This is a genomic window from Tautonia sp. JC769 (assembly GCF_040717455.1).
Classification (GTDB): domain Bacteria; phylum Planctomycetota; class Planctomycetia; order Isosphaerales; family Isosphaeraceae; genus Tautonia.
Genome location: NZ_JBFEFH010000015.1, coordinates 1 through 162,362 on the forward strand (window position 1 = coordinate 1; position 162,362 = coordinate 162,362).

151 protein-coding genes, 2 tRNA genes and 1 pseudogene are annotated in these 162,362 nt (G+C 68.4%); 99 read left to right on the forward strand and 55 right to left on the reverse strand.

Annotated elements, in window-relative coordinates:
* Positions 1–540, forward strand: a pseudogene (locus tag AB1L88_RS15260) (NDP-hexose 4-ketoreductase); the annotation flags it as partial.
* Between the two features lie 122 nt (positions 541–662).
* Here the strand turns inward: AB1L88_RS15260 and AB1L88_RS15265 are convergent.
* The 3 genes from AB1L88_RS15265 to AB1L88_RS15275 form a co-directional block, all read right to left on the reverse strand.
* A complete protein-coding gene (locus AB1L88_RS15265) occupies positions 663–1,964 on the reverse strand; it encodes a hypothetical protein (protein ID WP_367097534.1) in 1,302 nt (433 codons plus the stop codon).
* Positions 1,965–2,788: 824 nt separating this feature from the next.
* A complete protein-coding gene (gene glgX / locus AB1L88_RS15270; RefSeq protein WP_367097535.1) occupies positions 2,789–4,948 on the reverse strand; it encodes a glycogen debranching protein GlgX in 2,160 nt (719 codons plus the stop codon).
* A gap of 235 nt (positions 4,949–5,183) precedes the next feature.
* A complete protein-coding gene (locus tag AB1L88_RS15275) occupies positions 5,184–7,697 on the reverse strand; it encodes an MMPL family transporter (RefSeq protein WP_367097536.1) in 2,514 nt (837 codons plus the stop codon).
* A 383-nt stretch (positions 7,698–8,080) separates the two neighbouring features.
* Between AB1L88_RS15275 and AB1L88_RS15280 the strand changes: the two genes are divergently transcribed.
* Complete coding sequence (locus AB1L88_RS15280; RefSeq protein WP_367097537.1) at positions 8,081–8,761, forward strand: Uma2 family endonuclease; 681 nt, start codon at positions 8,081–8,083, stop codon at positions 8,759–8,761.
* A 32-nt stretch (positions 8,762–8,793) separates the two neighbouring features.
* On the opposite strand, the gene AB1L88_RS15285 is transcribed toward AB1L88_RS15280, so the two are convergent.
* Both AB1L88_RS15285 and AB1L88_RS15290 read right to left on the reverse strand, forming a co-directional pair.
* Positions 8,794–9,768 (reverse strand): C-terminal binding protein, encoded by a 975-nt coding sequence (locus AB1L88_RS15285; RefSeq protein WP_367097538.1) that lies wholly within the window; start codon positions 9,766–9,768, stop codon positions 8,794–8,796.
* 54 nt (positions 9,769–9,822) lie between these two features.
* Positions 9,823–10,542, reverse strand: a complete 720-nt coding sequence (locus AB1L88_RS15290; protein WP_367097539.1) for a hypothetical protein — start codon at positions 10,540–10,542, stop codon at positions 9,823–9,825.
* A gap of 255 nt (positions 10,543–10,797) precedes the next feature.
* Between AB1L88_RS15290 and AB1L88_RS15295 the strand changes: the two genes are divergently transcribed.
* From AB1L88_RS15295 to AB1L88_RS15315, 5 genes are all read left to right on the forward strand, one after another.
* A complete protein-coding gene (locus tag AB1L88_RS15295) occupies positions 10,798–11,577 on the forward strand; it encodes an aldolase/citrate lyase family protein (protein WP_367097540.1) in 780 nt (259 codons plus the stop codon).
* Between the two features lie 106 nt (positions 11,578–11,683).
* Positions 11,684–12,199: a sigma-70 family RNA polymerase sigma factor gene (locus AB1L88_RS15300; protein ID WP_367097541.1), complete on the forward strand. Its 516-nt coding sequence runs from the start codon at positions 11,684–11,686 to the stop codon at positions 12,197–12,199.
* Entirely contained in the window at positions 12,196–12,732 is a 537-nt protein-coding gene (locus AB1L88_RS15305) for a hypothetical protein (protein ID WP_367097542.1), read from the forward strand. Before AB1L88_RS15300 ends, AB1L88_RS15305 begins: the two co-directional genes overlap by 4 nt.
* The gene (locus AB1L88_RS15310; RefSeq protein WP_367097543.1) at positions 12,729–14,201 is read left to right on the forward strand and encodes a hypothetical protein; all 1,473 of its coding nucleotides are present in this window, start codon (positions 12,729–12,731) and stop codon (positions 14,199–14,201) included. The genes AB1L88_RS15305 and AB1L88_RS15310 overlap by 4 nt, the downstream gene beginning before the upstream one ends.
* A 327-nt stretch (positions 14,202–14,528) precedes the next feature.
* Positions 14,529–16,046 carry a DUF1559 domain-containing protein gene (locus tag AB1L88_RS15315; protein WP_367097544.1) on the forward strand — a complete coding sequence of 506 codons (1,518 nt, stop codon included), beginning with the start codon at positions 14,529–14,531 and terminating at the stop codon, positions 16,044–16,046.
* Between the two features lie 105 nt (positions 16,047–16,151).
* Here the strand turns inward: AB1L88_RS15315 and AB1L88_RS15320 are convergent, their stop codons facing one another.
* Positions 16,152–17,501: a hypothetical protein gene (locus AB1L88_RS15320; protein WP_367097545.1), complete on the reverse strand. Its 1,350-nt coding sequence runs from the start codon at positions 17,499–17,501 to the stop codon at positions 16,152–16,154.
* Positions 17,502–17,747: 246 nt separating this feature from the next.
* Positions 17,748–19,052, reverse strand: a complete 1,305-nt coding sequence (locus tag AB1L88_RS15325; RefSeq protein ID WP_367097546.1) for a glucuronate isomerase — start codon at positions 19,050–19,052, stop codon at positions 17,748–17,750.
* 139 nt (positions 19,053–19,191) lie between these two features.
* On the opposite strand from AB1L88_RS15325, the gene AB1L88_RS15330 reads away from it, so the two are divergent.
* The 3 genes from AB1L88_RS15330 (at position 19,192) to pckA (ending at position 22,467) form a co-directional block, all read left to right on the forward strand.
* On the forward strand, positions 19,192–19,869 hold the full coding sequence (locus AB1L88_RS15330) for a Uma2 family endonuclease (RefSeq protein WP_367097547.1): 678 nt from the start codon (positions 19,192–19,194) through the stop codon (positions 19,867–19,869).
* Positions 19,862–20,635, forward strand: a complete 774-nt coding sequence (locus AB1L88_RS15335) for a phosphopantothenoylcysteine decarboxylase (protein WP_367097548.1) — start codon at positions 19,862–19,864, stop codon at positions 20,633–20,635. The genes AB1L88_RS15330 and AB1L88_RS15335 overlap by 8 nt, the downstream gene beginning before the upstream one ends.
* Before the next feature lie 206 nt (positions 20,636–20,841).
* Positions 20,842–22,467 carry a phosphoenolpyruvate carboxykinase (ATP) gene (gene pckA, locus AB1L88_RS15340; RefSeq protein ID WP_367097549.1) on the forward strand — a complete coding sequence of 542 codons (1,626 nt, stop codon included), beginning with the start codon at positions 20,842–20,844 and terminating at the stop codon, positions 22,465–22,467.
* 68 nt (positions 22,468–22,535) lie between these two features.
* Here pckA and AB1L88_RS15345 read toward each other — a convergent pair whose 3' ends face one another.
* The gene (locus AB1L88_RS15345; protein WP_367097550.1) at positions 22,536–23,567 is read right to left on the reverse strand and encodes a WD40 repeat domain-containing protein; all 1,032 of its coding nucleotides are present in this window, start codon (positions 23,565–23,567) and stop codon (positions 22,536–22,538) included.
* Positions 23,568–23,997: 430 nt separating this feature from the next.
* Between AB1L88_RS15345 and AB1L88_RS15350 the strand changes: the two genes are divergently transcribed.
* A complete protein-coding gene (locus AB1L88_RS15350; protein ID WP_367097551.1) occupies positions 23,998–25,398 on the forward strand; it encodes a sulfatase in 1,401 nt (466 codons plus the stop codon).
* An 87-nt stretch (positions 25,399–25,485) separates the two neighbouring features.
* Here AB1L88_RS15350 and AB1L88_RS15355 read toward each other — a convergent pair whose 3' ends face one another.
* Positions 25,486–26,547, reverse strand: a complete 1,062-nt coding sequence (locus tag AB1L88_RS15355; RefSeq protein WP_367097552.1) for a DUF2891 domain-containing protein — start codon at positions 26,545–26,547, stop codon at positions 25,486–25,488.
* Between the two features lie 317 nt (positions 26,548–26,864).
* Here AB1L88_RS15355 and AB1L88_RS15360 point away from each other — a divergent pair, with 317 nt between their 5' ends.
* On the forward strand, positions 26,865–27,800 hold the full coding sequence (locus AB1L88_RS15360) for a polysaccharide deacetylase family protein (RefSeq protein ID WP_367097553.1): 936 nt from the start codon (positions 26,865–26,867) through the stop codon (positions 27,798–27,800).
* A 22-nt stretch (positions 27,801–27,822) separates the two neighbouring features.
* On the opposite strand, the gene AB1L88_RS15365 is transcribed toward AB1L88_RS15360, so the two are convergent.
* Together AB1L88_RS15365 and AB1L88_RS15370 are read right to left on the reverse strand one after the other, a co-directional pair.
* Positions 27,823–28,845, reverse strand: a complete 1,023-nt coding sequence (locus AB1L88_RS15365; protein ID WP_367097554.1) for a hypothetical protein — start codon at positions 28,843–28,845, stop codon at positions 27,823–27,825.
* Between the two features lie 46 nt (positions 28,846–28,891).
* Positions 28,892–29,311 carry a thioesterase family protein gene (locus AB1L88_RS15370; protein WP_367097555.1) on the reverse strand — a complete coding sequence of 140 codons (420 nt, stop codon included), beginning with the start codon at positions 29,309–29,311 and terminating at the stop codon, positions 28,892–28,894.
* An 824-nt stretch (positions 29,312–30,135) separates the two neighbouring features.
* Here AB1L88_RS15370 and AB1L88_RS15375 point away from each other — a divergent pair.
* The 14 genes from AB1L88_RS15375 (at position 30,136) to AB1L88_RS15440 (ending at position 47,651) form a co-directional block, all read left to right on the forward strand.
* Positions 30,136–31,650, forward strand: coding sequence for a succinate CoA transferase (locus tag AB1L88_RS15375; protein ID WP_367097556.1), 1,515 nt, complete (start codon positions 30,136–30,138; stop codon positions 31,648–31,650).
* A gap of 45 nt (positions 31,651–31,695) precedes the next feature.
* The gene (locus AB1L88_RS15380; RefSeq protein WP_367097557.1) at positions 31,696–33,846 is read left to right on the forward strand and encodes a methylmalonyl-CoA mutase family protein; all 2,151 of its coding nucleotides are present in this window, start codon (positions 31,696–31,698) and stop codon (positions 33,844–33,846) included.
* A complete protein-coding gene (scpA, locus tag AB1L88_RS15385) occupies positions 33,843–36,047 on the forward strand; it encodes a methylmalonyl-CoA mutase (RefSeq protein ID WP_367097558.1) in 2,205 nt (734 codons plus the stop codon). Before AB1L88_RS15380 ends, scpA begins: the two co-directional genes overlap by 4 nt.
* Before the next feature lie 43 nt (positions 36,048–36,090).
* On the forward strand, positions 36,091–37,143 hold the full coding sequence (gene meaB / locus AB1L88_RS15390; protein WP_367097559.1) for a methylmalonyl Co-A mutase-associated GTPase MeaB: 1,053 nt from the start codon (positions 36,091–36,093) through the stop codon (positions 37,141–37,143).
* A 76-nt stretch (positions 37,144–37,219) separates the two neighbouring features.
* Positions 37,220–38,734, forward strand: a complete 1,515-nt coding sequence (locus AB1L88_RS15395) for a methylmalonyl-CoA carboxytransferase subunit 5S (protein ID WP_367097560.1) — start codon at positions 37,220–37,222, stop codon at positions 38,732–38,734.
* A gap of 45 nt (positions 38,735–38,779) precedes the next feature.
* Entirely contained in the window at positions 38,780–40,318 is a 1,539-nt protein-coding gene (locus AB1L88_RS15400) for an acyl-CoA carboxylase subunit beta (RefSeq protein WP_367097683.1), read from the forward strand.
* A 21-nt stretch (positions 40,319–40,339) separates the two neighbouring features.
* Positions 40,340–40,645, forward strand: a complete 306-nt coding sequence (locus AB1L88_RS15405; RefSeq protein WP_367097561.1) for a hypothetical protein — start codon at positions 40,340–40,342, stop codon at positions 40,643–40,645.
* The gene (locus tag AB1L88_RS15410; RefSeq protein ID WP_367097562.1) at positions 40,642–41,034 is read left to right on the forward strand and encodes an acetyl-CoA carboxylase biotin carboxyl carrier protein subunit; all 393 of its coding nucleotides are present in this window, start codon (positions 40,642–40,644) and stop codon (positions 41,032–41,034) included. The genes AB1L88_RS15405 and AB1L88_RS15410 overlap by 4 nt, the downstream gene beginning before the upstream one ends.
* 39 nt (positions 41,035–41,073) lie before the next feature.
* Positions 41,074–41,490, forward strand: coding sequence for a methylmalonyl-CoA epimerase (mce, locus tag AB1L88_RS15415; RefSeq protein WP_367097563.1), 417 nt, complete (start codon positions 41,074–41,076; stop codon positions 41,488–41,490).
* A 42-nt stretch (positions 41,491–41,532) separates the two neighbouring features.
* The gene (locus AB1L88_RS15420) at positions 41,533–42,930 is read left to right on the forward strand and encodes a sigma 54-interacting transcriptional regulator (RefSeq protein ID WP_367097564.1); all 1,398 of its coding nucleotides are present in this window, start codon (positions 41,533–41,535) and stop codon (positions 42,928–42,930) included.
* Positions 42,931–43,184: 254 nt separating this feature from the next.
* Entirely contained in the window at positions 43,185–44,588 is a 1,404-nt protein-coding gene (locus AB1L88_RS15425; RefSeq protein WP_367097565.1) for an MBL fold metallo-hydrolase, read from the forward strand.
* A gap of 60 nt (positions 44,589–44,648) precedes the next feature.
* On the forward strand, positions 44,649–45,386 hold the full coding sequence (locus tag AB1L88_RS15430; RefSeq protein ID WP_367097566.1) for a DUF1641 domain-containing protein: 738 nt from the start codon (positions 44,649–44,651) through the stop codon (positions 45,384–45,386).
* Between the two features lie 59 nt (positions 45,387–45,445).
* Positions 45,446–46,633, forward strand: coding sequence for an FAD/NAD(P)-binding oxidoreductase (locus AB1L88_RS15435; protein WP_367097567.1), 1,188 nt, complete (start codon positions 45,446–45,448; stop codon positions 46,631–46,633).
* Between the two features lie 103 nt (positions 46,634–46,736).
* Positions 46,737–47,651 carry a sulfite exporter TauE/SafE family protein gene (locus tag AB1L88_RS15440; RefSeq protein WP_367097568.1) on the forward strand — a complete coding sequence of 305 codons (915 nt, stop codon included), beginning with the start codon at positions 46,737–46,739 and terminating at the stop codon, positions 47,649–47,651.
* Between the two features lie 316 nt (positions 47,652–47,967).
* Here AB1L88_RS15440 and AB1L88_RS15445 read toward each other — a convergent pair whose 3' ends face one another.
* Complete coding sequence (locus AB1L88_RS15445; RefSeq protein ID WP_367097569.1) at positions 47,968–48,789, reverse strand: helix-turn-helix transcriptional regulator; 822 nt, start codon at positions 48,787–48,789, stop codon at positions 47,968–47,970.
* A gap of 212 nt (positions 48,790–49,001) precedes the next feature.
* Here AB1L88_RS15445 and AB1L88_RS15450 point away from each other — a divergent pair, with 212 nt between their 5' ends.
* Positions 49,002–51,254: a hypothetical protein gene (locus AB1L88_RS15450; protein ID WP_367097570.1), complete on the forward strand. Its 2,253-nt coding sequence runs from the start codon at positions 49,002–49,004 to the stop codon at positions 51,252–51,254.
* Between the two features lie 296 nt (positions 51,255–51,550).
* Entirely contained in the window at positions 51,551–52,102 is a 552-nt protein-coding gene (locus tag AB1L88_RS15455) for a PEP-CTERM sorting domain-containing protein (RefSeq protein WP_367097571.1), read from the forward strand.
* 226 nt (positions 52,103–52,328) lie between these two features.
* On the opposite strand, the gene AB1L88_RS15460 is transcribed toward AB1L88_RS15455, so the two are convergent.
* The 16 genes from AB1L88_RS15460 to AB1L88_RS15535 form a co-directional block, all read right to left on the reverse strand.
* A complete protein-coding gene (locus AB1L88_RS15460; protein WP_367097572.1) occupies positions 52,329–52,781 on the reverse strand; it encodes a hypothetical protein in 453 nt (150 codons plus the stop codon).
* A 266-nt stretch (positions 52,782–53,047) separates the two neighbouring features.
* Positions 53,048–53,290 carry a hypothetical protein gene (locus AB1L88_RS15465; protein ID WP_367097573.1) on the reverse strand — a complete coding sequence of 81 codons (243 nt, stop codon included), beginning with the start codon at positions 53,288–53,290 and terminating at the stop codon, positions 53,048–53,050.
* 456 nt (positions 53,291–53,746) lie between these two features.
* Positions 53,747–54,142, reverse strand: coding sequence for a hypothetical protein (locus tag AB1L88_RS15470; RefSeq protein ID WP_367097574.1), 396 nt, complete (start codon positions 54,140–54,142; stop codon positions 53,747–53,749).
* Between the two features lie 3 nt (positions 54,143–54,145).
* Positions 54,146–54,361 carry a carbon storage regulator gene (locus tag AB1L88_RS15475; RefSeq protein WP_367097575.1) on the reverse strand — a complete coding sequence of 72 codons (216 nt, stop codon included), beginning with the start codon at positions 54,359–54,361 and terminating at the stop codon, positions 54,146–54,148.
* Positions 54,361–54,630: a hypothetical protein gene (locus AB1L88_RS15480; RefSeq protein ID WP_367097576.1), complete on the reverse strand. Its 270-nt coding sequence runs from the start codon at positions 54,628–54,630 to the stop codon at positions 54,361–54,363. Before AB1L88_RS15480 ends, AB1L88_RS15475 begins: the two co-directional genes overlap by 1 nt.
* A complete protein-coding gene (locus AB1L88_RS15485; protein WP_367097577.1) occupies positions 54,627–55,637 on the reverse strand; it encodes a DUF5131 family protein in 1,011 nt (336 codons plus the stop codon). Before AB1L88_RS15485 ends, AB1L88_RS15480 begins: the two co-directional genes overlap by 4 nt.
* Positions 55,634–55,990: a hypothetical protein gene (locus AB1L88_RS15490; protein WP_367097578.1), complete on the reverse strand. Its 357-nt coding sequence runs from the start codon at positions 55,988–55,990 to the stop codon at positions 55,634–55,636. The genes AB1L88_RS15485 and AB1L88_RS15490 overlap by 4 nt, the downstream gene beginning before the upstream one ends.
* A gap of 162 nt (positions 55,991–56,152) precedes the next feature.
* Positions 56,153–56,521, reverse strand: coding sequence for a hypothetical protein (locus AB1L88_RS15495; RefSeq protein ID WP_367097579.1), 369 nt, complete (start codon positions 56,519–56,521; stop codon positions 56,153–56,155).
* Positions 56,522–56,687: 166 nt separating this feature from the next.
* Positions 56,688–57,830 carry a hypothetical protein gene (locus AB1L88_RS15500; protein ID WP_367097580.1) on the reverse strand — a complete coding sequence of 381 codons (1,143 nt, stop codon included), beginning with the start codon at positions 57,828–57,830 and terminating at the stop codon, positions 56,688–56,690.
* A 63-nt stretch (positions 57,831–57,893) separates the two neighbouring features.
* Positions 57,894–58,310 carry a hypothetical protein gene (locus AB1L88_RS15505; RefSeq protein ID WP_367097581.1) on the reverse strand — a complete coding sequence of 139 codons (417 nt, stop codon included), beginning with the start codon at positions 58,308–58,310 and terminating at the stop codon, positions 57,894–57,896.
* 43 nt (positions 58,311–58,353) lie between these two features.
* On the reverse strand, positions 58,354–58,632 hold the full coding sequence (locus tag AB1L88_RS15510) for a hypothetical protein (RefSeq protein WP_367097582.1): 279 nt from the start codon (positions 58,630–58,632) through the stop codon (positions 58,354–58,356).
* A gap of 128 nt (positions 58,633–58,760) precedes the next feature.
* Entirely contained in the window at positions 58,761–60,023 is a 1,263-nt protein-coding gene (locus AB1L88_RS15515; RefSeq protein WP_367097583.1) for a DNA polymerase III subunit beta, read from the reverse strand.
* A 45-nt stretch (positions 60,024–60,068) separates the two neighbouring features.
* Entirely contained in the window at positions 60,069–60,245 is a 177-nt protein-coding gene (locus AB1L88_RS15520; protein WP_367097584.1) for a hypothetical protein, read from the reverse strand.
* A 90-nt stretch (positions 60,246–60,335) separates the two neighbouring features.
* Positions 60,336–61,355, reverse strand: coding sequence for a DUF932 domain-containing protein (locus tag AB1L88_RS15525; protein WP_367097585.1), 1,020 nt, complete (start codon positions 61,353–61,355; stop codon positions 60,336–60,338).
* 50 nt (positions 61,356–61,405) lie between these two features.
* Positions 61,406–61,804 carry a hypothetical protein gene (locus tag AB1L88_RS15530; protein WP_367097586.1) on the reverse strand — a complete coding sequence of 133 codons (399 nt, stop codon included), beginning with the start codon at positions 61,802–61,804 and terminating at the stop codon, positions 61,406–61,408.
* Positions 61,805–61,881: 77 nt separating this feature from the next.
* On the reverse strand, positions 61,882–62,124 hold the full coding sequence (locus AB1L88_RS15535; RefSeq protein WP_367097587.1) for a hypothetical protein: 243 nt from the start codon (positions 62,122–62,124) through the stop codon (positions 61,882–61,884).
* A gap of 234 nt (positions 62,125–62,358) precedes the next feature.
* Between AB1L88_RS15535 and AB1L88_RS15540 the strand changes: the two genes are divergently transcribed.
* From AB1L88_RS15540 to AB1L88_RS15585, 10 genes are read left to right on the forward strand one after another with little or no spacing between them, the layout of a single operon-like run.
* Positions 62,359–62,544, forward strand: coding sequence for a hypothetical protein (locus AB1L88_RS15540; RefSeq protein WP_367097588.1), 186 nt, complete (start codon positions 62,359–62,361; stop codon positions 62,542–62,544).
* Between the two features lie 18 nt (positions 62,545–62,562).
* On the forward strand, positions 62,563–63,150 hold the full coding sequence (locus AB1L88_RS15545; protein ID WP_367097589.1) for a hypothetical protein: 588 nt from the start codon (positions 62,563–62,565) through the stop codon (positions 63,148–63,150).
* A gap of 1 nt (position 63,151) precedes the next feature.
* Complete coding sequence (gene terL, locus AB1L88_RS15550) at positions 63,152–64,696, forward strand: phage terminase large subunit (RefSeq protein WP_367097590.1); 1,545 nt, start codon at positions 63,152–63,154, stop codon at positions 64,694–64,696.
* Positions 64,697–64,709: 13 nt separating this feature from the next.
* On the forward strand, positions 64,710–66,206 hold the full coding sequence (locus AB1L88_RS15555) for a DUF935 family protein (RefSeq protein WP_367097591.1): 1,497 nt from the start codon (positions 64,710–64,712) through the stop codon (positions 66,204–66,206).
* 22 nt (positions 66,207–66,228) lie between these two features.
* On the forward strand, positions 66,229–66,750 hold the full coding sequence (locus tag AB1L88_RS15560) for a hypothetical protein (RefSeq protein WP_367097592.1): 522 nt from the start codon (positions 66,229–66,231) through the stop codon (positions 66,748–66,750).
* Positions 66,751–66,805: 55 nt separating this feature from the next.
* A complete protein-coding gene (locus tag AB1L88_RS15565) occupies positions 66,806–67,303 on the forward strand; it encodes a hypothetical protein (protein ID WP_367097593.1) in 498 nt (165 codons plus the stop codon).
* A gap of 23 nt (positions 67,304–67,326) precedes the next feature.
* Complete coding sequence (locus tag AB1L88_RS15570) at positions 67,327–68,040, forward strand: hypothetical protein (RefSeq protein WP_367097594.1); 714 nt, start codon at positions 67,327–67,329, stop codon at positions 68,038–68,040.
* A complete protein-coding gene (locus tag AB1L88_RS15575; RefSeq protein WP_367097595.1) occupies positions 68,033–69,076 on the forward strand; it encodes a matrixin family metalloprotease in 1,044 nt (347 codons plus the stop codon). The genes AB1L88_RS15570 and AB1L88_RS15575 overlap by 8 nt, the downstream gene beginning before the upstream one ends.
* Before the next feature lie 17 nt (positions 69,077–69,093).
* Entirely contained in the window at positions 69,094–69,315 is a 222-nt protein-coding gene (locus tag AB1L88_RS15580) for a hypothetical protein (RefSeq protein ID WP_367097596.1), read from the forward strand.
* Positions 69,312–70,055, forward strand: a complete 744-nt coding sequence (locus tag AB1L88_RS15585; RefSeq protein WP_367097597.1) for a lipase family protein — start codon at positions 69,312–69,314, stop codon at positions 70,053–70,055. Before AB1L88_RS15580 ends, AB1L88_RS15585 begins: the two co-directional genes overlap by 4 nt.
* Positions 70,056–70,476: 421 nt before the next feature.
* On the opposite strand, the gene AB1L88_RS15590 is transcribed toward AB1L88_RS15585, so the two are convergent.
* The 10 genes from AB1L88_RS15590 to AB1L88_RS15635 form a co-directional block, all read right to left on the reverse strand.
* Positions 70,477–72,492 (reverse strand): hypothetical protein, encoded by a 2,016-nt coding sequence (locus AB1L88_RS15590; RefSeq protein ID WP_367097598.1) that lies wholly within the window; start codon positions 72,490–72,492, stop codon positions 70,477–70,479.
* 83 nt (positions 72,493–72,575) lie between these two features.
* Positions 72,576–75,044, reverse strand: a complete 2,469-nt coding sequence (locus tag AB1L88_RS15595) for a sensor histidine kinase (RefSeq protein WP_367097599.1) — start codon at positions 75,042–75,044, stop codon at positions 72,576–72,578.
* Positions 75,041–76,402: a DNA methyltransferase gene (locus tag AB1L88_RS15600; RefSeq protein WP_367097600.1), complete on the reverse strand. Its 1,362-nt coding sequence runs from the start codon at positions 76,400–76,402 to the stop codon at positions 75,041–75,043. Before AB1L88_RS15600 ends, AB1L88_RS15595 begins: the two co-directional genes overlap by 4 nt.
* Before the next feature lie 327 nt (positions 76,403–76,729).
* A complete protein-coding gene (locus AB1L88_RS15605) occupies positions 76,730–77,392 on the reverse strand; it encodes a hypothetical protein (RefSeq protein WP_367097601.1) in 663 nt (220 codons plus the stop codon).
* 42 nt (positions 77,393–77,434) lie between these two features.
* Positions 77,435–77,725: a hypothetical protein gene (locus AB1L88_RS15610; protein WP_367097602.1), complete on the reverse strand. Its 291-nt coding sequence runs from the start codon at positions 77,723–77,725 to the stop codon at positions 77,435–77,437.
* Between the two features lies 1 nt (position 77,726).
* Entirely contained in the window at positions 77,727–78,041 is a 315-nt protein-coding gene (locus tag AB1L88_RS15615) for a hypothetical protein (protein WP_367097603.1), read from the reverse strand.
* 30 nt (positions 78,042–78,071) lie between these two features.
* Positions 78,072–78,335, reverse strand: a complete 264-nt coding sequence (locus AB1L88_RS15620) for a hypothetical protein (protein WP_367097604.1) — start codon at positions 78,333–78,335, stop codon at positions 78,072–78,074.
* The gene (locus tag AB1L88_RS15625; protein ID WP_367097605.1) at positions 78,332–78,805 is read right to left on the reverse strand and encodes a GNAT family N-acetyltransferase; all 474 of its coding nucleotides are present in this window, start codon (positions 78,803–78,805) and stop codon (positions 78,332–78,334) included. The genes AB1L88_RS15620 and AB1L88_RS15625 overlap by 4 nt, the downstream gene beginning before the upstream one ends.
* A 62-nt stretch (positions 78,806–78,867) precedes the next feature.
* Positions 78,868–79,332, reverse strand: coding sequence for a hypothetical protein (locus AB1L88_RS15630; RefSeq protein ID WP_367097606.1), 465 nt, complete (start codon positions 79,330–79,332; stop codon positions 78,868–78,870).
* Positions 79,333–79,368: 36 nt separating this feature from the next.
* The gene (locus tag AB1L88_RS15635) at positions 79,369–79,617 is read right to left on the reverse strand and encodes a hypothetical protein (protein WP_367097607.1); all 249 of its coding nucleotides are present in this window, start codon (positions 79,615–79,617) and stop codon (positions 79,369–79,371) included.
* A gap of 332 nt (positions 79,618–79,949) precedes the next feature.
* Here AB1L88_RS15635 and AB1L88_RS15640 point away from each other — a divergent pair, with 332 nt between their 5' ends.
* The 19 genes from AB1L88_RS15640 to AB1L88_RS15730 all read left to right on the forward strand — a co-directional run bounded on the left by AB1L88_RS15640 (position 79,950) and on the right by AB1L88_RS15730 (position 100,386).
* Complete coding sequence (locus AB1L88_RS15640) at positions 79,950–80,177, forward strand: hypothetical protein (RefSeq protein ID WP_367097608.1); 228 nt, start codon at positions 79,950–79,952, stop codon at positions 80,175–80,177.
* Entirely contained in the window at positions 80,174–80,437 is a 264-nt protein-coding gene (locus tag AB1L88_RS15645; protein WP_367097609.1) for a hypothetical protein, read from the forward strand. Before AB1L88_RS15640 ends, AB1L88_RS15645 begins: the two co-directional genes overlap by 4 nt.
* A gap of 31 nt (positions 80,438–80,468) precedes the next feature.
* Positions 80,469–82,082, forward strand: coding sequence for a hypothetical protein (locus tag AB1L88_RS15650; RefSeq protein WP_367097610.1), 1,614 nt, complete (start codon positions 80,469–80,471; stop codon positions 82,080–82,082).
* Complete coding sequence (locus tag AB1L88_RS15655) at positions 82,075–83,058, forward strand: S49 family peptidase (RefSeq protein WP_367097611.1); 984 nt, start codon at positions 82,075–82,077, stop codon at positions 83,056–83,058. The genes AB1L88_RS15650 and AB1L88_RS15655 overlap by 8 nt, the downstream gene beginning before the upstream one ends.
* 48 nt (positions 83,059–83,106) lie before the next feature.
* Positions 83,107–83,862, forward strand: a complete 756-nt coding sequence (locus AB1L88_RS15660) for a hypothetical protein (RefSeq protein ID WP_367097612.1) — start codon at positions 83,107–83,109, stop codon at positions 83,860–83,862.
* Positions 83,863–83,931: 69 nt separating this feature from the next.
* Positions 83,932–84,999 (forward strand): hypothetical protein, encoded by a 1,068-nt coding sequence (locus tag AB1L88_RS15665; protein ID WP_367097613.1) that lies wholly within the window; start codon positions 83,932–83,934, stop codon positions 84,997–84,999.
* A 108-nt stretch (positions 85,000–85,107) separates the two neighbouring features.
* Complete coding sequence (locus AB1L88_RS15670) at positions 85,108–86,139, forward strand: major capsid protein (RefSeq protein WP_367097614.1); 1,032 nt, start codon at positions 85,108–85,110, stop codon at positions 86,137–86,139.
* A gap of 99 nt (positions 86,140–86,238) precedes the next feature.
* Positions 86,239–86,571: a hypothetical protein gene (locus tag AB1L88_RS15675; RefSeq protein WP_367097615.1), complete on the forward strand. Its 333-nt coding sequence runs from the start codon at positions 86,239–86,241 to the stop codon at positions 86,569–86,571.
* 32 nt (positions 86,572–86,603) lie between these two features.
* Positions 86,604–87,320 carry a hypothetical protein gene (locus tag AB1L88_RS15680; RefSeq protein ID WP_367097616.1) on the forward strand — a complete coding sequence of 239 codons (717 nt, stop codon included), beginning with the start codon at positions 86,604–86,606 and terminating at the stop codon, positions 87,318–87,320.
* Positions 87,310–87,939 carry a hypothetical protein gene (locus tag AB1L88_RS15685; protein WP_367097617.1) on the forward strand — a complete coding sequence of 210 codons (630 nt, stop codon included), beginning with the start codon at positions 87,310–87,312 and terminating at the stop codon, positions 87,937–87,939. The genes AB1L88_RS15680 and AB1L88_RS15685 overlap by 11 nt, the downstream gene beginning before the upstream one ends.
* Before the next feature lie 14 nt (positions 87,940–87,953).
* Positions 87,954–88,826, forward strand: a complete 873-nt coding sequence (locus AB1L88_RS15690) for a glycine-rich domain-containing protein (RefSeq protein ID WP_367097618.1) — start codon at positions 87,954–87,956, stop codon at positions 88,824–88,826.
* Positions 88,827–88,901: 75 nt separating this feature from the next.
* Complete coding sequence (locus tag AB1L88_RS15695) at positions 88,902–89,303, forward strand: hypothetical protein (protein ID WP_367097619.1); 402 nt, start codon at positions 88,902–88,904, stop codon at positions 89,301–89,303.
* A gap of 25 nt (positions 89,304–89,328) precedes the next feature.
* The gene (locus AB1L88_RS15700) at positions 89,329–96,261 is read left to right on the forward strand and encodes a LamG-like jellyroll fold domain-containing protein (RefSeq protein ID WP_367097620.1); all 6,933 of its coding nucleotides are present in this window, start codon (positions 89,329–89,331) and stop codon (positions 96,259–96,261) included.
* A gap of 26 nt (positions 96,262–96,287) precedes the next feature.
* Positions 96,288–96,638 (forward strand): hypothetical protein, encoded by a 351-nt coding sequence (locus AB1L88_RS15705; protein WP_367097621.1) that lies wholly within the window; start codon positions 96,288–96,290, stop codon positions 96,636–96,638.
* Between the two features lie 50 nt (positions 96,639–96,688).
* The gene (locus AB1L88_RS15710) at positions 96,689–97,123 is read left to right on the forward strand and encodes a hypothetical protein (RefSeq protein ID WP_367097622.1); all 435 of its coding nucleotides are present in this window, start codon (positions 96,689–96,691) and stop codon (positions 97,121–97,123) included.
* 62 nt (positions 97,124–97,185) lie between these two features.
* Positions 97,186–97,710, forward strand: a complete 525-nt coding sequence (locus AB1L88_RS15715; RefSeq protein ID WP_367097623.1) for a hypothetical protein — start codon at positions 97,186–97,188, stop codon at positions 97,708–97,710.
* Positions 97,700–98,164, forward strand: coding sequence for a hypothetical protein (locus AB1L88_RS15720; RefSeq protein ID WP_367097624.1), 465 nt, complete (start codon positions 97,700–97,702; stop codon positions 98,162–98,164). The genes AB1L88_RS15715 and AB1L88_RS15720 overlap by 11 nt, the downstream gene beginning before the upstream one ends.
* Positions 98,161–98,310: a hypothetical protein gene (locus AB1L88_RS15725; protein WP_367097625.1), complete on the forward strand. Its 150-nt coding sequence runs from the start codon at positions 98,161–98,163 to the stop codon at positions 98,308–98,310. Before AB1L88_RS15720 ends, AB1L88_RS15725 begins: the two co-directional genes overlap by 4 nt.
* 24 nt (positions 98,311–98,334) lie before the next feature.
* Positions 98,335–100,386: a hypothetical protein gene (locus tag AB1L88_RS15730; RefSeq protein WP_367097626.1), complete on the forward strand. Its 2,052-nt coding sequence runs from the start codon at positions 98,335–98,337 to the stop codon at positions 100,384–100,386.
* Here the strand turns inward: AB1L88_RS15730 and AB1L88_RS15735 are convergent.
* Entirely contained in the window at positions 100,383–100,577 is a 195-nt protein-coding gene (locus AB1L88_RS15735; RefSeq protein WP_367097627.1) for a hypothetical protein, read from the reverse strand. The genes AB1L88_RS15730 and AB1L88_RS15735 overlap by 4 nt on opposite strands.
* Between AB1L88_RS15735 and AB1L88_RS15740 the strand changes: the two genes are divergently transcribed.
* The 8 genes from AB1L88_RS15740 (at position 100,576) to AB1L88_RS15775 (ending at position 107,415) form a co-directional block, all read left to right on the forward strand.
* Positions 100,576–101,088, forward strand: coding sequence for a hypothetical protein (locus AB1L88_RS15740; protein ID WP_367097628.1), 513 nt, complete (start codon positions 100,576–100,578; stop codon positions 101,086–101,088). The genes AB1L88_RS15735 and AB1L88_RS15740 overlap by 2 nt on opposite strands.
* Positions 101,085–101,453, forward strand: a complete 369-nt coding sequence (locus AB1L88_RS15745) for a hypothetical protein (protein WP_367097629.1) — start codon at positions 101,085–101,087, stop codon at positions 101,451–101,453. The genes AB1L88_RS15740 and AB1L88_RS15745 overlap by 4 nt, the downstream gene beginning before the upstream one ends.
* Positions 101,454–101,457: 4 nt before the next feature.
* Positions 101,458–102,492 carry a hypothetical protein gene (locus tag AB1L88_RS15750; RefSeq protein ID WP_367097630.1) on the forward strand — a complete coding sequence of 345 codons (1,035 nt, stop codon included), beginning with the start codon at positions 101,458–101,460 and terminating at the stop codon, positions 102,490–102,492.
* 31 nt (positions 102,493–102,523) lie between these two features.
* The gene (locus AB1L88_RS15755; RefSeq protein WP_367097631.1) at positions 102,524–103,498 is read left to right on the forward strand and encodes a hypothetical protein; all 975 of its coding nucleotides are present in this window, start codon (positions 102,524–102,526) and stop codon (positions 103,496–103,498) included.
* A 3-nt stretch (positions 103,499–103,501) separates the two neighbouring features.
* Entirely contained in the window at positions 103,502–103,807 is a 306-nt protein-coding gene (locus AB1L88_RS15760; protein WP_367097632.1) for a hypothetical protein, read from the forward strand.
* A gap of 16 nt (positions 103,808–103,823) precedes the next feature.
* Positions 103,824–104,858 carry a hypothetical protein gene (locus AB1L88_RS15765; protein ID WP_367097633.1) on the forward strand — a complete coding sequence of 345 codons (1,035 nt, stop codon included), beginning with the start codon at positions 103,824–103,826 and terminating at the stop codon, positions 104,856–104,858.
* 10 nt (positions 104,859–104,868) lie between these two features.
* Positions 104,869–107,013 (forward strand): hypothetical protein, encoded by a 2,145-nt coding sequence (locus AB1L88_RS15770; RefSeq protein ID WP_367097634.1) that lies wholly within the window; start codon positions 104,869–104,871, stop codon positions 107,011–107,013.
* Between the two features lie 141 nt (positions 107,014–107,154).
* The gene (locus AB1L88_RS15775) at positions 107,155–107,415 is read left to right on the forward strand and encodes a hypothetical protein (protein WP_367097635.1); all 261 of its coding nucleotides are present in this window, start codon (positions 107,155–107,157) and stop codon (positions 107,413–107,415) included.
* Here the strand turns inward: AB1L88_RS15775 and AB1L88_RS15780 are convergent.
* On the reverse strand, positions 107,412–107,870 hold the full coding sequence (locus tag AB1L88_RS15780) for a helix-turn-helix transcriptional regulator (protein WP_367097636.1): 459 nt from the start codon (positions 107,868–107,870) through the stop codon (positions 107,412–107,414). The genes AB1L88_RS15775 and AB1L88_RS15780 overlap by 4 nt on opposite strands.
* 226 nt (positions 107,871–108,096) lie before the next feature.
* Here AB1L88_RS15780 and AB1L88_RS15785 point away from each other — a divergent pair, with 226 nt between their 5' ends.
* From AB1L88_RS15785 to AB1L88_RS15865, 17 genes are all read left to right on the forward strand, one after another.
* Positions 108,097–108,354 carry a hypothetical protein gene (locus tag AB1L88_RS15785; protein WP_367097637.1) on the forward strand — a complete coding sequence of 86 codons (258 nt, stop codon included), beginning with the start codon at positions 108,097–108,099 and terminating at the stop codon, positions 108,352–108,354.
* Between the two features lie 68 nt (positions 108,355–108,422).
* Positions 108,423–108,722, forward strand: coding sequence for a hypothetical protein (locus AB1L88_RS15790; RefSeq protein WP_367097638.1), 300 nt, complete (start codon positions 108,423–108,425; stop codon positions 108,720–108,722).
* A gap of 195 nt (positions 108,723–108,917) precedes the next feature.
* Positions 108,918–109,751 (forward strand): hypothetical protein, encoded by an 834-nt coding sequence (locus AB1L88_RS15795; RefSeq protein WP_367097639.1) that lies wholly within the window; start codon positions 108,918–108,920, stop codon positions 109,749–109,751.
* On the forward strand, positions 109,744–111,075 hold the full coding sequence (dnaB, locus tag AB1L88_RS15800; RefSeq protein ID WP_367097640.1) for a replicative DNA helicase: 1,332 nt from the start codon (positions 109,744–109,746) through the stop codon (positions 111,073–111,075). Before AB1L88_RS15795 ends, dnaB begins: the two co-directional genes overlap by 8 nt.
* Before the next feature lie 86 nt (positions 111,076–111,161).
* Positions 111,162–112,436 (forward strand): hypothetical protein, encoded by a 1,275-nt coding sequence (locus AB1L88_RS15805; RefSeq protein WP_367097641.1) that lies wholly within the window; start codon positions 111,162–111,164, stop codon positions 112,434–112,436.
* On the forward strand, positions 112,436–112,900 hold the full coding sequence (locus AB1L88_RS15810) for a hypothetical protein (RefSeq protein ID WP_367097642.1): 465 nt from the start codon (positions 112,436–112,438) through the stop codon (positions 112,898–112,900). The genes AB1L88_RS15805 and AB1L88_RS15810 overlap by 1 nt, the downstream gene beginning before the upstream one ends.
* A complete protein-coding gene (locus AB1L88_RS15815; RefSeq protein WP_367097643.1) occupies positions 112,897–113,253 on the forward strand; it encodes a hypothetical protein in 357 nt (118 codons plus the stop codon). Before AB1L88_RS15810 ends, AB1L88_RS15815 begins: the two co-directional genes overlap by 4 nt.
* A gap of 14 nt (positions 113,254–113,267) precedes the next feature.
* On the forward strand, positions 113,268–113,732 hold the full coding sequence (locus AB1L88_RS15820) for a hypothetical protein (protein ID WP_367097644.1): 465 nt from the start codon (positions 113,268–113,270) through the stop codon (positions 113,730–113,732).
* Positions 113,729–114,001: a hypothetical protein gene (locus tag AB1L88_RS15825; protein WP_367097645.1), complete on the forward strand. Its 273-nt coding sequence runs from the start codon at positions 113,729–113,731 to the stop codon at positions 113,999–114,001. Before AB1L88_RS15820 ends, AB1L88_RS15825 begins: the two co-directional genes overlap by 4 nt.
* Before the next feature lie 3 nt (positions 114,002–114,004).
* A complete protein-coding gene (locus tag AB1L88_RS15830; protein ID WP_367097646.1) occupies positions 114,005–114,346 on the forward strand; it encodes a hypothetical protein in 342 nt (113 codons plus the stop codon).
* 59 nt (positions 114,347–114,405) lie between these two features.
* Entirely contained in the window at positions 114,406–114,603 is a 198-nt protein-coding gene (locus tag AB1L88_RS15835; protein ID WP_367097647.1) for a hypothetical protein, read from the forward strand.
* Positions 114,604–114,789: 186 nt separating this feature from the next.
* Positions 114,790–115,578 (forward strand): hypothetical protein, encoded by a 789-nt coding sequence (locus tag AB1L88_RS15840; protein WP_367097648.1) that lies wholly within the window; start codon positions 114,790–114,792, stop codon positions 115,576–115,578.
* Complete coding sequence (locus AB1L88_RS15845; protein WP_367097649.1) at positions 115,578–116,462, forward strand: site-specific DNA-methyltransferase; 885 nt, start codon at positions 115,578–115,580, stop codon at positions 116,460–116,462. Before AB1L88_RS15840 ends, AB1L88_RS15845 begins: the two co-directional genes overlap by 1 nt.
* Positions 116,459–117,010: a DNA N-6-adenine-methyltransferase gene (locus AB1L88_RS15850; RefSeq protein ID WP_367097650.1), complete on the forward strand. Its 552-nt coding sequence runs from the start codon at positions 116,459–116,461 to the stop codon at positions 117,008–117,010. Before AB1L88_RS15845 ends, AB1L88_RS15850 begins: the two co-directional genes overlap by 4 nt.
* A gap of 116 nt (positions 117,011–117,126) precedes the next feature.
* Positions 117,127–117,432, forward strand: coding sequence for a hypothetical protein (locus tag AB1L88_RS15855; RefSeq protein WP_367097651.1), 306 nt, complete (start codon positions 117,127–117,129; stop codon positions 117,430–117,432).
* Positions 117,429–117,779 carry a hypothetical protein gene (locus AB1L88_RS15860; RefSeq protein WP_367097652.1) on the forward strand — a complete coding sequence of 117 codons (351 nt, stop codon included), beginning with the start codon at positions 117,429–117,431 and terminating at the stop codon, positions 117,777–117,779. Before AB1L88_RS15855 ends, AB1L88_RS15860 begins: the two co-directional genes overlap by 4 nt.
* Positions 117,776–118,201, forward strand: coding sequence for a DUF4326 domain-containing protein (locus AB1L88_RS15865; RefSeq protein WP_367097653.1), 426 nt, complete (start codon positions 117,776–117,778; stop codon positions 118,199–118,201). Before AB1L88_RS15860 ends, AB1L88_RS15865 begins: the two co-directional genes overlap by 4 nt.
* Here AB1L88_RS15865 and AB1L88_RS15870 read toward each other — a convergent pair.
* The 7 genes from AB1L88_RS15870 to AB1L88_RS15900 form a co-directional block, all read right to left on the reverse strand.
* Complete coding sequence (locus AB1L88_RS15870; RefSeq protein WP_367097654.1) at positions 118,168–119,496, reverse strand: site-specific integrase; 1,329 nt, start codon at positions 119,494–119,496, stop codon at positions 118,168–118,170. The two genes, AB1L88_RS15865 and AB1L88_RS15870, sit on opposite strands and share 34 nt — an antisense overlap.
* A gap of 87 nt (positions 119,497–119,583) precedes the next feature.
* Positions 119,584–119,656: transfer RNA gene (locus AB1L88_RS15875), tRNA-Ala, on the reverse strand.
* 56 nt (positions 119,657–119,712) lie between these two features.
* Positions 119,713–121,002 (reverse strand): DUF1570 domain-containing protein, encoded by a 1,290-nt coding sequence (locus AB1L88_RS15880; RefSeq protein WP_367097655.1) that lies wholly within the window; start codon positions 121,000–121,002, stop codon positions 119,713–119,715.
* A gap of 1,204 nt (positions 121,003–122,206) precedes the next feature.
* Positions 122,207–123,736, reverse strand: a complete 1,530-nt coding sequence (locus AB1L88_RS15885; protein WP_367097656.1) for a fucose isomerase — start codon at positions 123,734–123,736, stop codon at positions 122,207–122,209.
* 187 nt (positions 123,737–123,923) lie between these two features.
* Positions 123,924–124,412 (reverse strand): fluoride efflux transporter CrcB, encoded by a 489-nt coding sequence (gene crcB, locus AB1L88_RS15890; RefSeq protein ID WP_367097657.1) that lies wholly within the window; start codon positions 124,410–124,412, stop codon positions 123,924–123,926.
* A gap of 136 nt (positions 124,413–124,548) precedes the next feature.
* Positions 124,549–125,694, reverse strand: a complete 1,146-nt coding sequence (locus AB1L88_RS15895) for a P1 family peptidase (protein WP_367097684.1) — start codon at positions 125,692–125,694, stop codon at positions 124,549–124,551.
* A 179-nt stretch (positions 125,695–125,873) separates the two neighbouring features.
* Positions 125,874–128,543, reverse strand: coding sequence for a GAF domain-containing protein (locus AB1L88_RS15900; RefSeq protein ID WP_367097658.1), 2,670 nt, complete (start codon positions 128,541–128,543; stop codon positions 125,874–125,876).
* Between the two features lie 743 nt (positions 128,544–129,286).
* On the opposite strand from AB1L88_RS15900, the gene AB1L88_RS15905 reads away from it, so the two are divergent.
* The 9 genes from AB1L88_RS15905 (at position 129,287) to AB1L88_RS15945 (ending at position 139,702) form a co-directional block, all read left to right on the forward strand.
* Positions 129,287–129,805, forward strand: a complete 519-nt coding sequence (locus tag AB1L88_RS15905; protein WP_367097659.1) for a chemotaxis protein CheW — start codon at positions 129,287–129,289, stop codon at positions 129,803–129,805.
* Positions 129,806–129,847: 42 nt separating this feature from the next.
* Entirely contained in the window at positions 129,848–131,035 is a 1,188-nt protein-coding gene (locus AB1L88_RS15910) for a methyl-accepting chemotaxis protein (protein ID WP_367097660.1), read from the forward strand.
* Positions 131,032–133,947: a response regulator gene (locus AB1L88_RS15915; RefSeq protein WP_367097661.1), complete on the forward strand. Its 2,916-nt coding sequence runs from the start codon at positions 131,032–131,034 to the stop codon at positions 133,945–133,947. The genes AB1L88_RS15910 and AB1L88_RS15915 overlap by 4 nt, the downstream gene beginning before the upstream one ends.
* A gap of 9 nt (positions 133,948–133,956) precedes the next feature.
* A complete protein-coding gene (locus AB1L88_RS15920; protein WP_367097662.1) occupies positions 133,957–135,492 on the forward strand; it encodes a response regulator in 1,536 nt (511 codons plus the stop codon).
* Positions 135,493–135,554: 62 nt separating this feature from the next.
* Positions 135,555–136,445 carry a hypothetical protein gene (locus tag AB1L88_RS15925; protein WP_367097663.1) on the forward strand — a complete coding sequence of 297 codons (891 nt, stop codon included), beginning with the start codon at positions 135,555–135,557 and terminating at the stop codon, positions 136,443–136,445.
* 39 nt (positions 136,446–136,484) lie between these two features.
* The gene (locus AB1L88_RS15930; protein WP_367097664.1) at positions 136,485–136,985 is read left to right on the forward strand and encodes a hypothetical protein; all 501 of its coding nucleotides are present in this window, start codon (positions 136,485–136,487) and stop codon (positions 136,983–136,985) included.
* 45 nt (positions 136,986–137,030) lie between these two features.
* The gene (locus tag AB1L88_RS15935) at positions 137,031–138,026 is read left to right on the forward strand and encodes an SUMF1/EgtB/PvdO family nonheme iron enzyme (RefSeq protein ID WP_367097665.1); all 996 of its coding nucleotides are present in this window, start codon (positions 137,031–137,033) and stop codon (positions 138,024–138,026) included.
* A gap of 94 nt (positions 138,027–138,120) precedes the next feature.
* Positions 138,121–139,008, forward strand: a complete 888-nt coding sequence (locus tag AB1L88_RS15940; RefSeq protein ID WP_367097666.1) for a hypothetical protein — start codon at positions 138,121–138,123, stop codon at positions 139,006–139,008.
* Between the two features lie 40 nt (positions 139,009–139,048).
* On the forward strand, positions 139,049–139,702 hold the full coding sequence (locus AB1L88_RS15945; protein ID WP_367097667.1) for a hypothetical protein: 654 nt from the start codon (positions 139,049–139,051) through the stop codon (positions 139,700–139,702).
* Positions 139,703–140,125: 423 nt separating this feature from the next.
* Here the strand turns inward: AB1L88_RS15945 and AB1L88_RS15950 are convergent, their stop codons facing one another.
* Positions 140,126–140,998 carry an SDR family oxidoreductase gene (locus tag AB1L88_RS15950; protein WP_367097668.1) on the reverse strand — a complete coding sequence of 291 codons (873 nt, stop codon included), beginning with the start codon at positions 140,996–140,998 and terminating at the stop codon, positions 140,126–140,128.
* 350 nt (positions 140,999–141,348) lie between these two features.
* Entirely contained in the window at positions 141,349–141,744 is a 396-nt protein-coding gene (locus AB1L88_RS15955) for a transcriptional repressor (RefSeq protein ID WP_367097669.1), read from the reverse strand.
* A gap of 847 nt (positions 141,745–142,591) precedes the next feature.
* Here AB1L88_RS15955 and AB1L88_RS15960 point away from each other — a divergent pair.
* The 6 genes from AB1L88_RS15960 (at position 142,592) to AB1L88_RS15985 (ending at position 151,831) form a co-directional block, all read left to right on the forward strand.
* The gene (locus AB1L88_RS15960) at positions 142,592–144,130 is read left to right on the forward strand and encodes a PAS domain-containing sensor histidine kinase (RefSeq protein ID WP_367097670.1); all 1,539 of its coding nucleotides are present in this window, start codon (positions 142,592–142,594) and stop codon (positions 144,128–144,130) included.
* Positions 144,102–144,755 carry a response regulator transcription factor gene (locus AB1L88_RS15965; protein WP_367097671.1) on the forward strand — a complete coding sequence of 218 codons (654 nt, stop codon included), beginning with the start codon at positions 144,102–144,104 and terminating at the stop codon, positions 144,753–144,755. Before AB1L88_RS15960 ends, AB1L88_RS15965 begins: the two co-directional genes overlap by 29 nt.
* A 374-nt stretch (positions 144,756–145,129) precedes the next feature.
* Positions 145,130–145,483, forward strand: a complete 354-nt coding sequence (locus AB1L88_RS15970) for a hypothetical protein (RefSeq protein ID WP_367097672.1) — start codon at positions 145,130–145,132, stop codon at positions 145,481–145,483.
* Complete coding sequence (locus AB1L88_RS15975; RefSeq protein ID WP_367097673.1) at positions 145,464–147,503, forward strand: HD domain-containing phosphohydrolase; 2,040 nt, start codon at positions 145,464–145,466, stop codon at positions 147,501–147,503. The genes AB1L88_RS15970 and AB1L88_RS15975 overlap by 20 nt, the downstream gene beginning before the upstream one ends.
* Positions 147,504–147,619: 116 nt before the next feature.
* A complete protein-coding gene (locus AB1L88_RS15980) occupies positions 147,620–150,319 on the forward strand; it encodes a DUF1553 domain-containing protein (protein ID WP_367097674.1) in 2,700 nt (899 codons plus the stop codon).
* 36 nt (positions 150,320–150,355) lie between these two features.
* Positions 150,356–151,831: a DUF1501 domain-containing protein gene (locus AB1L88_RS15985; RefSeq protein WP_367097675.1), complete on the forward strand. Its 1,476-nt coding sequence runs from the start codon at positions 150,356–150,358 to the stop codon at positions 151,829–151,831.
* A gap of 67 nt (positions 151,832–151,898) precedes the next feature.
* Here AB1L88_RS15985 and AB1L88_RS15990 read toward each other — a convergent pair whose 3' ends face one another.
* Genes AB1L88_RS15990 through AB1L88_RS16000 form a run of 3 tightly spaced genes read right to left on the reverse strand, consistent with a single transcriptional unit; the run spans position 151,899 to position 155,864 of the window.
* The gene (locus AB1L88_RS15990) at positions 151,899–153,284 is read right to left on the reverse strand and encodes an aspartate aminotransferase family protein (RefSeq protein WP_367097676.1); all 1,386 of its coding nucleotides are present in this window, start codon (positions 153,282–153,284) and stop codon (positions 151,899–151,901) included.
* A 6-nt stretch (positions 153,285–153,290) separates the two neighbouring features.
* Positions 153,291–154,487, reverse strand: coding sequence for a M20/M25/M40 family metallo-hydrolase (locus tag AB1L88_RS15995; RefSeq protein WP_367097677.1), 1,197 nt, complete (start codon positions 154,485–154,487; stop codon positions 153,291–153,293).
* A 57-nt stretch (positions 154,488–154,544) separates the two neighbouring features.
* Complete coding sequence (locus AB1L88_RS16000) at positions 154,545–155,864, reverse strand: right-handed parallel beta-helix repeat-containing protein (protein WP_367097678.1); 1,320 nt, start codon at positions 155,862–155,864, stop codon at positions 154,545–154,547.
* Positions 155,865–156,306: 442 nt separating this feature from the next.
* Here AB1L88_RS16000 and AB1L88_RS16005 point away from each other — a divergent pair, with 442 nt between their 5' ends.
* Positions 156,307–157,323, forward strand: coding sequence for a Gfo/Idh/MocA family oxidoreductase (locus tag AB1L88_RS16005; RefSeq protein ID WP_367097679.1), 1,017 nt, complete (start codon positions 156,307–156,309; stop codon positions 157,321–157,323).
* 53 nt (positions 157,324–157,376) lie between these two features.
* Here AB1L88_RS16005 and AB1L88_RS16010 read toward each other — a convergent pair whose 3' ends face one another.
* A complete protein-coding gene (locus AB1L88_RS16010) occupies positions 157,377–158,285 on the reverse strand; it encodes a hypothetical protein (protein WP_367097680.1) in 909 nt (302 codons plus the stop codon).
* Between the two features lie 260 nt (positions 158,286–158,545).
* Here AB1L88_RS16010 and AB1L88_RS16015 point away from each other — a divergent pair, with 260 nt between their 5' ends.
* Positions 158,546–159,988 carry an MATE family efflux transporter gene (locus AB1L88_RS16015; RefSeq protein ID WP_367097681.1) on the forward strand — a complete coding sequence of 481 codons (1,443 nt, stop codon included), beginning with the start codon at positions 158,546–158,548 and terminating at the stop codon, positions 159,986–159,988.
* Positions 159,989–160,338: 350 nt separating this feature from the next.
* Here AB1L88_RS16015 and AB1L88_RS16020 read toward each other — a convergent pair.
* Positions 160,339–160,410, reverse strand: a tRNA-Gly gene (locus AB1L88_RS16020).
* A gap of 203 nt (positions 160,411–160,613) precedes the next feature.
* Entirely contained in the window at positions 160,614–161,936 is a 1,323-nt protein-coding gene (locus AB1L88_RS16025) for a Gfo/Idh/MocA family oxidoreductase (protein ID WP_367097682.1), read from the reverse strand.
* Between the last annotated feature and the right edge of the window lie 426 nt (positions 161,937–162,362).

The window sequence follows — 162,362 nt, forward strand, 5'->3', positions numbered from 1 at the left end:
GGCGTCGAGGCCACCTCGCAGTCGAACGTCCTCGGCTTCGGCCGGAACATGGACGACCCGAGCAACTACGAGGAGATGAAGGAGCGGCTGAAGGTCGCCATCGAGAAGTACTTCCGCCCGGAGTTCCTCAACCGCCTGGACGACATCATCGTCTTCCACAACCTGACGCGGGAGGACCTGAAGCACATCATCGACATCGAGCTGACGAAGGTCCGCCAGCGCCTGGCCGACCGGGGGTTGCAGCTCATCCTCACCGAGGAGTCGAAGGATTACATCATCGACAAGGGCTTCAACCCCGATTACGGTGCCCGGCCGCTCCGCCGGGCGATCGAGAACATGATCGAGGACCCGATGTCCGAGTCGATCCTCCGGGGCGAGTTCAAGGGCAAGGACACCCTGACCGTCACCGTCGGCGACACCGAGGACGGCCCGAAGCTCGTCTTCGAGGCCACGACCAAGGGGGAGGAAGCGCTGGCCGGTGCCGGCTCGGCCTCCTCGGGTGAGGGGCAGCCGAGCGGCGAAGAAGGCGGCTCGGACTGACACCCCTGCCCGGCCCGCAACACCGTTGCGGCGTGACAGGCCAATACCAAAAAGCGGGGTGGAGCATGACTCCACCCCGCTTTTTGTAGTGTTGCCGGCCGAGGGACGCTGCATCGCCTGGGTTATTGCCCGCCGGGCCAGATGCGATCGGCCGCGATCCGGACGTTGCGGGAGTAGCGGACGCTGGGGGTCGGGGACCAGGGGGACGTGATCGGCGACGCGCCGTAGAATTTCACATAGTTCTCCACGACGTTGTGATTCGGGTGGCGAGTCCGGGGGACGGTCTGTTCGAGGGCGAGTTTGCCATCGATCCAGATCTTGATGGTGGTCGGCCCGGTGGTCCACTTGTAGTACATCTCGACGTCGAACCAACGGCCGACGGGAAGGGGGATGGTCGACCAGGCGCTGCCCGGGTTGCCGGTCATCCCGTAATTCCAATCCAGTCGAACGCGCATCGAGCCGTCCTGGGCCAGGAACAGGCCGGGCGACGTGTGCCAGCGGTTCGAGCCGTTCGGGCCGACCGAATGCCAATCGAGGAGGCTGATCCAGGGCCCCGACCGCCCTCCGGCGCGGAGGACCTCGGGGAAGTACCACTCCTGGGCGAGGTAGACCCCTTCTTCGCTCTTTGCCTGCTTGGCGAAGGCCGGGTTGGAGAAGCTGTAGAGACCTGCCTGCGACCGGCCGACCTTCGGCCCGAAGACGGCGAAGTGCCGCATGGCGAAGCCGGGGCCGCCGGCGGGGTCGGGGACCTTGGACAGGTTCGCGCCGTTGGCGTCGCTCGGGGCGACGGTCTTCCCGTTGTACTGGGTGGAGTACCCGCTGAACCCCCAGGGCCGCTGCTGCCCCTCCTGGATGTTGTCGGCCCAGAGGATGGGCGTCGGCGCGGCGGTCTCACGCACGGGCAGGAACTGGCGGGACCCCCAATGGGTCGGCCACCACATGACCACATTCTTCGGCGGGGCGATGAAATTCACCCAGGCCCGCTGATTCGTGCTCGATTGATCGCTGGCCCAGGAGCCGAAGTAGCCGTAGCGGGCGACCGGCATGGGGTAGGGATTGCCTTCCAGCCTGGCGACCTCGACGAGGGCATCGTACAGGCCATGCTCTCGGGCGGTCTGGAGCTCCGCGACGGTCGGGAGCCGCCAGTTCGAATGGCCTGCGGCGTACTTGGTCGCCTCGAAATCGCGGAGACCAGAGGTCGCCACCCAGGGGTATTTCCCCTGGAGCAGGATCTGACCGTACGGCGGCGGCAGCAGCGCCTCGCCGGCGGGCCAGGCCAGGCCGGTGTCGGTGTCGATCACGGCGTACTGCTCGGGGTGGTAGGTGAACCAGGGCCCGACCGGGATCGCGTCCTGGGATCGGGCCTCACTCGCGATGCAGACCAAGCAGAGCGCCGTCGCGAGGCATTGCTGCAAGCGTGTCAACGTGATTTCTCCTTTGTGCGTCAGGTCATCTGCGAACGGTCGGGGGACGGTGGCTCGACGTCGACGTCGGCGGCATTCCGGGCCGTCCGGGCAACGAAACTAACGATCGCCGTATCCCTCTGTCGAGAGGCCAAACCGGCAAATCTTGGCAAATTTCCACGACGATGCATCAACGATTTTTTTGATGCGCGGATGGCCAGATCCGTGCCATCATTCGCCCTTTCATGGCGGAAATCCCAAGGAAATACCGCTCCATCAACGCGCAATGGCGTTTGATTCGGACGATCAGACCGCGGCGCGAACTCGTCACCGTCGACGAAATGAAACAGCCTTTTATAGCTTGTCTTGCCGACTCCTCGGCAGACAGATCCGGCTCGCTCCGTGCCCGCTCTCCGGCGGGAGTGTGCTCGATCAGACCGGATCACCCGATCGACTGATCCAACCATAGAGCGCGATAAGCGCGATGGTGAATTCGGGCGACGGAGAATGTTCGCGGGCCTCTCGCGGGCCGCCCGGCGGTCGACCCATCACGATTGGCCGATCGGACCGAGGAGGGCGTGGGGGCGATCGGCGTGGCGTCGGGCGACGGCGAGGATCGAGACGAGTCGAGGGGAGGGGGAGAAATCGGGCTGGGGATCGGGCGGGATTCCGGCGAGGGCCGGCGCCGTCGGCCGGCCGGGACGACCGAGGGGGATCGAGCCCTTCCCGAGCGTCGCGCGCTCGGGCCCTCGGGAAGGGCCTTGCCATCGCACCGGGGAGGGCGGGGTTGACGCACGATCGGGTGCGATGCCGGGGCCGAGGGGCCAGCCCCGACGGCGCGTCGATCAGTCGCCGGCCGCGCTCGTGAACGTATCGGCGGGGGTCTCGTCGCGGTCCCGGAGGCGGAGGAGCACGACGGAGCGGCCCTTGAGGTCGTAGGCGTGGCCCCGCTCGAAGGTCTCGCAGACGGGGTCGGCGTCGGCGGTGTCGAGGAGGACCTCCCAGATCCGTTCCGGCTGGTGCTCGGGGAGGACGAAGGGCACCGGCTCCCAGTGGGCGTTGAACAGGGCGAGGACCGTCTCGCTGACGATCGGCTCGCCGCGCTCATCGACCTCGCCGATGGCGTCGCCGGCGAGCCTCATGCCGATGCACCGGACGAAGCCGGCGTCCCAGGCCTCGTCTCCCATCTCCTGGCCCGAGGGGTCGAGCCATGAGAGATCCTTGACGTCCTCGCCCCGGATCGCCCGCCCTTTGAAGAAGTTCCGGCGCTGGAAGACGGGGAAGGCCCGCCAGATCCGGCTGACCTTGCGCACGAATTCGAGGAACTCGCGGCGGTCGTCGTCGAGGTCCCAGTCGAGCCAGCTGATCTCGCTGTCCTGGCAGTAGGTGTTGTTGTTGCCGCCCTGGGTGTGCATGATCTCGTCGCCGGCGAGCATCATGGGGACGCCCTGCGAGAAGAAGAGGGTGGCGATGAAGTTGCGCATTTGCTGGGCGCGCAGGGCCTTGATCGCGGGGTCGTCGGTCTCCCCCTCGACGCCGCAGTTCCAGGAGCGGTTGTCGTCGGAGCCGTCGCGGTTGCCCTCGTGGTTGGCCTCGTTGTGCTTCTCGTTGTAGGAGACGAGGTCGCGGAGTGAGAAGCCGTCGTGGCAGGTGATGAAGTTGACGCTGGCGTAGGGCTTGCGGCCGTCGTTCTGGTACAGGTCGCTGGAGCCGGAGAGGCGGGTGGCCAGCTCGTTGGCGGTGCATTCCTGGCCGCGCCAGAAGTCTCGGATCTCGTCGCGGTAGATGCCGTTCCACTCGGCCCAGCCGGGGGGGAAGTTGCCGACCATGTAGCCGCCCGGCCCGACGTCCCAGGGCTCGGCGATGAGCTTGACCTGCGAGAGGACCGGGTCCTGGTGGATGATGTCGAAGAAGGATCCGAGGCGGTTGACCTCGTAGAGCTCCCGGGCGAGGGTGCTGGCCAGGTCGAACCGGAAGCCGTCGACGTGCATCTCGGTGACCCAGTAGCGCAGGCTGTCCATGATCATCTGCAGGACGCGCGGGTGCGACATGTTGGGGACGTTGCCGCAGCCGGTGAAGTCCATGTAGTAGCGCGGGTCCTCGGGGGAGAGCATGTAGTAGGCGGCGTTGTCGACGCCTCGCCAGGAGAGGGTCGGGCCGTTCTGGTTCCCCTCGGCCGTGTGGTTGTAGACGACGTCGAGGATGACCTCGATGCCGGCCGAGTGCAGGCCGCGGACCATGCTCTTGAACTGCTGGACGGCGTCGAGGACCGGATGCTCCTCGGCGTAGCTGATGTGGGGGGCGAAGAAGGAGAGGGTGTTGTAGCCCCAGTAGTTGACCAGCCCTTTTTCCTCGAGGTAGCGGTCGTCGGCGTGGTGGTGGACGGGCAGCAGTTCGATGGCGGTGACGCCCAGCTCGTTCAGGTGGCGGAGGATCGGCTCGCTGGCGACGCCGAGGTAGGTGCCGCGCATGTGCTCGGGGACGTCGGGGTGACGCATGGTCAGCCCCTTGACGTGCGACTCGTAGAAGAGGGTCTTGTGCCAGGGGGTCTTCGGGGGGCGGTCGTCTCCCCAGGTGAAGGAGGGGTCGATTACCTGGGCGAGCGGGGCGAACGGGGCGCTGTCGCGCTCGTCGAAGTCGAGGTCCGAGCCGCCGATCGGGTAGCCGAACAGGGAGTCGTCCCACCTGAGTCGGCGGCCGATGAGCTTGGCGTAGGGGTCGAGCACCAGCTTGTTCGGGTTGAAGCGGTGCCCGTGGGCCGGGTCGTATGGCCCGTGGACCCGGTAGCCGTAGAGCTGGCCGGGCATCAGGTCGGGCAGGTAGGCATGCCAGACGAGGTCGGTGCATTCGGTCAGGGGGATTCGCTGCGATTCGCGCTCGGCATCGACCGAGTCGAACAAACAGAGTTCGACCCTGGTCGCGTTTTCGGAGAACAGGGCGAAGTTGACTCCGGTGCCGTCCCAGGTGGCGCCCAGGGGGTAGGGTTGTCCCGGCCAGACTCTCATCGGTGGATTCCAAAGATCGGTGATGGGGAAGAACCGGGGCCCGATCGTCGGCAGACGCTTCGGGGCGCTCGCGAACACGGCGATCGAGTGTACTCGCCCGCGACGTCGGCAGGCAGGGGGTTCAGTTCACGGCGCCGGGGAGGGAGGAGTGTCGCGACTCGAGGATTGGGCCACCGGGACAGCGCAGTTGCAAATCATGCGCCGAGGGCCCGGGACGCCGGGCCGACTCGGGCAATCAACGGCGGGGGGTGTGCCGCGAGGCGATGCCGTAATCGACGCGGAGCACCGACGGGGCTCCGCCGGCCGGGGCGGGTTCCTCTCGGGAAGGCAGCGATCGGCCCCGGCCGCCTGACGAGAACCGGGCCCGGATCCGTTCCAGGAGGATGATGAAGGCCGGGACGAGGATCGGCCGGACGATGAAGGTGTCGAGCAGGACGCCGACGGCCAGGGCGAAGCCCAGCTCCCGGAGGGCGAGCAGCTTGCCGGTGAGCATCGAGCCGAACGTCCCGGCCATGATCAGGCCGCAGGAGCTGATGATGCCGCCCGTGGCGGCGACGGCGCGGCGGGTGCCGTCGATCGGGCCGTGCCCGTCTTCCTCCTCCAGGACGCGAGACATGAGGAAGATGTTGTAGTCCTCGCCGACGGCCACCAGGATGACGAACAGGAAGAAGCTGACCTTCCAGTCGAGCCCCTGCCAGGGTTCGGGGCCCTCGTGCAACGCCTGGAAGACGAGGTCGGTCAGGCCGAGGGTGGCGAGGTAGCCGAGGACGACCGTGGCGATCAGGTAGAGGCAGATGCCGGGGCGGCGGAGGAGGAGGACGAGGATCGCATACACGCCGAGCGTGACCAGGACGTACATCCGCTTCTGGTCGTTGCCGATGGACGATCGCAGGTCGTAGAGCATGGGGGTGGAGCCGGCATAGCCGACCTCGGCCCCGGCGAGCGGCCCGGCCTCGGCGGCGGTCAGGGCGTTGACCTCGCGCTGGATGGCGTTGAGGGCGTCCATCCCGTCCTCGGAGAAGGGGTCGATGGCCAGGAGGATGTCGATGCGGGAGATGGAGCCGAGGTCGGACGGATCGGCGGGGCGGGTGCTGACGTAGACCGGCTCGGCGGCCTGATAGCCGCGCTCGATCAGGGCGTTGCGGGCCTGCTCGATCGGCCGGCGGAGGAAGCCGGGCAGGGCCTGTTCCTCGGACGAGAGCCGGATGGTCTCTTCGAGCGGCTCGCCGAGGGGCCGGGAGAGGGATCGGATGCGGGCGACCTCGGGCAGGGCTTCGAGGCGTTCGGAGAGGTCGGCGAGGACCTGCCGGCCCTCGTCGTCGCGGAAGTCGAGGCCGGGGGCGTGGACGAGCAGGGTGGTGGGGCCGAGCTCGCCGATCGGGAAGTAGTCTCGGATCAGGCGGGCGCCGATCTTGCTCGGGGCCGAGTTGGGCAGGTCGGAGAGCTGCCCGTAATTGGAGGTGACCCTGGTGCCGTAGACGGCCAGCGGGGCGAGCGACAGCAGGCTGACGGCGAGGATGATCCCCGGGCGATGGGCGACGAGGTTGGCGACCCGCCCCCAGGGGCCCTTCAGGGCGGCGGCGGCCTGGTCGGGCACTCCGTCGCGGAGGTGGTGGGCCTCGGCCGCGGCCTCGACCTCGGCCCGGACGACGGGGGGGGGGCCGAAGGGCCAGTCGATCGTCCGGCCGAACCACTTGAGCAGGACCGGCGCCAGGGTCAGGGCCGCGAGCAGGGCGACGGCGAGGCTCAGGGCGATGGCCGGCCCGCTGTACTGGATCTTGGCGAAGCTGGAGAACCAGAGCATGCCCAGGCCGACGATCACCGTGCCGGCGCTGGCGACCAGGGCGGCGCCGACCTGCCGGATGGCGATGCCGAGGGCCTCGGGGATGGTGTGGCCGTGGGCGCGTTCCTCGCGGTATCGGGCGATCAGGAAGAGGCAGTAATCGGTCCCGGCCCCGAACAGGACGACGATGACGAAGACCTTCGTGACGTTGATGACCTGGAAGTCGAGGCCGGGGACCCAGCGGAGCGTCGGCAAGCCTTTGAGCGAGATGAAGACCGACAGGGCGATCGTGAGCAGCGGGATCAGGGCCAGCAGGGGCGACCGATAGACGGCCAGCAGGATAGCGATGACCAGGGCGATGGTGGCGTAGGTCGTCGTGTCGATGCTGGCGTTCGACGACTCGTTCATGTCGTGGCCGACGACGGCCGATCCGGTCAGGGCGAGCCGGAGGCCCGAGGGGACGGCGCCGGCGAGGTCGTCGATCACTCCCTCGATGGCGTTGACCGTGAGCCTGGCCTGCTTGCTGGCGTAGGTTGCCTCGATCCCGACCAGGGTGAGCGCGGCCTGACCGCCCCCCTCGACCCCATTGCCGCCGATGAGGATCGAATCCATGTAGCGGTCGCGGTAGTCGGTCACGGTGGCGATGTCGAACTCGGGGCCGATGAGCCCCTTGAGCCGATCGGCCAGGGTGCCGATGAACGCCAGGTCGTCGGCGGTCAGCGGCCCTTCGGCCCGCTCGACGGCCACGACGGCGGTGGACTCGGTCGCCTCGGGGAAGCCGCGTTCGAGCAGGGTCTGCCCCTCGACGCTGAGCGAACCGGCCGGAAAGAACCGGACGTCGTCGTCGAGGCTCACCTCGTCCCAGGACGGGGCGTAGCGGTTGAGCGCGAACGCCAGGGCGATCCAGGCCAGCACGAGAAGGAGGCCCCGGCGGATCACCAGTCGTGCGATCAGGTCGAAGATCATGGACGGATTCCAGGCGCTGGCCGACCTCGGGATCGCGTCCCTCGCGATCCGGGGAGATGCTCAGAGTCTCGCTCGGGCGTTGGCCTGCGTAAGTCGTTGGCAGACACGATAGTCGAATTCGTTCGAGCTGTCAAAACCGCTCGGAACTTCCCCATCTTGCATCACTCACCGAGGTTGTCACCGAACGGGATTGCAGGCGGCCGTTGATCGTTCCCGAGTTGAGATCGGCAGGATGGTGGTTTCGAGTCCAACGTTGAATGGGGAAAGGACGCTCCGGCGGGCGGCTCGACACCGGCACCGGGGGGCATTACGATGGTCGGCGGGGATGACAGGTGTTCATCGTCTCGATCCCTTTTTTTTTTCGCGAACGGGAGGGAGTCCCGATGTCGACCCGCCTCGGCTCGAAGGCCGCCGCGTCGCAGGTCGAGTATCCCGACAGCGACGGTAAGCGGATGGCGGAGAACACGCTCCAGTTCCAGTGGATCGTCACGATCAAGGAAGGACTCGATGCGCTCTTCCGCGATCGGGCCGATGTCTTCGTGGCCGGCGACCTGCTCTGGTACCCGATCGAGGGGGACAATAAGACTCGGACCGCGCCGGATGCCCTGGTGGCCTTCGGTCGGCCGAAGGGTTACCGGGGGTCGTACAGGCAGTGGGACGAAGGGGGGATCGCCCCTCAGGTGGTCTTCGAGGTGCTCTCCCCTGGGAATCGGGCCGGAGAAATGCGCCGCAAGCTCCAGTTCTACGAGCGGTTCGGCGTCGAGGAATATTATGTCTACGACCCCGACCGCAACACCTTTGCCGCCTACCGACGCGAGGGGGAGAGGCTCGTGCCGATCCCCGATCCCGCCGGCATGGTCAGCCCGAGGCTGGGCGTCCGCTTCGAGCTGACCGACGACGCCTTCGCCCTGATCGGACCCGATGGCCGGCGCTTCTTGACCTACCTGGAACTGGCCGAGCAGCGCGACGCACTGGCCCGGGGCGAGGAGCAGCAGCGGCTCCGGGCGGATCGGCTGGCGGAGAAGCTCAGGGCGTTGGGGATCGACCCGGACGCGTTGGATTGATCGGCACACGGCGCGATCGGATGGATCGCCCGTCAACGCGGCGCCGGCTGGTTGACGAGGCAGCGGAGCGGCTGGCCGAGGAGGAGCCGGCGGACCTCCTCGGCCGACTTGCGGCGCATCTCGATGAACCCCTCGACGCTGTAGAAGGCGACGTGCTGGGTCAGGAGCACGCGGGGGTGGCGGCGGAGGCGGTCGTCGTCGAGCGGTTCGCGTTCGACCACGTCGAGCCCGGCGCCGGCGAGGTGCTCGGAGTCGAGCGCCGCGAGCAGGGCCTCCTGGTCGACGATCGGCCCGCGGGCGGTATTGATCAGGACCCCGTGTTCGGGCATCAGGGCGAGCCGCTTGGCATTGACCAGGTGGTGCGACGAGGCGTCGAGGTAGCAGTGGACGCTGACGAACTGGCTCTGCTCGAACAGCTCCTCGATCGACTCGGTGCGGCGGACGCCCAGGGCCTTCTCGAAGCCGGGGGAGACGTGCGGGTCGTAGAAGACCACGTCGAGCCCGAACGCCTTCGCCCGGATCGCCGTGGCGGTGCCGATCCGCCCGCAGCCGACCAGGCCGATCGTCCGGCCGCGGAGACGGGGGACGCCGTAGACGATCGGCACCTCCCAGTCGCCCTCGACGATCGAGTTGTGGCACGGCACGAGGCGACGGACGACGGCCAGGAGCATCATGATGGCGTGATCGGCGACTTCCTCGGCGCCGTAGTCGGGCACGTTGCAGACGGGGATGCCCCGCCGCCCGGCCGCCTCGATGTCGATGTTGTTGTAGCCGACGCCGGCGCGGACGATCCCCCGGCAGCGGTCGAGGCGGTTGATGGTGGCCTCGGTGAGCATCGGGACGTCGTGGTAGACGATCAGGGCATCGGCGGTCGGCAGGCGGTCGAACAGCTCGGCTTCCTCGTGGGCGCAGGCCAGTTCGACCTGGGCGAGCTCGTCGAGGATGGGGAGTTCCACCTCGGATTCGGTGAGGAAATCGGTCACGAGGACCCGGAAACGGTCGGCCATGGGAGGGACTCGGCACGCATTGGGGAGGGGGGAGGGAACGGGCAACAGGCTCGCTCAGGCCCGTCGGGAGACGCCGAAGGGCTGGGCACCGAACCAGGATCGAACCCGGCGAGGCTCGGCGAGGATGAACCTGACACGCGGATCGAGGTCGGAGTCGGGGTCGGCGTAGCGATCGAACTCGCCCTGGGGCCCGGCCCGGGGGCCGGGATCGAGGTGGATCTGGGGGGGAAGCCCCCGGAGCAGCTTGCTCAGGAACCCCGAGGGGGGCACGACGGTCGCCGACCGGACCTGATCGCGGGGGAGCGACCACGGCTCGGCATCCCAGGCGGAGGGGAAGAACCAGACCCGGCGATCGGTCAGGGCGAGCGTCCCCGGCAAGGACTTCGGGCGGGCGAGCAGGCGGGCCGGGACCTCGTCGAGCACCCGCTCGGTGGGGCCGAGGTGGAACCCGAAGCCCTGGTAGGCGTCGTCCTCGCGATCGTTCCGCGGGGTCAGCCATCGGCGCATGGGGAGATCGAGGAGCATTTTGACCAGGACATCGACCACGACGGTCAGCAGCGCGGCCAGCACGAAGGCCATGAAGACCGTCCTCGGCGTGTAGCCGAGGAGCCAGGCCAGGCGGAGCCCCGCCGGGAACCCCCGGGCCTGGCGGTGGATCGCCATCCACAAGGCCAGTTCCCCGGTCAGGGCCAGGATGGCGAAGCTCCACCAGAGAAACGGGCCGGTGGCCAGGCGGATCCGCCCACCAGTCTGTTCGCGAGCCCAGTCGATCACCCTTGCGCCTCGCTCCTCGTTGCCGATTGCTTGAGCACTGCAAGACATCCCCTTCGAGCATAGATCGGTTATCCACGATCGCATCGCCCGGATCAACCCGCCGTGCCGGATCTCAAACGGGTTGGAGCGGTCCTGTGGCGTCGGCACCACTTGCCCCGCGCCTTGGAGTTTGCAAGGCATTAGAATCGGGCGATTCCAAAAAATTGCGTCCGATGACCTCCACCCGTTTGAGCGTATCCGAGGCCCGCTGCGATCATGCCACGTATCAAGGACCGCCTGGCGCAAGGGAAGACCGTCCGATTGTTCGGCGTCGGTCAGTTGTTCCACCCGAAGCTCGTGGAGATCATCGGCGAGCACGGCGGCTACGACGGCCTCTGGCTCGACCAGGAGCACTCGGGCCTGAGCCTCCGGGAGATCGAGACGGCCGTCGTCGCCGCCCGGGGCTATGGCCTCGATCACTTCGTGAGGATGCCGGCGACCGATTACGCCTCGATCATGCGGCCGCTGGAGATCGGCGCCGGCGGGGTGATGGTCAGCATGGTCCGATCGCCCGAGGAGGCCGAGCGGGCCGTGCGCTGGGCCAAGTTCTGGCCGAGGGGCGAACGCGGCATGAACGGCGGCAACCGCGACGGCCGATTCGGCCTCACGCCCCTGGCCGAGTACGTCGAGAAGGCCAACGCCGACACATTTGTCGGCATCCAGATCGAGACGGCCGGCGCGATCGAGTCGATCGCCGAGATCGCCGCCGTGCCCGACGTGGATCTTTTGTTCGTCGGCCCGGCCGACATCAGCCAGGTGCTCGGCGTCCCCGGCCAGTTCGAACACCCGAAGTGCCTCGAGACGATCGAGCGCATTGCCGACGCCTGCCGAGCCGCCGGAAAGCCCTGGGGCGTCGTCCCCCGGGGTCCCGAGTACGCCGATCGGATGGCGAAGCTCGGCTGCAAAATGTTCGTGTTTGGTTTCGACGTGCATGCCCTGCACGAGGGGGTCCGGACGATGAAGCGTCGCTACGAAGCGTTCTTCCAGGAGGATTGAGAACGCACCGGTCCGAGAAAAAAACCTGGAAGAATCCCGGGATGAAACCATCCGACTGTTGTCAAAGGGATAGTGACGACACGTCGGACCTCGGGATGCTCGGCATATGGACCCGCACCAGATCGGCAGGCTGATCGACCGGCACGCCGATGCGTTGGTCCTGTTCGCCAGGCAGTGGTGCGACGCCCCGGAGGATGTCGTACAGGAGGCGTTCGTGGCCCTGGCTGGCCAGCGCCCGACGCCGGAGAACCCGGCGGCGTGGCTCTTCCGGGCCGTCCGCAACGGGGCGATCAACGCGGCGAAGGCCGCCCGACGCCGCCGCCGGCACGAGTCGAACGCCGCCGCCAGGTCGCCCGACTGGTTCGAGGCATCCCCGCCAGACGCCGGGACGATCGACCCCGAGGCGGCCGAGGTCGCCTTGCGCGCCTTGCCGATCGAGCAGCGCGAGGCGATCGTCGCGCACCTGTGGGGCGGCCTGACCTTCGAGCAAATCGGGGCGATGAGCGGCCGATCGTCGAGTGCCGCGCATCGCCTGTACCAATCCGGATTGAAGACCCTGAGACAACGCCTGGGGGTGCCATGTCCGACCCGAAGCCGGACCTCCCGCCCGAGGGGGGATTGAACGCGATTGAGGCCGCGCTCGGGTCGCTCGCCCCCACCCGGGGCACGATCGACCGCGACCGCCTGATGTTCCTGGCCGGGCGGGCCTCGGTGCGGAGATCCGCGGCCGAGCGGTTCGCCTGGCCGTCGATCGCGGCGGCCTTCGCCGTGGTGGCGCTGGGCGAGGCGGCGATCCTCGTGCATCGCCCGGAGGCCGGGCCGCGGATGGTCGAGCGGGTTGTTGTGGCGGAATCACCACCCGACCAGGAACCCCCGACCCCACGCGAGCCGATTCCGGAGCCGCCCGCCGAGGTGGTGATCCTGCACCGATCGAGCCGGAAGGAATCGGCCGCGTTCGATCGGCCCTTGCCAGGCCCGTCGGACACCTCGCCCGCGGCCGTGCGGATGCGGGTGCTTCGGCTCGGCATCGAGGGCCTGCCGGAGCCCCCTCCCCTGCCCGTCGCCATGCATGCCGGGGGGGAATCGACCACGCCGACCGCCCGGGCGTCCCGGGCCGAACTGAACCGCCTTCTTCAGTGGGGACAACCGTCATGAATCGTTGGATTCTCGCGTTTTTTGCCGGAGTGATGTCCCTGCCTTCGCCCGGGACTGCCCTCGGCCAGTCGGACGAGGACGGGCCGACCGTCCTGACCCTCCGCCCGGCCGGCGAGCCGAGCCCGGCCTTGAAATACACCCTCCTCCCCAAACGCCGCGACCTCGTCCCGGGCAACGCGGCGGTGTTCTACCATCGTGCTCTGTTGATGCTCCAGCAACAGCGGAACGCCGAGCGGTACGAGGCCCGACGCATGGGAAAGGAGCAGTCCGAGATTGCGGAAATCGGGCTCTCCGATTGGATCAACGGCCCGATCGACGCGATCCCCCGACAAGAGGCCCAGGCACTGCTTGATCGCTATGCGTCCATTTTGCGGGAGGTGGAACTCGGCGTCCTTCGTCGTGATTGCGATTGGGGCTTCGACAACCGGCCGGAGACGATCGAGCTGCTCTTGCCCGAGGTGCAGGAGTCGCGGTCGCTGGCTCGGTTGGTTTCACTCCGGGCCCGGATGGCGATCCTGGAGGGGAATACCGAGGACGCGGTTCACTGGCTGCGGACCGGCTACGCGATGGCCCGCCACGTGAGCGAGGGCTCGTCGCTCGTCCAGGCGTTCGTCGGGATCGTGATCGCTGGAGTCATGTCAAACGACCTCACGGAACTGATCCAGGCCAAAGGGACGCCGTCCTTGTACTGGGCACTCGCGAACCTGCCAGGGCCGATGATCGAGCTGGACGAGGCGATTGAAGGGGAGCGATCGCTCGTCGAACGGATGTTCCCCGACTTGCTCGAACTGGACGGCCCGGCCTGGAGCGCCGAGCGGGGGAGGATCTTCCTCGACAGCCTGGCCGAGCAGCTCCAGGGATGGACGGGTTCCGCCCCCTCCGACCAGGGATCGATGGCCCTGTTCCTGACCGGCCTGATTGCACGGAATTACCCCGAGGCGAAGCGGGAACTTGTCGAATCGGGCCGAGATGAGGCGGAGGTCGAGGCGATGCCGGCAATCCAGGTCGTCGGCATCCTCGCCTGGCGCGATTACGTCGCCCTGAGCGATGACGTGTACAAGTGGGTGAGTCTGCCCGCCAGGGAAGCCAATCGGAGGATCGACGCGACGTATTCCTACCGGACGATCGAGGAGAAGCTTGCCAGGCCGGGCCTCTCGCTGTTCTTGCTCGTCTCGCCCGCCTTGAATTCCGTCCTCATGGCCCAGACGCAGGTCGATCGGCGACTGGCCGCGCTGCGGTGCGTCGAGGCGATCCGGTTGTACGCCGAGGCACACGACGGCCGATTCCCGCCGAGCCTGGAGGCGATCGAGGAGGTCCCCACGCCGCTCGACCCGGCCACGGGAGAACCGTTCGGTTACGAGGTCGAGGGGGATGAGGGGGATGAGGCGGCTCTGACGGCCCCGCCGATCCCCGGCGGGCCGGATATCCCCGCCTATCGGATCAACTACCGCTTGCGAATGGCGGATTGAACGCCGGTGCGTGAAGTCCGAGAGACGGACCGTACGGTTTGCGACGGGCATTGGTGCGTCTTCGAAGACTCGACAGCACCCTACGACAGCTTCCACTCAAAAATCGTGGGATCACATCCCTCGATCTCGCCAACACGCCGGGTACCCCGGGTTCCGCGCCAGCGGATTCCGGGCACAGGGTCGGCTGGCCCATGGTGTTCCGCCCGGGGTCCGCTGACGCGGAACCCGGGGCACCCGGAGCCGACCCATCGGGACGGGAAGCGGTGCGACGAATCAGCAGGTTAACGGGTTGAAATTCCATCATTTCCTTACTCGGAGCGATCGAACATGAGTGTTCTTTCCACAATCACGATCCTCGCCGCGACGATGATCCCGCCCCCGGAGGACCCGAGGGCGGAGGCGATCGCCCCGTTCGTGCGGGCGGAGGTGTTCGCGGTCTTACACGTGGATCTGGCTCGGCTCGACCTGGACGACCTGGCCGATCGGGTGCTGTCGGGGGTGCTGGAACCGGGGGAGATCGACGAGGCCAAGGCGGGGGTCGTGGCCTGGGTCGAGGCGCTCCGGGGGGCCGGGGCGGAGGCCTTGTATGTGCTTGTTGACCCGGCGGACCTGCCCGGGTTGCCGGTGGTCGTCGTGCCGCTGGCCGAGGGGAGCGACGGCGAGGCGATCGGCCGGATTCTCTGCGGAGACGCCGAGGGGGAGCCTCCTGTTGCGTGGCCGACCTGCGCGATCATCCGGGGGGCCGTCTTCGCGGGGTCGGATGCGGCCCTGGAGCGGATTCGAGCTGCCGGGGCGACGCCGCGGCCGGAGCTGGACGAGGCGTTCGCCGCCTCGGGGGACGGGCCGGCACGGCTGCTGATCATCCCGAGCGCGAACCAGCGGAGGGTGATCGAGGAGCTGATGCCGAGGCTTCCCGAATCGTTCGGCGGCCTGGAGACCGCCCCGATCACCCGGGGGATGCGGTGGGCCGTTCTAGGGCTGGAGTCCGAGCCAGGCGTTCGACTGCGGGGGATCATCCAGTCGAGCGATGCGAGGGCGGCCGGGGACCTTGCTTCCGAATTCAGAGAGGCGATGAGTCGGCTTGGCGAAGGGCTCGGGGACGACCAGTCGATGAGTGCATTTGTGAGCAACCTTGAGCGAATCGAGATTGAGGGCGATGGGGACCGGCTGGTGCTCGCCGCTGATCTGGAGCAGGCCGGGGAGTTGGTCGGGGCTCCCGTGCGGAAGGCCCGCGCCGAGGCGAAGCGATCGCGGAGCATGAACACCATGAAGACCTTCGGCCTGGCGATGCACAACTACGCTTTCAATCAGAAATCGACCTTCCCGCCCGCGTATACGGTTGACGAGGACGGGAAACCGCTCTTGAGCTGGCGTGTTCATATTCTGCCGCACATCGAGCAGAAATCGCTTTATGACCAATTCCACCTCGATGAGCCGTGGGACAGCCCGCACAACGCGGCCCTGATCGGACGGATGCCGGAACTTTACCGGGGTCCAGGTGTCTTGGAGGAAGGGATGACCAACTATCTCGTCCCCCGGGGACGCGACACCATCTTCCCGGGAGCGGAGGGCGTGGCGCTCAAGGAAATTCTCGACGGGACCTCGAACACGATCATGGTCGTCGAGGCGAACCCGGCGCACGCGGTCGTCTGGACGATGCCGAATGACTGGGAAGTGGACGAGGAAGCCGATCCTGCAGCGCTGCTCGGGAATCACCCCGGGGGGTTCGTCGCGGGATTCGCCGATGGAGCAGCCAGGTTCTTCCGCGAGACGATCGACCCCAAGGTGCTCAAGGCCCTGACGACGATCTCGGGCGGCGAGGTGATCAGCGTGGATGATTTCTGATCGGGGGATGCCACGGGGCGCAATCGAACCGGGCGGGCCAGCCATCGCAGAGTTGCGAGGTCGATCCGCCCGGTGATTCGTTCGTCAGGGAGGTCGCCGTCGTGTTCAGAAGGCCCTGGAGTCAGTACCGAGGTAGGAGGAGTCGTTGCCGTAGCGTTCGAGGGTGCTGAGGACGCCGTCGTTGACGCGGCGGAAGAGCTGGTCGCGATACTCGGGGCGGACCTCGCGGAAGATCCAGTCGCGGGCCTCGTCGGAGAGGCCGCGGGAGCCCATCGATTCGGCGACGGCGCCGAGGGCTTCGAGGCGGTCGAGTTCGGTCGGATAGAAGACGACGCAGCGGCGGGCGTCGGGGAAGCGGCCGGCGGCGATCAGGCTCTCGACCAGGACATTGTTGAGGGTCGAGCGGAGGTCGGCGATCGGGAGCGAGGCGACGGTGCGGGCGGCCTCGGCGTAGTCGGTGGTCGCCTGGTCGGCCGATCCGCGGCGGACCTCGGCCTCGGCGACGGTGAGCAGGGCCTGGAAGCGGATCTCCAGCTCGGGGACCGATCGGGCGATCCGCCGGGCCAGGGGGAATTGATTCGAATTGGCGGCGGCGGAGGTGACGGCCGACAGGGTCACGTCGCGCCAGACGGGGGCGTCGATGGTCTGGGCGTAAGCCGCAGCCCGCTCGATGTAGTCGGTCGAGATGCGGCGGAGGTCGGCGAGGACCTCGGGCTGATCGGCCAGGCGGCCGGGGTTCCGGAACGCGACGACGCCGATCGCCTGGCCGCCGAGGGCCTGCTGCTCGGCGGCGAAGTACATCGTCTGGGGCCGATAGCCGATGGAGACGATCCGGGCCGCCAGTTCATTGGCCCGAGAGAAGGCGTCGAGCCCTCGTCGCAGCGCGTCGATCCGCTGCTCGGGAGAGAGCTCCTGCTCCAGCGAGAGGATGCCTGGGACCCCGGAGACGGCGGCGTTGATCGATTCCTGGGCGAGCTCGACGAAGGCCTTGCTGGTCGAGATCAGCCGCAGGTCGCGCCGGACCGGGTCGGCCATCTGCTCGATGGACTCGGTCGCCCGATCGAGGGCCGTCCGGGCGGTCTCCAGCTCTCGGGTGACGATCTTGTAGCGGGCCGCCTGGACGAGCGCGAGTGAGCGCTCGGTCGGGTCGTTGATCAGGAGGATGTTCTCGATCAACTCGGCGTCGATCTGCTCGACCTCCTCGCGCGAGAGCTCGGTCCCGGGCACCCCGGATCCGGCGCCGAAATCGGGACGCATGATCCCGCCGGGCGGGCGTCCGACGTCCTGCTGGGCCAGGCGCGATTCGTCCGGCGGCTCCGGGGCGACGATCGAGGCGGGCACGTCGGCCGGCGTCGGGAACTCCTCGGCGAGCGCCGGGAGGCCGAAGGAAGCCCCGAGCAGGACGCCGACGCCAAGGGCTGTCGTCCGTCGCAAGTCGCTGCGCTGTCTGGACATGGTGCCTCACCTTTTCCGGTACTCGGCCGGACTGCGTTGCCCCTCTCGGGCGCAGAGACGACTCCCCGACGCGGGCGATCCGGCGCCCGCTCGACCGTCGTCGTAAGGTTTGCTCGCGATCGGTGGCGGGTCAAATCGAGGGGGGAGTCAGTGGGTCTGGTCCCCCGGGATCGACCGATCTGCCGGGGGTTGCCGAATCTGACGGACGATTGGTGCGGCCGGTCGGTTGCCCGATCGGCGGTCGGCTCAGGCCTCGTCGGGCCGGGCGAAGAGGCGGCGAGGGTTGTCGAGCAGGACCAGGCGGGCCAGCTCGAGCGCCCGGTCCTCGGACCAGCCGCGCCCTCGGATGCAATCCTCGGCGAGGTACTCGGCCAGCAACCGGCGATACATGTTGAATTTCGGCAGGATGAATTCGAGCTTGTAGGCGTCGGAGTAGTAGCCGACCTGCTTGGTCTTGGGGACGGCCTGGAGCCGGGCCTTGAGGTCGGCGGCGATGAAGGCCGGGACGTTCGAGTACCACCAGTGGCCGTTGGGCACGACGTTCGGCAGGATCCAGGAGAAGGCGACCAGCTCGGCCCCGGCATCGGGAGAGAGGGTCGAGACGGGGAAGGTGACCTCGGGGAAGTGGTTGAACAGCTCGGCGTAGTCGTGCAGGCTGACGCGGCGGTCGAACAGGTCGCGGCCGCCGGAGACGCCGGCGGGGTAGACATTGCGGATCGGGCCGATCATCAGGTCGAACGGCAGCTTCCACTCGGCGCAGAGTTCGGCGAGGGTCCAGAAGACGAGGGATCGGATCTCCTCGTGCTCGTCGGGCCGCAGGTCCATGTGCTTCAAGGCCCGTCGGACGGAGTTCTGCGAGGCGATAGTCGTGGCCTTCCTGGGGATGAAATCCGGGGGCAGGCTGATGGCGCAGGCCCGTGCGCCGTGCTCGACGAAGTATTCGAAGAGCGAGGCGATCGCCATGCGGAGCGATTTCACGTCCTCGACATCCACGTTGGTCGAGGCCATGAGCCGTTGCAGGGTCCTCGGCTCGTGGAGCTTCAAGACGAGGTCGTCGGTGCGGAGGCAAGGGACGTAGGTCGAGGTGTCCCAGCCTTCGAGCGGGTCGTCGAAGTCGTTGGTCAGGAAGACGGCCTCGAGCTGGGATGTTTGCCAGACGGAGCGGTCCCAGGCCTCGCCGTCCTGGGAGTGGTCGGCGCGGCGGTAGAGGTCGTCGATGGTGTCGGCGTCGATCCGGTCGCCTTCGAAGCCGTGGAAGGTCCGGGCGATTTCGAGGAGCCAGGAATACTGGACCGTGTTGTCGATCCGGTGGAGGTTCCGGGAGAGGTTGCGGGCGCGGGTGAAGGGGTCGAGGCCGGGATCGACCTCGGAGGCGGGCATCCCGGCCGAGTGGGCCAGTTCGGTATAGTAGTGGTAGCCGAGGACTTCATCGAGGTTCCGCGCCGCCGGGCTGTGGGCGTCGATGTGCGAGTGCGGGTCGTAGATCGGCCAGGACGCGATCTGCTCGAACAGGGCCCGGGCCTGGGGATCGTGGGGCAGCGTGGTGCTCATCGCGGGGACCTCGGTCGTCTCGACTCGGAACGGAACGGATCAGACACTGGTGTCTCATTGAGATTGATCCGCCCAGCTTACGGAATCGCCCTGGGACGGCAACGGGGCGGTCAGGCGATCGGCGAAAGGGAGGGCATTGATGGCATCCGCGACGAGGCAGAAGGCGAGGGACGCGCGCATCGACCTGCTCGACGTCTCCTGGTCCGGGTTCAAGCGGATGCTCAAGGTGCGCGGCGAGCGGCGATCGCCCCGGATCTGGTACCTCGACGGGAGATTGACGCTGGTGTCACCCTCAATGCCTCATGAGCGATCGGCGCGGCGGCTTGGGATCTTTGTCATGGAGGTTTCGACGGGGCTGGAGATGCCCTGTACTCCGATCGGGGCCACCACGCTCTCCCGAGACGACCTGAACGTCGCGGTCGAGGGGGACGAGAACTTCTACCTCGCCCACGCGGAGCAAATGGTCGGCAAGACGGGACTCGACCTCAACGTCGACCCGCCGCCAGACCTGGCGATCGAAGTGGTCGTGACCCACGGCGCGAAACGAGCCATGGAAATTTACCGACGGCTCGGGGTGCCCGAGGTCTGGGTCTGCTCTCGATCGCGGTTGCGATTTTTCCGGCTTGGTGAGGACCGGGCTTACACCGAAACGCCCCTGAGCGTGGCCTTCCCGTTTCTTTCCTCCGCGGAGGTCTTCTCCTGGATCAATCAGCCCCATTCGGTCATCGAGTCTCATTGGGTCCTCCGGCTGAGGGCGTGGGTCCGCGACGAGTTGGCGCCTCGGGTTCGGGGCGAGGAGCGGCGAGACGGTGAGTGAGCACGGCGGACGGAGGCCCTTGAACGTCGTCGTGACCGGCGGCGGGACGATCGCGCCGATCGACGACGTCAGGCATATCGCCAACGCCTCGACCGGCCGGTTCTCGGCGAGCATCGCCGAAGCCTGGCTGGACCGGGGGGCATCGGTCTGGCACGTCCACGCGCCGACGGCGGAACTGCCGATCCGACGCCATCTGAACGCGATCGATTTAAGCCGCCCGGCCGAGGAGTTGCGGCTTCATCTGGAGACCCTTGCCGATCGCTGGCAGGGGCACCGGGATCGGCTGCATCTGGTCCCGATCACCCGGGGGACCGTGGCCGATTACGCGATGACGCTGGAGCAAGTGCTCCGGGCCGAGCCGATCGACGTGGTGATGCTGGCCATGGCCGCCTCGGACTACGAGCCGATTGCCGCGGCGGGCAAGATCCGATCGGACGCCGAGGTGCTCGACATTCACTGCCGAAGAACGCCGAAGGTGATTCAAATGGTGCGGGACTGGGCCCCCCGGGCCTATCTGGTGGGCTTCAAGCTGCTCTCGGGATCGGGGGAGGCGGAGCTGATCGAGGATGCACAGGCCGCTTGCCGAATCAACCGAACCGACCTGACGGTGGCGAATGATCTACGCCCTTATCGGGCCGGGCGGCATACAATAGCGTTGGTACGCCCGGATGCCCCGGTCGAAACATTGGGGCCGAACGACGGCGACCTGGCCCGGTTGCTCGTCGATCGCGTGGCCGATTGGGCCGCGGTTCGGCGCGAGCGATGATCGCCGGTCTGGAACGGAAACGGCGACGCATCCACGGCCGATTGGCTCGTTTCGTGGCCGTGGCACGAGGTGTGCCGTCTTGCGGACGATGATCGAATTCCCCGGTTCGCCCGAGGCGATCGAGCGGCCGGGGCATCCTTCTGTTGATCGGCCGGAGGTCCAGGGGATCGCCCTTGCCTCCCGAGCCCTACCTTGCCGAGGTCCCGATGGCAGCGACCGCCGAGACACCGAACGAACACCCCCTCCCGCCCCATGCCGTCCGGCTCGAAGATCAGGGGTTCACCGGGCTGGGAGAGGCGTTCTGGAACCTCCCGCAAGCGGTCCTGGTCGAGCATGCACTCGGCCGGGGAGAGGGCCAGTTGGCGGACTCCGGCGCCGCGGTCTTCCGGACCGGGACCTACACGGGTCGATCGCCGCAAGACAAGTTCATCGTCCGGGAACCGGGCTCCGAGGGGGAAATTGCCTGGGGATCGGTCAATCGGCCGGTCGAGTCGGAAGTGTTCGATCGCCTGCTCGGGCGGGTCCAGGAACACTTGCAAGGCCGCCCGGTCTATGTGACCGACACCTTTGCGGGGGCCGACCCGGAGCATCGCCTGGCGGTTCGAGTTGTCTGCGAGCGGGCCTATCACGCCCTCTTCGCGCATCAGTTGTTCCTGAAGCCGTCGGCCGAGGAACTCGGAGCGTTTCGGCCCGAGTTCACCATCCTCGCCGTCCCCGACTTCAAGGCCGACCCCGGGCGCGACGGGACGCGGAGCGAGGTGTTCATCCTGGTGAACTTCGCCCGGCGGATGGTCCTGATCGGCGGCACGCTCTACGCCGGAGAGATCAAGAAGTCGGTCTTCTCGATCCTCAATTACCTCCTGCCGAGACGGGGCGTGATGTCGATGCACTGCTCGGCGAACGTCGGCGACGCGGGGGACGTGGCCGTCTTCTTCGGCCTCTCGGGGACGGGCAAGACGACCCTCTCGGCCGATCGCCGCCGCCACCTGATCGGCGACGACGAGCACGGCTGGTCCGACTCGGGCGTGTTCAACATCGAGGGGGGCTGCTACGCCAAGTGCATCCGACTCGACCGGACCAACGAGCCGGAAATCTACGGCGCGATCCGATTCGGCACGGTCCTGGAAAACGTGGTGCTCGACCCCGAGACCCGGGGCTGCCAGTTCGACGACGCCAGCCTGACCGAGAACACCCGGGCGGCCTACCCGATCGAGTACATCCCGAACTACGTGCCGAGCGGACGGGCCGGCCATCCGAAACACATCGTCTTCCTGACCTGCGACGCCTTCGGGGTGCTGCCGCCGCTCTCAAGGCTCTCGCCGGAACAGGCGATGTACCACTTCCTGTCCGGCTACACGGCCAAGGTCGCGGGGACCGAACGCGGCCTCGGCGCGGAGCCGTCGGCGACCTTCAGCGCCTGTTTCGGCGAGCCGTTCATGGTCTTGCCGCCGCAGCGCTACGCGGAACTGCTCGGGCAGAAGATGCGGCAGCACGGCACCCAGGCGTGGCTGCTCAACACCGGATGGACCGGGGGCGGATTCGGCGAAGGCCGGCGGATTCCGCTGCCGTATACCCGGGCGATGGTCGATGCCGTGCTCTCGGGACGGCTCGACGAGGTCCCGCTGAAGACCGATCCGATCTTCGGCCTCCGCCATCCGCTCTCGTGCCTCGGGGTCCCCGAGACGATCCTCGAGCCCCGATCGGCCTGGGCCGACCCGATCCTGTATGTCGAGGCGGCCCGGCGGCTCGCCGGGCGATTCCGGAAGAACTTCGAGCGATTCGGGGGGATTTCGCCCGTCATCGCCGAGGCCGGGCCCTTGATCTCGGGGTAATCATGCCCCGGGGAAGGGGGCGAGGCCCGCCTTTCCCCGTGTGGCGCCCACGGAGGTCCGTTGGTCGGTCAGACCGACCCGGGTGTCGGGATCAAGGCGACGGTCGATCCGAACGAGACGGCCAGGCGTTGCCCCCTCGGTTCGAAGCAGACGGAGCTGAGCTGCACGTTCGCCATCGCCGCCTCTCCCAGCAACGAGCCGGTGGCAAGGTCCCAGACGCGCACCTGGCCGTCGTTGTGCCCGGTCGCCAGTGTTCGACCGTCAGGGGCGATCGCCAGGCTTCGCGACGTGCCTCCAGGCATCGTGATGTCGAGTTTCGACGCCCAGTTTGCCAGGGCATCCCAGGTCCGCAGGCGACCTTCGAGGCCGACGCTGACGAGCGTCCCGCCGTCTGGCGTGAAGGCGAGGGCGAGGAGGATGGAGCCGTAGCCGTGCCCATTCCACCGGGCGAGCTCGGCCCCGGTCGAGGCGTCAAGCACGGCGATCTCTCCGTGCCGGAAGCCGAGGACCACGCGAGAGCCATCGGGCGAGAGGGTGCATCGCGTAATGCCGGCCTGCTCGGCGTACTCCCACTCGACCTGGCCCTCGGCCAGCGACCAGCAGCGGCAGACGTCGTGCTGATCGACCGAGATGAGCCGCTGGCCGTCGGCCGAGACGGCCAGGCTCAGGCTGCGGTCGGTGCCGGGCAGGGTTTGACGCAGGTCGAGCGTCTCCTGGTCGCGGACCTCGATCGCCCCCGACTCTCGGGCGATGATCAGCGATCGGCCGCCGGGGTCGAGCGCCATGGTCGCGCAGCGGCCGAGGCCGACGGAGGGCCCCTGGTAGAGTTCGCCTTCCTGGTCGAGCTGCAACACCGTCGGCCCGAGTGCCTTGTGATCGGAGTAGATTCGATCGCCGGAGGAGTCGAACAGGACCGACGAAACCAGGCCGTCCTCGGGCAGCGTGATCTGCGATCGTGGCGCCTCGGGTTGTTTCAGGACGGGCACCGCCACGGCGGCCAGCAGGGCAAGCAGCACCGCGAGGCTCGGGCAGACGCCGATCCCCCTCGCCCAGGACCGGGATCGGGAGCGGGATCGGGAGGCGTCCATGGAGTTGCTCATCCGGGACTCCTTCGACCGACGACGTGCATGCAATGCCATGACGAAACACCTCATTCGTTCGGACGGCGATCGACGGCCCGACGTCCCGAAACACGACGGAATCCCGGGCCGAGTCCGCCCCCAGTACCGACCTTCATCCTTCGAGTCGGTCACCGATGGCCGAGACCAAACGTCTCTGGCCGGGTCAGATCGGCTCCGTCCCACCAACTGATTCGCCGGATAGCCGAAATCATTCGGGGACTTCTTCCAAGTCATTCGAGAAAATTTCGGGGGTCTCCGCAATCGCCTTGCGATCTCCCGAAGGAATCGAAGTCGGGGCGATCGGGCCGACACTGGCTCCGGAGCGGTGGGGGGCGTAGGCTCGAAGGGGCAACCCGGAACGAGAAGCAAGTCGGGCCTCGGCCTGATGATGTGTCGGAGGAGAGCCCCCATGCGGTGGATTCGGTTGGCGACCTGGATGATTGCGGGGATCGGCGTCGGGATTCTCGCTCGGGATTCCCTGGCCGCTCCCATCGGGCCGGATGAGGCCCGGCCGAACGTGCTGTTCCTGGCGATCGACGACCTGAATGACTGGACCGGCTTCCTCGGCGGCCATCCCCAGGCGAGCACGCCGAATCTGGACCGCCTGGCGAGTCGGGGGGTGATCTTCGAGCGAGCCTACTGCGCGGCCCCGGCGTGCAACCCGTCTCGGGCGGCGTTGTTGACCGGGATCCGGCCGTCGACGAGCGGGGTGTATCTCAATCCGCAACCCTGGCGGGCGGCGATGCCCGACGCCGTGACCTTGCCGCAGCACTTCATGGCCGCCGGCTACGAGGTGCTGGGCGGCGGCAAGATCTTCCACGGCCCGTTCAATGACCCGGCGTCCTGGCACGAGTACTTCGAGCGGCCAGGCGACCCGAAGCCGGAAGAAACCCCCGTCAACGGCATTGCTCGGACCGCCCATTTCGATTGGGGGCCGGTGGAGGTACCGGATGGGGCGATGGGGGATCATCGGGTGGTGGACTGGGCCATCGAGCAGCTTGGGGAAGACCGGGAAGGCCCGCTGTTCCTGGCCGTCGGACTGTATCGGCCCCACCTGCCCTGGTATGTCCCGAAATCGTACTTCGATGCCTTCCCGATCGAGAGTATTCAGCGGCCGGAGGTCCCGGACGACGACCTGGACGACCTCCCGGCGGCCGGGATCGCCATGGCGAGGCCGGGGGGAGATCACCGCAAGGTGCTCGAGCACGACCAGTGGGACCGGGCGATTCAGGGGTATCTGGCCAGCATCGCCTTCGCCGACCACCAGGTCGGGCGATTGCTCGATGCGCTGGACCGGAGCGCGATGGCCGAGAACTCGATCATCGTGACCTGGGGCGATCACGGGTGGCATCTCGGCGAGAAGCAGCACTGGCGGAAGTTTGCGCTCTGGGAGGAGGCGACGCGGGTCCCGTTCCTCATCGCGGCGCCGGGGGTCAGCACGCCGGGGGTCGGTTGCTCGCGGACCGTCTCGTTGCTGGATGTGTATCCGACCCTGATCGACCTGTGCGGGTTGCCCGGACGCCCGGGTCTGGAAGGCCGGAACCTGGACCCCCTGCTCCGCGATCCCTCGCGATCCTGGGATCACCCGGCCCTCACCACCCACGGCCGGGGCAATCACGCCGTGCGATCGGAACGCTGGCGGTACATCCGCTATGCCGATGGTTCGGAAGAACTGTACGACCACGACGCCGACCCGATGGAGTGGCACAATCTGGCCGACGCTCCCGAGTTCCGCGCGACCAAGGCGGAGCTTGCCGCGTCGCTGCCGGCGCGAGAGGCCCCCGATGCCCCCGCCGCCCCGGAGGAGTAAAGCGATCGATTGAGTCATCCCGGGACTCGACGCGCGATCCCCCAACCTCGGACAGTGTTTGAGGGATCGCAACGTCGAGAGGGCCGATCATTCCGAGTCGGTCTCGGTGTCCGTCAGCAGATAGATGGCGAACGAGGCGAGCCAGTGCTCGCCGACGTAGTCGCCGCTGGCGACGTGGTCGAGGGCGGCCCGGGCGTGCTGGTCGGCCGAAGCGAGGAGGACGGCTCGGGCGGGGTCGTCCTCGGCCAGCGCCCCGGCGATGCTCCGCATGCACCAGGCCCGGCTCAGATTCAGGCCGTCGAGGTGGACGAGCTGCGGGTCGGAGCGGTCGGTCACCTCGGCCGGCTGGAGCAAGGATGCCGGTTCCCCCTGAGCCACCCCGGGCAGGAAGCGGGCGAGCCAAGGCCGGAACTCCTCGGTGGGGAGCACGCGGCGCATGAGGTCGGCTTCCATCAAGGTGGGGGAGAAGAAGTCGGCCCCGCTCGGCTCCCAACGGGCCGGGGCATCGGCATCGGATTCGAAGTAGGCCCGCGCCCGCTCCTCGACCAGGGCTCGAAGCCGGTCGTCGCCGAGGGCCGTAGCGTAGTCGTGGGCGAAGGCCAGGCCGAAGGCGGTGTTGGGATGGACCCCGGTCCGGATCGGGTAGGTCTGTTTCGGGAAGTAGTCCAGATACCGGCGGACGATGACGGCTTCGAGGGGCCGGAGGTTCTCCCGCCAGGCCGAGGCATCGGGGTCGTCCCAGGCGTCGAGTTCCTGGACCAATTTGAGCAGCCAGGCCCAGCCGTAGGGCCGCTCGAACGACCGGCGGTCGGGGTGGTCGAAGTAGTCGGCCTCGAGCTGAAGGTGCTCGGCGGTCAGATGATTGCCGAGCGTTTCGCGGATCGAGGCGGCCTCGGGGAGATCCGGGAAGAGGCGGAGCAATCGGACGAGCATCCAGTGGCCATGCACGGACGAGTGCCAATCGTACGCCCCGTAGAAGGCGGGGTGGAGCCCACGGGGGGAGTCGAGGTCGTCCGGCCCGCTGAGCACGTGCTCGGGCTTGTTCGGATACTCGCGGGCGATCGCCTCCAGCGCGATCCGGGCGAAGGCCGAGGCCCGGTCGCGGTCGAGGGCCCGGGCCGGCTCGTCGGGGTAACCGGTCTGAGGCATGGCGACTCCCAGGAGGCAGGCGAGGAAACCGAGACATCGAGGCCGGGGCATGGGGCATCCTCGGGATTCGGGATGAGACGCGATGGGGACGCGTGTTCGGTCGATCCGGCCGGCGGGACGGACGTCATCAAGGATACCATCCGGGCGACCTCGACCGAACGGGCAACGACCCCTTGCGTGCAAGCGTCAAGACGCACGCGATCCCCCTCCCCGGAGCTTGCGGTTGGCCGCTTGTCGCCGCATGCTGGTGGGAGGGAGCCGCGGTCCCGTGCTCCGAGCATCCCGGCCCATCCTGAATCCGAATGCGAGTGTCCGCCATGCACCTTGCCAGCGTTGCGACCCTGATCGGCCTCGGTGTCCTCCTGGTGTCGGCGGGTCCGGCGCGGGCGGACGACGAAACACGCTACCTGATCATCCACGCCGACGACGCGGGGATGTGCCACTCGGTGAATCGGGCGACGATCGACGCGATGGAGCGAGGGATCGTCTCGTCGTGCAGCATCATGATCCCCTGCCCGTGGGTGAAGGAGTTCGCCGAGTACGCGAAGGCCAATCCGGAGAAGGATTACGGCGTCCACCTGACCCTCAACTCCGAATGGGTCCACTACCGCTGGGGGCCGGTCGCCGGCCGAGACCGCGTGCCGAGCCTCGTGGATGACGACGGCTACCTGCACCGCAGCGTCGAGGCCGTGGCCCGGCTCGCCGTCGCCGAGGAGGTGAAGATCGAGCTGACGGCGCAGATCGAGCGGGCGAAGGAGCTGGGCATCCCCATCTCCCATCTCGATACGCACATGGGGGCCCTCGTGAGCCGGCCCGACCTGATCGAGGTGTACGTCTCGATGGGATTGAAGTACGACCTGCCGATCCTCTTCGTCCGAGAGCTGGAAGGGCCGGTCGTCGAAGCCTATCCGTCGCTCCGGGAGCGAGGGAAGCAATGGCTGGCGGCGCTCGACGCCAAGCAATTGCCCGTCCTCGATGGCCTGGCCCAGTTCTACGGCGGAGACTCGCACGAGGAACGGGTCGGGAACTACATCGAGACGTTGCGGACCCTGCCGCCGGGCGTCTCGCAGCTCATCATCCATTGCGGGTACAACGACGACGAGCTTCGCGCGGTGACGACCAGCGCCGAACGCCGAGACGGTGATCGGCGGGTCTTCACCGACCCGGAGACGATTGCCGAGATCGAGCGGCTCGGGATCCGGGTCATCACCTGGCGAGAGTTCCGGGCGATGACCGAAGCCTCGGGCCGCTGACTGGCCCGGCGAGGGGACCGGGTCACGGCCGGGCCTGATTTGTGTCGGCTTGCATGGCCTGCAGCAGGAGCGCCGAGAGCGATGAGGCGGCCGATTCGAGGCGCTCCGCCGCCTCGGCGCGGGCTCCGGGATCGGGGGCCGGCTGGGCGAGCATGACCACGTACACGACCGGCCCGAGTCCGGGGGCCTCCCACCACCCCGACTTCACCCGGGTAATGGGGTCGGAGTTGAGGCTCCCGCCCTTCAGGACGTGGCGGCCTTGCAGCCCGAAGGCCGATTCCCGGGTGACGATCGCCTCTCGGATCGCGGCCAGAAGCGCGGCATCGACGCCGGGGAGGGTGCCGGAGGCGAGGCGGCCCAGGACCGCGGCGAGCGAAGCGGCCGAGGCTTCGTTGTCCCCGGTCACGTCGCGCGGGGCGAGCATGTAGCGTCTCGAGACGATGCCCGCGAATGCCGGATCGATCGCATGAATCGCGGCGGTCAGGGCCTCCGGGCCGCCGAGGAGTGCCGTCGCGGCGCTGGCCGCGGCGTTGTACACATGGTTCGGGGCGTCGATCGCGCCCATCATCACCCCGCCGAGGGTCCGGACGGAGGCCCGCTGGAGGCTGGCTCGGATCTCGGTGCGCTGATCGGCAGAATAGGGGGCCATGGCGGGGTGATCGTCGCGGAAGATCTCGTCGAGGCCGGGAGGGGTGGCATCGAGATCCTCGGCGAACCTCATGAAGAGGGCGACCAGATAGGCCGTCTTGATGGCACTGGCCGAGGGCCGGGCGGCGTCCGGCTCCATCGCAAACCAGGGCGATCCCTGGGCAGGCCCCACCCAGACGCCGACCGCAAGGCCGTCTCCGAGGGGTTGCAGCAAGGCGTTCACGCGCTCATCGAGCGTGGCGACGTTGGAGTCCGGGGCGGGGGCCTCGACGTCCTCCGCCCGGGTCGTCGCGACCAGGAAGACCCCGAGGAGTGCCAGGGTTGCTCGCAACGTCGCCTGAGAGGATGCAAACCGATGAAGTGACATCAGGACCTCGGGAAGGAACACCGGGGACATTCGGGAGATCGATCGAAGGCGATCAAACAGGCGCGATCACGCCTCATCACGCCTCCGGAGCCGCCTCCCCTTCGAACAGGCGGCGCAGCTCTTCGGGGACTCGACGGGGGCGAAGGCGATGCGCATCGAGCGCGACCCAGACCGTGCGCACGCGGGCCAGAACCCGTTCATCGGCAGGCCGGGTAATCTCGACGAAACGCTCGAAGGTGGCGCCGTCGGCCGCGCCGACCCAGGTCAGGGCGAGGAGCCGATCGCCGGGGAGGGCCGGCCGAAGATAATCGATCTCGTGGCGGCGAACGACCCAGAGCAGCGATTCGCGATATTCGGGGGTGGCCACGGCCGACCAGTGGGCGACAGCGGCGTCCTGGGCGTAACGCAGGTAGACGACGTTATTCACATGCCCCATCCGGTCGATGTCGCGTGATTCCACCTGGATGGGATGTTCGAACCGGGTGCGATCCGCCACGTCAACATCCTCCCCGGTCCGGACATCGGGCAAGCGCTGGCCAGAGCCCGCCGCAGATTCCCATGCGTCTTCAGTGAACTTCGAGCCTGTTGACGGCGTCGTGGAGTGGCCATCGTGCTCGGGACGCGAGGGGTGACTCATCCCCCGCGACGGATGATTGTCACGATCGCGGGCCGTGGGGTCAAAGGGTGGGTTGATCGGCCGATCCGAACCGCGTGAGGCTCCCCTGGGGCATGATCGCCGCCGAAACTCGAGGGATGATTGCAGGCGATCCCGGGAAAGGCCCGATGGTCGGGCCGTTCTTCGGGGGATGGGATGACCAGGACATGCCGGCAATCTTCGCCGAGAATTGACCGCTGCGCCGGCCGATCTCGCTTGGAGAGTTCGGGCGGCGAGCGTAGACTAGAAGTCCTCGAGGGAGAACGACGGCTCATGCCGTCCCCTGGATCGCGTGAAATGGCCGGGCACCCTCGGGCGAACCTTGCGGCTCTTGCCTTGCAAGGCGCGATTCCAAGGCCCGGCCAGGTTCGACCCCGATTGGCCAATGGCGTCCGATCGTCCGCCGCGGGATCTCGATTGGCTCCCCCCGCGGCAAGCGGCATTGAGTGGCACTCAGTCGCCCGGTCGGTCCCCCGGATGGTCAGGTTCTGGCGGCTCCCGACCGGATCGCGTCGGGACATGCTGCCAGGCAAGCCTGCCATTCACCCTGACCGGGGCAATTCGAGCTCATCGATGCTTTTTTTGCCTCGATCCGGCTCGACGCAAACTGTGAGGTCGGACCTCGCTCCCGGAGCCGAGTTTTTTGACGGAGAGTCGGTGAGACGATGACGACTGGAACTCCGTTCCCGGAACTGTCGGCCGAAGACGCGGCCGAGCTGATCCCTCACGACGCCATGCTCGCCGTCTCCGGCTTCACGCCGGCCGGCTCCCCCAAGGCCGTGCCGAGAGCACTGGCCCGGCGGGCCCGGACGTTGCACGAGTCGGGCCAGCCGTTCCGGGTCCGCCTGCTCAGCGGAGCCTCGACCGGCGAGGCCTGCGACGATCAGTTGGGCCTGGCCGAGGCCGTGAGCTGGCGAGCCCCCTATCTCACCTCGGCCCCGTTGCGGAAGCTGGCCAACTCGGGGAAGCTCGACTTCGTCGACATGCACCTGTCGCATGTCTCGCAGGTCGTGCTGGAAGGGTTCCTCGGGCCGATCGACGTGGCCGTGGTCGAGGCGACCGAGGTCACCCCCGACGGCAAGGTCTACCTGACGACCGGCATCGGCAACGCCCCGACCTTCCTGCAGTATGCCGACCAGGTCATCATCGAGCTGAATGCGCGGCACTCGCCGAGGCTCCGGGAGATGACCGACATCTTCATGCTCCCGCCTCCCCCCAACCGCCGCCCGATCCCGATCCACGACCCCCTCGACAAGATCGGCACCCCGCACGCGCTGGTCGACCCGAAGAAGGTGATCGGGATCGTCCGCAACGACGAGCCGGACGGCGGCCGGGGGTTCGCCCCTCCCGACGAAACCAGCCGTCGGATCGCGGGGCATGTCGCGCAGTTCCTGCTCGACGAGATGGCCGTCGGCCGCATCCCGAGCGGATTCCTGCCCTTGCAGAGCGGCGTCGGCAACGTCTGCAACGCCGTGCTCGCCGGCCTGGCGGAAAGCTCCGACTTCCCCAAGTTCAAGGTCTTCACCGAGGTCCTCCAGGACGCGATGCTCGACCTGATCGCCGCCGGCGGCGTCCTGGGCGCGAGTACCTGCTCCTTGACGCTCTCCGACGACAAGCTGGGCTGGTTGTACGACCACTTCGACGAGTTCGCCGATCGGATCGTCCTGCGACCGCAAGAAATCTCGAACAATCCCGGCGTCGCCCGGCGTCTCGGGGTCATCGCCACCAACACGGCGATCGAGGTCGACATCTACGGGCACGCCAACTCGACCCACTTCTTCGGCACCCAGGTGATGAACGGCCTGGGGGGCAGCGGAGACTTCGAGCGGAACGCCTTCCTCTCGATCTTCATGTGCCCGTCGGTCGCCAAGGGGGGGAAGATCTCGACGATCGTCCCCATGTGCTCGCACGTCGATCACAGCGAGCACTCGGTGCAGATCATCGTCACCGAGCAAGGCCTGGCCGACCTGCGAGGGCTGGCCCCGGTGGCGCGGGCCAGGCGGATCATCGACCACTGCGCCCACCCGGCCTTCCGCGACTATCTGCACCACTACCTCGAATCGAGCCCGCAGGGGCACATCCGCCACGACCTGCGGCGCTGTTTCGAGCTGCATTCGAACTTCCTCGAACACGGCGCCATGCTTCCCGACCTCGACCTCTCCCAGTTCGGGCCTCGCTAACCCCGCGACACAGGGCCGCCCTCGGCCCGGAAGGAGAGAACGCCCATGATCGAGAAAGACCTGAACATCACCGTCGATTTCCCCCCAAGCTCGTACGAGCAATGGCGGAAGAACGCCGAGGCCGAACTCAAAGGCGCGCCATTCGAGAAGAAACTCGTCGGCCGGACCTTCGAGGGGATCGACATCCAGCCCCTCTACACGCCCGACCACTGGCCCTCGGCCGGCGACCCGTCCGGGTTCCCCGGTTTCGCCCCCCTAACCCGGGGCGACCGCGTGCTCGGCAACGCCGTCTCCGGCTGGGACATCCGCCAAGAACACCTGCATCCCGACCCGGTCGAGGCGAACCGGGCGATTCTCGACGACCTCGAACACGGCGTCAGCTCGATCCAGTTGCGGATGGACGCCGCCGCCTGTGCGGGGCTCGACGCCGACGACCGCGCCGCCATCAGCCTCGCGGGGCACGATGGGGTGATGGCCTACTCGCTCGGTGATCTTGACCGCGTGCTCGAAGCCGTCCGGCTCGACATCGCTCCCGTCTCGATCGACTGCGGCGGGGCCTTCCTGCCGGCCGCGGCCCTGCTGGCCGCCCAGCTCCAGCGGCGGGCGGTCGACCCGGGCTCGGTCCGATGCGCCTTCAATGCCGACCCGATCGGCGCCTTGATGCGCGAAGGCCGACTCGGTGTCCCGCTCGACACCGCGCTCGCCGATCTGGCCGACCTGGCCGTCTGGACTGCGTCGAAGTACCCGAACGCCACGGCGGTCGAGGTCGGGACCGGCCCGTACCACCATGCCGGGGCTTCGAGCACCCAGGACCTCGCCTTTGCCGTGGCGACGGGGCTCGAATACCTCCGGGCGATGACCGCGAGCGGGCTCGACGTGAACACGGCCGCCCGGCAGATTGCCTTCGGAGTGAGCCTCGGCACGCAGTTCTTCCGGGCGATCGCCAAGCTCCGGGCGCTCCGGACGATGTGGGCCCGCGTCGTCGCCGAGTGCGGGGGCGATCCCGACACCGGCCGAACGATGCAGCTCCGCGCCCGGACCAGCCGACGCGTGCTCACCACCGTCGATCCCTGGGTCAATCTCCTGCGGAACACGGTCTGCTGCTTCGCGGGGGCCGTGGGCGGGGCCGACGTAATCGGCACGGCGCCCATGGACGCCGCCATCGGCCTGAGCGATCACTTCACCCGGCACCTGGCCCGCAACACGCAGATCATCTTGCAGGAAGAAGCGCACCTGAACCGCGTGATCGACCCGGCTGGGGGATCCTGGTTCCTGGAGACCTTGACCGATCAACTGGCCGAATCCGCCTGGGGCATCCTCCAGCAGGTGGAAGGACGCGGCGGGATGATCGCCGCCTGCCTCGACGGCTGGGTCGCCGAGCAGATCGCGGCCGTCGGGACCGCCAGGGAGAAGGACATCGCCACCCGCAAGCTCGTCGTCACCGGCGTGACCGAGCACCCGGATGTGCGTGAGGAGCGGCTCGTCCGCACCCGCCCCGACTACGCCCGGCTCCGCGCCGAGGCGTCGACGCGGCTCGTCGCGTGGCGTCGGGATCATGACTGCGCCGAGGCGCTGAAGTCCGTCGCCGAGATCGCCCGCGACCCGGATCGTGCCCCCGGATCGCTGACCGAGGCCGCCGTGCAAGCGGCCCTCGACGGGGCGACGCTCGGGCAGATCCACGCGACCCTGGTCGAGGGATCAACCGCGGGCAAACCGGCCCAGGTCACTCCCCTGGCCGTCCATCCGTATGCGGCCGCCTTCGAGGAACTCCGGGCCGCTGCCGACCAGCACGCCGAGCAGACCGGCCGGCGTCCCCGCGTCTTCCTGGCCAACCTGGGCACACCGGCCGAGTTCATCGCCCGGTCGACGTATGCCGTCAACTTCTTCCAGGCCGGCGGCTTCGAGGACGTCAACAACGACGGCTTCGCCGATCCCCAGGCCGCCGCCGAAGCCTTCTCGCAAAGTGGTGCGAAGATCGCCGCCATCTGCTCGACCGACGCGAAATACGACACGCTGGCCGAGCCGCTGGCCGCGGCCCTGAAGGCCGCCGGCGCCCGGACCGTGGTGCTGGCCGGCAATCCGGGCGCGGGCGAGGCCCGCTATCGAGCGGCCGGAGTCGATCGATTCATCTTCATCCGATGCGATGTCCTGGGGACGCTCCGGGATCTGCTGCGCGAGGAGGGGGCCCTGCAATGAGCACGATCCCGAACTTCAAGGACATTGCCTGGACGCGTGGTTCGTCCCCCTCGATCGATCGAACGCGGTGGCAAGCCGCCGCCGAGGCCGAGGCGGGGCGGCCGATCGACACCCTCGCCCGTCCCACGCCCGAGGGGATTCCCGTCCGTCCGCTCTACTCGTCGAGCGATCTGGAAGGGCTGGACCATCTGCAGACGATGCCCGGCCTGCCGCCCTTCGTCCGGGGGCCGTACACGACGATGTACGTCGTCCGCCCGTGGACCGTCCGCCAGTATGCCGGGTTCTCGACGGCCGAGGAGTCGAATGCCTTCTACCGCCGCAACCTCGCCGCGGGACAGAAGGGGCTTTCGGTGGCCTTCGACCTGCCGACCCACCGCGGCTACGACTCGGACAACCCCCGGGTCGCTGCGGACGTGGGCATGGCCGGGGTGGCCGTCGACAGCATCCTCGACATGAAGATCCTGTTCGACGGCATCCCGCTGGGCGACATCAGCGTCTCGATGACCATGAATGGCGCCGTCCTCCCGGTGATGGCGCTCTACATCGTCGCCGCCGAGGAACAGGGGGTCCCGCAGGAGAAGCTCGCGGGGACGATCCAGAACGACATCCTCAAGGAGTTCATGGTCCGCAACACGTACATCTATCCCCCCGAGCCGAGCATGCGGCTCATCTCCGACATCTTCCGCTACACCTCGGCCCACATGCCGAAGTTCAACAGCATCAGCATCAGCGGATACCACATGCAGGAGGCCGGGGCGACGGCCGACCTGGAGCTCGGCTACACGATGGCCGACGGCCTGGAATATCTCCGCTCGGGCATCCGTGCGGGCCTGAGCATCGACGAGTTCGCGCCTCGCCTCTCGTTCTTCTGGGCGATCGGCAAGGACATCTTCATGGAGATCGCCAAGCTCCGCGCGGCTCGCCTCATCTGGGCGAAAATCGTCAAGGGGTTCGACCCGAAGAACCCCAAGAGCATGTCGCTGCGGACCCACAGCCAGACGAGCGGCTGGAGCCTGACGGCACAGGACGTGTACAACAACGTCATCCGGACGTGCATCGAGGCGATGGGCGCCACCCAGGGGCATACCCAGAGCCTGCACACCAACTCGCTTGATGAAGCACTTGCGCTCCCGACCGACTTCTCCGCCCGGATCGCCCGCAACACCCAGCTCTTCCTCCAGGAAGAAACCGACACCGACATGGTCGTCGACCCCTGGGGGGGAAGTTACTTCATCGAGCGGCTGACGCACGAACTGGCCCACCGAGCCTGGTCGCACCTGTACGAGGTGGAACAACTGGGCGGCATGGCCAGGGCGCTCGAAGCTGGCATTCCCAAGATGCGGATCGAGGAGGCCGCGGCCCGGACCCAGGCCGATATTGATTCAGGCGTACAAACCATTGTGGGCGTGAACAAGTACATTCTTGAACGGGAAGACCCGATCAAGGTGCTCAAGGTCGATAACCACGCCGTCCGAGAGGCCCAGGTCCGCCGCCTAGCCGAGCTCCGGGCCAACCGCGACCAATCGGCCGTCGATTCGGCCCTCAATGCCTTGACCGAGGCCGCCCGCTCCGGCTCGGGCAACATGCTCGAACTGGCCATCGCCGCGGCCCGAGCACGAGCGACGGGAGGCGAGATCAGCCTCGCCCTCGAAAAGGTCTACGGCCGTCACAAGGCCGAGCTGCACGAGATCAGCGGCATCTATGCCCGCCAGTTCGGCGAGCGCAAGGGTGCGGTCGCTCGCGTCCAGCAGCGGGTGGAGCAGTTCCTCGACCACGAAGGCCGGCGCCCCCGCATCCTCATCGCGAAGCTCGGCCAGGACGGGCACGACCGGGGCCAGCAGGTCGTGGCCACCGCCTTCGCCGACTTCGGCTTCGACGTCGACGTCGGCTCGTTGTTCCAGACGCCCGAGGAGGCGGCCCGCGTGGCCGTGGACAACGACGTCCACCTCGTCGGCGTCAGTTCCCTCGCCGCGGGACACCTGACGCTGGTCCCGGCCATTCGCAAGGCGCTCGACGACCTCGGCCGCGACGACATCCTCGTGGTCGTCGGCGGTGTGATTCCCCCTCAGGATTACGAAGAGCTGTACCGCTCCGGGGCGGTCGCCGTGTTCGGCCCCGGGACCGTGATCACCGACGCCGCGCTCAAGCTGCTGGACCTGCTCGATCCCCAGGACCACGAGGAACCCGCCGGCGCCGCCTGATGCGTCCGGACAACCGACGATCCCTGGCCGACCTGAGCCCGCCATGACGCCCCCTCCCGAGCCTCCGATCCCTCCCGCACGACGACGGCTCTCCGCAGAGCAGTACGTCGAAGGGGTCCTGGCGCGATCGCGAGGCGTGCTCAGTCGGTTCATCACACTGATCGAGTCGCGACGGGCCGACGACCGTGATCTGGCCCGGCGCGTGCTCAACGAGTTGTTGCCGCACACCGGCCAATCGATCCGACTGGGGATCACGGGAGTCCCCGGCGCGGGCAAGAGCACCCTGATCGAGGCATTGGGACTGAACCTGATCCATGCCGGCCATCGCGTCGCCGTGCTGACGATCGACCCCTCCAGCCGGGTCACCGGGGGCAGCATCCTCGGCGACAAGACCCGCATGGAACGCCTGAGCCTGGAGCCGAACGCCTACATCCGCCCCTCTCCCAGCGGGGCGACGCTCGGCGGGGTGGCCCGGAGCACCCGGGAAACGATGCTGGCCTGCGAGGCCGCCGGCTTCGATGTCGTGCTGGTCGAGACCGTCGGCGTCGGCCAGTCCGAGACGACCGTGGCCGACATGGTCGATACGTTCCTTGCCGTCCTGATCGCCGGGGCCGGGGACGAGTTGCAGGGGATCAAGCGTGGGTTGATCGAGATGATCGACCTGCTTGCCGTGAACAAGGCCGACGGCAGCAACCGGCCGCACGTCCTCCGGGCCGTCAACCAGTATCGGAACGCCCTCCGCGTCATGCACCCGCCCGAGAGCCCCTGGCAGCCCCCGGTCCTGGCCTGCAGCGCCCTGGAGAATGCCGGGCTCGACGCGATCTGGAATGCGGTGCTCGACCATCGCCGGACACTCGAACGAGCCGGAGCGTTCCAGCAACGACGGCAGGGCCAGGCCATTCGCTGGATGTGGGATCTGGTGAACGACCATTTGCAGCGTATCCTGAGGGAAGCCCCCGGCCTCGCGACGTTGGCGACGGACCTCGAATCCGGGGTCCGCAAGGGCGAACTGACCGCCTCGGCCGCGGCCGACCGGTTGATCGATGCCCTTGGCCTCCCGGGTGCTCCCCCCCCGCCGCCTTCGGATCGAGGTTGAGCCTGGCACGACTCCTTCAACCTCTCCCCTCTCCCGGTTGATCGAACCTCCTTCTCCCCGATTGGAGCCCCGAACGATGCCACGAACGGTCGAAGTCACGGAGCTCGCCCTCCGAGACGGTCACCAGAGCCTCCTGGCCACCCGCATGGCCCTGGAGGACATGACACCCATTTGCGAGGACATCGACCAGGCCGGCTTCTGGAGCGTCGAGTGCTGGGGAGGGGCCACCTACGACTCCTGCATCCGCTTCCTCAACGAAGACCCCTGGGAACGCCTGCGGACCTTCCGCAAATTGATGCCCAACAGCCGCTTGCAGATGCTCCTCCGCGGGCAAAACCTGCTCGGCTACCGTCACTACGAAGACACCGTCGTCGATCGCTTCGTCGACAAGTCGGCCGAGAACGGGATGGACGTCTTCCGCGTCTTCGATGCGCTGAACGACATCCGGAACCTCCGCCGCGCGCTCGAAGCCGTCCGGCGCACCGGCAAGCACGCCGAGGGGACGATCTGCTACACCACGTCTCCCCTGCACACGGTCGACAAGTTCATCGACATGGCCAGGGAGTTGCAGGATCTCGGCTGCAACTCCATCTGCATCAAGGACATGGCCGCGCTCTTGCGCCCGCAACCGGCCTACGAGATCGTCCGGGGGATCAAGGAAGCCTGCGGGAAGGACACGCTGGTCCATGTCCACGTCCACGCCACCACGGGCGTGACGCTCGTGAGCCTGATGAAGGCGATCGAGGCCGGCGCCGACATCGTGGACACTTGCATCTCCTCGCTGAGCCTCGGCCCCGGCCACAACCCGACCGAAGCCCTCGTCGAGATGCTCCAGGGGACCGACTACACCACCCGGCTCGACAAGGACCGCCTGCTGAAGATCAAGGACCACTTCGCCAGGATTCGCCCCCGCTATGCCGAGTTCGAGTCGAAGTTCGTCGGCGTCGAGACCGAGATTTTCGACAGTCAGATCCCCGGCGGTATGATTTCGAACATGGAAAGCCAGCTCAAGCAGCAAGGGGCCGGCGACCGGGTGAAGGACGTTCTCACCGAGGTGCCCAACGTCCGCAAGGCCGCCGGATACCCGCCCCTGGTGACGCCGTCGAGTCAAATCGTCGGCACTCAGGCCGTCTTCAACGTGTTGATGGGCCCTTACAAGGTGCTCACCGGGGAGTTCGCCGACCTGATGCTCGGCTACTACGGCGAGACGATCGGCGATCGCGACCCCGAGGTCATCGCCCTGGCCGCCGCCCACGCCAAGAAGGAGCCGATCACCACCCGGCCGGCCGACCTGCTCAAGCCCGAGTGGGAGGAACTGCGCGATAAGGCCCTGGCGCTCGAAGGCTGCGACGGCTCGGATGAGGACGTCTTGACCTACGCCATGTTCCCGCAGGTCGCCCCCAAGTTCTTCGCCCATCGCGGCGAAGGGCCGAAGAACCTCGGCAAGGACCCGGTCACGGCCGCTGCCGCGGCGGCCGCCGCCAGCCCGGCGGCCAAGGCCATCGACGCCAAAGGTCCCGTCACCAGCCCCATCACCTATCAGGTCCGCATCGGCAACACGAGCCACGCGGTGACCGTCGAGCCCTCGTGATCCGAGAAAGGACAGTCAGCGATGAGCGGCACTCCGAAGAAAACGATGGATGACCTGGTCGCCGACCTCCGGGCCCGCAAGGAACACCTCCGCCAGGGGGGCGGACCCGATCGCCTGGCCAAGCAGAAGGAGCAAGGGAAGCTGACCGCCCGGGAACGCGTCAGCACCCTGCTCGACCCCGACAGCTTCGAGGAGTTCGGCCTCTTCGCCCAGCATCGCCAGGTCCACTTCGGCATGGCGGGCAAGGAGGTCCCGGCCGATGGCGTCGTCACCGGGGCCGGCTCGATCGACGGACGGCTCGTCCACCTGGCCAGCCAGGATTTCACCGTCCTGGGGGGCTCGGCCGGCGAGACGCACTCGAACAAGGTCGCCGACGTGATGGAGCAGGCGCTGCACACCGGCAGCCCCTTCATCTTCATCAACGACTCCGGCGGCGCCCGGGTGCAGGAGGGGATCGACTCCCTCTCCGGTTACGGCCGTGTCTTTTACACGAATGTCCAACTGTCGGGGGCGGTCCCCCAGATCTCCTTGATCTGCGGGCCTTGTGCGGGGGGTGCGGCCTACTCCCCGGCCTTGACCGACTTCATCATCCAGACGCGCCAATCACAGATGTTCATCACCGGGCCTCAGGTGATCAAGCAGGTGACCGGCGAGCAGATCACCTCCGAGGCCCTCGGCGGCCCCGACGCCCACATGAGCCTCTCCGGCGTCACGCACTTCATCGCCGAGAATGACGAGGACGCCCTCTACCTCTGCCGACGCCTCCTCAGCTTCCTGCCCGCGAACAACCTGGAGGATCCGCCCCGACTCCCCTCGGTGAACAATGTCGACCCGAACCCCGAGCTGAGCCGGATCGTCCCGGTCGAGTCGAAGCAAGGCTACGACATCCGCCAGGTCATCTGCGGGATCGTCGATGAGGGGGATTTCCTGGAAGTCCAGGAAGGATACGCGAGAAACATCGTGGTCGGCTTCGCCCGCATCCTGGGCCGATCGGTCGGCGTCATCGCCAATCAACCGTCGGTCCTCTCGGGCGTCCTGGATGTGAACGCATCGACGAAGGCGAGCCGTTTCATCCGGTTCTGCAACGCGTTCAATATCCCGCTGGTCACCTTCGTGGATGTCCCCGGCTTCCTGCCGGGGGTCAAGCAGGAGCACGACGGCATCATCCGCCACGGGGCGAAGATGCTCTTCGCGTACTCGGCGGCCACGGTGCCGAAGATCCAGGTGATCCTGCGCAAGTCTTACGGCGGTGCCCACCTGGCCATGTGCTCGAAGGACCTCGGGGCCGACCGCGTCTTCGCCTGGCCGACGGCCGAGGTCGCGGTCATGGGGGCCGAGGGGGCCGTCGAGATCGTCTTCCGCAAGGAGATGCAGGAGGCCCAGGACAAGGCCGCCTGCCGCGCCGAGTTGATCGAACAATACCGATCGACCTTTTCGAGCCCGTACGTTTCCGCCGGCCGCGGCCTGGTCGATGACATCATCGAACCGGCCGACACCCGCCGGCATCTCGCCCAGGCGTTGGAGTACCTCCATGCCAAGCGAGAGGTCCGCCCCCCGAAGAAGCACGGCCTCATCCCGCTCTGACCCGAACGGAGGACCACGCTCATGAACCCCGAGCCGAACGACCTGTCCAGGCTCGTCGAGGCGGTTGAAGCCCTCCGTCGCGAGGTCGCGCAACTCTCCGATCGTGTCTCGGCCATCGAGGCCGAAGGGGCCGCCGCCGCAACGCCCCCGCCGATTTCCGAGGAACTTGTCTTTGTGATTTCCGCCGCGGTCGCGGCCTATCTCGGCAAACGAGCCCACGTGCGACAGATCCGGCTGCTCGGCTCAGACGCCTGGGCCCGCCAGGGGCGCGTCACCGTCCAGGCCTCGCACACCCTGGCGATCCAGCATGGGAGGAGCGAGCGTTGAAACTCAAGATCACCGTCGACGGCAACGTGTACGAGGTCGAGGTCGAGGTGGCCGAACCGGAGACGCCCCGGCATAGCTATGTGCCCCCCCTGGGACACGCCCGGGTCTCGGCGGCGCCGACCGTTACCGCCCCATCAACGGCACCCGCGGGCCAGCAGGCCCCGGTCGCCGACGAGAGCAAGGTCTGCCGCAGCCCGCTCGCCGGCGTCGTCTCCAGGGTTGCCGTCAAACCCGGCCAGGCCATCCAGGTCAACGACATCCTCATCGTGCTCGAAGCGATGAAGATGGAGACCGTCATCACCGCCCCCGTCGCCGGCACCATCGCCAAAATCAATGCCAGCGAAGGCGATGGCGTGTCGCAAGGCCAGGTCCTCATCGAGTTCGAATAACCCCGGTCCCGGCCAACTCCCCGAACAGGAAACCCCGCCATGGTCCCTGTCAAGTCGCTCAATCACCTCGGGATCGCCGTGAAATCCATCGACGATCACCGACCCTATTATGAAGAGACCCTCGGCGCGGAATTCGAGGGCATCGAGGAGGTCGCCGACCAGAAGGTCCGCGTCGGCTTCTTCCGGATTGGCGACGTCCGCTTCGAGCTGCTCGAGCCGACCGACCCGACCAGCACCATCGCCTCGTTCCTGGAGAAGCGAGGCGAGGGGATGCACCACGTCGCCTTCACGGTCGATCGGATCGAGGACCGGATCGCCGAGTGGAAGGCCGCCGGGCTCCGCATGATCGACGAGACCCCCCGCGCGGGGGCCCATCACATGCGGATCGCCTTCGCCCACCCCAAGAGCACCCACGGGGTGCTGACCGAACTCTGCGAGCCGCCGAGCACCCCTTGACCCCCGACCGATCGGCCCTCCTCTCCCCGAGCAGGTAGGTCAATGGACCTCGACTTCCGACGCGACCCGAGCCTCCTGAGCACCATCGTCGATGAGATGGCCGACGGCGTCTTCACCGTCGACGCCTCGGGTCGCATCGTGGCCTGGAGCCGGGGGGCCGAACGGATCACCGGGTATCCCAGCGACGAGGTGGTTGGCCGGTCGAACCGCCTCTTCGAAGGGGCCCATTGCAAGGGGTTCGCCGCCCTGACCGAATTACTGAAGGGCTCGTGCGACTCGACGACCGGCACCTGCCACCAGGAATGCAAGCTCCTGGCCAGGGACGGACGAGAGGTTTCTATTCACGGCAGCGTGCGTTTGATTCATGATGAGAACGGCCTGGTCGCCGGGGCCGTCTGCAACTTCTCGGACCTCACTCCGTTTCTTCAAGCCAACGAGCGGATCGCGTTGCTGGAAGAGCAAACCCGCAACCGCGACGCATTCGGCAAGCTCGTCGGATCCAGCGCCCCGATGCAAGAGGTCTTCCGCCGCATCCGACTGGCCGCCCACAGCGACGTGACCGTCTTCGTTTCGGGAGAGTCCGGCACAGGGAAGGAACTGGCCGCCGGCGCCATCCACTCGCTGAGCAACCGCAAGGACCGCCCCTTCCTGGCGATCAATTGCTCGGCGATCCCTGAAACCCTGCTCGAATCGGAACTCTTCGGGCACGTCAAAGGGGCGTTCACCGGCGCGGACCGCGACAAAACCGGGATGTTCCAGGCCGCCGATGGCGGGACCCTGTTCCTCGATGAGATCGGCGACGTCTCCCCCCTGCTCCAGCTCAAGCTCCTCCGGGTGTTGCAGGAACGGGAAGTCCGCCGTATCGGAGCCGACGCCCCATCGCACGTGAACGTTCGCCTGATCACGGCGACCAACAAGAATCTGAGAGAGCTGGTCGCCTCGGGAGCGTTTCGCGAGGACTTTTACTACCGGATCCACGTGTTCGAGATCGGATTACCTCCGCTCCGCGAACGCCGCGAGGATCTGCCACTTCTGATCCGGCACTTCATCGACCAACTTGCGCAAGAGTACGATCGCCCGGTCCGAGGGATCGCCAGAGACGCCCTCCAGGCCTTGATGAATTACTCCTGGCCGGGGAACGTTCGAGAGCTTCGAAACGCTCTTGAACATGCGTTTGTGACTGTCGAGGGTGACACCATTACGCTGCTCGATCTGCCGATCGAGGTCCGTACACAACAACGCATCGTAGAACCAGCAGGCGATCCCATCTCCCCCTCCCTCAGCCCTGCGGATCAGGCCGAACGAGGCCGCATCCTCGACGCCTTGCACCAAACCGGCGGGAATCGCACCGAGGCCGCTCGGCTCCTCGGCACGAGCCGGGTCACCCTCTGGAAGAAGATCCGCAAATTCGCGATCGATGCGGGTTCCACCTCGGGTTAGCGCGCAAACTTAACGCCTTAACACGCAGCCGGTTAACAGCACGGAAGAACGACCCCTCGACCGACGAGCCGCGCGAAGTCCCGATTTTTTATCGCCTTCTCCGCGAAGGAGTTAGCACGTCGCTCAGGCGGCGATTCGCGTCTTGGCACGCAGCTTGATTCAGTCGATGGTCGTCGTCTGAAATCGCGAATCACAACGCCCGGAAAAATCAGGGCGCCGTCCCCCGGGGAGGCGTCGATGGGGAGGGTCCGGCCATGAAAATCGAGCAATATTACCTGGGCTGTCTGGCTCATGCCTCGTACATGATCGTGGACGAGCGTACGGGAATCGCCGCGGTGGTCGACCCCCAGCGCGACATCGACCAGTACGTGCGCGACGCCGAAACGAACGGGTGGACCATCCGCTATGTGTTCCTGACCCACTTCCACGCCGACTTCCTCGCCGGGCACATCGAACTTCGGAACCGGACCGGTGCCCACATCTATCTCGGTGCTCGAGCCGAGGCCGAGTACGAATTCACACCCGTGAAGAATGGCGACGTGGTCGAATTTGGCGATGTTCGGCTCGAAATCCTGGAGACCCCCGGGCACACCCCCGAAGGGATCTCGATCCTCGTCTACGACCTCAGCACGAGCGACACGCAACCGCACGCGGTCCTGACCGGCGACACGCTGTTCATCGGCGACGTGGGCCGCCCCGACCTGCTCGCCTCCATCGGCGTGACCGCCGACGAGCTGGCCGAGATGCTCTACGACTCGATTACGAATAAACTCGTCAAGCTGCCCAACGAGACCCTCATCTACCCGGCCCATGGCGCGGGCTCGCTCTGCGGCAAGCAACTGAGCACCGAGCGCGTCTCGACCATCGGCGAGCAGAAGAAATACAACTATGCCTTGCAACCGATGAGCAAGGAGCAGTTCATCAAGCTCGTCGAGGTCGATCAGCCCGACGCCCCCGACTACTTCGTCCACGACGCGATCCTGAACCGCAAGGAGCGTTCGAGCCTGGAAGACACGATGAAGCAGGCCCTCCAGCCGCTCGACCTCGACGCAGTCCTCCGCCTCCGGGACGAGGGGGCCCAGGTGCTCGACGTCCGAGACGCGGCCGACTTCGAAGGGGCACACCTCGCGGGTGCCATCAACGTCGGCCTGAAGGGGCAGTACGCGACCTGGAGCGGCACGGTGCTGAGCCATGATCGGCCGATCGTGGTCATCGCCGAGACGGGGGACGAGGAGGAGGCCATCATGCGGCTCGGCCGGATCGGCTTCGACAACGCCGCCGGCTACCTCAAGGGAGGCATGGGGGCACTCGACGGCCGGGACGACCTGATCCGGTCGACCCCCCGCATCACCGCCCCGGCCCTGGCCGAACGACTCGCCGACCCCGCCGCCCCGATCGTGCTCGACGTCCGGGCGGAGAAGGAACGCGACGCCGGTCGGATCGAAAGATCGATGCACATCCCCCTCGGCCACCTGGTCGATCGGATCGACGAGGTCCCGGACGATCGCGACGTCGTGGTCCACTGCCAGGGGGGCTATCGCTCGTCGATCGCCGCCAGCCTGCTCCGCAAGCATGGTCGCGATCGGGTCACCGACCTGGTGGGCGGCTACAAGGCATGGGCCGCCTCGAACGCCCCGACCGAGCCGGTCGGGGGCTGAGCACGGCTGGGCATGGTGGCAACACCCCTCCTCGACCCCTCACACGCACGAACCCGAATCATGAACACGAATGAACCGCCCGTGGGACGAGGGCTTCGCGAGTCGAACTGCCAGCCCGGCGTCGATGTGCTGGCCCGCCTCCTGGAGCGGGTCGAGCACATCGATCGGGTCGTCTCCCGCCTGGAGCGGCTCGCCGACGAGGCTCCCCCGCTCGTGGCCACCGCGGTCGATGCCCTCGACGAGTCTTGCCGGACGCTCGCCGCGACGGGTGCCGGGCCGGACGAGCGGCTCGGCCGCCTCCTCCGGTTCGCCGGACGGCTGACCGACGACGACACCTTCCGGGCGATCGACCGCCTGCTCGATCGGGCCGGTCAGCTCGACGGGGTCATGAGCACGGTCGATCGATTTCCCGGCCTGCTCGCGGTGGTCGTCGACACCCTGGATGAGTACGCCGCGACGCTCGCGAAACAGGGAATCGATGTCGAGACCAGCCTTCGCCAGGGGTTGCATGCCTTGCTCTGGCTCGGGAACCGGGTGAGCGAGGCCGAGCTGGAACGGCTTGGCATCCTGCTCCGCTCCGATGTCCTCGAACCCCATGCGTTGGCGGTCGTCGGCAAGACCGGGCGTGCGCTCGCCACCTGCCATGAGAACACATGCTCGACCAGGACCCCGGACCAGATCGGGCCAGTCGGCCTGATCCGAGCACTTGGCGATCCCGACGTGCGGCGGTCGTTGAGCTTCCTGGTCCAGGTCGCACGATGCTTCGGCCAAAATCTCGCCACCCCCTCCGACGACTGACCCAACCCTGCCCTACCTGCCCTTCCCTGCAAACAGTATCCATGACGGGAGATCGGATCGTGGAACGACATCATCGGATCCTGATCGTCGGCGGCGGGACAGCAGGCATCACCGTCGCTGCTCGGCTGCGTCAGCAGGACCCCGCGCCGGACGTGGCGATCGTCGAGCCTTCGGCGAAGCATTACTACCAACCCCTCTGGACCCTGGTCGGCGGTGGCATCTACAAGCCCGAAGACTCGGAACGGGAGGAAGCCGACCTCATCCCGGCGGGGGCGACCTGGATCAGGGATGCCGTCTCGACATTCGACCCCGGCCGCAATCGGGTCACCACGACGAATGGCGACGTCATCACGTACGATTGGCTGGTTGTCGCCGCCGGGATCCAGATCGACTGGGACAAGGTGAAGGGGCTTCGCGACGCCGTCGGCCATCACGGCGTGTGCAGCAACTACGACATCAAGACCGTGCCGAGCACCTGGCGAAGCATCCAGGCATTCCGGGGCGGGACCGCCATCTTCACGCAACCCTCCGGCCCGGTGAAGTGCGGAGGAGGCCCCCAGAAGATCATGTATCTGGCGGAGGAGGCCTTCGAACGCGCCGGGGTCCGCAAGCAGTCTCGGCTGATCTTCGCCACCGCCACCCCTCGCATTTTCGCGGTCGAGCCCTACGCCACCTCGCTGGAGAAGGTCGTCGCCCGCAAGGGCATCGAACCCTTGTTCAAGCACAACCTGATCGAGATCCGGGCCGACCGGAACGAAGCGGTCTTCCAGAAGCTCGATTCGGGAGACGAGGTCGTCTTGCACTATGAGATGATCCACGTGACCCCGCCGATGGGCCCCCCCGACTTCATCGCCCGGAGCCCCCTGGCCGATGCCGAAGGCTGGGTTGACGTCGACAAATTCACACTCCGACATCTTCGCCATCCCAATGTCTTCGGGATCGGAGACGCCTCGAGTCTGCCCACGTCCAAGACGGGGGCCGCCATCCGGAAGCAGGCACCCGTGCTCGTCGCCAACCTGATGGCCTGCATGAACGACCAGGTGCCGACGGCTTCATACGATGGCTATACGTCATGCCCCGTGGTTACGGGATATAACAGCTTGATCATGGCCGAGTTCGACTACGACAAGAAGCCCGCCGAGACGTTCCCGTTCGACCAGTCGCAAGAGCGATTCAGCATGTTCCTGCTCAAGAAGGCAGGACTCCCTTCGCTCTACTGGCACGGGATGCTCAAGGGTCGGGTCTGATCGTCGACGAGGGACAGGGTGGGTCCAGGGGTGCCCCGATCAGGCCGACCGGGGCCTGCCCCGTCGTGGCGGTCGTCACTTGTGTTCGCGAGGAGAGCCTTCCGTGATCGTCGTGCGCTCGATCGTCGCGGCCGCGGCCCTGGCCACCGCTTCAACCGGGATGGTCCCCGACGTCGGCGACCCCGGCCAGATCGTCCTGAGCCTGGTCTTCGGGACGGTCGTCGGCTTTTCCCTGGGCTTGACGGGAGGCGGAGGTTCGATCTTCGCCGTCCCCCTCCTGGTCTACGGCCTGGGAATCGGCCCGAATGAGGCGGTCGGGATTTCGCTCGCGGCGGTGGGAGCGACTGCCCTGTTCGGCTTCTTCCAACGGCTCCGCTCGGGTGAGGTCGAAATCCACACCGGCCTGATCTTCGCGGTCGCGGGAATGGCGGGGGCGCCGATCGGCTCCTGGATCAACGGGCAACTGCCGGGCCCGCTCTTGCTGCTCCTGTTTTCGGGGTTGATGGTCCTGGTGGCGACTCGCATGTGGATCAAGGCGAGTTCCAGGCCCGCCGATTCGCGTGCGGTCCGAGCCCCCATCGAACCGATCCCGAGCGACGAACCTGGCCCGACCTGCCGCCGTGACCCTTCGGGGCGGTTGACGATGAGCACGCCTTGCGCCTTGCTTCTCGCCGCGGTCGGCCTGGCCACGGGGGTCCTGTCCGGCCTCTTCGGGGTCGGCGGCGGGTTCGTCATCGTCCCGGCGTTGGTGCTGTTCAGCGGCATGGGTGTCCACCGCGCCGTGGCCACCTCACTCCTGGTCATCGCCCTGATCGGGGCCTCGGGCGTCGTCTCGCTGCTGATGGCGGATCGCCCGTTACCCCTGGGCATCACCGCTCAATTCATCGCGGGAGGGCTGATTGGGATGGTACTCGGCACCCGCCTGGGCCGACTGCTCTCCGGCCCCCGCCTTCAGAAGGTCTTCGCCGGCGCCATCCTCGCGGTCGCAGCGTACATCGTCCTGCAAAGCATAATCTAATTCCGATAAAACCATTCATTAACAAAACGATCAAAGTAGTGGAGACGATGGGGGTCGAACCCACAACCTCCTGCGTGCAAGGCAGTTACGCACCAGTGGCCACCCGGCCACTATCAAACGTAACTCCCAAGGGGAGATTGCCTTATGCCAGGCACTCTTCGGTCGCATCCTGTCGATTCGCGGGGAAAACCGCACCTTAACGAGGCCGAGGCGGTTACGCAAGTGGTTACACCCGGGGCAGTGATTGCGGTCCCCTACCCCTCATGGGTTGGCCCCCAGGACCGCATCCAGAGATCGAAATAGCCGCGGTATAAAGTCAATCCCACCAGGCCCACTGCTTTCCCCATCCGCGACGGACCCAGCGGGCCAGCAATTCCGCCCGGCTGACGACCCCGAAGTGCCGGTAGATCGCCTTGGTATACTGGTTGACCGTGTAGACGCTCATCCCCAGCCGTTTGGCAACCTGCTTGTCGCCGTCGCCTTCCAGCAGGCAGGCGAGCACCTGGCGGATCCTGGGGGCGAGGTCCATGGGCGACGGGTCGGCGAAGCGGGCCAGCGGGCCGCCGACCAGGGGCGACAAGGCGGAGACCACCTCGCTCACGAAGGCCCGATCCCGGCCTCCGAAGTCCCGCTGGCCCTCGGCCCGGCAGAGGATCAGGCCCACGTTCTCGTCCGGCGCGGGGCACGGGATGGCATGGAAGCACCACAGGACGTGGTCGACGCCGTAGGCCTTGTGGATGAGTTGGTATTCCAGCGAGCGATACCAGGGGCGATCTTCCATGAGGTCGGTCCGTGAGAATGTCGCCGCCGGCTCGACCGCCAGGAGGCCGAACCCCTTGAGCATCGTCGGGGAGTAGCCCGGGTCGTGCCGGAACGCCTCGACATGGACCTCGAAGACCTGTCGGCCGACGAAGCCGGTCTGCCATCCCCAGGTCACCACGCCCAGGTCCCTGAGATGGGGGGACCGACAGCCGGCCATCTCGCCGGTCATCCCGAGGTCGGAGCCGGTCAGCCGGGCGACCTGGGCCATCAGGTGCTCTCGCCAGGCCGATCGATCATCTCCCAACTCGCGGCATTCCCCGACCAATTGCAGGATCGCACGCCAATCCTGCGACCTGAGCTGGGCCGATCTCGCCATCGCATGAACTCCGTGGGCATAGGCCGGGACGGGGGACTCCCTACTTCTAGGGATTTCCATCCCCGCAGCTGGTCGGGATCATCGAGTCGGATTTCGTCGTCAAAGGCCCGGACACGGGCAACGACGGGGCTGTCGACGTTCCAAATTCCATTTACATTGGAATAGAACACATGCCGAAAATTTTTTCTGATGCTTGTAGATCGAGGAGACGGATGGACTTCGCCCGCCCGCGGGTCGAATCGCTCGAGGGGCGTGAATTGCTGGCGAGCATCGAATTCTCGCCCGGCTTCAGTCTAAAAGCCTCCGTGTTCAATTACGAGAGGGGTGAGGCGGAAGTCAAATACCTCGACCTGGCCAACAGCGGCACCCATTCCGTCACGGCGTCCGCCGATGCCGTTTCGAAGGAAATCACTTACACGAACAGGGGTTCGTTGGTCGAGATCGGGATGACCTCCACCATTAGCGGCACCATTTATGCCACTCACCTCGGCGCTGTCGGACATCAACATTTCGACGGTGGGGACCCCTGGCTTAGTACGAGGCCGGCCATCTTCACGATCGTGGCGGACGATTCCGACCGGGAAGGGGACCCGGTCACGGTGACGATCGAAGGGCTCCACTATCGTACGAACCCACTCCTCTCCAATACGAGCCAAAGCGTCGGGCTCTACGACGGTGATGGAGCCGTACTGTACTTGGGCGGCAACACGCTTCCGGGAGAGGTTTTCACTTATTCGGTCGGCGCCCACGTCGGCGACCAGTTGCAGATTAGATTGTATAGTAGCATAAGTGTTCCCAGCTCTTCTTTTTTTTCGCTCACGGGATCCAACTCATTCGACGTACGATTATCGCTCTCGACCGGGGCGGATCTCCAGCCGACCTCGCTGGCCTGGAACACCGCCGAGGGGGGCGTCGACTACTCCTACGCGATCTCGAGCGTGCTCCCCGAGGACACCACTGCCACGTTCTACTGGTCCACGGACCAGTCGTTCGACCGCGGCCAGGATACACCGATCGTCAGCACCCCGCTCAAGAAGGGCCAGTCGGGGAACACCTCGTCCCGCCTTCCAGCCTCCTCGATCACGGTCGCCCCGCCTCCGGGGACGAATTACCTGCTGCTGGTCACCGACCCGGACGATCGGTTCAAGGGGGAGGCCAGCGAGGAGAACAACGTCGTGTCCGTGGCCTACGAGCCGACGATCGAGTTCGTCGGCGCGAAGTACGACGGCGACAAATCCCCCGAAATCATCGGGCGGTTCTTCGCCAATCCGACGACCGGCCCCCCCCCGATCACCGACCAGACGCTGACGCTCCGGCTCTCCGACTCACTCGCGGCGCTCCTGCCGACCTTGACGGTCGGTGGTCATTCGACCGAGCGTAAACCGGATGGACGGACCTACGAAACCGAGGGCTTCGACCCCGGCGAGCTCGCCGATATGTCGTTCCTCGTCTCGAGGGCGGTCATGGACGAGCAGGTGCTCGCCGAGGAGGATAGCCCCAGGTTCCGGGTCCTCCCCTTGCCGGACTGGTTCCCGGCCCTGGCCGGGGAGACCATCGAGTTCAATTCGGGCGCAGGCGGGGGATACACGCTGGAGGGCCACATCGCCCGGCTGGGCTCCCCGACCTTGTTCGTCGTGCCGGGTGACGTGCCGATCATCGGGGGGCGTCCGCTCGGCGCGACCATCGGTTACGGGGTCAGCGTGGCAACACCGCTGGACGAGCAGGTGCCGGCCACCGCCGGCGCCTTCGCAGGCATGTCGTTGAACCTCCTCGATTTGGCCAGCGCCGAATACAATCTCTCGACCTCCGCCGAGGTGGTCGAGGGGCTTTCGATCGAGCTGACGCTCCAATCGATCCTCGACCCCAGTACGCTGGAGATGCGCGATGGATTCGGCGTGACGATCCTCGTCTCGGCGAGTGAGAATCTCGGAGAGAAGACCTTCTACGAGAACGTCGGTGTCGTCGGTATCTTCCTCGTCGACTATGGGATCAAGGGGGCAATCGACCTGAAGTTGAACGCCCAGGTGCAGGTCACCCTGGTCGACGACGCGTTGCGGGTCGTAGGCAACGGTGGCACCTACATCGATTTCGGTCCGACGGGGTCGCTGACCGGCTTCGCCGACATTGGTTGGTTCATCCCACCGAAATTCACCGACCCGCTCGTCACTGTCCTTCGCAGGCGGCTCCCCGGCTACTTCCCCGCGTCGGGCAACCTACTGCCGGCACTTCGGCTGAAGAACGAACTGACCGGGAGCCTCGACATCCGAGGCCGCGTCGACTACTCCGGGGCGGCTGAAGGCCCTGACGCCACGTTCGACACGTCGCTCGAAAGCTCGATCAATGTCCAGGTGAAGCAGACGCTCGAGTTCCTGATCGGAAACGTGAACCTCCTCGGGATTCTACCGCCGTTCACAGTCCAGCTCTTCCCGAAGACGCTTCCCTATAAGTTCAAGATGTTTAGTTAGCAAGTCTCTTCTGCCCATACTCGGCCCTCGGATTATCAACCCCGACAGGCCACCCTAAGCCCCATCCCACTCCGCCGCGGCCGAGGATGCCTCGGGCGACTCCGAGATCATCATCCGCATCGCGATCGGAGTGGAGGACCACCGGAGCGTTCCGGAGGTAGGAGGGAGGGGACGGGTTGAGCTCGGAACACCGAACGGGGCTGTCCGATTCGGGCATCGCGAGTCGAATGACCGGCCCGCGATGCGATTCGACACTCATCATCATAGGACTCCGCCGAGCCGGAGACACAAGTCTCATGATCACCTTACGATTTTTCTTTCGGGCCGTTGCTTGTTGGGCCGCCTGTGTGGCCCTCGGCCCCTCGATGACCCGCGCCGAATTCCTGACCTCACTGTCGGTCGAGACGACTCCGTGGGGAGGCGACCGGACGCTTTACACCTACACGCTCGAAAATTCGAATGCGAGCACTCTTAACGCGGTCCAGTTCGCCCTCGAAGTCTCGCCCACAGCTGACCTCGACCACCTCTCGGGTCCGGTCGGGTGGCTGATCACATACGAGCCCGGCGACGAGACGATTGACTTCCTCTCGCTCGCCGAGGAAACCGACCTTCAACCCGGCTCGACGGCACGGTTTTCCTTCTCCAGCCCCCTCGGCCCGTCGTTATCCGACTATCTAATCGTAGGACTGGATCTGCCGAGTGTCTCGGTCGAGATCAACCAAGGGCAAGTAGCAGGGCCCGGTGCCACAGCGATTCCCGAGCCCTCGACGCTGACGCTTCTGGGATCCGGCGTCCTCAGTTTGCTGGGCTACTCCTGTTGCCGCACCAAGAAATCACCAAAACAATAAATAATGTTAGAATAAATAAATTTTTATATTTCATTATTTCAGCAGTCTCCAGAGGACAAGACCCATTCGGCAGGCTTCGTTGCCGATTGATCACGCCCCAAGGGGACTTGAATCAGCGCAAAAAAGAGCCCCGGGGGGAACCACACCCCCGGGGCGACCCTTTTCAGGAGACCGCGTCAGCGATGCCGACGTGTCAATGGAATGATAGGCGACGATCGGTGCCGGGTCAACGCGGCTTGGTCCAGTCGCTGCCGGACCATCGGCATAACCCGGCCTGTTTCAGGGCGGTGTACGTCCGGGCGGCCTTGGTGTGCGAGACGCCGAGCCCCTCGGCCAGCTCGGGGATCGGGACGACCCCGCGGGCGCCGGCGAGCTGCACGGCGAGCGTCACGGCCCGGGACTCGAGGTCGGTCAGGGTCCCGTCCCTCATCCGGGCGACCCGGCGCGACCAGTCGGTCTGCCCGGGTGGGTGGCGGCGAGGACGGCCGGCCCGGGGCGAGGGGCCGGGGTATCGGCCCTCGCCCTGGAGCTTCTTCCGCAAGGCCTGGGCGGCGGTCGCGGAGATGCCCAGCTCCTTGCCGAGCAGGTGGTCGTTGAGCTGCCCGGCCTGGTGCAGGCGTCGGGCGGCGGCCTCGGCCAGCTTCAGCTTGTGGGTCTCCAGGGCAACCTTCAATCGCATCGGTCTGTCCTTCTCGTCTCGTCATACCATCTCGAAGAGGAGCGGCCCGAGGGGGGCTCGGGCCGTCTGCCTCGTCGGCGCGGGCGGGGGTAGGTCTTCCGGGAGCGGGCTCGCGATCCCGAGCCGTTCCCGGAGTCGCTCGATCGCCAGCGGGGCCATCGTGGCGTATCCGGATCCGGAACAGGCCGGGCATCCGGAGCCCCCGCAAGCGTCGTGAATCCGGTGGGCTCGCCCGTGACTGGGCAAGGGCAACGACCCGACGGCCATCACCCATCCAGGTCCAGGTCCCGGATCTGGCCCATCAGCCGGCGGATGACCAGGTAATCGTCGGTCGGGTCGATCGTGAGGCTGACCCGGTTCGTGACCCGGACCGTCACCCGGCAGTGATACTCCCGGGCCATCGTCCAGGCGGCCTTCGCGTTCTGGCCGAGGTTCCACGACTCCCGGTACTCGAACCGGAGGTGCTTGACCCGGAGCATCTTCAGGTTCGGGTCGCTCGGGTAAGGCATCGGTCTCGGTCCCTCGGGCCTTGGCGTCGAAGGCGGTCGCGACCTCGGAGCCGAACCGCTCGGCCACGTCGGCGAGGATCGCGTGATAGAGGCCCCGGAGCCGGTCGGCGTCGGCCCGGAGCTGCTCGGGGCCCGCCCGGACCACCATCGACGGCCCCAGGTGGGCCAGCGAGTCGGCGATCCGGTCGTTGATCGTGGCCATCCGGGCATAGCGCTCGGCCAGTCCGAGCCGGTGGCGCAGCTCGGCGGCGATGATCGCGGGGTCCGCGTCCGGGAAGTCGAGCGCAGGGGGGACCGTCGCGGCGAAGTCCCAGGGGCCTCTCGGCACGATCCGGGCGGCGGGCCTGGGGGCGTGGATCGGGTCGAGCTTCCGCGCATAGACGACGCTCTTCTCCCGATGCGAGGGCCGCCCGTAGTGTTTCGCCTCGTGGATGCGCTTCATGATCCCCATCGGCGTCACCCCGGAGTCAGGGGGATCGGGGCCAGCTCGCCCCCGACCCAACGCTCGATGTCGTACCGGTGAGCGAGGAAGTAGCTCCCGAGCGTCGGCCTGCCCCCCGGCCCCTCGCCGTCGCATTCGGTGACCGCGAAGCGGTCGTCGCCGAGCGCCTCGACCAGGCGGGTCGCGTCCAGGTCGAGCCCGGTCGATCGGTGGACGTCCCAGGCGAGCTTGGCCACCAGATCCTTCCGGTCGCTCAGACGATGCCCCCGAGCCCGGAGGGCCGGGCACCAGAAGAGCAGGACGCGGGGCCGGTCCTGCCCGACGTAGCAGATCCGGACCGTGACCGTCGCCCGTTGCCGGGCCTCGGCATCGAGCGTCACCACCCGGTCTTCCTGGACATAGCTGGGCACGGGTCACCTCCTTGGTGGTTCGAGCTGCTCCGGTGCTTCGGCCTCCCGGGACCGCTTCGCCTGGTCCTTGAGCTGGCGGATCTCCTGGCGATCGACGTCGACTTCGACCGGCGCGGTGATCCCGAGCCTGACCTTGCCGTCGCGGATGTCGACGACGGTGATCACAATGTCGTCTCCGATCAGGATGGACTCATCGAGTCGTCTTGAGAGGACAAGCATCAGCGGGGAACCTCCCTGTCGGGTGCGGGTGAATCGTCGAGGAAACATCCGAGCACGGACGGGTCGTCGGTGGCCGGGCCGAAGCGGTTGTCGAGCCGATGGGCCCGACGCGGGAGCGCCTTCATCGCCTCGGCGACCGAGCCGACGCGGGCGACCTCGACGGGATCGCCGAAGGTGCGGTTGGACAGGACCGCGTGGCGACGGATGACGATCTCGTCGCCGTCGCGGGCCAGGGTGTAGAGCTGGACCAGGGGGCGCGCCGTCTTCATGCGAGGGACTCCGCGACCGAGGGGAACTCCCGGACCTGCAAATCCTCGGGCCATTCCGACCAGTCGCCGCCGTGCGAGTCGGTGATCCGGCGGCTCATGGGATTCCCGAGCGGCGAATAGGGCTTGCTCCCCAGTTGCTTGAGGAAGAACGGCACCCCGTCCGCTCGGCACTGGTCCCGGATCGATCGCGCCCAGCTCACATCAAACGGCCGGGCCGTCGCCCCGGACTCCCCGCCGACGATCACCCAGTCGATGCCCGGGAGGGTACGCGGGACGATGTCATAGCCGCTCGCCTGGCAGGTGCCGCACACGGCATAACCCTGCCTCGGGTTGAAGCCCCACCCCGATCGCGGGGGGGCCGAATACTTGCAGCGGTCGCATTGCCACCGTTCGGCCAGTCGGCCGCCGAGGCCGACCGGCTCGACAAGGGGCTCGACGGAGAGGAACCGGCGGGCGGCGGGAACCTGGTTCAGGGCGTCGATTCGGGGCAGGGACGCCTTGCCCGTGATCGAGGTCCCCGCCCAGAGGTTCGGCGGTAGGGGGGAATCGAGCCACTCGGCGAACTCGGCGAATCGGCTCGGACGCTTGGTGAGGATCAGCCAGACGTGTCGGCGTCCCTTGGGGGAGTCGATCGCGGCGAGCAGCTCGTCGCGGAGGTAGTGGAAGTGGACGACGCTGCTGAAGACGTCCCCCATGTCACCGACGAAGATCAGGCGGGGCAGGCTCGGGTCGATCCACGGCTTGTCCGGGCGGGGCTTGCCGCGCAGGTCCGGCCAGGCCGCGGCGTCGGCCATCCGGCCCGGGGCCAGCCGCACCTCGGAGAAGTCCGGGGCGTACAGCGCCGGGAGCGACCTGGCCAGCCGTCCCTCATGCACGGGGCCTGCGTAGCACGACCGCCGGGGCTCGGGATTGCGCACCGTCTGACGCTGCCACAACTCGCACCCGTCGCACCCGGTCGTCGGGTTGACGGTCGAGTCACACCACTGGATGGCGGTCTTCTGGCTCATGCCCGGACTCCATTCGGGTTCGGGAGCAGGGCGACCAGGTCCGGGTCGTCAACCAGGATCGCGGCCTCGTTCCACTTGATCAGCCGCCTGGGCATCCGGAGGAAGCGATAGCGGCGTCGGGTCGCGGCGAGCGCGCGGCCGGAGCGGTCGAAGAAGATCCGCGTGAAGCCGTTCAGGGACGGCGGCTCGTCGTCCCCCTCCCGTCGCTCCATCCGAGAGCCGGGCCATAACCACCGCGACCCCCGGTTCCGCGCGTCCGCCTCCCAGTCGTCCGGCCGGAGTTCGACCAGCCGACGCTCGAAGGCGTCGAGCGACCGGATCCGCGTCCAGGAGCATCGACTCAGGGCGTCCATCGGTCCGGCCTCCGGGGGTCAAAAATCCCGGCTTATCCTACGGGTATTCGGCGGACAATTCAACCAGCAAATGAACCAGAATCGGGTTTGGGCGATCCGCGCATGAAAAAACCCCGGCATGGGGCCGGGGCGTGACGTGAGGTCCGGCGTGATCGCGTTCGGTTATCGGGCGGGGTGGCCGGAGGCGTGGTCGATCGCCTTCCAGACGACGTCTCGCGTGGTGCAGTCAAGCCCGACGGCCAGGCGGTCGATCAGGTCGTCCTCGTGCGGACTCCAGGAGATCGTCGTCAGGGTCAGCTCGGGGCCGTCGGCGCGGTGGCCCCGGCCGGGACCGGGGCGGGCCTCGCGCTCGACCGGGCCGGGCACGCGACCCAGGGCGTCGATCGCCTCGGGGGCCTCGGCCGCGAACCGTCGCAGGGCGTCCCGGATCGCGGCGCGGCGGGTACACTCCCCCTTCTCGGCGAGCTGCTCGATGCGCATCTGCCGGAGCGGGTCGACCTGGAGCGTGGTGGGGCGGCGGTTCGTCGGCATGGGTCGGGTCTCCTGGGCCGGTTCGGCGCACGAAAAAACCCCGGCACCCGGGGGCGGGTGGCCGGGGTGGCATGGCGAGTCGGGTTGCCGGAGGGTGCGCGCCTGCGAAAAGAGTATAGGTTTTGCGGGTTGCAAATACCAGGAGGACGGCCGGATTGTCGGGACGTCAGTTGCACTGGCCGAAGCGGCCGGACCAGTGCCGGACCCATTCCCGGGTCCGGGGGCTCGGGGCCGTCGGGCGACTTCGGCGCGGGCCGGGGTCGGCCGTCGCCACGCCGCCGGTCATGACGTCGTCCAGGCTCGGGAGGGACCGGCCGTCGTACGGGTCGAAGTCCTCGCCGTCGGGGTCGTCGTCGGACTCGTCCCGGTACTCGGGGTCCGGGCGCCGGGCGTCGTGGGGGTCGTCGTCGGACTCGTCGTCGTCGGCCAGGCAGTCGTCGCAGAGGATCGGGCCGTCGGGGCTGACGTTGTCGGTGATCGCGGCGCAGGCATCGCAGCGGACCGGCAGGAGTTCGTCGTCGTCGTCGTCGTCGGCCGCCTCGGCCGCTTCGAGCATGGCCCGATGGTCGGCCAGCACCTGGGCCGGGGGGCTGTCGAAGACCCCGGCCGGGTCGGAGGCCATGCGGTCGATGACGGGCATCATGGCCTCGATCAGGGCGACGATCGTCGGGGTCGGGGCGAGCACCAGCTCGATCTTGCCCGAGCCGTGGTCGCTGATCTCGACCTTCAGGGTGCCCCGAGCCCGGTCATCCGGGCCGACGATGTAGCGGTACAGGTTCCAGCGGTCCGAGGATTGCCGATGGTCGTTGATCTCGGCGCCCATCAGGCGGGCCAGGTGTTCGGCCTGGGCCCGAGCCTCGGCGCGCTCGGCCGACTTCTCCCGGTGCTTGTCGAGCCCGGCCTGATAGGCGACCAGGTAGGGCGTCAGGAAGCGTCGGGCGATGTCGTTGGCCTGGGCCTTCGGGGTCCGCCTCGGGCTGACCCGGATCGACTTGGGCCGCTCGGACCGGCAGGGGAACTCGGACCAGCAACCGACGTTGAGCAGGCCCGTCCGGCGGTCGCCGGGGTAGAGGCCATGGATGTCGACCTTGCGGTCCCTGTTGAAGTAGGTCCCCCGGTAGTAATAGGCGGCCAGGGTGGCGCCGGGGGGGAGATCCGCGCGGCGGAAGTAGACGTCGCGGCGACAGTGTTCCTCGTCCGGGTCGATCTCGACGGTCCAGGACTCGCCGTCGGGGCCTCCGGGCAGGAGCGGGGCGATCGTCTTCGCCCAGGCGAGCAGGTCGAAGGGGTCGTCGTGGGGGTCTGGCATGGTTCGGTCTCCCGTGGTTCAAGGGAAGCCGCCCCGGGCGGTCCGGGGCGGCGGGGGAAGGGATCAGCGGTCGATCACATGGAACAGCGATTCGGTGACCCAGAAGGTCCACTGAGTCGGCCCGGCGATCCGGTAGCGTGTCGGCTCCCAGGCGGTGCCGGGTTGGATCGCGGTGATCTCGGTCTCGAAGCCGTCCTTGGCCATGCGGACCCGGTCCCCGACCTGGGGGTCGCCGAACTGGCCGGCGTCGGTCACGAGCATTGCGGTGGTGCCGTCGCGGTCGCACCAGGGGCCGGAGTCGAACCCGGAGGGGCTCCCGTACCAGCCGGAGCCGCGGGACTCATAGATGCACTCGGATCGGTGGGGGGTGCCGTCGGTCGTCGTGACCAGGAACCCCTTCCATCCGGGCGGGACGCACCGGATCGGCATGAGGTTCTCGATGGCCTCGGGGGCTTCGGGCGGTTGAAGCGTCAAGCACATCGGTCGGTCTCCTGTCTGCGTGGTTCGTCGGGTCGTCTCCCGGTCAGGCCAGGATCGTGTCGATCCGGGCGACCGCGGCGTCGATGGCGCCGATCGGCTCGGCGGCGTTGTAGCCGATCTCGGCGAAGGCGCGGCGCGCCGACTCCTCCGGGACCGGGTCCCTGGGGCGTCGGGCGGCGGCCTCGTTGGCCTCGCTGGCGGCGTTGACCAGCGATTCGAGCGTCAGCAGGGCGGCCCGGATCGCGGCGATCTGGTCGCGGAGCGTGCCGAGCTGGGCCTGGCGCTGGACGCGGTTGCGCTCCATCGTCTTGAGGTCCGGCATGATTGGTCTCCTGTTCTTGCGGGGTTCCCGTTTCGGCCCTCCGTGGGCCATCATCGGCGGGGCGGATCGGCCCCGGACGGGACCGGCCCGAGAGGGAAGGCTCTCGGGCTCGGCGGTCACTGAGCCGGTCAGCGGTCCCGGTTCAGGGGCATGACGACCGAGGTCGTCTTGCGGTAGGGCGCGTCGTCGGGCCGCGACTCGATCACGAAGGGGCTCTTGCGGTCGATGTAGCGGCAGGTCACCTGGTCGGCGTCCGCCGACGCCCGGTTGGCCTTGAGGGCGTCGAGCAGGTAGTTCGCGTCGAGGTACAGGTCGGCCGCCTCGCACGAGTTCGAGTGCGCCGCGACGTGGCCGCGGTAGCGGAAGGCCCCCTTCTTCGTCTCGCTGTCGACGGCGAGCATCATCGACGCCTCGGCGGCGAGCAGGTGGACGCCCCGGTTCTCACGGGTCGCGAGCCTGGCGGCCCGGGCGACGATCGCCTCGGTCGCCTTCAGGTCGACGCGGAACTCGCCGTTCCATCCGCTCGGCCGGACGGCCCGGTAATTCGGGAACCGCCCGTGGACGTGCTTGGCCCGGAAGACGACCGGGCCGCATCGGTAGGCGGTCGTGCCGTCGTCGACGCGCTCGATGGAGAGCCGGTCGTCGGCGAGCGGGCCCTTGCGTCCCTTGCGGACCGCGGCGGCGATCAGCTTGGCGTGACTCGCGAGCAGGGTGATCTGGTAGCTCGGGACGGCCTTGACGGTCTCCGGCTCCTGCCAGGCCAGCCGGGCGAAGGTGTCGGCCAGGTCGGCGTCGATCGTCTCGACCAGCATCCGGCGGCCGTCGGTGCCGACCAGGTTGATCGAACGGTCGTTCGTCTCGACCGGCTCGATCAGGATCCCGGCCAGCGCGTAGCGGGTCGAGTCGGGGTCGGTGCAGGCGGCGCAGTTGGTCGCCGCGGCGGCGAAGTCGGCGGTCGAGACGGCGGCCAGGTCGCGGCGGGAGTCGGCCAGCGGCGCGGGCATCCGGTCCCAACAGGGGTGGTCGGTCGGGTCGAGCAGGTCGATCCCGTATTCGTCCTGATCGGCGACCAGGATCAACTGGTTGGTCGTCGGGTCGACGTACAGCTCGACGTTCCGACTGTCCTTGGCCTTCGGCAACGAGGCCTTCAGCTCGGCGGCGTCGACGGCCACGACGCCGGGGGCGGTCAGCCAGTAGGACTTCGCCGCGATCGCGTGGTCCAGTTCCAGCTCCAGGTTCGAGGCCTGGACGCGGGCGCCGTCGCGGTCGAAGCGCAGGATGGCGGCGCCGAGGATCGGCTTGGCCTTCTTCATCCGGCCATTGAGCGCGGCCACCTTGGCGGCCAGGGTCACGGCGTCGGTCAGGTCTTGGGTGTCGAGGATCACTCGCATCGGTTCGGTCTCCGGTGGTTCGGGTCGGGAGGAAGTGGGGTCGGGTCAGGGGTCGATCAGCGGGAGGCCGCTCAGGGTCCGGGCCGCGAAGCCCAGGGTCAGGGCCACGGCGAGGAAGCCGAGCAGGCCGACGCCCAGCGATTCGAGCCAGGCGGTCAGGGCCAGGCAGATGATCACGGTCACGACGACGGTGATCGCGTTGAGGAACACCCGGCGGGTCATCGGTCGGTCTCCGGCGGTTCGGTTCGGTTCGGGTCGGGAGGCGAGGCGGGATCGAAGGGGGCCCCGGGCGAGCACGGGGCCCCCGACTCGTCAGCTCATGGCCAGGGCCAGGTCGAGCGCCTTGTTCTTGAGCGTCCGGCCGGGGCCGAACATGCTGCTCTCGAACTGGGTGGCCGATCGGCGGTTGCGGGCCCGGTGGGGCCGGTCGTGGTCGAGGTGCTCGGCGACGGCGTTGTAGGCCGCCCAGGCGGTGCCCCGGACGCCCGGCATGGCCAGGCCGACTCCGACGTCGAACAGCTCCCGGAGCCGGTCGCGGTGGGCCTGCACTTCGGCGGCCTTCTCGGCGGCGGCTTCCGTGTCGGCCTGCTTCGGGCCGGGGTAGAGGCGCTCGAAGTAGGTCGTGATCTTGAGCTCGGTCCAGTCCTTGGCGGCCAGCTCGCGGGCCTTGGCGCCGAATTCGGCGAAGTGGTCCCGGGCCAGGCCGAGCATCGAGCGGGCCTCGGCCAGCTTCGATTCCATGTCGCCGGTGTGGTTGAAGGTCCAGCCCGACTTCCGGCGAGAGTCGGCGGCGCTCAGGGCCATCGAGAGGGTGTTCCAGCACACGACGCGGGTCGGGGTGAACAGCGTCCGGATCCCCATCTTGCCGTCGTGGCCGCCGGTCATGAGCAGGTACTGGTCGACGACGTCATCCCCGACGACCTTGATCTGCTCGGGGAGCTTGGCGAGCATCCAGACGACCCGGCCCCCCTTGAGGCAACCGGCCGTGTGGTAGCGCAGCTCTCCCCCGTCGACCAGGCGATCGAGGAAGCCGTACATCTCCCGGTTCTGCACCGGCTGGTAGCGGTCGGACACCATGCCGAGCAGGCCGGAGGTGTCCGATCGGATCATGGCGTATTGCCTGGCGACGAGCCGGAGCGTGCCGTCGGGCATGGCGTACTGGAGCGGCGTCTTGACCGCGTCCCAGTCCTGGCCGGCGGCCACGCTGGCGTCGGCCCAGGTCAGGGCGTCTTCGACCGGTTCGCCGAGCGTGTGCCACGGGGCGCCGTCCTTGCGGACGTAGAACATGGCGGCCCGGCCGGTCCTGGAGTTGGTGGCGAGTTCGTGTGCCATCGGTGTCGGTCTCCTGTGGTTCGGGGAGGGAAAGCGCATCGGCCGAGCGGTCAGCGGCCGCTCGGCGTCATCGGGAAGTTCAGGGTCCGCTCGGCGGCCTTCGCCTCGTTGAAGGAGGCATGCCAGGCCACGGCTCGGCCGAGCTGACGGTCGAACACCTGGTAGCCGTCGCTCGGGTTGTCCGGGCACCCGGCGAGCCGGGCCTCGTAGCGCGGCCCCCGGTGCTCGCCCGCCTCGATCGCCTCGACCCGGAGCACGACCAGGTCGCCGATGCGGTCGGTGATGTCGTCCAGGTCGTAGGCGTCGATCTCGGAGACGCCCAGCTCGGCGGCGGCGTCCCGGGCCACCAGCTCGTAGTCGCAGTCGTAGGAGCCGATCCCGTCCAGGATGGCGACGGCCTTGGAGGCGATCAGCTTGCGGGTCAGGGCGGTCAGGTTCGTGGTCTTCATCGGTCTCGGGTCTCCTGGCGAAGCGTGGTTCGAAGGGTCAATCCGAATCGGGTCGGGCCGGGCGAGGCCCGGGGCGGTCAGCCCCGGGCGTGCCAGCGGCCCCCGGCGTAGCAGTAGCGGGTCGGCTTCTTCGTGGCGGCGACCTTCCGGTCGATCCGGGTCGCGGCCAGCCGGGTCAGCCCGAAGATCGGGGCGACCAGGGCGATCACGCCGATCCCGACGACGCCGTACACCTTCAGGGCGACGGCCATCAGGACGAACGCGATCAGGCAGTTCAGGACGCTCTTGGCGATCTGGCGGAGCGGGTTGAAGTCTCGCATCGGTCTCGGTCTCCGGTTCTCGGTGGTCCAGGGCTCGGCAGCTCTCATTGCTGCCCACTAATATAGTATACGTTTTCTAACCAGGTTTATCCACGAAAATCCCAACGAAATGAGCGAATACTTCGGAAATTTTAACCCAAAAAAGGTTGACCCCCGAGTGATCATCGGCGGAAGATAGGAGGGCGACGGGAGGGAGGGATGCCGTGAAGCACAACCGGGGGCGGGGCAACGCCGATGAGCGTCACGAGGCGAGTCAAGCGGATCCGGCGGCGGGTCGATCGGGTTGAAGAGCGGCTGGACCGCGTCGAGTGGGCCCGGGATGCGTGGGCGACCGGGGCGTTCCTCGCCTCGGCCTGCGCCGTCGCCGCGCTGATCGTCTGCGGCTGGGTCGGGGGCCTCGACGGGTGGTTGCCCTGGTGAGGGGCGGGGGTGTGCGAGATGCCGGAGCCGTGGGGCCGACAGGACGGGGAGAGCGAGCGGGCGTTCGCGGCGTTCCTGGCCTATCGCGACCTGGGGGCCGAGCGGACCGTCTGCGATGCCTATAGGCAAAGCGCGGGCAAACCCGAGGCAAAGCAGGCGCCGGGGACCTGGAACAAGTGGGCGAAGGATCGCCGCTGGAAGGAACGGGCCCTGGCCTGGGATCGGCACCTGCTCGGCAAGGAGGCGGCCGGGGCGGGGCGCGTGGCCGAACAGGACGGGGAGAAGTGGGCCGGGCGGCGCAAGGTGGCGCTCGACCACGCCTTCGAGGCGGCCGAGCGGTTGCTGCTCAGGGCCTACGAGCTCTCCGCCTTCCCGGTCGAGCGGGTGACCAATGACGGGGGCAAGGTGACCGTCGAGCCGATCGGGGCGCACGAGCTGCGCGCCGCGACCGCCACGGCGACGGCGGCGTTCGAGCTGATGATGAGCGTGATCGATCGGGCGTTGCCCCCGGAGGAGATCCTGCCCGATGGGTTTGACCCGGCGACCGAGACCGACCCGGTCCGGCTCCGCGCGTTCCTCGAATCGGGCGGCCGGCGCGTCGGCTAGGGTGCTCGCCCTGGCCGAGGCGAGGCTCCGGGAGCTCCAGCTCCGGCAGGCCGAGAGCCCGGCGGCCCGGACCTATCGGGGGGACCTGGCCGCCTTCGCGCGCGCCGCCTGGCCGGTCCTCGAGCCCGGGACGCCGCTCGAGTGGAACTGGCACCATGAGGCGATCTGCCGTCACCTCGAGGCGGTGGTCCGGGGCCACATCCGCAACCTGATCATCAACGTCCCCCCGGGCTCGGCCAAGAGCACCCTGGCGTGCGTCATGCTCCCGGCCTGGGTCTGGACCTGGTGGCCCGGCTGGCGGTCGATGTTCGCGACGTACGGCGAGCGCCTGGCGGGCCGCGACTCGGTCAAGTGCCGCCGCCTGGTCCGCTCCGAGTGGTATCAGGAGACCTTCGCGCCCGACTGGTCCTTCCTCCCGGACCAGAACGTGAAGCTCTATTACGAGAACACGTCCTCGGGCTTCCGGCTCGCCACGACCGTCGCCGGGGAAGGGACCGGGCTCCGCGGCCATTGCACGATCATCGACGACCCCCACAACGTCCGCAAGGCCTTCAGCGATGCCGAGGTCGAGAACGCGACCACCTGGCACGACCAGACCTGGTGGAACCGCCAGGCCGACATGAGGGCGCCGGGCCGGATCGTCATCATGCAGCGGCTCCGGGACGTCGACCTGACCGGGCACCTGATCGGCTCCGGCCGCTCCGAGGACGACCACGCGGCGGCCCCCCTGGCGCACTGGGAGCATCTGAACCTCCCGGCCGAGTATGACCCGGAACGGGCGTGCGTGACGTACCTGACCGACCCGGAGACGGGGGAGCGCACCGAGTTCTTCCGCGACCCGCGCACCGAGGAAGGGGAGCTGCTCGACCCCGTCCGGCAGGGGGAGGCCGTCCTGGCGGCCGAGAAGCTCAAGGGGGAGGCATACTACGCCTGCCAGTATCAGCAGGACACCCGGATCAAGGGGGGGGACTTCTTCCAGGTGACCCGCCTGCGCTACCTCGGCGCCGTCCCCGCCGGCCGGATGCGTCGGGTCCGCTACTGGGACACCGCCGGGTCGACCGAGGAGGGGTCGGCCTTCACCGTCGGGGCCCGGCTGTCGATCGACGACACGGGCCGGATCTACGTCGAGCACGTCATCCGCAAGCGGGTCGCCAAGGGGGACCGCGAGGCCCTGATGCGCCGGGTCGCCGAGACCGACCCCGAGGGGACGGTGATCTGGGTCGAGAAACAGGGGGGGTCGGCGGGCATGGAGGCGGCCCAGGACGAGGTCCGCTGGCTGCACGGGTTCGACGCGCGCATCGACCAGGTTTCCCACGCGGGGAACAAGATCGTCCGGGCCGGCCCCCTGGCGGCGCAGCTCAACGCCGGGAACGTCACGATCGTCGACGACGGCACCTGGGACGTGGTTGCTTTTGTAGGCGAACTGGAAAAGTTCCCCCGGGGCAGGTACAAAGATCAGGTAGACGCAACCAGCGGCGCGTACCTGAAACTGGTTGGAACCCCGAGACGCGGGCGGCCGGTCGGGGGTGGCACCCGAGCCGCGTGAGGACGACGAGACCATGCCCCTGTTCCGCCGGAGAGCCCGGGCCCAGGCCGCGATGCGATTCCCGGCGAGGCCGGACGCGGAGAAGGCCGGGTATCCGGCCCGGGAGGGTGAGCCGACCCGGGAGGCGGTGGCGGGCGGCGGCCGGGCCGGGCTCGGGATGGCCGAGCTGATCCAGGTTCTTTCTCACCTGGTCGACGAACCCGAGCGCCAGTTCGGCGACGAGATCACGAGGAAGATGCTGGCCGACCCGGCGGTCGCCGCGCCGATCCGGCACCTCTCGCTCGCGTTGGTCGAGCACCCCCTGACCCTGAACGTGCCGGGCCGGTGGCGCCTCAAGCCCTTCGAGCCGATCGAGCGGGTCGAGCGGGAGGACCCGGCGCGGGCCGCCCACGTCCGACGCGCCGAGGAGATCCTGGAGTTCGACCGCCGCGCCCTGGAGCTGCTCGACCAGCCGATCGAGGACGCGATCCTGTCGATGGGCGATTACCCGGCCTGGGGCGCCCACCTGGCCGAGGTGGTCTATCAGGTCGTGGACGACCCGATCCTGGGCGGGACGTTCCTGGGCCTGAAGGCGGTCAAGCCCAAGCCTCGCGGCGTCTGGAAGTTCGTCGTCGATCGCGGCTGGAACGTCGTCGGCATCCTGGCCGAGACCCCCGAGGGCTCGGTCGTCTACCCGCCCGAGAAGTTCCTGACGCTGACCTGGTGGCCCCAGGGGGGAGACCCCCGAGGGACCCGGATCACCCGACCGTCCTTCACCCCCTGGAACGCCAAGACGCGGAGCACCCCCGGGCACGTCCGCTACGTCGACCGCTTCGGCAACCCGGCGATCGTCGGCTACACCAGCGACGTGGCCGGCGACGGCCCCCGGACCGACGGGCAGTCCTCGGCGGCGGCCGGGCCCGAGGACGACGAGTCGCCCGAGTCCGCCCTGCTCACGGCCCTGCTCGCCTGGGCCTCGGGGATCGCGCTGGCCCTGCCCCACGGCTACCAGGTCGAGCTGAAGGAGGCGACCGGCGAGGGGCGGGCGATCATGTCCTCGCTCGCCTACTGGGACCGGCAGATCATCCTCGGCATGGTCAGCTCGTATCGGGCCTATCTCGAATCGGAGTTCGGCAGCAAGGCCGACTCGGAGACGAGCCAGGACGTCGTCGGCCTGGTCGCCCAGGCGATGCGGCGCAGCGTGGCCCGCGCCGTCACCTGGCAGGTGCTCTATCAGCTCAACGTGCTGAACTTCGGCAAGGCCGAGGCGGACCTCTACACCCCCGACTGCTCGCTCGGCGCCACCGAGGGGCACGACCTGGCCGCCGAGCTGGCCGGCTGGGTCTCGGCGGGCTGGTTCCTGGCCGACGAGCACTATTCCGAGATCGACGCGAGGCTCGGGTTGACCCCCCGCGGCCCCTTCGAGGAATCGGCCGAACCCGAACCCGAACCCGGTTCGGGGCAGGAGCAGGAGCAAGAGCAGGATCCGGAACAGGAACAGGATCCGGAGCAGGAGCAAGAGCAGGACTGACAGGGGGAATCAGGAGCACATCATGATGGGACACTCATCAGGCTGGACGATCGGGGGGGCGGCCGGCGCCGCGACCTCGGGGGTGTTGGGGCTGGTGACCTGGGTTGCGGCGGCGGTCGAGCCGGTGCAGGTGCCGGGGCCGGAGCGGGGGCGGGCTCCTGCACTTGTCGCCCCGGGGGCCGACCCGGAAGTCGACGCGGCGCTCGACCCGCTGCGGACGCTCCAGGGCGTCGGCGGGATGCTCGGCGGGCTGGCCGCCCTGATCGGGGCCTCGGCCTCGATCGTCCTGCCGAGCCTGAAACTGCACTACGACGGCGAGCGGCAGAAGCTCAAGGCCGAGAACGACCTGTTGAAGTCCCAGGGCCAGGTCGAGAGGGACCTGATCCTCGACCGCCTGAATGCGGTCAAGGCGGAACGCGACAAGTTCCGGGACGCCTACCTGGCCGTGACGGCGGCCCCGGTGCTCCCGAAGACCGACCCCGACCTCCAGGCGCCGAGCCCGGATCCCCCGGAGCCGCCGGGCCTGGCGGCGGAGGGGGAGTGACCCGGCTCGGGGCCGGCGGTCGGCCCCGAGCGTGACGACCATCGAGGAACGACGCATGAGCACCCCGAAACTCGGGCCCGCCGCCCGGAACGCCGGGCTGGAGCTGGCCAGTGCCAAGTATGGTCAGACGCGGGAACAGGCCGAACGCGCCCTGGACCCGGCCACGATCGCCGCGCTGGCGATGCTGGCGATCGACCTGATCCGGTCCTGCATCGCCGCCCGGCGCGGCGACCAGGGGACCACGCCGAACGGATTCGAGGTGGTGACGGCGGCCCGCCGGCTGAGGCGGGCGAGCTGGCTGAAGCCCTGGACCTGGCCGGACCGGGACGCGAGGCGCCAGCTCGAAAGCGTGGCCGGCCGGCGATCGGTCCCCCGGCTGGCGCGCTCCGGCCTGGCGATGACCGGGCCGGCGGCCGTCGGGCTCGCCCTGGAGGTGGCCGAGGACGCCGACCCGAACGACCTGGACCTGCTGATCCGGGAGGCGGACGGCGAGGGCGACGAGGACGGACCCGTGACCCCGGTGTCGGACCCGGGGTCGCCCCGGGGCGGTTGACCCACACGGAGCAGGAGACCGCGATGCGCAGCATCCTCACGGCCCTGGTCGCGGGCCTGGCACTGGCCGGTCCCGTCCGGGGCCAGGCCATCGAGGGGCCGGATTCGATCGAGGGGGGGCGGCTCGCCCGGCTGTCGATCGCCTGGCCCGACGACGCACCCGGGTCGGCCGCCTGGATCGTCTTCCCGATCGGGGAGGGGGACCTCGAGGCCTTCGAGGACGGCTCCCGGGCCGTCTTCACCGGGCCGCCCCGGCGCGAGCCGTACTCGGTCCTGGTCGCCACCAGCGGGCCGGACGGCAAGCCGGCCTGGCTGACCAAGCTGATCACGGTCCGGGCCCCCGACCCGGGCCCCGAGCCCGGCCCGGCGCCGCCCCCGATCCCGGGGCCCGACCCGGAACCGGAACCGGAACCCGGGCCGACGCCGCAAGACCCGATGGCCGCGGCGGTGCAGCTCGCCATGGGCGAGGTCGACCCGGACCATCGGCCCGCGCTGGCGAGAGTCGTGGCGCATGAGGCCCGGGTGGTGCAGTCCTGGCAGGCGTCCCGGGCCATCACGGCGGGCGAGGCCGAGGGGATCCTCGCGACCCGCGTCATGCAGCTCTATGAGCACGGGCGACTCTATCCCCGAGTGGTGGAAGACCTGGCCGCGACGATCACCGCGGGCCTGCCCGGCGAGACCGAGCAGGCGCGGATCGCTCGCCTGATCGCCTTGATGGAGGGGTATTACCGTGGCTGACGTCTTCCGAGCGGCGCGATCGACGGTGACCACGGCGACGGCCCTGCTCGAAGGGCTCTCGCCGGAGGAACGCGACGAGCTGGAGCTGAGGCTGGCGGCCCGGGGGTACAAGCCCGAGCTGGCCCGGACGAAACGCAAGGCCGGGGTGACGGGTTCCGTCCTGACCGCGGCCTACTCCTACCTGAGCTTCAACGCCCTTCCCGCGGTGGCCTCGGGCCTGGAGCTGCTCAAGCTCCTGCGCCGACCGTGTTGCGCCGTCCCCGATCGGTCCTGGCTCGACCCGGACACCGGGCGGGTGATCCACCAGGCGATCACCCACGGGCATTGGAGGATCGGGCACGTCGTCACCGTCTCCTACCGGTTCACCAGCCTCCCGGACGCCGGGGACGCCCTGACGCCGGACCAGGTCCGGCAGATCATCCAGCTCGGGTGCGATTGCTGGACCAGCGTCTGCGGCATCCGCTTCGAGGTGATCCCGGACTTCGACCGGGCGGACATCTACCTGATCGACCCGCGGATCGACGGCCAGCACGGGACGCTCGCCGATATGTACCTGCCCGGCCCCGGCCCGGTCGGCCCGCCGGTGCGCTGCCAGGGCCGGTTCGACCGGGCCGAGTCGTGGGCGGTCCACCTGCCCGGGCAGTCGATCCCCCCGCGGGCGATCGACCTGCTCGACGTCTGGATCCACGAGCTGGGCCACGGCATCGGCATGGACCACGAGCCGGGGCACGGCCAGGAGCGGCTCAACCCGATGTATTCCCACTTCCCGCACATGCTCAGCCACGGGCGGCACTGGGTCGGCCCCAAGGACACGGCGACCGTGCAGCGGGTCTACGGCAAGCCCGCGGCCCCCCCGCCGACGCCGGAGCCCCCCCCTGCCCCGGGGCCGGGGCCCGATCCCGACAGCCCGGCGATCGGCAGCTATCGCATCCAGGGGGTCGTCTCGGGGACGTCGGTCCCCGTGGGGCGGAACATGCTGGCGGTCCGGGGGACGCTCACCGGGGCGGTCGAGCGGATCGACGCGGGGATCGGCTGAACAGCGGGTGGGACGCGATGCCAACGAACCAGACGGCCGAACCGCGCTTCGCGGTCGGCGATCGGGTGGAGAAGTGTTCGGGAGACTACCGCGTCTTCGGCGAGGTGCGCGGCGTCTTCCGGCTCCGGTCCGGGGCGGTGCGGTATGCCGTCGAGATCGAGGCCGAGGGGGGCGGGTCGTTCGTCCACATCTACAGCGAATCGAATCTGATCTTCGACACGCGAAGGGGCCGCGCATGAGCCGTCGACCGTACGAGACGACGCTCCGATGGGACCGGGAGCTGGCCCGTCGCTGCCGGTCCGTCTATGAGGTGTCCGAGGACTTCGGCCTCTTCGAGGTGGACACGGTGACCGACGGGGCCGGGACGACCCTGATCTTCGCGGGCTCGAAGAACGTGGTCGACTGGACCTTCAACCTCCGCTTCGGCATGGGCCACGCCCCGGATCTCGGCGGCTGGATCCACGGCGGGTTCGCCGACCTCTGGGGGCGGGGGGCGACGAGCGTGATCCTGCACATGCGGCGGGCCTGGACGCCGGGGACCCCCCTGACGATCGCCGGGCACTCGCTCGGCGGCGCGTTGGCGACGATCGTGGCCGCCGAGTTCCGGCGGATCCACCCGGGCGAGTCGATCGACCTGGTCACCTTCGGCGCCCCCCGGGTCTTCTCCACCCCGGCGCTCCGTCGCCTGGGCGCCCGAGTGGCCGGCCGGCATTACCTGCTGGGCGTCGACCCGATCCCCCACCTGCCGAGCTGGCGACCCTGGCGGCGTTATGCCAGCCTGCCGAACCGCATCTGGCTCCGGCGGCCCGCCGGCACGCGGGGCCGGGACGGCTGGCCGAGCCTCTGGCAGCGGCTCCCGATCCTCCGCGACCACGCCATCGGCCGCTACGAGGACGCCCTGGACGAGATGGCGGGATTGCTGCCGATGACGGCCGATCGCGTGGCCCCCGATCCGCCCTCGGAAACCGTTGGTCTGTGAGGATTTGAATCAGACCAGGCCGCGCGTGGCGGCCGGTCGATCCGAGGGCGGATCCGGGCCCATGCGGTCGGGCCGGGCTTCGCGGCCGCCGCCATGGCATTCACGAGGACTCGGTCAACCTGCCTCCGCCGGTCTCACGGGGAGACCGGCGGGTTTTGTCATGGCGACGGCCGCGGAGTCCGCGTCAATGTTTCGAGATCAATCCCGCCAGTCTTCACGCACTGGAAGGGGCTGAAGACAGGCGAATTCGTAACATTGGGCCGCTTGGGAGCTGAAGCGGAGAGGATCGAGGGCCACCACTATCTCAGAATCCTGGAGTTGGATGCCCGGGAGTATGCCCGTGCTGCGCGAAAGCATTTGCTGCGGAAAAATCGGCTCAATCTAGATCCGCCTCCAGAACCGTTTCGGTTCTGGGCCTGGATCATTCAGATGACTCCCCACGCTCCTCGAAATCATGTTCGTAGGCGGCCCGAGACTGATAAGTAAAGAACCCTGAGAGAGCGGCTGTGGCCCGAGCCATGTGAAGACGACCGACTCGCTGACAGTCAACGCGCAGCGTCTTCGAATCCGCATCGTACCGGCCCGGAAACAGGGGTGGCAACTCAGGTCGAACGCTTGGAAATCTGATGCCGTGTGAGGGGTGGAACACATCGTTATCCGATGCAAAATGTTGCTCCCCCACTCGACGGACGTGATCGCATAACCGGTTGTGATAGCGCTTCCAACTCGGGATCACGAGGTGAGGGCATTCGGACTCGACGCTGAATTCAGCCTTGCCCTCAGGATGGAAAACGCAGAGGTCCATCACCCAGAGTTGGACCGATCGCCATCGCCGATAGTTCACGAACCAAGTCGATCCATCTTCTCGGAAAAATGGGAGCTCGAAGTACCCCGGCTCTCCCAAAGGGCCCTGCGGACGGTCGGGAACGACCTCCACAACAAAGCCTTCGTTCATCGTTTCCTTGCGAGAGCCATCGTTTGTTCGCACCATCAACTCGCAGGGCTGAGCGAGGAGCAAGAAGAGCTGGCCAGAATTCATCTGATAAATGTCACCGAGTTCGGTGGGCAAATGATAGCTGTTCAGGTGCTCGGCCTCTTCATACATCTCCAGCCGCTGGATCAGGAAAGGATGCCTCGGCTCGGTGCCGAGCTTATGGGACGATGAACCGGAGATCGAGCGGATGCGGCCTGCGATCTCTTCCAATTGGTGGTCGTTCTTGGCCGCTCTGCGAGCCTCACGCCGCTGAAAGATCCCGAAGAGCCTGAACATAGTGTCCGGCTCCCACACCCCTTCGCGCCTCGACGACTCGAAAACGATCTTCTCGTACTCGTAGATCGTCATCGAACGTAGGGCCTGCTTGGCCTCGTTCAGCGAACCATCGAGGACTCGCTCGACCTCGGTATTGAGCTGCGACCGCAAAGGATTGAGTATCGACAGCTTGATCATTAGTACGAAGCTTCTAATCTTCGAGATGACCCGCTGCTTCGAAATCAGCATGAAGTTTGAAGGATCGAGCTTCATCGCGCGAGAGAAGGACTCGTGACTGGTGTGCTCCTCATGCGGAGAAAACGTATGGCTCAGCAATCCACAGAATAGTGGAGAGTCTGGAAACAGCTCCTGCAATTCCTTGATGAGCTGGATGCCCTGATCGCTCCCCCCATCTTCATCACTGAAATCTTGGTCGATCAGGTATAGCGTTTTCTCTGGAGGGTTGTTTTCCAGGATATTATTTCTCTCGGCCCTCCATTGAGTCAGCGACTTCTCAATCAGACGGCGTCCATTGAATAGCTTCCGCAGTACGTGTGCAACCGACTCATCAAGCTGGTGCTCCAGCCCGGATTGCATCAGAAGGTTTTGATAAACATTGTTGCGTAGCCGATCTTTGGCACCTTCCCAACGTGACTCGAAGAGCTCTCGCAGGACCTCGTTCGGCATCTCGGCTAAATTCGCCTTGCTAGCGAGCAGCACCCGGAGGCCACCGACCTTGGCGCGATCCTCCGATGGGAGTGTAAGGAGCATATCCGCAGCGTCGGTCGACGTAGGGCCCATGGCATACTCGTCGTCGACGCAGACCACGTTCTCGACCTGGGCGGAGGCTAGAATCTGGCCCAGGACTTCCCGTGCAGCCTCAAGCTCAGCCTCGGCACGCTCCCGATCGGCTTCATCTACCACCGCTACCGCGTTGGAGGAATCAAGGCCGTTGTCGGTCTGGACTTCCCCTTCGGCTGGCTCAGGCTGTAGTTCCACAGCCGCCTCGTCGACATCGGGCGTAACTTCCTTGGAGTCAACAATTTTCGTCACAGCAGGAGTGGCTTCGCCTTCTGGTTCATGAGATTCCGGAGCCATTTCATTGTGCCTCGATGCACTCGAGGGGCTGGAAACGTGAACGACATCATTCGGCTCGGTCGACTTCTCGCGCACGTCATCATGTCCCACCACGCTCTCTCCCCTCTAAGGTCCTGACAGAACCTGGGTGGTTGTCGAGACTACCAGTCTTTTCTGGGGGGTGTCAGGGCCTGTTATACCTGGGAGCCCGAGAAGTCGATCTGGAATTTGAAGAGCCTGTCCTGCTCGTTCCGAGTAGGAAGGATCGTGATCGTGCAACCGTCGGAATCGAGAAGCTGACGAACGATAAAAAGCCCCAGTCCGCGACCTTTGTCCTTCTTCTTCGTGGTCACGAAGGGCTGAAACAATGTATCCTCCACAGCCGGATCGATCCCCCGGCCGTTATCCCAAATGCGGATGTAGGGCTTGGAGACCTCAACGAAGATGCAGCCGGCCTTACTGCGGCCGGTTCGCAATTCCTCTCGCAGCCAATACTCGCTGTTCAAAATGAGGTTGTCGACAACTTGAGTCAACTTTCCCCGATTCATGAAGATTATGAAATTCGATTGTTTCGAGGCGATTAATTCTGTCTTGAGAGTCGCGGCGATCAGCCTATCCTCATGGAATTCGAGCAACGATTGAGCGAACTCCTGGACATCGATCTGTTCACGCTTATGTCGCGCGTAACGCAGAGAAGGCGTGAGGTGTCCGAGCTGCTTCCGAAGAGCGGCGACGCTGCTACTGACGTGCTCGGCGTAGAGCTGGATAGTAGCATCGCGTTGCTTCTGTCTTCCCAGATGGTCCTTAATCCTCTTCGTCCTTGCCGCGAGCCCATCGGCCACCTGTTGGATCTCATGGGAAAGGACTTCCGCCGTCAAGCCAAGACTCACGGTCTCGTAGACCTCGGCGAGTTGCTCACTCAGAGTCTCCATCCTGTCGACCAGATGCTGAGCTGTGTTTTCAAGGCGATCGATTTCCCGAAGGGAGGCCTCCAGCTCAACCCGTACACGGCCTGCTTCTTTGATATGCTCGTTGAGTTCCTTCGTGGCCTGACGTATGACTACCGATTCGGCGGCATCGGCGGGGAGTGCGCGAGTAATCTCCACGACCCGAGCTACCGCTGTTTCGATGACTCGATTGAAGTGTTCGGCACGCTCCCGCGTCTCTGCAGCCCTCTGAAAGCCGACTTTGAGTTCGCCAGCTAGCTGCGTCGTCGTATATCGGCGAGGTTGACCGTCCCCAGTCCTTACGGTCACCTTTTTGAATTCGTTCCAACCGCGCCGAACGAACTCTTGTGCCTCGCTCGAGAATCGGATGAATTCCTGCAGAATGGCCTTGAAGTTCAAATAGTAAGGAGTCTCGGTGAACGCCTCTCGGTTTGTGGTTTCGAGAAGCTGTGCGTTCTCTCGAGCACTAATCTGGACGAAACCCAGCGTGTTCTCAGGCCTGAGCCCGTAGTATGAACCGCCAGAAGTCCAGCCCTTGCGGAGTTCTAGCCAATCATCTGGCACACGAACGCCGAAACCGTCGCGGTAGACCCTGATGCCTGAGAACGATTTGATGTAATTCTTGAATTCGGATTCCTTGTTGAAGACACCCTCGAATCGATCAAGCTGGCGGAAGTTGAACGAGTCGACCTCGGCGTGGAATGGGCCCGGATCAGCTGGTTTCTCGTCGATGTAGACGAGTCCATCAATATCTTCCAGCCCGCGAGCCCTTTCAAACTCTACGAACCAACCGGGCCTGGACGACCTTCGCAGGTTGAGGCCAGCCGACGCGGGCAGCTTCAGGAGAAAGTCCAGAAACGCCTGCCCATTATCGGCCGATACGAGGTCTTCAAAAATCTCTTTCTCGTCCCCTCGGTGAACTCTAAAAAAGTCGAGCCGGGACATCCCCTTGATTTGCAAGCAGCCTCCATCAAAGTCGACCAAGTAGCGAACCTGGGCGACGCTCCTTACCAGATCGGTGATCTCAGCCAACTCGATCCGCTTGCCGTCGAGCGTCGCGGCAACCGTGAAGTCTCTCGCCTGAGCATAGGGAGAGAGCATTCTCGAGAGTTCGGTTTGAAGTCGCCTGGTCGCATCTTCGCCCTTCCAGGCGTCGACATCCTTTATGGCTGAGATGACAAGAGTCGTGCCCGGCGTCTTGCGAGTCTGCACTTCTTTGAGCTTCGGCCTGACATCCGAGAGCCTATCGACCTGCCTGAAATCCTCCCATGAGAATGAAACGTGTAGGGCCGACTGGCCTTCGGCCGTGCGAGTGATGATCTCGACGTTCTCTCCGAGCTTCTGGACGCCCAGTCTTCCGAGCCCCTTATCTCCGAGAGGGGTTCTGCCTTTCTTGGTTTTTCGATGTTGAGCTTTGAACTCACGCTTGGGCGACTTCGAGATGAAAAGCCAACCATCCTTGATTGTCCCGAGATCCATCCCTGTCCCGTCATCCTCAATGATGATGCAGCCCTTGGCGTTCGAATAAGTGAACCCTTCCCCTGGACCGGAGGTCGTATCAATTCTTACGTTCGCGTAGCTAGAATCCGCGTCATAGCTGTTCTTGATCAATTCGACTAACGCCTGGATATCGTCCGTGATTAGCTGGTCGCCGAGCTGGAAAATGATGGACGCGTCGATGTCAAACTGGAGTTCATCTTCTCCCTGATTGCTCAAGTTGTCGCCTCCTTACGCAGGATCAGGATTGTCTCCGACCGCATCGTCGAGGAGATACTGTTCCTGACCGCCATCCTCTTGGAGGGAATGCGCCGCTCAATCTTCGCCACAGGAACCGCGCCACGAGGCTTGAGCAGATCGACGAGTATCCGATCCAAGGGTACGGCGTAATCACCGACACGGCGGTTGCCGACCGTCCAGAGTAGATATGCTCCAGTGCGTAACGACGCCATAACCGTCTCGAGACATCGATCCAAGTCCCGGATGAACGCCGTTGCTCTTACTCTACGATCTCGTGGCTGGTCCAAGAGATTATCAATGGTCTCGCCGAACGCAGGAGAGATGGATCGTAGATGATCTACTACGTCGAGTGCGTATTTGCGCGAGCCACCCAGGCTTCGACTGTCGATCTCGTGGGTCGACTTAAGCCAGGAAGCGTCCATCGCAGGTTCGATATCCTCTGAATCGATCCAGTTCAGCGGAAGGTAAGAGAACTGACCATAGGTCACCGTCGAAACGTTGTCCCCATAGGGGGGCGATGTGACGAGGAGATCGTGCAGGGGCCGTTCGTGATCACTCGGATCAAGCTTCGAGGTATCCTTGAGATGGATATTCACAGCACCTTTGTAATGTCCGCTCGTGAGCAGATTCCGCTGCTTGAGCTCGCGTTGTTGCTCAATCAGTTTTCCGAGATTCCGTATCGCCGTTTCTTCGAAGATTTGTATCGGCGAAAGCTCTCGTTGGGCGATGTCCTCTTGGCTCCTGATATGGAGCTTGAAGGTAGAAGTCCTGGAGTTGCTAGTGACCCTAGCGGCCTCCGCCAACACGACCCAGAAAAATCTTCGCACCTGGACGGTTGGTAATTCACGGATCGATCGGCGCAGGCGCGAAAGCTCAACCGCAACCTTTGGCTTGTACCACTTGCTGAGCCCCGGGAAATCGGTCTCGAGCCCGGAACTGGTATCCCTACGCACTTCGCTGAGCAACCTTGCAAGGTGATCCCTGATAGCACGCGCGAAGAAGGGGCCCTGTTTAGCCCGACAGACGAGGACGGCGAGTGGATTAATGTCGTACCCCGTATAGTCGAGGCCGTTCAGCATAGCTTCCGTGAGAGTCGTGCCCGACCCCGCGAACGGATCGAAGATGCTCTTAATATTAGGACTCGCTTTTAGGACTGCTCCAATCAGCTCACCCTGCATAGATGGAACCATCATCGCAGGATATTGAAAGTAGCCGTGCATATTTTTGCGGACGGCATTGCTCCGAAAGGACCAGTATTCCTGGTCCTCGGTGGAAAACGAATCCAGATACTCCTTTAAAGCCTGATCATCCCAAATGAGCGATGTTGATGCGTTCACAAACAAATTCCCGGAGGCATTCGTGCCCAGGTGATTGCGTGGCCCATCGGATCTGCTTCCCGAGAATTGCACTCGGCGTGCACCGAGAACCTGAATCGTAAAGCGACTCGTCCTTGAAGTCGATCAACTGGGCCCAATACTGGTCGCCTGGAATTATACCTTATCTTCAGCCACGAAAAAGGTTGCGTCGCCCTCGTGTGTATCCGCAGTATTCTCAAAGAATTACGTCGAATGTACAGCAGAACCTGACTCCTTAGTGCTCCCGTCCCCACAGCCCCGAATCACCTTGCCCTGTCCGCGAGGTCAATGTCCGTCTCGTCTGGTGATTCAGAACAACGCCGGTTGGCGGGTTAACGTGCCGAGCCAGCGGTCGAAATTGGCCAGGGTCACCTCGGGGAACATGCTGGCACCGGTGCCGTCGACCGAATCGCACTCCATCTCGAAGGCGATCCTGAGCCGACGTTTCGTGTTGACCCGGCCCATGTGGACCAATCGGCCGCGATCCTTGGCCTCGGCCGCGATCGAGGCGGCGGCCCGAGATTCCTTCCAGACGGTCGAGCCCCCGAGGAAGACGCAATCGGCCACCCCGAGGCAGTCCTCCGTCAGGTGGTGGTCCTCGGCCCCATCCTGAGCGACCCAGGCCAGCGGCGTCTCGTGCTCCTGGCCATCACGCTCCCAGCAATGGAGCTGGTGCCAGTGTTCCAGGAACAGGTGCGCCGTGCCCGAGCAATCGCCCACGACATCGGGGACGGCGATCCAGAGCAACCCGGGGCGGCCGACCAGGCGGTTGACCATGCGGACGAACCGGCCATGGTCGAAGGATTCGTTGAAGGCGTCGTTGTCGCAAGCCCAGGGCCAACCGCGCTCATGCCATCGCTGCTCCAGGACCCCGGGCGCGATGCCGTTGCGCGGCTGGACGAACGAGCCCAGCCACGGGCGATCGGCATAGCGGTCCAGGGTGGCGCTGGCGCCGGACACGAGCACGAGCATCGACGGGTTCCTCCGAGGGGGCATGGACAACGAGGGGACGGATTACCAGGTCTCAGGCGGATCAAGTTCGAAGGCGAGACGCTCGGCATCCGCCTCGGCCTTCCAGGCGGCTTCCGCGTCGGCACGGGCCTGGAGCTGCTCGGGCGAGCGGACGAGCCCACACTTGCCGGGCACATAACACCGCGAGTCGCCGCAACCGCCGCACTCGGGGCACTCGGGGCAGATGCAGGCGTCCGAGTCGACGTCCTGGCCGCACACGTCGCACGGGCCGGCGGGCTCGTCATAGGGGGTGCTCCGGCACCCCGCGGGATAGGACCATCCGAAGTTCGCCATTTCATTGCTCTCCGATCGAATCATTGACGAGGTCGAACAAAGGGGTCGGGGGGTGGATCATCGGGACCGATCCGGTTTCCTCCCGGCAGAGGTCTTCGAGGAATCGCTGGTTCTCCCGGAGAGACCCCAGGCGCTTTTGCCCATCGTTGGAGAGGGTGCGTCCGTCCGGGGTGTGGCTGGTGTAGGGCCAGAGGGCGGTCGGGTGTCCGCAATGGCGGACGTGATAGCCGGTCTGCCCGAGCCACCATTGACTGTTGCGCCCGTCCGGCCCTTGCACCGTGCGCCAGTCGACCTTCGGTTTTCCGTATCCGGGCATGATTCGGCCTCCTGGTTCCTGCCTTTCGGCTCAAAGGGGAGTGCGGGGGTCGTTGTCGTGGTCGTCGCAGATCGAGGGCAGGGTCGGGGCGATCGCGTAGGCGATCGCGAGCGAGGCGAGCAGCGGGCCCCCGGCGATGGCGACGAAGACGCACCAGGACCACCCATACGGCGGGTCCGGGTAGTCATCGGCCCGGTTCGACGACCAGGCCAGCCACACCAGGAACAGGTTGAAGGGGAGGCAGATCGCCCAGGCCCAGGCGAGGATCTGGGCGATCAGGCAAACCCAACTCATGAGTCGATCCAATCGCGACGGAGCACGAATTCGAGGGTGTCGATGCCCGGCTCCGGCGTGTCGGAGAAGACCGCGGTGGCGATGAAGCCCATCGCCTTGAGGAACATGGGGCCGTCGCAACGCTCCGAGAGCGGCACGTTGATCAGGATCCGATGCCGCCGCTCTCCCAGCTTGCCGACGAGCTTGGCCATCATCTGGCGGCCGACGCCGCGACGGCGGGCCTCGGGGGTGACGGCAAACTTCGAGACCTGGAGGTGCGACTTGTGCAGCGTGTAGATCATGAAGCCGAGGACCCGGTCGTCCGCCTCGGCGACCATGCCAATGCAGTTGCGCTGGCGGAGCACGCGGAGGAACTCCTCCTCGCACCAGGGGGCCGGGTCGCTGGCCTGCTCGATGGCCAGGACGTCGGGCAGGTCGCGGCGGATCATCCAGCGGATGTTGCAGATCGGGGTGGTTCGCGTGCGAGGCATGCAGCGGGCTCCTGAGTGCCCGAGGCCGGTTCGACCGGCCTCGGGTTGACGGGGGAGTGGCTTCAGAAGGGAATGTCGATCTCGTCGTCGACGCCGGGGCGATCCGGGCAGGGGCTCGGGCGACGGCCCGGCCCCATCGCGGCCATCGGGTGGGGCCTCGGGTAGTTCTGGTCCTGGCTGGCATAGTCGGCCAGGAACTCGCACGGCGACGGGTCTTCGCCGGGCACGGAGCGGTCGACTTGCTCCTGCTCCCAGAAGCGGGCACGGGCGTCGTCCAGCTCGTCGGGCGTGGTCGAGCGGGTGGCCTGCGCCTCGTCGGCCAGCTCCCGGCAGAGGGAGGCGATCCGGCGCGAGAGCCAGGCCTGGCGCTCGATGCCGCGGATCATCCGGTCGGTGTGGCCCATGCGGCGATAGGCGGGGATCGCGGACTCGTACGAGGCGGCGAGGTCTTCGTACTGATCCACCTGGTCGCGGAGCCAGGCGGCGAACGTGTTGGCCTCGGTCGATTCGGTCGTCTCGGTCGTCATCGTCGGGGTCTCCTGTGGTTCGAGGGCCCGGGGTGATCAGTTGACCGACGGGCTCCGGCCGCCCAGCGCCTTCAGCTCGTCGACGGCGATCGCGAGCCGGTCGGCCTGGTGGTCGAGCCAGCGGTCGCACCAGGCGATCTCCGACTCCCGGTCGCCCCACCACTCGGAACCGCGCCGGTCCGGCGAGGCGGCGTCCAGGTCGGCCCGGGCCGAGGCGCGGATCGCCACGACCTGGCGGATCGAGCGGAGGAAACGGGGCGTGATCGCGGGATGCAGGGTCGGCATGGTCCGGTCTCCGGGGCAGGCGGGAAAACAATTCGGGTTGGAATTGCCCATCGCACTCGGTTTTCAGTACGATGAATCAGGTTGAAACGCTCAACCCTCTAGAGAGTATACGTTTTCCAGCCCTGATTCTCAAGAAAAATCAACCCGTTCCTGGTTTGGATTTTTCGGACGCGGAGGGGTGGCCGTGAGGGGGGAGGCGATCGAGTGGACCGAGGCGGACCTGGACCGGATGGCGGAGGTCGACGACGCGGCGATCGCGTCGGCGCGGTCGTGGTGGCGGCGGCGGGCGCCCCGGGCGTATCGCACGGTCCTGGACGCGGAGCGTGTCGGCGATGGCGATCCTGATGCGGGTGACGCGGATCAAGGCGGGGGAGGCGGACCGGACGCTGGTGATCCGGGCGGACCGGATCGACCGCCTTGAGGACGCCGGGACGCATCGGGTCGTCGAGATGGATCGGTTCGGCCGGGTCTACGAGGTCCGGGACGCCCTGGACGACCTGGTTGAGCGATGGCAGGCGGCCCTGACCGGGGCCGACATCAACGGAGCGGAGATCCCATGATCATCTTTCGGCAACCGAGCGGGGCGCAGGTCGCGGTCAACCCGGAGACGGTCGAGCGCATCGAGCACGTCAGCGGTGACGAGTCGCTCCTGATCTGCGCGGACGGGCGGGAGATGCTCGTCCGGGGTTCGGTCGTCGGCCTGGCCTTCCTGGTCTGCGGCGCCCTGGGCGTCGAGCCGATCGTCGCCGACGACGGCGACGAGGACGACGAGGACGACGACGACAGCGGGACGACGCTCCCCGAGCCGCTCCCCCTCTGACCCGGCCCCCTTTTGTTGAGGCGATCCCACCGTGCCCGACCCGAGCGGCTTCACCTTCGATCCGAGGCTCCGGCGCTATCGCGGCCCGGGGGGTCGGATGGTGTCGCGTGCCCGGGTCGCCGGGGCGTTGCAATCGGCGATCGACCAGGAGCGCCGGGCGATCAACCAGGCGAGCCGGCGGCTGGCCTCGGGGTCGATCTCCGTGGCCGAATGGCAGGCGCTGGTGGCCGATCGGCTGCGGTCGATGCACACGGCGTCGGCGGCGCTGGCGGCCGGGGGCTGGGACCAGGCCGACCGGCGGGACTTCCTGATCGCCGGCCGCCGGCTCCGGGAGCAGTACCGGCACCTGAACCGCTTCGCGAAGGAGATCGAGCGGGGCGAGGTGACGCTCGACAGGCGGTTCCTGGCCCGGGTCGACATGTACGCCCGGACCGGGCGGTCGAGCTTCGACGAGGTCAACCGGCGGCGCGACGGCGAGGCCGGTTACACCGAGGAGCGGCGACGGCTCAACGCCCGGGACAACTGCGTCGACTGCCCCCGGTACGCGGCGCTGGGCTGGGTGCCGATCGGCACGCTGCCGCTGCCGACCGAGAAGTGCGAGTGCCGGACCAACTGCAAGTGCTCGATCGAGCGGCGGAAGGCGAACACGGTCCCCCCCGCCCCGCCGGCCGGGGCGGCCGAGCCGTTCGGGGCCAGCCTCGCGCCGGTCCGGTCCGGCGACCCGTTCGACCCGCCGTTGCCGGACGACGAGGACGCCGAAGAGGTCGAGCGTGCCCTGGCGAAGGCCGGGGAGCTGCTCGGCCGCCCGGTCCGCCGCGAAGACCTGGCGAGCCTGGGAGGGGCGCCGGACGACGCGACGGTGCATGTCCGGGTCGACGGGGTGAGTCGGGACCGCGTCCGGATCGTCGTCAAGGGCGACGGCTACTATGCGGACCGGGTCCTGATGGGCGAGTCCAACGGCCAGACGATCCTCTACAACGCCTATTTCGCGGTCGACAAGAACCAGCGGAATCGCGGCCTGGGCCGGGCCGTCTTCGGCCGGGAGGTCGAGCACGCCATCCGGCTCGGGGTGGCCCGGATCGAGACGACGGCGGCGGGCGAGGGGCGGAAGCGGCTCGCGGGCGGGACGTGGAACGGGTTCTATACCTGGCCGCGATTCGGCTACGACGGCCCGCTCACCTCCGATGTCAAGCGGCAGCTCCCCCGGGCGCTGGCCGACGCCGAGCGGATCAGCGACCTGATGCGGACGCCGGAGGGCCGGGAGTGGTGGAAGGACTGGGGGACTCAGTCGGCCCTGGAGTTCGACCTGGCCCCGGGGTCGCTCTCGCGGCGGACCTGGGACGCCTACCTGGCCGAGAAGCAACAGCGGGAGCAAGAGGCCCGGCGGGGCGGGCTCCGGGGGCGGGTCCGGCGGCGGCGGGGCGGGCCGGATACCCGGTCGGCGGTCGCCGTCCTGGAGGCGCCCCGGGCGGGCCGGATCGGCGAGGCCTGGGCACGCGCCCGGCAGCGGGTCCGGCCGAATCGGGGCCAGCCGGCCGGGGACGTGCCGGACTTCGACGACGAGGACGAGGCGATCACCGAGGCGATCTGGCGGGCCTTGCCCGCCGGGCCCGAGGCTCAAGAGCTGGGAGGCGAGGATGACTGAGGTGCGGATCCCGAGCGGGGCCTGGGTGATCGAGGCGACCGCCTTGCGGCAACTCCGGGAGGGGGTCGCCTGGGCCAGCGGACGCCCCCGGGCGCTGACGGCACGGCCCGACTTCCAGGGTGTCGAGTCCGAGGACCCGGGGCCGAACTTCGCGCCCGTCCGGGCCTGGAAGGTCGGGTCCGTCGCCGTGCTCGGCTTCTACGGCGTCCATGTCGCCCGCGACACCTACGTCAACCGGATCGAGGGGTTCCTGTTCGGGGGGACGATCCTCGAGCACTGGACGCAGGCGCTGGGGCGGCTGGCCGCCGACCCGTCGATCTCGGGGATCGTGCTCGACGTCGACTCGCCGGGGGGCCAGGTGGCGGGCACCGCCGAGGCGGCCGACCTGGTCCGGGCCGTCGACCGGGCCAAGCCGGTCTGGGCCTACACCTCGGGCACGATGGCCTCGGGCGCCTACTGGATCGGCTCGACGGCGCGGCGGGTCGTGGCCCACCCGGCGGCGGAGCTGGGCTCGATCGGGGCGCTGGTGACGGTCGTCGACCAGGACCCGGAATGGCTCCGGGAGCACGCGGGGGTCCTGCTCAACACCTTCGTCGCCGTCCAGGGGCCGAACAAGGACCCGGACCCGAACGACCCGGCCGGGGCCGAGCTCTGGCAGGACCGCATCGACGCGCTGGGCGAGAAGTTCGTCGCGGCGGTCGCGGGCAATCGCAAGGTCTCCGAGGCCAAGGTGCGTCGGGACTTCGGCGCGGGCTGGGTCATGACCGGCTCGGCGGCCCTGGAGGCGGGCATGGTCGACCAGCTCGGGACGCTCGAGGACGCGATCCGGGGCATCGGCCAGGACCCCGGGCGTCGGCCGAGGGCCCGGGCGGCCCGGGCGCCATCGCAAGCCAAGGCGAGCCCCTCGGGGGGGAGCGCCACCACCGGGCGGGCGGGTCGCCTCCCGGTCGTCCGCGGGAAGGTCCGGCCGCGTTGATCGGACCAGGAACGCTCGATCTCAACCCCTGGTGAGGACATGAGTCTCATGGGATGGTTCAAGAAGAAGACGGCGGCCGGCAAGTACCGGCTCGAGAACGAACAGGGGCACGCCCTGGTCGACGAGCAGGACAACCCGATCGAGTTCGAGGACGCCGACGCCGAGGCCGAGGCACGGACCAAGGCGCCGAAGGTCGAAGAGGTGGCCGGGGAGCTGCTGAAGGCCGAGCCGGATCCGGCCCTGGCCGAGATGCAGGCGAAGCTGGACGCCAGCCAGAAGAAGATCGACAGCCTGATCGGCATGGTCAACAAGCTGGTGGAGGCCAACACGACCTCGATCAAGGACCAGGCCGAGGCGCTGACCCGGAACCTGATCAAGGCGAACAAGATCGTCCCGGCGCAGGCGTCGGCGATCCAGGCCACCTACACCGCGCTGGCCGAGTCCGACGCCGCGAACGGGACGAAGCTGGCCGAGGGGTACGTCGCCCAGCTCTCCGGCGGCGAGGGCCACGGCTGGACGGCCGAGCACGTCGCGCCGGGCCGGCAGCACAAGAACGCCGCGATGGGAGGGCTCGAAGCCCTGGGCCCCTCGGGGGGCACCGTGGCCAAGGTCAACCTGGAGGGCGGGCGATCGGTGCTCGACCCGGGCGAGGGCACTGAACGGGTCGGGGGCAATGCCCCGACGGCCGAGCGGATGGCCCAATTGCTCGGCATGACGACGACCGGGCAGGCGGCGTTGGCTCGGATTCGGTCCGGCGAACTCGACGTCGCGGCCCTGAAACAGCGAGTCGGCCTGACGCGCTGAGGCCCAGGCCGCGATCGGTTCCCAGGGGGTGGTACGGATTCGGTTCGTCTTTGAGAGGGAGAAATTCTCATGTTTCAGCCGGGGGCGGTCATCACCTTCGACCCTCGGGTCGTCCGGGACGAGATCCACGGGGGGTTCTGCCTCCCGGTCAATCTCCCCCCGAACGTATCCCTGTCGCGCGGGACGCTGCTCGGGCAGCGGATCGGCGCCCAGAATCACACCTTCACGCTGTCGGTCAGCGACACCGTCGGCGGGGGCATCTGGCGGCTCTCGGCCGTCGATCCCCTCACGGGCCTGGCCCGGGAGACCGAGGATCTCGACCACGACATCTCGAACGCCGACCTGGCCACGGCGCTCGAAGCGATCTACGGATCGGGCAACGTGGCGGTCACCGGCTCGGCCCTGCCGACCGGCCCGCTGACGATCACGCTCCAGAACCAACTGGCCGGGTTCCCGGCGACGTCGCCCACCCTGACCGTCTCGGCCTTGACCGGGGGCGGGTCGTACGACATCGCCACGGGACAGGTCGGGCGATCGGCCGGGACGTATGAGGCCTATGCGAGCTTGAAGCTGGCCAACCCGGCGGCGGCCCCGACCGCCTCGGGGACCGGGTCGGCGGGCGGGTATGCGGCCGGGTCGTACAACGTCCAGGTCGCCTATGAGACGGCCGAGGGGGAGACGGCGGGCTCCCCGGTGGCGTCGATCGCCATGACCAGCGCCCAGCAACTGAGGATCGGCCAGATCACCGGCCTGAGCGCCCGGGTGACGCGGGTCAACGTCTACGTCAACGGCAACCACGCCGGGGCGATCACCCCGAGCGGGGGGACCGCGGCCCAGACGGACTTCACCCTCACGGCCGGCTCGGTCATCCCGGGCAAGCGGATCCCGCGGCACAACAGCACGGGCAACCCCCGCTGCGTCCTGCCGCGCACGGTGGCCACCGACGCGCACGGCCTGATCACCCTCGGGGAGCAGGCGTCCGGCTACCTCAACGAGAAGGGGGACAAGAGCATCACCGCGTTCTTCGCCGGGACCTTCCGGACGCAGGATCTGGTCGGGCTCGACGCCGACGCCGCGCACATCCTCGGCCGGATGCTCAAGGGCACCCTGGGCGACGGCCTGATCCTGATCTTCTGATCGATCGGGGCGCGCCGAGTCGGCGCGCCCCGGCAGCGGACCTTTCACCACGGAGCACTGGCCCGGGGTCGTCACCAGACAGCCGGGCGAATCGGGAGCCTTTCACCCATGCAACAAGACCTCGTCTTCCCGACTTCGGCCGAGCTGACGGAGATCGACCCCGTCCTCTTCGACAAGCTCACGCTGAACGACCCGATCTTCCAGTTCTTCCCCCTGGAGAACGACCCGATCCCGCGCCTCGTCTGGCGACAGGCCGACCCGACGACGGGACTGATGCAGTTCCGGGGGCTCGACGGGGAACCCCGCCTGGTCCCCAACAAGGGCTTCGCCCAGTTCGAGGCCAAGCCCGGCGTCTTCGGCGAGAAGATGGTCATCGACGAGACGGAGATGACGCTCCGGGCCCGGATGGGGTCCTGGAGCGACTCGATCGACGTCTCGAGCCTGGTCACCGAGCGCCAGGAGATGCTGTTGCATCGCCAGGTCAGCCGGATCAAGTGGCTGATCTGGACCCTGGTCTCGACCGGGTCCTATGTCGTGCTGGATCAGACCGGCGAGGTCGTCGACTTCGCGGCCTACGACCCCAAGGTGTATGTGGCCCCGATCGGCTGGGGGAACCAGGCGACGGCCCGCATCCTGGCCGACTTCCGGGCGGTCAAGCTGCTCGCCCGGGGGCAGTCGGTCACCTTCGGCGCCGGCTCGGTCGCCATGATGACCGAGGCGACCGCCCAGAAGATGTACGGCAACACCAACGGCAACGACCTGGGCGGGCGTCGGGCCGAGGGGCTCTCCTCGGTCGACGGCCTGGCCCCGACCAACCGGATCCTGGAGCGGGAAGACCTGCCCCAGGTCCAGATCTACGAGGGCGGCTACCTCGACGACCTCGGGGTCTGGCAGACCTGGATCCCGGATGACTACGTCGTCGTCTTCGGCCGTCGCGAGAACAACGCGCGGCTCGGGGCCTTCCGCTACACGCTCAATCGGGTCAACCCCGGCATGTCGGCGGCCCCCTACGTCCGGGTCGTGCCCAAGGGGATGAACTCGGACCAGGAACCCCCGCCCCGCATCGAGGTCCACCGCGGCTTCAACGGCGGCCCGGTCGTCTTCTACGGCGGCGCCGTCGTGATCATGAAGGTCGCCTGATCGGTCGGCGATCGGGCCCGTGGAACGTGTCGAGTCAGTCGCGCCGCCCCGGCCGGGATTCACCCCGGCCGGGGCGGTCACCCAGACGAAGAGGGACGCATGAGCAAGTCATTCGGCACCAATCCGATCGGCGAGGCGTTCGAGTCGTTCCGGAAGAAGGACGACGGGGCGCGGTTCAAGGTGCTCGTGAGCCGGTGCGGATCGGCCTCGAAGGGGGAGATCATCCGGGCGGCCGACCTGGGCCCGGGCGCCGAGATCGACCGGCTGGTCGAGACCGGGGCGATCGGCGTGATCCACGGGGGGCGGGAGACGGTCGAACAGTCGATGCCCGGCCGGGAACCGGTGATCGAGCAGCGGACCGACCCGAAGAAGAAGCCCGAGCTGCCCAGGAGCCTGAAGCCGGAGCCGGGGACCGCGTTGAAGGACGACTGAGCGATCGGCGACCGGGCGAAGGGGGCTGAGGGATGGGCACCTGGGACGGCTTGTTCTGCACCGACGAGGACATCGCGATCGAGGCGTCCAACGACTGGCCGCTCCTGTTCGCCGAGCCGATCCTGGCGATCGGCCGGGACGGGGCGGTCGCGGCGGCCAGCCCCTGGGTGCTCGCCTCGCCCTCGAACGACTTCGAGGCGCAGGGGGTCGCCCCGGGGCACCTCTGTTTCCTGTCGGACCTCGGGGACGTGGCCGACGGGGCCGTGCCCTACCGGGACCAGCTCCTGGCCGTCGCGGCGGTCGCCGGGTCGATCATGACGCTCCGGCCACTGGGCAGCTCGGGAGGGGGCGTCCCACCGGGGTTGCTCGGCGACCTGGCCTCGGTCCGGTTCCAGGTCTCGACGGCGCGGCCCCGGATCGACCGGGCCACCGACTCGATCGCCCGGCACCTGCAGTTCCGGGGGCTGGGACCGTCGGTGGCGGGCCTGGACCTGCGCCGGGCGTGCGTCCTGAAGGTCTTGTGCCAGCGGTGCCGGGACCTGTCTCGCCTGATCGTCTCCGAGGAACGGAGCCAGTGGGCCGAGAAGGCGCGGATGTACTGCGAGGCGGCCGACGCGGAGCTGGGCGCGGTGCTCGCCTCCCAGGCGTCCCGTCCGGCCCGGGCGCGGCCCGCCTTCGGCATCCAGGAAGACGACTTCACCGGCCGTCCCCGGGAGTTCTGGGAGAAGGGGGGCAACCTTGGCTGGTGACGCCGGCCCCGGCCCGGGGGACATCGAATACCGGATCTATGCCAACGACGGCGAAGGCGGGCCGATCGACCTGTCGGCGCCCTGGAAGACGACGCGCGCCGAGGACTCCGTCGCGGGGCCGTCGCTGACGCCCGACGCGCACTGGAGATTCCTGGTCCGGGCGTATGACCGGGACCTGGGCCTGGAAGAGGACGGGACCGACGCGGTCGTCGAGCTGATCACCGACGGCGACGGCAACGACGTGACGCTCCGGCCGAGGCCGGTGCAATTCGCGATGGCGATGCCCGGCGAGGCGGGCGAGCTGGTCGTGCTCTGGTCCTCCCTCTGGGTCCGGGACGCCCGGGCGGCCTCGGAGTTCCGCGTCTGGGCGGCGGCCGACCCGGGCCCGATCGACTTCGACGCCCCCCCCTCGGCGGTCGTCCCGGTCCTGGGCGGCAAGGCCTCGTATCGGGTCACGGTGCCCGGCCTGACGCCGGGCCAGGCGTACCTGGTCGCCGTCCGGGCGGCCAACGCGGTCGCGGACGACGGGACCGCCGCGCCGGTCGCCGGCCAGGCGGGCGCGGCGGCCGCGACGGGCGATGCCCCGGTCGCCGCGGCGGCCGACCCGTCCTTCGGATGAGGAGACGCAACGCGATGGGACTGGTGACATCGGCTCGGTTTCCCCGCCTGATCGGCGGGGGCGGGGACGCGACGACCTGGGCGGCGATCTCGGGGACGACGGGATCGCCGAGCGACACGACGGTCGACGGCCATCGGGTCCTGCGCTTCGAGGGCGCGGGCTCGGTCACCTTCGGCGGGGCCGGGCGCGTCGAATACGAGGTCATCGGCGGGGGCGGGTCGGGCGGGTGCCAGGTCGGCGGCGCGGGCGGCGGGGCCGGGCGCCGCAAGCGAGGCGTGCTCGAGGTGGCCCCCGGGACCTACACCGTGGAAGTCGGCGCGGGGGGGGCGGGCGCCTCGCTGAACAACCGCGGCAACGACGGCTCCCCGTCCCGCATCCTCTCGGGCGCCACCCCCCTGGTGGAGGCGATCGGCGGCGGCGGGGGCGGCGCCACGCAATTCACCAACAACGGGCTGAGCGGGCGCGACGGCGGCTCCGGCGGCGGCGGCCCCGGGAAGAATCCGGCCGGGTCCGGCGGCATCAATCCCGGCCTCGCCCTGCCGTCCGAGGTCATGGGCGAGGGCTTCGACGGCGGCCAGGGGCTGAATCAGGACGACGGGGCGCGGCGGGTCGGCGCGGGCGGCGGCGGGGCGGGCGGCCGGGGCCAGGACGCGACCGACGCCGTCTCGGGCTTCTCCCCGGGGCTCCCGGGCGGGCCCGGGGCGGCGGGCGAATGGCCCGGGGCGGCCGGCACCAATGCCCGGGGCGGCGACGGATGCCCGGCCCAGTTCTTCGGCGACCAGTCGGCCTCCACCAGCCCCGGCTACGGCTCGGGCGGCGGGGGCCGCCGGATCGCCCCGAGCGCCCCGGGCGCGGGCGGGGTCGTGGTGATCTGGGTCCGGGCGTGAGGCGAGGCGAGGCGGGGGCCGGCCGCGCGGCCGGCCGGCGAGGCGATCGAGTCCAAGGCGGAAAGGCGGTGTGCGATGGCGAATGTCGTTTACCCGAAGGCGCGGGAGCGGGCCCTGGGGACCGGGCTGAACCTGATGGCGGCCGACGTGAGGGCGCTGCTCGTCGATCTCGACGAGTACACCTATGACGCCGCCCATGAATTCCTGAGCGACGTCCCGGCCGGGGCCCAGGTGTCCCATTCCGGGTTGCTGGCGAACAAGAGCCTCGCGGGGGGCGTGTTCGACTCGGACAACGCGAGCTTCCCGAGCGTCACCGGCAACGCGAGCGAGGCGCTGATCCTCTACGTCGACACCGGGGATCCGGCGACGAGCTACCTGGTGACCTACCTGGACACGAACGTCACCGGGCTCCCGATCACGCCGGACGGGCGGAACATCCTGATCGGCGTCAACGAGAACGGCTGGATCCGCATCTGAGCGATCGGGACGGGGGGGTGCGAGCGTGTCGATCCTGCAAGACGACCGGGTCATCGAGGCGGCCCAGGCGGCCCTGGAGGCGACCGGGGCCTTCGACCGCGTGCTCGAAGGGTCGCCCTGGAGCGCGCCGGCGGGCGACCGGGAGCGCGCGCTGGCCTGGGTCGAACTCGACGGCTATTCGACCGAGGCCCGGAGCGTCGATTACTCGACGCGGGTGATCCGCTATCGCCTCTGGATCACCAGCCGGTCCCAGGAACGGGACCATCGGCAGGACGGGAGGCGTCGGCTGGCGTCCCTGATCGAGGCGGCGCAGCAAGCGTTGACCCAGACGACGCTCGGCCTGGTCGGGGTCCAGCCGGCCCGGACGCGGGTCGACACCGGCGATTACGAGGTCCAGGTCACCGGCCCGTCCTTCACGGTCGAGATCGCCGGGCAGGTGTCGGTCACCCGGCCGGGGCGGGGGCGGGGCCAGTTCGGTCAGCAGGATCCGGCCCTCTTCCTGCCGGTCATCGACGCCTTCGCCGCGGCGAACCCGCCGACGGTCGGCCACGACTCGGCCCTCCTGCTGCCGGTCGTCCTGGCGACGGCCGAGGCCTATCCGCCGGGCCTGGAGATCGACTCGACGCTCCTGCTGCCGGTCATCGACTCCCTCGCGGCGGCCTACCCGCCGACGGTCAGCCACGACTCGACGCTCACGCTGCCGGTGGTCGACTCCCTCGCCGTGGCCTACCCGCCGAGCCTGAGCGCCGAGCCGCTCCTGGGCCTGCCGGTGGTCGACGCCCTCGCCGTGGCGTACCCGCCGGGCGTGGCGTTCGAGGACGACCCGGGGGACCTGACCGGCGAATCGGAGTTGCTGGGCCGGGCGGTCGGCGGCGGCGGGGTGCCGTACTCGATCGAGAACGAGGTCATCATCGCCAAGGGCCCGTCGATCCTCCCGGCCGGCAGCACGGCGAACACGGTTGCGGCCTGGGTCGAGATCCCGGCCTCGATCGGCTGGCGCAGCGTCCGCTACACGATCGTCTCGGTCGGCGAGCCGGGCGGCGACGAGGCGCCGGTCGTGCTCGACTACGACCACAACCGGGTCGTGCGGTTCATGGTCGAGCTGGCCGGGGGGGGCACCGCGTCGGTGACGCGGTCCTCGGGCGTGGCGACCGACGACCTGAACCTGGTCGTGGCGGTCCGGGACGGCAACACGCTGCGCCTGAGCATCAACGGCAGCGCGTTCTCGACGGCGACCGGGGCCGGGACGGACCCGATCGCGAGCACCGAGACCTGGCTGGGCGGCCTGCTGACGGCGAGTTGGCCGCATCAGTCGCTCTTCGGCGGCCTGCAGCGGGTCATGGCCTGGGACCGTGCCCTCACCGAGGCGGACGTCGCGGGACTCTTCGCCGCGGGGCCGGGGGCGACGGCCGAGGCCCCCCCCGTGGCCGGCCCGATCGCCTGGGTCGAGCCGTATGCCTGGCGGTTCGCCGACCGGGCCGACCCGGGCCGCCTCTTCCGGTTCGACCACGTCCCGATCGACGGGTTCCGGAGGCCGTCGTCCGGGGGCCTCGCCGGGGAGTGCCACGTCAACCAGTATGCCACGTCGGTCCCCCTGGGAGGCCGGACCTGGTCGTCGTCCTACGCGACGGCGCCGGTGCTCCGCGACCCCCCGAGGCGGCTCGACCTGGCCGGCGTCTGCTCGATGGCGTCCGAGGGGGCCGCGATCTCGGGCCGGTCGAGCTGGGACTGGCTCATCCAGGGGTTCTTCCCGAGCCCCGCGGCGACCGCCGAGCAGTGGTACGGCGAGGTCGCCGAGGACGGCTCCGGGCTGCGGATCTCGGTCCGGCCGGACGGCCGGGTCGCCCTGGATTACTTCGGGCCGGCGGGGGATCCCCTGGAGTCGATCGTCTCGGACGACTCGGTCTACGGCAGGCGGGAGATCCTGGGCTCGACCGGGACGGACGTCACGATCGACACGCGCCAGGTCACGCGCATGGAGCTGGACGTCGGGCCGGGCCACCGGTTCGCGTCGGACGACCTGATCCGGATCGAGGGGGACCCGGCCTATCCCGACGAGATGCCGGTCACCGAGACGGACCCGGAGGCCGGCTGGATCCGGTTCCTCGCCTTCGGCGGGCACGGGCTGACCCCGCCGGCCGTCGGGGCCGAGGCGGTCGCGACCGGCCGGGTCGGCGCGCCGCGCAACACCACGGGGGGCACGACGAGCGGGCTGGCCGACGACCGGGTCGGGTGGGTCCCCGAGTCGCGATGGCTCCCGCTCCGGGTCTCGCGGCGGGGGGACGCGGTGACCTTCGCGGCCCGCGGCCGGGAGATCGGCGCGACGACCGCGGCCGGGCTGCCCCTCGGCCCGACCGGCGAGCAGACCCCCGGGCGCGCCGTCGGCTTCGACGGCGCCGGCCAGTCGCTCTCGGCCGCCAGCAACGCCTCGGTCCAGGCGGGCGACGGCGACTGGGGATGGTCCGGCTGGATCCGGCTCGACTCGAAGGCCAGCAACTTCGGGATCGCGGGCAAGGGGGTCGCGACCGGCGACCGGGAATGGCAGCTCTTCTACTCGGCCAGCGACGTGCTCCGCTTCCTGGTCGCCGGCAGCGGCGGCGCGAACCGGGGGGAGGTCGACGCCGCCGGGCTGGGCAGCCCCCCGCTGGGCACCTGGCTCTTCGTGTCGGCCTGGCACGACGCGGCGGCGCAGACCGTCAACATCCGGGTCGACGACAACCCGCCGAACGCGGCGGCCACGACCGGGACGCTCCGGACGGCGAGCGGGCCGTTCCGGCTGGGCGCGGGGGGATCGATCGCCGGCACGATGTTCGGGAGGATGGACAACGTCGCCTGGTACAAGGCCCCGCCCGGGGGGATCGGCTCCCGGATCGCGGAGCTGCACGAGTTCCTCTACAACGGCGGCGCGGGTCGCCGCTACGAGGAACTCAGCGGCGCCCAGAAGGCCGACTTCGGCCTCGTCTCCTGGTGGGACCTGGACGAGGAGGGCGGCGCGAGGCAGGATCGCCACGGGGCGAACCACCTGGCCGCCGACGGGGAACCGACGGCCGTCGACGGCGTGGCCGGGGCGGCGGCCAACCCGGTGACGAGCTACCTGGGGGTCGACCCGGGTTCGGACCTGGCGGCGCCGACCGGGGACCTGATGCGGCTGGCGACCGGCGAGGGCTGGGCCGACGCGGAGATCGCGCAGGCCGAGGCCAGGGCGTCGGCGATCGTCACCTGCCGGGACGCCGAGCTGGACCGCCGGAGCCTCGTCGACCTGGCCGAGCTGCCCGCGCTGGACCGGGAGTGGCTCGCCCACTACCCGGTCGAGCTGGCGTTCCGGGACGCCGCCACGGGCGAGGTCGTGGGCGAGGCGCACCCGACCACCGGCCAGGCCTACGGGCGGCCGACCGGCTTCGCCGCCTACGTCCAGCTCGGGGGCCGCGACCTGGCCGGCGACCGCTCGTATGTGTGCGAGGTCACGGTCTTCGACCGCCCCTACAATGCCGACTTCTCGCCGCGATCCCCGGCCGTCCTGTTCCACGGCGCCGTCGCGACGATCACCCGGGGGCCGCTCGACGGGCGTTGGGTCACCAAATACGTCGACCCGACGCATCCGGACGCGCTCAACAGCGCCTGGAACGACGGCACGGACCCGTCGCAGCCGCTCGGCTCGGTCACCTGGGCGGCCCGGTCGGCGGGGATCTACACCCGGGTCGTGCTGGCCCCGGTCGACTTCGTGGCCGCCGGGGCGATCAACGGCGGGATCGGCATGGACTGGCCGAGCAGCAACCCCAACCGCATGGTCGGGCCGTCGCGGCTGGAGACGGCGGCCGTCGGGGACTTCGCCGAGGTCGGCGCCTGGCGGGTGAAGGCCGGCAATTACATGCTGGCGATCCACGGGCTGTCCTCGGTGACCGAGAACGCCTACGACAGCATCGTCATGCAGATCGGGACGCCGAGCCAGTCGGCCGGGCAGAACGCCCTGATCGAGGTGGCCGACTGCCGGATCGTGTCCAATCGCATCCACTGCCGCGTCTTCGGCTCGGACGACGTCTCCCTGCACTGGGGCGGCTTCGACCGGATCGAGCACCGCCCGAACGCCGCCAGCCCGGGCAACAGCTACGGCTACTTCGTCGAGATCCCGGGCCGGCACGCGGCCTGGACGCGGCTGCAGCTCGCGATCCAGAACGACACCCAGCACCCGCTCCGGGTGATGGGGTGCCACGGGATCGTCCTCGGGCACTGGCCGCCCCGGGACACGACCAATTACGGGTCCAGCTTCCGGACGATCACGCTCCGGCAGCAGGTCAGCCACGCCAACGTCTACGACATGGCGTACCAGGGCTGGCACCTCTGGAACGACTCGACCCCCTGGTCGACGCTCCCGGCCGACCGCTGGCGGGTCGAGCGCGGGCAGTTCGGCCAGTTCCAGTTCGACCCGGCCTCGGGCCTGGCCTTCGCGCACCTGCACCTGCGGGTCAACCCGCTGAACTTCAAGGCGATCAACAGCACCGGCGAGCAGCCGCACTACGTCACCCGGCGGCGCAACGTCGCGGTCGGCCTGCAGCACAACGGGTTCCTCACGAACACGGACACGCGGTTCGACGCCTGGCCGACGTCCGGGCCGTCCGCCAACCGCCAGGCGGCCGGGGGCGACTTCGCCCCGGCCTCGGCGCCGGGCGTGGCGCTGGCGGCCGGCCTCGGGTCGGGCCGGGTGGCCTTCCAGGCGGGCGGCTACCCGCTCGGGGGCACGACGGGCGCGCCGATCCGGATGCAGTGGCAACGCCGGGCCGAGGGGTCCGGCGACTGGACGACGATCGACGGCGTCGGCGCCGCCTACGGGACCGACCGGCCCGGCCCGGGGACCTGGGTCTACCGGACCCGCGTCGTCGACCCGGCCGGCGTCGAGCTGGCCGTCGGCGCGGAGTCGGACCCGGTGGCCGTCGCGGTCGCCGAGGCCGGCGACGGCCCGGCCCCCATGGCGCTGGGGACCGGCCTCCCCCCGCTGCACTACTATTCGCCGGACGGCGCCCTGGTCGACGTGGCGAAGCAAGGGACCTCGACGTGGGAGCTGAAGGGGCCGGAGAGCGACTCCGAGGACCGGCCGGCGAAGGACGCCAACGGCTACCCGATCGGGATGGGGAATCTCGACCCGGCGAACTATTACCGCACGGCCCCGTTCCTGAACGCGGGCGGGCTTTACCCGACCGGCACCTACCGGATGCGGTTCGCCGGCACCGGCCGGGTCCAGGTGCGGAATCGGGGGAACGTCGTGCTCGACACGACGGAGTCGGGCGCCCTCCACGACGTCGTCGTCTCCGCCGCGAACAACACCGGCCTGGAGCTGCGCATCTACGAGTCCGACCCGCTCGACCACGTCACGGCGGTCAACCTCTACCTGCCCGGCCAGTGGGGCGACGGGGTCGCCTTCGCGGACAGCGACGTGCCCCGGCCCTGGTCGCCGGCGATCCTCGCCCGGGCCACGCCGTTCGACACGTTCCGGATGATGGACCCGCTGCAGACCAACAGCCAGTCCCTCGTCCAGGAGTGGGACGACCGGGCCCGGCTCGGCGCCATGCAGACGGGCGACCGGGGCGTCGCGCCGGAGCTGGCCCTCCGCCTGGCGATGCAGGCCGGGCGGACCCCCTGGATCAACCTCGGCCACCTGACGACCGAGGACTACGCCTTCGAGTTCGGCGCCCTGGCCCTGGCCCTGGGCGTCCCCGCGATCGTCCTGGAGTACACCAACGAGCCCTGGAACCAGACGTTCCAGCAGCATAGTTTCCTGGTGCATTTCGGGACCTGGCCGAGCCAGTACCAGCGGCATTACGCCGACCGGGCCATCAAGCGGTTCGAGGCGTTCATCGCCGGGTTCGGCGGCAACCGGGCCGCCGTCACCCGGGTCGCGGCCTGGCAGCGGGCCAACCCGGCGATGACGCGCACGGTCCTCGGCTACTTCGAGCTGCACGACGAGATGATCCGGGGGCCGGCGGCGGACGGCGGGTACGACCTGATCTCGGTCGACGCCTACTGGGGCCACGAGTTCCCGGCCGAGTCGACGGGCGTCCCCGACGCCCAGATCGAGCAATTCTACCGCGACTGGATCCCGGGGGAGCTGGAGGAGAACCTGACCCCGGCGATCCCCGCCCTGCGCGCGGAGAAGGAGTGGACGCTGGGCCGGACGATCAGACTGGACGCCTACGAGGCGGGCCCGCACGACGTGCCGACGCGGGGCGGCGGCGTCCTCGACCCGGCCCTGGCCGACCTGCACCGGTCCGAGGCGATGTACGAGGCCGTCCTCGGGGCCCTGACGCGGATGGAGGCGCTCGGCTGGGACCGGGCGGTCATGTACTACCTGGCCGGCCGCATCTCGCAGTGGGGGGCCTGGGGCCTCCTGGAGTGGATCTCCCAGGACCCGGCCGAGGCCCCGAAGTACCGGGCCTGCATGGACTTCCTCGCCGGCCAGCGGCTCGTGCTCGGGGCCGCCGCGACGGCACCGGCGCGGCCGGCCTGGCTGGGCGAGGACTTCGACGAGGTCCCCGGGACCGAGGCGATCGCGGTCGCCGGCGGCCCCGGATACGCCGAGGCGGGGGCCTGGACGACGTCCGGCGTGGCCAGCTATTCGGGGGCCAGCCGCTACGCGGATCCGGGACCGCCCGGGGCCTCGGCCTCGTTCGCGTTCGAGGGGCTGACGCCGGGGGCCTGGCACCTGGTGATGATCTCCTGGTCGGCGGCGTCGAACCGGGCGAGCAACGCGCCCTGGTCGGTCGAGGACGGGACGGGCCGGGTCCTGGCCACGCGACGGATCGACCAGCGATTCCCGGTGCAACGCTACGTCGCGGGGGCCGCGACCTGGCACGTCCTGGCCGCCGTGGCCTCGGGGGACCCGACGCTGGTCGTGCGGGTGACGAATGACGCGGACGGCCTGGTGATCGCGGACGCCTGCCGGGTGGTCCGCGCCGTCCGGACCTGAGCGCGAACCTGAACGGGAGGATCGACATGAATCAGTTGCGACGAGTCCACCACTTCGACCGGTCCGAGGCGGGCGACCTCCTGATCGCCCCGGCCCGCGCCGGCCACTTCCTCGCCGTCTTCGGCCTGGTCGTCCAGGGGCACGAGGACGGCAACGTCGTCCAGCTCCGGGGCTCGGCCAACGGGTCCGACTTCACGGCGCGTCACTGGCCGATCAAGGCCGACGCGGGCTCCGGCGCCGGGGAGTCGCTCGGGGGCGACACGCCGATCGCGGTGCTCCCGGGCGGCGAGGGATTGTACCTGACCACCAGCTCCGGCGATCGCGTCGGCGGGAATGTCGTGTATGATTACCTGCCGGGCGAACCTATATTTGGTTGATTGTTTCAACCGGGTTCTCGGGTCCATCCAGCCAGAAAGGGGACTCGGCGATGAGCCGACAGATCAACTGGGTCGAGGCGCGGTTCGGGGTCTCCCCGGCCGCGACCGTCTTCAACGCGGTCTCCGACGTCCAGCACGACCTGCAGGGCCGGTCGGTCCAGGGCAAGGCGGACGCGGACCTCTTCAACACCACCAACAAGCTGATCGGGGCCTCGCCGCGGTTCACCGTCTCGAGCGAGGACAAGAACAACGAGATCAACGTGCCGATCGGCACCACCGGGACGTTCACCTGCGTCCACAAGTCGGAGCTGAACGCGGCGCAGACCCCCGAGGCGGGGGACATCCGCTACACCCTGACCAACGCCCTGTGCGAGAACCACTCCGGCGGCGGCGCGCACGAGGCGATCGGCACCCTGCAGAGCACGATCACCAGCCGCTCGACCGACGGGGTGACCAGCCCCCTGACGGTCTCCGTCGAGACCTGACCCCGGGGTCGTGACCGGGAGGACCGGCCGACCACCGCACCCAACCCCTGGAGCGCCCCCCGATGAGCCAGACCGCGCCCAAGCCGAAGGACCCGTACGACTGCCTGGTGATCCCCCAGGCGCTGCTCGGCTCCGTCGCCGCCGAGGCCCGGCGGAAGTCCGGCCGCGACCCGGCGTCCGAGCCGATGGCCCACCTGCACGGCACGATGATGCGCCACGTCCACCGGCGTTACGGGCACCTGCTCGGCCTCGGCCCCGACGACCTGGGCCGGCTCCGGGCCCGGAAGATCCACGCCGGCCCGTACGCGCAGCACGACCTGTTCGTCGTCGACGACTTCGACGCGACGATCAACTTCCCCAAGGACCACCCCTTCGCGGGCCGCTGCCGCTACGCCATGACGCCGCTGGCCGACGGGGCGCTCGTCGGCCGGCTGGTGGACGAGGCGGCGATCGGCCTGCCGGACCTGCCGGATCCGGTCCCGGTCGAGGACCCGGCGGTCGACGCGAGGCGGAAGGATCTGATTCGGGCCAGGGACGGCAAGGACACCCCCGAGGCGGTCACCCCGAAGGCACGCAATGACTCCTGAGCACGAAGCGCGCGACCTGACCCCCGAGGCCCGGCTCAAGCCGGGCCTCGCACCCGAGGACGGCATCCCGGTCGAGCTGGAAGGGGGCCACACCTGGTTCCTGGCCCGGGCGCGTCCGGGCCTGAGGCCCCGGTTCGGCCCCGACGGCGAGGTCTCGCTGGCGACGGTGGACGGCCGGTTCGGGCCGAAGTATTCCGAGCAGCTCGAACGCCTCGGGCGGGCCCGGACCGACACCGAGGTCTTCTCGGTCCTCTTCCCGATGGCGGCCCTGCTCCTGCGCGAGCGGTACGAGCTGTCCGACGCGGACCTGGAGCGGCTCCTGGTCGTCTATCCCGACGACGAGGCGGACGGGACGGAGCGGCTCCGCGCCCTGATGGCCGCGGTCAACGGGAGATCGATCCGCCCAAAAGCCTCGGACGCTACCTCCGAGCCTGCGCCCTGGCCAACGGAGTGACGCCGGAGCGGTTCGACGCCCTGGCCTACGAGGACCTGGTCGAGATGGTCGGCATCTGGGTCGCGACCGGGCGGGCGCCGAACCCGGAGAAGTGGGGCGTCGAGATGGGGGGGGCGGCGCGGAGCCGGGGGCTGGCGGCCTTGTGAGGCGCAGGAGCGGGGGACGCGGACATGGCCGACGAGATCAAGACGGGCCTCGGGTTGGACCCGACCGCCTTCCAGGCGGGGATCGACCAGTCGATCGCCGCCGTGCGCAAGCTCCGCGCCGAGATGCAGCGGGGGAGAGCGACGGAGGTCGCCCAGGACGAACAGGCGCAATCGCGACGTCGCCGGTCCCAGGAGGCCACGCACCAGGCCGAGCAGCGGAACGTGAACAAGTCCATGTCGGTCTACGATCGCTATCGGAAGTCGATCGAGAAGGTCGGCGACGTGTTCGCGGGCAAGTTCGCCGAGGCCATGCGGACGGTCCAGCGAGAGGAGGAGAACACGCTCGAGACGACCGAGGAGCTCCTGGGCGCCCTGAACACCATGTCCAACGCCTTCCAGGGGCTCAATCGCGGCGCCGCGGTCCTCAACTCGATCAACCAGGCGTTCGAGCAGGCCAAGGAGAACGCCCGGGAGGCGGCGCGCGAGGCGGGCAATTACTTCGCCAGCCTCCGGGGCGAGGCGGCGCTGACGGGCGCGACCGGGCCGGACTCGGGCATCCTGAGCGGCAGCCTCCTGATGCGCCTCAAGACCGGCATGAATGCCCAGGACGCCTCGGCCTTCGCGATGATGTTCGAGTCGTCGCTCCCTGCCGGGATGCAGAAGGGCAACATCACCCGCGAGGTGGCCGACCAGTACGCGGTCGCCGTGGCCCAGATGGTGGCGCGGCAGGGGGCGGACCCGTCCACGCGCGGCGACCTGGCGGGCATGGTGGCCAACTTCCAGAAGATCGGGTCCGCGGGCGAGGGCCTGGCGGCCCTCGAGGCGATCCGGATGGGCCTCGTCGAGGGCCGCGGGAACGACAAGCCGCTGACCGACGCCCTGCTCCAGGTGGCCGGCCAGTTCGTCAACGACGCGGGGACGGGCATGGTGCCGACCCTGCCCGAACTCGCCGCGATGGTCGGCGTGGCCTCGCTCTCGGCCGGGCCGGGGGCGGCCGGGACGCGGATCGAGCAGCTCGTCCGGATGCTCCAGGGGACGACCGCCGAGCAGATGACCTTCCTCAAGGGGATGGGCGTCGAGAGCGACATGAACATCATGGAGCGGCTCGAAGTCCTGGTGCCGATCTTCGAGAAGCTCGACGAGGCGGCCTCCAGGGGCATCCCGCTCGACCAGCAGCTCCTGGCCGTCGGTGTGCCCGAGGAGGCGATCGCCAGCCGCCGGGAGCTGATCTCGCGGGCGGGCAACGTGTACGAGGTGCTCGTCTCGGCGGGGTTCTCGGCCGAGGGGCTCAAGGCGCTCAACGAGATGGTCCCCATGTTCGGGACCCTGCAGCAACGCATCGAGAAGGCCCAGCAGCCCGTCGCGGGGGACCAGGTGGCGGAATGGAATCGCCAGTTCCTCCAATCCGACGTCGGCCAACTGCTCCGGGCCGAGCAGTTCCGGGAGGCCGCCAGGCAGGTCTCCGGGATCCAGGAGATGGCGACCGAGGCGGCCACGGTGACGGCCGAGGCCAGGGCGATCGCCATGGGGGACGAGAAACAGGGCCAGACGTTCCTCATGGACTATTTCCGGCCCCTGATGCGGGGCATGGCCCCCGACCCGGAGATCGGCAGGCGGATCCGCCTCGAATACGGGGCGTACAACATGATCGTCGACCAGCTCTCCGAGGCGGGGCTGATCGACGAGGTGCTCAATCGTTCGGACATGTTCCTGAACGACGAACAATTGCGCGCCAGGACCAGCGGACTCGGTGTCGCCCTGTCCAACATGGCGCGCCCCCTGATCGGGGAGCGGAATTTCCTGGCGGATCGCTTCACGGGGCGGGATCCGCGGGAGGCGGTCGCCGAGCTGATGCGGGTCGTCCAGGACATGGAGGGGATCGATCCCCTGGAGGGCCAGTTCGCCGAGGCGGAGGCCGTCGCCTCGGCGATCGGCGAGAGCAACCAGCTCTCCAGGGAACAGATCAAGGCGCTTGAGCGGCTGAATCTCAACATCGACGAGTTGAAGCGGGCGATCGATCGGACGTATCGACCGGACCCGTCGCCGGCGCCGCCCCCGGGGGGACGCGGCCGTTAGGCCGGATCCCAGGGCCGCCGCGCGGTGATCGTCAGCGCGGCGACCGCGATCCACCCGGACAGGCTGAGCGACTCGGAGCCGGAGCCCTGGAGGGTGGTCGAGAGGCAGAGGACGACCCAGACGTACAGCAGGGACCGCAGGGCGTAGTATTCCCACCGCATGGCGTTTTCTTTGCCTGGGAGGTGTGTCATGGTCGGGGCTCCAGTGTTCGACGATCGCGGCCTGGACGAGCTGGAGACGCGGCTGAGGAAGGCCGCATCCTTCGACTTCCGGAGCCGGGGGACCGAGGGCGAGTCGGTCGGCCTGGAGGCCCGGCTCGCCGCGGGAGCGGCCCTGCACGACCGCTTCCTGGCGGCCAAGGGGCCGAACAACCGGAAGTGGCCGCGGCTCAACCCGGCCTATCGCGCCTGGAAGGCACGCAACGGATACCCGACCCGGATCGGCGTCCTGACCGGCGAGTCCTCGGTCGAGCGTCAGTTCCTCGGGGGGAAGACGACCATTGAACCCCACCGGGTCACCTTCGTCTACGGGACGACGGCCCGGAGCCAGAAGGTCATGGGGCACTTCCACCGCGGGACCGCCCGACAGCCGAAGAGGCCCTTCTTCGCGATGGACCGCAAGTCGACCACGGCCGTCCGCAAGGCGATCCGAGAGGCCTACCGGCAGCACCTGCGCCGGGCGATCCGGGGGGAAGGCCGATGACGCCGAGCTTCGGGGGCATCGCGATCTTCGGCCAGGACTGCTCGATCAACGTGGTCGAGCTCCCCCGCCGGCAGCAGAAGGACACCTATTTCGGCGTCGACGGCACCGAGCGCAAGGACGGCGGGTTCACCGGCCGGGTCGCCGAGGCCAGCGGCGTCCTGCACGGGGTCGGCATCGCGGGCCTGGCGGCGGCCGAGGAACTGTTCCGGACCTATTACGACGGCGTGCCCCGGGTCCTGGTCGACACGCTGGGCCGGGCCTGGCCGGGCATGAAGCTCGAGGAGTTCCGGCCGGCCGGGCACGCGATGCTCGACTCGACGGGCCGCGCGTATCGGACCTATTCGGCACGCTTCGCGACGGGGTAAGCGCATGGCCTTCGACGAGTCGGGGATCACGGTCTGGCTGGAGGCGTTGCCGGACTCGGTCGAGCTGCTCGCCCGCTGGGACGACGCGCGGCCGCCCGGGACGTGGTATCAGGTCTATCTCAACGGGCGGCTGCTCGAGGAGACCCGGTCCCGGTCCCTGGTGCTCCCCTGGCCGGAGGGCCGTTGCGTGGTCCGGGTCGGGGCGGTCCCCGAGGCCGAGGCGGGCACCTTCCAGGCCCCGGCCGCCCCGGCGGGCCTGGGGACCGGGACGCGGCCGACGCTCTCCTGGGCCGGCGGGCCGCATCAGCGGGTCGCGGGCCGCCCCGTGGTGCGCTGGGACGTCTTCGGGGCGTCCGAGGCCGACGGCCCGATCGATTACTCGACGCCGATCGGCCTGGTCGCCGCCGTCTCGGGATCCGGCAAGACGGGCGGCTGGGGCTCCGGCGGCTGGGGCTCCGGCGGCTGGGGCCGGGCGGCCCGCCGCTATCGCTTCCGGGACCGGGACCGGCCCTCGGGGCGCTGGCATTACGGGATCGTGCCGGTCAACGACCGGGGCGTGCGCGGCCCGGCGGCCGAGGTGTCGGTCGTCGTGGCGGCGGCCCCGAGGGGGCCGACCGTCGTCCCCGGCGACCCCTGGCATCGCCGCGTCCGCATCGAGCAGGCGGCCGGCGGCCCCCGGATCGCCTGGGGCCATTCGCCCGACTGGGCCGGGGCGCCGACGGCGAGCAACGAGATCCAGCGGATCGCCGCCGTAGGCACCACGCCGCCGAGCCCGGCCGGGAGCATGACGGTGCTCTACGGGGCCTTCTCGGCGGGCCTGGCGCAGGGGGCGACGGCGGCCTCGATCCGGACGTCCCTGGAGTCGTCGATCCCGCCGCTCGACGGGAACATCGCCGTCACCGGCGGGCCGCTCGGGACGGCGGACGTCGACGTCGAGTTCATCGGCGCGCTGGCCGAGACCGACATCACCGACGGCCTGGCGATCGACTTCCACACCTTCGTCACCGCGACCGTCACGACCATCCAAGAGGGGGGATGATCCCTTGAGTGTTTATCGGACAGATGCAGGCTTGTCCTGGGCCGACTTCGACGAGCCGGACTGGCACGAGTTCGCCAACGAGACGATCCAGAAGATCGCGCAATACCTCGGCCGCCTGGCGGTCGACTTCGCCGAGTTCCCGTCGGCCTCGCTCAACGTCAAGGTCTCGGCCGGGACGTACGAGGCGCCCGACGGCCAGCGGGTCTCCTACGCCGGGACCGGCTCCGTGGCCATGTCGGCATCCGAGACGAATTACCTGTACCTCGACGACGCCGGGGATCTCCAGGTGTCCACCTCGGGATGGCCGGGGGCGGCCCACCTGAGGCTGGCCGAAGTCGAGACGGACTCCGGGACGGTGACCGCGATCTACGACCGGCGGGAGCCGCTCCGGCTCTTCGGGGCCGGGGCCGGGGCGTATCTCCCGCTCGGGGGCGGGACCCTGACCGGGGACGTGACCCTGGGCACGGGCGTCGACCTGGTCCTGGCCTCGTCCGGGGCGGGGACGATGGTCGCCTCGGCCGCGAACCAGTTGCTCGCCTTCCACGGGGCGACCCCGGTCGCCCAGGCGAGCGGCGCCGACCAGGGGGCCTTGACCGACAGCACGACGGGATCGACGGCGAACTTCATCCTGGCCAACGCGGCGACGATCGCCGCCTTGACGGACGATTCCAACGGGGATGCCACGTCGACCATCGGCGTCCTGGACGCCCCGGCCGCATTGACGGGGTCGGCTGGGGGGTCTTCGGACGGGGCGATCCAGTCGATCGGCGGGTCCTTCAGCCAGGCCGAGATCGCCAACAACTTCGACGAACTCCGGGTCCGGGTCAACGACCTGATCACCTGGGCCGGGGTGGCGCAGGACGCCATCGCGAGCCTGGCCGCCGGCGTCAACACGGCTCGGACCGACATCAGGACCGCCAACGACAACGCCGCCAAGCTCTCCCGGCTGCTCGGGTCGATCCGAGCAGCCCTGGTGGCCAAGGGATTGATCAAGGGGGGGGCCTGATCGATGGACCTGGCCGAGGAATTGACCCTGATCCGGCAGCGGCTCGACGCCATGGAACGCCAGGCGGCGATCCTGGAGCAACCGGGGGACCAGGCCTTGGCCCTGGTCGTCTCCCGGGCGAGCGTGCCGACCAATACCGACGTCGCTCGCTGGACCGTCAACCGGGTCGCGTTCGAGGAAACCGAGGGGGCCGCTCCCACCTTCACGGCGGGCGGCTCGGTCCTGGCCCCGGGGATCGGCGGCAACCGACAAGGGACCTACTTCGTGGCGGTGCCCGTCCAGAGGGGGCGGTTCGTCACGGTCCTGTAAGGATGGGGCCTGATCGATGGACCTGGCAGAAGAGTTACGCCTTGCAAGGGCTCGCCTGAGTGCGATTGAGTCGGTCCTGGCCGGCCGGGAAGCGGGGACCGAGCCCCGGCCCTTCGTCGGCAGGGTGGTCGACGGCGGGGCAATGCCGACGACCGTCCCTCGGGTCTTCCTGGTCAACCCGTCCCGGCCGGCCTGGACCGAGACCGAGGGCGAGGCCTGGTCCTGGTCGGCCTCGGGGTCGAATCGGGTGCCGGTCCTGGTCCTCGGTCCGGGGGTGCCGACCGAGGGGGATGAGGTGCTCGTCTTCCCGACGCGGTCCGGGCGGTTCGTCGGGAAGCGGCTCGGGGCCGCGGCCGGTCCTCCGGGCCGACCCCCCTTGACGACGTGCGAGGGGCTCCCGATGCCCAACACCCTGGCCTTCTCGGGGACGGTGACGGTCTTGCACCCCATAAACAATGGGGCGCTGGCGGGCACGGTCTTCTTCTCGGAGCCGCTCGCCGGCACCCTGAACCGGATCGGCCCGCTCGACCAGGCCAATCCCTTTGTCGCGGCGGGCCGGGGGTCGGAGTCGTCGGTCATCGGGAACGCGCTGAACTATTACCTGGGCGAGATCGAGGTGCCGGTCGCGATCCCGCCGACGGTCGAGGGAATCCTCCAGACTCCGGTCCCGGGCGGGTCGACGACCTATCGCATGAGCATGATCTACGCGCCGGGGACGTATGTCGGCCTGCCCCCGCCGTCGCCGACCTGCTCGGCCTTGGGCCGGATCGGCGTGGTGCCCTTCTTCGCCGGCCCGGGGACCGAGCATCGCTACCTGAGCCAACTCGTCCCGGTCTCGACCGACCCGGGCTTCCCGCCGATCAACACCGGGTATCTGACGGGCGTGTCGTGGCTGGGAGTCACGGGCAATCCGGACTTCCCGGCGGGGGAGGTGGTCAATATCAGCAGCCCGGTCTATGTGTCGTATTCCGCGTCGGCGAATCCGTTCCTCGATCTGTCCCAGGTCTGGTGCCAGGTCCGGATCCTCGGCGTCCTGACCCCCGTCCCATAGGATCCCGCCCATGCCCGTCTTCGACCCGATGCCCCTGGCGGCCGACCTGCAGCCGATCCCGATCGGGGTCTACCGCTATCGGCCCGAGGAAGATGTGCCGTTCGAGCCCTTGCCGAACGTCCGATGCACGAAGATCACCTGGTATGAGGGTGCGCATCCGGCCGACGCCGAGTTCCGCTATGTGGTGGATCCGTTCCTCAACCCGGCGCTGCCGACCAGCTTCACCAAGCTGGTCTCGCTGGGCACCTCGGGCCCGGGGGTCCTGCTCGAGGACGACCGCGTGGTGGTGGTCGCCGCGGCCCCGAGCGGGGAGCTGCGCTACCTGTTCGACGGCTTCATCAAGCTCCCCGAGCTGTCGCTCACCGGGGACGGCCTGGCCGTGCCGATCCGGGCGGTGCAGGTGGCGATCCGGGCATGGGACTCCACCTTCCTCGGGGGGCCGTATCGCCAGGCATTGCGGTGGGACGATCCGGAATGGACCGTGCCGACGATGTTGCCCGGCCGGTTCAACCCGTCCGGCAAGCCGAATTGCACCGGGCCCGGTTATGAATATGAGCCCCCGGACGGCGGGCTCCCCTTCCCGGTCTTCATCGACGAGGCGGTCCCCCTGCCGGCCGAGGCCCGGACCTACTGGACCGTCGACCGCGCCGTCCAGATGATCCTCGGCACCATGAATAACCGGGAAACCTGGATCACCAACCCGACGCCGGAGCAGCTCGAGACCTCCCTGACGCGGATCATCGCGACCGGCGCGGACCCGATCGACCTGGACGACCCGGAAACCTTCGATCGGCTCCGGGTCGTCATCAACGACCAGGCCGCCCAGGACCGCACCTGGCCGGAATTCGTCGAGCAGCTCCTGGCTCCTCACGGCTTCCGGTTCCGCTTCTCGCTCCGGGCCGATGCCGAAGGGCGGCCGGAGACCTACCTCACGTTCTACCACGTCACCGACCCGAACCCCGGGCCGATCCATCGGGTGGTCTATCTCCAGCCGCCGGGGTCCGTGCTCGACGCCAACCGGTCGAATCTCTCGGCGGTGCAGCTCCAACGCGACTCGACCCAGCTCGTCAACCGGATCCAGGTCCGCTTCGCGCCGACCCGGATCGAGATGGGGGTGATCCTGTTGCCGGGGTTCGAGCCGGAGCCCGACGACGCCGATCCCGAGAACATCGAGCGTTTCCGGCGGACCAAGGAGTCGCCCGACGTCGACCCGCGCAAGTACCGCTCCTGGACGTACAACGAGACGGGGGAAGGGGTCTGGCGTTACAACCCGGGCGACGTCGAGGGGGTGTATGAGCAGGGCCCCGAGGTCGTCAACGGGTTCGACGGCATCTTCAATCAGGGGTACTACGCCCAGCGCCGCCGGCCGGCGCAGTCGCGATTGCTCTCGGCCGACGAGGACGGGCGCCCTCGCCGGCCCATGCTCGGCATCCTGGTCAATTACTCGGGCGAGGCGCCGGGCATCTGGGACGGCTCGGGGGACGTCTACTGGATCAAGGGGGGCTGGCGGCTCGACGAGGAACGCCTGGGGATCGTGGTCGAGGCGAACGACCCGAACGACTGGGCGATCGGGGGCCACGAGGACGTCGAGCAGCTCAACGGCGGGCACCTCCGGCTGATCGACTGGCTCAACGGCACCAACGGCGCCGAGCGGCGGAACATCGCCCTGGTGCTCGTCTGCGTCCTGGAGGACGATTTCGCGGTCCGGGCCGACCCGGGCCGCGACCCGCACAGCCCGACCCGGTTCGAAGTCTCCCGGGCGGTCGATTCCTCGGACCGCCACCGGTTCGACCTGGTCCATGCGTCCAGCCCGTACTTCGACCCCGGACGACGCGCGAAGGACGCCGAGGGCAACGACCTGGATGTCCAGGTCAACCGGGACGACCGGGAGCAGGCCCGGAGTGACGCGATCAGCCGACGCGCGGCGAGCGCCTACCCGGTCTTCGCGGGCTCGATGACCCTGCCCCGGCTCTCGAACACCTATCCGGTCGGCGCCCGGATCACTCGGATCGTCGGCCACGACATGAGCCTCCGGCTCGACGGCGGGTCGGACCCCGACGCCGCGGTCTACCCGAGGATCGTCCAGGTGACCTGGGACCTGGACCAAGGCCAATACACGCGATTACAGCTTACCGATGGTCGCGCGACCCGATGATCACGTTGACACGGAAACACCACGTTGACGCAGAAACACACGGCCAGGTCCCGTGCTTGATGCAGGCAACTCATCCTCCGTAGAATCCCAAGACCTCACATCGCGGCTTCCCGTCACGGGATCAGGCAGGAGGTGGATCTGGTGTTGCGCGCAATCAGGCGGTCCAGCGTCCGGGTCATCCGCTTCGAAGTCCATCTGCCCGCCATCCGCCTGACGCATCGGGTCCAGGTGGGCATCCGATACGGCCCGCGCTGGGCGATGTGCCGCCTGAATCGCCGGGGCACCGCCCTGAAGGTCGGGCTCCTGGCGCTGGACGTCCGGCTCCGATGGCGCGGGACGATGCACGCGCCGACCGACACGGGCCCCCGGGAGCGGGAATCCCTGTCGCGCTCGACCGCCTAATCCTGGGACTTCCGCCCCGGCGGCCGTCCGCGTTTGCGACGGACCTGCTCGGGGGGCAGGTGCGCCCGGGCATGGCCGAGTTGCACGCTCGCCAGGTAATCGATCAACACGTCCTCGACGACTTCATCCCCGCCGCACAACGCGATGAGCTTCTGCAGCTTATCCTGCTCCCGCCCCGGCAGGCTGCCCGGCTCCGGCGGCCCGACATAACCCGGGTAATAGACCAGATCGTTGACCGGCCGCCCGATCACGGCGGCGAGATAGACCAGGTCGCGGACATCGGGTTGCCCCTCCCCGTTGATCCACTTCGAGATCCGGGTCTGATGCAGCCGCCGATACTCGTCGTCGCCGAGCGTCCGGGCGAGCTCCTGGATGCGATCGGACACCTCGCGTTGGGAGAGGCCTTCATCCTCCATCAACGCTTGATAATACTGCATCATGTAACCGTAGGACATGGTCTAGCCTCGCAGTTCGGGCGGTCAAACGACGCATTGTACGGCCGGAATCTCGTGTGCTGCAAACTGTAGCACCGTACAGGCTTGCGCGGCGAATCGGCGTGAGCCCGGGGGAAATCCGAACCAGATCCCTTGATTCCGACCGGCCGACCGCCCTACGATCTCCCTGGTTGAATTTCAACCTATTTCAGGTTGAGCCGTCATCCAGAATAGGGGAGATCGTGACATGGCGGACGCGACGACGAAGGCGGAGGGGGCGGCAGTCGATGCCCCCCCCCGCGTCCTGGGGACGGGCGAGATCGCGCGGCGTGCCGGGGTGGCGCGCATCCTGGTGACCTATTTCGCGGTCGCCGAGGGGGTGCCGATCCAGCGGGTCGGCCAGTCCTACCTGTTCCACGCCGCCGATGCCCATCGCCTGGTCGAGCGCCTCAGGGACCTCAATCGCCGGGTCGAGCGGCTCCGCGACCAGCTCGACGAACAATGAACGCCTGTCCCGGTGATTGTTCGGGAAACCCGGGAAGAGACAAGGGGTTATTTCGGGAGGTTGATTTCGTGAAACAGCGGCGTGTCGAGTTCGAGGAGGCGATCGCCTACCGGCTGATGGGGGACTGCCGCGTGCAGCTCGGCCCGGGGGCCGGGTTCGGCGGCAACCGGATCCGGGGCGAGTCGTCGGGCGATCCCCGGTCGAGTTATCAACGATTGCGAGACCAGGTCGACCGGCTCCGCGCCGCCTCGTGTGCCGTGCTCCGGTCCGCCCGGAGCGCGGACCGGTCGGAACTGGCCGACGCCCTGGAGATCCTGGACGCGGAGATCAGCCGGCTCGACGCCGAGCGGGCGGCGAGGAAGCGGTGAAGCGATGACAACGACGCCATCATCGATCGCTACATCGGTAACCGGGGCTACGAAGCAGAGCGACCCGACGAGTTTTACCGTTGGGGTGGCCATCCTGGCTGAGGCACGGCAGCAGCGCAACGACAGCACGCACGGCGCCGATCGTGGGGCCGTGCTCGTGAAAGGTACGCTTGCACCTCATGAACGGCGACGGTCGTGATGAACTTTTCGGACGTGGAAATCCTGGCGCAAGTCCACCGGGATCACCCGAGGCGGGTCACCCTGTTCACCGTCGCGCTCGCCCTGGTCCGCTACCGAACCCAGCGCGAATTGCCGGTCAGTCCGGCCGAGCTGGCGAAGCTGACGGGCCAGGATTACACCTATGCGAAGCGGTCGCTCCGAGAAGCCAGACAGTACCTCAATGGGGCACCTCAAATACCCCAGACGGGGCACCTGGAGTACCCCAAGGGGGGCACCTCAAATACCCCAATGGGGCACCTGGAGTACCCCATTGGGGGCACCTCAAATACCCCAGACGGGGCACCTGGAGTACCCCAAGGGGGGCACCTCAAATGCCCCCCTCTTTATAAAGAAGAGGAAGAAGAATTAAGAGCGTGCTCTTCGCGCCCGCACGCACGCGAGGAACCCGTTCCGGAATCGAATCCGGAACCCGATCCGGGTCGGCCCCCGACGGACCCGTTCGCGGTCCCTCCGAAGGCTTTCGAGGCTCCCGAACCGGCCGAGCATCGCAAGCTCCGTCACCTGGCCGACGACCTGTCGGGCGGCAACCTGGGACGCTGGGCCTCGGACATGCTCAAGCTCGATTACCCGGCGCACCACGTCCGGGCCGTGATCGAGAAGAAGATCGCCGGTGCGCGGCCGATGCCCAGCCCCTCACTCCTGACGTCGATCCTCCAGCGTTGGGCGCGGGGGGAGGGTTCCGACATCCCCCCCGACCCGGCGACCGTGGCGAAGCGCAACGCCCCGGTCGAGTATTTCAAACCCGAGCGCAAGAGAACCTCGATACCAAGGATTTTCGGCGATGAATGACCGACTCCCGCCCCAGAACCTGGAGATGGAGCGTGCCGTCCTGGGTTGCGCCCTGCTCGACGGCACGAGCTTCGACGAGATGGCCGACCTGATCCGGGCCGAGGACTTCTACCGGGAGGCCCACGCGGTCACCTGGAAGACGATCGCCGCCTTGCGGGGCCGCGGCGAGCCGGCCGACGTGCTGACCGTGGCCGAGGCGATGCGGCGGTCCGGGGACTACCAGCGCGTCGGCGGTGACGCCTTCATCGACGAACTTGCGGGCTCCGTCCCCCATGCGGCCAACGCCCTGCACTTCGCCGCGATCGTCAAGGAAAAGGCCAGGCTCCGGTGCCTGATCGAGGCGCTGGCCGAGGGATTGCGCCTGGCCTACGACGCGCCCAGCTACCTGACCGTCGATGAGATCGCGGGCCGGGTCGAGACCTCCGTCCTGGATGCGTCTCGGGACCTGGGCGGCTCGACGGTCCGGGAGGCTTACGAGGCGGCCTCCGAGTCGATCGAACGGGTCCAAGCCCGAGAAGAAGGGAACTTCACGGGGGTCGTGACCGGGCTCACCGAACTGGACGAGCTGACCGACGGCATGCAGCCGGCCCAACTGATCGTCCTCGCCGCCCGGCCGGGCAAGGGGAAGACGACGCTGGGCATCGACGTCGCCAGCTTCGTCACCCTGGAACTGAACAAATCCGTCCTGTTCTGCTCCCTGGAGATGGGCCGTCGCGAGCTGACCGACCGGATCCTGGCCAGTCGCGCGTCGGTCGCCGGGAAGAACATCCGCGACGGGAACGGGCTCCTCCCCGGCGACCACGTGCGCATGGGGCAGGTGTACGAGAAACTCCGGGCCGCCCGCTGGGCGATCGACGACGCGCCGAGCCGGACCGTCGCCGAGCTGGCGGCCATCGCCCGGAGGCGGCGGGCCACGCACGGGCTCGACCTGATCGTGGTCGATTACCTGCAACTGGTCACCGCCGAGGAGCGCAAGGGGGCCAATCGCCAGGAACAGGTGGCCCAGGTCAGCCGCGACCTGAAGAAGCTCTCCAAGACCCTGGAGGTGCCCGTCCTGGCCCTCTCCCAGCTCAACCGGGAGGTCGAGGGGCGCAGCGACCCCAGGCCCCGCCTGAGCGACCTGAGGGAGTCGGGCGCCATCGAGCAGGACGCCGACGTCGTGCTCCTGATCCACCGGCCCGACGACCGCGACGGCCGCGTGGGCTACGCCGAGCTGATCGTCGCCAAGAACCGGAGCGGCCCGGAAGGGGTGGTCCAGCTCGCCTATCAGGACCAGTACCCCCGGTTCCGCGACTTCGTCCCGGCGACCGATTGGTCTGGTTGAAATTCTGGTTGAAAAAACCAGGGGTCCTACTGGATATTCGGGAATCTCAACCTGTAGGATGATCTCGTCAACCAGGAGACCGAACCATGTCCCGCGCAATTGTCACGGATTCCGCCGCGTTCTGCGACCAGGTGGCCTCGGCCATCCGGGCGATCCCCAAGCGGACCCCCTCGGCGGCGTTCCAGGCGGTCCTGTTCTACACCGACGATTCGAACCGGATTCGGGTTGCCGCCGGTGGCCCGACGGGCTTCGTCGACCGCGACGTCATCGGGGCGCGGCCGCTCGACCTGGAGCCGGTCTGCCTGGCGATCGACGCCGGGCGGTTCCTGTCGGCGGCGCGGTCATTCCGGCTCGACGACTGGACGATCGAGCCCAACCCCCAGGACCCCGGCGCGGTCCTGGCCTCCGGCCGGACCCGATTCACCTTGGGGGGCGTCACCCCGGAGGCCCACCCGCTGCACCCCGATCAACGCCAGGCGGGGGGATCGGCGAGCCCGGTCTACCGCGCGGGCTTCCCGTTCGCCGACACGCTGATCCAGGCCGGGCTCCGGGCCGCGACCGCCACCGACCCGAAGGCGTACCGCTACGCCCTGGCCGGGGTGCTCATCGACCGCGACGACTCCGGCGAGGAATTCCATGTGGTCGGCACCGACGGGGCTCGGCTGGTCCGGGACCGGGTGGCGACGGGCGGCCCGGTCGCCGACTGGGTCGATCCCGAGCGGCCGGTCGTCGTCGAGCCCGGCCTCTTCCGGCTGGCCGCGGGGGTGGTCCCCCCGGACGGGCCGCTGGAGCTGACGACCGACGGCACGAGCTTCGTCGAGCTGCAGTCGCTGGGCAACCTGGTCCGGGCCGGCCTGGTCGAGGGGCGGTTCGCCCCCTGGCGGGCGGTCCTGGAGAAGGCGGCGGGCACGCCGGTCCTGGCGATCACCGACGACGAGGACCGGGGCCGCCTGGTCGAGGCGGTCAGGCTGGCGGCGATCACCTGCGACCGGTCGATGCAGCGCGACGCCCTGCTCGTCGAGATCGCCGGCGACGACCGCCAGCATTGGGTCCGGTTCCGCAACCGGGCCGAGCGGGGCGAGAGCCTGGTGACCTTCGCCGCGACGGCGGCCGGCCCGGCGACCCGGCCGGCCGCCCTGGTCATCAGCGCCGATGCGTTGCTCTGGGGCCTGGAGCAGATCGGCGGCCCCTTCTGGTGGGAGACCGACGGCGTGCATAGCCGGTTCAGCACCCCGGACGGGGGCCGCGACGTGCTCGTCGGAGGCTATACCGATCCGGGTTATTCCGGGATCGGCGAGCAGGATCCGAAATCCCTGGGCCTCGGCCTCCCGGCCGACGCCGAGCCGGTGGAGGTCTCCTGATGGCCCGCTACGAGGTCACGATCGCCGGCTGGAGCCCGGCCTCGCTCAACACCCTGACGCGGCACTGGAGCCGGGCCCACCGCGCCAAGGCGTCGGACCGGGACCGGGTCGCCCAGGAGCTGGACCTGGCCCGGGTGCCCCGGGTCGCCGTCCCCCGGTCCGTGCTCCGGGGACTGCAGCGGGCCGGGGTCGCCGACCCGACCCTGCTCGAAGGGGCGAGGCCGACCCGGAGGCGGCTCGAGGTGACCGTCATCCTCGGCCCCCGTCGCGACCCGGACGGCACCTTCCGCAAGGGCGGCCAGCCCCCCGACCCGGACAACCTGCTCAAGAGCCTGCTCGACGCGCTCGTCGAGGGCGGCTTCCTGGTCGACGACTCCGCCGACTGGGCCGAGTGGGAGTGCCCGAGGGTCGTCCCGGACGACGGGCAAGGATACAGGACTCGGATCGTCCTGGAGGACCAATGAACGTATCACTGTCGGATGATCAGTGGGCGACGTGCGTGGTCGGGGCGACCCGGAGGGCCGCCAAACGATTGCCCCCCTCGGCCTCGCTTTGGGGCGCGGTCGCCGCCGTCAAGGCGCTCCTGCCCCTGGTCGAGATCGACGGCCTGCCGATCCCGGGCCTCCACCTCGGTTGCTGCGAGTACGTCCACCTGATCTTCGCCCGGCGGCGGGCCTATGCCCTGTTCGTCTCGATCGGCGCCGACGTCGTCCGCATCCAGCGCTTCGAGGCGGGCGTCCAGACCCTGGTCGTCGAGACCGAGGGGGAGTATCGGCTCGACCTGTTGCGTACCTATCTCGACACCCTCAAGGACTGATCGGAGGTGACGCGATGCCGAAGACCGTCGCGAGGGGCCGGTCCTCGGCCCCGGGCCAGGCCAGGGGCCGGAACCGATCCGCCGTCGCCCGGGAGCGTCGGGCCCTGGTGCTCGACGCCGTCCGGGGCTTCCAGGCCGAGCACGGCCGGGTGCCGCACCTGGGCGAGGTCATGGCCCGGCTCGGCTGGGGGCCGACCAGGCGGGCCTCGGTGAACAACGACCTGGGGGCCCTGAGGGAGGCGGGGCTGATCGCCCGGATCCCGGCCCGGGCCCCGGCCGGCGACCGCTCGATGCAGCAGGTCCCCCGGGGCTACGGCCGGCGGGCGATCCGCTCGCTGCGGTGGACCGAGGAGGACGAGCGCATCTACCGGTCGATCCGGCAGACGTGGGCCCCCTGGCTGCACTGGTTCGCGGCGTCGTCATCGCTGCGGGGGCCGTCGTCCGACGACGAGGACGACGAGCCGGAGGGCGGCCGATGACCATCCAACAACAAGTCATCGAGGATCACCGGGCCCTCGGCCGCGACGAGCTGGCGACGGCGATCGAGCTGATCGTCGACCAGTGGGGACGGGCCGAAGGCCCGGCGCGCTGGGACGCGGCCCAGCGGCTCACGGGCCTGATGACCCTCTGGAGCATCCGCGAAGGCGTGCGCAGCTATCGCGCCCGCCATCGGTTCGTGTCCCTCGACGCGTGCGGGGAACTGTCAATCCGGTCGCTCCGGCGATCGCGACCGAAGAAAGGATCCTGATCGATGCCGCTCCATCAGCTCTCGCTCGAAACCCTGCACACGCTGGACCTGGGCAAGGTCAACGAGGCGTTCAAGACGCAACTGGCCCGGGTCGTCCAGGATTGCCTGGACCGGCCCGGCGAGCAGAAGGCCCGCAAGGTCACCCTCGAGGTGACCGTGACCCCGATCCTGGATCCCGACGGCGACTGCACCGACGCCAGGGTGCAGATGCAGGTCGTCGCCAGCACGCCCAAGCTCCGGACCCGCGAATACTCGATGGGCATCCGACGCGGCGGCGGCCTGGTCTTCAATGAAGACGACCCCGCGGACATCACCCGCCCGACGATGTTCGAGGACCAGGAGTAATCGGCCGAAAGGATGCCGATCCCACCAAACCATCACACCCTCATCCCGGGAGAATCTCGATGGAAGATCGAATGCTGAAGTGGTTCGACTACGCACACCTCCCCGAACGCCTCCAGGTGATCTCGAAGCCGTTCGGCGACCTGGCCTCCGCGATCTGCGACACGGTCGAGCCCGGCCCCGAGCGGACCGTCGCCCTCCGCAAGCTGCTCGAGGCGAAGGACGCCGCGGTCCGGGCTCGGCTGAACCCCGGCGGCTGATCCCGGCGGCACACCGGCCGCGCCCGGCGGCCAGGGGCGGGACATCAACCCGGGAACACGACCCCCGGGCCCGCCGCAAGGGCCCGCAATCTTCCGCCCCGCGGGGAAACTCGGCGGCAACGGGCGGGCCCACCGGGCAATCCAGACTCCCCCGCAAGACCCGTCACGAACGCAAGGAACCGAACCATGATCGCCGAAGCATTCCGCTACCTGACGTCCCTGGCCCGGGAGTCGGTGGCGCCCTATCAGATCGCCGCCGAGAACCCGGACCTGACGCGGTATTTCGCCGCGGGCAAGCTCCTGGAGTTCCCCCGGCCGCTCCCGGCCCGGGATCACGAGGTGCAGGACATCGACGACTTCATCGCCCTGGTCGGCCGGCTGGCGAACGTGCCGATCGCCGAGGGGGACGAGCCCGACCTGTCTCGGACCACCGTCTGGGCGACCCTGGACCGGGTGGTCGCCGTCTTCGACGACGACCAGCGGCGGCTCGATCGGGCCACGCTCCGGATGCACAAGACGACATTGTTCGAGACGATCGAGCACCTCGGCGACCCGATGGAGCACCGCGACTTCCTCCGCTTGCTCCGGGTCCAGCTCCAGGGGGCCCTGGCGCCCGGGACGCTCCTGGAGAAGGTCAGGCGGGTCGACTTCGAGAACGGCACGGTGGTCCGGGCCAAGGTCGGCCGGGCCGACGAGTCGCTCGGACGCGAGATCACCGGCAAGGTCACGGCCAACGGCGAGCTGCCCGAGTCCGTCGTCCTGGAGGCCAACCTCTGGCGGAACTACGGCTACGCCGCCCGGGTCCCCTGTGCCGTGGAAGTGGACGCCCTGCGCGGGACGCTCGCCCTGGTCCCCTTCCCGGACGCGATCGACGAGGCGACCGAGGCGGGGCTCACCTCGCTCACGCACTACCTGATCGATCAGCTCCGTCCGGGGATCGGCGTCTACCGGGGCCGGCCGGAGTTCAGCGCCTGATGCTCGCCACGGTCAACCCGAACACGCGCGGGGCCGCCGCCATGGATCTCGGCGAGCCGGCCGCGCCTCTGCCAGCATTGCGGACCGATCCGGCCTGGTCGGTCCTGACCGGCGATTGCGCGACGGCCCTGGCCCCCCTGCTCCGGGACGCCTCGTCGCCGCTGGTCGGGGCCGCCCGGCTGGTCTTCGCCGATCCCCCGTACAACCTCGGGCTCGATTACGGCAACGGGCACCGGGACGACCGGCCCGTCCAGGAGTTCCGGGCCTGGTTGTTGGTCCGGCTCGCGCTGGCCGCCCGCGCCCTGGCCCCCGACGGCTCGCTCTTCGTCCTGATCAACGACGAGCATGTGGCCGAGGTCAAGGTCCACCTCGAATCCGGCCAGTTCGCCTTCCGCGACACCCCGCCCCTGCACCTGGTCCAGTGGATCAAATGGTTCGAGGGGTTCGGCACCTACAACTCGGCCGAGACCCGGTTCTCGCGATCGACCCGTCACCTGCTCTGGTTCAGCCCCGACCCCAGGCTCCGGATCCGCGACCCGGGCCGGCCCGAGCTGCGCCGCATGTCGGCCCGGCAGAAGGCCGGCGACCGACGCGCCAACCCGAGGGGCCGCCTGCACCCCGACACCTGGGACGACATCAGCCGCCTCTGCGGGACGTTCCGGGAGCGGCTCCCCTGGAGCCGGACCCAGCTCCCCAGGAAGCTCCTGGCCCGGATCATCGAGACGAGCACCGACCCCGGCGACCTGGTGCTCGACCCTTTCCAGGGCACGGCGACGACCGGCGTCGAGTGCCTCGCCCGAGGGCGCCGCTACCTCGGCGTCGAGCAGGATCCGACCCGGGCGATCCTCGGCGCCCTCCGACTCCTGACGAGGGACCGGCGATGACCCGACGCGTCAACTCCCGAGGCATGAGCGGCCACCATCGGCCCAACCGGGGGGCCACCGACACCTGGCTCACTCCCCCGGAGCTGATCCGGGCGCTCGGCCCCTTCGACCTGGATCCGTGCTGCCCGCCGGTCATGCCCTGGGCCACGGCGAAGCGGTCCTATGCCCTGCCCCACCAGGACGGCTTGACGCTCCCCTGGTCCGGCCGGGTCTGGCTCAACCCGCCGTACGGCCCCGAGGTCGGCCGGTGGCTCGATCGCCTGGCCGGGCACGGCAACGGCATCGCCCTGATCTTCGCCCGGACCGAGACCGAGCAGTTTCACCGCTGCGTCTGGGAGCGGGCCGACGCCTGCCTCTTCCTCAAGGGGCGTCTGCACTATCACCACCCCGACGGCACCCGAGCCCCCTTCAACGCCGGAGCCCCCTCGGTCCTGGTCGCCTACGGACCGGCCAACCGCGAAACCTTGCAACGCTGCCAACTGCCGGGGGCCTTCGTCGTCTGTTGGCCCCGGACGAAGCCGACCCCTCGCATCCCCTATGGACTCTGATCGCCGATGAGCCTGCCCGAGATTGCCCCGAACCCGGTGATCGACGCCTCCCGGATCGATCATGCATCGTTGATCAATTACCAACATCATCCCACCTTGAAGGGAGAGGTCGTGATATGAAGGGCTGGATCTGCGGCGTCGAAGGACGCCTGGTCACCGTCTCGGTCGACGCCGAGTCCCCGGTCCCGACGGCGGACCTGGTCGGCTCGGTCGTCCAGTTCCACCGGATCGACCCGAACCCGGCCGAGTCGAAGCCGGTCGAGACGTCCTGGTCGGTCTACTCCAAGGCCCAGAAGGTCGGGATCGTCTGGGCCGCCGACGCGATCGCCGCGCTGGGCCGCGCCCGGAGGCAGTACCCGAACCACCCGGACGTCGTCGTCTCGCCCGACTCCGCCACCGAACCGGAGGCAGCGTCCCCATGAGCGGCCGAGCGGACTGGATCGGCGTCGACCAGGTGGCCGAGCAGCTCGGCTACTCGCGCCGCGAAGCCTGGGAACTCGTCAAGCGCCTCGGGGTCCGGTGCGTCGGCCCGACCCGAGGGGTGATGAGCCGCGCCCGGTTCCTCCGGTCCGACTTCGACGACGCCCTGGTCCGGAGCCTGGCCCCGGCCGGTGGCGTCGAGCCCGAACCCGGGCCGGAGATCGATCCCAAGGCCGAGCCCCGGACCACCCAAAGCCGGCGCCGACGCGGGGCCGCTCCCGAGGGCGGCCCGGACCACCTGCCTCGGGGATCCTGGAAGACCGTCCTGGCCGGTCGGAGGCACCCGTGACCATCGTCGTGACGCCCGAGTCGATCACCCTGGGCGATCGGGTCCGCCCGGTCCCCCACCCGAGGCGGGTCCGGCGGACGAGGGTGAGGGGCCGTCCGGGGATCCCCCCGGGTGCCGTCTACCTGGGGCGGCCGACGGTGCTCGGCAACCCCTTCGTCCACCCCGAGCCGGGCCACGCCGTCGAGGCCTATGCCCGATTGCTCCTGGAGCCGTCCCCGTCCTTCGTCATCGAGCCCGGCGGACTCCAGTTCGCCCGACGCTTCAAGCGAGACATCCTCGAATGGTGGTTCCCCGGTCAATGCCTGCCCGGCCTGCTCGAACAACTCCGAGGGCTCCCGGTCTGTTGCTGGTGCCCCCTCGATCGCCCCTGTCATTGCGACGTCATCGCCTACCTCGTCGACTCGCTCCCCGAGGCCCCCTGAGTCGGTCGGCGTCGGGCGGCGGCGGTCGCCCGGGTCAGGTCCTCCATCCGGCCCTTCAGGTAGACCCGGCGCACGACCGCGCCGGAGGTCCCCCCGACCATTCCGGCCGCCTCGGCACCGATGACCGGGGCCGCCCGGGAGTAGAATCCATGCCTGAGCCAGTACGCGGTGAAGCCCTCGGGGATCGGCACCCCGGCTTCGACGGCGGCGTCTCGCCAGCTCCGGAGCCGACGGGCCAGCGCGTTCGGGGTCCAGGGCTCCCCCGCCTCGGCCGAGGCCGCGCCCCTGCCCGTCGACCCCTTGGCCCGTCGGTGGGTGAACAGGAACTCGGGATGGCGTCCGGCTCGCCCCCGGATCCGCTCGATCGCCCGGCGCAGGGCCGGGGGCACGGGCACCTCGCGCTTGCGGCCGGTGTGCCCCTCGGTCTTGTGCGAGACCTTCAGGACGCCCCACCAGGCCCCCGAGACCGGGTCCGGCCAGGCCTTCGGGTTCCAGTCCTCCCAACGCGCCGCGCACAACTCTCCCGGCCGACACCCGGCGGCCGTCGCCAGGCGGAGCAACACGAGCATGTCGCGGAGCATCCGCGTCGTGGTCGAATGGTCCCGGCGACAGGGTCCGGGGCGCCGGGCCTTCATGCAGGAGATGCAGCGGCCTTTCGTCCCCATCGGCCTCGGCCGCTCGACATCAGCCCTGGCCCACTTCAGGAGCCGGGCCACGTCGTCCAGCTCGGCCGCGCGGTCGAGCGCCGTCGCCGGGGTCTTCGGCGCCTTGACCTGCGCCATGTCGTCCCGGGCGATCAATCGCCTCGGCAAGGCCCGCCCCTGCTCATCGACCCGGTCCGGCCGGTCGTCGGCCGCCCAGGAGAAGCAGGCCCGGACCACCCGGACCAGCCGGGCCCGGGAGTGGGCCGCCTTGCCCGACCGCTCCCAGCCCCGGACCATGGCACGCAGCTCGGCCGCGCCGACCTGGTCCGCCCGGCGCCCCCCGATCGCCCCCCGGCCGTCCGGGTCGTAGGCGCAGAACCAGCGGAGCATCTCGTCGTAGCCGGCCAGGGTCTTCTTCGTCAGGCCCCGCGCCACCCCGTCCACCAGGAACCAGTCGGCCAGCCGCGCCACCGTGGGACGCCCGGCGACCTGGTCCTCGTGCTCGACCTGGTCCCGGATCGCGTCGGCCCAGCGCCGCGCCGCCGGGCCGTCCTTCGGACCGAGCCCCTTCGAATAATACTGCCGTCCCCGGAACCGGTAGCGCCAGCACGCCCGGCTCGGGAACCATCGCGGTCGGCCTTCGACCGGCATCGTGTCGACCCCAAGCGGTTACAGGAAGCGGTTACAATCCCTTCTCTGCTTCCCCTGGAATCGCCGTAAATCCTTATCCTGGTTCAGTGGAGACGATGGGGCTCGAACCCACAACCTCCTGCGTGCAAGGCAGGCGCTCTCCCAGTTGAGCTACGTCCCCTAACGGAATGGTATTGTGACGAAAGGGGGAGTGATTGACAAGGGGGATCGAGCGCGTCAGGGGTAGGTTTGGAGGAGCCAGGACTCGCAGGAAAGCCGGGCGAGATTGCGTGAGGCGAAGGCGTTTGCCCACCAGACGAGCGGGGAGCCCTCGGGCAGGGTCTGGGCCTGGAGCCACTGAGTGATCATGGTCGGCGAAGGGCTGACGAGGGTCCCGCGACGGGTGAGGCCGGAGGGCATCATCTGCTCGAATCGGACCGCGTAATAGGGGACGCGATCGTAGCGGAGCGAGGCGAGATGCCCCTTGATGCGCCGCGTCAGGGACGAAGGATGCACGCCAAACGCCTCGATAAACTCCTTGAGGTGCTGTTCCGGCGTTCGAGGTTCCAGGGGGGAACGCGCGCCCAGCGCCAGCAGATACGACCGGAAGGCGTCGGCGTGGTGCTGGGCAAGATAATGAGTCAGGCACCAGGCAAGTGCGTAGTCGGTCGGCGAAAGCTCCGTGCGGAGGATCAGGCGCGTCACCCAGGGCTCATCGGCGTTGAGACTGGCCCAGGCAGGGGCAACCTTGCTCGGCCCCGGCCCCCGAAGGTGGGCGAGGAGCGCCGAGGGGTCCTGCAGGTCGATCAGGGTCGCCATGTGCAACGGGTTCACTCGGCCGAAGTTGGCTCGTCCGTAATCCCCCCAGTCGGCTCGCGATTCCGGAGAGGGGTCGGGCAGGGCCGCGGGCGAGTAATACTCGGCCAGCCCCTCAACCAGCCACGGGGGCCAATCTGCCAGGCGAGGCTGGATGCCGACATTCTGGAGAATCTGATGGATCCCCTCGTGGGCAATCGTCTGGGGACGGCTCAGCGCGGCGAGTTCCGGGGCACGGAGGTCCTGCGGGGACGATTCGTAGAGGATGATTCGGTTCGAGACCACCTCGTAATACGCCCGGACGTCGGGGTCGACAGGACGGTAGCGGCGGAAGGCAGCCTCGTCTCGGTAGATCACGGCCACGAGCGGGAACTCGGGCTCGGTGACGGGAATCCCTCCGTCCTCGAAGCACGCCGTCAGGTCGTGATAGAGCGTTTGCAGGAGGTCCGCGGCCTGCTCGGCAAACGCGTCACTTCCCTCGGTCAGGACGACATACGGGGATCGTTCGACGACCCGGAAATCCCGATTGCGGCCATTCCGGAACGAACCGGCAACCTGTTGCGCCGACCAGGGGTGAAAGGGAAGGCCGGTCAAGACTTCACCTTCGGGCCATCCCAGGGAACCGTCGGGCAGTTGCACCACGGGACCGCCGGGCCCTCGAGCGTAGACGCGTCCGACCAGCACCCGGCCCGAGGCGTCACAGACCCGCATCCGTTCGGGCTCCGTCACGTCGGAGGACCGACCGCGCGGCGATTCGGGGGCGGATGGTGCTGAGGTCAAGGCCGACGTAATCCCGGACAGGTCGATCGGCAACCTCAGGATCGGCGAATTCTCGATCTCGGCCAGCTCCAACGGAGCCTCCGGCAACGGGGATCGCAGCGGGAGCCGGGGCTCATCGTCGGGCGCCTGCACGGTGGGCACGTTCGGCTTCGCCGCGGGCGGAGGAGTCTCAGGCGTTCCAGTCTCCGGACGAGGCCAGGCAGGCGTCCCCTCGAACCGAATCGCGCCAGGTCCCGTTCCCCAGCCCCTTGCATCATTCCACGACGGACGATCCGCCCCCGACGGGAGCCGAGTCGCCTGGACGCCGTGGGGCCCGACCTGTGCCTCGGGACGGCCCGCGGGCGATGGGGCACTTTCGTCCAGAACCATCAGGGTGATGCGGTTGGAATCCACCGCGCCGAGCCAGCAGTAATACGCTGTCACGGCCATGACCGCGACGAGCGAGAAGAGCAGGCCGGCTTCTCGAATGCCTCGCAACCGCGCGGATCGCCGAAGCGAGGCGGGGTCAAAGGCTTCGGAACGGGGAGAGCGACGCTCGCGATTGCGAGTAGGCCCAGGAGGAAGGGCACGCTCAGCCGGCGGCCCGCCGACACGCCGGTCGCGATCGGAATCGGTCGCTGACGAAACGAACCCATTCCCTCGCGGCGGACCTTCAGAGCGGGGCGAGGGCGTTGCCGGCGGAATCGGGGAACCGCACCGCGGGCAGACGGACGGCTTCAACGCTCCCGGCCGGCTCGTGGAAAGCCGGCTTGCGCACACGTCGCAGCGGGTGGCGATGGCGTCGTTCATCGACGCGGAACCCTCCTGATGACCTGTCAAGGGCCGGGCCAATCGACTCGCTCGGGATTCTCCAGCTTAACGCCCAGGACGCGAGGAGGGAAACCCGAGATCGCAATTCCTTGTTGTTCTCCTTCGACACGAGGGGGCCATTTGATCGATCGTAACGGCGAAATCAAGCACAGGCTCCACTCCGGGTTCCCGCGACGCCCAGTACGCCCGCCCGCCTGCCGATCGATCGAGGATGCGGAGCGATGACCACCCCTCAGCCGCCGTCGGTCTCGACGCCCCCCGGCGGTTCGGGCGGTCTGAGGACAGCCGATCAGTCCCCGGGGAGAATCAAGACGACGTTCTCAGCTCAGGCCGGGATCCCGCTCGACAGCACGCGGACCCGGAAGCCGAGCGCGTGCCCCAGCGCGATCAGCTCTCCGAAGATGTCGCCATAGGCGACGGCGACGTGGTTGCTCATGTAATGCGCCATGATCGCTTCCCTGGAACAGCCCAGGTCGGCGGCCATGAAGGGCCACTGGCGGGTCGTCCCTCGCCACCACGATTCCCGGACGTCGTCGGGCAAGGCCACCGATTCGCCGCGGCCGACATCGAGCACCGGCTGGCCGAACCGATCGAGCCAGACCCGCGACCAGGTGATCTTCCCCGGCAGGCTCACCCCCGCGAACGTGCCGCCGGGCACCGGGAAGTAGCCGCTCGGCTGGCGGTAGCTGTGCACCCCGGCCAGCGACTCCACGTCGTGATTGAACGCATAGGCCGAGCAACTGCCGGAATTGAGCAGGACCCACAGGAACCGCCCCTCGTGCTCGGCCCCCCATCGCACGTCGTGGAACATGACGGCGCCGGGCAGCCCCTTGGCCTCCAGCAGGCGCTTCATCAGTTCCATCGGCACGAGGCTCCCCTGGTCGGCCTCGGTCGCGGTGATCAAGGGACGGCCGTCGCCCTCGGGACGGGCATGCGAGTTGAACAACCCTTCGGCGAAGTCGCTCGGCGGGAGTAGCTTGAGCAGGCCGAGCTGGTACTGCCAGCCGATGCAGTCGGCCTGGAACTCGGCGGCGAGATCCAGCACGGCCAGATAGCCGCGGAGCTGCTCGCGGGTCGAGTCCTCGGTGAAGTCGAGCGCGTCGGATTCGCCCCAGTGGAACGTCACCCCGCGATCGCGGACGAACTTGAAGGCGTCCTCCACGCGACGGTCGTCGATCTCGCTGACGCGGTCGATGAGCCAGGCCTGATCCACCTTGTGCTCGCTGAACCCCAGCGGCGCGAGGACCCGGGGGCCGAAATACCCGTTAATCATGCCCATCGACGTATCGCCGAGCATCAGGGCAAGAACCCGGCGGCGTCGGATCTCGTCCAGGACCGTCCTGGCGGTCGAACCGGCCTGCTCGGAGACGGAGCACTGGTCGTGGATCTCGGAGGCATCGTGGTCGATCCTGCCCGTCTCGCACCACTGGGCGAGCTGGTCCATGAAGGTCGCGTCGGCGGTCCAGTCGCTCGCGTCGGACCAGATCCGCGAGGCATGCCGGCCGACGCTCTCGAGCGAGGCCGCCGTGTTGAGCAAGGCCACCAGGCCCGGCCAGGTGCCAGAGAAGTTCGAGGCCAGCAGGAGCGGATTGCCCTTGCCCACCACCCCGTCGACCGTGTGAGGGGCGTAGGCCCAGTGGACGAACAGCCCGATCATCGGGTCGTCGATCGGCCCGAGCCGCTCGATCGCCTCGTGGGGGCGGGTGATCGGCCCTTCGACGAGATACGGCTCGCGGCCGAGCTTGCGCAGGGCGGCTTCGAGCCGGGCGCGGGCCTCCTCGAATTGCGGCGTTGCCCACTCGTTCGGCTTGGACCGATAATCCCCCGGCCAGAACACGGCGACCTTGCGCGACATTGGACCGTCACTCCCCGAAGCATGCCGATCGATCGGCAAACCGATGTAGCTAAGGACGAGGTCGAAGCTTCTCCGCCCGATCTTGCCACAGCCGGGCGACCTCCGCCATCCCCGGCCGCGTCCGGTCGGCTCGGAGGATCGTCTCTGCGGGCGATCGGCCGCGGCGCGATTGCCCCGAACGGGAACGTCACGGCAAATCCGGCGCCTCGCCTCCGGTGCCGGGTCGGCCCGCCGCGGGGGCATGGCTCGGCGCCGACGGTGCATCGCTCCGGGCGGCGTGATCATGAGGCGAGGCGGTCAGTTCGCGGGCGATCGCCACCCCGAGGGCCACCGCAGCCAGGCCGGCGAGCACGGTCGAGCCGACGTACAGGGCCCCGTGGAGCCGCTGCCCGCGTCCCCAGAGCGTCAACGATTCGAGGGCGAAGGAGGAATACGTCGTATAGCCCCCCAGGACCCCCGTGATCAGCATCAGGCGATGATTCGGGTGCGGCAGCCATCGCGCCAGGACCACCGTCAGGAACCCGATGGCGAACGACCCGGACACATTAATGAACAGCGTCGACCAGGGGAACCGCGGACCCGACCATCGGCTGATCCAGAGCCCGAACCAGAAACGAAGGTTCACTCCACAGGCACCCCCGAGGGATAGAAGCCCGACCTGAACCAGCTTCTCCACGCCTTGTCTCCGCGCCTGCTACTCGGCCTTCCCGGACAGCTCGAACGCCAAGGCTGCCGCGCCTCAGCCGGTTACGTCAAGCGGGAACCGAACTCGACGACGCCGACGGAGGATCCGTGATGAGGATCTTGGGCCATCACGGGGAATCGAGCGGATCGGCAATCACGCCGTGTTCGCGGAGCAGGCCCCGAAGCGGCTCGATCGGGATCGCCTCGACCGTGCGACCATCCCTCCCGGTGATGGTGGTTGCCTGGAGCAAGGCATTGTAGACGGCCTCCTCGGTGGCTTCGAGCGCGGCCTGGAACAACGGAGAGGCCGCCTCGGACGGGAGCACCGGGCGGGCCCGGACCTCACCATCGCCGGGCCCCACGCGGAGCGCCTCTGCGGTTGAAAACGCGATGGCATAATCTCCGCTGCCGTGACTGTACGACGACCCGGTCCGGGCCAGGCCGAAGACGGCCCGGGCGGCCAATCGTTTCAGGTCTCGGGCATCGAGCGGAGCGTCGGTCGCCACGAGGATCATGCACGAGCCATCGGCCGAGGAACCGGCGTGCCCCCCCTGCTCGGCTTGGGCTTCGGCTTCGGCTTCCTGGAAGGCGTGTCGGCCCAATCGCCGCCCGACCGGCGCCCCGCCGATCGTCAGGACACCCCCGAAATTGGCCTGCACCAGGACCCCAAGCCGCCAGCCGCCGAACCGATCGGGCAGGACGCGAGACGACGTGCCGATCCCCCCCTTCCAGCCGAAGCACTCGCAGCCGGTCCCCGCCCCGACGCTCCCCTCTCGGACCGGGCCGTCGGTCGCCGCTCGGAGGGCGCGTCGCACGTGGTCGGCGGTGACGTGGCCGGCCCGGATGTCGTTCAGCCCGCCATCGTTGGTCTCGCCGACGAGCGCATTGACCGATCGGACCGAGGCGTTGTCCGGGTGTCGGATCGTCTCGCGGACCACCGCCTCGACGGCCGTCCCCACCGAGAGGGTGTTGGTCAGGACGATCGGCGTCTCGATCGTGCCCAGCTCCTCGACCTGGGTCGATCCGGCCAGCTTTCCGAACGCGTTCCCGACGAACACCGCCCCCGGCACCTTCTCGGCGAACAGATTCCCCCCGTGGGGCAGGACCGCCGTCACTCCCGTCCGAACGTCAGCCCCCTCGACCAGCGTGACCTGCCCCACGAGCACCCCGGCGACGTCGGTGATGGCGTTGTGCGGACCGGTCGGAAAGACCCCGGGCTCGATCCCCAGCGCTCGGGCCCTGGGGCGTCCTTCCTGGGTCGAGTCGGCCATCATCAGCGAGAGCACCATCGCGGAACAACCCAGCGCAACGTTCACCATCATGCTCCCCGGCCCACCGGGCCGCTCCCCGGCCCGAAGGGTGACGGGCGTCGCCTGCCTCGCCTCGGCCCCGACCGCCGAGCCGCGGCACGCCCGACGGCGCTCAAGGCGGCGATCCTTCCGCCCATCATGCCTCAAGGCAGCTCCGGGGACGAGCCCTTCGGTGCCTGGTCCGGTCCCGGTCCCGGTCCTGGCCCTGTTGCCGGGTTGCGCGTGAGGATCGAGCGACGGATCGCATGCTCAACGCTGGAAACCGTAATCGGCTTGATCAGATGTTCGGCGAACCCCGCCGAGACGCTCCGGCGAATATCGTCCTCGCTGCCATAACCGCTCATCGCGATGCCGGGAATCCGCGTCGATCGGACAAGCTCGCGCATCAATTCGAGGCCCGAGCCGTCGGGCAGTTCGATATCGCTCAGCATCAGGTCGGGCGGGTTCTCCTGGATGGCTCGACGCGCCGCCAGGCAGTCCGAGGCGGTCAGGACATGGTGCCCCTTGGCCCGGAGCGCCCGGGCCAGCGAGCTGAGCGTGTCCCGATTGTCTTCCACCAGGAGGATCTGGAGCGGGGCGGCCGGATGGGCGGCCGGGACGGGTGTGAGCATCGGTTCCTCCGCCGTCGAGCCCGCCCGCGTGGGCAAGACGACCGTGAAGGCCGAGCCGTGTCCGGGCCCGTCGCTCGCCACCGTCAGCGTCCCCCCATGCACCTCGGCCAGCGATCGACTGATCGCCAGGCCCAGGCCAAGCCCGGGAGATCGCCGCCGAGGGGGGTGATTCCCCTGCTGGAACGGCTCGAAGATGCGCTCCAACCGATCGGCCTCGATGCCGATCCCGCTGTCTCGGATCTCGATGACGAGCGGGGACGCACCATGCGATTCAACCGAACCGGGGGCATTGAACGATCGGACGGTAACCGTGCCGTCCGGGGGGGTGAACCGGACGGCGTTCTGCAAGAGGTTCCAGATCACCTGCTGGACCCGATCGGAATCCCCCTCGATGTGGTGATGCTCGGCGGCCAGGTCGACGGCCAGCGTCAACTGGGCGGCCTCGATCGCCTCCTTGCAGATCTCGATCGACTGGCGGATCACCTCATGGGCATCGATCGGACGCCGCTCGATCCGGAGCTCTCCTCGGGAAATGCGGGTCAAATCGAGCAGGTCGTCGATCAATCGTGCTTCCAGCTCGATATTCCGGCGCACCATCAAGAGCAGCGAGCGGAGCCTCGGGTCGATCTCGCTCTCGAGCAATGACGAGACCGTGACGAGGACCGGGGTCAGCGGCGTCCGCAATTCGTGGCTCAGGACGGCGAGGAAGCGGTCCTTGGCCTGGTTCGCCGACTCGGCCTCCTCCCGAGCCATGCGAGCGACCTCGAAGATCCGGGCGTGGTCGATCGCCAGGGCGGCCCGAACGGCGACCTCCTCGGCCAGGGCCCGATCGGACGGGTCGTAGCGGCGGGGTGCGCCGAGGCCGATCAACGAGAGCACCCCCAGCATCCGACCGTGGACCGCCAGCGGAATCCCCAGATGGGAGCGCACTTTCAGGCGATCGGCGACGGCCCGTTGCTCAGGATCGGGGAAGAGCGCGCAGAGCGTCGACTCGTCGATCTCCTTGGAACCCGGCCGCGCCTCGCTGACCACCCTGGCCCACCAGGAGCGGTCCCCGTTCCGGCGGCCTTCCCCCTGAACCAGGCGGTCCGCGAGCGCCTGGCGGCTCGGCTCCGCGTGCCGCGACGCGACGCGACGAACCGTGCCATCCTCGGAAATCAGGTCGACCAGGCAGAGGTCGGCCAGATACGGGACCATTAGCCGAGCAAGCCCGTTGAGCATCGTCTCGTATTGCAGCGACGAGGAGAGGACCGCCCCGACCTCTGCGAGGAACTCCAGACGACGCTGACGCCGCCCCGCCTCCCGCAGGAGTCGCGCGTTGTCGATCGCCACCCCCACCGGGCCGGCCACGGCGGCCAGCAAGTCGAGATCCTCGCGCTGGAACCGCTTCCCCGAGCCGCTGGTGTCGAGTTGCAGGAGCCCCACGGGCCGATTGCGGTGGTCCCGCAAGGCCACGCAAATCATCGTACGGACCTGGGCGTCGTCGATGCTGCTGCTCCCGGAGAACCGCGCATCCTCCTGCACATCGGTGCAAAGCACCGCCTTCCCATGGCCGACGACGTGGTCGAAGACGGTCCGGCTGAAGGAGAACTCCGGCGGGGCGTTGCCCCGGACGCGCATGGCCCGGGGCCTCGGCTCCGGCTCGTCGTCGACCCGCATCAGCACGAAGCCGCGTTGGGCCTGCGGGAAGATGCGAAAGAGGGTCTCCAGGGTACGGTCGAGCACCTCCTGGAGATCGAGGGTCCCGGTCAGGGCCCGGCCGATATCGAGGATCGCCGACAGCTTCTCCTCCGCCCGGACGTCGATCAGGTCGCGCTCGGCGGTGCCCGAGGCGTCTCGCTCGCCGAGGATGGTGGCGTCGCTGGCATCCCAGTCGGTCGGGTGATCGGCGGGAGCGGCCGAGAACCCGATGAGGCAGTCTCCCAGCCGGATCCGATCCCCGTCGCGCAGGCGAGCCGCCCGATCGATCCGGTTGCCGTTGAGCCAGGTCCCCCCGGTGCTGGCGAGGTCCTCGATCCGATACTCGCGCCCCTGCCGGAAGATGCGGGCATGACGCCGCGAGACCATCCGGCTCCGAAGCACGATGTCCGACGAGGGATCGCGTCCGAGAAGGACCTCCTCCGCGTCGAGCGCATACACCAGGTCGGCGTCGGCGTTTCCGAGCTTCAGCAACGCCAGGGTTCCCACCTGCTCTGACGACATGAGAAGGTTCGAGCTCCTTGGAGGATCGCCGCAGCCCAACCTCCCGGTCAGGAGACCGCATCACGCAGCAGACTTCTTATTATTGCCGACCCCTCGCCCGGTTCTCAAGCCGAATGAAACCCATCGGGCCAAATATCAATAAATTTCAGGGCGATCCCCGGCCCGCGGTTCCGCCCGATTCCCCCCCAACGCCACGGGAATCGCGCCCTAGGCTTGGGTGTCGCTTCGCCCCCGACGAGCGCGAAGGGACATTCCCTGAAGGACGGGAGACCATTCGTGCAGGACGAAACCATCGGGGATCGCCCCCTGAAGCAGGCCATCTCCGCCATGCGAAGCGCCCTGGACGCCGCGATCGGGGAGGAGCTTGACCGTCTCCTGGGCGGATCGCCCCCGTCGGCGTCCGAGGGAATCGCCCGGGAGCACCCCGGCGGAGCCGGCGAGCCGGCCGCCCGGAGGCCCCTGCCCCCTCGAGACGGCCTCGATCCCCTGCCCCCGACCGGTCCCAGGCCCTCCATGCCGGGGAAGGACCCGGCCCATCCCCCGAAGCCGCCAATCGCCCCCTCGCCGGGCTCATCGTCATCGTCAGAGGACGACGATTCGGACGCGGTGGGACGACGACTCGATGCCCTGGCGCTCCGGCTCGAAGGGCGCTTGCGGAAGGCCCGAGATCGCGACCCCCATCGCCCCCGATCCGACGACGGCGGCGTTCCAGGCCCGTCAGATCCCGGGCGGGAGGATCGGACATGAACGCCGGATCCGACCCCTCCTCCCGGACACTCTGCCTGTTCTCCAGCAGCTTCAGACCGCTGGCCGTCGACCTGGAGAGCGTGGTCGAGGTCGTCTCATCCGGCCCGCTGGTGCCGCTTCCGCTCTGCCCCCGACAGGTCCTCGGACTCTGGACCTATCGGGGCAAGATCGTCCCCATCCTCGGCCTTGCCGCTCAGGACCGGGTCGTCGCCGCCGGGGACCACGAGGCGAAACGAGCCTTTTTAATCCTCAAAACCCACCAGAGTCTCTGGGGATTCGCGATCGATCGCGAGGGGGTGCGGATCGAGGCGGGCTGCTCCCCTCGGTCGGCCGATCTCGCCGAGCTCCCGGGAGGGTTCCTCGCGAGCGGCGAGATCGAGGGAGGAGGGATCCCCCATGCCATCCTGGATCTCGAGCGGTCGTGGCGCGGGGTGAAGTCGGAGATCGAACGCTGGTACGGGCTCGCACTCGACCAGCATCACCTGAATCCCCCGTCGGCGTCTCCTTCGGGGTAACTCGATGTCCCAGTGCGGTCTCAGACCGGGCGAGTTCGCATCATGATCACGGCACGGTTGGGTACACTCCTCGGGGTCGGCGGGCTGGTCGGGCTGGCCGCGGTCAGCCTGGGCCTGGGCATTAGCGCGGTGATCGCGGGGAATGCCGGCTTGGTCGTCGGCGGCCTCGCGGGATCGCTGGTCGGCATGGCCGGAGCCGCCATCATCGGCGGGCTGGCCGCTCCCCGAGAACCATCCCCCGGCGAGCCCCGCCACGACGCCCCTCCGGTTCGCATCGGCCTCGACGCCCCTCCCGGCCGCCTGGAGGAGCTCCGCGCCTCGGTCTCGGAGATCCTGGCGGCCCTCTCCGCGCTCAACGAGGCGGCCGGCCGCATGGCCGAGGGGGCCATCGAACAGACCAATGCGGTCCCCCGGACCACCCAGAGCGTCGAGGCCCTGTCCGACCGCATCGACCGGATCTCGCAGAACGCCGAGGAGGCCGCCGATGCCACCGACCGCACCCGACAGCAAGCCGGCCTGGGCCTGGCACAGATCCAAGGGGTCATCGCGGGCATGGACCGGCTCCGCTCCCAGGTTGAGTCGAACGCGAAGAAGGCCCGCCGGCTGGGAGAACGCTCGGTCGAGATCGGCACGATCGTCGAGCTGATCGGCGAGGTCTCGAACCGCACGGACATGCTGGCCCTCAACGCGACGATCGAGTCGGTCCGGGCCGGCGAGCACGGCCGGGGCTTCGCCGTGGTCGCCGAGGAAATCCGCAAGCTGGCCGAGCGAACCGCAGGGGCGACCCGCGAAATCGGCACGCTCGTCGAGGCGATCCAGGCCGATACGCACGAGAGCATCCGATGCCTGGCCGAGGAGCAGGCCGAGATGGAGAAGGAGGCCCGCAGCGTCAAGGAGGCCGGCTCGGCCCTGGAGCGGATCAGCCGGATGGCGGAGGATTCGGCCCGCCTGGTCGACGGCATCTCCCACTCGGCGAACGACCAGGTGCTCGCGGCCCGCGACCTGGTCTCGGGGATGCTCCGGGTTTCCGACATCTCGAAGCTCATCCTGGGCGAGACGAAGCAACTGCGCCAGGAAGCCCAGGCCCTTTCGATGCGATTGCAGGCCCTGCAGGGCCTCGTGGCAACCATCGGTCCGGGAGAAGGTTCTGCGAATGGGCACGCCCGACGGCTCCCGAATCGTCGGCCTGAATCATCATGGCGCCCGCTTCCGATCGAGGCGACCTCATGATGCCAGGACTGAACCGGCCGGAACACGCCCACGTGGTCGATGGTCTCAGCCACTTCCGCGCCCAGCTCACGGCAGCGGAGGCACCTGCCGGCGGATGGCCCGCCGCCGTCCGCAACGCGCTCGAACCGCTGCAGTCGGACGAGGCCATCTCCGGGGCCCCGGAACTCGCCGATGCCCTCGGCAGGCTCGTCCTCATCGCGGAGGTCGGCGACTGTCTCGACCCGGCAGACTCGGACGCGATCGACACGCTCCGGACCTTCTTCCTGGAGGCCGTCGATCGGCTGGCCGAAAGCCTGGCCCAGGGTATCCCCGAGGAGGCCATGGCCTGGATCGTCCGGGAATCGGACGCGCACTGGGGAGCCTACCTGGCCATCATCGACCCCTCGGCCGGGATGGGGGCCTCGGTCGTCGATCCCGACCCGGGATCGCTCCCGGACCCGGAACCCACCCCATCCATCGAGCCGGGAGGCTTCGATGCCGCGTCCTTGATCCGGTCGCTCACGGGGATGATCGACGCCCCCCCTCCCGAACCGGCGCTTCGCGCCGAAGCCTCCCCAGCGCCTCCCCCCCCCGAAGACCCGGGGATCGAGGCCCCCCCTCCTTCGCCCCCCGTTCGGTCGGCGCCCGGCGGCCCGGACTCTGCCCCACGAACCGACCCGGCCTCGGAGGTCGCGACGCTGGGGCTCGACGCCGAATTGCAGGCCATCCTCATCGCTGACCTGGCCGACCTGCTCTCCAGGATTCAAGACCTCGTCCTTCGACTCGGACGCGGCGACGACTCCGAGACGCTCCACGAACTCGGCCGCTGTTACCACACCTTGAAAGGGGCCTCGGGAAGCGTCGGCCTCACCACCCTGGCGGCCCGCATCCACGAACTGGAAGACGCGATCGAGGCTGCGGGCGGCTCTACCGAAGGACCTCTGGTCGGTCGACTGGACGAATCCCTCTCCTGGATCGAACAGACCCTGGACGCCCTCCGAGGTCCCGGAAGCACCGCCCCCGAGGAGCCGATCGCGCCGATCGGCCCCGAGTCTCCTGAATCAATGACTCCCCCGAACGCTTCCCCGGGGCCGATGACCCCGGACGAGCCGTTGACCGACGGGGATGGCCTGATCCGCATGCCCGTGGCCCGGTTCGAGGAACTCATGGATCTCTGCTCCGAGCTGCTCACCCGACGCCGCGTCTGGTCGGAGCAGGCCGATCGGATGAAGCGGCTCGCCCTCTCGGGTCGACAATGCAGCCAACGGCTCCGGGGCAGCGTCGATCGCCTGGAAGAAGCCCTGCCGACCGACGCGATCCGATGCTCGTCGGACCGCGACCGGACCGGGGATGAGCTGGTCGTCCAGGTCCGTCGGATGATCGAGCAGGCCGAAGATCTGGCCGTCCTCGCGACGACCGCCCGGGAGGCGGCCGTCCCCATGGCCACCGAAGCCGAGGACCTCTCCCGCCTCAGCCTGAGACTCTGGGACGGCTTGCAATCGATCCGGGTCGTGCCGGTCCGCGGCATGTTCCAGCGGCTCATCCGGGTCGCCCGGGACGCCGCCCGGGTCGAGGGGCGAACGATCGAGGTCACGTTGCTCGGCGAAGACACCGGCGCGGACCGGGTGCTGCTCGATAAAGCATATGAACCGCTCCTGCACATCGTCCGCAATGCCGTCGGCCACGGCATCGAGCCGCCCGAAGATCGCCGCCGGGCCGGCAAGCCCGCGGAAGGGCGGATCACGCTCGAAGCCCGTCGCGAGGGGAACACCGTCGTGCTCGAGGTCAGGGACGATGGCCGCGGGCTCAATTACGAGGCGATCGCCGAGAAAGGGCGTCGGCTCGGCCTGATCGGCCCCCGCGAACACCCCAGCGTCGATCGACTGAGTGCCTTGATCTTCCACTCCGGCTTCTCGACCCGGGACCAGGCGAACGCCGTCTCCGGGCGGGGAGTCGGCATGGACGTGGTCGCCCGAGAGGTCGAGGCCCTGCGCGGGCGGGTCGAACTGACCTCGCAACCCGGCCAGGGCACCCGGCTGGCCATCCGGCTGCCGGCTCGAATCGCCCTCGAACACATGATGGTCGTTCGAATCCGGGGCCAGGCGTTCGCCGTGCCGACCTCGGCGATCGACGCGGTGCAACGGGCCTCGGCCGTGGATTCGGGGGGTCGCGGGAGCGGCCCAACCGCCCGAATTGACCACCAGTCGCTTCCCCTGATCGATCTGGGATCGGTCATGGGGTTCTCCGGACCCTCCCGAGATTCGTGTCCTATCGTACTGGTGGTGACCTCCTGCATGGGAGCCGTCGCGCTGAAGGTCGACGGGCTTGACGGCCCTCAAGAGTTGGTCCTCAAGCCCCTCGGCCCGTTGCTGGTCGGCAACCCGGCCATCTCCGGGGTCGGGCTCTCGACCAGGGGAGAGGTGATCCCGGCGCTCGATGTCGCGGGCCTGCTCCGGCTGGCCCGCGAAGGAGACGCGCCGATCGTCCCGGAGCCGGAACCGATCGGCCAGCAGCCGGTCGCCCTGGTGGTGGACGACTCGCTCAGCGTCCGGCGAATCGCCTCTCGCCATCTTCGAGCCCTCGGGTTCGAGCTGGAGGAGGCATCCGACGGGGAGGAGGCGCTCGGCAAGCTCCGGAGCCACCGCTTCGACCTGGTCATGACCGACCTGGAAATGCCTCGGATGGACGGCTTCGCCCTGCTGGCCGAACTCAGGCGGACCGGGATGCTGGACACGAGCCGGGTCATCGTGACGAGCACCCTCGCCGATCCGGCCACGCGCCGCAGGGTGTTCGAGCTGGGAGCCTCCGCCTTCGTCCCCAAGCCGGTCGACCCCGAGGAGCTGGCCGCCGCGGTTGGTCCTGTGATCCATCGTCGAACGCCCGGCGTGGTTTCGCCTGGCGTCGTCACCGAATCGTCCCACCCGACTGCCTGAGGGGCCATCATGGAGAGCCCGCAAATCCTGGTCATCGACGACAGCCCGACCATCCTGAAGATGGTCGAGTGCCACCTCTCGCAGGCCGGCTATCGTGTCGCCACCGCCCCGACTGCCGAGGCCGGCATCGAGGCGGCCGCGGCCATCGAACCCGACCTGATCGTGCTCGACCACCAGCTCCCCGGGACCACCGGAGACGAGGTCTGCCGCGCCTTGCTGCAGAATGAGAAGACGGCCCGGATCCCGGTCGTCATCAGCTCTGCCATGCGCAACCGCGCCTTCGCCTCCTATACCGAGCTTCCCAACGTCATCGATCAGATCCCGAAGCCCTTCACCCCCGACCTGCTCAAGACCGGAGTGGCCAATGCGCTCCAGGTCGGGGCGATGGTCGTCCGGGCGCAGCAGACCGGCTGCGCCATGCCCGAGGTCGTCGGCGAGGTCCAGGACGCCACGCTCGAAGGCAAGACCTCGACCTTCCCCTTGCGATCGGTGCTCGACTTTTTGAACAACTCCCTCTGCTCGGGCCGACTGACGCTCGAACTGGACAAGGACCGCATCCGATTCAACGTGAGCGGCGGCCGGATTCAGGCCGTCTGCTCCCCGACGATCAGCCCCGAGCGCCTCTTCGATGCCCTGCCCGTCGAGCTGGCCGAGCTGGCCCCCTTGCTGGCCGCCACCCTCGGCGAGCGACTCGACCCTTCCATGACGGGCCTGGTCCGGATGCTCGAAAAGAGCCTGACCGATCCCCGCAAACTCCGGGCCTTGCTCCGCGCTCAGTCCTCGATCCTGACCTTCTGGGCCCTCTCGGCGGAGCCCGGTCGGTTCCTCTTCGAGCCCGATGCGGCCATCCCGCCGATGTTCCAGGCGTTCCCGCTGCAGCTCAGCCTGCCGGCCCTGGCCGTCGAGGGGGTCCGTCGGTGCGACCCCACCACCGACCTCGACGCATTCGCCTCGGTCCTCTTCGCCCGGCACAGCCCGAGGGGAGGCAACCTCGACCGGGCCGGGCTTTCCCCCCTGGAACTCAAGCTCGCCTCACTGTTCGATGGCACCCAGGCTACGTCGTCCCTGGCCGAGCAGGTCGGGATACCACTCGGCTCGGTCGCCGACATCGCCCGGGGGCTGGAGCTTGCCGGCCTCCTGGAACGTCGAGCGGCCATGCCGGGGGCCTCGGTGCTGGTCATCGATGACGAGCCCGATTCGACCCGGGTGATCCAGGCGTCGCTCGGCCCTGAAGGCTGCGGCTGCCAGCTCAAGATCGTCCGGGACCGCATCGGTGCCCAGCTCCTGATGCGTCGGCAGCGGTTCGACCTGGTCCTCGTCGCCCTCGATCGGCCCGATCAGGAACCGATCCTCAACGCCTGCCGCGAGCAGGCCCACGAGACCACCCGGTTCATCGGCATCGTCGGCCTTTCCGACGAGGAGGAATTGACCCGACTCGACGCGATGGGGCTCGACGGCATCCTTCATCGCCCCCTGGCCGAGTCGGATCTGAAGGCCACGCTCGACCACTTACTCTCCCCGTCGGTAGGCCCCGTGCTCGCCTGATCCTCCGAGCCGGAGCCCGGACCCCGAACCATCGACCTTTGCCGCTCCGAGAGACTTTCCTCATGGACCCGACGACCTCCCTCGACCCTCAGGACCAGGCCCACGGAGACGCCTATCTCGACACGGTCGCGCTGCTCCAGGAGGAAATCGAGCGGCTCGAGGCGGAACTCCGCGCGGCGACCGAGGCTTCCGCGAGCCAGGCCCCCGCGCCGAGCGACGCGCACCTCGACTCCGAGGCGAACCGCCGCGTCGAGGAACTGACGCACCTGCTCGACGAGCGTGACGAGATGATCGCCCTGCTCTGGGATCACCTCTCGGCCGTCGAGGAGACCCAGGCGGCTCGATCGGCCGAGTGGGAACAGCTCCACCACTGGGTCGAGCAGCTGGAGCACCGCCTCGGCGAGTCGGACCGCCTCCGCGCGGAGCCCGGCCCGAACGGCCAGATGATCGGCACCCTCCAGGGCGAGCTCGACGCCCATCGCCAGCGGTGGGACCGAGAGCGGGAGCAACTCGAGGCGGAACTCGCCAGGGTCCGCCATCGCCTCGAAACCGAATCGAACTCGGCGGGGGACTCGGCCCTCGGAGAACTCCAGCAGGAGAACCACCGGCTCCGAGACGAATGCCGACGCCTCTCCGCCTGCGAAACCGAGGCCGAGCGGCTTCAGGATCGGGTGACCATCCTCCAGGCCCAGCTCGACTCGACCCGAGAAGAGCTGCATGAATGCCGGAACGCGTTGCAAGGCGAACGCCTCCGCCACCAGGCCGAAATCGCCGAGCTTCGCTCCGGTCGGGCTGCTCCCATCGTGTCGGCCTCCGACCTGACGCCGAGCGAGCGGGTGAGGGCGCTCCGCGAACACCTGAGCGAGGTCCATGCCCGAGAGGAGGAGGAACGGAAGGAGCGACAGCTCTCCAACCGGATCGCTCGGTTGCTCGGGCGAGTCGGGGCACACTAATCCTCCGGCCCGATGCCGCATCTCCTCGGAGGCCACCCGATGCAACCCTCGACCGACAACGTCCGACCCCACCGGCGCATGGAATCAAACGGCCGTCGCATCGCGATCGACCCCGCGAGCCTCGCCGCGGCCATGGATCGCATCCGCAAGCATGTGCATCACTGGCTCGATCGCCTCGAAGAACTGGCCGACGCCACCCCGGATGTCGACCACGCAACCGAGCAGGGACGCGCGGCCTTGCAGGCAGAGGTCGAACGCCATCAACGGGAGTGGGAAGCCCAGGTCGAGGCGCTCGACCACGACCGCCGCTTGCTCGCCGAAGCCTGGGAACGCCTCGAACACGAGCAGGTCGCCGCCCTCTCCGGGACTCGATCCCCCGCCGATTCACCGCGACCGAGCCGAGCCCCTGCGCCTCCACCCGTCGCCTCCCCTCCCGTCGAGCGTGACGACATGCTGGACCAGGCCATCCTCCGACAGTTCGAAGCCCTGCGTCGGGATGTCCGCCGGACGGCGGAGTCCCGGGAACGCGGGTCACCTTGAGGTTCGTCGACCTCCTAGCGTCCCCCGGGGTTCAAAGGAAATCCGATGTCTGTTCAGGTCCGTCCCTCGCCCGAGACTCCCCGCCGAGGCTGGGCCTCCCGATGGCTCGGCGGTCGCTCCAATCCCCCTCCGGCCGCCGGCCCTGCCCCCGAGGCGGAGACGGTCGGCCACTTCATCGACGAACTGATCGCCGATGGCCGAGACGCCTTCGCCCTGCTCAACTCGGCGGCAGATCATGTCACCGAGGACGACGCCCGCCGCGCCTGGGGGTCGCTCGAATCGCGGATGGCCCTCATCCCCTTCGGGAGGCTGGTCGTGGCCCGCAGCGACGGCGGCGAGGAACTCGTCGAGGTCCCCGCCTTCTATCTCGACCGGCACGTCGTCTCGAACCGAATGTTCCAGCGCTTCGTGGCCTCCGGCTGCTACGACTGCCTGGAACTCTGGCCCCGGGAGGTCTGGCCCAGCCTCCTGCAATTCACGGATCGCACCGGCCGGCCGGGGCCGGCCGACTGGTCGAACGGGGCGTACCCGAGCGACCGGGCCAATCATCCCGTCGTCGGCATTTGCTGGTACGAGGCGTATGCCTATGCCCGATGGGTCGGCAAGCGCTTGCCGACCGCGGCCGAGTGGCAGAAGGCCGGCGGCTGGCCCGAGCACCTCGGCGGCGGCCGATGCACCCGGTATCCGTGGGGCGACCTGTTCGACCCGGCCCGGGCCAACCTCCGGTCCAGTGGGATCGGCGACACCGTGCCCGTCGACGCCTACCGCAACGGGGCCACCCCCAATGGGATCCTCCAGATGAGCGGCAACGTCTGGGAATGGATCGAGGACCCGCTCGATGCCGTCCCTTGCGATTCGGGGGCGCAATTCCTGCCGTGGAAGCCCATGCGGAGGATCGTCGGCGGCGGTTTCGACACCTACCTCCCGGGCGAGGCGACCTGCCACTTCGTCACCGGCCAGGGCACGCTCGACCGCCGTCCGAACATCGGATTCCGGTGCGCCCTCTCTGCCGACCGGCTCCGAGAGCAACCCAAACCCTGAACCCAACGCCCCTGCCACCTGCCGAACATCCCGAGCGGCCGTGCGTCCCCGACGATCGATTGGCCCCCGGCAAATCCTTGAGGAGCCCCCTGTGATGAGTACCGGCGTCCGTTATCTCGACCGGAGCACGCGGCTCGGGGGTCAGATCCCCTGCCCGCTCTGCGGAGGAAGCCTGCGCGGGGAATCCTGCATCGAGTGCTTCGCCCCGGCCGAAGTGATCGAATCGATCCTGGGGCGGCCGACCTTCCCGCAGATCGTCGGCATCCTCGGGCCCAGCGGCGTCGGCAAGACCGTCTACCTCGGCATGCTCCTCGACCTCCTCGCCCACGGCGTCGGCCCCTTCCACGGGATGGCCCGCGGCCCCTTCTCGCTGGCCTTGCAACGCCAGGTGATGCTCTCGCTGGAGCGGCAACGCTTCCCCGACAAGACCCCGGTCGAGGCAGACCGCTGGCAATGGGTCCATTGCGAGGTCTCGACCGGGAAACGCCACGGCTTCGATGTGGTGACGCCCGACGTCGCCGGCGAGGCGGTGGCCAGCGAGCTGGAAAGCCCGGGGACTCACACCACCGTGCGGACGCTGATCGAACGCTGCGGCGGCCTCGTCGTCCTGATCGACACCGTCGGCGTGATCGCCGAGGGCCAGGCCCAGGAAATGTTCGCGATGCAGCTCATCTCCTATCTCGAATCGATGCACGGCCATCGTCGTCGCAAGATCGAGATCCCCGTGGCGCTCGTCTTCACCAAGGTCGACCTGTGCGAGGAACCCATCAACGATCCCCTGGCATTTGCCCGAGCACACGCCTCGGCCCTCTGGCGGATGTGCGACGCGAGGCTCCGCCACTTCAAGTTCTTCTGTTCCAGCGTGGCGGGGTCGTGCGGCCGCCTGGTCGATCGCGATGGGGGAGAATTGCTCATCCCCCTGCGTGTCGAACCCCGGGGCGTGGTCGAGCCGTTCGCCTGGCTCTCGGGCCTGATCCGCTGATGATCGCCCCCGTCGGTGGCCCTATTCAGGACACGAGGTCATGTGGGTGGACCAGGCCATTTACACCTCATTACCCCGAAGTGGTCGCGAAGGCTATCATGTGGTCGGGCGCTCGCGGGGCGTCTCCGAAACCGAGGCCCGGATCCTGGCCTCATGGTGTCCTTCGCACGGCGCCCTCCTCACCGACGAGGCGAACCGTGCCAGCCTCAACATCCATCCCCTGCTCGAAGGGCGGATGGCGGTGTCGCGCTCGAGTGAAGGCCCTCCGGAGTACAGCGGCAGGGGCGGCCGGCAGATTTACACCCACGCCTTGATCTTCGACGCCCAGACGCTCCAGCGGAGCGGGATCCCGCCGATCTCACTCTACCTCGATGCACTCGCCCTCGGAGTCTTTCACTATCGCCCCGAGCCCGATGCGGTCCTCGGGGAGGTCGAACTCGGCGACTGCCATCGAGCACTCCTCGGGAAGCCCTCAGGCCATCAAGGCGCGCCCATCAGCCCTCACGAACTGGCGGCGCTCCGCGAGAGACTCGCGTCAGGAACGCCGGTCGAACTCCATCACCGCGACAATCGAGTCCGATTCATCGAGCAATTGCTGGGTGCCCTGCCGAACGGCCTGGCGGCTTCGATCAGCTTCTCGACAAGCCTTAAGCCGTCGACGGCCCGCCCCTTCGCGCTCTGCCTGGTTCCTTGACCATCGACGTCGCTCCCTCCCCCACCATCCCAGGCGGATCCCAGCCGGCAGATCACGCACACTCGCCGCCGGCCTGCCCGTCCGGTGGGGTCGCGTCCCGATCGGCACCGAGCGGGGCCTCTGAGGCGGCCGATCGCCCCGAATCCTCGTGCGGTGACACCGCACACGAACCACCCATTCAGGTCGGGACTCCCAGGGCAGGCAACACCCAGCGCATCACGGCGAACCAGACCAGCATGAGGCCGGCGATCAATAACGCATCACTCATTAGAATATCGACTCCTTTGAGAATCCGCCGCGCCAATCAATCGAGATCCGGCGAACGGACTTGAGCGGACCCAGCGATCCTCAATGACGCGCGATCGCCGGAACCTCGATCGATCGGGCTCGCCCATCGTGTGCCGAAGCCATGACCCCGGTGACTCACGCGGATGGCTCCAGCCCGGTCAATTCCTCGCTGACACGCCAGAGGCGCCTGGCCACCTCGTCGTCCTGGGCCGCGGCATCCGGCTTCACCTCGCGTTGCTTGACGAAGTAGGCGCCCGACACCCCTTCGACTTCGGGAGAGCGGGCCAGATAGACCGAGGTCCTTGCTCCGTGCTCGGGGGAGATGGCGAAGAGGCCCGCGACGCGTTTCATCACCCACCAGGCCGGCCCCTCTCCCGACGAAAAAAAGGAGGAGTTCACCACGCCCGGATGCAGCGCGTTCACAGTCACGCCAGACCCGTCGAGCCTCCTCGCCAACTCCCCGGCGAACAGGATGTTGGCGAGCTTCGACTGACGATAGGCCCGGAACCCCTTGAACCGATCACGCCCCTGCAGGTCCTCGAAGTCGATCGATGCCCCGCGATGGGCGTCGGATGCCACGACAACGATCCGGCTCGGTGCCGCGGCTTTCAAGCGGTCGAGGAGCAAATGGGTGAGCAAGAAATAGGCAAGGTGATTCAGCGCGAACGTCATCTCGATGCCGTCAACACTCTCGCGACGCTCCAGGAATAAGGCCCCCGCGTTATTGACCAGCACGTCCAGCCGATCGAACCGATCCCGGACGACCTCGGCCAGGCGACGCACCTCGGCCTGAGACGAAAGGTCCGCGACCATCGCGTGAATGGCGGCGTCCCCCGATTGCTGCCGGAGACGCTCCCGCATCTCCTCACATTTCTCGGGGTTGCGCCCGACGAGAATGACCTCGGCCCCGAGCCGGGCGAGCTCCTGGGCCGTCACCGCCCCGATTCCCGAGGTCGCCCCGGTCACGAGGCAACGCTTCCCCTCCATGCGTCTCAGTTCCTCGGCCATCGCCGGATGACTCCTGATGCCTGTTTCCCCGGTTCCGGATCGTCATGTCGCGCAGAACCACGCCCCGAAACCGATGTGCTCCCATCGGTGTTCGCCTGATTCCTGAACCGAACCCGATCCGGAACGCTCAGGACGATCATTGTGATTGTAGGCAACAATCCCCACCCCGACGGCTCCCTTCCTGGGCCCACAGGGCGAACCGCCCACGACCAGCGCCGTCATTTGCACGAAAACCCGCTCTTGGATGGCGCGACCCATCCTCGCGGGGCCCGTCACGCCGCCCCCCCAATCCTGGGCACGGAACGCGATCGATCCGACCTTCAGTCCGGCCGATCAACACCGGGCCATCGTCACGACGCGTCCGGCTCTTGCCGGCAGAGGGAACATTGGCCATAGAGCACCAGTTCGTGATGATCGACCTGGAAGCCGGGCGGCGTCAGCGCATCGAGTCCATCCGGACAACCGGGCACGTCGAAGACCCGCCCGCAGCCCTTGCAGTGGAAATGATGATGGTGATTCGCCGCGATGCGCTGGTCTTCATAACGCGGCGGCTCTCCCGGGAGCTGGACCGCCGCGACCTCCCCCTCCTCTGCCATGCGCTTGATCACCCGGTAGACCGTGGCCAGGCCCAGCGACGGGATGTCGTGTTTCGCCGCCTCCTGGATCTCCGCCGGGCTGAGCGGCCGGCCCGACTCGGCAATGACACGGCGGATTGCCTGCCCCTGTCGTGTCTTTCGAATATTCATCAGACAAACCCCACCCCGGCGTGGAGGTCGCCCCAGGGCGCCCCCGCACCGATCACACAGAGACCCACGATCAGAATTCCCGTCGCCCGGGACGGTTTAACCCTTCCATCATGCCAGAGACCGCGACGCGGTTCACCACCTCGCGCCTGCCAATCGCGGATCAGGCCTTGGCCATAGCATCAGGCGTTGCCACGACCGGGCGTCGAGGAGTCCTTCGAGCTCCGGCCGGATCAAGCCCCCGCGTCCCGCGCCGAAAAGAGCCTGGAATCCGACCGTCCATGGCCTCGTCGATCACCCTTCGCGATCGTCCCAACCCCCCTCCGAACAAAAAAAACGAACGAGCCACCCCCCAATTCCAGTACCCCCGATCCTTCCTGTCCGTCATGCAGCCCACGCTTTTGAAGACAAAATCTGCACGTGCATCTCCCACAAGGATGAGTCGCGTCCTGATTCAGGATCGCCCCATTCCGACATGCGTTCGGGCCAGGAGGACCGAAAACAACACACAATCACCCAACCATCACTGCACTTTCTCTTCGACTTTTTCGTTTCAATATCCGACGGGGCAGTCTACCCTAGGTCCAACTTGCATCTGGCCTGAAAATGTGACGTCTGATGGGACAGGACACGGAGCACTGTGAAGGGATCGCATTCCGCTGGTGATTCGTCCGAAAAGCTGCTGATTCCATCGGTTAGAACTCCCCAGGGCCAATCGGTTCGGATTGTCCGGCGGATCGTCTTCGCCTATTTTGTCGCGGCGACCCTCTGGATTTTCTGCTCAGACGCCTTGCTGGTCCTGATCCATTGGGAATCAATCCCTGCAGGGTCCCTCGCGACGGCGAAGGGGATGGCGTTCGTGGTGGTCACGGCCTTGATCCTCTACTGGAAGCTGACCGATGCGCTGGTCGGCCTGGAGACGACCCGCCGAGACCTCGCAGAAGTGCAGGAGCGATTCCGCAGGGCGATCGTCGATGCCCCCATCCCCGTCATCATCTTCGCCGAGGATGGCGAGATTGTTTTGTTGAACCAGAATTGGATCCACTCCACCGGCTATTCGGCCGACGACCTGAAGACCATCTTCGACTGGACCGAGCGGGCGTATGGCGAAGCACATGCCAACGCCGAGGAGGCGATCCGGGGGCTCTTCTCCCTGGACCAACGCGTCGACGAGTCGGATTTCCAGATTCGCATTCGCGATGGTTCCACCCGGGTCTGGTCGTTCAGCTCCGCCCCGCTCGGGCGACTGAACGACGGCCGCCGCCTGATGATCAGCATGGCCCGAGACGTCACCGAGCGCCGCCAGGCCGAAGACGCGCTACGCACCTCCGAGGAACGCTTCCGAACCCTCGTCGAGTCGGCTCCCGAGGGCATCTTCATCCAGGTCGATTCGAGATTCCGCTACGTCAACACGACCGCCGTGACCCTCTTCGGCGCCCGGGACGCGGACGAACTGCTCGGCCAGGAGGTGGTCGACTGGTTCGACCCGGCCGAGCGCGAATCCATCACGCGGCGCATCGCCCTGATCAACCAGCATCGCCAGATCGCCGGCCGTCTCGAGCGCACCATCCGGCGGCCCGATGGGCGGCACGTTCACTCCGAGGTCAACGCCATCCCCATCGAGTACCGGGGGGAATCAGGGGCCCTGGTCTTCATCCGCGACATCAGCGACCGGAAACGCGCCGAGCTCCAGTTGACCGAGTCGTCGAACAGCCTCCGAGAACTGACCCGCCGCCTCCTGAATCTCCAGGAGGCCGAGCGGCGCTCCCTGGCCCGCGAACTCCACGATCAAATCGGCCAGGGGCTCACGGCCATCAAGATGAACCTCGAGACCGCCCTCATGCGGCCCGAGGTCCTCAGCGTCCGGCTCAACGACGCGAAGTCGCTCCTCGACCAGACGCTCGATCAGGTGCGAAACCTCTCGCTCGATCTCCGCCCCGCGCTCCTCGACGACCTCGGCCTGGTCCCCGCCCTGAACTGGTACCTCGACCGATTTACCGAGCGCACGGGAATCGAGACGTCCTTGCACGTCGATCCCCGGGAACTCAGCGTCGCCCCCCTCGTGGCCACCACCTGCTTCCGGACCGCGCAGGAGGCCCTGACGAACGTCGCGAGGCATGCGAAGGCCTCCCGAGTGGCCCTCCACTTGACGCACCGCGCCGGCCGGTTGAACCTCGAGATCCGCGATGACGGCGTCGGCTTCGACCCGCTCCAGGCCACCGGCCTGGGCCTGATCGGCATGCGAGAGCGGGTCGAAGATGCCGGCGGGAGCCTGCGGATCCAGTCGAACGCGCAGGCCGGGACCGAGATCCAGCTCAGCTTCGCCCAGCCGAACACCACGGCCGAAGGGAGGGATCGTCGTGACGAAGATCACGATTCTTGTCGTTGACGACCACCATCTCTTCCGCGCGGGGGTCCGCGCCATCCTCGACGGGATCGAGGATCTCTGGGTCTGCGGCGATGTCTCCTCGGCCGAGGAGGCGTTACCTCGGCTCGAAGCCCACCGCCCAGACATCCTCCTGACCGATATCTCCATGACCGGCATGACCGGCCTGGAACTGGCCGACCGGGTCCGTCGCAATTTCCCCGGCACGCGGACGATCATCCTCTCCATGCACGCCACGAAAGAATACGCCGAGCGTGCCTTCCGGGCGGGCGTGGCCGGATTCCTCGTCAAGGATGCCGCCGTCCACGAGGTCGAGCTGGCCATCCGGACGGTCGCCCGGGGGGAGACGTACCTCAGCCCGGCCATCTCCTCTCACCTGATCTCCAACTACGCGAAGCGTCCGGATCTCGACGAACCCGCCCCCATCCGCCTCACCGCCCGCCAGCGAGAAGTCCTGAAGCTGATCGCCGAGGGCCTGACGACCAAGGCCATCGCCCGCCGCCTGAACATCAGCGTCAAGACCGCCGACACCCATCGCACTCAGTTGATGGAACGGCTCGATCTGCACGACATCGCCAGTCTCGTCCGCTATGCCATCCGGGTCGGGCTGGTCACCCCCGACGAGTAATCCCCTCCCCGCCCCCCCCCCTGCACCGCCCCCGAACAGGGGAGGGGAATTCCCGACCTTCGTCTCAGGAAAAGACCCGAGAGACATCCGCCCCCCCGCGCGGGAATACTGTTGATTAAAGATGCAAAGGTGCCCCTGATCGGGATCGACGCGGATCCCGATCAGACTCGACGAAGCTGTTTCGGCGCGTTGCATTTTTTCTGCGGAATGCTTCGGCAAGGCTCCCGACAGATCCCCACCAGAGTGCTCCCTTGCCGAGGCTTCCGCAGCCGACTTCCTCAAATCGTCCTCGAGCCTCCCCGACATCCTCGCAGGCGAGTACCCCGAGGGAATGCTCGGAACCTGCCCTTGCCACGACCCAAGGACCCTGGCCGATGAAACCCGACCTCCTGGTCTTCTCCGCGCCCGAGCTCCCCACGCCTCCCGGATCGAGGACCCCCGGCTCGACCGTGCTGGAGCAGTTGCTCTCCGAACTCACCGCGATGGCCTTCGGGGACACATCGGAATCGTCACTGCTGAACCCCGACCTGTTCGAGCGTTGGGAAGGCGACGAAGCGACCTATCTTGAAACGACAATCGGATCGAATCACCTGCCCGAGATCGACCTGAGCACTCGGGATGGGAAAATCGTGATTCGCATCCTCTGGCCCGCCGACGAAGCCGAAGACGACGACTCCCCCACGACCGGCCCGGACCGAGGAGACTTGGGTGCGTATTCCGCAGGCTGAGCCCGACGCGCAGGACATCCTCGACGCCCTCTCGCTCCGGATCGCCCTGGTTGACGACGTCGGCGTCATCCGGTGGGTCAACCGATCCTGGCTCGACCATGCCCTCGCCAACGATGCCGACCGCTCCTCCGTCGCCGAAGGGGCCAACTACCTGGCCGTCTGCGAGGCCGCCCAGGGAGACGATCGCGAGTCCGCGCTGGCCTTCGCATCCGGCATCCGGGCCGTCCTCGCCGGCCACCGAGACGCATTCTGCCTCGACTACACCTGTCACGAGCCGAACCGCGTCTGCTGGGCCCGAGGCCGGGTCACCCCCCTCCGCCTCCCCGGCGATTCCCCGCGACGCCATGTCGTCGTGTCTCATGCCGATGTCACCGCCCGCCGCCTGATCGAGCAATCCCGAGACGAGCACGAGGCCATCCTCCGCAGCGTCTTCGAGATGCCCTCGCTCGCCATCGGCGTCGTCGAACTCGATGCGCACGACCTGCGCTTCGTCTCGGTCAACCAGGCTTCGGCCCGGGCCCTGGGCCGCTCCCCCTGGGACCTCTCCGGACGCTGGGCCACCGAGCTCGGCCTGCCCGCCGACCGCATCAGGCTCTGGGTCGAACAGGGGACCCGATGCCTGGAAGAGGGGACCCCCCAACGGTTCGACTATCGCGAGGTCACCCCCCGGGGGCCCCGCACCTTCTCCGCCATCATCTGCCCGATTCCCGGCGCCGGCACCCGGGGCGACCGCCTCTCGTTCGTCGCCGAAGACATCACCGATCAGTGTCGGGTCGAGCAGGAAAACCTGGCGCTGAACGCCGAAGTCGAGATGCAGCTCGACCGCATCCAATCCCTCCGGACGATCGACCGCGCGATCCAGAGCGGCCTCGACCTGCCCGCACTCCTGAACGTCGTGCTCGATCAGGGCCTGGCCCGGCTCGGTGTCGATGCCGCCGCCGTCCTCCTCCGCGCCCCTCACCGGCCCGGGCTCGCCTTCGCCAACGCCAGGGGGTTCCTCCGCCCCCCCAATCCCGATGAGGTCGACCCCTTGACCCACGGGCCGCGTGCCACCGCGTTCCTCGAGCGCCGCTCCTGCGCCGTCCGGTTCGGTGCCGACCCCGCCGCGCCCGTCCCCGTCCCCATCCCCGCCCAGCTCGAACACGAGGCGTTCCGGTCGTACTGGGCCGTCCCCATCGTCGTCCGGGGCGAACCCTGGGGAATCTTCGAGGTCGGCCACCGATCGACCATCGCCCCCGACTCCCGCTGGCTCCTCTACCTGGAGACCCTGGCCGGCCAGGCCGCCATCGCCATCGAACACGCCACCCTCATCGACAACCTCCGGCGCGCCAACCATCGCCTGCTCGTCGCCTACGAGGCGACCATCGAGGGCTGGAGCCGGGCCATGGATCTCCGCGACCATGAGACCGAGCAGCACAGCCTCCGCGTCACCGAGATGTCCGTCCGGCTCGCCCGGGAGCTGGGACTCAGCCGCGACGAGCTCGTCCAGATCCGCCGCGGGGCCCTGCTCCACGACATCGGCAAGGTCGGCATCCCCGACCACATCCTCCTCAAACCCGGACGACTCAGCGAGGACGAGATGGCCGTCGTCCGCCGGCACCCCGACGACGCCTTCGCCATCCTATCCCCCATCGAGTTCCTCCGGCCGGCCCTCGACATCCCCTATTGCCACCACGAACGCTGGGACGGCAGCGGCTACCCCCGCGGCCTGAAGGGCAAGCAAATCCCCCTGGCCGCGCGGATCTTCGCCGTCGTCGACATCTGGGACGCCCTGTCGTCCGACCGCCCCTACCGCGCCGCCCTCCCTCCGGCCCAGGTCCGATCCAACCTGCTTGCCCTCTCCGGCACCGAGCTCGATCCCGAGATCGTCTCGGCCTTCCTCCGCCTGCTCGACCGGGACTCGGCAAACAGTTTCGACGGGCTTCCTCCCGAGCTGTCTGCCCACCCTCGCCCCAGCAGCGTCGCATCGACGCCTCCCGACCGAGAGGAACGTGAGCACGCCTTCCGCCCCCCTCGGTAACGGCTTGTCCCCCCCGGCAAGGGCGCGGTATTCTTAACAATTGTTGACCACCCATGCGGGCAGTTTGGTGCGACTGGCCAATCACCCGCATGGAATCCTCTCCGGGGGCAGAGCGAATGGTGTTGCGTCTCTCGGCTGCGGCGATCCTCGCCGGGCTGGTTGTTGTGCCTCCCCAGGCAGGAGCCGACGAGGTCGATTACCTCCGCGACATCAAGCCGGTGCTGACCGCCCGCTGCTACTCCTGCCACGGCGCCCTGAAGCAGGAGGCCGAGCTGCGCCTCGACACGGTCGAGCTGATGCGGGTCGGCAGCAACGCCGGGCCGGTCATCGAGCCCGGCGACCTTGAGGAAAGCTATCTCCTCCACGTCCTGACCGACGACGACGGCCTCCGCATGCCCCCCGAGGGGGAACCCCTCACCGACGAGCAGGTCGACCGGATCCGCTCCTGGATCGCCGCCGGCGCCCCCGCGCCGGCCGACGAGGCACCCCAGCAAGACCCGATGGACCACTGGGCCTTCCAGCCCCCCGCCCGGCCCGACGTGCCGGATGCCCCGGGCCGCCCCGAAGGATCGAACCCGATCGACGCCTTCCTCGCCGCCGAACACGAACGCCTCGGCCTGACTCCCCTGCCCGAGGCCGACCCCGCCCTCCTGCTCCGCCGCCTCGCGCTCGATGTGACCGGCCTCGCCCCGACCCCCGACGAACTCCACGCCTTCCTCGCCGACTCCGGCCCCGACGCCTACGACCGCGCCGTCGATCGCCTGCTGGAAAGCCCCCACTTCGGCGAACGCTGGGGCCGACACTGGATGGACGTCTGGCGCTACAGCGACTGGGACGGCTTCCAGAGCGAGGTCCGCGAGAGCCAGCCGCACATCTGGCGATGGCGCGACTGGATCGTCGAGTCGCTCAACGCCGACCTCGGCTACGACGAGATGATCCGGGCCATGCTCGCCGCCGACGAGATCACCCCCGACGACCCCGACACCCTGCGCGCCACCGGCTTCCTCGTCCGCAACTGGTACAAGTTCAACCGCAATATCTGGCTCGACGACACCGTCGAGCACACGGGCAAGGCCTTCCTCGGCCTGACGATCAACTGCGCCAAGTGCCACGACCACAAGTACGACCCCATCCCCCAGGCCGACTACTACCGCTTCCGGGCCCTGTTCGAACCCCACGAGGTCGCCACCGACCGCATCCCCGGCCAGCCCGACACCGCCAAGGACGGCCTCGTCCGCGTCTTCGACGCCCATGCCGACCGCCCGACCTACCTCTTCGAGCGCGGCGAGGAATCGATGCCGGTCGAGAGCCGCCCCCTCGATCCCTCCATCCCCCGGATGTTCGGCGACGCGTTCGACATCTCCCCCGTCTCCCTGCCGCCGACCGCCTCCTACCCCGGCCTCCGTCCCCACGTCCGCCGCGAGGCGCTCGAAACCGCACGGGCCGCGGTCGAATCCGCCCGATCCGCCTTGCAACAGGCCCGGGCCGAGTCCGGTCCCGACTCCCCAACGCCCGCCGAATCGGCCGATGACGATTCCCTCTCCCCCCTCCGCCTCGCCGAACGCGGGCTGAACGTTGCCCTGGCGGAACGCGACGCCGTCGAGGCCCGGATCGCCGCCGACGACGCCCGATACGCCTCCAATCCCGACGAATCCCAGGTCGAACTCCTGACCATCCAGGCCGGCCTGGCCGAACGTCGCGCCAGCCTGGCCCGGGCCTTGCGCGACAAGGCGATCGCGGAAAAGGCGCTCGCCGACGCCCGGGCCGCGCTCTCCGAATCCGACCCCAAGACCGCCCAGGCCGTCTCGAACGCCGAGAAGGCCCTCGCCGATGCGACCAAGGCCGCCGACGACGCTACCAAGGCCCTTGATGCCCCGCTGCCGACCTCCTACACCCCGCTCGGACCCGTCCGGCCGGAGACCAGCACCGGCCGGCGGCTCGCGCTCGCCCGTTGGATCACCGACCGGGAGAACCCCCTGACGGCCCGCGTCGCGGTCAATCACGTCTGGATGCGCCACTTCGGCGAGCCGCTCGTCGATTCCGTGTTCGACTTCGGCATCAACGGCGCCGACCCCACCCATCCCGCCTTGCTCGACTGGCTGGCCGTCGAGTTGATCGATTCCGGCTGGAGCCTCAAGCACCTGCACCGCCTGATCGTCACCTCGCACGCCTACCGCAGGCAGTCCTGGTCCGACCCCGACCACCCGAACACCGCCATCGACCCCGAGAACCGCTCCCTCTGGCGCATGAACCCCAGGCGGATGGAGTCGGAACTGGTCCGGGATAACGTGCTCCGCGTCGCCGGGTCGCTCGACCCGACCCTCGGCGGCCCCGACCTCGCCCCGGAATCGGCCCTCGACACCCCGCGCCGCAGCCTCTACTTCCGGCACGCGAAGGAAAAACGGGCCACGTTCCTGAAGCTGTTCGACTCGGCCAACGTCACCTCCTGCTACCGCCGCGACGTGAGCGTCGCCCCCCAGCAGGCGCTCGCCCTCTCGAACAGCTCGCTCACGCTCGGTCAGGCCCGGCACCTCGCGGGCAAGCTCTCCGAGGAATGCGGCGGAGACTCCGATCCCTCCTTCGTCTCGCTCGCCTTCGAGCACGTCCTCGGCCGCGCCCCCGGCCCCGACGAACGCGATGCCTGCCTGGAGTACCTCCAGACCCAGCCCGCTCGGCTCGCCGACGCCGAGGCGCTCACCCCCTTCGAGAGCGGCCCCGAGAGCGCCGTCCCCCCCTCGGCCGACCCCCATCAGCGTGCCCGAGAAAATCTCATCCACGCGCTGATGAACCACTCCGACTTCCTCACGATCCGCTGATCCCCCCTCCACGCGGCCCGGGAGGCCCCGAATCCCATGAATCCGATCGCCCCGAAGACCCCTCGACGTGCCTTCCTGGCCGACCTCGGCATGGGCTTCACCGGCCTGGCGCTCGGCGCCATGCTCTATCGCGACGGCATCGCCCGGGCCGACGAGTTCGGCCCCTGGGCCCCGCCCGACGGCCTCCCCCACTTCGCCCCGAAGGCCAAGCGCGTCATCTGGCTGTTCATGATCGGCGGCACCAGCCACCTGGAGAGCTTCGACCCCAAGCCCGCCCTGAACCGCTACGCCGGCAAGACCATCAACGAGACCCCGCATCGGGACGTGCTCGAATCCCCCTACACCGAGAACGTCCGGATCGCCATCCAGAATGACGCCAACGGCCACATCCGCCACGAGCTTTATCCGCTCCAGGTCGGCTACTCCAAACGGGGCGAGAGCGGCATCGAGGTCAGCGACTGGTGGCCCGAGGTCGCCGACTGCGTCGACGACCTCGCCGTGATCCGATCCCTCTGGACGACCAACGACAACCACGGCGCCCAGCTCCAGTTCCACACCGGCCGCCACTCGCTCGAAGGCCCGTTCCCGACCATCGGCTCGTGGGTCCACTACGGCCTCGGCTCGCTCAACGAGGAACTCCCCCAGTTCGTCGTCCTGGGCACCCCCATCGCCGACTGCTGCGGCGGCATGAACGGCCACGGCGCCAGCTATCTCGGCCCCGAGCACGACGGCGTCCAGCTCGAAATCGACCCGAAGAACCCGCTCCCCTTCGCCGCCCCCGGCCCCGACGTCTACCGCGAGGAACAGGCCGACACCTTCAACCTCATCGACCGCCTCAACCGCATCTCCGCCGTCCAGTACCCCGACGACGCCCAGCTCCGCGCCCGCATCAAATCATATGAGCTGGCCTTCCGCATGCAGATGTCCGTCCCCGAGGTCGTCGACTTCGCCTCCGAGTCCTCCGCGACCCAGGAACTCTACGGCCTCGACCGCGACGAAACCCGAGAATTCGGCCAGCAGTGCCTCACCGCCCGCCGCCTCGTCGAGCGGGGCGTCCGCTTCGTCCAGATCTTCCACGGCTCGAACGGCGGCGCAGGGGCCTGGGACGCCCACTCCAGCCTCAGGCCCGGCCACTCCAAGCTCTGCAAGCAGGTCGACAAGCCGATCGGTGGCCTGCTGAAGGATCTGAAACGCCGCGGCCTGCTCGACGACACCCTCGTCGTCTGGGCGACCGAGTTCGGACGCACCCCCGGCTCTCAGAACGGCGACGGCCGCGACCACCACCCCTTCGGCTTCTCCGCCTGGATGGCCGGCGGCGGCGTCAAGGGCGGGGTCGTCCACGGCGCCACCGACGAACTCGGCTTCCACGCCGTCGAGAACCGCCACTACGTCACCGACATCCACGCCACCGTCCTGCACCAACTCGGCCTCGACTCCCGCAGGCTCGAAGTCCCCGGCTTCAAGCGGCTCGACATCGACCACGGCAAGCCGATCCGCGAGATCCTCGCCTGATCCCAGCTCCCACCTCCCGATCGGGGCCTTCTCACGCTCGCGAGAAGGCCCCGGCGTTCAACCTTCGTCAGGCCGCGGTCTCGGCCAGCACCTCGCCGAGGCTGCGGTCGAGGATCGCCACCATCGCATCGATCTGTTCCGCGGTGACGATCAACGGCGGGCCGAACGCGATCCAGTTCGGGTCGAACCGGCAGAGCAAGCCATGCTCGAGCGCCCGCCGCCCGACCCGCACCCCGAAGGCGTCGGGCATCGCTTCCTTCGTCGCCGGGTTTCGGACGAACTCGATCGCCTGGAACAGCCCCTTGCCGCGGATGTCCCCGATCACCCCGTGCCGCTCCGCCAGGCGCTCGAACCCGGCGCGGAGCCGGGCCCCCTGCTCCCTCGCGTTGCCGCACAGGTCCCGTTCGAGGATCTCCCGGATCACCGCGATCCCCGCGGCGCACGAGATCGGGTTCCCCTCGAACGTGTGCCCCTCGACGAATCCCGGGTTCGACTCGATCGGCCCCCAGAACGCATCGGCGATCGGCCGCCGGCAGATCATCGCCGACAGGGGCGCATAACCGCCGCTCATCCCCTTCGCCACGCAGAGCACGTCGGGGACCACCCCGAACGTCTCCGCCGCGAACAGGTGCCCCGTCCGGCCGAATCCGGTGATGATCTCGTCGAAGATCAGGAGGATGTTGTTCCGATCGCAGATCTCCCGCAGGAGCGGCAGGTATTCCTCGGGCGGGTCGATCACCCCCCCCGTGTGGCCGATCGGCTCGACCATGATCGCGGCGACCGTGGCCGGATCTTCCATCGCGATCACCTGCTCGATGATCGTCGCGCAGGTCAGCTCGCAGCTCGGGTACGCCTTGCCGAACGGGCATCGGTAGCAGGTCGGCGGGAAGACGTGCAGGAAACCGGGCGCCATCGGCTCGTTCACCGTCTTGCGCGCCTTCAACCCCGAGGCCGACAGCGACCCCAGCGTCGACCCGTGCCACGACTGATACCGGCTGATGATCTTGTACTTCCCCGGCGATCCGGTCAGCCGGTGGTACTGCCGGGCCAGCTTGATCGCCGCCTCCGTCACCTCCGACCCGCCGCACTGGAACTTCACCGCCCCCAGGTCGCCGGGGGCCAGCTCGGCCAGCAGGTTCGCCAGTTGCACCGCCACCGGGTTCGTCCCGTGCATGGCCGGCGAGAACGTCAACCGATCGAACTGCTCCTTGATCGCGTCGATGACCCTGCGATTGTTGTGACCGATCGAGGCCACGTAAATCCCCGACAACGCATCATGATAATGTTTCCCGTTCACATCCCAGTACGAGACATCCTCGGCCCGGGACATGATGAGCGGGTGCTTGGACCATTCCGCCATCTGGTCCCTGACGAAGATCTGCCGGAGGAATCGCTCCTCGAACGCTTGGGCTTCGCTGATCAGGTCGGGCATGGTGTGAGACACGGTCGCCATCGATCGTCATCCTCGGGGGCAATACAGGGCTGCGGTCAGGGCGTACAGGCGGGCCACTCGCATCAGGTCCTCGATCGAAGCCCATTCCTCGACCGTGTGCTGCCCTCCCGCCAGAGGGCCGTGGGTAATGCTCGGCACGCCGGCCAGCGCCGACACGCTGTTGCCGTCGTCCACAAATGCTTTCGGCCCCGTCGGCAAGGGCTCTCCATCCATGGCGCTGCGTGCCGCCTGAAACACGCCGACAAACGTTGAATTGACATCGAGCGCGAACGCATCGCGCACAAGCTGGAACTCCGCCTCGATTGTGGTCCCGGTCTCCGCGGCCAATTCCGCCAGCATCCCCCGGAACTCGGCCTCGACCGCGTGCCGGTCGTATCCGGGGACCCAGCGCCGGGTCCCCTCCAACCAGCAGATCGGCGGATCTTGATTGTAAATTTCCCCCGCGTGCAGTTGCCCCACGAACACGCTCGACCGCCCGGCCACGGGGTCCACCTGGCCGGCCAGCCGATCGTCCAGCTCGTGAAGCCGCCTCACCAGCTCCGCGCCCACCGGGATCACCCGCGGCGCCTCGGGGTCGCGCATCACTTCATGCACCGGAGGCCCCTCGCGTCGGATCGTGATCTTCCAGCACGCCTGGCCCCGACCGGCCACCGGCACATGGCCGCACAACGGCTCCGGAATCAGGACCGCGTCCCCCACGATCCCATCCATGAGCATCTGATCAAACTGCAGTCCGAACCCCCACGGCGCCTCGTGCAGATCATGCGCGGTCAGCAGGATCGACCCCGCCTCCAGCACCCCGGCGTCCCGGGCGGCGAGCATCCCCTCCACCGCCGCCGCCAGCCCCCCCTTCATGTCCGACGACCCGCTCCCTCGAATCCGATCCCCTTCCACGGCGAACGGGACGAAGGGCAAATGCACCGTGTCCAGGTGCCCGTCGAATTGCAGGGTTTTGCCCGGCCGCTTCCCGTCCAGCCGAGCGACCACCGCCGGGGCCGCCGGATGGCCGGCCTCGGGCCGGTCCACCGCGAACCCTTCCTCCCCCAGGATCTCGGCCAAGGCGTCGGCCGCCGCCCCGGCCGATCCCGTGGGGCTCGGGACCGCAATCAACCGCTCCGCGATCGCCAGCAAGCGATCCCGCGTCACCGCCGCGTCCACGCGATCGCGCAACCGCGTCACCTCGTCCTGCGAAAGTCCACTCAAGTGAATCATCCTCTCGTCAATTCAACTTCTGATCCGACCTCGCACTTCCCGCCCCGATCACGGCACCGACGGATCCGGCGTCCCTTCGAGCGAATCGCGTCGGTCATCGACCGCCGTGCCCGCCTTGATCAGGTTCGGGCCGATCGCGATCGGCCCGACCTGCGGCTCGATCAGGATCCCCACCGTCTGGGTCCGCTCCGCGTCCGGTCGCGTATCCCGGATCAGATTCTGCTCGAAGATCAGGCCCGACGGCTCACCCCGGACCCGAATCCCCGCCGTCCCCGGTTCTCGGCCGTTGTCCTCGATCACATTCCCTTCCAGACGATTCCGGTGCGGCGACATCGCCGCCGACTCGTTCCGGAAAAACACGCCGTTCTCGGCATTCCGCACCACGCGGTTCGCCCGCAACAGGTTATCGGAATCCTTATGGCCGATGGAGATGCCGAACTGGCCGTTCTCCTCCAACACGTTCTCCTCGAACGTCCCGTGCCGCACCCGCCAGCACAGGAACAGACCATCCGTCCCGTTCCTCCTGGCCAGGCATCCCTTCACCTCCGGCCGCTGCGAGCCGCTCCCCGGGTGGAGGCCCAGATGCGTGTTCTCCTCACTGATGCAGTTAATCACAACCACATCATTCGACTGCTGAAAGCTGATCCCGTCCCCGTGATAATTCCGGACGACACACCCCTGAATCACCGTCCCGAAGCCGCGATACAGGTAGATCCCCGCCCCCCGGCAACCGTTCAGATATGGGTTTTCCTCCTTGTTCCCCTCGATCACCACGTCTTCCACCCGCGCCCCCTCGATCCCCACCCCGCTCACGACCGGGAAGATCGTGGCGGCCATCGCCCCGTTCGACACCATGCAGTCGGCCATCAAGGGCTGGTCGATCGAAAACGTGTTCTCGCGTCCTCCCGTGATCCGCGCCACGGTGGTATGGAACCCTCCCGCTCGGCTGTCCCAGACCGCGACCCCCATCCCGACCCCGAACCCCTCCGGCTCGGCAACCGTGATCTGCTGCTCCCCGAAATCCCCATCCAGCACCAGCGGCGACACCGCCGCCTTCGCCTTGCGGAGGACCGTCTTCCCGGCCACCCCCCGCACGGTCACGCCGCTCCGCAGGTGCAGCGAGTCGCGCATCAGGTACTCACCCTCCCCGATCGAGACGACCCCACCCCCGAGGCCCGCCACGTAGTCGACCGCCGCCTGCAACGCCCGGTTGTCGGCCCCGATCAGGTCGGCGTCGGCACGCCCCACGGTGATCGCCGGCCGATCCGTCATTTCCGAATGCATCGCGAGGGGCAACTGCTGCTCCTCGGGCCGGGGAGCCACCTCGTCACCCGAAGCGATCGTGACGGCCAGAACAAGGCCCAACATTCCCCCACCCATCCGAATCCCAAGCAAACCTCGACGCTTCTCCATCACGACCTCCTGAGGATGTGTCACGTTCGCGTCTTGTCCCGCCTCGATCGCTTCATCCCGAATCGAGCTCGCAGCTTTATCGGGCAATCGCCCGGTCCCTGTCGATCGATCCCAGTATGCCCCCCCATCTCTCGGGAGGGAAGTCTCCGCCTCGCTCGCTCCGCCTCGACGCGAATCATCCCCCGCTGGCGTCACTCCTGGCAGGCCGCTACAGTGATCGCAGACCTCTCACAATAAACAAAGATGCGCGACGCCCCCTGCAAGCCAGGCGATCTTCGGGGATTCTCCCCTCGGTCGCTCGCCGGCAAGTGCTCGATTCACGCCCCTCAACTCAACGTCCGGACCATCGTTCTTCCCCCTTTTCGCCCGATCACCTCGGCCAGAACGGAGCATCACCATGCGTCTCGGGTTGATCGGATCGACCGGCCACTGGCAGAGCTACGCCCCCGCCCTCGACCAGATCACCGGCCTCGAACTCGTCGCGGTCGCCTCGACCGGCCCGGAGGAATCGACCGGCGCCTTCGACCACGCCCCCGGCCTGACGATCGACACCCGTCGCTATGACGACGCCCTCCGGATGCTCGAAACCGAACGCCTCGACCTGGTGCAGGTCTGCGGCCGTGCCGACCGCATCCCCGCCTGGACGCTTCGATGCCTGGAACGCGGCCTTCCCGTCATCGCCGAGAAACCGCTGGCCATGGACCTGACCACGCTTGAAGATCTCTATAAGACCGCCCAGGCCAATCAAGCTCCCCTCGTCCCCATGCACACCATGCGGGGCGTGCCCGAACTGGCTTCCGTCCATCGCGTCGTCCGGGCCGGAGCCGTCGGCGATCCCCTCCTCAGCTTCAGCCAGAAAAGCTACAAGTGGGGCCGCACCCGCCCCGCCTCCTGGCGCAGTCGGGACACCTTCCCCGGCATCGCCCCCTGGGCCGGCATCCACGCCTTCGACTGGCTGCACTGGATCCTCGGCGACGTCTTCACCTCGGTCTCCGGCCACGAGGGCACCACCGCCCATCCCGACTTCCCCGCCTGCGCGAGCCAGGCAAGCTACGTGCTCACCATGCGCAACGGCGGAGTCGCCTCCGTCACGCTCGACTACCTCCGCCCCGAGACCGCCCCCACCCACGGCGACGAGCGCGTCCGCATCGCCGGCACCCTCGGCGTCGTCGAACTCGCGCTGGCCGATCGCAAGGTCACGCTCACCACCGCTCAGGAACCGCCCCGCACGCTCTCCCCCGACCCTCAACTCGACCTGTTCACGCGCTTCGCCCGCTCCTTGCAAGGCGAAGGCCCTCCCCCCCTGACCCTCCACGAAGCCTGTCGGATCACCGAGATCGCCCTCAAGGCCCAGCTCGCCGCCGACACGCAGCAGGCCATCCCCCTGACCGACTCCCCCTATCACACCCCTTGAACCAGGCCCCACCCCTCGCACCCGGCCGTTCTACCCGTCGCATCCCGCACCCCTCACGAGTCGTCCGATCCCGCGGCGTCCCCCTCGTGCAAGCGGACCAGCGACCGCCGCACGTCGTCGAGCGTGCCGACGAGCACGAACATGCGATAGGCATACTCACCCGGCCGCACGCCCCGAGGGTCGCGCTCCCGGAACACGCAGTTCCACTTGTTGACCCGCTCGGCCTCGAAGCGGAACCGACCGTAGCCCGGCGACGGGTCGGGCGAGTAGACCCCCATCGCGTGCGACCCGTCCGCGGTCGACAGGACGACCGGATCGGCCTGCTCCCCCGGCCCGTCATCCAGCGGCACCAAGTCGCCCGTCGTCGCGTCGAACCGCCAGAACGCGCCGAACTCGGGGGGCATGTAGCCGGTCACCGCCTCGAACTGGGCATACGTATGGTGCTCTCCCTGCGGGACCGTGAACACCACGTCGTATCGAATGACTTTCGGGTCCCCCCCTTCCCCGATCCGGACCCGCTTCGAAACGAGGTGATCCGACAGGACGCGATCGTTCTGGGCCGGGTTCCCGAGCGACTCTTCCCCCGGCGCGAGCCAGAAGGCCATCCGCACCGTCGTCCTCAGCTCCGCCCCCTCGGCGTGAAGCTCCAGCAACCGGCTCGACGACGAGTCCCCCGTCCCGTCGGCCCGCGATCCGGCCTCGGTCGGGTTGAACACCTCGGGGACGAACGGCTTGCCGCAGTCGAAATTCGCCGCCGACTGCAATTGCCGCCCGTGGTCGAAACTGTCGATAAACTCCTTGCCCCCCCAGGTCAGCGAGTGGATCGCCCCCGCCAGGCGATCGGTCGTGGTGATCACCACCTCCGAACCCCCTTCGCCGCCTCGGATCACCGCGTCGCCGGACACCCCATCCTCACCCGGCCCCAGGGCCGCCGCCGCGAAGCAAACCAGCATCAGCGTCATGGTCGTCAATCCCCTCGCATCACGGACGCCACCGACCAACCCCCGATTCCCGAACAGGATAGGACGAAGTCGAGGCGTATCACAAGCACGATGTCATGGCCCGATCGCGCCCGCAGGGCCCAAATGCTCCTCGGTCATTCATGTTCCCGACTCGAAATCGGGACGTTTCGCCGCCTCCCCGAACCTCCCGACCCCTCGGCGCCTCCATTCAAAATACCGAGCGGACCGGCCACCCCCGTTGCCCGGCGAGAGATCAATCGATGAGCCAAGATGCCGTGATGGGCGAGTCGACCGAGGTGCCCGCCCCCGAGCCCGAGGAAGGCTGTCGCCCCCGATCGCGGCCGGGAGGAAGCCGCGAACTCCTGACCCTCGCCCTGCCCCTGGTCGTCAGCCAGAGCTTCATGACCGCCCAGGTCTTCGCCGATACCCTGCTCCTCGCCTGGCACGACCCTCTGGAGATGGCCGCCTCCTTCCCGGCCATGATGTGGTTCTGGCTCCCCTTCGGCCTGCTCCAGGCCACCGCCGGCTACGTCGCCACCTTCGTCGCCCAGTACACCGGCGCGGGGCGGCATCACCGCGTCGGCCCGGCCGTCTGGCAGGGCATCCTCTTCGCCGTGGCCGCCGGCTTGCTCTTCCTGCTGATGGTCCCGGCCGCGCCGTCCTTGATCGCCCTGGGCGGGCACACGCCGGCCCTGCAAGGGCTGGAGGTCACCTACCTCCGCTGCCTGAGCTTCGCCGCCCTGCCCATGCTGGTCATGTCCGCCATCAACGGCTTCTTCTCGGGCCGCGGGCAGACGTGGACCGTCCTGGGGATTGAGGTCGCCGGCACGGCCGTCAACATCGCCGGGGGGCTCGTCCTCATTTCCGGCCGCCTCGGCTTCCCTGAGTGGGGCATCGCCGGCGCCGGCTGGTCCACCGTGGCCGGCTCGTGGGTCTCCGCCCTGGTCGCCCTGGTCCTGTTCCTCCGCCCTCGCTTCGCCCGCGAGTTCCGCACGCTGGCCGGCTGGCGACCGGAGCGGGAACTCTTCGGACGGCTCCTGCGCTACGGCCTGCCCGCCGGCTCGCAGGTCTTCTCCGACGTCCTGGTCTTCCACGTCTTCGTGCAGCTCGTCGGCCGGCTCGGCGAGGCCCAGGCCGGGGCCACCGCCCTGACCGTCCGGCTGAACATGGTGGCCTTCCTCCCCATGCTGGGCATGGTCCAGGCCGTCTCGATCCTCGTCGGCCAGCGCCTGGGGGGCGAGCAGCCCGACCTGGCCGAGCGTTCCGCCTACACCGGGCTGAAGTGGGTGTTCGCGTACATGAGCCTGGTCGCGTTCGCCTACCTGACGATCCCCGGCGTGATGGTCTCGGTCTTCGAGGGCCAGGCAGACCCTGCCCACTTCTCGGCCGTGGCCGAGCTGGTCCCCGCCCTCCTGGCGATGGCCGCGGCTTACTCCCTGGCCGACGCCGTGAACATGACCTTCTCGTTCTCCCTCCGCGGCGCCGGCGACACCCGATTCGTCTCGGTCGTGACCTTCCTCCTCGCCTGGCCGATCATGGTCATCCCCACCTACTTCCTTGTCCAGTCCGGCGGGGCCATCGAGTGGGCCTGGGCCTTCGCCACCGCCTATATCCTGGCCATGGCCGCCTGCTTCTCGCTCCGGTTCCGCTCCGGCAAGTGGAAATCCATGCGGGTCATCGAGGCCGCCGAACTCACCCCATGACCCTCCGCAACCCCGAGCATCCCGGCCCGCACGACGCGGAGGTCTTCGACAACCCCCAGCACGCTCACGCCCTGACTCCTCAACGCCGGCAGCGTCATCCAGCGCCTCGTCACCGAGCCAAAAGCGACCCCGACCGGCCTGCTCGTTCTTGAGCAGGTCGTCGCGGGTGAATCAATACCATCGCCCACCTCAGGCGTCGGGCGTATGGACCTTTCCATCCCCATCCCGGGCGCTCGCGGCGACGATCCGGCCAGGCGATGACCTGTAATCGAAAAGTTCCCGCTTCAGGGGCCGCGCCCCTCACTCGGGGCTGCGTCACAATCTACGACAGACTAAAGACTTGCGTCGAGAGCGGGCGAGGGGATTCGAACCCCTGACGTCCAGCTTGGGAAGCTGGCATTCTACCACTGAATTACGCCCGCGGTGGGATGATCGGAGTTGAAGAGCGGGAGTGTGGGACACTCAATCGTCCTGAGCACCGGTCGATCATCGTTAGAGGCATGGTAATGCCGGAAGGCGGCCGGGTCAAGGAGGTGGAGGAGGTCTTCGCTTAATCCCGGAGGGGGAGCCGGGCCCGGCGTCACCGAGGGGGCGGAGGGGTGACGCCGGGCGAGGGCGGCGATGATCAGAGGGACCAGGGCTTGCGCATCGTGGGAGAGAGCAGGCGGTTGGCGTCCTCGCTGTTGGTCACCTGTTCGGCCTCGGGGTCCCAGGCGAGGGGGCGGCCGGTGAGCATGGCCAGGGTGTTCAGGTGGCAGATGGTGGCGGTCCGGTGGCCGACCTCGGCGGGGGCGACGGGGCGCTGGCGGCTGCGGACGGAGTCGAGGAAGTTGCGCTGGTGGCCGGGGCTGCGGCCGAGGTGGATCTCGTCCGGCCCGATGGTTTCCTCCAGGAGCGACGGGCTGGAGGCTTCCAGCCGACCGCCGTGGATCTCGACGAAGATCCAGCCGTCCTCCCCCTCGAACTTCAGGCCGCGGGGGCCTTCGGTCGAGCCGATCAGCTTCGTCCCGTCGGCATACGTGTTGGTGAATTCATAATCCCAGAAGACGTCGTAAAGCCCTTCGCCGCGACGCCCCTCGGCCTCGAAGTGGACCGGGCCGGTGTGATCCATGCCCAGTCCGAGCTGGGCGATGTCGATGACGTGGGCGCCTCGGTCGGTCATCTCGCCGCCGCCGTAAGCCAGGTTGAAGCGCCACCAGAAGTGGCAGCGGGCCTCGGCATACGGCACGCGGGGGGTGTGGCCGAGCCAGAAGTCGTAGTCGAACCCGTCGGGGATCGGCTCCGGCCCGGGGACCTCGGCCAGGGCCTTGGCCTCCTGGTGGTGGTTGTCGTTGTCGGGAAGGTTGATGCGGACCGTGTGCACCCGGCCGATCCGGCCGTTCTGCACCAGCTCGCAGGCGAACCGCGCATTGTCGCCCGATCGCTCGTGGCTGCCGACCTGGAGGATCCGCCCGTGGCGATCCACCGCGTCGACGATCGCCCGCCCCTCGGCCACCGTGTTCGTCAGCGGCTTCTCGCAGTAAATATCCTTGCCGGCGTGGGCCGCGGCGATCGTCGGGATTGCGTGCCAGTGATCCGGCGTGGCCACGATCACCGCCTCGATGTCATCCCGCGCAAGCAGCTCTCGGAAGTCGTGATACGAGGCGCAGTCGTCGTTGCCGACCTGTTCATTCACTTCCGCGACCGCCTGCTGCCGGTGCGAGGCGTCCACGTCGCAGACGGCCACCAGTTGCACGTCGGGCTGCTGGAGGAACATCCGGTTCAGCCCCCGGCCCCGGCCCCCCACGCCGATCGTCCCCAGCACGATCCGGTCGCTCGGCGCGGCCGATCCGTCTCGCCCCAGGGCCCTCGCGGGCACGACCGTCGGGAACGCGATCGCGCCGACCGAGGCCGCCGCGGCACTCATCAGGAACTTCCGTCGCGAGGCGTTGTTGCGCGATGCGTTCATCTTCGATGGCTCCTCGATCTGGAAAAGGGGAAGGCCCATCTCGACTGTCGGTCGACCCCCGCCGACCTCGATCCGAAGCGATGGACGATGCCCCCCGATCATCCCCCCCCCGTCCTCCGATTTCCAGTCGATACCCCCGTCGGTCGGCTCGGCTCCTTTGACGATCCCGGTGGCATGCTCATGTGAAAGGCCGTTCGACGCAAAGCATGTCATCACCGCATCGGTCATTTTCTGTGACTGCCGACGCCCATTTCCACGACTGTATAGATAGAGAGAGACGGGTTTCCCTGCCCTCATCCCCTGATCGCCTTCCGGCATCCCCTCCCTGATGTCGCCGAAGGATCGAGGCACCTCTTTGACAACCGCATCGCGAGCCATTTCCAGCCTCTCCGATGCGCATCACGAGGCGCATCAGAAGCGCATCAC

What these genes read in the sequence shown, in the direction of transcription:
- glgX (WP_367097535.1), bottom strand. Translation starts at nt 4,948, where the DNA reads ATGAGAGTCTGGCCGGGACAACCCTACCCCCTGGGCGCCACCTGGGAC.
- AB1L88_RS15275 (WP_367097536.1), bottom strand. Translation starts at nt 7,697, where the DNA reads ATGATCTTCGACCTGATCGCACGACTGGTGATCCGCCGGGGCCTCCTT.
- AB1L88_RS15280 (WP_367097537.1), top strand. Translation starts at nt 8,081, where the DNA reads ATGTCGACCCGCCTCGGCTCGAAGGCCGCCGCGTCGCAGGTCGAGTAT.
- AB1L88_RS15285 (WP_367097538.1), bottom strand. Translation starts at nt 9,768, where the DNA reads ATGGCCGACCGTTTCCGGGTCCTCGTGACCGATTTCCTCACCGAATCC.
- AB1L88_RS15295 (WP_367097540.1), top strand. Translation starts at nt 10,798, where the DNA reads ATGCCACGTATCAAGGACCGCCTGGCGCAAGGGAAGACCGTCCGATTG.
- AB1L88_RS15300 (WP_367097541.1), top strand. Translation starts at nt 11,684, where the DNA reads ATGGACCCGCACCAGATCGGCAGGCTGATCGACCGGCACGCCGATGCG.
- AB1L88_RS15310 (WP_367097543.1), top strand. Translation starts at nt 12,729, where the DNA reads ATGAATCGTTGGATTCTCGCGTTTTTTGCCGGAGTGATGTCCCTGCCT.
- AB1L88_RS15315 (WP_367097544.1), top strand. Translation starts at nt 14,529, where the DNA reads ATGAGTGTTCTTTCCACAATCACGATCCTCGCCGCGACGATGATCCCG.
- AB1L88_RS15320 (WP_367097545.1), bottom strand. Translation starts at nt 17,501, where the DNA reads ATGTCCAGACAGCGCAGCGACTTGCGACGGACGACAGCCCTTGGCGTC.
- AB1L88_RS15325 (WP_367097546.1), bottom strand. Translation starts at nt 19,052, where the DNA reads ATGAGCACCACGCTGCCCCACGATCCCCAGGCCCGGGCCCTGTTCGAG.
- AB1L88_RS15330 (WP_367097547.1), top strand. Translation starts at nt 19,192, where the DNA reads ATGGCATCCGCGACGAGGCAGAAGGCGAGGGACGCGCGCATCGACCTG.
- pckA (WP_367097549.1), top strand. Translation starts at nt 20,842, where the DNA reads ATGGCAGCGACCGCCGAGACACCGAACGAACACCCCCTCCCGCCCCAT.
- AB1L88_RS15345 (WP_367097550.1), bottom strand. Translation starts at nt 23,567, where the DNA reads ATGAGCAACTCCATGGACGCCTCCCGATCCCGCTCCCGATCCCGGTCC.
- AB1L88_RS15350 (WP_367097551.1), top strand. Translation starts at nt 23,998, where the DNA reads ATGCGGTGGATTCGGTTGGCGACCTGGATGATTGCGGGGATCGGCGTC.
- AB1L88_RS15355 (WP_367097552.1), bottom strand. Translation starts at nt 26,547, where the DNA reads ATGCCTCAGACCGGTTACCCCGACGAGCCGGCCCGGGCCCTCGACCGC.
- AB1L88_RS15360 (WP_367097553.1), top strand. Translation starts at nt 26,865, where the DNA reads ATGCACCTTGCCAGCGTTGCGACCCTGATCGGCCTCGGTGTCCTCCTG.
- AB1L88_RS15365 (WP_367097554.1), bottom strand. Translation starts at nt 28,845, where the DNA reads ATGTCCCCGGTGTTCCTTCCCGAGGTCCTGATGTCACTTCATCGGTTT.
- AB1L88_RS15375 (WP_367097556.1), top strand. Translation starts at nt 30,136, where the DNA reads ATGACGACTGGAACTCCGTTCCCGGAACTGTCGGCCGAAGACGCGGCC.
- AB1L88_RS15380 (WP_367097557.1), top strand. Translation starts at nt 31,696, where the DNA reads ATGATCGAGAAAGACCTGAACATCACCGTCGATTTCCCCCCAAGCTCG.
- scpA (WP_367097558.1), top strand. Translation starts at nt 33,843, where the DNA reads ATGAGCACGATCCCGAACTTCAAGGACATTGCCTGGACGCGTGGTTCG.
- meaB (WP_367097559.1), top strand. Translation starts at nt 36,091, where the DNA reads ATGACGCCCCCTCCCGAGCCTCCGATCCCTCCCGCACGACGACGGCTC.
- AB1L88_RS15395 (WP_367097560.1), top strand. Translation starts at nt 37,220, where the DNA reads ATGCCACGAACGGTCGAAGTCACGGAGCTCGCCCTCCGAGACGGTCAC.
- AB1L88_RS15400 (WP_367097683.1), top strand. Translation starts at nt 38,780, where the DNA reads ATGGATGACCTGGTCGCCGACCTCCGGGCCCGCAAGGAACACCTCCGC.
- AB1L88_RS15405 (WP_367097561.1), top strand. Translation starts at nt 40,340, where the DNA reads ATGAACCCCGAGCCGAACGACCTGTCCAGGCTCGTCGAGGCGGTTGAA.
- mce (WP_367097563.1), top strand. Translation starts at nt 41,074, where the DNA reads ATGGTCCCTGTCAAGTCGCTCAATCACCTCGGGATCGCCGTGAAATCC.
- AB1L88_RS15420 (WP_367097564.1), top strand. Translation starts at nt 41,533, where the DNA reads ATGGACCTCGACTTCCGACGCGACCCGAGCCTCCTGAGCACCATCGTC.
- AB1L88_RS15425 (WP_367097565.1), top strand. Translation starts at nt 43,185, where the DNA reads ATGAAAATCGAGCAATATTACCTGGGCTGTCTGGCTCATGCCTCGTAC.
- AB1L88_RS15430 (WP_367097566.1), top strand. Translation starts at nt 44,649, where the DNA reads ATGAACACGAATGAACCGCCCGTGGGACGAGGGCTTCGCGAGTCGAAC.
- AB1L88_RS15445 (WP_367097569.1), bottom strand. Translation starts at nt 48,789, where the DNA reads ATGGCGAGATCGGCCCAGCTCAGGTCGCAGGATTGGCGTGCGATCCTG.
- AB1L88_RS15450 (WP_367097570.1), top strand. Translation starts at nt 49,002, where the DNA reads ATGGACTTCGCCCGCCCGCGGGTCGAATCGCTCGAGGGGCGTGAATTG.
- AB1L88_RS15455 (WP_367097571.1), top strand. Translation starts at nt 51,551, where the DNA reads ATGATCACCTTACGATTTTTCTTTCGGGCCGTTGCTTGTTGGGCCGCC.
- AB1L88_RS15460 (WP_367097572.1), bottom strand. Translation starts at nt 52,781, where the DNA reads ATGCGATTGAAGGTTGCCCTGGAGACCCACAAGCTGAAGCTGGCCGAG.
- AB1L88_RS15465 (WP_367097573.1), bottom strand. Translation starts at nt 53,290, where the DNA reads ATGCCTTACCCGAGCGACCCGAACCTGAAGATGCTCCGGGTCAAGCAC.
- AB1L88_RS15475 (WP_367097575.1), bottom strand. Translation starts at nt 54,361, where the DNA reads ATGCTTGTCCTCTCAAGACGACTCGATGAGTCCATCCTGATCGGAGAC.
- AB1L88_RS15480 (WP_367097576.1), bottom strand. Translation starts at nt 54,630, where the DNA reads ATGAAGACGGCGCGCCCCCTGGTCCAGCTCTACACCCTGGCCCGCGAC.
- AB1L88_RS15485 (WP_367097577.1), bottom strand. Translation starts at nt 55,637, where the DNA reads ATGAGCCAGAAGACCGCCATCCAGTGGTGTGACTCGACCGTCAACCCG.
- AB1L88_RS15490 (WP_367097578.1), bottom strand. Translation starts at nt 55,990, where the DNA reads ATGGACGCCCTGAGTCGATGCTCCTGGACGCGGATCCGGTCGCTCGAC.
- AB1L88_RS15495 (WP_367097579.1), bottom strand. Translation starts at nt 56,521, where the DNA reads ATGCCGACGAACCGCCGCCCCACCACGCTCCAGGTCGACCCGCTCCGG.
- AB1L88_RS15500 (WP_367097580.1), bottom strand. Translation starts at nt 57,830, where the DNA reads ATGCCAGACCCCCACGACGACCCCTTCGACCTGCTCGCCTGGGCGAAG.
- AB1L88_RS15505 (WP_367097581.1), bottom strand. Translation starts at nt 58,310, where the DNA reads ATGTGCTTGACGCTTCAACCGCCCGAAGCCCCCGAGGCCATCGAGAAC.
- AB1L88_RS15510 (WP_367097582.1), bottom strand. Translation starts at nt 58,632, where the DNA reads ATGCCGGACCTCAAGACGATGGAGCGCAACCGCGTCCAGCGCCAGGCC.
- AB1L88_RS15515 (WP_367097583.1), bottom strand. Translation starts at nt 60,023, where the DNA reads ATGCGAGTGATCCTCGACACCCAAGACCTGACCGACGCCGTGACCCTG.
- AB1L88_RS15520 (WP_367097584.1), bottom strand. Translation starts at nt 60,245, where the DNA reads ATGACCCGCCGGGTGTTCCTCAACGCGATCACCGTCGTCGTGACCGTG.
- AB1L88_RS15525 (WP_367097585.1), bottom strand. Translation starts at nt 61,355, where the DNA reads ATGGCACACGAACTCGCCACCAACTCCAGGACCGGCCGGGCCGCCATG.
- AB1L88_RS15530 (WP_367097586.1), bottom strand. Translation starts at nt 61,804, where the DNA reads ATGAAGACCACGAACCTGACCGCCCTGACCCGCAAGCTGATCGCCTCC.
- AB1L88_RS15535 (WP_367097587.1), bottom strand. Translation starts at nt 62,124, where the DNA reads ATGCGAGACTTCAACCCGCTCCGCCAGATCGCCAAGAGCGTCCTGAAC.
- AB1L88_RS15540 (WP_367097588.1), top strand. Translation starts at nt 62,359, where the DNA reads ATGAGCGTCACGAGGCGAGTCAAGCGGATCCGGCGGCGGGTCGATCGG.
- AB1L88_RS15545 (WP_367097589.1), top strand. Translation starts at nt 62,563, where the DNA reads ATGCCGGAGCCGTGGGGCCGACAGGACGGGGAGAGCGAGCGGGCGTTC.
- AB1L88_RS15555 (WP_367097591.1), top strand. Translation starts at nt 64,710, where the DNA reads ATGCCCCTGTTCCGCCGGAGAGCCCGGGCCCAGGCCGCGATGCGATTC.
- AB1L88_RS15560 (WP_367097592.1), top strand. Translation starts at nt 66,229, where the DNA reads ATGATGGGACACTCATCAGGCTGGACGATCGGGGGGGCGGCCGGCGCC.
- AB1L88_RS15565 (WP_367097593.1), top strand. Translation starts at nt 66,806, where the DNA reads ATGAGCACCCCGAAACTCGGGCCCGCCGCCCGGAACGCCGGGCTGGAG.
- AB1L88_RS15570 (WP_367097594.1), top strand. Translation starts at nt 67,327, where the DNA reads ATGCGCAGCATCCTCACGGCCCTGGTCGCGGGCCTGGCACTGGCCGGT.
- AB1L88_RS15580 (WP_367097596.1), top strand. Translation starts at nt 69,094, where the DNA reads ATGCCAACGAACCAGACGGCCGAACCGCGCTTCGCGGTCGGCGATCGG.
- AB1L88_RS15585 (WP_367097597.1), top strand. Translation starts at nt 69,312, where the DNA reads ATGAGCCGTCGACCGTACGAGACGACGCTCCGATGGGACCGGGAGCTG.
- AB1L88_RS15605 (WP_367097601.1), bottom strand. Translation starts at nt 77,392, where the DNA reads ATGCTCGTGCTCGTGTCCGGCGCCAGCGCCACCCTGGACCGCTATGCC.
- AB1L88_RS15610 (WP_367097602.1), bottom strand. Translation starts at nt 77,725, where the DNA reads ATGGCGAACTTCGGATGGTCCTATCCCGCGGGGTGCCGGAGCACCCCC.
- AB1L88_RS15615 (WP_367097603.1), bottom strand. Translation starts at nt 78,041, where the DNA reads ATGCCCGGATACGGAAAACCGAAGGTCGACTGGCGCACGGTGCAAGGG.
- AB1L88_RS15620 (WP_367097604.1), bottom strand. Translation starts at nt 78,335, where the DNA reads ATGAGTTGGGTTTGCCTGATCGCCCAGATCCTCGCCTGGGCCTGGGCG.
- AB1L88_RS15625 (WP_367097605.1), bottom strand. Translation starts at nt 78,805, where the DNA reads ATGCCTCGCACGCGAACCACCCCGATCTGCAACATCCGCTGGATGATC.
- AB1L88_RS15630 (WP_367097606.1), bottom strand. Translation starts at nt 79,332, where the DNA reads ATGACGACCGAGACGACCGAATCGACCGAGGCCAACACGTTCGCCGCC.
- AB1L88_RS15635 (WP_367097607.1), bottom strand. Translation starts at nt 79,617, where the DNA reads ATGCCGACCCTGCATCCCGCGATCACGCCCCGTTTCCTCCGCTCGATC.
- AB1L88_RS15640 (WP_367097608.1), top strand. Translation starts at nt 79,950, where the DNA reads ATGGCGATCCTGATGCGGGTGACGCGGATCAAGGCGGGGGAGGCGGAC.
- AB1L88_RS15645 (WP_367097609.1), top strand. Translation starts at nt 80,174, where the DNA reads ATGATCATCTTTCGGCAACCGAGCGGGGCGCAGGTCGCGGTCAACCCG.
- AB1L88_RS15655 (WP_367097611.1), top strand. Translation starts at nt 82,075, where the DNA reads ATGACTGAGGTGCGGATCCCGAGCGGGGCCTGGGTGATCGAGGCGACC.
- AB1L88_RS15660 (WP_367097612.1), top strand. Translation starts at nt 83,107, where the DNA reads ATGGGATGGTTCAAGAAGAAGACGGCGGCCGGCAAGTACCGGCTCGAG.
- AB1L88_RS15665 (WP_367097613.1), top strand. Translation starts at nt 83,932, where the DNA reads ATGTTTCAGCCGGGGGCGGTCATCACCTTCGACCCTCGGGTCGTCCGG.
- AB1L88_RS15670 (WP_367097614.1), top strand. Translation starts at nt 85,108, where the DNA reads ATGCAACAAGACCTCGTCTTCCCGACTTCGGCCGAGCTGACGGAGATC.
- AB1L88_RS15675 (WP_367097615.1), top strand. Translation starts at nt 86,239, where the DNA reads ATGAGCAAGTCATTCGGCACCAATCCGATCGGCGAGGCGTTCGAGTCG.
- AB1L88_RS15680 (WP_367097616.1), top strand. Translation starts at nt 86,604, where the DNA reads ATGGGCACCTGGGACGGCTTGTTCTGCACCGACGAGGACATCGCGATC.
- AB1L88_RS15690 (WP_367097618.1), top strand. Translation starts at nt 87,954, where the DNA reads ATGGGACTGGTGACATCGGCTCGGTTTCCCCGCCTGATCGGCGGGGGC.
- AB1L88_RS15695 (WP_367097619.1), top strand. Translation starts at nt 88,902, where the DNA reads ATGGCGAATGTCGTTTACCCGAAGGCGCGGGAGCGGGCCCTGGGGACC.
- AB1L88_RS15705 (WP_367097621.1), top strand. Translation starts at nt 96,288, where the DNA reads ATGAATCAGTTGCGACGAGTCCACCACTTCGACCGGTCCGAGGCGGGC.
- AB1L88_RS15710 (WP_367097622.1), top strand. Translation starts at nt 96,689, where the DNA reads ATGAGCCGACAGATCAACTGGGTCGAGGCGCGGTTCGGGGTCTCCCCG.
- AB1L88_RS15715 (WP_367097623.1), top strand. Translation starts at nt 97,186, where the DNA reads ATGAGCCAGACCGCGCCCAAGCCGAAGGACCCGTACGACTGCCTGGTG.
- AB1L88_RS15720 (WP_367097624.1), top strand. Translation starts at nt 97,700, where the DNA reads ATGACTCCTGAGCACGAAGCGCGCGACCTGACCCCCGAGGCCCGGCTC.
- AB1L88_RS15730 (WP_367097626.1), top strand. Translation starts at nt 98,335, where the DNA reads ATGGCCGACGAGATCAAGACGGGCCTCGGGTTGGACCCGACCGCCTTC.
- AB1L88_RS15740 (WP_367097628.1), top strand. Translation starts at nt 100,576, where the DNA reads ATGGTCGGGGCTCCAGTGTTCGACGATCGCGGCCTGGACGAGCTGGAG.
- AB1L88_RS15735 (WP_367097627.1), bottom strand. Translation starts at nt 100,577, where the DNA reads ATGACACACCTCCCAGGCAAAGAAAACGCCATGCGGTGGGAATACTAC.
- AB1L88_RS15745 (WP_367097629.1), top strand. Translation starts at nt 101,085, where the DNA reads ATGACGCCGAGCTTCGGGGGCATCGCGATCTTCGGCCAGGACTGCTCG.
- AB1L88_RS15750 (WP_367097630.1), top strand. Translation starts at nt 101,458, where the DNA reads ATGGCCTTCGACGAGTCGGGGATCACGGTCTGGCTGGAGGCGTTGCCG.
- AB1L88_RS15760 (WP_367097632.1), top strand. Translation starts at nt 103,502, where the DNA reads ATGGACCTGGCCGAGGAATTGACCCTGATCCGGCAGCGGCTCGACGCC.
- AB1L88_RS15765 (WP_367097633.1), top strand. Translation starts at nt 103,824, where the DNA reads ATGGACCTGGCAGAAGAGTTACGCCTTGCAAGGGCTCGCCTGAGTGCG.
- AB1L88_RS15770 (WP_367097634.1), top strand. Translation starts at nt 104,869, where the DNA reads ATGCCCGTCTTCGACCCGATGCCCCTGGCGGCCGACCTGCAGCCGATC.
- AB1L88_RS15780 (WP_367097636.1), bottom strand. Translation starts at nt 107,870, where the DNA reads ATGTCCTACGGTTACATGATGCAGTATTATCAAGCGTTGATGGAGGAT.
- AB1L88_RS15785 (WP_367097637.1), top strand. Translation starts at nt 108,097, where the DNA reads ATGGCGGACGCGACGACGAAGGCGGAGGGGGCGGCAGTCGATGCCCCC.
- dnaB (WP_367097640.1), top strand. Translation starts at nt 109,744, where the DNA reads ATGAATGACCGACTCCCGCCCCAGAACCTGGAGATGGAGCGTGCCGTC.
- AB1L88_RS15805 (WP_367097641.1), top strand. Translation starts at nt 111,162, where the DNA reads ATGTCCCGCGCAATTGTCACGGATTCCGCCGCGTTCTGCGACCAGGTG.
- AB1L88_RS15810 (WP_367097642.1), top strand. Translation starts at nt 112,436, where the DNA reads ATGGCCCGCTACGAGGTCACGATCGCCGGCTGGAGCCCGGCCTCGCTC.
- AB1L88_RS15815 (WP_367097643.1), top strand. Translation starts at nt 112,897, where the DNA reads ATGAACGTATCACTGTCGGATGATCAGTGGGCGACGTGCGTGGTCGGG.
- AB1L88_RS15820 (WP_367097644.1), top strand. Translation starts at nt 113,268, where the DNA reads ATGCCGAAGACCGTCGCGAGGGGCCGGTCCTCGGCCCCGGGCCAGGCC.
- AB1L88_RS15825 (WP_367097645.1), top strand. Translation starts at nt 113,729, where the DNA reads ATGACCATCCAACAACAAGTCATCGAGGATCACCGGGCCCTCGGCCGC.
- AB1L88_RS15830 (WP_367097646.1), top strand. Translation starts at nt 114,005, where the DNA reads ATGCCGCTCCATCAGCTCTCGCTCGAAACCCTGCACACGCTGGACCTG.
- AB1L88_RS15835 (WP_367097647.1), top strand. Translation starts at nt 114,406, where the DNA reads ATGGAAGATCGAATGCTGAAGTGGTTCGACTACGCACACCTCCCCGAA.
- AB1L88_RS15840 (WP_367097648.1), top strand. Translation starts at nt 114,790, where the DNA reads ATGATCGCCGAAGCATTCCGCTACCTGACGTCCCTGGCCCGGGAGTCG.
- AB1L88_RS15845 (WP_367097649.1), top strand. Translation starts at nt 115,578, where the DNA reads ATGCTCGCCACGGTCAACCCGAACACGCGCGGGGCCGCCGCCATGGAT.
- AB1L88_RS15850 (WP_367097650.1), top strand. Translation starts at nt 116,459, where the DNA reads ATGACCCGACGCGTCAACTCCCGAGGCATGAGCGGCCACCATCGGCCC.
- AB1L88_RS15855 (WP_367097651.1), top strand. Translation starts at nt 117,127, where the DNA reads ATGAAGGGCTGGATCTGCGGCGTCGAAGGACGCCTGGTCACCGTCTCG.
- AB1L88_RS15860 (WP_367097652.1), top strand. Translation starts at nt 117,429, where the DNA reads ATGAGCGGCCGAGCGGACTGGATCGGCGTCGACCAGGTGGCCGAGCAG.
- AB1L88_RS15870 (WP_367097654.1), bottom strand. Translation starts at nt 119,496, where the DNA reads ATGCCGGTCGAAGGCCGACCGCGATGGTTCCCGAGCCGGGCGTGCTGG.
- AB1L88_RS15880 (WP_367097655.1), bottom strand. Translation starts at nt 121,002, where the DNA reads ATGCGGGTCTGTGACGCCTCGGGCCGGGTGCTGGTCGGACGCGTCTAC.
- AB1L88_RS15885 (WP_367097656.1), bottom strand. Translation starts at nt 123,736, where the DNA reads ATGTCGCGCAAGGTCGCCGTGTTCTGGCCGGGGGATTATCGGTCCAAG.
- AB1L88_RS15895 (WP_367097684.1), bottom strand. Translation starts at nt 125,694, where the DNA reads ATGATGGCCGACTCGACCCAGGAAGGACGCCCCAGGGCCCGAGCGCTG.
- AB1L88_RS15900 (WP_367097658.1), bottom strand. Translation starts at nt 128,543, where the DNA reads ATGTCGTCAGAGCAGGTGGGAACCCTGGCGTTGCTGAAGCTCGGAAAC.
- AB1L88_RS15905 (WP_367097659.1), top strand. Translation starts at nt 129,287, where the DNA reads ATGAACGCCGGATCCGACCCCTCCTCCCGGACACTCTGCCTGTTCTCC.
- AB1L88_RS15910 (WP_367097660.1), top strand. Translation starts at nt 129,848, where the DNA reads ATGATCACGGCACGGTTGGGTACACTCCTCGGGGTCGGCGGGCTGGTC.
- AB1L88_RS15915 (WP_367097661.1), top strand. Translation starts at nt 131,032, where the DNA reads ATGATGCCAGGACTGAACCGGCCGGAACACGCCCACGTGGTCGATGGT.
- AB1L88_RS15920 (WP_367097662.1), top strand. Translation starts at nt 133,957, where the DNA reads ATGGAGAGCCCGCAAATCCTGGTCATCGACGACAGCCCGACCATCCTG.
- AB1L88_RS15925 (WP_367097663.1), top strand. Translation starts at nt 135,555, where the DNA reads ATGGACCCGACGACCTCCCTCGACCCTCAGGACCAGGCCCACGGAGAC.
- AB1L88_RS15930 (WP_367097664.1), top strand. Translation starts at nt 136,485, where the DNA reads ATGCAACCCTCGACCGACAACGTCCGACCCCACCGGCGCATGGAATCA.
- AB1L88_RS15935 (WP_367097665.1), top strand. Translation starts at nt 137,031, where the DNA reads ATGTCTGTTCAGGTCCGTCCCTCGCCCGAGACTCCCCGCCGAGGCTGG.
- AB1L88_RS15940 (WP_367097666.1), top strand. Translation starts at nt 138,121, where the DNA reads ATGAGTACCGGCGTCCGTTATCTCGACCGGAGCACGCGGCTCGGGGGT.
- AB1L88_RS15945 (WP_367097667.1), top strand. Translation starts at nt 139,049, where the DNA reads ATGTGGGTGGACCAGGCCATTTACACCTCATTACCCCGAAGTGGTCGC.
- AB1L88_RS15950 (WP_367097668.1), bottom strand. Translation starts at nt 140,998, where the DNA reads ATGGCCGAGGAACTGAGACGCATGGAGGGGAAGCGTTGCCTCGTGACC.
- AB1L88_RS15955 (WP_367097669.1), bottom strand. Translation starts at nt 141,744, where the DNA reads ATGAATATTCGAAAGACACGACAGGGGCAGGCAATCCGCCGTGTCATT.
- AB1L88_RS15960 (WP_367097670.1), top strand. Translation starts at nt 142,592, where the DNA reads ATGGCGTTCGTGGTGGTCACGGCCTTGATCCTCTACTGGAAGCTGACC.
- AB1L88_RS15970 (WP_367097672.1), top strand. Translation starts at nt 145,130, where the DNA reads ATGAAACCCGACCTCCTGGTCTTCTCCGCGCCCGAGCTCCCCACGCCT.
- AB1L88_RS15980 (WP_367097674.1), top strand. Translation starts at nt 147,620, where the DNA reads ATGGTGTTGCGTCTCTCGGCTGCGGCGATCCTCGCCGGGCTGGTTGTT.
- AB1L88_RS15985 (WP_367097675.1), top strand. Translation starts at nt 150,356, where the DNA reads ATGAATCCGATCGCCCCGAAGACCCCTCGACGTGCCTTCCTGGCCGAC.
- AB1L88_RS15990 (WP_367097676.1), bottom strand. Translation starts at nt 153,284, where the DNA reads ATGGCGACCGTGTCTCACACCATGCCCGACCTGATCAGCGAAGCCCAA.
- AB1L88_RS16000 (WP_367097678.1), bottom strand. Translation starts at nt 155,864, where the DNA reads ATGTTGGGCCTTGTTCTGGCCGTCACGATCGCTTCGGGTGACGAGGTG.
- AB1L88_RS16005 (WP_367097679.1), top strand. Translation starts at nt 156,307, where the DNA reads ATGCGTCTCGGGTTGATCGGATCGACCGGCCACTGGCAGAGCTACGCC.
- AB1L88_RS16010 (WP_367097680.1), bottom strand. Translation starts at nt 158,285, where the DNA reads ATGACGCTGATGCTGGTTTGCTTCGCGGCGGCGGCCCTGGGGCCGGGT.
- AB1L88_RS16015 (WP_367097681.1), top strand. Translation starts at nt 158,546, where the DNA reads ATGAGCCAAGATGCCGTGATGGGCGAGTCGACCGAGGTGCCCGCCCCC.
- AB1L88_RS16025 (WP_367097682.1), bottom strand. Translation starts at nt 161,936, where the DNA reads ATGAACGCATCGCGCAACAACGCCTCGCGACGGAAGTTCCTGATGAGT.